Genomic DNA, 230,686 nt, shown 5'->3' on the forward strand with positions numbered 1-230,686 from the left:
CCTGTTCGGAGAACCCATAGGCATTTGAAAGGACTAAAATGTCGGAATATCCTTCATCAATGAGCTGTAGTCCTGCCTCCGAACGACCATCCGCTCCACTTAATACAATAATAATATCCGCCTTTACTGGTTTTTGATTTACCGTTAGCCAATTCCCAGCATTCAGAAACATTGTTATCAGAACAGCTAAGGCCACAAATGTTATTCCTTTTATCCACTTATATGATCGTTTTGATATAGAAATAGGTTTATCCTTAGCGCTTTTTTTACTTTTTAAAAAGGCTTTTTGGCCATTCATCTCAATCACCTATTTTCATTTCATCCTTCATTATTCGTGCATTAAATGCTTCACGAAAATGTCTTTCAGATCAGCGATTGCAGACTGAGTAGATAAAGACTCGTTTTTTTGACTTTCAATGGATTGCACATATTGTCCAATTTCCTTAAAAAGCTCTAAGTATATCGAAGAGTCATTTTTTTCTCTAGTCCTATTCATATAGAAACACTTTCCACTACAGAATAAATTTCTTGATAACTTGTTCTACGATCAAACTTCTCTTCCGCTAGAAGTCTAGCATTGGCTCCAAAACTTCTTCTTAGGTCCACGTTATGATAAAGTGATAAAATCAGATCGGCGAGTGTGCTTGCATCGCCGGGAGCGTAATTATAACCAATCTTCTTACATGTAACGATATCAGAGAATTCTTTATTTAAACTACTGTTCAAAACCGGTAACCCAGCTGCTACGTAATCACCAATCTTGTTCGTGATACTCTGTTGTGCACCTTTGCTTATAGCGTTTGCAGCAATGTCTGATCGAACTAAAGTAGGAACCATGTGTTCATAAGATAAATAGCCCATGAATTCAACTGGTGCATCCAATTCTTTAGCTAATTGCTCAAATTTATCTTTAAACGGCCCATCACCCATAACCTTAAGAACAATTTGATTAAAACCTTTTTTCTTCAGCTGAGCAACTGCCCTTATAACAGTTGGAAGATCGTAGCTATAACTCAATGTTCCAACATAAGTAATCCAGAACTCCCCGGGCTTTTTGAACACTTCAAGTTTTGTACATGAATCAAAATGACTAAGGTCTGTCCCAATAAAAACTGGTACAAAATTCTTAGCATGATGGTTCACCTTTTCGACACGCTCAATATAGCTTTGCGAAACCCCCACAACTGAATCAGCTAACTGATAAATTCGGTTGGCATAAACGGTTAATGGATAGAGTAAGGTATCTGTGAGAGGATCCGGAAACTTCAACGTGTTTTTTATCGATTCCGGCCAAACATCCTGAATATCAATAATAAATGGAATCTTATTTCGTTTAGCGTACTTTCCTACTTCGTATGCTGCTCCCATCATGGGATAGGCACAGTAAATGACATCAGGCTTTTGTTCAAGAGTTTTCAAATAAGTTGTTAATTGTTTAGCAAAATGCCTATGACTCCATATACGATCAAAACCTACGTTTTTTGAATAACCTAATTCAGGGATAATAACTATTTTATAAGGAAGACTTTCTGATAGAACATTGATCTTTTGAGGATCTCTGAATTCTTTTTCTCCATGCTTAAAACTACTTGTTAACAGTGTGACATGATGGCCAATGTCACTCAGTTTCTTAGTAATGTAAGTAAACCGGTTAAAGCCTTTTTCGCCTGGTAGGTTGGTAAATGGCGCAACCAGCAAGACATTTTTCTTTTTAGAATTCATATGTCTTTCAATCCCTTCCTCAGATGATAGCTATCTCAGAATTCACTTCTTCCGCTACAGGTGCATTGTTAGCGATCGACAACAACGTTTCCCGTATAACATCTTTATCTCCTGTTCTGCACGAGCGAACCATGTTCATCACTTCTTCAACATCTATCTCAACAGACTTGCCAATGTAGATTTTAGGATAAATTTGTTTCTCTCTGACTTCATAATCATTTAATAACTCTTCATACAATTTCTCTCCTGGCCTCATTCCAGTGAATTCAATTCCGATATCATCTTCTGTAAGTCCAGAAAGTCGAAGTAAATTTTTAGCAAGGTCGACAATCTTTACTGGTTCTCCCATATCGAGAACAAAAACTTCCCCACCTTGAGCTAGCGAACCAGCCTGCAAAACGAGTTTTGACGCTTCAGGTATTGTCATGAAAAACCTTTCCATAGCAGGATGCGTAATTGTAATCGGACCACCTGTTCGAATTTGCTCCTTAAATAGTGGAATGACGCTCCCCCTGCTCCCTAACACATTTCCAAAACGAACCGCCACAAACCTCGTATTACTTTTCTTATCAAGATTTTGAACAATCATTTCTGCGATGCGCTTACTAGCCCCCATAACACTCGTTGGATTGACTGCTTTGTCACTAGAAATCATTACAAACGTTTCCACACCACCAGCATCTGCTGCTTCAGCAACATTTCTTGTTCCGTATATATTATTATTAATTGCTTCTTCTGGATTGCGCTCCATTAAAGGAACATGTTTATGAGCTGCTGCATGGAAAACGGCTTTTGGACGGTAATACTCCATTATCTTAAATATTTTATCCCTATCTTTAATATCAGCGATTTCTGTTGTAAATTCTATCTCGTGCCCATAACTTGAACGTAGCTCCATTTCGATTGAATAAATGCTATTTTCTCCGTGACCTAGTAACACAATTTGTGAAGGTTGATATTGTGAAAGTTGTCTACAGATCTCAGAACCAATCGAACCCCCTGCACCAGTAACAATAATGACTTCATCTTTCACAAAGTTCTCAATTGAATCCGTATCCAACTCAATCGCAGGTCTTCCTAAAAGATCACGTATTTGGACGTTTCTAATCTCATTTACAGAAACCTTTCCTGTCACAAGGTCTTCAAACATCGGAATCATCTGAGTAGTGGCGTTAGTACTAACACATTCCATATAAATTTTGTTCAGTTCTTTCTTTTTCAAGGATGGAATCGCAATCACGATCGTATCAATTCCAAGTTTACGGACATTTTCTTCAAGAGAGTCAATCCCTCCAACTACAGGGAGACACATGATATCTAAATTTTGCTTTCGCTTATCATCATCAATAAATGCTACAGGTTCAAGACCACTATCCTTGTTATACTTTAATTGTCTTGCTACGAGAGTACCTGCCGACCCAGCCCCTACGATAAGTGTTGGCTTGAGCTGTGGTTTGTTCCCTAGCATCCCGTTATCTTTGAAGTACCTCCATGAGAATCGTGACCCACTTATTAAGAAGATTTGAATCATCCATGTAGAAGCTAACACTCGAAAGTAGATGTCATTCATAAAGACAAATTGACAGAATGCCGCTACTAGAATAGAGAAAGTAACTGCCTTGAAAATAATAATCAATTCACCTATACTCGCGTATTCCCATGCTCTTTTATACATTTTATAGAAATGAGCGAATACATGATGACTGATAATAAGTGTTGTCGCTATGATCAAGAGAGGAGTTGTAAATACCTCTGAGACAGGAAACAATGAAATGGTGCTAATATACACAGATGTAAATACAATAATGGAGTCTACTAAAAGTGCGTACCACAATTTATTTTGAATGTTCAATTCGATTCGCTCCTTTCATTTGGTATATCATTCTTTATTAAGAACGGAATGGTGCAACATTACTTAATACCAGTTATGCATGAAGAATAGAGGGTTGTGACTTCTTTAATAAAAGCATTTCAAGTGCTTCAATTACTCGCTTTTGCTCAAGATTTGTCATCCCCGTTCCTGAAGGAAGACAAAGCCCATTCTCATATAACTCCTCTGAAATACGTCTATCTTTAGTATGTGGATAGAATTTGTTAGATTTAAAAAGCGGCTGTAGGTGCAATGGTTTCCAAAGTGGTCTCGATTCGATGTTTTCTTTTTCGAGTTCTATTACGATTTCTTCTGGGGTGCAAGCGTATAGCTCAGAATCAAGTAGTAAAGTAGATAACCAGCGATTGTGCAAGGTTCCTTTAGCCTCTTCCATAAATGATAGTCCCTTCAATCCTCCCAGTTCCCTTTGATATCTATTAAAAATCGCTTTCTTCTGGTCCACTCGTTCATTAATCACTTCCATTTGCGCGATCCCGACTCCCGCAAGTATATTACTCATACGATAATTATAGCCTGTTTGACTATGCTCATAATGTAACGCTTTGTCCCTCGCTTGAGTTGCTAAGAACCTTGCTTGATCAAGTGCTTTTACATCATTGGAGACAAGCATACCTCCACCAGATGTTGTAATGATCTTATTTCCATTAAATGAATAAACACCAAACTTCCCCATACTTCCGCTTTTATGATGCTTATATAACGAACCAAGTGATTCAGCCGCATCTTCAATGACAGGCACTTTGTAATGATCACAGATTTCTAGAATTTCATCCATCTTCGCACTCTGACCATACAGATGAACAACAATGACAGCTTTCGGAAGTACTCCTTCAGCTTCTGCCTCTTTAAATGCAGTCAGTAAAGCATCTGGAGACATATTCCACGTCTCAGGTTCAGAGTCGATGAAGACTGGAACTCCGCTCTGATAGAGAATTGGGTTTGCACTCGCGATAAAGGTAAATGTCGAACAAAACACACGATCGTTCGCTTTAACATCTAGCAACCGTAAAGCCAGATGAATTGCAGCCGTGCCAGAACTTACGGCAACCGCTCCACTCATATTTGTATAGTCCATAACATCCTTTTCAAATCGATCAACATTAGGACCAAGCGGAGCAATCATATTTGTTTGAAATGCATCTGCAATGAACTCCTTTTCTCTTCCAGTCATATGTGGCGGTGATAAATAAATTCTCTTATTACGATTCATTTGCCCACCTCCTAATTAAGTTTCAATTTTACCCTTGAGAAGTAACGTGAAGTAAATCAGCATGCCGATAAACTGGAAAAAAACCTTGTACATCTCTAGGAACTGTAGAAGAAAGCTCTTGATAGATTTTTTGATTGTGTATTTGTTTCGCTACATAGAATGGAAGCGCACCTGTTTTATTAAAATGTTTTTTGAATTTATAAAGGCTATCGTCGTTGCCTGTGTACCCTCCACCCAGGTGCATCGATTCAAATCCTTGTTTCTTCGCCCACTGAATCGCATAATCAACAACATAATTATTAATAGCTAATGGCAAATATTCATGATCGGAACCTAGTAAGTGATAATGAATATGTTTGTTTCCATACATGAATATAACTGACATCACAACTTTTTCCTTATCGCAAACTACCTCGATTAACTCGATACGATCTTTTAGAAGTTCAAATGTATTATCAAAGTATGCTTCTGAAAAATGATAGTATTCTTTCGCACCAGTTCTTTCCATTGTTGCGTAATAGAGCTTAAGAAAATCACTTCTTTCTTGAGGATTGCGATGCTTGATCTGTAGATTATAACTCCTAGTCTTTCGAATACGGTTTCTATTTTTCGTATCATAATTCGCCCAAATTTCCTCATATTCTCTTGTTAAATCAACATAAATCGTATCTCTGATATAGGACTTTTCAATTTCTGGATAGCACTCTTGATTTTGATATAAGGGATGAAAACGAACAAATTCTGTAATAATATTTGAAGTTTTACAGTAATTCTTAAAGGAGATAGAAAATAAGCTTAATAATTCTTTAACTCTTTTTTTCTCTTTTACGTTAGTAATCGGCCCGCCATATCCGTAAGGCGTTGTAATATCGTAAAGTTCACCATAATCCTCAATGACCGTTTTTAAGTGAGGTAGAGTGTTTAGGTTTCTTAACAGAAAAGGATAAATCACAAAATTCTCTTTTTCTTCATAAATATAGAGTTGTGCCTTCCCTTCTCCGTTCCTCTCATGAATCTCACAATATTCAGGAGTAAAATAGATATCTCTATGCTCTAAACGATTGAGGTATTCATGCCATTTCTTTTTTTGATTAAGATCTAAGATTTTGATACCCATTTAATCCTCCCATTTGAATTGATAGATGTGTTGTCAATCTATTACTAATGCAAACCGTTTCGAAGTCATCCACAAATGGGTTTTGACTAATAAACAGAATTTCTCGTTGTCGATTATTTTCATATAGAGCGAGCAATAATTCTCTGTCCTTGAAAGCTTCTTCTTGATGAATACGATAATGGGTATTGGAAATTCGACCGATACGGTAGTCACCTGTACTTGTTTGAATGTGAAGCATTGAAAAACCATATTGGTTTTGATGATTTTCAGCTTCAGTCCAGTTTGAAATCTTTCCAATACACTCCTTGCGACTTCTTAACGGTTTTTTTTGTTTACCAACATTCCAATAGGCTGTTCCCACTTTTTCTAATCCCAATCTCTTATACCACAACATAGCGTTGTTATTATCTTCAAACACATCTAGAGAAAAGAACCTTGTTGAGTCGTTCAAAAACTCTGTGACCCCATATTGTAAAAGTTTAGCGCCTATCCCTAATCCTCTTTGAGCAAAACTGACATAAATATTATTTAAAAAGAGCGTGTCCTTTAATATTCTCCATTCTGCATACCCAATAAGATGTTTGTTCTGATAGGCTCCTACAAACACCACTTCTGATTGATGGAGTCTGCTGCTTATAAACCTGCCATATTTTTTTGAGCTATAAATGGTCAATGGGAATATTTCTTTTCGAATTCCAGACTGGAGAAGGGATCTAACAGCTTCCACATCTCTAGTATGTAGCGGTTTTATAATAACTCCACTCAACAAAATCCCCCCATTCTAATTAACACTTCAATTTCCGTTCTATATCAAAGTCCAACATGTGCTCTCCTGGATCTTCTACTACATCCTCACTTTTCAAAACCTTCAATATAGTTAAAGCAATAAGCTTCATATCAAGCCGGAAAGATGACTCCTCAACGTATTCAACATCTATGGCCAAACGCTGATCCCATGCGAGATGATTTCGACCAATCACTTGAGCAAGTCCAGTTATTCCCGGTCTAACTTGGTGCCTTCTCCTCTCCTCGTCAGTGTAATAAGGTAAATATCTTATTAATAGCGGTCTTGGCCCGACAAGGCTCATATCTCCTTTCAATACATTGAATAATTGAGGAATCTCATCGATACTCAACTTTCTTAAGAAACGCCCTATATCCGTAAGCCGTTCTGAATCTGGTAAAAGATTTCCTTCTTTGTCTCGCTGATCTGTCATCGTGCGAAATTTATAGATTGTAAATGGTTTTTCTTTATAGCCAATTCTTTTTTGTTTGAATAAAACTGGTGAACCTATTTTAAATTTTATGACTAGGAACGTCACTAGAATAACAACGGACAATAATAGAAGAATGCTAATACTAAAAAGGATATCAACGAATCGTTTCATTTTCCCTCTCCTATCTACTTGTATTCGTTCCTTATAAAGAACAATCACATATGACTTACCTGCATATATTCATTTAACGTACTTTCCACCATTTTTTCCATGGAAAATTCTATTTCAACTTTATTTCTCGCTTGCTGGACTAACTGGTGACTAAGATCATCATTTTCAATCAACTGATAAATAATGTCACAAAAAGATTTCACATAATATTTCTCCACTAGAAACCCCGTTTCATTATTTATAACAGCTTCTTTAATTCCACCCACGTTGATTGTTAATATAGGAGTACCGACTGCCATGGTTTCCAGCATCACCATCGGAAATACTTCTAGTTTAGATGTTAATAACATCAGGTCCATTTCCGCAATAAACTTCTCAGGTTCACGGGCATTTCCTACTAAAACCACTTTATTCGAAAGACCCATCGAATTTATTTTTTCGGTTATCGATTGGTATTCTGGACCATCTCCTGCAATATAAAAAGTTAGATTGCTCATATGGCGAAATTCATTTGCTATATCGATAAAAAAACTATGGTTTTTTTCCTCCGATAGTCTTGCTAATATACCAACTTTATAATGTTCTCCTTTTAACTTAGGTTGGAAGCGAAATTTCTTTAAATCGACTCCGTTATAAACAGTTTTCACTTTAGATTCATTGACTCCATTTTTAATGATATTCTCCTTTTCAAATTCACTAACAGCGATAATACGATCAACATATTTATTTAAAATCCAAGAGAACAAAGTTGGATACTTTTCTAGAGAAGTAACGTTATGTTTTGTATAAACCACTTTGATAGTTCTTTTCTTTATTGGATTCATTGTAATTGCGATGAGGTAAAGAACCATGCGTAAACTATTAGCATGAATTACATCAATTTTCTTTTTCACAATTAATTTTCGTATCATCATCATATTGCGAAGGTGCCTTTTACGGCTAATTGAATAGAATTTTTCCTTATGTTTAATCTGCGATTCCAGTTCCCCTGGACCTGCAACGGTGTAAAGTGTCAGTTTATCATTAGGAAGTTCATTTTCAAGTCGACAAAAATAATTTTCTGCTCCCCCGTGAATCAATTTATCAGTTAACATTAACACATTCACCTGCATTACCCCCTTCAATTTAAATGGAACGGATATACTTTATCCACCTTTAATTTAAACATAGAATCTTTATATTCTTCCTGTGAAAGATAAGCTGATAAGATAGCAAGATACAGAAAGAACATATCATTCAGTACAAGAGATAACGATACCATTTGAAGCAAAAAACCGATAAAAACTAGGAAAAGATAGGGCTTCGTACGATAAAGCTGCGATTGGAGCAGCTGAACGAAAACTAGTAAAATGAATAATAAGTAGAAAAACAAGCCGATGATTCCTGATTCAGAAAGTATTTCAAGAAAGGTATTATGAGCAACGTGATTATCACCGTAAATAAAGAGGTTATATTCAGAGAAATTAAAGGCGCCTATCCCCATCGTTATGTTTGAAGAGAAATATTCCCATGCACGCCCCCATAATTCAAAACGACCGCTGCCTCCGTCACTTGAAAAGTCCTCGACTCTTGATTCTAATAAACCCAATACGTCGAATTTTAATTGAGCAATAGCTATATATGCCATTAATCCTAGTGATAACAGTAAAGCACCTATCAGTTTAAATTGCTCAGCAGGCTTATTCATTAAGATATAGATACAAAATATGAGAATTAAGGCTAAAATACCGCCTCTCGAAAAGGTAAGTATTGTAGTAGCAAGACTTAAGAAAAAGCCGATCTTATTTTTGAGTGAATCCCGATGGCATAAAAAGTATGCGAAAAACAGTGTATTATAAAAAACAAAGAAATTAGGATCTTGTAGAAGTCCAATCAATCGAGGGTATCCACGATCAAGTAGTACACCCAAAGATATAATTCCATCCCCATTTAGCACAAAATTTTGTAGTTTTAAACCAATGATATATAAAACTAAACTGATTGTATTAAAGGCTATTCCAGCATAAGCAATGGCTGTCTCGATCACACTAGCTTTTGTCTGGTTAATAACATCTTTGATAATGAGGTAACAAATCATATAGAGCATGAGGCCAAAAACAGCGCGAGCACTAGAGATAGAATAGAGCGAAAATGCTCCAGAATACATATAAATGAAATAAAATAGAAAGAAAAATATTTCAAAAGTATGGAAACGCTGAAAACGGAACGTTATAAGGTGAAAGAATAAAAACAGAATACAGAAAATCATATAGGGTTTAATTGCAAATCCTACATAAATGTTATATTTGCCCATCGTAACCAGCAAAATTAAAAGAAATAAAGAGAAATTTCGTTGTGGAGCCGATTCAGATAAACTATAGCCCATCTTCCACCCTCCTAGACCTTTTCACTTTCCATTTCCCAGCAAGTTTTGTTCGTAATAGGAGGTTAAAAATAAATTGATTCAGCTGCTTATCAACGAAAAGAAATACACCGATAATAAGGTATTGAACACCTGCTGCTAAAAGCGGGATAGTATTGAATAAAAAGTCACTTATCATCAACCCACTTACAAGGATAATAATAAAGGGGAGAATGCTTTTACCTATATAGATACGATTAGGTGCTATCATCCAAAAACCAAAGAAGGCAAAGACTTCAATCATAATACAGGCATATGCTGCTCCATTTAATCCTATGCTTTGACTTAGTACCCAAAATAGTGCAGCTGCACAAACAACAACTACTGATTGGACAATCATACGTTGAGTTTGAAGAGCCCTGGTAGTCAAGCCATCTGCTAAGGCTATATTAATGCCTTGAAGAAACAATACCAAAGAAATCACCTTTAATAGACTAGCAGAACTAATCCATTCTTCTCCGAATAATAGAGCAATTATAGGTTCAGAAAAATAATAAAGCGGCACAGTCATTGCCATACCAATTAGCCCCATTGCTTTCATTTCAATCATATTTAATCGCTGATGATCCAGTATACTTCCTTGATTAAAGTAACGAAAAAGGACTGGATAATAAGCTCCTGCGACTATAAAGGGTAACTGTTGAAGGGCCTGTGGGATTCTATATGCTACTGCAAATAACCCAACTTCGCTAAGAGAAACTGTTCTCTCCAATAGAATAGGTCCTAACTGTGGAAGAATGACAAATAGCAATCCCGTTATGGTAAACGATAAAAGCTGATTAAATAAGCCACTATGGAAATTAGATCGCATTGGTACGGAGGTAAACTTTAGCATAAGAATTATTCCTACTAATCCAGCCACGACATATGAAAGGCCATAAGCACCGTAAACTATAAATGGATGCCAATCGAAGACCATACCTAGCGTAATAGAAAGAACAAGTAGCAGTGACGAAATCATGCGAATAATACCCGAGAATTGCATTTTTTCTATGAGTTGAAAATATGTGGATGCAATACTCTGCATGGAAACACCAATAACAAAAGGAAAAATAAGATAATAAGAAGTTTTCAAAAGCATAGCATTTTCTGAATGTAGTGTATTGAGGATGATAAACCCTAAAAGAAATGTTGCAATTAGTAGAAATAATCTTAATTTGATATATGATGACATAACAACTGGGATATTTGCATTTTCTTTTGATCCTTCACGTAATACAATTTGACTCAAGCCACTATCAGTGAAATAGGCCATAATCATCGCGAATGCTAGAGCCACACTGAACATCCCATAGTTAGAGGTTTTAAGATAAGATGCAAGAATGATAAGAGCACTAGCATTTAAGACACTTGCTAGAACGGTGCTGTATAAGAGGTGAAGAATGTTCATGGCTATAGAATTTCCAGTTGTTGTCTTCATTTTTGTTGCCACCTTGAGTAGATTAATTCGATTGGTAAATCACTCCTGCTACACTTCGTTCTACAGCTTTCAAATCGTTCTTCATTTGATGTAACCTGCTTATTTTATCCTTATGTTGCTTTACAACTACAATAATATCGTCACTATAGAAGGCCAGAAGCTGCGTTTCTGAATAAGTTAAGTATGATGGTGATTCAAAAATGACAACATCATGATTACTTTTCAAATAATCTATGGTTTTCTGAAGTCGCTCTGACTGCCAGCTTTCTAAAGAGTGAGAAGTCATCGTTCCAAATGGGAGAAAGGACAAGTTCGAATGACTGGTTGGAATGATATACCTTTGAATATTTCCTCTTTGGATAGCATTAATTAAACCGAGCCCAAGGGATTTATCAAACCACTTGTGAAGTACTGGCTCTTGAAAATTTGCATCTATCAAAATGGTCTTCTTTCCTTGTGTAGCAAATGACTGTGCCAATTCATAGGAGATTATAGAATGATCAAAACCTTTATCGGCAGTAGTGACAAGAATGCTTGTAGGGCTCTCTTGTTTCTTTTGAAGCTTGGCTCGAATAACCTTAATTTGATTTTTCCTCGACTGATCACGAGCACGTCTTTTTTTAACGATACCTAGAAGTTTGTCTTTTTCTTTAAGCACGAATCTCTCCTCCCTTCCTTTCAGCAAGGCTGACTTCAATCTTCCTTTTATTTTCTTTTATCATTTTTTTCTCCATCTTAGCCTTTACTGCATCCACTTCCCCCAGAACTCTTAGCCCTAAAAGAGATTCCACTTCATTAGAGTTGGCTATTGTATCATCAAAATGCTCTTTAATAAGTGCTAGACCGATTCCCATAAATAAACCAACGGTTAATCCAATAACCATATTTACAATTGGATTATCTATACGCTTTAATGTCGTTTCTCCTCCCTTATTGCTTAATAGCTCGATTTGATCAACCTTTAACAGATCTTCCATTTTTTCTACTGATGTTGAAGCAATAGCATGTGCTAACTCAGTTGTTTTCTCAGGATCACTATTTTGAGCTATAACATTCACTATTTGAGAGTTTCTACTATTCTGTACAGATACACTTTCTTCAATATCTTCATTTTCAAAACCATATTTTGATTTCACGGTATTAACAACAATTGGACTTTCAATGAAATCAATTGATGAAGCAAGAAGACGATCAATCTTTTGAGAGTTCACCAAAGCATCTTCGTCAGAAAATGTTCCGATCAAAATGTATTCTGTAGCCTGATATGTTGGTTTAATAACATATAAGGAAACGACGATTGAAACACCAAACACGACCAGAGTAGTTAAGATAATCGCTATAAGCCTTCTTTTCAGAACCTCAAGAAATTGTTTTAAGTCCATCCTTTGCTCCATAATATCCTCCTATCGAGTGTTATAAATGACAATTACGTTCTTTTTAGAGAACTACACACTTAGTATAATAGTCTTATAGTAGATTTAAAACTCCTGTTAAGACTTATATTCTGGCATTTACAGTACTGTGGAACTCTTTATCTCATTTTCCCTTAAATTTTCTTCGTTTTCCATAAAGAACAAAATTTATTTCTTGTTCATTATAGAAAACAAAAAATATAGTCAATTCTCATACCAAAGGTATTTACGGACCTCCATTATATATATTACTCCTCCCGTTATTGATCACTCTATCATCTAGTAGATTAAGGTTTACATTGTTACCATAGGATTGAGGTGTAAATTCAATTAGAGATTCTTGTAAAGCAAGGTGAGCATCCCATATCATTCCATTAATCTGATTTGATGATCCACTTAAAATAATAGCTTTTTCTGTGACTTTCGAAATTTGTATTTGTAACTCGCTGAACTGGTTTCCAGATGTTTCATTTGGAACAGATACCTCTCCAATCAACTCAATGCAACGCACACAATCATCAAGAGTGATATTGATAAAACGATTCCCATTAATCCATGTATATTGGTTATTTGCACCAGACTGACTAGCCTCCATCTTTATTCCTTGGTAGAATCCGATTATATTAACGTCGGAAACATTAACAAAGCTGATATAATCTCCCGGCTTACCGGCAAAGAAAAACATAGCCGTTCCCAGATGTGATCCACTTGAATTAAAGATTGTTACATTGTTTACTCTTGTTCGTTCAGTGGACCAATTCTGCTCTTGTCCATCAAGATAAATAACCTCCGAACGAAATTTAGGAGATGTCACTTCGATCGTTCCATTTGATAAGGAAGCGTTGCGTTTCAATTCAAAAGCTCGAAAATTTCCTTCAATGAATATACGGGTGTTTTGGTCCATTTTGAGTTCTACCTTCTCTTTAATAATCAAGCCTTGAGCCAGATAGTAGGTGTTGTTGCCAGTTAAACGCACCTTCCCTATACCAACTTCTGCACTGTAGTCGATGGCCCTTTGAATAGCCTCAGAGTCATCATTAGCATCCTCCCCGTTTGCACCAAATTGTTCTGCTGTCACAAACCCATCGGCTTGTAAGTCATCTGAGGGAACAGTTATAGGACTCGCTTGACTATTAACTTTGGACCACAATACAAAACTAAATATAATCATGAAGGTCATAGCAGTTAATAAGAAGATCCATACAGTTTTGTTTCTGTTCATGTTTATCTCCTTTCTGCGTTTTGCTTTGATGACAATACTTTTATAGCATTCTCTTTCTACCTTTCATATCCCTTCTCTCTTACTTTTTGTAAAAAGAAGAAAAACCACCCGCCCAATTCCTACGGATAGCTTAAGATAAATATTAAAGAACTTCTATTTTATTCGACTTTCCTTTATCATCTATTCGTTGTAATGGGACGTTTTTCATGGCAAGGAGAGTATGTGAGCTTGTCTGCGTAAGACGGATGATTGGATTATTATGTGGAATGTTAGATAAGTCCCATACCATTCCATCAAAATCATTGAATTGACCATTAACGGTTAGCATATTAGAAGTAACACCGGAAGATTGAAATTGTATATTTTTAAATGTGTTACCACTACACTCATTGGGAATCGTTTCAGAAGAAAACAATTGGATACCGTTCACACAATCATCTATCACAAGATCATTAAAACTATTAGCGTTAATATAGCTAAAACCACTTTGGGCTTTTACCGCTTGAAGATGAACTGCCGTTTTTAATCCGATGCATTTCACGTTTTGAAAGTTCATAAATGAAATTTCATGGCCTGATCCATTAGCATAGAGATATATACCAACACCCTTATGCGAACCGCTCCAATTCAAGATAACCGCATCTTTTACTTGAGCTTTAAACCACGAATTATAAAACTTGTTCTTTCCATCTAAAAAGATAACGGGTGCATTAAATTTAGGATCATCAATCGCAATGTATGCACCAAATAAAGCTGCATTCCGTTGAAGCTCAATAACTCGAAAACTCCCTGTTACAATAAATCGAGATCCATAGCTAAAATGAAGAGATACTCCTTCTTTAATCAGAATAGGCTTCGTAATTGAGTAATCTCTATCAATAAGTTGTACACTTTTAACATCATTTTCAGCTGCAAAATCGATTGCAGCTTGAACCATAGCTGCATCATTCGACGCTGAAAAATCATCTACTTTAATCAAGCAAACGTCCTCCTTCAACTGTAACTGATACACAACAAAATGCTGTGTTCTTTACAGAATATGTTGGAGGACAAGTATGTGACAGGCTTAAAGCCCGGTTTTACGAAATCATTGCAATTTAAACTTGTTTAGCTTTTCGATTTGCTATTTCGTATACATTTAGAAGTTGATCTATCATTGTTTTCTCAGAGAAATGATTTACGGCTTTCTCTCTCGCCCTCTCACCCATCACTTCTCTTAGATTTACATCCTCTATTAATGAGTTCAAAAATTCAGATAAATTACCTGAATCTTCATTTCTGAATAGATAACCATCGACTCCATGCTCAATTTGATCTCTTGCTCCCTCAACTTCGCTTCTAATTGTTGGAATCCCCATCATCATGGCCTCTAGAGGGACTAAAGGAAAACCTTCTTTTCTAGATGGTAATACCAGCACATCAAACATTTGATAGAACTTAATAGGATCCTGAAATGCCTCGAATGTAACCTTTTCCTTTAACCCAGCATCATTCACAAGAGAAGTTACCCACTCTAGTTCCCCATCTCCTAGAATAACAACATGATAATCCCTATCAAGTTTAGCAATTGCTTCTATTAATACATCTATTCCCTTCCTATGTGATAGACTACCAACAAAACCAATAACTACCTCATCTCCTGATAGGCCAATTTTTCTTTTGCACTCCTCTTTGTCTGTCCTATCTATTTTTTGGCTAAAACGGTCGACAGAAACCCCATTAAATATAAGCTTAACTTGGTCTTCTGTGTAGTGAAATTGATTTTGTAACTCCTCTTTTAACTCTCTGCTAATCGCCACAACGTAATCGGCTTTTTTGTGAAGGGGGTGTTTTGGTATACCTGAAATATGATGAGTTGTTACGTACTTCACTCCAGTTACCTTACTATACAGTTTTGCCAAATAGGATGTAACAGGATAATGAACGTGAATAATGTCTGGTCTCAACTTCAAGAGAAGAAAAAGGACTTGGGGAGTCACCAAGAGATATATCAGCAATTGAATGATTTTCCCCACACTATTATAGCTTGTATTTATCGGAAATCGGACCTTATGGTGGTTCAAACCATCATTAATGACATCATTAAAAATAGATACGGAACCCTTGTTACTAGTTGGTCCTGCAGAAATCATATGAACTTCATGCCCTCGTTCTATCATTCCTTTCACAAGAGTATACATATGTGTTGTTGAACCTTCTTCCGGTAAAAATCTAGCTAAATATAGTATTTTCATCCTAACCATCTCCTACGGGGTGATATTCTATAAAACAGAATAAATTTAAGAATTCATATAAAGAATTAATAGAGTGTTGTGCATAGAATTCTTTTTCATAGGAGATCGTGGATGTGCTGTAAATGCCGTTTTCTCTATTAATTTGTACCGTTTTCATTCCAAGCTTATTTGGTGTTACAAAATCTTTACTCACGTTATCTCCTACATAAACCATCTCAGAATATTTAACGTTAAATAGATCTTTCATCATCTCATATGCCCTAGCATGGGGCTTCCAATAATCTCTTCCCAACTGATCCGTTATGATAATTTCATTAAAGTGATCAAAACCATTTACAGCCCTTAATTTTTGACACTGCCCCTCAGCATAACCATCCGTAATAACTCCTGTTTGGATGTGTTGGTCCTTTAAAATTTCTAAACAGGGCAAGACATCATCGAAGAAGGTTACCATTGGTTTATGATTACGATAAGCCTCAACAAGCTCCATAATTGTAGACCTTGTGTATTCTATACCAAAATGATCAAATAGCCGATTAAACACATGCTTCGGACTTTCAATAAACAGTTCGTTTAATAAGAGATTGATTTCACGGGCAGTTTGATGATGTTTATGGCTAATTAAATTGGAGACATAATAATATCCGCTCTGAATATAGTCGCGTTCCGAAATTAAGGTATCATCTAAGTCGAATAAAACCACTTTCACCATTTCACTATCTCCATATTTTCATCCAGACAAATGCTACTATCAAACCGCACAAATTTAATATTGTCTCTATAATTTTCGTGATAGCTTAATTTTTCTCCCAATAGAATCCGAAAGAGGTTCTCACAAGAATCTGCACCACTTTGAATACTCATGGGCGCGCCTCCACCAAATCTTGGATTGATTTCGATAAATTCTATCCCTTTATCAGTCTTCATTATCTGAACAGTTATATGGCCAATCGGCTTCAATACTTCCATTAATCTCTTAACCTCGTTGATCACTTCCATGTCTTTCACGATCTCACCTTTTGAAATTTCGCCACTACGCGTGGCGAGCCTTAACCTTGGGACTACCGTAATTACATTACTTACAAAGTCTAAAAAGACATCAATTGTATATTCTTTCCCCTCCATAAAATCCTGAATGACCGGATTTCGAACAATACTTAAGGCATTTTTCAATTCATCAAGATTTGTAATTTTAAATGTATTAATACTGGAACTCCCAGATTTCGGTTTAATGAATAATGGAAATTCATAATCCCCAGTAGTGATTTCCTCAACGGAATACATTCTTGGAATTTTAAAATCATGTTGTTCCAAATACAATTGAGTTTTAATTTTATCACGGCATATTTTAATCACTTCTAAATCGGAAATCAGTATTTTAGCACCTGAGCTTTCCTCGATTACTTTTCGATTTTCTGCAAGTATTAGTAAATCTGTATCGATAGTAGGGACTATTAGAGAAATTTTTTCTGTTAAACAAGTCTCAATAATGGCTTTTACATAATCGGAGTTGTTAATAGGAGGTAACAAACATGCTTTATCGGCAACATATAAGGCTGGGGCAGTTTCAGAACAATCTGCGGCTATGATTAGACTTGGTATTTCCAACTTTTTTGCTGCTTTTTGAAAACTTTGAACGAGTTCTACCCTTCTCCCGGCACTAAGAATTAGAATGTTTATTTCATTCATGTTTGTGCTCCTTTTTCCTGCCTGATTAACACTTTCTGTATACGGCAGTTTCTAAATAATAACTAACTATTTTGAGGAAACGGCTAACTATATTGATTAGAGCTTTGGACGTTGTTATCATTCATTAACAAATTCACTTATCTATACCGAATTGAATTCCTTACGAAGTATTTGCATTCTGTTTCCATAATCAAAAATTACATATCGTTTTATTTTTCTTTATCAATCTGTTCTTTAAAAAGAACAACTCTGTATAATCGTATCATATATCTGAATGATTTGTATACTCCAGAAGAATTGATTTTCGAATTTAACAAGTAAATTATAATAGTAATCTCGCCCTATTAACTTTTGTTTACACTGTAAATCACAAACACCAACTATAAGAAACAATTTTCGGCTAACAGACTGGACATTTAGAAATTAGGGATGGTGCAGGAAATACAAGGTATATTAATCCATAACAATTAGTACCCTGAGTTCAAGGTTAGTGTTTGTCTTAAACTGACATATCAACTCAGTGGTTACGATCGTTTCCATTATATTCTTAATAGTTTATGGAAAGTATGGAACATGCTTAAATATTTGTTCTTACTTTTTTGTTCCACTGAATCAGCTTCAAATTCCAAGGCTGACGAAAAAGACCACTTGCAAAACAAAAAAGCCTTTAGAATCCTTCTAAGGCTTTTTTGTACTATAGAAAGACACTCTTTACTAAAAGTGTTGACTTATTTAATGGCATAGATCAGTCTTCACGGTGCCTGTCACCACTACCCCATCCGCGCCAACCGCTCATAAACCTCACGCAAATTCGTAAACCCCATCTCCTGAATTCTCTTCAAGTAATGACACCAAAGCTCCGCTGTCATTTTTGCATCTCCCAGGGCATGATGGCGATCTTTCACCTCAATTCCGCAATTTGTACAGCACTCTTCTAATTGAAATCCTTTTAGCTCAGGATCAGCAATTCGTATTAAAAAAGAAGTATCCACAATACGATGATCGAAACTGGCACGCATCAAACTCCAGGTAGCGTGCTGCATGAAGGCTTGTTCATGCTTCGCATGATGTGCAACTAAGGTATGTCCTTTCATAAATTTATAAAATCGAGCGAGCACATCTGAGAGGGGCGGTGCGGAATCCAGATCTTCCGCCTTAATGCCCGTTAATTCAGTAACCTCTTCGGATGGTGCGTTACTAGACTGAACCAATGAATAAAAAGTATCTTTTTCGATGGTTTCACCGGTTACTTTCACCGCCCCAATCGACAGGATGGCGTCCCCTTTATTCGGATAAAAACCAGTTGTTTCAAGATCAAAAACAACGACTCGTAATTGATTTAAGGGTACTTCTAACGTGTTTTTCATTTTAATTTCTTTCTGCATTTGTCTTAGCATGGAAATATGATGAGGATTTGATTGATCTTGAATTGATGCGTACATGCTCGTATTCACCTTACCGGACAGCTGCTTTAAATATTGAACCATTTGATTCATCTTCATTTAGTAACACCCTTTTCGATGTGCTTTGTGGTGTCATTGTAAAGCTCAATCCCTTTTTTCATAATCTCCTTGAGCTCTTTCTTCTTTTCTTTAGGAAGGGAGTCAATCGTCACATAATGAACGGCTTCATAATCTTCTTGTTTTCCATAACGAAGCCGAAACTGTAAAAGCTGCTTAAATTTATCTTCATACTGCTTCCACTCTGAGCGGCTATTGTCTGATAAAGCACCAAGTCTTGCTAAAGTAGACGTCGTCATCACGCTCTCCTTCAATGCAAGAAGCCTCACTGCATTAACATAGGGAAATAAAGCCGTCTGTTTTAAATTGATTTCTCCAGTATGGGTACCATGCGTTTCGACGAGTATTTGTCCGAATACACCGAGCCCTTTTTGAAGCCTCATCGTATTTTTCAGCATTCTTTTTAATAAGTATGGCGATTCCTCGATTTTAGAGTGAATCACTTGCTTTAAATCTTCTATAAATTCCCCTCTACCAACTAAGACTCTCGCGTCAATAAAAATCAATAGGTGACGAATGGCGTCAAAACTCTCATCATCCATCCAATTTTCAAGCTGCCTTTTCCACTCTTCCACTGATTTACACCAAAGTGGATTAGACGCCATCACATTCCCATCACAAAATTCATATCCAACCGTATTGAGACCAACCGAGATTTCTTTTCCAAGCTTAAGAAAATAGTTGCTCGCCTCTTCGCTCGAAATTTCATAAACGATCCCATGATCCTGATCACTCCATAGCGCTTGCTCAAACCGCCCGCCGCTTCCCATTAAAAAAAATGAAAAAGGAGAGGGAGGTGGCCCCCACTCTTTTTTCACTTTCTCTACTGCTAGATACACGATTTGACTCATTAGCTGATCATGGAAGTGATTCAGTGCAAAATGATCTGTCGCAACGTTCTTGATTTGTTGTTCTCTCATTTTTCTCAGATCCTCATAATTTTCAACACCATCATCCATTCCAACAGCCCCTTTGCATCTCAATTAACCGGATTTTGAGCTTTTTCCACCTTGTTGTACTGGCTGTTCGCTCGTCTGCAAAAATTCTGGATAACCATAGCTACCGTGCTCACTGAGATCAAGACCAATAATCTCTTCTTCTTCAGTGACTCGCAAACCGTTTAGCACTTTCTTAATGATCACCAAAAGAATAAACGAAACACCAAAGGCATAAGCCCCACTCGCACCAACACCAAGTGCTTGAACACCTAGCTGCTCGAAGCCGCCTCCGTAGAAAAGTCCTGGTTGACCTACTGTTGCAAGTTCTGGCGTTGCGAACAAACCGTTTGATAATGTACCCCAAACGCCTGCTACACCGTGAACAGATAAAGCAAAGATCGGGTCATCCACTTTCCGTTTTTCGAAAAATCTCATGCTGTAAAACACGATCATTCCGGCAACTAATCCGATCACAACCGCTGCCCACGTGTCGACAAAAGCACAGGAAGCTGTAATGGCGACTAATCCTGCTAATCCACCGTTTAACATCGTTGGCACATCCGCTTTTCCTGTTACCGCCCACGCCACAACTAAAGCGGCAACCGCTCCAGCACCTGCTGCTAAGTTCGTATTCATCGCAACAAATCCAAAGAATGCAGCGTCTGCAGATAACGTACTACCTGCATTAAACCCGAACCAACCTACCCATAAAACGAGTACACCAAGTGCCGTAAATACCTGGTTGTGTCCGGCAATGTTGTTTGGAGAACCATCTTTATTGTATTTACCAATTCGTGGTTTTAAAAGAATCGTTGCGGCAAAAGCTCCCATCGCACCTGTAAGGTGAACAACCGTTGAACCAGCAAAGTCCTGTTTCCCGTGCTCAGCTAACCAGCCGCCGCCCCAAATCCAGTGGGCAATCACAGGATAAACGAGGACTGAGAATAAAACCGCAAACAGAATATAAGCTGTTAATTTCGCGCGTTCGGCAAAGCCACCAAATGCGATCGTTAAGGAAATACCTGCGAAAGCTAGCTGGAATAAGAAGAAAACTGGAGCCGAAAGTCCTAATCCCTCAATTTCATAACCTGAATAGAAAAAGTCCGTTAAACCGAAGAGAGCATTTCCTTCCCCGAAAATTAAACCATATCCCACTGCCCAAAACACCAATGAGGCAATCCCAAATGTGAAGATCGTCTTACCAGCAATATGGCCAGCATTTTTCATTCGTGTTGACCCAGCTTCAAGTAAAATGAAGCCACCTAGCATCAAAATAACGAGTACTGCTGAGAACATCACCCAAAGACTATTCATCAAAAACATCGAATCCATTCCAACTTCCCCTTTCACTTTTCAGAACCATAATCTTATTTTTAGAAAATGTTAATTAATCTGACAATTATTATTATAAGTATTTTTGCATGAACAAAAATTGTCTACAACAATCATGTCACATTATCTCTCTGACTATATGTTTGGGGGAGTCAGCATACGTCGAGGAGTGTTTTCTTGGGAATCACCGGGACGGTTCTGCTGATTCATTTTCCTGCACAAAACAAAAAACAGGTGAGCTAATCAATAGAATGGTTAGCTCACCTGATGCATCTTTAAATCTTATAATCGAATTAGTTTATATCACTATTAAATCTTATATATACCATTCATGTCCATACATCTTGAAATGAATCACGAGAACCGTACCCAGCTTTTCCCCCTATTAAAAAATCGTCCCTCTCTCAACCTGTGAGTGAAACAATTTAAGGTTTTCTACAACCTGTTCCGATTCTTCGACAAGTGCTTCCACAGATGCCGCTTTTTGGTGTGAAAGCTGGTTGATGATATCCGAGAATAATAGAATCATTTCCTCTAAGATTGTGTTCGAACTTAAATTGTACAAGCGAACATCTTGATATTTACTAATGTTAAACAGTGCTGTATCAATATAAGGCTTGAAGCGATCGATCAGATCAGGGAAATTGGTTAACAATTGCTGAGTACCTTCTTCAAGTCCTTCCACCATATTTTGTAGTTGCTCTAATGGCGTGAGCGTGATGGATATGAGTTCATTAATTTGTTCATCAAAATTACTAAACAAACCTACTAATTTTGCTGGTAGAGAGGATGTAGCTTGGACGTTAATGAATCGTATTGTTTGAATCAATAGAGTCAATGAATTCCCAAATAAAGAGAGGACACTCTTGATGGCGGAAAGAGGCGGGATAATTAACTGCCAAATCGCTTGGATAAATGTCTCCGTTCCTTCTTCCAATACCTTTTCTTTAATCGAGAGGCCATTTGGTAAATAGTGAGAGTCCAGCAAACGTGATTTTTCTACTTTTGATATTTTCCCTATATCTTGAACTTGATTCACTTTTGACTTAATGGAATCAGCTAAAGATAATTCTCGATCAAAAAGGGAAGCTGCGGTTTCCGAAACACTTGTTCCAAAACTCATGATTTGCTGTGACAATAAACCGTTATTTTGGTTAATGGTTTCATAATGAGAGGCTAATTCCCCAACCACAGCATCGTAGATGAAATCGGTTCCGCCCTCAAATAATTCAGGTAGTTTCTCTTCTCTTATGTAAGTGACATGCTGTACTAGATCTTCAAATGAACTTTCGATCTCATTAATTTTTTTGTGAATTTCTCCAAAAATGCTTTCGACACTAACATCCATCTTAAAAAGGTGTTCAGCAATCTCTGCTGGAGGAGAATTGAGGAACGCATTCAGGCTTCTAAAACGATCCTCGGCCATCGTTAACATCGTTCTCATACTATCCAATTCAAACTGGATAAGGTAACCGGTTGCGGTAATACTTTTTAAGACAGGGGACGAAGTTAGATCCTCCACAAACGTAGAGAACGTTTCTTTTAAATTTGTTACACGTTCTTCAAATTTAGCTCTCTCGTCCTCGACGATACTAACGGAATTCCCAATGTATTCCGAAGAAAGGGATAGACGATTTACAACCAAATCATAAATTCCTTGATAAAGCGTGTTGATTGTATCAGCATTCAATTCAATTCGACTTGAATTTCCTCCGTGAAGGGACTCGCCTGTCCAAATACTCGTGACAATGTGTTCATCAGCACCAACGCGAATAAACCCGTAACCGACATCGCCCTCGGTACCAACTTCTACTTGTTGATCCTTCATATCACCTTCTAGATAACCAGTATGGTTAGCACCTAAAAGAAGAGATCCTGTCGGCGTCCCCCCTCCAATCCGATAAACTTTCCCTGGTATACGATCACCAAGACCCAAAGCCTCCTCTCCGTTTGTCAACGGGTCATACTCCATAAAGTAATTGGTGCTATTTACGTTTAAGTTTGAAGAGGGGATTAGTTCACCAGGTAAAATGGCTGGGTTCAAAGTTACACTTTTAACATCTTGATTTTGTACTGCGATTGAGTTTGCAAGAGCACCTCCGAGGGAGTTTCCAGCTACGTAAGAGATATCGCCGAACTTCCTCTCCATCTTCTCAAAATATTGCTTCGCTCCTTGTAATTGTTCCGGAACATTTGCGCCTATTAATTGAAGGTCAGTAAACACATCTTTCTTATCCTCCGGGTCTGTACCCACATAAATCACTGCATACTTGGGAGTTGATTGTCCTTCAATAACAGTTTGTACAGTGAATGCGTTCAAACCAGTATGTATATCATCTACACGATCTAATACCCAAAACACATTTCCATTCACTTCCAACAATCGGTCTTTTTGTGGCGCTTTATAAGCTTGAAACCCTGAAAGTTCTACTAAGTCAGGATCGGAAATAACTGTAGAGGAATTTTGCAAACATCTCACCTCACTTTCGTAATTATTTTCTACTATTCTTTTACTATATGATTAGGCGCAGCCTTTTCAAGAGAATTTTCTTTATTATTCTGTCCGTTTGTTTTATTAATTTGATTATCATGAAGGTAAAAACTATACTTACCAGCAGGCAAACCTTCTTTTTCAGTTAATTTGTCTACAATTTCATTAAAAGCAGATTTGTCAGGTTCAACATCTTTTTCGTTCATATACATCTCAATCGAAATTGAAATCATCGAAGGATCAAGCTGAGAATTATTCACCATCTTTCTCCATTCTTCAATTCCCTTATTAGGGTTTTCCAGATATTCTGGGAGTAACTCTTTGATACGACCTCCAAATATAGTGACATTATAATAAGGAGTTGTATAATAACCTCCTCCGACATTCTCATTCGCTTCTTTTCTTATGCCAACAATAGGATATTCTTCTGGAAGTTTCTCAACAAACTTATCAAGTTCTTTAAACTCGTTTTCATAAATCCATGCATACAAACCACTAACGATCGATGTTTCAATCTGACCTTCTTGCGACCAAACACCCTCAGTATCTACTTCTCTTTTATCTTTATCTATTGGAATAATCGCATAGGAATAAAAATGTGGCTTGCCAACTGATTCTACAAATACAGTGGCACCATCTATTGCTCCTACAATGTTATGTACCTTAACCTCTGTTTTGTACTCTTCCTTGAAGTACTTCTTTATTGCTCTCTCCACTTCATCTCGGTTTTCTTCGGCTATTTTATCTGTCTCATCTCCGTTATCAAGTGTATACTCTTCCCCTGTATAGTCTTGTACTGAAACAAAATATTTGTCCTCTATCATTTCTTCTTCAGTCTTTTTATCAGCTTTTTGTTCATTTTCTTTTCCCGTCTCATCGTTCGAATTAGTCAATGCAGAACAACCTCCTAAAAATAATGCACTACAAAGGATGCCAGTCAGTAAGAAACGTTTTTTAATCATAAGTAGCTCCTTTTTCATTTCTTCCTATTTCGTATTTGTATTTGTTTCTTTCTTAATAGAGTATAAATGAGATTAATGTGACAGAGGGACCTGGTTGCCAATTAATTGAAAATAGTCTATTTGAACTAATTAGCTGATCTATTAAACGATTCTATTTTACTAGAAAAAGTGAATCTTGATCCTTTTCTTATATACCCCAAACAATTTTTACAAATAATTACATATCCCACTAATTTAGTACCCTATTAAAAAAATTCAAACCTAAAAATTGTAACGAATCACCGGGACGGTTCTCGTGATTCACTCTATACAAAAAAATAGTTAAGGAATAAATTCTCAACCATTACCACTCACCTTATATAAACATGCGCTTAATCATTCAAGCCCTATAAATCAAAGTCTGCGAAACCCCCAATATCCTAGCCACCTGCCTTTGCGAAACTCCCTCAATACCCTTCACCTTGCGTAAAATATGATCCCTATTCTCTTTCGGTAAACTCTTCACCTGTGCAATTTCAATCTTACCAATGATTCCATTAATAACTGATCTCGCTTCATCATCAGTCAACCTTCTCCTATCAGTATCCACATCCTCTAAACAGCGATCATCGTTTACTGTCTCGTTAAACTCTTTAAACCGCTCAATAGCCGTCGTTCTGTCTTCTCCAAACATGTTCAAGATCAAATCACAATTTACTAAACGCGTAATCGAAGTTAATTGATAATACTGTCGACAGCTACTCCACCCCCATTCTTCCACAGCCCTTACCATTCTAGCTTTTAGAGGGTTTTGATGAATGTAGCGAACGACGGTAAGGAGATAGTCCACTGTCTCCACACTCTCACTTTTAAATCGATCCTCAAATAGATGGCCGGATGTGTTGTATTTAAAATGATAGTATTTGACGAAGCTTACGGCGATGCGCTTTATTGTGATAGAAATGTCTTCGTTCCCTTCTTTCAGCAGAAGGTGAACGTGATTGCTCATTAGACACCACGCATAGATTTTCACCTTATATAAGGTCGAGTACTTTTCGAGAGTTTGAAGGAATTGAAGCCGATCTTCATTATCGTGAAAGATTTCCTGTCTGTTTGCTCCTCTATAGAGAATGTGATAGATTCCTGTATGGCTTTTTTGTCTCGCTTTACGAGGCATGACAAATGACGTTGACGTTTCTATTTGTAGTGCACATTATGGTTTTCTCCTGTGAGTAATTTTTTGTGGAAGGATTGGATTGAGCGGAGGGATAGTTTCCGTAATAGAAGGGCTTCTTCAATGGCTTCATCTGAAATGATGTCGTCACCTTTCAAATCAGCGATCGTTCTCGCCAGTCGAATGATTTTGATTTGGACGCGATTGCTGAATCCCTGTGCACTTGATAAGGATTGAAGGTTTTGTTGCTGGCGTGTTGTTAGAGGGCTACTGCTTGTGAGCTGTTCAAATGAAACGCTCCCGTTGCAAACTTCTTTTCCATAACGATCATACTGACGTTCTCTTGCAGCGATTACCCGCTTTTTCACTTCTTCGGATGATTCGATTCCGCTAAATTTATGTTCTTTCAGATTTACGGGCTTTAATGAAAGTAAAATATCAATTCGATCTAATATAGGACCCGATACACGACTTTTGTAAGCCCTGATTTGTTTTTCTGAACAGGTGCAATAGTGATCACTTGATCCCCAGTAGCCACATGGGCAGGGGTTCATTGCAGCGATGAAGATAAATTTCGCAGGATAAGTAACCGTTGAGTGCACGCGGCTGATCGTTACCTTCTCATTCTCCAACGGTTGCCTTAACATATCGAGCGTCTTTTTTGAGAATTCACCTAGTTCATCGAGAAATAACACACCTCGATGAGCAAGCGAAACTTCACCGGGCTTCGGGTTGGTTCCGCCACCAATAATCGATACGGATGAAGCGGAATGATGAGGGTGACGATAGGATGGGAACGTAAGCGAGTCGTATGGCGCGCCAGCTAATTGATACAAACTAATCTTTTCAAGTTGGGCTTCTTTTGATAGTGGCGGGAGGATGGATGGGAACGTTTCGGCTAAAAGGCTTTTTCCACAGCCTGGTGGACCATCCATTAAGAGATAATGTTCACCGCTTGCGGCGATTTCTAAAGCTCGCTTTGCGAAGTCATGGCCAATTACTTGATTGAAGTTCCGTTGAAAATGAAAGCGTTCATCTGTCGATTCTTTTGGCTTTGGCACTGACAGGATCTGCTGACCGGAGAGAAGATCAACCACATCCTGAATGGTATGAATGTAGACCAATTCGAGGTCCTCTATTTCTACCACAGGAATGGTGGGATCAAATGGAAGGAATAACGTTTGAAGCTGCAACTTTTTCGCGGCCAAAATCGCGGCAATCATCCCTTCAACTGGTAGAACCGTGCCATCTAGAGATAGTGCACCGATAAAACCAGTGTTCGGAGGGATCTTGTCCTTAATCGCTTTAAGTTCTTTCAGAATTCCGATCGCGATAGGGTGATCAAATAACGGACCGTTCTTTTTCTGCTCAGCTGGAGAAAGGTTAATTACAACTTTAGAATCGACTAAAGGAAAACCTATACTATAAAGCGCTGCGGACACCCGCTCCTTTGATTCTTTAACAGATGCATCCGGTAACCCAACAATAATAACGGTCTCAATCCCTTCCGTTACCTGCACTTCTACCTGAACGCGATAACCTTCTAAACCTTTTAATCCGATGCTTGTTACTTTTGCGGACATGGATTAGCTCCTTTTTATTTAAGTTTTATTATCAATATTGGGTTTTATAAGGCATTGGGAGAGGGACTGTACTTCATAGATAATAGGGTGGAGTGGTTGTGATGTTGGGATAAAGAAGGAGTTATGAGGGTTAGCACATAATAGTATTGTGGTGTTACTAGGGGATTTGTACCATTTTAAATTCAGAGGTTATAGCAAATAACTTAATCATTTTTACGTCGATAAAGGTTAGGTAGAATTAGTCACCTAGATGAGTAGTTGATACATCGATATTATATTCTCTCTTCGTTCATGAATTCCTTCATTAACGGTATTAAAAATGATCCTTTATTTTTAAGTTCCAATACTCAACATAAGCCACATACCTCTGCTTCTCTGTAAAGTAGGATAAGAGTTGCTCCCCTTTAAGTTTATACGATTGAATTGTAGGGATATTTTCTCGATATGCTTTTTCTATTCGATGGTTTCCATCAATAATTTCATACATATTAGGTCTGATTTCAGCTTGAATTATCGGTTTGTTGACGTCGACTGTTGGAAGGTACTCCTCATTTATTCTGCTATGTAAGTGATGTTTGAACCAATCTTTTACTTCAATTGTGTCTAATTCTACTTCAAGAATTCCGGACTGTATGTGCTCTACTATTCGAGAAATATTGAAATGAAAGAATCCATTTCGAAAAACTTCATCGCCTATATCGTAAGGGAGCGGAATATAGTTTTTGTTCATCTGAATTTTTCTATGTTTCATTTTCATTCTCCATTCTCATGTTGTTATTTACTTTATTTTATCACTCCATCTACAAATTAAGTGATTATCTTTAATAAAGTGGTTTAATCAAATGTTTGTTTAATTGTGTTTTATTGGCTCACCAATGTCACATGTGGATCATTTTTGTATCCTAAGTGGATCAAAAAGATGGCAGTGGTGGACCTATCCCATGTCCCTTTCAAAAAACCATTCAATCAGACGTTTGTTTAATTACCTGGTTGATTGCAACGAGAGTAATTAGTTATAACCACTCCTTGATCCTTAACACTAAAAACTCCGTATAATAGACTTGCAACTTTTGTGCGAGTTTATTAAATCAGAGTTTGGCCATTACAATGACATTGCTACGTCTATAGTCTCTGGCTTTAATTAAGCTGTTATTGCAATATAGAATCACGAGAACCGTCCCCGTGATTCTTTCGTCCCCGTGATTCTTGACCTAAGTGGATCAAATAGATGGCAGAGATGGATCCTTCTTTAAGGGTTGGGACGAGGAACCTGTCCGAAGCCACTGAAAAAGGAGGTGTTTTTTACCCCCTAATTTGTGCCCAAGAGTATTTTCACTGGAATAATCCAATAAAATGGTAAAAGATATACCATAATTAGCTTTATTAGAGGATAGGATCTTACCTATCCTCTTCAAGTTAACGGCTATAGCCGTTAACTTGGCTTGTTTAGACATACTTAATCGACTGTACCATCTGGCACAATCTAATCCGTGGAAGTTCTTCATCTCCCCATTTTTCCATTCCTGACAAGCTCGTTTTCGATACTTCTCTTTAAACTCATCAGACTTTTGACGCTGACTATAATGATAGAATTCAGGTGTGTTCACGCCGACTTCCATAATCTTCGCCATGGTGTTTGCGGTTATGCATTCAGCCCTAACAGGGCAGTTCCTACATGTCTCACGATCAAAATAATATTTGAGTGATTGCTTTCCACTCTTTCTCACTTTATGATACTTTTTGATGGTCTTGTTCCCTTGATCACAAAACCATTCGTCTGAATCCTTATTGTAACTAAAGCGATCTTCATCAATTTTATAAGCCATCTCACTAACTGGAATATACGGTGTAGCTCCCAGTGATTCAATGCTGTCTAAAATAGGCTTACGAAAGTAAGCTTTATCACCGAAAAATTCAGTTATATTCAACCCTGATTTCTTGGTTTTTTCTAATAGTCCGTCAAACACTTTGCCATCTACATAAGCTCCATGATCTACATGAACAGCTGTAATAATGCGTGCTTCGGTTGTCATCATATATTCCATTTTGTAACCAAAGAAACGTTTCGTTTTACTTTTGTGACCTACTCGTGCTTCTTGATCAACAATAGAACGTACTCCTTTAGATTGAAGGAATTTAGGGTCTTCAAGTATTTCTTTGGCATTCTCAATAGTGTTTTTGGTTTTCAGGTGATCGTCAAGTTCTATGGTGTCTTCTACCTGTTTCATCGTTTTTTCTAAATGAGCTTTCATCGTCTGTTTAGCTTCTCGGTGGTTCTCAATAGACTTGTAATTTGGAATGTCTTGGTCCACTTCTTCTGGAACAGAACCATTTTCTTAATCGAGGTTTCGATAGATTTTCTTTGCCAGACGTTTCATAACTCTTTCAGGCGTGGCTTGAAATGTATGTGCAGCTGTATGAGTTGTATCTATGGTTAGGCCTGTACATTCAATGATACCTTTGTCTACACACTGACGGTTAATCGTCTCCAAAATCTCATCAAGCAATGAATCTCCTAAACGGTGAACCCTAAACTTTGATAATAAACTAGGATCAGGCGACTCATCCTCTGGGTTTATACCTAAGAAGTATAAATACGCCAGATTTAAGGAAGCTTCTTCTATTAAACGTTCATCGGATAAATCATATAAATATTGTAGAACTAACAGCTTCACCATTAGTTCAGGCTCTTTAGCTGGTCTGCCGTAGTATTTAGAATAGGAATCTTCAAGTAATTCGTTAATAAAGCTAAAATCAATGGCTTCATTAATGACTTTAAGCGTATGATTCTCGGGGATTTTATTATATAATATGGAGTATAAACTAGCTTGCTTATTATGAGTGAGCATAAGAAAAGCCTCCAATTTGGTAGATGGTTTCTAGTCAATTCTATCTTACCAAATTTGGGGGCTTTTTCTTTCTTATTTTATATTTTTCCTATTTTTAGGAGTCGTTTTTCAGTGGCTTCGACCAGTGCCCATGTCCCCTCTAGAACCCACCAACCAAGCGGCTCAGCCAACTCAGTGGGTTCTTAATTACGCTTTCAAACTTTTCACCATCTCACCAAGCTGTTCCCAGGTATAAGGTTTTACATCGATCACCACCATAGGGGAAGAAGGGCCCATCTCATCCTAATCAATACGTCCAACTACCGCTTCATCAACGATAGATTGATATTTTTGGCCATTCGGAAATTCTCCTACTCTTTTATAAACCATGTTGAAACACCAAGTTTCACTTTATCTACTAATCTCTCCACTAACTCTGTTTGATTGCACGTTAGCTTGTATTTGGCAAGTGAAAAATGTATGAAATGGCATTTAATTATGCATGCCACTTGCTCCTCCAAATTAGCGTTTTTGTAATGACTCCTTATACCTAAAACTATCTCCCGTAAACAATAACAGATGAGAATGATGAATCAGTCGGTCAATGACTGCTTCAGTAAGGATGGGATCTCCGAATACGTGACTCCATTGAGCAAATTGAAGATTAGTAGTGATAATAATGCTATTGTTTTCATAACATATGGAAATAACTTGGAATAATAGCTCTGTGCCTTCCTTGTTCAAAGGGATGTATCTTAATTCATCCAGTACCAGTAAGTCAAGCTTTTCAATCTGTTTCATGACCTTTGTCAGGGTACCAGTCTGATTGGCATCTATTAGCTTGTTCACCAATACTGCCACGGTATAAAACCTTACTTTACTGCCAAATGTAGGTATGGCATTTAAGCTTATTAAAGTGGCCAAGTGGGTTTTCATTATGAACTTTGTAACCCGGGAAAAGGAAATGAAATAGGAGTTAGACTCTAACCTAAATCCAATTTCAACAGGAACCATCTCGTAAAACAACGATTGCATAGCCGTTCCTACTTAACATCTGTTAAAACAATTGTAGCTTCTCTATTCTGACAACGATTACACATTTTCATAGATTTCTCCCTTGATTGAGTCATATTTTTTTACGTTTTCTTTATTACGACGTAATTTACATAGAAGTAGTAAGTGCAATCCAGCAGATAGTGGGACGAGGTACCTGTCTCCATGGCTCTCCGATATGGCTTTCTTTGAGCTCTTCATCCTGTTCCTGCGCCGGAAACATCGAGATGTACTGTGCGATACGCGGTTTATCAGAAGTATTCGCGCGAATTCCATGAGGCTGCATACTATTAAAAATTAATAGATCGCCTGCTTTTGTTACCACTTTCGTTGGCGTATATCCTTCAGTATTCGGCTTGTGTGGATCTCGATCTTCAGGCTGGGTTTTCACCCATTCATCAAAATCGCGATACAACTCTGGGATGCACTGAAATCCGCCCATATCGATTTCGGTATCCACAAGTGATAATACCCCTTGAACATTCACTGGAATTCGATCAAGTGACGTATCAACATCCCAATGAATAAAGCTGTTATACGTATGCGCAGGTTTAATCGGGAAGTTCAAATTACACCGATCAATGGTCGTCCATAATTTCTCTGTGCCCCAGATGTCGACGAACGCATTGTATACTTTCTCATACATGCGGTTATCCCATAAGTACTGATGATTGTATAATTCTACCATCCCTGTACCTTTCAGTTCTTTCATTTCCATTTCTCTATTGGGTTGTGCATACCAGGTAGACGAATCATTGGGATCCTTTTCTTCAAATTCCCAGATAAGACCGACAAGACGGTCCACATTTTCTTGTGGAACAGCATTGCGAATCACCACGTACCCGTTTTCTTTCCAGAACGCCCAATCTTCTTCGCTCAGCACTCGTAATGGCTCATTATTCTCTCGTTGATTTAAGGACTGAGTAATTTGTAGTGAATCATGATTTCCTTTGTTTTTCACGCTTTTACTCATTTCGTCTTCCTCCTTTAATTTAAGCTATCAACCTTGTAAACTCACTATAATTTATGAAACGCGTTTCAACGCAAGCTTTTTTTGTAAGGGCATTCATTGAGATGAAAAGTAACTTCCATATACTAAAATTTAGGGGATATTCCATTAAACTAGTGATACGATAGAGATATCATGGCGAGGTGATTAGGTGACGAATATACGAAAAATGGCAGAGATGGCGCAAGTTTCTCCTTCAACTGTATCAAGAGTGCTGAATGGCTACGCTTATGTTAGCAAAGAGAAAGAAGAAGCTGTTTGGAAGGCCGTCAATGAAACAAAGTATCACAAAAATATTAACGCCGTCCATTTAAGCAAAGGAAGAACCTTTTAAATTGGCGTTGTCATTCCATATACCAACCATCCCTACTTCGGCCAACTAATTGAAGGAATTTCAGAAATGGCCATCGAGCATCATTACAACCTGGTTTTATTTCAGACGAACTACCACGAAAAGAAAGAAACCGAAGCATTGAATATGCTAAAACATAAGCAAATCGATGCTTTAATTATTTGCTCAAGAACATCACCATTAAAGACAATAAAAGAGTATCTCGATTACGGACAAATTGTGTTATGCGAAGACACGAATGAAGAGGCTATCTTCTCTACTTTTGTGGATCATTATCAAGCTTTTACGATGGCATTATCTTATCTACATAAAAACGGACATACCCAAATAGCCTACCTACTGCATTGGACGGAGATCTGGAACAAATAGCAAAAAACGTGAAGTAGCTTACAAGGATTTTATGCAAAGAACAAACGGCCATCTTCGAGAGAATCATATCTTTGAAGACTGCTTATATTTTGAAGACGGAGAGCATGTTGTTAATCAAATCATGGAGATGGAAGATCCACCAACAGCTCTTCTCGTAACAAGTGACCAAGTGGCTGCTGGAATTCTTGTAAGCTGTGAAAATAGGAATCTCTCTGTACCAAGCGACTTAGCATTAATCGGTTTTGATAATCAACCCATCTCCAAGATGATGAAGATCACAACGATTGAAATGAATTTGATTAAGATCGGGCGGAATTTGTTCTTACAAGCGATTGATGGGCAAGTAGAAATGAAGAAAGAGATTGCGGTTCAATTGATTCGGAGGGGGACGGTTTAGGGGTTAGTGGGATAGCTCGAGACAATTGGTTTTAGGTTTGCTCCACGTAAGCAATTACCTTAATTAAACGTTTATTTAAGAAATAGCTACAGGTTACATCTCGCTCATCACTTCCATTGACTGTTTCAACTGTTTGTATAAAGCAACTTGCTTCATCATTCATCATTTCTGTTAAAGAAAGCCGCTTTCATATTGGTTAAAACGATCCACTCATATAGGTGGAACAGCTAAAGTATATAAGAATCTATCACGGCAAACACCAGTTATATCAATGCTACTATCATTTGTTATAATGGCTCTACTGATTCCGCCTCTCAATTTAAAATTATGTACAGATGAATCAGTAAAACCCTTTTGTTAATGAGTGTTTTTAATTTAAAGAAATCATTGTCGCTTCCATTGATTGTTAGAGTTTTTTATTGTTTTGTTTACGAAATTGGCAGTTAGATGCAATAATATAACTAACAGATAAAGAGGTGTTAAATTATCAAAGCAAACAATGCTTTTATATCATGGAATACACTAACTACAAACCAATCGACTTTTCTATATGAATTTCAAGGAAAGCTAGCAGCACTCTGGTATGATAAGATAATTTTGCAAGTGGATCATAAACTCCATTCCTCTGTTAAAGAAAAAATTGCTGAGGGTGAAAAATGGACTAATGAAACATATAGGGAACTAGAAAAGATTCATGTTCCAATTACTGCATATAATTTGAAAGATCCATTTATAGTTCCTATAGATAATCAAGAAGTTCTAGGTGTTGGTATGGAAGTTGCAAAACAATATTACCAAACTAAATATCCTACAATTTCATTTGACGAAAAAAACCCCAATCATATGAAAAATGCTTTAAGAATAGGACAAGCCTTTGGAGTAGGGTTTGAAGCTTGGGAAAAATTAAATGCAAAGATAAACTGCAATTTCTTAGCAAACTACTATGAAGGATTGATTGTAGAAAAATTCAAAAAAACAGATAACAAAGAAGCAATCTCAGAAATAATATACTACACTATACCAGATATTAACTATTATACATGGGAAGAAATAATCGCTTTAAGAAAGCATCCTTTTTTTAATTCATTTCGCAAAAAAATTTCTCAATTGAATGAAGCAATTGACATCGGTGATATAAAGTTATCAAAAGAAATTATTGAACAGCTTGAACAGAAGGAAGTAATTGAAATGATCAAACTATTTAAACCTTCTCCAAAAACCAAAATCATTAAAGGGGTAACAAGTAATGTTCCTTTACCCATTCCAATAAATCCAGCCTCTGTCTATTTTGCTACTCAAGATATTAAAACTGAGTATAAATTAAAGAATAAATATGGATGGCTTTTTTTTCTGCTCGACGTTAGAAATTGTTAATTAATATAGAAATCCTTTATTTTTATGTGACCGGTGTTTCACTAGATTCACTTGCTTAATAATATAGAAAAAACAGATGAGCTACTTTAATTGTTAGGTCGAATAGCTCATTGTTTTTTTCCTTTACCCTTATTAGTAAACATCACTTCTTAATTTGAATGTGAATTATGGGAACCGTCCGAGATCAGTGAAAAACCACCGTTTTTTTCTAAGACTTATTAGCTAACTCTAAATAAAGAGTGTAATAGAAGCTTTTCAACCCAATATACATGAAAAAAGAGGATGCTATCGTAGCTATCCTCTTTATATTTACCGCTATGGCGGCTAATTTCGATTGAATGGATGCACTTAATAGATCATACCCCCTAGTTCGAGATAGGCCATGAAATCGTATGATTTCCGCATTCTTCCTTCTATAGAAGCTCGCATTTTATATTTTTCTTTAAACGCTTCGGACTTTTGGTGTTGATATTTAATTCAGCTGTGTTAACCCCTACCACCAGTAATCTTCTTGCACTTTTCTTTGCACATTCGTCATGAAGTGGACAGGCTTTACATTGCTTCAATCCAAGCTAATATTTATATCCTTCTCGTCCACCATCTTTCCCATTTGTCCTAAAGTATTTCTTTTTTCGGTGATGTTTCCTTGGCTACACTGCCATTCATCAGCGTCTTTATTATAGGTGAATTGACTTTCGTCAAGTCGGTATACAAGGGAGTTTACAGGTATATAAGGGTATGCTTTTAAGGATTTTATATCATCCAGTATCGATTTTCTGAAATAAGCTTTATCCCCATACACTTCCGTGATGGTCATGCCTGATCTCAAGGTTTGGGCTAACATTTCTTTGGCATAACTCCCATCTGTGTAAGCCCCATCCGATGTGCGCACGGACGTAATAATGCGTTCGTCTGTTGTCATCACAAATTCGGTTTTGTATCCATAAAAGTCTTGCGTCTTACTCTTCCTGCCCACTCTCGCATTTTCATCGATAAGGGACAGAATGCCTTTCTGGTTGAGAAACTTCGGATCCGCTAGGATCTTCTGAGCTTTTTGTATTGATTCCTTCGTGTTTTGATCGTTATTTGATACTTGTTTTTCTACGAGATTCATTACGTTCAATAAATAATCTTTCATCACAGCTTTCGCTTCTCGATGATCAAGAATTTCCTGATAATCTGGAACCTCTGGTAAGTTCTCGAGTGATTGCCCCGTTTCTCGTTCATAGGTATGAATGATATTCCTGGCCAGATGTTTCATCAATCGCTCAGGTGTTTTCTTCTTGGTATTCGCTTCGATATGTGTAGCGTCAATACTACACTTTTCCCTTCGAGGATCCCTTGTTCTACACATTGTCTCGCCATTTCAGTCATCATTTCATCAAGCGTATATTCTCCAAGTCGCTGCGTTCGGAACTTGGACAGGAGACTTTTATCTGGCAGGGAATCTCCTGGATTGAGACCGAGAAAGTACATAAATGCGAGGTTCAATTCAGCTTCTGCCTTCATTTGTTCATCTGAATAATTATATAACTGTTGTAAAAATAGAAGTTTACACATTAACTCTGGCTCTTTGGCAGGAGGGCCAAAACGTTCGGAGTAACTGTCTTTCAAAAGATCGTTAATGAAAGAAAAATCAATAACGGTCGTTATCCTCTTAAGGATATGATTTTCCGGAATTTTATCGTATAATACAGAGTGAAAACTTGCTTGCTTTGACTGTAATCGAAGCACCAGTAAGACCCCCTAATGGTCGGTATTGGGTCATACCCATTATACCTTCAGGGGGTTTTTTCATGGAGAATGATAGATTTTACTCACCGGTCTGGTCTTAATCCGACTTTTTCACTGGTCTCGAACCGTCCCCCTGATTCTATTAATAGTTGGTTGTTTATTTTAGGGAGATGAATAGTGGTTAATGATTATTCTTTAGGGAAAAAGAAGAAGTTGTGGGTAATGGGTATCATACCATTGGTTTTATAAAGGGGTGTTCTGACTTTAAATTGTTCTAGGGGAGATAACAAATAACCTCAGTAGACTTGGAGAACTGTTATGAGGTTCTCGTATTCTGGTATTTAATTGATTCATCGTAAACATATTCTCCCCTTTTGCAAAAAGTCCTTCATTGCCTTGAAGATATTGCGAAATATGTTGGTGGTCGTAAAATTATTGATTCAGGGTGAAATGTTTAAGAGTGGTTCACTAATGGCAAGGGTGGCTATATCCTACTTCAATTAGATATTCAATCAAACGTTTGTTTAATAACCTGGTTGTTTGCAACTGAAAGGAAATAGTTTTAACTATTCCATTATACTTAACAAAAAACTCCGGTGTAATAGACTCGCAACTTGTTGTGCGAGTTTATTACATCGGAGATTTAATATGACAGTGCTGGGTCTAATCCATCTCTTTATTCACACTGTTATTGCAATATAGAATCATGAATCTGAACCGTCCCCGTGGTTCAGATTCATAATTCTCTTCCGTGAATTCATAACATATTTAAAGTTTTTCTTTATATTGATTTATAGTGTCACGTAACTTAATATAACTGTGATTTAGAATTGGGATAGCTAATATGAATACAAGGTAACCAATCTCACTTTGGTAGATTGGATGAATAAATGCAACTGTTACCAATATAGTAGATACGTAGAAGAAAACAAAATGAAATATATCAAAATACATATCAAATTTAATTCCAATATATTTTCTTAACTTTATAGTTATTAAGTACGAAATCACGCTAGAAATTACTAAACTTATTAATATAGTTAAAGTGAAGCTAGAAAGAAAGAGGTTAACAATTTGGAGTATAAAAAAACCTGTTAGTGTATATGTTAAAGTAATGATTAAAATGAGTAAAAATACAAATATCGTATTTTGTAATATATTACCTAATTTTTCTGAAAACACGAAGATAATTGATATAATAATTAGAGCTACTAACTCTAAAATTATATACCATACTCGAATCTCTATATTTACAAAAGGTATTATTATTTTATCGCTATCCTCATTTAGCATATTGATTAACAATAAGGCACAAGGTGCTAAAAAAATGGGTATCAAAGAATAAATTAATGGCATGAATTGATTGTTTCCACTTGATTTCGACATACTCGCCTCCAGTATTTAGTTCACATAACTAATTATACCAAAAATAGAATTTCATTCTTTCAAATACTAAAATTATTTTATAATATTTTATTAATAAGTATTATACTAGCCTAGAATCCTACTCGTAAATAAATTCCAAAAATAAAAGAGTGGAAAATGTTAATAACCAGAAATAAAAGACCAGTTTTGCTGATTCATTCGCTTATAAAAAACAGAAAACCCAGCTGAACTAATCAATAGAGGGATTAGCCTCCTGGTTTTCATTGACTCATATTCGTGTAAACTTGTTTAAATTCTGAAATGAATCACGAGAACCGTCCCCGTGGTTCTCGTGATTCAGACAGCTACGGGAATGACCCGAACCCACCAAAAGATCAAAAGCATTAGCCAGCATCCGGAGCTACCAAGTTAAAATAACCCACCAAGTATCTGTATAGAATCCTATACAGATACTTGGTGGGTTGCTCTTTAAACTTCTTCTTTTAATTTATCAATTGTAGTTTTAAGTTCATAATTAACTACATCTGGAATGACTGAAGACCATCCTGTTAAAGTGTAATAAAACTCTTGTAAAACCCTTTTATTTTTCTTCACCTGATCCAGTTCAATATCAAACACTAAAAAGTAATGAGAATCTTTCATTCTACATACTGGAAAAAGCTCAAATAGAATAAATGGATCATAATTATAAGGTACAAAAATTTCAAATGAAGCTGATACTAACAATGCTTCTTGATTCCATAACGGATGAACTTGCTCTTTAGTAAGATACCATCCCTCAGGCATTAACTGAACATATGTTTTTCCTGACTCCCTATGAACCTGTATTAAACCTAATTGCCTTGTTTGGTCAAATTCCATAGCCGTGTCTGAAATAACAGTCATATCAACCCATTCATCAGGGGTCTGTTGGTATTTGGATATTTTTTGTAAAAACAAAATACCTCTACTTCCAACTTGCTTCTCATAAAATCTTTTTAAAACCTTATCCATTGTTTGCTTTTTCCATTTTGTATAAGCATATACATTAAGTTCATATAGATTTTTAGTTTTCTGGATCAATCCATAATTAACTAACGTATTAATTACTTTCCATACCGTTTCCTTGTCCATGAGTAACTCTTCTGTCAAAAGACGAACATTACGATCATTTTTTCCCTGAGTTAATTTCACATTCTGTTCTCTTTCAAAGTAATTAAGTAATAAAACACATTTTAAGAAAAAGCTTTGGTTAGTACCTTCACTAATTGATGAAAAGGTTTTAACAAACATCGATCTTGACCACTGGATTAAACTATCCTTCAAATCATCTGGAAGCTCTCCCTCAACAAGTATTCCGTAATCATTAAATAACTCTGCTTGTTCATTATTAATTGGCTTTTGAATATGTGCAAAAAGAAGTAAGTCATTTATTGTCTGTTCGCCAAAGCTTTGTATTACACGATGAAACTTTTTTGAATCTTGATAAAATGCTGCGATATCCTTAGCAATCCATGATTTCGTAGCACCTTTAAAAGGTTCTATTTTTAATTTGTTCAGGATATCCTCTAAATGTTCTTCACCTAACTGCAATAGGGCTTCTCTATGATTCAAAAAACTCACCCCTATCCACTAGCTCCTCAAATGTAAGAATTCGATAATGAAATCCATAATTGATAAGTCTTCGTCTTCTTTTGGAATAATGTCTTTCCTCATCCGTATTTAATGAAACGAGTGAGTACAGTACAGCATCTTCTTTCCACTCTTCTGCCGGCAGTAATTTCCCCAGCCGGAGATATTCTTCCCTTATAGACCCTTGCTGATGGGATAAGGCAATCATCACTTCAACCATGGAAAGTGGCATATTTTCAATAAGTTTTGAGGATGTTATTAATTTATCTATCTCCCTACTGCTAAATGAACTTATAAGGTATTTTTGCTTTTCTTCACCTAACTGATTCGTCAATGTATCTATCTCAATTAGTTCACTACATGCTGTTGTAACCTCATTGAAATAAGACACAACCAATAATCTTTTTGCTTTCTCCTTTTTTAATAAAATGGATAAAGCCTTATATTTGTTAGAATTTAAAGTGTCCGGATTTACTTTCTTATTATGATCTCTAGCTATATATTCACGCCACTCATCTGATGGTAAAGGGATTTTTATTTCTACGCACCTCACGGGAACTTGGTATCCTCGGTTTACCAGGGTTCGATGCAGTACTTCGTACCATTTTGGCCCAATTAATGCTAAAACAAGATGGCCATTGCCATCAGATCTCGCAAGAGTTGAGGCTAAAGCTAATTTATTTGTTGCTTGAATATCTGCTGTTCTTTCATGCGTTGGCGTTGGAAGTTTATGAGCATCATCATATATCACAAAACCAAAGCCCTCCAAATCCTCTACGTGATCAGCAAGAATTTCATATGTTCCAATTGTAATTGGTTTTAAGCTTTTGTCTTCCTTACTAAAGATTGTAATATTACTCTCAGATAGGTCTGTCTTTTCAATGAGTTCACTTTTCCACTTCTCTGCCCGATGTTTGTCTTCGACAATTATTAGTGTTGACGTTTTTAATGCCTCAATAATTTTAATTCCGACTAGGATCTTTCCTGAGTTAGGTGGCATAATTATGGTTCCACCACCTCCAGCTTGGTGGTTAAAAGTTAAATAAGAATCAACTGCAGCATGCTGGTAATCCAATAGTTGAAGGTTTATGCTGGTAATATCTAATTCCTCTCCAACTTCATATACAATATCTTTTGCAAATAATTCATGCTTAAAAAGTAGTTTCTTAATCTCTTTTCTGTACCGAGCTTTAAACAATAAAGTCTTCGAATCCGGATGACCTACGATTTTACTTTGAATTCCCTCAATGGCTTTAATTTCGCTTATTAATTCTTCCGTTCTTGCCTGTAATTGTAAACGATCATCATCCATCGAAAATTGTAATGCTCCAAAATGGTTCATATTCTTTTTAATAGTCTCTTTTAACGAATCTGGCACTACATTTTGAGATTGTTGCTCTAAGAAGCGAATAATATAGTCTACTTCTACCCCTTTTGCTTTTGCAGTCCATAACGCGTATGGGGTTAAAGCATATGTATGAACTTGCTCGGGTGCTTGAATTAAGTCTGCGAATTCAATTAACTCCTGACCAACTTCTCCTTTTTCATCTAAACCTTCCAACAAATAAATATTCCTGCTGTCAGGATGAATGACCAATGATTTTTTATACACTTCACCACTTCCTCATTTGGATATTGTCTTTAGGTAATCCATTAATATGTGAATAACCGAAGAAACTAACTCTACTGTTGATTGAATCAAATAGGGGTAGAGCTTTCCGAATGCAAACACAAAATAGAATAATAGAAAAGTAAAAATGTAGAGTAATATGTCCTCTGTAAAACTACCTGTTTTGTATGTAAAGGGGAGATTCGGACGGACTGGTTTAAATGGGGCAAGAATAGGAATGCTTCGTACTGAAAATAAGTCTCCAATTAAATGAAACAGGTATCCTAACGAAATGCCAACTGTTAAGAAAGATGGGTAGATTAAAGAAACAACTGATACAAGCAGCCAGGCAAATAAACTATGTGTAATTCCCCGATGTCCATATCTTTGTTTAACATATTTAGAAAGCCCAAAGGATCTACGACCGATGAACGATCGCGGCTCATCGATATCCGGCAGTAAGCTACCAAAACATATCCCAATTACATATCCAATATGAAAAGGATAATTTAACATAATTGCCAAACCAGCACCTGCTGTTAACGAGCTTACGATGTGTGTTTTATAACGCAATATAACCAAGCTCCCCATATGATTTTACTTAAAGGATATGCTTGGTTATTTATGGATATAACTTTTCACCTATAAAAACATAAATAAAAGCCCATCACCTATAATGGCAATGAGCAATCTGATTATTTCATATCCCCTCTAATAAGAAAAAACGCATCGTTTCACATTTTATATTTTATTGAATGTCATCTGGATAGTGATAATGGACAAAATTATATTCTTTTAAAATCCTTATCGGAATGTAGATATTTATTTTACCATTATCATCTTCGTAGGTTGTGAATGGTATCATTTCTTCATGAATTAACTCAACCAATCTTGTTAAATCTTTAATACATAACCATTCAGTGATAATTTTTTTCTGCTTATCTACATACCCAAACAGGAAGTGTGAAGCTGCCTGTAGCTTAAAAATTTCACCTTTTACTGTGTTAGGATTTCCCACCCCAAAATTAACATCTCTGAAGCATCGATACTTATCATCTCTCCACTTTTCTTGAACATAACTTTCGCAACCTTGCTTCGAAAACTGGGGGAAAGCTTTAGATGATTTTTTGACAATAAAGTCAATTGCACGTTTTCCATCCAGCCTTTTTAGTTGAGGACAAGCATCATCACGATAAATAGCTGTTGGTACAATTTCTAATTCACTTACTTTTTTTACATTAAATAGGACAGGATACACACTTTGTTTAGCTAATTCATGACCAAAGTCTGCTAATTCACAATTCTTTTTGAACTGGTCATCGCTTGATAATAACGTATTAATTTCGTTATTTCCTCTGTTTGTTTCATTATTTTCTTTGTTTTTATCCATTCAAATGTCTCCTTCCGGTGAACAGAAAAAAGCCGTCACCTTCAGGATGGAGAGCTGCCTGAAAGGTGACAGCTCTCCGTCAACCATATATTATTAAACACTATATGGTATGTTTGATATAACAGAGATATGACAAAACCAATAATTTATTTTAAAAAAGATCTCGATACCCTAACTCTTTAATCGTAGTTATAATCACTTTTTCTTCTTACGGGAATCCCCGGGACTTGCTTGCAAAAAAATTCCGCTGTATTAGACTTGCACCTTGTTGTGGGAGTCTATTGCAGCGGAGGTCGACCCTCACAATGGCTATGGTAGATCAATAATATGGCAATGCTAGCCCTAGTCAATGAATTGTTTATGCTACTATTGCAATATAGAATCACGAGAACCGTCCCCGTGATTTCTAGAAGCGTTAACTCAGGGCCACACTGCTCTTTTCATTACTGCGAATGATTTTTTCAGTGAATGCCGGAAGGCACATAAAGAAGGACTTATCCAACGTATTATTAAGCGTTACTGTCGTCCAGATATTCTTATTATGGATGAAATAGGCTATTTTGCCTTCGATGAGGTAAGTGCTCATACCCTGTTTCAAATCATATCAAAAAGGTACGAACAAGGAGCTATGATCTTAACTTCAAACAAATCTTACGTAGAATGGGGAAAGATTATTGGTGACGATGTGCTGGCTACGGCCATGTTAGATCGAATTGTTCACCACTCTACTACATTTAATATCAAAGGTGGATCTTACAGATTAAGAGAAAAAGCAAAAGCTGGCATACAGCCAGCTAAGATGCTTTAATATTCGGGATTTTTCCCGTTGAAATCAGGGAGTTTTAAACCGTTATTGACTTGGATAATAATAATTGGATAAGCTAATGAAAAACGTCCGCGCAATTCCAAAAGTTACTGGGATAATTTATTTAAAATTGGAGAGATAATTAATATGGGAATAAATATAAGTGAAGATGTAAAAGAAATTAAAATGCATTACTCTGAAATTGAAGATACAACAGAATACAAAAAACGTAGAGTCCAATATATTAAAGATTGGCCAAATAACGAGCAGTTTGAAATTGAAAAGCGTTTATTTGAAAAAATCAATGAATTACCAAATAATATAACGTTTATACCTTTTGAATTTAATTACTTGGAGGAAAACACCTATAATTTACTATTATCGCTTTTTCTTGATGCATTGGATTTCTTACCCAATCGTCCAGATCTATCATTTGATTTCATTTGGAGAATAATAGATACATATAGTTCTGAAGTTTTTCCTGGTTTGCATGGAAAAGATACAATTAATAAGTGTATAAAACAAATATGGACACCAGCAATTGAAAATAATGCTATATTAAAAGAAGCAATAGATTCTCTATTTTTGAATATACCAGTTCAGTCTTGTAAATATTTGTTTAAAAGATTATATGAAAACTTTGATGAACAAGAGGACCTTGTTAAACAAAGTCATAAGGATACCAGACAATTAATAGGAAGATTAGTCGGTTTTAACGGAGGGAAAATTGAAAACGATAAAATAGCAAGAATTCTAGTTGAGATTAATGATAAATATGGATATACCCCTCATACTCCCGCTGAAATTAGAAAAGGGAGTATGCTATTTTATCGTTTATTTGACTGGAACGATAATCTTGATGAAATTTCATTTGGAAAAAGAGAGTATGAGACTGAGTTAGATATTAAATTAAAGACAGAACATCAAATTGAAATAGATTTAAAGTCGAAAAGAGGGTACAAAATAGACCTAGAAGACAAATTAAATATTTTAATTAATGGAATCTTGTATACTTTCCGAAATGATAGAGCACATGGTGCAGTGTTTTCTCCATTTAGAAGTAGTATGGCTTCTTTAAAAACTTATGCACATAGTAATTTTTGCTTTTTAGCTGCGTATATTCTTTTACTTATTCTAATGAGCAACAATAATGAGTATAAAATGAAAAATGAGAGTGTTGTTGAAAATATAACTCAAAACATATACCTTTTTCAGAAATTATATGGAAGAGAACTGAAAGCTTAGTCCATAAATTAAGTTAGATTTCAAAAAAATGAAATTATAATGCTCCATAAAGGGACATACTAAAATAGCCGGACAGATTCTATTATAGAATTCTGTCCGACTTCTTATAGCAACTTTAAGCTGTAAACGCCTCTGTTAATACCGGCACAATCTGTTTCTTCCGAGAAACGACACCTTCAAGTACTGCCATATTTTCAACAAGGTCCACATTAAAAGCTTTCTCCACATGCCCAGCATGCTCCCCAATCGCTAAAACAGTTGAGTTATTAGTAAGAATATCAGTCACAACAAGTACAAACAAATCTAGTTCTTTTGCTTCAAGCACTTTTCTCATTTCTACTTCCACTGCTTCTTTACGACCAAGTACATCAAGTGTATCTACAACATTCACCTGAGCCACTTCCACTTTAGCAGTACCCATACCAAATTCTTTTGCATCAAGTTCAATTAATTCAGCTGGCGTCTTACTACTCATATCAGCACCGGCTTTCAACATTTCAAGACCGTATGTTTTAGCATCAACTCCAGCGATTTCAGCAAGTTCACGAGCGGCAAGAACATCTTCTTCCGTACAAGTTGGCGATTTAAAAAGAAGGGAATCAGAGATAATTGCTGAAAGCATTAATCCAGCGATACTCTTATCTACTTGAATGTTCTTTTCTTTATACATTTTATTAAGAATCGTAGCTGTGCACCCAACTGGCTCTGCTCGATAGTAAACAGGATCAGCTGTTTCAAAGTTTGCAATACGGTGATGATCAATGACTTCAAGCACGCGTACTTTCTCGATGTCTTCTGCACTCTGTTGACGTTCGTTATGATCGACAAGAATTACCGCATTCGTTTCATTGGAAACGGTTTGAACCATTCTTGGTGCTTCAACATTAAATTGATCTAGTGCATACTCTGTTTCACCATTTACAGCACCTAAACGTACTGGTTCAACATCCATGCCGAGCTTTCTTTTTAGATCTGCATAGACAAGTGCAGAGGTAATTGTTGTAGACGTCAAGTTGAATTTTACACTTTCTGCTCGTTTCCTTTTTACACTTCTGCTGAAAAAATGCTTTTCCGATTCTTCATACGATGACTTTCCTCATTTTCTCCGCCGTGGATAACTTCAACACGATGAAGTAAACGATCCAAAATGGCTGTTGTTATGCCCTGATCCCCAATTAAATGCCCCCACTCATCAGGACTTTTATTTGATGTAAGGATGATCGAACTTCGTTCGTATAAATGATTAATAAGATGAAAGAATAAGTTTGCTTCTCTTTGATCCATTGCCATATACATCAAATCATCAATAATCACCAGGTCAGCACTTCTAAGGCGTTTGAGTTGTACCTTTGATTTGTTTAGGTATTCTTCAGTCTTTAAGAGTTGTACAAGCTCACCCATAGTAGCGAAGTAAACATTAAATCCTCTGTAAACGGCTTCGAGTCCAAGTCCAATGGCGATGTATGTTTTCCCAATGCCAGGCGGACCTAGAAGAATTAAGTTGTACTGCTGTTCCAGCCAGCTTAACTCTCTGAGTTGAGCTAATTCTCTTGCAGTCAGAACGTTTTGGCCTTTCAATTCAAACTCATCTAGTGACTTTTCGAAAGGGAAGCGTGCCCATTTCATTCTTTTTTCAAGGTTTTTTGCTTCACGTTTTGCTAATTCATATCCCGTAATAGATTCTAAGAATTCTAAGTAAGTCCATGAAGATTTTTCAGCTTCGCGAAGAAGCTGTGGGAGCTTCTCCGCGGTTTCTGCCAGTCGTAACTGACGAAATTGTTCCCGTAATTCATTCACAGTCTTATTCATCAGACCCTACCTCCTAAAATGCTAGTATACGTATTTAAGGATCGAGTAGAGGCCTTAATATCAGTATGTTTGGCTAGATTTGAATAATGCGATTCTATTTCTTGGACAGGTTGATGATTCGTTGTATGAAGATGATGTGCAAGATCACGAAAATCGTTTGCACTGAACAGTCTGTCTGTCATACACTTGCTTATCGCAGAATCGATAAATGATGGATACCGTTGAATCACCCGATGAATGATTGCGAACTGGTCTCGACGATACCGTCGGTATCTCTGGCTAATTTCATCAAAATAAACAGCTGCCTGATTTTGATCTTCGAAAAAGGAAATCAAACGTTGTTTAAACTCTTCAATTCCTTTTGAGCGATCACGTATATGATTGCGGTTTTGAATCAATTTCCCTTTTTCTAAACTAATCTCATGCTCGGCGATCACTTCACCCTTTGATTCCTTTCGAATCACGAGTGTCTGTTGTTCATCACCTTTCAGTTCAATCAAAACAAGGTTTTCAGACTTTGTTTGGTGAGTCCCTAGTGGGACGGAATAACGGTTTGACTTATAACGGATTGTATTGTCCTTGCTTACGGTTCTTGTTATACTTTGCTTACTGGTACTTTCAAATGAAAGTAACGAAGAGACTGGCTGTAAGTGTTGCTTTTCGAGGAGAAACACTTCTGCTGGTCTTTTTTTCGTTGTTTGATGAACTTGATGGTTCCCAGTACGCTGGAGCCACTGTAATCCTCGGTGATTCCAATCCTCTATATCACTGAAAACTCGACTGTCTGCGAAGTTACCTTTTATGTACTTCACTACATTTTCAATCATGCCTTTGGATTCAGGGTCAGCTCTTCTACATAAATGAATTCTAAACTTACGTTCATTCACATAACTTTGAAACTCAGCTGTTAAAAGTAGCTGTCCTGCATTCTCGCTGACTGTAATTAAATGATCCTGATCATACACGATTTCGTTGGTATGTCCTCCGTAGAATTGAAATGCGTTTTCATGGCACCGAATCGCATCTCTTGTGGTAAAAGGAGATGTTTGCCATTCCATATATTTATACCTTGAGTGGGCGAGTACAAATGCGATAAAGTACAGTTTGATCTCTTTACTATCAGTCGTTTTCTGTTTTGTTTCACCCCAGTCTACCTGAAGTTGTTTTCCCATTGGTTGTTCAGGAACTGCCTCGTACTGACGAACATTTACCTTTTTCTCAATTTGATAGACTTCCCTGACTTCTTTTACGTAAGACCTCACTGTACTTCCACCGACCATGAGGTCGGGATATCTCTCGAGAAGCCAATCATGAATTTGTGCAGCACTCAGATGAGGGTACTCTTCTAACCAAGCAAGTATCCAGTCTTTGTAGCTGTCTAACTTCTTGTTCCTTCCGAGTGGCTGTTCAGTGTAAGCTCTTGCTTCATCAAAGCTCATCGCCAAATACTTATAGACAGTTGGTCTTGAGATCTTAAGCTCCTTAGCAATTTGTGCTATTTTTAACTTCCGCTTATGTAATTCCTGAATCTTAACATATAACACTAATTTCTCCTCCAACACCCTAACCTCCAGTAAATAACCTTACAGACTATTTTACTAAAGTATTAGGTTAATAGAGCAAAAGTGTAAAATCTCATCAAGCGATTACTGTCAACTTTATTCTAGCGTTTACAATTGTATCTGTATCAGGGTTTTTGTGACCGAAAATCAATACTTTTTCCATTGTTTAACTCCTTTAATTAAGAAAAATCTTGTAATATCCATTACATATTCTATAGATGATTTCTTATAAACTCAATACTATCTTTAAAAATTAAATAGGATTAATGAATGAAACTCACATATTGTTAACTACATGTGAGTTCCTTTTCAACCACTTCTTTTAGATATTCCAATACTTCACCTTGAAGGTCATCTCTACTAAGAGCAAAATCAACCGTTGCCTTAATAAAGCCAAACTTATCGCCTACATCATAGCGATTCCCTTCAAACTCATGAGCAATAACGGCTTGGGATTCATTTAATACTTTTATAGCATCCGTTAGCTGTACTTCTCCACCTGCACCAGTAGGCAGCGTTTCAAGAATAGTGAAGATCTCTGGAGTAAGAACATAGCGTCCAAGAATAGCATGATTTGAAGGAGCTTCATCTAATGAAGGCTTTTCAACAAGTGATGCCACAGGGATAACACCTTTTTCTAGCATTCCGCCTTTTGGTGCAATGATTCCGTATTTCGAAACATCCTCATCTGCAACTTGTTGTACACCAACAACGGAATTATTGTAACGATTGTAAACATCCATTAATTGACCAATACACGGCGTTTCTGATCGTACAATATCGTCTCCCAGTAACACCGCAAAAGGTTCGTTCCCAATAAAACTGCTTGCACAACCAATGGCATGCCCCAAACCTTTAGGTTCTTTTTGACGTATGTAATGAATGTTGGCTAGGTTTGAAATCTCTTGAACTTCTTCATACATTTTCATCTTTTGTTTCTTAGTTAGGGTTTCCTCTAACTCATACGATTTGTCAAAATGGTCTTCTATTGCACGCTTGCCTCGACCGCTTACAATAATAATATCTTCAATTCCAGCTGCAACAGCTTCTTCTACTATGTATTGAATGGTTGGTTTATCTACAATTGGCAACATCTCTTTTGGTTGGGCTTTTGTTGCTGGGAGGAATCTTGTTCCTAAACCAGCAGCTGGAATAATCGCTTTTCTTACTTTCATGTGTATCTTCCTTCCAGAGGTAAAGTTTGAATATTCAGTCTATAAAAGGCGAACCAATTGGATTAGCCAATTGGTTCGCCCATAAGTTGAAAATTGAATAATTTATAAATCAAATCCTTTTTTTCTTACAATAAACCACGGATTCAATAAATTTTCCTTATTATAAACTAATGGTTCATTAAAATCAGTATGTGTAACAGTTCCACCAGCATGAATGACTATTGCATGCCCGGCTCCAGTATCCCATTCCATTGTTGGAGCAAATCTAGGGTAAACCTCAGCAGTTCCTTCTGCTACAAGACAAAGTTTAAGAGAGCTGCCTGCTGAAGTAATGTTGATTTCACCATACTTCTCTTTTACATTATTTAAGTATTCTTCCGTTTCTGGAGAAAGGTGAGATCGGCTAGCTACTGCAGAAATTTTCTCTTCTTTCTTCTCTAGAGGTAGTTTCAATGCAACTGATGTAAACTCTTCAATTGAATTGAAGTCTTTATTAGCCACTTTGCTAAGTTTGAATGAACCTAACTCTTCTTTTGCTACGTAAAGTGTATCTAAAACCGGTGCATAAATGACACCTAGTACTGGATGCCCATTATGAATAAGTGCAATATTAACAGTAAATTCACCGTTTCGTTTAATAAATTCTTTCGTACCATCTAATGGATCTACAAGCCAAAAGTATTCCCAGTCTTTTCTATCTTCAAAAGCTAAGTGTTCCCCTTCTTCACTAAGAATTGGTAGTTTTAATTCTAATGAATTCAAACCATTTTCGATAGCTTCATGAGACTTTTTATCCGCAAGTGTTAAAGGAGAATCATCTTTTTTATGTTCAACTTGAAAGTTTTCAGAATTATATACATCAAGTATTCTATTACCTGCATTCATTGCAATATGTATAATGGAGGTTAAATCTATTTTATTTAGCATACTCACCATACTCTCTACGATAATAAGTACATTAATTCAGGTTTCAACCTTTTTATCAAATCTTCAACCACTATGCTTTGTAAACTTTCAGATGCTTTCTGCTGAGTGGCTTGTTCAATCAATGAAAGTCCTTTTGAATCTGAATCTGCTGTCCTAGGTATTAAATGAAAATGTTGATGACGTACAGCTTCACTTATCGTGACAACATAGACTCGAACAGCATCCACATACTCATTTAATAATTTTGTTGAATGCTTAATCACCTTATTGATATGGATAGTCTCTTCTTCAGTAAACTCGTATAAGTTCTCTACATGTCTCCTGGGCTCTACATGAATATATCCAAGAAGTCCAGAGTCTAGTGGTCCGTGATATACATTCACAAGATTGTCTTGAAAAATTAAAAGAGAAGAGTTAGATACGTGTTTCTCACATATTACACAATTACTCATATGTCACCTCATCAGTAGAAAAGGCTAGCAATTTTACTAGCCTATTGATTTATTTCCTTTTTACTTTCAATAAATTGCTCCACTAATAATTCGTAATCAAATTGCGTAGCGAGATAATAATCTAAAATCTCCCTTACTGCCCCCTTCCCACCAGCTGCAGTTGATACGTAATTTGACCTACTTTTTACTAATTCAACTGCGTTAGATGGAGAACAAGGGAAGCCAACTAAATTGAGAATTGGAATATCATTTAAATCATCGCCTATGTAACAGACTTCTTCAGAGGTAATACCCAATTCCTGGATCATTTCTTCTAAACAGTGAACTTTATGATGAATACCTTGAAATACGTAATCTACCGACAGTTCATTAGCTCTTTTTTCTACAGCCTTCGATTTTCTTCCAGTAATAATAGCGGTTTTGATACCCGCGAATCTTGCGAGGCTAATTCCCATTCCATCTTGAGTATTAAACCCTTTATATTCTGTACCATCAGAACCGATTAATAAAGTTCCATCCGTTAAAACGCCATCTACATCGAATATGATTAGCTTAATCGTTGAATCCATTTATAACCCCATCTTTGTTAAATCATGAATGTGTACCATTGCGATCGGTTCAGTATTCTCATTAAGAACAGGTAGGACGTTTACTCGTTTGTCCTCCATTATTTTAAGTGCTTCCGCCGCTAATAGAGTATTAGGTATTGTTATAGGATGTTTTGTGTAAAGTTTATTGACTGGTGTCTCAAGAATATGATTTCCTTCAGCAAGTGCTCTACGAATATCACCATCAGTTAAAATACCTTCTAACTTTCCTGATTCCCCAATAATTGAAATAGCCCCAAGCCCTGACTTTGTCATTTCAAATAGCACTTCTTTTACTTCTTTATTCTCATCGACAGTTGGGTTATTAGGATTGGCATCAATCACATCCTGAATCGTAAGTAATAATTTGCGACCTAAGGAACCTCCCGGATGATATAACGCGAAGTTTTCTGGTTTAAAATCACGAGCTTTTAACAAAGCAATTGCGATCGCATCGCCAATTGCAAGAGTCACTGTTGTGCTAGTAGTTGGCGCCAGTCCGAGTGGACATGCTTCCTCAACCTTGCCAATTGAAAGAATAACATCTGATTTATCAGCTAACGTAGAATTTTCTCTTCCAACAAGCGCTACCATCTTGGGCCCAATTCGCTTTAAAGAAGGCAAGATATTTAGTAATTCTTCCGTTTCTCCGCTATTGGATATTGCGATGACAACATCATCTTTAGTCACCATTCCTAAGTCTCCATGCAAACCTTCTGCTGGATGTAGAAAAAGTGAGGGTGTACCTGTGCTCGAAAGGGTAGCAACAATTTTTTGAGCAATTAGACCTGATTTCCCCATTCCTGTCACAATAACTCTACTTTTACAATCTAAAATCATTTCGATTGTTTGGTTGATCTCGCCGTTCAAGCTATCCTTCAGAGAAAGAATTGCATTTGCTTCAATTTCAAGTACTTCCTTCACACTAGTAAGGTAATCTTGTCTTTGATTAATTGAAGTAGTCATTTTAGTAGCCACCTTTATAAGCTTTTTACTAAACGATCAATTTCTACTACCGGCTTTAAAATTTCTTCTATTTCATCTAACTTTAACGTGTTTGGTCCATCAGAAAGCGCCTGATCTGGATTAGGATGAACTTCCGTAAATAGTGCATCCATGCCAACTCCAGCAGCTGCACGAGATAAATAAGGTACAAATTCTCTTTTCCCACCAGTGCTTGTTCCCTGGCCCCCTGGAATTTGGACACTGTGAGTTGCATCAAATACAACAGGAACGTCAAGTTCACGCATAGTGATGAGAGATCTCATATCAACCACTAAGTTATTATATCCGAACGTTGATCCTCGCTCAGTGAGCAGAATATTTTCGTTACCTGATTCTTTCAACTTGACTACAACATTCTTCATGTCCCACGGAGCAAGAAATTGTCCTTTTTTCACATTAATAATCTTTCCGGTTTTAGCAGCAGCAACTAATAAATCAGTTTGGCGACATAGAAAAGCTGGTATTTGAATAATATCTAATACTTCTCCAGCAGCTTCTGCTTGAGTGTAATCATGAATATCTGAAGTAACAGGCACATCAAATTCTCTTTTTATTTTTGATAGAATTTCTAGGCCTTTTTCTAATCCTGGCCCTCTTTCTGAATGGATTGAAGAGCGATTGGCCTTATCAAAAGAAGCTTTAAATACGTAAGGGATCCCTAACTTGTTCGTGGTCTCTTTCATTTTCCCTGCGATTTCAAAAACGAGGTCTTCACTTTCAATCATGCATGGACCAGCAATTAAAACAAAGGGATTATTTCCACCAAACGCAATTTGGTCATTCAATCTAATTTCATTAACCATGTTGAGCCTCCAATATTTTTTCTACTTTAAGAATATCTTCAGGTGTATCCACGCCAATAGCATCATAAGAAGTTTGAAGTACTTTGATATTAAATCCGTTATCTAACAACCTTAATTGTTCCAGCATCTCTGTCATTTCTAATGTAGATTTAGGTAAAGTCACATATTGTTGGAGTACTCTTTTGGGATAACAATAGATTCCTAGATGTTTATAGTAATCTACATTGCTTTTCGAACGATTATAAGGGATTGGAGACCTCGAAAAGTATAGTGCATTCCTCTGATTATCCGTGACCACTTTCACAACATTAGGACTTAAGATATCTTCAGCTTCTTCCAGTTTCACTTTTGCAGTAACTACACTAGATTCATTCTCTTTAGCAATCCTAACGATTTGGTCGATTAATTCCGGTCTAATTAAAGGCTCATCCCCTTGTACGTTAACAAAAAAATCACCATGTATCTTAGCTGCTACCTCTGCCATACGGTCAGATCCGGATTCGTGATTCTTATTGGTTAAGACTGCTTCCCCACCGAATTCAATAACTGTATCATATATTTCCTGATGGTCAGTAGCTACAACTACTCTGTCCAACTGTTTTGCTCTCTGAACTTTTTCTACTACGTGTTGAATCATTGGTTTATTTGAAATTAATGCCAATGGTTTACCTGGAAAACGAGTTGAACCATGTCTTGAGGGAATAACTGCTATTACTTTCATTGAGTTACCTCGCTCTCTTGCTTTAAAAACTCATCTAAAGCTGATTGCCAATTTCTCATTTCGGGAAATTCATTTAATCTTAAATTCAAATGCCCAAATACTGAGTACTTAGGTCTTTCAGCTGGTCGTGGGAAATTTTCTGTAGTAACTGGATTAACATTAATATTTATTCCTGCTTTAGTAAATATAGCCTTTGCAAACTCATACCATGAACATGAACCAGAATTCGAAACATGATAAGTGCCATATTTCTTTGTTTTAATTAGTAAAGATATACATTTAACAAGGTCCATAGTATAGGTTGGACAGCCCTGTTGATCATCCACAACATCTATTGAAGATTTATCCTCGGCAAGCTTGAGCATAGTTTTTACGAAATTTTTCCCATTAGCACCATAGACCCATGATGTACGCAAAATAAAAAATCTATTACATAGGGTTTCTACATGCTTTTCTCCAGCTAACTTTGACCGACCATAAATTCCAAGAGGAGAGGTTGTATCAAATTCTGTGTACGGCAGATTCCCTTCCCCATTAAATACATAGTCCGTACTTATATATACCAATTTAGCACCTGCCTCTTCTGAAGCTGCAGCTAAATTCCGAGTACCAATAGCATTTACTCTAAATGCATCATCGCTGTTCTCTTCTGCTAAATCTACATTTGTATAAGCGGCACAATGAATTACTATGTCTGGATTGATATCATTAAAAATTTGTTCGACATTATCAATGCTGGTGATATCCAGTTCACTTCTTGAAAAACCAAACACTTTATAATTCTCTTTGCTTAATATACTAACGACATCACTACCTAACTGACCACTACTCCCAGTGACTAGTACGATTTCAGACATTGACTTGTTCCCCATACTGTTTTTTATAATAGTCTTGATACTCACCTGACTTAATATTTTTCCACCAATCCTGATTTTCTAAGTACCAACGAATTGTTTCTTCGATACCAGTGTCAAAGGTATATTGGGGTTGCCAGCCTAATTTTTCGGTAATCTTGGTAGGATCGATTGCATACCTTTTATCGTGACCTAATCGATCTTCTACATAGGTTATCAAACTCTCTGAAACTCCTAAATTTTCAACAACTATTTTAACGATTTCATTATTTGTACGCTCGTTATGACCACCCACATTATAAACTTCACCTGAATCACCATTATGTATTACTAAATCGATCGCAGAACAATGGTCTTTTACATGTAACCAGTCACGAATATTGTTACCATCACCATAAATGGGCAATTCCTTATCTTCTAGAGCATTAGTTACCATAAGAGGTATTAATTTCTCTGGAAAATGAAAAGGACCATAATTATTTGAACAACGAGTAATATTTACATTCATGTCAAACGTTTCAAAATAGGACTGAACCAACATATCTGCCGCCGCTTTGCTAGCAGAATACGGACTATTAGGTTTTAATGGAGAATTTTCAGTAAAGTAACCCGTTTCACCAAGTGACCCATACACTTCATCAGTAGACACTTGAACATATTTGAAGACATTGTTTTCGCGTGCCACATCTAAAAGGGTTTGTGTACCTAAAACATTACTGGTAATAAAAATGTTGGGTTGGGTAATACTACGATCAACATGGGACTCAGCAGCAAAATTAACAATTACATCTATTTTAAAGTCTTTAACTACATAATCTATTAATTCTTTGTTTGTAATGTCTCCTCTAACAAATGAATAATTTGTATTACTCTCTAAACCTTTTAAGTTCTCAAGATTTCCTGCGTAGGTAAGTATGTCGTAATTAACAATTTCATAGGTAGGATATTTCTCTAGTATAAAGTGAACAAAATTACTACCTATAAATCCTGCACCACCAGTTACTAAAATTTTCATTTAATAACCTCCAAAGCAAAGTCATTTTCAGCTTCTTTTAATAATGGTTGTATCATATCTTTGTCTGATAAAATAGGATTTGAAACAGGCCAATCAATATCAATTTCTGGATCATTCCAAGCAATTCCTCTATCATGATTAGGAGAATATATTTCATCTACTTTATAGATCACATTGGTATTAGATGTTAAAGTGCAAAAACCATGAGCAAAACCTTTTGGTACAAGAAGTTGTCTTTTATTATGTTCACTTAATACTACGCCAACCCATTTGCCATAAGTTGAAGAATTTTTTCGAATATCAACTGCCACGTCATAAATAGCGCCCGTTACGACTCGCACCAATTTAGTTTGAGCTTTTTCACTAAGTTGATAATGAAGACCTCTTAATACTCCCGGTTCTACTGAAAGAGAGTGATTATCTTGCAAAAAACTATAATTTAGACCTTCCTTCTCAAACACCTCTTTATTATAGCTTTCCATAAAAAAACCTCTACTATCACCAAACGATTTTGGTTCTAATATAACTACACCATCTAATTTTGTTTCAGTTACTTTCAAATTAAACACCTACCAATGCTTCATTATGTTGGATTCTATTAGCTACATCTATAAGATATTTTCCATACTCATTTTTACTTAAAGGTTCTGCAAGGGCTAACAATTGATGCTTAGTAATATACCCTTTTCTAAAGGCAATTTCTTCGAGACATGCTACTTTTAAGCTTTGTCTTTTTTCAATTGTTTCTATAAATGTTGATGCTTCTAATAATGACTCATGAGTTCCTGTATCTAGCCATGCAAATCCTCTTCCTAACAGTTCAACATGTAAATCATCTAACTTTAGGTATGCTTCATTAACTGAAGTGATTTCTAACTCTCCGCGATCAGAGGGCTGAATATTCTTAGCGATTTCTACAACTCTATTGTCATAAAAGTAAAGCCCGGTGACAGCATAATTCGACTTAGGAACGGACGGTTTTTCTTCAATTGAAGTAGCTTTTCCATCCTCATTAAAACCAACCACACCAAACCTCTCTGGATCTTTAACATTGTATCCAAATACAGTTGCACCATCTCTTCTTTGAGCTGCCTTTTGAAGTAATTCTGTAAAACCATGACCATAAAAAATGTTATCTCCCAATACTAATGCAACATTATCATCCCCAATAAATTCTTCACCAATAATAAAGGCTTGAGCAAGACCGTCTGGGGTAGGTTGAATAGCGTATTCTAATTTTATCCCTAGTTCTGAACCATCGCCTAGGAGTTGTTCAAACCTAGATGTATCCTCTGGGGTGGAGATTATTAATATTTCTTTAATCCCAGCTAACATTAAGATTGAGATTGGATAGTAAATCATAGGTTTATCATACACGGGTAATAATTGCTTTGATACGGATCGAGTTAAAGGATATAGTCTTGTACCACTACCACCGGCTAAAATGATTCCTTTCAAAATCACCACTCCTTTAGCTTTATATTTTATACAATATATTTTTTCTTTTGTAAGTATCTAATTATTTCACTAACTGAATCCTCTAAAGTTTGTTTGTCCGTTTCCACAATTATTTCTGGAGACGAAGGTTCTTCATACGGAGCATCTATACCAGTAAAACCTTTTATTTCACCATTTCTCGCCTTTTTATATAACCCTTTCGGATCCCTGTTTTCACACTCTTTTAGATCACATTTCACATAAATTTCAATAAACTCTTCTTTATTAACTATTTCTCTCACCATTTCCCGATCTTCACGATAAGGAGAGATAAATGCAGTTAGTGTCATAACTCCAGCATCCGAAAAAAGTCCTGAAACTTCACCGATTCGTCGAATATTTTCTTTGCGATCTTCTGGACTAAAACCCAAGTTTTTATTTAATCCATGACGTACGTTGTCTCCATCAAGAATGTAAGTTCGAATCCCCTTACTATGTAATTTTTTTTCTACTGCAACTGATAATGTAGACTTACCGGCACCTGAAAATCCGGTAAACCATAGAATAGGACTTTTATGATTATTTAATTCTTGTCGATCACTTTTAGTTACTTGAGATTCGTGCCAAGTAATATTAGAGGATTTCAAATATAACACTCCTTAAAAATTAATTAATGTATACTAGATTTACCATAAAGACTGTAATACTCATGACTATTAAGCTTAGGGGAATTCCAATTTTCATATAATCAGTGAATTTATAGCCTCCAGGGCCATAAACAATCAAATTTGTTTGATATCCAATTGGAGTTATAAAACTGGCAGATGCTGCAATCGCTACTAGGACAGCAAATGCCATTGGATCAACGTTCATTTTATCAGCAACTTCCATACCGATAGGGAACATCATAACAGCAGCAGCACTATTAGTGATAACCTCGGTAAAAATGTTAGTAAGTAGATAAATCAACACTAACACTGCCACAATGCCAAAGGGTCGACCAACCTGCACCAAACCATTTGCAATCCATTCAGCAGTTCCAGTTTTCAAGATAGCCATACCTATTCCAAAAGCACTTGCGATTAGGAGTAGCACATTAAATTGTATAGACCGCTTAGCTTCTTCAGGTGTAACAACTTTTGCTAATATTAAAATCACAACCGTTAAAGCCATTGCATTAAACATGGATAGTACACTAAAGGTAACTAATGCAATCATTGAAAATAAAGTCACCAACGCTATCCAACCCTTGTTTTGATCCTCCAAGATAGAAGGCTTTTCAAGAGGAGTAGTTACATAAAATTCAGTACTTTCTCTTACTCTCTGTTCAAAATCAGGACCGCATATTAATAGAAGCGTATCACCTGCTCTTAAGGTTATTTCACCAATTTTACTTTTAACACGCTCATTATTACGGTGTACTGCAATAACCGCTGAATCAAAGCGACTTCTGAATTCTGTATCTTTTATTTTTTTATATAATAGACCGGATTGATGAGAAACTACTGCTTCAACAAGCTGGACATTTCCATTTTTAAGTGTATCCAAGTTTAAATCAGTACCGGTATATAAAGTCAACCCCTTAACTTTTTGTAATTCTGCAATTGTACTAATTAAACCAGTAAATATTAATCGATCACCTGTGTATATCTTGGTGGAACCTTTAACTGGAGAAATACGTTCGTTGTTACGTATAATTTCTATTAGATATAAGCCTTTTAGTTTACGAAGACCAGCATTCTTCACAGATTGATTTATAGATTCATAACTCTCTTCAACAGTCATTTCCGCTAAATACTCTCTAGTCTGTTCTTTAACAGTATCGGTAAGCACCTTATTATTTGGTAATATATAATGGCCAATCAATATAATATACGCTAAACCGATAATTACTGCCGGACCGCCAACTATACCCAATTGAAAAAGTGAAAATCCTTTCATCCCAAAATCAAGCATTAAACCATGGACTACTAAATTTGTAGAAGTCCCTAACAAAGTCAAAGTTCCACCTAGAATAGTCGCGTAAGAAAGAGGAATTAAAAATTTCGATGGAGACAGTCCCCTTTCTTCGCACCATTTTCGAATTAAGGGAGTGAAAGTGACGACAATTGGAGTGTTATTAAGAATCGCTGAAAATCCAGAGATTGGAACTAGCATTTTCAACATTGATAATCTGGGAGAATAGCTTTCACCAATTAACTTAGATGTTAATCGGTCTACTATTCCACTTTTTTGAATAGCTCCAGCAATTATAAAGAGCAAAGCAATTGTCAACATACCCTGATTTGAAAAACCTTTTAGCGCTTCATCAGGTGTAAGAATGCCAGTTAACAAAAACATAGTTAAAGATATAAAGACAATCATATCGGGTCGGGCCAATTCAAATATTAGCCCGACCATCATGAGGATTAGAACAAAGAGAACAAATCCCATTTCCCATGTCAAGGGACATCACTTTCCTTATTTTTTTTGTTGCATTCCTTTTATAAGTACTTCCGCAACTTCAGGTCGAGAAAATTCTTTTGGTGGCTTTTCACCTTTCCTGAGCATTTCTCTCACTTTTGTACCACTTAAATGAACATGGTTTTCTTTATCATGCGGACAAGTCTTGGCAGTTCCCATGTTGCCACACTTTTCACAATAAAAAGCATGTTCAAACTTCAAAATTTCAATTCCGATTTCTTCTTTGGTAAACTGGTTAAATATTTCTTGTGCATCATAGGTACCATAGAAATCACCTACACCAGCATGATCGCGTCCAACGATAAAGTGAGTACAACCATAATTTTTTCTAACTAGAGCATGTAGTATTGCTTCTCTTGGTCCTGCATAGCGCATTGCCGCTGGATAGATTACAAGTTCAGTACGATTTTTAGGGTAATAATTTTCTAAGATAACTTCATAGCTTTCCATACGAATTTCTGCAGAAATATCATCACTTTTAGTTTCCCCTACAAGAGGATTTAGTAGTAATCCATCTACAATTTCTAATGCGCTTTTTTGAATATATTCATGGGCACGGTGGACAGGATTACGCGTTTGAAAACCAACTACTGTTTTCCATCCTAATTCAGCAAACATTTTTCTTGTTTCACTCGGATCTTTATAAAAGTTTTCAAATCCACCATGGTTAGGTCGATTAAGTAAAGTAATTGGCCCTGCCAAATAAACATTTCCTAGGTTGTATAACTTTTTAACTCCTGGGTGAGATTGTTCCGAAGTTCCATAAACGTTCTCAGCTTCAAACACTTTTTCAGGAACGTACTTTTCTTCAAGTTGTAAAGTCCCATAAACTACTTCATCTGCACCTATTAGTGCAACTTCTTTACCTACCTCTAGTAATTCAGCTTCTTCATTTGAAACCGATAGAGTGATTGGGATACTCCAAAGAGTACCATCTGATAACCGCATATTATTAACAACTTGGTGATAATCTTTTTCCCCCATGAATCCTGTCAATGGACTAAAACCACCAATGGCAATTAGCTCTAGGTCAGATATTGTCCATGCTGATATAATAATTTTATCCATTTCTTTAGTAGCAAGAAGCTTTTCTTTTTTAAATTCCTCTTTTATTTCTCTATTAATCAAAGTACCTCCATGTGGCAAGATTGAATTGTTTAAAACTTCTTCTTTTTTATAGGTAGTAACCATAGTATAAACCTCCAAATATTTTAGTTATTTATCCTCAAAATACTACAATAAATTAACGAATTAAATTCATTTTTTTTATTATAGAGTGGAGCATCATTTTATCTTCTTTCGCTATACCAATTATCATACTCGTAATTGCTAATAAGATAATAAATAAAATTGTAACAATAAAAATAGTAAGGATATAATTAAAATCAAACAAATACTTTATGAGCGCAGTTGTAAATAGACTAAATAAACTAATCAAGACAACCTTTAAATAATCCTTATTAAAAGGATGTATTTTAAGATTTTTATACATTAAAAATAGACGTATTATATTGTTGCTACCAATGGCTATTAAAGAAGCAAAAGCAGCACCATTAATACCATAATTCGGAATTAACGCGATGTTAAGAGCGATATTAACACCCAGAGTTAAAATGTTTGTATACAATTCATATTTAGGGTGTCCTGTCATGGTATTCATATGACCAACTGATCCTACTGCCGCATTAACTACTTGGCCAGCTGCGATTAAAATTAAGGCCATTGAACCCTCTTTAAAATTCGAACCAAATATAGACATTATTTCTTTTGAGAGAAGGATTATCAAGCTGAAAAACATTAAGTTTATAAATGTAACCCATCTTGTAATGCTTTTATACATTTTACTCAATTCATCTAATTTTCCTTGATTAAAAAAAAGACTAATTGTAGGTGCAAACATAGTATTAAATGCTGCCAGTACAAAGCTACTCATAAGAGCTATTTGAAATGAAATACTATAAATGGCAACTTTTTCATCATCTAGAAAATAGCCTATCATTAAGCTATCAAGTCTCATAAGTAGAAAACCTAACAAACCAGAAAACAAAAGGGGTAAAGAGAAATTAACTAAAAGCTTAAAATCCTTGTTCATTTTTTTATCTAAACTGCCTAACATATTCTCTTTAATCAAATAATATAATAGTAGAAAACTACCTATCCCCCATGCAACATAGTAGGATATCGATAAGGTTATTATATTTTTTTCTTTTATAAAGAAACTTATAATAAATAATAAAATAATCATCAACAAAGGGATCAAAATATTTCTGGAAACAACATAGTGTTTGTACTGGTTTATAGATCTGAAAATACCATTTGATATATTCATAAAGTTTATTAGTAATAATAAAGGAGTTATTATTACTAAACTGGAAGAAAGAGTTGGATCGTTTAGTAATAAAGTAGATATACTGTTTCGATTCAATATAAGTATAGTTATAAATATTAATGAAAAAATTGATGTTAAATAAAATGTAAAACCAATTAAATCCTTTACTACTTTAAGTTTCTTATCATCTAAGTGTTTGGGAACAAAAGCAATAAGACCAAGATCAAGTCCAAATTTTGTAATCATACTTAATATTTGCAAGAATGTAAATATGTAAATAAATCTTCCGTATACATCTGCACCTAAAATTCTTATAGCTAAGATGTAGAATATAACTAATATTAATGACTCAAATACCTTCCCTAAAAACACAAGTACAGAGGTTTTGCCTAATTTATTTAATTCACTCATAAATTCACCATATTTCTTTTGTTTAAAGACATACATCTAATCAATAAGTACATACTTTAAGAATTCAAACAAAACTCTCCCACTGATTATTTTCGAAATTGTATTTTTTAATTATCTTTGCTGGACTCCCAGCAATAACGCAATAACCCTCGGTTTGCATATTGACTACTGAATTTGCACCTACTACGGTATGGGGACCTAATTTTGTCCCAGGTAAAATCACCGAGTTCATACCAATAGAACAGTTTGCCTTAATTTCGACAGGTTTATGGTTTATATCCTGTTTGGCTGGGGAAATCGTTATATCAGAATAAGGGTGAATAATATCAAATATCCCAACATTCTGTGTTATAAGAGTGCCTTTACCAATAGAAACTTTCTTAGCACATGTACAATGGAAGTTTTGTTGAATTTTAACATTATCTTCTATAATTATTTCTGGATTAAAGTTTATATTATTATATTTCTTCACAGCTTCTATTCTAGCTCCATTCCAAATGGCTACTTTCTTACCTATTGAAATCTTTTTAGGATTAGATATATAAATTGGCTTTCTTATGTAAGAGAACCAACCAAAATCTTTATAGGTGATTTTATTTATTAATGATTTAATAACATAGAATACTTTTATTAAGTTATTAAACATTCTCATCTTTCCTAACTTCACTTAAATTTTGTATTATATTATCATGTGCATTCTTATAATTTTCCTCTGTGCTGCCTAGTTTATTAAAATAGGTATACCTCCTAAATAAACGTTCTTTATAAGAATTAGTGTTTTCTTGAAAATACCTATATTTAACCATAAATTGTTTCAAATTTGAGAACGTTAAGATATCATCCTTGAAAATTTGTTCTGTATATTTATCATCTAAAACAAAAAAAGGAGCATTGTAACTTAACATCTCAACATACACCCCAGACATATGAATTAAACTAAAATCTACTTCCTCTAAAAATTTCTTCCCGTTGATATTTTTTACTGTTTTTATTATCCTATTTGAACGTAATAACGATTTATATTTATTTTGATTATTTTTAGGGTGAAATCTAACAATATATTTCATATTTAAACTTTCAGCTATCTCACTCGCATTTTTTAACAAAGAATAATTACTCTCATTATATGTTTCTCCATTAAGTATAACTCCAAAGACTCCATTTTGGCTTTCCTCTATAAATGATCCATTATCAAATGAGAACGGTTTAATTGCACCTACTTTAAGAAATCTTGACTCATTAACCTCTGACTTTTTAAATTCATCAACTGTAGCCTGCCCCCAAGAAAACATGTAATCACTTATGAAGTTTTTATATGCTTCAGCATCTGGTGTTTCTTTACCTGGCTGTAAAAAACGATATTGACCATGTTGTAAAGTTGCAGTTGTAATTTTATATTTCTTACAAATTTGAACTAATAAATTCCCTATTGGGTGAGCATCACAAAATGTAGTACAAAGGATAATATCCCTTGTTTTAATAGCTTCCTCTATGAGTGTATTCAATTTCATATACTTTACTAATAGTAAAGATACTTTTATTTTGTCTATTTTTTTTAGTGTTGTTTTATTACTTATTTTTATGAAGTATCTAACGGAATTAAAGAATTTAAAGATTACTCCACTCATAGATAATCTCTTATTAACTTTAAGAACAGTCTGTTCCGGTAAAAATTTCAAATAATTATCTACTATGTAGTCATAATCTTTTCTTTTATATAAATCTGTTGAAAACTCCACTAAAGTATTACTACCTTTATTATTGAAATTAAGGATATAATCGTAAAATAAAGCTTCTAACATAATCTTTATTAAGTAAATTTTTTTTTCGTTATAAAGTTCTGTTGCCATAACTCGACCATAATTGATACCATCGACTTCCAATATTTCTTTTATTCGCTGGACCTCTTTGTATCTCTTCATAATAGATTAGCCCTGAACTTTACTATTTATATGGGACATATGTTTATTGTATTTTTTTCTATAATGTGTTATTTCAGATTTTGAATAGAAATGCTGCATATATTTTGATTCATACATTTGGTTTAGATAATTTTCTGGTATCTCGATACTTTTTTTTATTTCGTTGTATTTCGCAGAATATTCCTTATTGCTTCCCACATTCGCATTATTCAAAGAAAATTCTTTTACATCCAAAAATTCTCCTATAACTCTTTCGTACTCAGCTAAATTTTCTAACCTTAAAATTAATAATTCTACATTTTTATGTTTAATAATTGAGTAATTACTATCATTTAATGGAGTTTGATATACATCTATACCAAAAACTTTATTTATTTCTTTGTCAAACCAAACAAGGGGTGCATTATGATTTGCATATTTCCAGAACAATTGTTCAATTTCATCGTTGCTTTTATTCAAAAAATCACTTGATACATATTGCGCTTGTTCAAAAAATGCTGATAAATTTCTTGATATTGGCTCTCGTACTATTGATATGACTTTTATTTTTTTATTTCGTGTGATTATTTTCCATGATGCCACTTTTGCTTTTAGTAATAAAGTTTTGATAACATCCCTTGTTTTTCCTTTCCAGTCCCTTGGTGGAATTACAAAATAAGTTCCTCTTTTATTGAAAGTTAATGAGTGCGGTTGAACTTCTAACATTCCTGTTTGTCTTATTGAGTTTACAATTGATGAAGAACCTACCTTTCCCATAGTGTAAACAAGTAGTATCTTCTCGTTAAAAAACCACGTGTTCAATTTTTCTTTTAATGACAATTTATTAGCTGTTGCTTTATCGTACATCTTTACCCCACCCCTTTTTAATTCCACCAATTTTCAACAAAGTGTTATGTAATATTAAAAAACATATGTATACTAACATTGCCCAAATTCCCATTTTAAAGAAATTTATTGGATTATAAGCATACCACCTTGGAGTAGTAACCAATATTGTAATTGAGTAAACCATGAGGATATTGGTTATCTTGTTCTTAAAAGGTACTGATACAATTTTTGCAATTATATATGCTCCTATCAAAATACCTATTGGTCCAAGCCAAATATGAAGATAAGAACTAATAAATCCCCCACCTGGTATTTGGAAAAATTGAGCTGTGAATTTTGATAAAACATATTCACTTGGAAGAGCGTTTTGTGATATAAAAATCGAAAATAGATTTCCTATAAAAGTTTTCACTCTAATACTTGTATCTATCACATTGTCCTCTAATAAACCTAAGTACATGTTAGAAGTTAAAAGAACTCCTCCCTGGTTCGAAACTATAACACCACTATCTTTTAATCCCATCATTTCATATAAACCGAAGTTTCCTTTGGATCTATACACTGAAAAAACACTCATAAAAACAAAACCCAAAAATGCAATAAGATACACTTTATACGTTTTTATATTTTCAAAATAAATGATAAATAAGAGAAAACCCATTTGTAATACTCGCATTCTATACCCATACAACAAAGTGATTGTCATATACAGAACAGTTGCTAATAATAGTAACAAATCTTTCCTTCTCGTATTTGAAAATAAATAAGCAATAATAACAAAAAAAACTGCATAATCTATAAATCCGTACCTTTCGAGTGCAGTATCAGTTTTATAAACACCTGTCAATATGGTTGGACCTTGCATTGTTAATATCGAGAAAAAAAACAATACGATTAAACAAATAGCATAAACTAAGACATTATCCCGCTTAATAACTTTACTTTTTAATTTAATCTTATGGTTTTCTAAAGTATAAAACAGAAACAATAAAAACAAGTTTGTAAACAGGGTAATATCCTTGATCGAAATAATAGTTAATTCAAAACTCTGATATGTCATTCTGGTTGCAAAACTAATGTCGTAAAAAAGATAGGGTATCATATAAAAAAAATAAGTAGACATATAGATGATAATTACGGACAAAACTTTATTTTGTCGATACTCATAAAGCCAATATAATAATATTATGATAGTAACAGTTAACAATCCTATTATTGATCCATGGAAAACCATACTATGAATATATAGCCCTGTATATATAGCATACAAAAATATTTGACTAATTGGAGGAGTTTTCACCACTACTCAAAACCTCTTTTATCCAAGCTTCTATAGAATAATAAGAATAAATCTTTTTATCTATTTCAGCTCCTTTTTCAACAAAAAACTCTTTTGAAATCTCTGGTTTGTCCCGATTCACTATAAATATATTTTTGCTATTGTAAAGGTCATATTTCTTTACACTTTCATTTGTTGTAATTAATTTCTTTTTAGCCCCCATTACTTCAAGGGTTCTAATTGTCAAACCTACTTGTTTTGGCCTTTCAATATCTAATATTACTTTTGATCTCTTGTAAAAGTTGCGTAACTCTTGTTTGTTCAATCCTTTGAAATTAAAATCACTCATATTAGCAGAACGAAATTTCGGATCAAATAATTTCTTTACCCAAAATAGTAGTTTGCTAGGATAATACATATAGAAATAATAATTTACTCCCTGATAATCAAGTTGTTTCTTAATTGATTGAAGAACGAGATAACGATCAGTATGAACAGTACCTACAAACAAAAGGTCAATTGAATCATCAGTAATAGATTCATTACTTATTTCGTTGTAAATATCAATATAGAATAACGGTCTGAACTTCATTTCTTTGTATTTATTTGCATCATTTATATCAAAAGTATAAATTGAGTCAAATAAATCCATTATTCTTTTTGTATTAGGATTGTAATTTATAGAATCCCACAGGTATAAGATTAATTTTGATTTAGGGTTTGAAATTTTAAGTTCTTTCAGTTTTTTTCTAGATATTGCTTCCCCTCTTATTAATAGAATATAATCATAAAAATTATCTTTTGTAGATGATATTATAGATTCATAATGTTCATCATTTTTTTTTGCTATTAAATTCCTATTAATTCTTATCAATGATTTGGTTATAAAATCATTACTAGGTCTTTCGTCAAAAAAATCTACACTGGCACCTAGAGAGATCATCTTCTCTTTAATCTCTTTTTCATACCCAAAAAAAGTTGGAGCAATAAATAATATTCTTTTCCCAGTTAATGAACCCATCTTATTTATATAATCCTTTTTCTTTCATTTCAATCATTGCTTTATCGTAGCTATCTTCTTCTACACTTTGAGTTTCAACCCAATTCACAAAATTTGTAATCCCCTGTTCAAAGTTGTAGCTAGGTTTAAATTTGAGCAGTTTCTCAATTTTTGATAAATCCGCGTAGTTATGTCTAATATCACCTAGTCGATAGTTTCCACTTACTGAAGTATTCACTTTTGCACCATATTTAGTGATTAGAGTATTTGCTACAGTCAATACATCTGTCGGAATTCCTGTTCCTACATTAAAACTTTCGAAATTAGCTCGATCACTTTCTATACCTAACACCGTTGCTTCTACGACATCATCTATGTATACAAAATCTCTTGTTTCTTCTCCGTCTTCGAAAATATTAATATCGTTACCATTTTTAATTCTCGTAGAAAATATAGAAAGAATGCCCGTATATGGGTTTTTCAAAGATTGTCCAGGTCCATAAACATTTTGGTATCTAAATGCTGCAACAGGTATTCCTAGTGATTTACCAACAATCATACACATATCTTCCTGACTGTATTTTGTAAATCCATAAACAGAAGTAGGGTGAATTTTAGAATCTTCACTAGTAGCTAATAATGAAACATCTTGTTCACATCTAGGACATTTTACATTAAAATCGCCTTTTGAAAGGTGTTTTTCTACTCTTTCAACAGGATAAACAATGCCATGTTGTTCACATTTATATTTGCCTTCGCCATATATTGCACGCGAAGAGGCAACGACTATTTTTTTAACGGTATGTTGCTCATTCGTTAAAATATCTAGAAGGTTTGAAGTCCCTTTAATATTTACATCAATATATTTATCAATTTCATACATTGATTGACCAGTACCGGTTTCAGCAGCTAGATGAACGACAATATCTGCACCTTCTAGTGCAACTCGCCAATCATCCTTATTACGAACATCTCCTTGTACAAATTGAACTTTATTGATGATTTTATTAAATAATTCCGATTCCGAAGGGACCTCACCATGAATTTGTTCAGAAAGTGTATCTAGAACTCTAACTTTATACCCTTTTCTAATTAGTTTTATTGATAATGCACTCCCAATAAACCCAGCTCCACCTGTAATTAAAACAGTTTCATCATTATTCAACATCATTTTCCCCCGTTTTTAAGTTAATAGGCGTTATCTGTACCCGAAAACACTTTTAAAGTTTTTATTATTAATAGTAAATCAAATCTAACGCTACGTTTCTTTATATATTGTAGGTCTAACATAACCATTTCATTGAACCCTATCTGGCTTCGTCCACTAACTTGCCATAAACCAGTACACCCCGGTACTACTAATAGTCTTTGTCTATCATAGTTGGTATAGTCCTTAACCTCTCTAGGTAATGCAGGTCTAGGTCCAACTAGACTCATTTCGCCTTTAATTACATTGAACAATTGCGGTAATTCGTCTATGCTTGTTTTTCTTATGAACTTGCCTATCCTAGTAATCCTTGGATCTTCTTTCATCTTGAACATTGGACCAGTAGTTTCATTACTTTTCAATAGATTCTCAAGCAATTCTTCGGCATTAGATACCATTGACCTAAATTTATACATGTGAAATTGCTTTCCGTTCTTCCCAACTCTAATTTGTTTAAAAAACACCGGACTTCGTGGGTCCTCAATCTTTATGGTTATGTATAATATTAAGAATAGAGGAGATAATAATATTAAGCCTAAGAACGCACCCCAAAAATCAATCGTTCTTTTGCTAAATAAATAAATATTACTTTCATTGACAATTGTTTTATTCTCATTTTCATGTGATTCATAGATAGTGAGTTCACCTTTGGTAGAATTTACAACCCCCATTAATTTACCTCCTCATTAATTAAAGTTATACACAACTAAAATTTATTATATATGTTTAATTAGCTTAGTTTTTTCTCTCGCTGGAAATTGTATTATTAGCTCCGAATGATTCTTTACACAAACACCTTGAACTTAAACAGGTATTAAGACCTGACTTCATCTTTTCCTCGAAGCTAAAACCACTTATTTTTGAGCATAATAATAGTAGTAACTACCATCTTTCATTTTCTTTCGATTAAGCACAACACCAAGTAGCTTACTATTGACACTTTCAAGTCTCTCTTTCGCCTTTACCGCAGCTTCCTTATCCGTAGTCCCACTACTCACGACCAACACAGTCCCCTGCACCTTATTCGCCACAATTTGCGAATCGGCCACCGCAAGAATTGGAGGGCAATCGAAGAGTATAACGTCATAATGTCGAAGCGCTTCTTCGATAAGGTTATCCATCCCCTTAGAACCAAGTAGCTCTGATGGATTCGGTGGAACAGGTCCACTCGTAAGAACATTAAGATTTGGTACTTCTGTTTCCTGCGTCACCTCTACCAACTCAGCCTGACGGGTGAGGATATTGGTGATCCCTCTTGTATTCATGGTTCTAAATGTATAATGAACGGTTGGCTTACGTAAATCCGCATCCACGATTAAGACGCTTTTCCCCTGTTGCGCAAGAACCACTCCAAGGTTAGCGATTGTCGTCGATTTCCCTTCCATCGGCCCAGAAGAGGTAACCATTATCGTACGGATTTCTTCTTCAACAGAAGCGAATTGAATATTGGTTCTGATCGTACGGTATTGCTCAGCAATGGGTGATTTCGGATTTTGATGTGTTAAAAGACTTCTTTCTTTATCAACGTGTACAGACTTTCGATTTTTACGACTCAACCGTTTCACCCCTTACTGACTTTTTCGTATGGCTCTTCGATGAACCGACTTCTTTATCTTCAATGACAGCAATTGTTCCAAGTACAGGTAATCCTAGAATCTTTTCAATGTCATTTTCATCTTTAATCGTGTTATCGAGGTATTCAAGTAAGAAGGCAAGACCGACGCCAACCATTAAGCCTACAACTAGTGCAATGGCCATGTTGAGAACAGGCTTCGGATTAACCGGACTCGGTGTTCCTTCAAAGTTTGCTTCTGAAAGCACGCTTACGTTATCAACATTCATAATGTTACTAATCTCTTTTTCAAACACTTCAGCTGTTGTATTCGCAATCTTTACAGCTAGTGCTGGATCAGCATCCTTCACATCGATAGAAACTACTTGAGAGTTCTGTGCATTGCTAACTGAGATCTTATCTTTTAACGCATTAGTTGATAGATCAAGATTTAGATCTTCTCCAACCTTTTCTAAAATTTTGGGACTTTTAATAATAACGCTATATGTATTAATGAGTTCAACATTCGTTTTTACCTGATTGTAATCAAAAGCATTTTCTTCATCTGCTTTTTGGTTAACAAGAATTTGGGTTGAAGTTTGATAAATTGGGGTAAGTAGGAAATAAGAGACAACTCCGCTTGTTGCTGTAGCGAGAAGTGTAATAAGTAGAATAAGAGCGAGACGTTTTTTGAGAACTGCGAAAATTTCCTTTAAACTAATTGTTTCTTCCATAGATGCCTCCAACGCGATCAAAATTATTTTTAATACGTAACTAATTTCAGTACAGAATTCACTATAACACAGAAATTAAGTAAAATTTAGCCTTTTTTCACATCAATACCCACATGTATTTTGTCTTAGTACGAATATACTATGATTATATGTCGAATTTTGTAGAAGAAAATGCTTACATGTGGGTTTTTATACAATTTTTGACGAAAACTTTTTTTGTAAAGATTATGTTAAGAGGTCACAAGCGAAATTGTGACCTCTTTCTCATACACTTAGAACAATCCTAGTATTTTCTTCTTACGGATTTGTTGTGGTACTTCTTTTGCTACCATCCTTCCAACCACCATATCCTCTGCATTTTCCTGCAGCATGTATCGTGTCGAAATACCAAACTCCTTTTCAACCGTTTCGAATGCTTCTAGTAGGTCAAAAGGTCTGGAATCTATATTATGAGCATCAGAAGCCACAAAGTGGGACAAATTATGCTGAATTAGATCAAAAGAGAATTTTTGGATTTTCTTACCCATCTTCCCCGTGACGCTTGTCCCTGTAAGTTGAGTTAATGCTCCTTCTTTGACGAGGTTATACAACCGCTCTGGATTCTCTATAATTTCCCTGTTTCGCTCTGGATGTACGATAATTGGAACAATCCCTTTTACTTGAAGGTCAAATAAAAGCTTATTAGCATAGCGAGGTAAATGACTCGACGGAAATTCAATTAACATATAGACGCCTTTGTCATTCACGGTTAGCAAGTCACTTCCTTCTAGCTCTTCTACTAACTCTCCGTAAATACGGTTTTCTTGACCTGGTAAAATTTCAAGATCAATGCCTTCTCGCTGAAGTTCTTTGTTCAAGATTGCTACGTCTTGAATAATGGATGGTTTGGTATTATCAAATGTGCCATTTTTGTTGTGAGGTGATGCCACTACTTTTGTGATCCCTTGATTAAAGGCCTGACGTGCCATTGCAAGACTATCATCGATGTTTTTCGCTCCATCATCGATTCCAGGTAAAATATGCGAGTGAATATCGATCATGCTTTCTTTCCCCTTTCCATTTCTTAACTGATTCTATTAGATTAGCATAATTTGTTTCATTCATTGTAACTTCTTTCTTTATTGTATCGTCTAAATGACATGTAATCTTAATGATGCTCTGAAAATTCAAGGGGAAACTCTATTGTTTGGAAGGTATTTACTTTACGAAATAGTTCGACTTATAATAGGGGATAGGTTTTCACATGATGCATGAGTCTATAATTCTACGGAAAGATGGAATGTTAAAATGAAAAAAATATTAATCGTTTTAGGAGTAATTGCCGGAGTTATTCTGTTAGCCGGTGGGGGATATGCTTACTACCTCTTTGATTCTGTTAAAGATACAGCAGGTGAAATGCATGAGCCCATTAGTCGAGAAACTTCAGAAAAGCGTACCGAAAAAGTAAACATGAATGAAAAAGATCCCGTTTCGATTCTTCTGATGGGAGTCGACGAACGAGAAAATGATCAGGGTCGCTCGGATACAATGATCATGATTACATTAAACCCTCATAATGATTCAATGTACATGTTTAATATTCCACGTGATACGCGCACTGAAATCATTGGGCGTGGCACGACTGAAAAGATGAATCACGCTTATGCTTATGGTGGTATCGAAATGACAATGGACACAGTCGAGAACTTCCTGGATGTGCCGATTGATTATTACTTCAAAGTTAACATGGAGGCGTTCGAAGATGTTGTTTCTGCGCTTAATGGTGTAACGGTGGATAATCCATTTGCATTTGATTATCAAGGTTATTCGTTTCCAGCTGGTGAAATTGATTTAAATGCAGAGGAAGCTCTAGCCTTCTCAAGAATGCGCTATGAAGATCCAAAGGGTGATCTTGGGCGTAATGACCGTCAACGTGAAATCATTAAGTCGATTATTGATGAAGGTGCTAGTGTTGGAAGCATTAATAAAATTGATGACTTGCTACAAGCCGTTGGTAGTAACGTAAAGACGAATATGACATTTGAAGAAATGAACGATATTTTCAAGAATTATCGAGGCGCTCGCAACAATATGACGACTTTCGAAATTCAAGGAAGTGGCGAAATGATTGATGGCCTCTGGTACTATATCGTTTCTGATGAAGAGAAACAAAGTATTACTCAAAAGCTTAAAGATCATCTTGAAATTAGTTAACCCTTAATACGAGGCAGCCTGGTAGTTTAAAGGCTGCCTCGTATTTTTAAAATATACCGAGTCTTTTCTTTTTATGAATGCGCTGTGGCATTTCCTTATCTACCATTTTAGCGTTCACCATAAGCTCTGCATTTTCCTGTAACCGATACCGAATGCCCATCCCCAATTTTTCTTCTACTGTATCAAATGCTTTTCTTAAATGGAAAGGACGAGTGGTTGTATTATGTGCATCAGAAGCAATAACGTGTGCAAGATTATGAGAAATTAGTTCATGCGAGAACTTTTTCATCTTCTTCCCCATTTCACCTGATACTGCAGAAGCCGTTACTTGTGATAAAGCACCTTCTTTCACTAACTGGTAAAGTTTCTTCGGATTTTCGATGATTTCTTGATTTCGCTCAGGATGAACTATAACTGGAATTAATCCTTTCATTTGAAGGTCGAAGAATAGCTTATTTGTATAAGCTGGAAGATGACTAGCTGGCAATTCCACAAACAAATAGATCTCCGCATCGTTCACTGTTAAAAGGTTACTTTTCTCATAGTCTTCTAACACTTCACCAGACAATGCTATTTCCTGGCCTGGAAGAACTTCAAGATCAATTCCTTCTCTTGAGAGCTCTTTGTTTAAAATCGTCACCTCTTGCATGATCACTCTCCGATCATTTTCATAACGACCATTTCGATGATGAGGTGTCGCCACAACCTTAGTAATCCCCTCACTTACAGCCTTCCTCGCCATCTCGATACTTTCATCAATTGTCGTCGGCCCATCGTCCATCCCGGGTAGAATATGACAGTGTACATCAAATATAATCCATATCCCCTTTCCCTCACGTTACTCTCTTAAAAGTCATTACCTCGAGTTGCAACTGTTTTCTGTTCATCATAAAAACTCCGTTTGTTCTATTTGAAGAACAGTTATATGTTTTATATTACCATATTTTAAAATACTTTCATATTGTAATTATCTATTAGACATATATCACTAAATATTAAAAAAAGAACTGAGGCGATATATCACCGTCAGTTCTTCTATTAGTCTACTTGTCCATCATATTTTAAGAGAATAGCTTTAATCTGCTCAATGTAATCCTTTGCTGAACTAGCTTCACGTTGATCCTCTTCTACAGTTTTAACAAATTGTTCAATATCTCCCCACATTCCCACGTTGGAACGTTCCATCTAAACAACCTTTCTTTTTATGTATTTCTGATAATAGTACCCGATCACTTTGAAGTTGTAACCACATTTGTGTAATTTTTTCGTTAATTTACCAGTAGCTTTGACGGTCATAGTAAATTAAACGCATTCGACTTATTTAAAGAGTAATAAAAACTGAGGGATCTGGGTAAACTAAAGTTAAGTTACTAACTACTATCAAGACTAGTGAAAATATTTTTCGTGAAACGACAGTATTTGATAGCGCTATCATTTATAATAGAAGGAAGTCACCCTGCTTAAACTGGATGAACTTTCTTTTGAAGGGGATGAGCATATGCATTACCAGGAAGAAGGCAATTTTGCTAAAGGAATGGTATGGGGCGTCTCATTAAGTATTCCTCTCTGGATCGCATTGTTTGGGTGGGCGAAGATTATGTTAAGCGTTGTAAGTTGATATAAAATGAAAGAAGGACAGCGCCCAGGCGCTGTCCTTCTTTCATTTCACTTATATTTTGTTTCTACTCTTCTATTCTACAAACATCTCCCAAATCTCATCCTCCACGTCTTCACTAATCGCATTCGGTCCACCGAAGATCGTAAAGAAGAATGTATCTTTATCCATAAATAGTTTTCTAACTTCCTTAGGCAGCTCATTCTTTCTCGTTAGGAGAACAGGCTCGTAGAAGTTTGCGGCAAGGACGGATCCGGAAAGAGCATCTGCGAAGTTTTCACCCGTAGCGAGGTTAACTGCATACCCCGACGTATCGAGCTGCTTTGCCACTTGAACAGATGTATCATAGCGGTTTTCTCCTGAGATCCGCTTTGGATGTGGGAGCTTGTTGAAGACCGTATTACTGACAACGGCCGTTCCGCCAATAACGTATGTGTCATTGTAATTTTTCAATGCTTTTGCAGTTACAGCTGGAATTTCTTTTGTTTTAGTTAATAAAATCGGGCTTCCCTGTGCGGCGGCAATGGAGGCGACAGATAACGCATCTGGGAAGTTACCTCCGTAGGTGACAAACGCTGTATCACTGAAATAAGGATCGATTTCTTTCGCAATTTTGGCAGCTGTTTCGTAGCGATCTTTTCCTTCAATACGATCGAATGTGATGCCCATTTTTATGAGGGACTTTTCCACATTTTTTGAAACAGCTGTTTGCCCACCAAGGATCGTGACGTGCTCCGTACCAAAATAGTTTAGTGCTTCTTTCACAGAAGCAGGTAGCTCTTTTGTTTGGGTGAGAAGGATAGGTGCGCTATATTGATAAGCAAGTGGCGCTCCGGCAAGGGCGTCAGGGAAGTTTTGTCCTGTCGCAAGAACCACGTGTCTCGTGTAGCCTTCTTCAAATCCTGTCTTGGCGATTTCAACCGCTGTCTCGTAGCGATCTTCCCCTGCAATCCTCATAACGATTGGATCATTGGAGTACGTGAAGGCGGAAAAATAGTAGTCTACGTTATTATTTTTATTAGCGGAATCCGTGACTCTGAAATAGTAGGTTCCAGGCTCTAGCTCCTCGATCCCTCCGTAGTAACCGTATTCGCCTTCTTCATAATCAGGTGTGATTTTCTTCTGGTTTTCATCATAAAGATCAACCCAAAGCTCCATTGTTGGCTCTTCTTCATCCGTACCTGCACCGAAAGATAAGGAGACTGGCTCGTCTGCTTCGACTTCGAATTTATAGAAATCTTGATCCTGATCGGTTAATTTACCGGTCATGACGTCATCATTTATGAAGGAATTTGCTTCTTTGAAACTATTATTTGGTTCGACTTCAGAGATGTATTCCCAATCATCGTAACCGTCGTTCATCGTCATTTTCTGCGCTTTTTTCATAAGCGCATCGTGGGTGGAGGCAGAGGCAACTGGCCCACCGATGAGGCTTCCTGCCAGAAGTGCGGTTGATACTAGTCCAAGTACTTTTTTCATTCGGATCTTTTCCCCTATCATTCTCATTTTTTAAGCAAAACGAGCATGTCCCCTGCTCCTTCATCACCCTTCCATTTCTTTACACTAAGAGGATTATATAGGAGAAACGAGGGTTACGCTATAGGCTGTTTTTGTCGAATGGGATGTTTTTTCCTCAACTAAATAAAAAGCTCAGACGTGGGTCTGAGCTTTTTGTAGATTTTAATCAAATAAGTGATTAATGTCTTGTTCAACGCCTACGCCAATGGCGCTTTTTCCACCAAGAATCGTGTAGAATTCCGTTTCACTATCGCGGAAAAATGCTTTAGCTTGATCCGATAGACCGTTTTTCTTCGTTAACACTACCGGCTCAAAACCGTTTGCTGCATAAATCGATCCCGTTAACGCATCGGCAAAGCCCGCTCCTGTTGCAAGCGTGACTGCGAACGCTGGGCCATAACGTTCTTCTATTACTTTCACAGATGTATCATAGCGATCAACACCTGCTATTCGCTCTTTACTAGGAAGCTTTTTCAAAACGTCGTTACTAATCACAGCTGGTCCGCCAATCGCAATCGATTCACTGTAATTTTTAAGTGCCTTTTCCGTTTCAACAGGAAGTGAATTTGTTTGAGTCAAAAGGATCGGACTGCCTTCAAGCGCTGCAATCGCTGCAACGGATAAAGCATCAGGATAATTCCCTCCATACGTTACATAAGCTGTATCAAATGGAGATGGGCTAAGTTCAGCGGCGATTTTAGCTGCCGTGTCATAGCGATTCGCTCCTGCGATACGATCATAATCAATATTCATTTTCTTTAGCTCGGCTTCGACATCCTTCGAAATTGCCTTCGTGCCGCCAAGAATCGTGACGTGATCAACGCCGAAGTAAGTTAGAGCTTCTTTAACTTTAGCTGGAATGGATTTGGTTTGCGTTAATAGGATGGGTGCATCCATCTCGTAAGCAAGCGGTGCTCCTGCAAGGGCGTCAGGAAAATCGAGACCTGTTGCGAAAACAACTTCAGGTGTATCGCCTTTTTCATAGTCGACTTTAGCGATTTTCACAGCCGTTTCGTAGCGGTCAGCTCCTTCAATTCTCATAATCTCCGTGTCAGTTGTAGCTGCTGAAGCAGCAGGAGCAAGTAAGCTTCCTGCGAGGATTACGGTTGACAATAAACCAAGTGCCTTTTTCATTCGTTTCTTTTCCCCTATCATTCTCATATATGGTGCCATACGAGCATGTCCCCCTGCTCCTTCATCATCCTTCCGTTCAATAGCGCTAAGAGGATTATATATAGATTTTTGTCGCATAGCTATAGCATTTTTTGTCGAATGAAATAGTTTTTTTACTAGACTCAGCCACGTGTCTGAGTCTTGCTTATTGATTAATCAACTAAAACATTTAAGTCTTCTCAACGCCTTCTCCAATAGCATCCTTACCATCAGGAATGCTATTCCCTAAGAGAATTTGAGCAGCTGGAGTTGCCCATTTATCCTTTTATAGAAGAGGCGGATTGAAGTTTGATTAGGTAGAAGGAACCTACTATACTCCTTATTTTGGTTAAAACTAGACTATCGATGTTATTTTCCAATCTATAAGGAAGGCATTCCGTTCCATATCTTTCCTCAATTACCTGTATTATAATAGAGGTTAATTTATGGAGAGGAGTTTGCTAATGAAATTTGTACATGTCCTTGGTTCTCTCGTCCTTGCATCATGCTTTTATTTATTCGTCTTGGAGGACAATGCATCAGCAATGATGGACACGGGATCAAGAGGATCAGAAGTTCAGCACATGCAGTCAATTTTAGAGAAGCTCGATTACTTCCATACGACGCCAACGGGCTATTATGGATCGGTGACGAAAGAAGCAGTTCGTGAATTCCAGGCGGATTTTGGACTTAGCGCAGATGGCGTAGCGGGTACGAATACGCTGAACATGCTAAGTAATCTTGAGATGATCGCACATGTTGTTCATGGTGAATCTCGTGGTGAGCTCTATGAAGGTAAGGTTGCGGTCGCCGCTGTTATCTTGAATCGCGTTCAATCCTCTTCGTTTCCAGGGAGTACATACGGGGTGATCTATCAACAGAATGCGTTTACCGCTTTGAATGATGGCCAGTATTGGCTCACGCCTGATGCTTCTTCTTATCGCGCTGCGAAGGATGCGTACTTCGGATGGGATCCATCTGGCGGTGCGACGTATTACTACAATCCAGGTGGCGTAACGGATGAGTGGATTTATTCGCGTGATGTGATTAAGACGATCGGTCAGCATGTGTATGCGCGGTAGAGAATAGTGGATTGAAAGAAGCAAAGTCCGTGTGAGATGGACTTTGCTTCTTTTTTGTTTGTGAAGGGGGTCAGGCTCGCACCTGACCCCCCTTCACCGCGCACCGCTCCTTTCACACATTCTTTGTTAATTTCTTCACAATTTCTTAACACACAAAAGAAGCAAAACACGTTATGCTAGAGTCAAACGTGATAGTAAAGGAAGGAGGTTGTGTTCATGGGAGTTCAACTCCGAAAAGGCATGATTGATCGTCGAACCTACCTAATTCGTAAGTTACTAAATTCACCACAAAATCGAGAAGACCTTACTCAACTTCATAGTCTCACGTTAACAGAGCTTGAGAAGAAGTATGAGAGAGAAAATCGTATGAAAACATTGTGAAGAGTAGTTCAATAGATAGAAAACCGCGCATTGTCTGCCTCGGGCGGACAATGCGCGGTTTTTGTTTGTATGTGGGGTCAGGCACGTGCCTGACCCCTTGCCTCTGACACACTTTCTCTCATACAGATTTCATATGGGATAATGCATTTCTCATAATCAAATTGAGCATTTTCAATCATCTTCATCATAATACCGGCGCCTTTTTGACCTAAATCGGTATAGGAATAATGCACACCAGATAATTTCAATCTTGATGCCTTGGCGAGTACTGTATCATCTAATGCAAGCACTGAAACCTCATCAGGAACAACGACATTCTGGTCCTGTAAATAGTTCAGAGCGCCGATCGCCATTCCATCGTTCGCTGCAACAACAGCTGTTAACTGGTTGTTCTTCGCATAGATCAATTCCATTTTGTGATACCCGTCTTCTATATGGTAATTACCGTTCACAGTGATCTCGGAATGATATTGGATGCCAGCTTTCTTATGAGCATCGATATATCCTTTAAATCTTTCTTCACCGTTAATAGAATGTTTCGGTCCTCCAATGAATCCGATGGTTGTATGTCCGAGTTCAATCAAGCGCTTTGTCCCCTCGAAAGCAAAATTGTAGTTATCAAAGGCAACGAACGGCACTTCATCTCGTTCGGTATTCTGAAGAAGAGAAACGACCGGGATCGGTAGCTTTTTGATAATCTCAATATGCTCCGGCTGAAACACCCTCGTTGCAAACAAAATCCCTTCCACCCTCTTTGAGCGAAAAATCTCAAACTGCTTGAGTTCATTTTCTAGACTACCGTTCGTGCAAGCAATTAAAAGATTATACCCTTTGGCACCCAGGACTTCGTTCACGCCATTGATTATCCTTGGGATACCTTCCCCCGTTAAATCATGTACGATGATGCCAATCAAGTGGGTCTTCTGCTCTGCGAGTTCCCTGGCAAGAATATTAGGGGAGTAACCTGTTTCCTCAATGATGTGTTGTATCTTTTTCCTGGTGCTTTCCTTTACAGGGCCTTGGTTATTGAATACTCTTGAAACAGTTGCAATTGATACACCTGCTTTTTTGGCGACCTCTGTAATGTTAATTTCTTTCTTCACTACGGCTTCCCCTTTCTTCCAGCTCACAGCCTTACGCTCTAGTCTTTAATATTCCCATTTTACTGCTTCAAGTCTACTTTTTCCATTCTTCGCGAAAAATTGGACTCCGTTGCTATCTTGATCAGGGAAAATGCGACCAGTCATTACTCGTTCACCATCATTGATGAACACTTCAACTGACGAACGATCAACGAAGAGATGGAACTTCACGATGTCAGCTGAGAAATCGCATTGTCGGATTGAACCATATTTCTCCGCAAATGGTTGGCCTGAACGAGAGCGATCAAAGACAATTTTCTTACTCACAACATCATATTTAATGATGGTCTCTTCGTTCTCACCACACCTTATTGCCACTCCAACTTCACTTGCAAATATATCATGAAACTCACAAATCAATTCGTATGTTGTGCCATTAAAATCTGCATAGCTCTTTATGTCATTATCTATGATACCATGAACCTCTTGCTTCGCTTTACGGTGGTTTTCCATTTCTTTCACTGGTTTTTGGATAATTTTATTATTTTTAACCGACAATTCTCGTGGAATGGTCAAGCAGTGTGCCCATCCATGCTGATCTGTTGGGTAATCGATTTCTGGCAATCCCATCCAGCCAATCATGAGTCGTCTCCCTGAAGGATCTTCCATACTTTGTGGCGCATAGAAATCGAAACCATGATCAAGCTCATGAAATTCGCTATGCTGATAGTTTAATGACGGTAAAGCTATCGGATTTCCTACGATATAACCCGATTGATAAATGTTTCGAAAAGCATCCCCTGAAGGTTCTAATCCTTGGGGAGAGAAAATGAGAACACCGTTGTTCTCGAGCTCAAAATAGTCCGGGCATTCCCACATATACCCAAAGTTCTCTAATTGCGTGTCTATTTCTCCGAGGAAAGTCCAATGATTTAAGTCATTTGATCGATATACAACAACAGTTCCTGTCAGATTTTCACGCTGCGCCCCAATGATCATGTAGAAGGCATCGTTATCCTTCCATACCTTTGGATCGCGAAAATGATCCGTGTATCCTTCTGGTACATGATCAATAATCGGCTCATTCGCCTTATTGATTTCACCATGTCGATCCATCCAGGCCATGCATTGATAAGGGAGACGTTCCCAATCCAGGTTCCGCGTATTTCCGGTATAAAATAAGTAGAGTTGTTCGTCGTGCTCAATGCCACTTCCTGAATAAGCACCATGGCTATCAAAGAACTGATCCGGACGAATACCTATCCCGACATTCTCCCAGTTCGTTAAATCCTTTGATTTCGTATGATACCAGTATTTCAACCCGTGAACAGGACCAAGAGGAAACCACTGATAGAACAAGTGATATTCCCCATTGTAAAATGAAAAGCCATTTGGATCATTGAGTAGTCCTGTTTCTGGTTGAATGTGAAACGTTTGCCTCCATGGGCATTGTTGTACTATTTTTTTTAGATTGTGAAGCTCCTGTTCACTCACTTCTTCTATTTTTCTATAGCGCTGTTCTCTCGTCCACTCCATTTTTATCCCTCTTTCAAAAGAATGAGGAGAACCAATAGATTCTCCTTTAAATGATACCTATGCTACTTCTCTTTCTTGCTCTTGTTGAACTGCATTCGATTTTCTTTTTGATAGAATCATTGTCGTAGCAAACGCTACAACAAACGAGATGATCATTCCAATCACATAAAACAATATCGTATCTGGTTTAATCGAGATAATCCCAGGTAATCCTGCTGCGCCTAGTGCAATCGCTTTTGTCTTAAAGAACGTAACAAAAGCCCCACCTGCGCATGATCCAACCATTGCACCTATAAACGGATAGCGTAATTTTAAATTCACCCCAAACATCGCTGGTTCAGTAATTCCAAGAAGAGCTGAGATACCTGCCGCTGATGCGACACCTTTCATCTTCTTATTTTTTACTATCAGTAAGACAGCTAACGTAGCTGCACCCTGTGCAACATTTGACATAGCTGCAAGTGGGAAGAGAAAGGAACCACCCGTTTTGGCGATGTCTGTTAACAACTGCGTTTCGACAGCGATGAAACTATGGTGCATCCCGGTAATAACAATTGGAGCATATAAGAGACCAAGGATCGCTCCGCCAATGAAGCCCGTTGTATCGTACATCCAGATCATACCGTCCGTTACGAGATTACCAGCTGTTCGTGTAAGAGGTCCAACTAATGTGAAAGTTAAAACACCGGTAATAAATAGTGTTAATAAAGGCGTTAATAAATTATCAAGAGCTGCTGGAACAATCTTTCGAAAGAACTGCTCTACTTTTGCCAATATATATGAAGCCACTAACACTGGTAAAACCGTTCCCTGATATCCAATCTTCTCAATTTCATAACCAAAGATATTCCAAACTGGTATTTCACCGTTCACAAGTGCACCGCCGTATCCCCAACCATTTAATAGATCCGGGTGAACCATGATCATACCGAGCGTTGCTCCTAAGAAAGCATTGCCACCAAATCTTTGCGTAGCGGAGAATCCAATTAGTATCGGCAGAAAGACAAAGGCGGCGTTTGCAAAAGTGTTAATTAATGCAGCTAAATCCTTTATGTTCGGAAAAGCCTGAATGAGTGACTGACCTTCATAGAAAAGGTCTGGTGCAGTTAAGAGATTGTTAATTCCCATTAAGAGTCCACCAGCAACAATAGCTGGAATGATCGGTACAAAGATATCAGACAGCATTTTCACAAATTGCTGTAGCGGATTAAGTTTCTTCGTACTTGCCTTTTTCACATCACTCGTTGACATCTCACCTAATCCAGTCTGTTTTGCAAACTCCGCATAAACTTTATTAACAGTACCCGAGCCAATAATGACTTGAAATTGCCCCCCAGTAGAAAAGGTTCCTTTCACCACATCTATTTGATCTAATTTTTCTTGATCAACGATAGACTCATCGTTCAACACAAGTCTTAACCTTGTGGCACAATGTGATGCAGCTGAAACATTATCTTTACCACCTAACGCATCCAATATCTCTTGAGAAACTTCTTTGTAATCCATGGTTACCCCCCATTTCATTATGTAAAAACCAAAATGTAAAGCTTTACATTTTACCTTTAAAAAATACAGTTAAATATGTAAAGGTTTACATTCAACTTGTTTTGATCTTATCCTATCTGTTTAGCTTAGTCAATAGAAAAATGAAAGCCTTTTATTGTACCTCCCATTTCACCTCTACTCAGCTAGTTAACTTTCACTCATAGTTCTTTAAAATTAGAGGGTTGATTGATAGATCATTGAAATGATGAAACTTTCTTCACAATGTAAAGAATAGTTGAATGGATAGAAACCCGTACATTGTCCGCCTCAGACGGACAATGTACGGGTTTTGTATGTGAGAAGGGTCAGGCACGTGCCTGACCCCTTTCAATTTCCACTACATGAAGAAGCCCACCCGCTCGTTCCCGTAGCTGCTCCTCTACCTCTTCATCATAAGAAACTATAAAACTCGTCGATGGTCCTGATGATTTATGAACATCTAGCTCTACCTGTATCTTTTCAGCCGTCACTTCTTCTTCAGCTAGAAGCTCATTTAACTCATACAGTATCCCTTTTGATCCAACAGGTAGCACAGCTCGAACGCCTTCCTGCTCACTCACCCACTGAAAAAGATCAAGTGGTGCTATCGCATTCGGCTCGTTCATCACTTCATCGCCAACGAGTGGTTTCCCGATTACGGCGAATCGGATACCATCACTTAGCGATACTTCCGGAAGTTCGTTACCCTGTTTCCTTCCAATCACCACAACGCCAAGCGCTGATTGAAGGAGAGGCATATTCGTTTCAGAGCTTCCTGTGACTGTAAGCTCGTTCATGCCTAACTCTCTTTTTCCACGCTCGATGCCGCCCACAAGCTCCTCCCACTTTGCGCCGCCGCAGAAGTTATGTAAAACGACGGAAAGTGGCGTTGCTCCATGCGCGATATTTTCCATTATCGCAACGCGAAAAGCGAAGTAAGAAAGCACATCATATGGCACGTTCACGATATCATGCTCTTTCTCTCCGATGCCTCCACTGTTATCGCTTGTAATTACGAGATATTCATCATCGAGAGGAATCATCGTCCCGTCTCTCATAAGCTCGCAAGTCCTTTTTTCTCAAAAATCGTTGCTAACCGCGGGATAAGAGCCATTGCAAGTACGAGATTGATCGCTGATGCTACAACTAGCCCTGGCATAATCGCCATGTAAAAGCCCGTGCCGAGCATAAAAAGAAACGGTAGTGGAGCAACAACTCCGTTTCCTACTAAAAAGAGTCCAACAGCTGTTTTTCGTTTGCTTTTCTCATAAAGCGCACCGAAAAGCCAAACGAGCACCGCCATTTCTGCCGCGATTAGTAGATGCATGGGACCGAGCGGAAAGCCGACAATAAGCGCAGATAGTAAATGACCGAATCCTGCGATCAGCGCACCGCTCCTGCTTCCGAGAAGAACGGTGGCTACGAGCGCTGGAAACGCATCGAGCGCAACGCTTCCGATGACGGATGGGATTTTAATAAGCGCGCCAACAACGGATAGTGCAATGAACATAGCGAGAAGGCTTGCGCGTTTGCCCGACATGCCTACTCTCCTTTACGCTTGCCGCCGCGGAACACTTTTGCGCTTCTTGCGTACTCCACGTCTTTTACGTTCAAACGGAAATTGATCACGCGAGCAAGGGCGAAAAAGTAATCTGATAGGCGGTTTAAGTATTTCATAGGGACGGGTGGGATGTTTTCTTCTACTTTATTTAACGTAACGACGTGGCGCTCGGCGCGACGTGTGATTGTCCGAGCGATATGAATCGTTGCGGACGGCTTGCTTCCACCAGGTAAGATAAATTTCTCAAGCGCTGGCGCTTCTTCAATAAATTCATCGATGCGTCCTTCAAGGTACGTAATCGACTCTTCCATTAGCTTCATTTCTCGTTTTGGTGAGACGTTCGCAAGGTCGCCGCCACAGTCAAAGAGCTCATGCTGAATTTTCTCCAAATCCTCTAGAAGATCCGTAAATTGATCTGAGCCAAGCTCGCTTAATTCAACGATCGCCTGTCCAACGAAGCCATTCGCTTCATCCACTGTGCCGTAAGCTTCTACTCGTACATCGTCTTTATCGACTCTTCCCCCGATAATGCTCGTTTTTCCCTCGTCACCTGTTCGTGTATAAATTCTCATCCCTATTCCCCCTCGATTATTTTAGCTGCTGATTGAGTCCGTACCAGATCACATCAACACGGTCGGCTATGGCCGCTAAATCCTGGTACGCCCATCCTGTTAAATCACGCCATTCGCGCTCTTCTTTTTCCATTGGTACAATTCCTTTAGTAATATCCGCGCCTATGATCACGACCGTCCGCTCATGTTGCTCGCTTTCCCACGAGCGCCAGATACCTAGAAGCGACTGCCATATTGCCCGGCATTCTTCATGTCCCGAGTCAGCTGTAAGTCCTTTGATCCACTGTTCTACACCTTCAAGTACAACGACATCTCCGTAAAAGCGGCTTACATTAAGCGGGATTTTCATTTGGTCATAAGCGGATCTCCAGCAGTGATCCTCCGTCAATCCGTAGAACGTTTTCACCCATTTCGATTTGCCGTTATAGGCACCTCCTGTAACGAAGTGCATCGCATATCCCTCCTTAAATCATCTCGTTTCCATTCAAGCTCAATTCCTGAACCGTGGGGAACTTTCCATTCCCAAAACGAACGCTTTTCTGGGGCATACTTGGTTAGCAAATAGCGGATAACGCCTCCGTGTGTAATCACGATACCTCTCTGATTTGATGATTCAATGACCTGTTCGACGACTGATTTGAACCCTTCTTCAATCCGCTGACCAAATTGAGCGTAGTTCTCACCTCCGGGTGGAGAGATGGTGAATGGATCATCAATCCAGCTTCTGTATTGGGTATCATGTTCAAGGTCGGCATACGTTTTTCCTTCCCATTCACCAAACAGGATTTCCCGCAACAGAGGCACGGGAATTCTTTTCCGATTCGGAAAGAGTCGTTTCGCCGTTTGCATGCATCGCTGCAAGTCACTCGTGAAAATAAGATCATACTGATCAGCGTCGACTGTAGCAAGTTCAGCGGCTTCATTAAGCGGTGTATCTGTCCAGCCAATATAAACACCGCGCTTGTTATCATCCGTTATCCCATGACGAAATAATGTAATAGCCACACGCTCATCCATAAGATCACCTCCATTCCTTCAACGCTCGCGCCGAGCACATCTCCGGTTACGCCGTTAAACCAGCTAAGTATCTTTCTTCTCATAGCGATCGCAAAAAGAACTGTCATTGCACTTAACAACAGCATGCCTAGAAAAACCTCCGGTGAGAGTAGCACCATCATTCCGATGAGCGCGATCCAATAAATTGGATAAATCCATAAGCTTGATCGCTGAATCGATTTCTGAAAGAAGTAAGCAAGCCCCTCTTGTTTCGAAGGTCGAATGCTTAACAGAAAATATCCCATCACACTTTTGCTAAAAAAGGGTATGGACGCAATGAGGAGATACGAGCTGAACGTCGCCATTTGAATGATTTCATAAAGAAAAAGAAACCTTGCCGAGAGAAGCACAATCACTGAAAGCACGCCGAAAGCCCCTGCCCGCGGATCTTTCATAATCTCAAGACGTTTTCCTAGATCGCGATACGAGAAAAACGCATCGCTCGTATCCATCCAGCCGTCAAGATGAAGTCCGCCCGTTAGCGCCATCAGAAACACCCATGTAATGAACGCGATCGCTAGCGACGAAAAAGGCGTCCATTCGATGAGCCCGTAGAGAAGTGCTGCCGATAGCATGCCTTGAAGCAGTCCAAGAATCGGAAACGTTTGAACCGAGCGCGTTAACGGCCCCTGCTCCATTGGAAGTTCACGTCGCACCGGGATAACGGTGAAAAATTGCACATTAATGAGAAATCCTTGCCACAAACTCATTGGCGCTCACGCTGAAACATGATGCTTTTCATAAGCTCCCAGTTCAAGTGTGGCTTCAGCTGATTGGCGAGATGATCGTACGTTTTCTCTTTCATGAGGGCACGGTTGATTGGCTCTTGTTGCGGCAATCCTTTCCGCGTTCGCAGACGATTCAGCCACTCTGTTCGCCATTCATCATTATGAAAAAGATGATGCAAATACGTACCAATCACGCGACCTTCTTCGCCGTAGTAGCCTTCAGGCCGACCCTCGATCTGGAGAAAAGGTTTTGATGTATGAGCAAAACGTGTTTCCCCTAGATGAATTTCATAGCCTTCAATTGGCATTGCTAGATTAGTAGTTGAATGAAGTGAACCGCTCACTCGTACGGTAGTTTTTTCTTTATGAAACGACGTTTTGGCTGGAATGAGACCCATTCCTTTTACCTTTTTCCCAGACTCACCGGTATCAGCGCCATAAGGATCCATCAGCGTCTCCGTTAGCATTTGATAGCCGCCGCATATGCCAATAACGCTTCCGCCACGTGCTATGTAGCTTTGTAACACGTCGTCAAAACCTCGATCCTTCAACCAATCCAAATCACGGATGGTACTCTTCGTTCCAGGAATAATGACCGCATCTGGCTCGCCAACTTCATCCGAGTGCTGCACCCAGCGAACTGTGACGTCCTCATCGTTAATCGGCTCCATATCGCTATAGTTGGAAACGAACGGAAGCTGAAGCACGACGATTTCAAGCGCACCCTTTTTCTGTGTAAACCGATCGGTAAGCGAGAGAGAATCCTCCCCTTCTACATGATGCTCCACGTAAGGAAGGACGCCGATCATTGGTAGACCGGTTCGCTCTTCAAGCCATGTGATGCCATCTTCGAAGAGCGCTGGATCGCCACGAAATTTGTTAATGATGATGCCTTTTACCCGCTTCCGCTCGTGAGCATCCAGGAGCTCAAGCGTGCCGACGATGCTTGCAAACACGCCGCCGCGATCGATGTCCGCCACAAGAATGACAGGTACATCGGCCATTTCAGCCACTTTCATGTTCACGAGCTCGCGATCTTTTAAATTGACTTCAACCGGGCTTCCCGCACCTTCCATCACAACCACATCATAGTTCTGCTGTAGATGCTCGAGCGCACGCTCAATGCTTTCTATGCCCATCTCGTAGTACGATTCTCGGTAATCTTTACCCGAGAGCGTACGGTAAGAGGTTCCGAACTGAATCACTTCCGCATGCTGATCGGATCTTGGTTTTAGGAGAATCGGATTCATCCAGACGCTCGCTTCGGTTCTAGCGGCTTCTGCCTGCGCGCCCTGTGCCCTTCCGATCTCTTTACCTTCCATTGTTACGTAAGAATTGTTCGACATGTTTTGTGATTTAAACGGAGCGACGGCATAGCCTTCGTTTGCAAGAAGACGGCAGAGGGCCGTCACGATCAAGCTTTTGCCAACGTCTGATGCCGTGCCTTGAATCATGACACCCTTCATGTGATTCCGTCTCCCTTCATAACCTGCGGCAGGCCCATTTCAATCAGATAAGCTTCGTCCGCTTGGCTAACAATCCACTGATGAATCTCACCAAGCAATCGCGCATAAACGGAGACAAGTTCCCCATCTAACGGTTCATGCCCAAGTTCATTGCTAACAATGACGAGGGCTTCTGAGCTTTCGTTAAGTTTTTCGATATCAAGCTGAATTTTCTGTTTCGTCTGTTCCTGAAAGATGGCGTTTGACCAGTCTCCGTTTTGAAACAATTCATTAGATAGAAGCGTTGTCACGCAATCAAGCAAAACAACCGCGTTTGCCCCAAGGTGTGAGGTGGCGCTTCCTACATCCTTTGGACATTCAACTGTTTGCCATGGAACGATGGCTTTTTCCCTATCCTGCTGGTGACGGCGAATTCGCGCTTCCATCTCTACGTCACTTGCCTGACCGCAGGCGATGTAATGAAGCGTGCTATTTGCTGTCCGGACCGAAGCTGCTCGTTTTTCCGCAAAACGACTTTTCCCGCTCCTCACGCCGCCGGTTATAAAGATTAGCTTCGCCATGATGCTAGCACCTCCATGAGTCGGTCGTTTTCACCAGATGTTCGAATCGCAAATCTGAGCCATCGCCCGTTAAGACCTGGAAAGTTCTCCGTATGCCTTGGGACGATGCCGTTTTTCATCAAGTAGTGCATGAGCGGCGCTTGATCGGTTTGATCAGGATCTTTTAGCAAATAAAAATTCACGCTTGATCGTGAGTAAATATAGCGATGCTTTTCAAAAAAAGTCTGGAGTTTCTCCCGCTCCTCATCGATAAACTTTCGCGTTGCCGTCACATACGTCTGTTCGTCGATACAAATCTCCCCCGCCATAAGCGCTAAAGCGTTAACGCTCCAGTGTGGCTTGAGCTTTTTAACTGTGCGAATCACTTCAGGATGCGCCATCATATAACCTAGACGTAAGCCTGGAATGGCGAACATTTTCGTTAACGAGCGCAGAATGATCAGGCGCTTATTTGTCATGATCTCTACGGTATAACAGGGCTCTTTTCGTAAAAAGTCAGCGAAGGCTTCATCAATGATCAAGTAGCAAGCTCGCTTTTCCGCTTCAGCAATCAAGGTTCTGACTGATTCAGCATCGTATGAAACACCAGTTGGGTTATTTGGTGTACAGAGGAAAATGGCGTCAAGGTGATTCATTTTTTCAATAAGAGGGTTTGGATCGAGACGCCATCCCTCTACAAGCGTATGGTAAGTGATTTCGCAGCCTGCACTACGACACGCTTCTTCATACTCCGAAAAAGCAGGCTGCACGATGCAAACTCGTTTATGAAAAAGAAAACGGCCGACGAGCGTGATCAGCTCAGCACCGCCGTTACCTACGAGAACGTGACTTTCTTCCGTATCGTGCATTGCTGCAAGCTTTTTCGTTAGCGAGGCGGCGTGGGGGTCAGGGTATGTTGTGATGAGGTTGAAAGCGTCAGGCCACTTTTCGCTCAGCGCCTTTGGAGGACCGAATGGATTCAGGTTTGCGCTGAAATCGAGCGTCTCTTCGGGCTGTTCGATGCTCAGCGATTCGTATAAATAGTGCGGATTAGAGCCGTGTGATGGTAGCAAGGATAAGCCCTCCGATCCATAAGATAAGTAGAAAAAGATTGCTCGTGCGATTCATGATCGCAATCGCTTTTGGAATATGTATGGCGCTTAACTTGATGATGGGATCACCGATAAGCGCACGTTTTGAAACAATGCCTTTATATGTGTTCACCCCGCCAAGTTGCACGCCGAGAAGCGCTGCCGTTGCCGCTTCACCCCAGCCGCTGTTTGGACTCGGGTGCTGCTTTGCATCACGAAATAAAACGTGCCAAGCGCGGCTTCTTGCGGTATGCTCCGGCTTTTTGGAAAGCATCATGCAACAGCCTGTGATGCGACTTGGAATCCAGTTCACAGCGTCATCAAGCTTCGCAGAGGCGTAGCCAAAAGCTTCGTATTTTCCGTTTCGATAGCCAACCATTGAATCACACGTGTTAATCGCTCGGTAGGCCATCGCCCCAACGCTACCGCCGATAAGCGCCCAGAATAGCGGTGCCGTAATACCGTCACTAGTGTTCTCAGCAACCGTTTCAACAGTGCCACGCACGATTTCACTTTCATGGAGTTGATCTGTGTCACGACCAACGATCCAGGAAAGCTTGCGTCGTGCTTCTGTCATATCGCCTTGCTGAAGCGGCTTATACACGTCCAGCGCCGCCTGCCGCAAACTTTTCTGCGAAATCGTAGTTGCGATGAGAATGCCTTCAAAGAAAATCCCCACAAGCGGGTGAAGGGTGTAAGCAAGAAAAACGGTAAACCCGGTTAGCGTGATCACAACGACAAGAACGGTTAGCGTCATGAGGGCACCTTTTTGTTTGCGGTTCGGTCCGTGGTTCCAGCGTTTGTCGAGAAAGCTGATAAGTGAGCCGAACCACTTCACTGGATGCGGCCATTTTAGTGGATCGCCAATCAGCAAATCCAGAAAAAAAGCGAGGCTAATCGCAAGAAGGTGATGCATGATCATAGCGAGAGCCTCGTGCGGTACTTTTCAAGCGCCTCTGTCGTACAGGTGTAAACGCCGAGGCTAATCAATTTTCCGAGCGTTGTGATCGTGCCCGCGTATGCCTGATGCTGTCCACGCTGTGTCGCGGCGACCAGAATACTGTCTGTAGAAGTACCTGTTGCTATGGTGCCTGTCACCGAGTCTTTTACTTGCTGGTCGTGCATGACTTTAACTTTTGCTTCCGTTGCGGTCATGATGCTTTGGATGAATGCTTCATCTGTGAGCGTTCCGTTCACGAAAATCCACGTGTTGATCGTTCCAGGGAGCGGCTCGTATACGTGCTCTGCGCTTTTCGATGCATCAACAGCGTTTCCAACGCCTGCCGTTACAACGACAAATACCGAAACGCCTTCATCTTCTATTAAGCGGTAAGAGACATCCTCTAGTCGAACAGCCGTCATCATGCCAACTGTTTCCGTCGGATCGATGCCATGCTCCTCTAAAAACGTCGCCATTTCTTCTTTATGATCGGAGCAGCTGTAGCTTTTAGGGACGTGGCGGTTGACGAATGTGCGATACCAGCCAGTGCCAGATCCTACGACACCCGAAGACATCGTCCGAAGCGGAAATGGTGTCGTGAGCGTGATCATGTTTTCTGACCGCTCAAGGTAGCGCTCATCAATAGTGAGATCACGTTGATCCTCTGCCTGTTTTTCTGGTAATAAGAGCATTTGAGGCTTTGGCACGGTCGGATGCGGATGCTTTTCGATTGTTGTCCGATAAACCGATTGAATGCGCTGTTCATTTAAAACGTCATTCGGCTTGTTGTGCATGTTGATTTTCCCGTTTTCAAGAAGAAGTAGGTGGTCACAGTACAGACCTGCTAGATTCAAATCGTGAAAAATCGAAATCACCGTTAGCCCCTGTTCGCGCGTCCACTTTTTTAAAAGATCGAGCAGTTCTTTTTGATAAGAAAGGTCGAGGTGGTTCGTCGGCTCGTCTAACAAGAGAATCTCAGGTTCCTGCGCGAGCGCCTGTGCGAGAAAGACGCGCTGACGCTCACCGCCTGAGAGTTCGTTCACATAGTTATCCGCGAAGCCTGCGATTCCAGTTTGCTCCATCGTACGCTGCACGACCATCTCGTCATGCTCGCTCCACATTTGAAACCATCCCGTCTGATGGGCGTAGCGTCCAAGCGAAACGGTTTCCTTAACGGTATAAGGAAAAGCCTGATCCGCATGCTGTGGAAGAACCGCGAGCACACGCGCCAGCTGTTTCGCTGAGTAGCTTGAGAGCGGCTTATCTTTGAGCATGATTGAGCCGGACTTTGCCTTCAGGATGCCGCTAACCATTTTAAAAATATTCGTTTTGCCGCTTCCGTTTGGTCCAACGATGCCGAGAAGCTCGCCTTGATTCACATCAAACGAGATGTCATCAAGCACGTCGTGACCGGGGTATCCTCCTGTAACAGAATGTACGCTTAGCATGCTTATCCTCTTCTTTCCTTACGTCTTCGTATTAAAATAATGGCAAATACCGGGGCACCGATAAGCGATGTGATGACGCCAATCGGTAATTCCGTTGGTGAAATGATCGTTCGTGAAATCAAGTCAGCGATGATCAGAAAAGCAGCACCAAGTAAAATGGATAGTGGCAGTAAATGCCTGTGATCCGGGCCCCATAGAAGGCGCGTCAAATGCGGAATCACAAGGCCAACGAAGCCAATCGTTCCGGAAACCGCAACAGCTGCACCTGTTAAAATCGAACCACCGATGAGAATCCAAAGCTTTCGTTTCGCGACGTTCACGCCAATATGCTGAGCGCGTTCTTCACCAAACGACATCGCGTTCAGCTCTTTACTGCTAAAGAGCAGAATCCCTGAGCCGATGATGAAAAAGGGAAGAATGATTCCAATGTATTCCCATCCGCGCATCGACACGCTTCCAAGGAGCCAGCCGATAATTTGACGAAGCTCCTCTCCAGTTAAAGCGATCATAAGTGACAGGAGTGAGCCAAGGAATGAACTAAACACAATTCCTGTTAAGATGATCGTCTCCACGCGCATCGAGCGCTCGATTTGTCGTGCGAAGAATAGCACGAGGAAAATGGTAAGAATCGATGCGGCGATGCTCATAACTGGTAGGGTGAACATGCCGACAAATGGCAATGATAAGTTGAAAAAGAGTACGAGAACGGCCCCAACAGATGCTCCGGATGAGACGCCGAGCACGTACGGATCCGCTAATGGATTGCGTAAAAGACCTTGAAAGGCGGCCCCTGCTATCGCAAGAGACGCCCCCACAAGACCTGCCAAAATGACGCGCGGCAAGCGAATATCCATCACAATTGTTGTAAACATTGGATCGGTTTTGCCTATGAATGGAAGGTGCAAAACTTCGCTTCCGATTAATTTTAGAATGGTAAGCACTGGAACTGAAACAGTACCGATTGAAATGCCAAGGAGCATGGCACCAATTAAGAGTGCTATCGCAATCGGATAGGCAATGAACCGTTTATTCAGCAAAAACATCCGGGTAAACCGCTTTTGCAAGTTCCTCTACTCCTTCAGTAAGACGAGGGCCAGAGCGTGTAACGAGGTCAGAGTGCACATCAACAACCTGCTCATCTTTGACAGCTGTAACGTCCTGCCAGCCGTCGCGGCTTAACACCTGTTCAACTGGCTTCTCTGTATAGTAGCCGTACGTTGTGATGATCACGTCAGGATTCGCTTCAATAATCGCTTCCTGATCCACCTGGTTCCAGCCTTCCTGGTCGTGCGTCACGTTTTTCGCATGAATCATCGTTAGCATGTCATCCATGAACGTATTCTTCCCTGGAGAGTAAATTTCAGGCGCAGGGGCAACTTCGACGAAGACATTTTTCTGATCTTCTTCACTAATGCTTTCTGCTTTTGCTTGAATGTCTTCAAGATCTTGCTTCATCTCATCGATCGTTGTTTCCGCTTCTTCCGTTTCGCCCGTTGCTTGTCCGATCATTTCGATGGAATGGTAGACTTCATCGAAGCTTTTCGCATCGTTCACAACGAGTACCGTGATCCCAGCATCACGAAGCTGCTGGAGACCAGCTTCTGAGTTATGTGCGCTTGAGCCGTGCGCAAGTACGAGATCAGGCTTTAGAGAAATGATTTTCTCCACGTTAAATTCCATGCCGCCGATTTTTTCGATATCAGCCGTTTCTTCTGGATAGTTGGCGAAGTCAGAAACGCCAACGACTTCTTCCCCTGCTCCCAGGTCGAAAAGGATCTCCGTGTTACTCGGGATCAGGGAGACAATTTTTTCAGGGTCTTTTTCGATCGTAACATCCTGGTCCAACGCATCCGTTATCGTTACTGGGAAAGCGCTATCTTCTGACTGTTCAGCTTGCTCTGTATTCGCATTTCCTTCATTTGTCGCGCTGTTCTCTTCACTCGCTCCGCAACCTGCGATAATTCCTGTAACGAGAAAAAGTAAAACGAGTAGTGAATAAAGCTTTTTCATGTGTGTTTCTCCTCCTGTTTTCTGATGTCTCTAAACTAAAAAATCTCCACGCACGAGGGCATGGAGATGGTCGAATGGAAGTAACGGTGTGCCAAAGGCTACACCTGAATCCGTTCGCACATCCCTATCCTCGTAGGCTGTTCGTGCTAGATTCAGGCAGGTCTCCTGGCTCATGGTTATCGCATGCTGCTCCTTCCCATTCGCTGTTTCGAACAGTGGATTCTGCAGCAGGCGACCATTTACAGTGGCGGGACCGCGCTGGAATTGCACCAGCTTCCCTATTAAGTCTTCATTGAAAAGACACCTGAATCGATCACTATGTAATTGGTAACAGGTTTATTATACATGATTGCGAGAGTGGGGGGAACAGTTGTGTTTTGAGGGGGTCAGGCTCGCGCCTGACCCCCTTCACAAACAAAAAAACATCATTGTCCACCCACGGTGGACAATGATGGTAATTCCTTTACTCTTCCTTCGCTTCTTCTACCATTTTCTTCAGGTCATCAATCGTTTGTCCTTCAAACGGCTCACCGTTCACAAAGAGAGCTGGTGTGCCAGTAACGTCGAGATCACGAGCTTTCGATAAGTCGTAGTCGATCGCCGCTTCTCCTTCGCCATCTTTAAAAGCTGCCAGTACCTGTTGTGCTTTTTCTTCATCAGTCACTTCTTTTAACGTGTCGACAAGATAATCTTCGGTGTAAATGTCCTGCTGTTCCGTGCCTTCTGTTTGCTTTTCATATATTAACGAATGGAAATCCCAGAACACGTCATTCCCAAGCTCCTGGTACACCACTTCAGCAAATTCAGCTGAGCGATCGGAATCAACATTAATAAATGGATAGTTGATAAAAGAGAATTTGATTTCCCCTGTTTGAATTAACTCTTGATCAATTTGCGGGAAAAAGGACTGTTCGAATGCTTTACAGTAAGGACATTTGTAATCTCCAAATTCAATCACTTCTACCTGCGCATTTTCATCCCCGAGAAATGGTTGCTCCATCGCTTCTTCCTCTGAACTGTCGGAACTCGAGCCGCTTGAGACGACGATCACGATTACGATAACTGCAGCGACTGCCGCCACTAGCCAGTAGATCCAAGTATTCGATTTTTTTTGAGACTGAGATTTTGCATGTTTTTTCTTATTTTTATTTGACTTAGCCATCATTCTTCCTCCTATAATTGTTTCGAAAAGAATTTGTAATCAGCGGAGATCGTTCCGCCTCCCCCAATCAATACAGCGACTGACATACCGAGAAGAGCAAGATCCAATTCATACCCTCCGATAAATCCTGTCGTTAGTTTAACCGTAAAGATCGCTCCTAGCATGACGATCATGAAAAGAAAAGAAACAATGCGTGTGCCTAGTCCAACGATCATAAGAAGACCTCCGACTAGTTCAATCGTTGCAACGACATACGCTAAACCACCCAAAATGCCAATGCTCTCGAAAAAGCCAGCAGTATTCCCAATCCCTCCAGCAAATTTATCAAGACCGTGAACCGTAAAAATGAGACCGAGTATGATTCGTAGTACGACAAGAGCAACGTTTTGTGATGAATTCATCAATTAACTCCCTCCTAATTTCCACACTACATGTCGTAGTGTTCGTTTTCGAAAAAGAATTAGGGTGTGGCCACCATAAACATGATGGATAACCCTAACACAATATAAAGCGAGTAAAGGACAGTACCAACAGGCAACGTTAGGTGCACTTCCTTTTCTGGCGCAAGAATATGTTGAATGCGATCGTTCACAGACGTTTCCGCGAAAGATACAGCAAACGCATGACGCTGGCGGTGATCGCTTTTTAATAGTTTTAATAACGCGCTACTTAGATCAAGCATATTTGCTTCTTTCATCGCAAACCGATCCGCGGCAATTTCGCGTAGCGTGTGATAGTGATTCGATACCCATTTCAAGATCGGCACGTACCAAAGCGCGTGGACGAGAAGGGTGATGATAAATTTTTTCAATGGATCACGATGCTGCTGATGAAAAGTTTCGTGATAAATCACGGCGCGCAGCTCTTCTTTGCTCAACATGCTAACTAGTTCAGTCGACAGAACAATTTTGGGTCTAATCATTCCATATGTAAGAGCGATAGGCTCGTCGCTTTTAATCACCTCGAGTGCCTGTTTTCCTAAATCGAAATTCCGAATGACTTCCTCTGTAACGATGTCTTCACGAAGAAGCGACAGCCGTTTCGAAAAGGTGACATATCGATAAATTTGCTTCACGATCATCATCACGATTAATGAAAATGTTGAGAGAATCAGAACTTCTAATAGCATGTTCATAGATGATAAACCGATCGCACGAAGCATATTATGGCAGGCTTCAAGTACGCTTAACATAAGCGTCCAGTTCGAGTATAAATGCAGACTGTATAGTGACATTTGAACAAGCATCGTGGCTACAAGAAAGAAAGAAAGCATAAACAAAAATCGCGGCTGTTTGATTCTCATCTTACTTCTCCTTTAGCTGCTTGATTTTTTGCTCAAGCTTTTCGATCAAAACTGGATCCGCTTCATCGAGCGCATCAAGCATATGATTCACAGCAAGCGGACCAAATTCATCCATTAGATCCTGTGTTAATTCCTTTGATTGCGTTCGCAGAAATTCTTCTTTCGATAGAAGCGGCTTAAACATTGATGTGCGCTTTTCAACTCGTTTTACTAGGATTCCTTTATCCACGAGACGATTCATCACCGTCATAACCGTGTTAAAGTTCGTACTTTTCTCTTGATCGAGCTTTTGCTTCACATCTTTGATCGTCATTTCTGGACCTTCGAAGAGGATGTCCATAACCTTCGCTTCAAGAGAGCCGAAAAAGCGGTTTAACCCTGTTTCATTCGTTTTGAACTGATGAATTTTCATCGCTTCCACCTCACACTACACAGTGTAGTCCAAAAGTGTGGGAGGGTCAAGAAGCAAAAAAGAGGATATCCCCGAATGTGTTGGAGTGTCTTTGGTGCGGAGACAGTTGTTTTTAAAGGGGGTCAGGCTCGCGCCTGACCCCCTTTAAAAACACACCCCTCATCCAATTTTCTCATTAGCCCTCTCTTCTCCTCTTCTTCTTTCATAAGCTAGTAGCAACTCTATATGTGAACAAGCAAGAAGGGAGATTTATTTATGATAGAACCACATGGCGGTCAGCTAATTAACCGCATTCCATGTGAAGAGGATCGCCTGGCGCTTCTTAAGAAGGCCACAATGTTTCCGGTCGTCACCTTAACACCATGGAATTTATCCGATTTATATATGATCGCAATCGGTGCTTTTAGTCCGTTAACGGGCTTTATGAACCAAACAGATTATACGCACGTTTTAAATAAAATGAGGCTCGCAAATGGGACAATCTGGAGCTTGCCTATTACGCTTTCTGTATCCGAAGAAACGCGTGACATGATTTTTTCTAGTCCTACTGTTTGCCTGAAGGGTGAAGACGGGGAGATCTATGGACTAATGGAAGTAGAAGATATTTATGAAGCAGACAAAACAGAAGAAGCTCGACTCGTCTATGGAACGAACGATGCTGAGCATCCAGGCGTTCAAAAAACGTACGAGCAGGAAGCGTTTAACCTCGGTGGCCCAATCACGCTCCTTCAGCACCCAACAGCGCTTCAAGACCATTTTCAAACGCCAGCAGAATTAAGAGAGACATTCCAACAGCGCGGATGGAAAACAATCGTTGGCTTTCAAACGCGTAATCCGATTCATCGCGCACATGAATACCTTCAAAAGACGGCACTTGAAACCGTTGATGCCCTTCTCATTCACCCACTCGTTGGCCAAACGAAGAAAGATGACATTCCAGCGGATATTCGAATGAAAAGCTACAGCGCTCTTATAGAAAACTATTATCCGTCTGATCGCGTCATTCTCTCCGTATTCCCAGCTGCGATGAGGTATGCTGGCCCGCGCGAGGCGATTTTTCATAGTCTCGTTCGGAAGAACTGTGGCTGCACACATTTTATCGTTGGCCGTGATCACGCAGGTGTTGGCGATTATTACGATACGTTCGCTGCGCAGAACATCTTCCACCAATTTTCGAAAGACGAAATCGGCATTGAGATTATGGCCTTCGAGCACGCGTTTTATTGTATCAAGTGTTCGAGCATGGCTACTGCCAAAACGTGTCCACACGATGGCGAATTTCACATTCATCTAAGCGGTACAAAGGTCCGAGAGATGCTGAAGAATGGCCAAAGACCTCCGAAAGAATTTTCTCGCCCCGAAGTGATTGAGATTCTATTGGATGAGGTGCAGCACGATCATGAAGACGAATGATGCCGCGCGCGCTGAATGATGGCATTCTATTTCGTTATGATTACGATGATCATCATGCTTTTCTGTCTTTTCTTTGAAAAAGGACGACCCGAAGTGATCCTAGCCTCGGTTCTCGTCTTATTTCTATTCACTGGCATTATTACGCCCGAGGAAGCAACGGCCGGATTCTCGAATGAAGGGATGCTCACGATTGCCCTTCTCTTCATCGTGGCTGGAAGCATTCAGCGGAGTGGCATTGTGGATCGCCTCTTTCAACGTCTCCTCAAAAGCTCACATTCCCGAAAGAAGCGCCTGACTAAATTGCTATTCCCAATCTCCATCATTTCAGCTTTTGTGAACAATACACCGATCGTGATCGCTTCTACCCCAATGATGAAAAAATGGTGCGATGAAAACGGGATGTCTCCTTCCAAGTTTCTTATTCCGCTTTCCTACGCTACGATTCTTGGCGGCACCATTACGTTAATTGGTACTTCGACAAACCTTGTCGTTCATGGACTGCTACTCGAAAACGGCTACGAGGGTTTTTCTTTTTTCCAGCTTAGTGCGATCGGGATCCCAATCACGCTACTCGGTCTGGCGTATTTGATCTTCTTTAGTAACAAGTTGCTTCCAGATCGCCGTTCTTCTTCTCTCACTGAACCTGAATTGCTCAAGAAATATACCGGTGAAGTGCTTGTTACAGAACAATTTCCCTATATCAATCGCACGGTAAAAGAAGCACAGCTAAGGAGCTTGAAAGGGTTATTTCTCGTCAGTATTATGCGTCACGAACGAGCGATCGCGCCTGTATCAGGCGAGACGATTCTGAAGGAAGGAGACCGCCTTGTTTTTAGTGGCGACATCTCAACGATCGCTGAGATCCAGCGGATGAAGGGATTACAGCTACAGGGAAGCTCCGGGTCTTATTTTCCAGAAAATCACCAGCTCATTGAAGGAATTGTCACACCTCATTCGTCACACCTTTTCAAAAAGATAAAGGACACCAATTTCAGACACCAGCATCAAGCAGCTGTAATCGCTGTTCATCGCCAAAATCAGCGCCTGAAATCGAAAATTGGTGATATTGTCTTAAAACCAGGTGACGTTCTCTTAATGATCGCGGGTGAGCAGTTTCATAAGAAAAGGGATTTCTACGACATTACACCAATCGATCATAAGCTCGTTACGCAGCGTCAAATCAGATTAGGCTGGCTTTCGATTGGGTGGCTTGGTGTCATGATTATTCTCGTTACGATCGGCGTTCTCTCCATGCTAACCGCTATGGCTGTGACGACGCTACTTCTCTTTTTAACAAAGGTTGTGACGCCAGGCGAAGGGCGTGATTTGATTCAATGGCACGTTCTCCTTATGATCGCTTGTTCGTTTGGTATTGGTACAGCGCTGCTGAATTCAGGTGTAGCCGCTTCGATGGCAGGTCTCCTTATCCAACTAACAGCGCCGCTCGGACTTCTTGCAACGTTGCTTAGCATTTATGTGTTAACGAACATCTTCACTGAAATGATGACAAATAGCGCTGCCGCAGTCTTTATGTTTCCCATTGCCATCGAGGTTGCCCATACGCTTGAAATTGACCTCCTCCCCATTGCGATGATTGTCGCAATTGCAGCCTCCGCAAGCTTTATGACGCCGATTGGGTATCAAACTAATTTGATCGTCTATGGGGCCGGCGGTTATCGCTTTCACGACTTTTTGAAAATTGGTTTCCCGTTAACGCTGATCGTCATGGTAACGACGCTATTGATCGTTCGGTTTATTGTGATGATTTAATGAAAGGAGGACGAATATATGAAAGAAAAACATGTCACCTGGCATGAAGGAAACGTGATGAAACAGGACCGTGAAAAAATGAAGTTGCACAAAGGGGCTGTCCTGTGGTTCACAGGACTTTCCGGGTCAGGAAAATCAACGATTTCAGTTGAGCTTGAGAACGCCTTACATGCAGCGGGCGTTCATACTTACAGACTTGATGGCGATAACGTTCGACACGGATTGAACGCAGACCTTGGCTTTTCAGATGCAGATCGGATTGAAAATATGCGAAGAATCGGTGAAGTCTCACGTCTCTTTGTTGATGCTGGAATTATGACGCTTGCTGCGTTTATCTCCCCTTTTCAGCAAGAGCGAGATAAGATTCGAGGACTTTTCAACGAGAAGGAATTTATTGAAATCTATGTGAAAGCCAGTGTGGAAACGTGTGAGAACCGTGACCCTAAAGGCCTTTACGCCAAAGCGCGAAAAGGTGAAATCCGTCAGTTCACAGGAATTGACGCGCCTTATGAAGCTCCGGTTTCCCCAGAGTTTACGATCGATACGGAAAAAGAAACGATTGAAGAAGCCGTCCAATCGATCAAATCCTTTTTGGTGAAAAACGGGTACTTAAATGTGTAAACAGGCGGGCCCCCTGTCCACTCCCCTTACCATTCTTCTTCATAGGATAGTAAAGCAAGTCCACCACGTTTGCTTATTAAAGGAGGTTTACACGATTGACTAACACAAAGCTACCACGCTTTTTATTAAATTCGATTCCGAAAAGCGGGACGCATCTTTTAAAACAACTATTGCTCGGTGTACCATATATGCAAAATGATCCGTTTATTGGTATGTACGGACATTATCATTACCAAACGGAAGAAAAATTGGCCACTGCACGAGCATTTCCTAACCACAGCTTCTTAAATGGACATTTCCATTATTCCAAAGAGTGGGAGACATTTTTTGAAGATTTAAAGTTAAAACAAATTTTTGTACTGAGAGATCCACGTGACGTGCTCATTTCATACGCACATTTTATTCCAAAGGTACCAGCTCACCATCTCTATGAAACGTTCATGCAGGAAGGATTTACGCACAACGATCGGATTCAATTTCTAATCGAAGGGGGCGTTCCGATTACGCCTTTTGTTGCTGTGCAACCTCATTTTGCTGAGTGGTACCAAAGTTTTAGTGAGTGGATGGGGCGTCCAAACGTTCACTCTGTTCGATTTGAAGACCTGATGTCATCAGAAGAGAACAGAAGAAAAGCCACTGGGGAGATCATTGATTTTCTTTGGGGTGACATAGCGCATAGCTACAATCGTGAAGAACTGATCACGAAAATGACGGCAAACATCAAGCCACAAGAATCCGTTACGTTCCGAAAAGGAAAAATCGGCAGCTGGCGTGAAGAATTATACGGTGAGCTTGAAGCGCTATTTATAAAGCAAGCAGGGCAGTTGCTAGATGAATTGGGGTATGAGAGATAATCTAAATCACTCTCTGTTTTTTCCACTTATCGGAAAATGGTTACTTTAAGGAAAATGAAACTTTCTATAAGCAAAATGTCTTTCTGTGAGAGACACTTTGTTGCTTTTGTTTGTGAAGGGGATCAGGCTCGCGCCTGACCCCCTTCTCTTTTTTCGTTTAATAGGAATCCTCCAATCGGGGTAGCATACGAGTAACTAGACCTATGAAGGAGGAACGGTCATGACCATGAAGCTCGTCACGATTGCTGCTTACTTGTATTTGCTCGCCTCTTCACTCCTCTTCTCAGGAGATATGTCGGGTACTAATGATGTACTGATTGCTCCCGCCGGCTATACATTCGCGATTTGGTTATTAATTTATTTACTTTTGCTCATTTCACTCGTTAGACAATTCACAGCGAGTGAGTGTGATCAGGCACTGTATGTGAAAGTTTCCTATCTTTTTGCATTTAGCATGCTGTTATCAGGAACAGCTCTCCTTGTAAGTAAATCGGTTGCCCTCTTGTTTATCGCGGGTTCATTAATTACTCTGTCTATCCTTTACGCTATTATTACGAAAAATTCTGAGCGCTCTTCCTTTTTTAGCGTACCGTTCTCTTTCTATCTCGCTTGGACATCGATTGCAACGATCGTGGATGCGTTCGTCGTCGCGCAAGAAAATAACGTATCGCTGATTTTTGGTATGAATGAGTTAACCTGGACGATTATCATGCTCATTATCGGCGCAGGACTTGCGATCTACTTCAGTCTTTACAACGACGATTTGATCTATCCGATCGTGTTTTTATGGGGCTACTTTGGCATATTTGTAAAAGATGATAAACCAGTGCAGCTGACTTACACGCTCAGTATTCTAATTATTGGACTTGGTGTGTTTGTGATTTGGAAAGTAGTGCGTGAGGTGCGTGGACGGAGGATTAGAGCTGAGGCGGTTTGATGAGTAAGGCGCGTTAGAAGGGGGGGCAGGTATGAACCTGGCCCCCCTTCTCCCTTAGCTATGGTGCTTTTCTAAAATGGTTTTAACGAGCTGCTCATGACTCTCTTCCACTCTCGTTACCCCGCTAGTATGGTAGAAGGTGCTCGCTTCTTTTGCGTTATGGAATCCATCTTCATTGAATAGGTAAACCGGGGTGTCTCGACCTAACGCAATCCCAAGTTCAATATGAGTTCCCTTTCCTCCTGGAAGCAGGACAATAAGGAAATCAGCTGTTTTTACTGCCTCTAATTCTTCTTCTCCGATTGCAGCAAGTTCATCGAACGTAGCGGCTTTTTCATTTTTCGTCCAATCGTATGTATGCTTGAAGCCATGACGTTTTAATTCTGCAGCGAGTGTTTGCACGTGTTGTTTGTTTTGAAAACTCGATGCAATGTAAAAGTTCACTTTGTTTCCCTCCGTAATCATTCCGTTGTGAAACAGAAATGCGTTTCATTTGTTTTCTCAACCGGCCACTAACTGTTTTTGAATTACTTTTTTTAGTTTCCGTTCTTTTCGTTCTTCATACATCGGTGATTTTTTAAGCTTTTTTATGTTCATTTTTCCAATTACATATCGTACAGAAGAATTTTCTTGAATTAACTTGTTATATTGAGGTTTCTCAATAAGCTCGACGAACCAACTATATGCCATCAATGCGGCAATATTCGCTTCGATCCGTTTCCCATCTGGAGGATCTCTCCAGAAAATAAGATCACCGGCTAATCCTAAAATCTCTAAGAACAATTCCAACTCCTCGCCCCCTCAAATAAGAATATTTTACATTTTTGACCAATCTTTATATAGATACGAATGAGGAGGTCGTATTGTTTCATAAGTTTGAGGATGTATATAAGCTGAATTGTCCTCAATTAGGGGACTTTTCAGCTTATTTTGGTGGTTTTGTCTTTATGGGGGGTCTGACTCGCACCTGACCCCTTTTACTCTTCTCTCCACACCATATCCGGCACAAGGCTCCCACCTGTTGCCCATACAAGATGTGTACCACGCAAACTCTTTCCATCTACCGCTGTTACTTGTGGCCCGCTCATTCCTGCGAGAGCTGAAGGCTCAAGCTTAATTTGCTCGGTTTCATAAATCCAGCGGAGCATTTCTTTCATTCGCTCATCCGTGACGGTGTAAACACCATTAAGAATCGGTTGAACGACGCGTCCAACAAAGCCTGATGGTCTTCCTACAGCAAGACCGTCTGCCACAGTGATGTTGTCGATCCCAAAGTCTTGAACGGACACTTGATCGTGTAAGCCTGTCATTAAGCCGATAAGCATTGACGGGGAATGCGTCGGTTCTGCAAAGTAACAGTGGACGTGTTCTCCGAATACCTGAGAAAGTCCAAATGCAATGCCGCCAGGGCCGCCGCCTACTCCACATGGAAGATACACGTGAAGCGGGTTCTCAGCGTCCACCTTTATGCCGCGTTCATCGAACTGCTTTTTCAACCGAAGCGCTGCTACTGCATATCCGAGAAAAAGGTCTTTCGAATTTTCGTCATCAATAAAATAACAAGTCAGTTTCTTCTCGCACTGCTTCCGCCCTTCTTCTACAGCAGCACCATAGTCTGCTTGATGCTCCACAACTTGAACGCCTTTTTCGCGAAGAAGGTCTTTCTTCCATTGCTTTGCGTCACTCGACATATGGACCGTGACATTAAAGCCGAGTTTCGCTGAAATGATCCCGATGCTTAAACCGAGGTTTCCTGTTGAACCGACCGCAATCGAAAAGGCTGAGAAGAACTCTGTGAACTTTTTCTCAGCTAAAATGGAATAATCGTCATCTTTCGTTAAAATTGCATGTCCAAGCGCGAGTTTTTCTGCATGTTTGAGCACTTCATAAATGCCTCCACGTGCCTTAATGCTGCCGGCGATTGGGAGAATATCATCTCGCTTTAGAAGAAGATCCCCTGGAATGCTGATCTGTTCTTCTTTCTCAAGCTTCTCTTTCATCTTGCTAATATCTGAAATAGGAGATTCAATGATGCCATTCGTTTCTGGAAATACTTTGCGAAAATAAGGAGCAAAGCGTTTCATACGAGCTTCAGCATCTTGAATGTCTGTCATCGAAAGCTCAGTTGTTGGAGCGATTTTTCCTTTTTGCGGATTTCTCCAATATACTTCTTTTAATTGAAGAAGATCGTTTAACAATGGATGGTCACTTTTCCACTGTTTAAGTGTTTTTCCGGCTATGGTCATTGCTCCTTCACTCCTTTACTGTAGTGGGGGACAGAGAGGGGTCAGACCCCTTTACGCTATACAAAAGCCTTCTGACCGAAATCAGAAGGCAGTTAAGATTATTTTACCGTAAGTTTAGCGAGGTCGTCATCAACATGGATAACGTCCGGACCGCCGAGAAGAACAAAGCGCTTTAGTTGCTGAGCACCGATTGATTTTTCCATTGATGCAGACAGCTCATTTTTCTTTGAAAGAATTAACGGCGCGTTATTTTTAGCAGCAAGGACGGCTCCTGTAAGAGCATCAGCAAATCCTAAGCCATTTGCTACATAGCCTGTCTTAGCTCCATCCCCGCCAACTATATGAATAAAAACCAGCCCAAGCGTCCGCGATAGGTGGACACTTGGGCTGGTTTTGTCTTTAAGCGGGGTCAGGCACGTACCTGACCCCTTTTGAAAAATCAATGCGCGCGCTTCGCCCCTAAATACCTCGGTGCCCAGTAGCTTGATGTCATATCGCTAATGGTGACGCCTGTTGAAGAGCCGGCGTGGATGAATTTATTGTTTCCGATGTAGATGCCTCCGTGTGACGCACCTGGTTTGTATGTTGTGAAATACACGATATCACCTACGGATGGAGAGCTAACAGCTGTTGTAACGTTCCACATTTGTGCCATTGTTCTTGGCAATGAAACGCCCTGCTTATTAAACACATAGACGAGGAATCCGCTGCAGTCAAAGCCCTGTGTTGGCGTGTTTCCACCCCACACATAAGGAACACCTATGTATACAGATGCATCTGCAATAAGGTCCATCACGCTAAAGTTGGAACTGCTGCTCCCGCTTCCGCTGCCCCCATTGCTATTCCCTTCATACCCTGTCGATTGCTTTAACTTTTCCCATGTCGCTGGTCCTACAACTCCATCAACGGTTAGCTTGTTGCGTGATTGGAAGTTTCGAACAGCTCGATCTGTTCCATTTCCAAAATCGCCATCAAGCGAACCGCTATATAAGCCAATCGCTTGTAATTTAGATTGAAGCTCTTTCACAAGTGATCCTGTGGAACCTTTCTTTAATAAATCACCATAATCTTCTCCAGTTGAAGGGGATGATTCAACTTTATCTGTTAAGCCGTCAAGCGCATTCATTGTTTCCTTTGTTGCAGTGCCTGTCACCTGCAATTTTTTTGCTTTCTGAAAGTCCTTGACCGCTTTTTCAGTGACAGGGCCAAAGTAGCCTGTCGCCTCAACGTGGAACGTTCCTGCTTTTTTAAGTTTATTTTGTAGATCCGTTACAGCACTCCCGGTTGAACCAACTTTAAGAACTGTTGACGTCTCTTGCTGACTTCTGGATTTCAAAGCATCGATCGTTTTATCATCCGCAATGCCTGTTGCCTGTAAACCTACGATACTTTGAAACTCTTTGACCGCTTTTTGCGTAATACTACCAAAGATCCCGTCTATGTTATAGGAATAGTAGCCTCGATCTTTCAATAGTTGCTGAAGATTTGTTACGGCACTTCCTCGAGAGCCAACGGTAAGCCCGCTCGTAGGCTTTGCTGCATTCCCACTCTCTGATAGGGCCGATAAGGTTTTACTATCCGCTACGCCTGTTTGCGAAAGTCCCTTTGCCTTTTGAAAATCTTGTACTGCTTTCTTCGTGATTTGACCAAAAATGCCATCTACATTATATGTATAATAGCCTTTTGATTTCAGCTTTGACTGAAGATCCGTTACTGCACTCCCCCGCATCCCGATGGAAATATCGGAAGAAGAGCTTGATGATTTTGAGCTTGATGAACTTGCGTTTGCAAGGGCACTGATCGTTGTAGAATCTGCTTTCCCTGTTACAGAAAGCCCCTTTTCTTTTTGGAAATCCTGTACAGCTTTCTGTGTAATTCGACCGTAAATCCCATCCACGTTGTAGGAATAGTAGCCTGCCGCTTTCAGTTTGGACTGAAGATCCGTTACCTCTTGTCCACGGGATCCAACTTGCAAAACGGATGAAGACGACGCAGCTGACGATTGGCTTTTTGCTGTTCCTCCTAGCTTTTGAAGAGTATCAGTAGTCGCTATCCCCGTAACCTTTAACCCGACAGCCTGTTGGAACTGGCTGACTGCATCCTTTGTAATTGGACCGTAGTATCCTGTTGACGTGTGGTAAGTAAAATACCCTTTCGCCTTCAATACATCCTGTAGCTCTTTAACGTCCTGATTATTCATTCCTTGCTTAAGCTCTTGATCCCCAAACGCTGCTTCTGCACCATCAGGTTGAACAAACATTACTCCAGCGACAAACGCAGAACCAGTTATTGCTTTCTTGACCAATGAAGGTTGCATCCAGATCCTCCTCATTCCAATTAAATTGCTGCCACAAATATCGACACTCTGTCTTTACTATCGGCTATAATTCAACAAAGTTTAAGAGATATCCTGTTATTTATTACAAAAAATAAGAGATACAGGTCAAATTCCCTGTATCTCTTACTATTGGAAAGTATTTTTGTCGTATTATTCCTGATATAAGCGCTGTTCAACTTTTCCGTTAATAGCTGACTGACCGCCTAACAAGTTGAAGTCGTTCATACCTTTCATCGCTTCTACCGTTTCTTTGGGAAGCTCATCAGACTTTACTAGCAAAAGGGGTGCGCCATCTTTCGCCGCTAACACAGAGCCTGCAAGGGCGTCGGCAAAGCCGAATCCTGTCGCCAAATAAGCTGATTTAGCTTCTGGATAAAAGGTGGTTTTCACTTTAGCTGCCGTTTCAAACCGATTGGCACCTGAGATACGCTCTGGTGACGGAAGACCTTGATACACTTTTTTTGTAATCACACTTTCACCACCGATGACAACCGTATCATCAATGTTTTTCAGCGCGAGTTTTGTTGCCGCAGGGATTGTCTCTTTATCCACTAACAAAATGGGATAGCCATTTTGCGCAGCATATGGTGCAATCGCAAGCGCATCTGGAAAATTAAGGCCGTAGGCGATCACGGCTTTTTCGGGATCTCCTCCCATGCGCTTCGCAATTTTTGCGGAAGTATCATAGCGATTATCCCCGCTAATCCGCTCAACCTCTAGTCCGAGTGACTTAATTTTCTTTTCCGTTGCAGGTGAAATCGCATTAACTCCACCTAAGATAATCGCTTTTTTCGCCTCGAGTCGGTCGATTTCATCTACCGTTTCTTTTGGCAGTTCGTTCGTTTTCGCAAGGAGAATAGGCGCTTTTAGTTGATAAGCAAGTGGCGCACCAGAGAGTGCATCTGGGAAATCTAAACCTCTCGCAATCACAACCGTCTCCGCCTTATCATACGTTTTCGCACTCACATTCGCTGCGGTATCAAACCGAGTTGCGCCTTCGATTCGTTTTACTGTATTTGCTGACGTTTTCACGGTCAATTCGGGGCCATTCGTTGTAACATAGCCTTTCTTATCCACCGCTTCTACTCGAAAATCATATGCTTTATTCGTAGTAAGCCCCTGAACGGTAAGCTTTCTTGTCGTTGCTTCCACTTCTTTTAACACGCGATCATTTTTATAGACGATGTAAGATTCAACGCCAGAAGCATCTGTCGCCTCTGACCAATTTAATGTAAGTCTGTCATTTTTGATAGAGCTAGCCGTAAGCTCTGCGTTTTTAGCCCATACAGGTGGAAGCTGATCGTCTCCCTGTGGCACTTTCACTGAAACCGTCATCGTATCGCTATTCGGATCAACGACCGTAACTGCAACGCCTGAACTAGCCCCTGAATACACTTTGCTATTTGGTGATGTAGAGCTATTAAAGCGACTGTAGCCATTCCCGCTATAATAATGATCGTAGTATAATCGCGTATTTGGATCTTGATCTAACTCTGGGTAACCCAATCTACTTTCATTTGCCTCTTCCACATCCACCGCTTTATGTGCTTCATTTCTATTGTTTTGACGATTTTTCAGCTGCTGCTCATCAATATGCCAGATGGCAATTCCAGGCGACGCCACTTGATCAGCTAAACCGATATCAAAGCCAGTAAACTGACGATTCTCAATTAAAAAGTACTCCGATTCATCGGTTGTTTTTAATTTCAATACGGAATAGTCGTCAGTAGTGAAATTCCCTACTTCATATGAGCCATTATTTTGCACTTCTATAGGTCGCTCTAAGCCAAGCACCATTTTGGACCAAGGATCGAGATGAGTTGGATAAGCTCCTTCATACTCATTGTTATGGGTTGTCCAAGAACCGCTCCCCATTAAACTGTGGATACCAACACCATCTGAAGTGCCGTCCGTATCATAAAGATCCGGTAGCCCTAGATCATGGCCCATTTCATGTGCAATAATTCCAACCGTTGCCATATGTCCGCCATGTTTCTCCCCAAACATCGTGTAGCCGCCGTTCCCTTGATAAGAGCCTACTTTCACTCCATCAAGACGAGGAGCATCGCTTTCATAAAGGCTCGACATGTGACCCCAAACCACTTTCCCCGTATCTCCATAGCTTGCTTCACCACCGGCCACAATGGTGACAATATGTAATTCCTCTGAGGATATAGAACCGTCTTTATTTTGATCAAATTGAGCATAGTTTACTTTATCATTCGATGCCTTTAGCGCATCTTTTATGATTTGTGAGTATGTACTATCTGGATTTGTTGCCGTCTCAGGACGAGGGTGAGCATACGGTAATGTGACCCTTACGATCCCATCATTTGTTCCGCTTGATTCGGCAGCCCCTTTAAATCCAAGCTTTCCTTTTGAAACTTCATCATAATAGTGATTAAGCGTACTCCCACTAGTGCCAAAGAATCGGTTACGCCAGTCTGCATCTGAATAAGTGATTTTTGCATCGCTATATTCAACTAATAAAACAAGCGTGTTCTCCTTCGCTCCTGCACTCAATAAATCAAATGAATCATCCGTATTAGGAATCTCCTTTTGCTTTGTATTCATTCCTTCAGTCGGTTGGAGCTTCTTCACATCTTCAAGCTCTGCCGCGTCAGAAGGCTTTTTATTAATAGCAAATCTAGCTTGTGTAACTTCTAGACTTTCACCATCAATACGAGTGTAATACCAGTATTGGTCTTCCCCTATTTTAATCACAGATTCATCGTTCGCCGTCCACCAATGAAAATTTTCACTGCCGCTGAGTGACGCCTCAAATGTCTCTCCTGATGGCTGAACGAGCTCCTGCGTTTCTTGTAGCGCAGGCATCGCATTTGCCTTGCCTGCTCCCAAAATGATGAACAGACTACATAAAAGTAAACCGATTCCATAGATGCTTTTCTTCATCCTGCTCCCCCTATAGTTGACCAAAGTGTTTCAGTAGATTTTATACTCTACAAGTCTACCATTAGGGAGTGAAAAATTGCCATAATTCTGCAATTTTCGGCAACAAAAGGGACCAGCTCGTAAGCTGATCCCTCAGAAATCATTCTTCGACTATTCAACTCCAATAAGCTCCCTTTCAATGGAAAGACTAACCGCTTTCGGACCTCCTAGAATCGTAAAATGATAGATGCCTAACTTTTCTTTTGCTTCAATGACCGCATCCTGCATCTTATATGGATCTACTAACAAAAAACTACTGTCCCTTTTGGCAGCAAGAACACTTCCGGTTAGCGCATCTGCAAATTCAAGACCCGTTGAGACAAAAGCCTTATGCGATGGATTTAATTCCATTGCAATAATTGAAGCTGTATCATAACGATTCTTACCCCCGTATCGCTTTGCTTTTGGTAACTTTTCGAAAAGGCTTTCCGAAATAACAGCCGTACCACCCACGGCAATGCTCTCAGGATATTGTTTGAGAATTTCGGCCGTATCTTCTGGGAGCTCATTCTGTTTTGCTAGCAAGATAGGATACGTATTTTCCGCTGCGTAAGAAGCAATTGCAAGAGCATCTGGAAATTTCATGCCGTTCGCAATAACAGCTTTATTTGATGGAGGAAGACTCACTGCAATCATTGCAGCTGTTTCATAGCGATCCGCTCCTGCTATTCGTTCAACTGGAATTTTCATTTTGCCTAATTCATCTTCAACATCTTTGGAAAGAGCCTGCTCTCCTCCAAGAAGAATCGCGAACTCTGGGTCGAGTCGTTCAATCTCATCCTTTACAATTTGATCAAGACCTTCAGAGTGTGTTAATAAAATGGGTGAATTTAAATCATAGGCAAGCGGAGCGCCAGCTAACGCATCAGGAAAATCATCACCTCTTGCTATCACAACTCCTTGCGCGCTTTGCTTCCACCCTTCCTGAGAAATTTTCACTGCTGTCTCATACCGATTAGCTCCAACGATTCTATTAACATTTGTTGGCAAATTCAATTTCACTTGCTTCCAAAATTCATCGGCGATCGCCATGTATCCTGCTGCCGATGGATGAACGTTTTTAGGATTTGGCAAATAGGTTGCATAATTCGTTGAAATGGCATCATAAGTAGGAACGTAGTGGCTGAATGAGTCGGCCGCGATCTGCTTAATGATCCCATTCACCGTCCTAGTTAGTTCCACGAGCTGACGTTGATCGGTCTCAGGGAAAGCGTAGAAACCATTGTAGTATCCCATTAAATAAACATCCGCAGACGTATTCACGCTCCTTATAATCCCCATAATAGCAGCGTAATTTTCCGATAGCTCAGTGATGATCTTTTTGACTTCTTCTGGATTCTTCAATCGTTCCGGTTCCGAACCGAGTACTTGAAGAAAATCGTTCGCACCGATCGTAATCGTTATCATATTTTTGGAGGCGATCTTAACTTGCATGTCACGATCCATTAAAGCGTTCAACATATCTTTAGAAGTCGCTCCAGGCACCGCAAAAGGTTTTTCGTAGCTTCCTAATAAACCTACGCGCTCTAGATTCTGAGCTATGTAGTCGGCGTAACTCAAACCGAGAGTATTGTTCGACATGACGCCGGCCGCGAGTGAATCACCAAGGGCAGCATAATAGACATTATTTTTTTCTTCATCGAGACTGGCAGTGGCAAACGCTTGAGACGGCATAATCATGGTGATTACGAGAATCAACAGCAGCAGCGGACTGATTTTTCGCTTTCCCGACCTCTTCAATCAGAACCCTCCCCAAAAATAATTCGTTATAACGAATCGTTACGTATACAATTAGCTTTCCTTTCTTTAATACCTGCCTATTCATAAAATAAATATCAAAAAGCGCGGGAGACGTTTCCCGCGCTTTCTTAATGAATGGATTACTTTTTGAGCTGATCTAAAATGTCGTTACTTACAGCATTTTCTCCACCAAGAACGTTGAAGTCATAAGCTTCCATGTCCTCGATGGCTTCTGCTGTTTCTTTCGGAAGCATATTCGGCTTCACTAATAGCATTGCAGCATTTTGTTTCGCTGCAAGAACAGATCCTGAAAGGGCATCAGCAAAGTTCATGCCAGTGGAAACGTAAACGCGTGCTGAAGGGTTAAGATTTGTAGCAATATCAGCCGCTGTACCGAAACGATTGTCCCCTTCATAGCGATCTTCAGCATGTAGCTTCGCATCGAGCTTACCGTTAACAGCTGTTTCGCCACCAACGATGATCGATCCATCAATGCCTTTAAGCGCATTGCTAGTTGCTGATGGAATTTCATCCGCTTCTGTTAATAGAATTGGATAACCTTTCTGTGCAGCGTATGGGGCAATTGCAAGAGCATCCGGGAAGTTCATGCCGTTTGCTACAATCGCTTTATTTGGAGATCCGCCAAGACGCGCTGCAATGTTTGCAGCTGTATCGAATCGGTTGTCCCCTGCAATACGCTCAACTTCAATTCCCATACCTTCAAGCTGGAATTTCACGTAATTGCTTACCGCACTTGTGCCACCAAGGATAATGACATCGTTCGCACCAAGACGTGCAATTTCTTCTTTCGCCATTTTATTCAGTGATCCGCTTTCTGTTAAAAGAATTGGCGCATCGTATTTATAAGCAAGTGGTGCTCCTGCTAGGGCATCCGGGAAGGAATCGCCACGTGCGAGAACAACCGTATCTGCAGTTTCCCAGCCTTCTTGCGAAATTTTCACAGACGTTTCATAGCGCGTTTCACCCTGGATACGCTCAGCATCTGCTTCAACGATACGTGCTTCATCTTTCGCTTTAACTGTTCCAATTTCATCGAGATACTCTGTAAATACTTCAAAATCTACGAAGAAAAGTTCGTTCATACGACCGTCAGCGGCAGCTTCACCCATTGCATCGTATCCGTCGCCACCTTGAGCGATATATGCGTTAGTTGCAACAGTGTAAGTCGCTTCTAGATCAATATCTTCATAGCCGTTTTCTGTTTTCACATTTACATCTAGAATTCGTTCACCAGAAGGAAGATCTTTATCAAAGGAATATCGAAGTCCTGCTACTTGAGCAAAGCGACCTTCCTGAGTTTCGACCCCGCTTACCCCATGCTCCAATGAATCAATGATTTCTGCACCAGTCATATCAAGCGTGACGAGGTTGTTACCGAATGGCATCGTTGTGAGAACTTCTCCTAACGTAATTGGACCTTCATCGATTGATTCACGGATTCCTCCGCCGTTCGTGATTGCAATTGTTGCATCAGTAAACTGCTGAGCTTTGTAAAGCATGCCGTCTGTAATTAAGTTTCCTAGATTCGTTTCACCTGTTCTTACAGATGCACGTTTTCCATTAAGATAAACGTCAGATTGACCGACTACTTCTTTCTCAATTTCCTCGAGTGGTTTCTTCAGTTCATCATAGAGAGCTTTTGCTTCTTCGTTAGGTTCGAACTTACTTTTACTACCCAAATCAAGAAGTTCATTATCCCAATCAGTTAGCACGCCTTCTTCGTTAAACGTCACTTCAAGATCACCCAAGAAATTGCTATATTCATTTGCTTGTACAACTAGAGTTGGATCTTCAAATGTATCAACTACAACCGCTTCTTCAATTTTTGTGTGGCTATGACCACCAACAACAACGTCGATGCCTTCTACTGATTTAGCTAGCTCAACTTCAACCGCTTTTCCGAGGTGAGTAAGAGCTACGATTTTGTTTACGCCTTTATCTTCGAACATTTTGATCATCTTTTCAGCTTGCTCCTGATGATTTTGGAAGGAAATCGTTTCGCCTGGGCTTGATAGCTCATCTGTTGATTCAATCGTTAGACCGAACACACCCACTTCTTCACCGTTTACATCAAGGATAACGGCTGGATAGATGGTACCATCATCACCAGTCATCGCCATTTCATTTTTATATAGAGGGCTAAGATAAGGATCTTTGCTGTAATCAATATTTGAGCTTACGATCGGGAATTTCGTTTGCTTGACGAACTCAGAGAACGTCTTTGGACCTTCATCAAATTCGTGGTTACCCGGTACCATCGCATCGTATTTCATCATGTTCATAAATTGTACGTCTGCGAGACCTTTGTATTTATTGAAAAAAAGTGTACCAGAGAAAACATCACCAGCATCTAATAAAATTGTATTGGCGCGAGCTGCACGAATTTCTTCTACAGCTGTTACTCTTTTTGGAGCATTATCTAGATGCGCATGTGTATCATTTGTATGCATAATTGTAAGATCAAAATCGCCCGCTGCCGCCTCTACAGGTGTGGACGGTGAAGCTGCTGCAATTCCCATTGCTAATGCTGCTGTTGATAGAACGCCGAAAAGAGGTTTTTTCATATTCATGTACGTAATCCCTTCCCTTTCGAAAACTCAAATTTTGTCGGAATGTCTCCGCGATTTTCATTATATACTAGACTACTAGGTGAATGGTCCTTTTTGTCACAATAATTAACATATTCAAAACATTACTTTATAACTAGTTTCATAGAAAAGGAGAAGGCGGAGAATTCCCGCCTTTTTCTCACTTTAGTTGTTCTTTAGTTCATTCATTACGTCGTCGCTAATAGCATTCGTGCCACCAAGGATGTGGAAGTTGTGCATGTCATTTTCGTTAATGGCTTCAGCAATTTTCTCTGGAACTTTATCTTTCTTAACAAGCAGGATTGCTGCATCTTCTTTCGCAGCAAGAACTGAACCAGCAAGCGCATCAGCAAACTTCATTCCTGTTGCTACTATAGCTGTGTCTGCATCTGGTGTTAGAGCGGTTGCAATCGTTGCTGATGTTGCATAGCGGTCATCTCCGCTAATTCGAACGGCATTGGAAAGACTGTCTACAACCTTTTCACTGATTGCACTTTTTCCACCAACGACAATTTGCTCGTCTGTTGTGTTTAATATTTTCTTAGACACAGCAGGAAGCTTGTCGTTATCCGTTAGTACGATTGGATAGCCATTTTTGGCTGCATATGACGCAACAGATAGGGCATCTGGGAAGTTAAAGGCATTCGCCAGGATCGATTTTTCAGGTGTCCCGTCAAGCTTCGCTGCAATGTTCACAGCTGTTTCGTAACGCGTTTCTCCTCCGATACGATCCACTTTTAGACCAAGACCTTTTAGTTCATATTCCGTGTATGAAGAAATCGCTGACGTACCGCCAAGGATGATCGCTTTTTTCGCGCCTAAACGTTCGATTTCTTTCTTCACGGCTGGATTTAGCTTATTCTGTTCAGTTAAAAGAATCGGTGCATCGTATTTGTACGCAAGCGGTGCTCCTGCAAGTGCATCCGGGAACTCATCGCCTCTTGCAATCACTACTGTGTCAGCACTTTCCCATCCTTTTTTCGAAATTTCTACTGCTGTTTCATAACGTGTTTCTCCTGAAGTCCGATCTACGTTGTTTTCCATTTGAATCTTAACGAGCATTGGATCGTGGTCACTTGCACGACCATCTGCTTCACTAAAATCAGAGTTAATGTTAATGCTATCAACCATCGTGCGTTTTGCTAGATTATTCGTTACTAGAATATGATCAAGCACCTGAGCGTTACCCTGATAGTTATAGCTGTAACGTTGCTCCTTTGGAAGCTCCTTGATCATATTCGTTAGAACATCACCTTCAAGCGTTTCGATTGGCTTAGAGAATTCAAAGTCATTCAAATCACCAAGCACAACAACATTCGCTTGATCCATGTTCGTTACAACATCGTTCACGAAGCCGTTTACGATTGATGCCTGTTTCACACGTTGAACTTCACTTCCAAGAACAACAGGATGATCAGCACCAAATAGTGCGCCATCTCCGCCTTTAGAGTTGAAATGGTTCGCAACTACAACAACTTTCTCACCGTTAAATTCAAACTCTGCTGCAAGTGGTTTACGAGAATCTTCGAACGCTTCGTTAGTTGGATCGATACGACCCGGGTTAAGCGTTAGACCATTTTCATCCACGCTAACAGAAGTTGTTGCATCGCCAGATTTTTTCTCTGGGAAATCAACGCGATCTGAGTTGTAGATGAACCCTACGCGGATGTTTCCACCAGGCTGTCCGCCGTCTGTTTTATCTGCTGGAGCAATATCCGCAAATTTGTACGTTGGTCCGCCGGCATCTTCAATTGCTTTAATGATTGTTTGATACGATTCGCTTGCATCTGTTGTACCATCATCTGTTGGGCCGTTGTTGTCCTGAACTTCGATTAAGCCGATGATGTCTGGTGTTTTCATATTTTTTACGATTGATTCAGCAATTTTGCCTGTTTTGCTTTCGCCAACACCAGAATAGTAGTTTTCAATATTATAAGAAGCAACAGTTAGATCGCCTTCTGATGACTCCATCTTCGTTACTTCACGTTCTGTATTACCATCAATCACGGATGGGAATGTGCCCGTTGGACGGATTTTGAAATTACTGTAATCGTAGCTCACGATTCCAGTGACGGAGCCATCGAGACGATCACCAGTCGTTACGTCAATATCAATACCATCAACGTCAATTAAGAGACGTTCAGGGTTCGGATCTTCTGCAGTAAGCAGCAGTCCGTTTGCACGAGTAAGAAATTGATCTTCACTTGTGTTTACGTATACAGGAAGCTCATCGTATTTCACCGGCCCTGTTACGTTTGCATCCGGAATCTCAATAAGCATTCCTTCAAGGCTTTCATAAAAGTCCAGTCCATCTGTTTCAGGATCAAAAGATTTCATTTCGTCATCTTCTACGATTTCAGTTGGAGGCGTGCGGTCTGTTCCGATTACGATCGCTTCTGGCAATGTGTTATCGGAAGAAGCAACTGTAATGGAAGAGGCAGTAATTTGAGTAGTGAGAAGGTCTTTCGCGTCACTATAACCACCTTCTTTATACTCTTTCACCTGACCGTCTACTTCTACTTTGTCGCCAACGTTTACGCCAGCGCCGCCGCTTTTGTAAACATAGATTCCTTCTGAAGTGGCGGTGCTCTCGTCGGGATTTTCTTCTTGCATGTAGAAGGCGTTATTGCCGTCTTTTGCCGTAACGATCCCAGCGATTTTCGTAACAGCCATTCCTTCATAAGGAGAAGTGTGGTCTGAACCTTGAATTTCGTGAATGCTAATGCCATCAGCAGACTTTAAAACAGTGTAATCAAAAGTGGCGACTTCACTTAATTTATTGTCTTTGACTGCTACGGCTTTAATCGTTGTATCTTCAGTTAGTTCAATTGGCGCTGTGTATTCTGTGCTTTCAGCTGTCGGTTCGCTACCATCTGTTGTGTAATGAACCGTCGCACCTTCTTCTGCTGTCGCAAGCTTCACCATCGTGCCTTCAATAACAGATCCTGATGCAGGATTTGCCGTTACTGAGAAAGCTGTTTCGATAACGTCAGCTGCGCTTCGAGGTACGAGTTTGTATTCGTTATAGTTGTAATCAATAACACCTTTAAGAATTTCATAGGTTTTACCTACTTCAAGTAGAGACTTATTTGTTGGTTTAATGATAAATTCACCTGAAGCGTCTTCAGCAGTGAAGTTACCATTGCCATCGACTGACTTAACAGTGACATCATTAAATTGAGTGAATGCAGCTTCATGCTGTTCACCGTTATCTTTGGAAAGATCAGTGGATATGAGTGACTGAGGGGACGGGATACCTTTGTCTTCCGTTGTGATGGCTACATTAGAGGCACTAGTTTGTACTTGCTGCATGCCATAATAATCTGACATGGCCCCTTCTACAGTTACTTCATCACCTGGTTGAGCCGTAATGCCTGCAGCACGCACAATAATGGCAGCAGTCTCATCCTGGATAAACAGGTTCGTTTGGCCGCCAGTTTCAAAGGATGCTGTGGCAATGCCTTTTATTTTCACTTGTGTACCGTTTTCTACTTTTCTAGCATCAGTGATTGTTGAGAGTTCGATAGGTTCTGGATCTGGGTCTGGAGCTGTGCCGTCAGATTGGTGGGCACCGAGGTAGTCAGTCGTGTCTTTTGCATATTGAGTCCATTCTTTCGTAATGTCTACTGCATCAGTAGTATCTGTATCACCAGATATAACTGAACCTTTACGAACAAGCGTCATATCTTTCGCAAAATCGCCAGCTGAACCAATTTGGCCAATAGAATCAATAACAGTGTCTGTTTTTTTGAGGACAACAACATCATTTCCGTTAAAATTAACGACGGATTGATTTGTTACATCAGCCTGATCTAAAATTGACTGATTGGATTTTTCGTGGGCAAGTACAAAGACTTCTCCAGCGGCAAGCTTACCTTCTAATGGTAAAGAATATTGTGGAGTGGTCTCCCCATTGGAGTAAAGTTCAAGAGTGTAGTTTGCTAAATCAATTTCATTTTCTGTTCCATTGTAAAGTTCAAGCGCTTTGTTGAAGCTCCCGCCTTCAATGTATTCTGAAATGATTAAGTCCTGAAATGTGTCTTCAGCTGCTGAAGCATACTGAGAAACAGGAACCGCGAAAAAGCTAAGAACCATTGAAAATATTAGCGCAAAGCTAATAAAACGACTGGTTGACCTTCGTTTCAAATTTCATCCCCCCGGATATGTAGTCGAATTTTGGTGATGATACCACCAATTGTCAGTATACAATAACTTTTGACCCAGATGTGTAAAAATAGCGTAAATTGTCTAAATTTAGATGACGCTTTCATTTTGTGAAAGGGGGTCAGGCGCGAGCCTGACCCCCTTCACATACAAAACCACTGTTCTCGCTGGTTTTGTCCGCGCTCACGGGACAACAATTGTTCCTTGAAAACTCTTTATTTCATTTTTCGCACTGTAAAGAAACGGTGAAATTAATATATAACGATAGATTTCATTCTTCTTTACTCTTTCATTTTCTGCTCACATACTAGTCTAAAGAACTAGTTTTGATCACAAAGAAAAACCACCCTATCGATGGCTCGATTGGATGGTTAAGAGGCAGGTTTATCTTCTTCTTTCTTACACCTCTTCCCTGATGGGTTGGATCCATCATGCTCTAGTCGGGGGAGATGATCTTGAAGATCCTTGAGGGATCATTACACGTTAGTCTAGCGAGGAGTATACTAGTTTGGTGACTCAAGAGTATATGGGTTTTCTAATTCGTTTTCAATTGAATGAAAATCAATATAAGGACGTATACCTTGCTTCATTAGACAGTTTGTCCCCTGCCTAAATCGAGCATCATTGCTATTGAAAACAGAGACGTTTCTTGCTTGCTTCCGCGCAAAATGAGCTGTCGTCATAGCACCACTTTTCACTTTAGCTTCCATAATCACGACATGACTTGACCATGCACTGATTAACGCATTTCGCTGAATAAATTGCTTTGGTGTAGGTGCTGTGCCAGGTGGATACTGCGATATGACAGCGCCTTCAATTGATATTGCTTCGAAGAGCGAGCGGTGCTCTTTCGGGTAACAAGTATCAACTCCATTTGCAACAAAAGCAATCGGTTGCCCACAATTTGCGAGGCAGGCAGTGTGAGCAGCATGATCGATTCCTTTAGCGAGACCACTAATAACAGGGATGTTCAGGCTTGAGAGTTTGGTGGATAACTCTTTCGCAGCACGTCGCGCCTGATTAGAACAAGAACGGGAACCAACTATTGCGACAGAAGGTAAGCTTGGCTTGATATGACCTTTGTAATATAAGAGAACGGGCGATTCAGGAACATTTTTTGCATATACAGGGTAAAGCGGGTCATCTCGGGGTAATAGCCAGATCTCCTTTTGCTGAACAAGTTCGAGAACGCGCTTTGGTTTCTCAAGTGAACGGGTAGCCATTATTGCTTCGCGTGCAAGGCGAGAGATTCCACGGACATTCTGGAGTTCAGAGAGAGAGGCATCATAGACTCGTTCAGGAGTTCCGAAAGCGGTCAACAGCTTTTTTTGTGTCACCGGACCCACATGCGGAATCGAACTTAGCCAGATCCAGCGCTCCATTCGTTCACTTCTCTTTCGTGATTAATTTTTATGGCGGGATCTTTTCCCATCGTTACTCTGGAAGTTTGGAGAGCACATACACTTTGCTACCTTTTCGCTCTAGCCATTGTTTAACAAGGTCTGGTGGTGTTGAGGGTTCACTATTCTCGACATAACGCTGGTAAGCTTCCCGGGAAGGTTCCTGAAATAGTGAGAGTATGTAATCTGGGGAAGCGTGTGGATTCTTGCGATCAGAAATGTACGCACGATAACTGCTCCACATATAGTCCGCTGGCTTTACTACCATACGAGCTTTAACTGGATTAAGGTGGATGTATTTACTCACGTCAATTTCATAATCAATCGAATCGAGAAGTTCAGCGAAATAGCGACCTTGAAAGACATGTCCTGTGTACTCATATTTGTCGTTGAAATATCTTGCATAGTTGGAGTTGATTACTTTCATGATTTCACCAGGGGGATGATCGAAGGTTTCGATGGAGAGATGCACATGGTTAGTCATGAGACAGTATGCGTGTAGGCGAAACGGAAAAACGAGACGAGCTTGTTCTAAAAGTAATAAGTACTTCAGACGATCAATACGCTCTTCAAAAAGTGGTCCTTTTCGATTCCCTCGACAGATAATATGGTACTTAGCACCAGGGAACCAATTGCGTTTCTTACGAGCCATTCGAATTGCTCCTTTAGTAAGGAAAATGGGGAATTTCTACCATATCGGGGTTAATAATTGTAGTATACCACCTTTCAAGAATTTGGGAATAGTTAATTTGTAAATTATTCAGAAATATTTTTTAATTCACTTGAAGGAAAATGAGGGGGGAGGTAATAGGCGTGAATGAGGGGGACAGGTACGTACTTAACCCCCTCATTCCCCTCCTACCGTTCAACCCTACCCACTATAGGTTCAATACAATGGGAGAGACATTTGCATTAAAAAAGTGTCCACCTGCGGCGGACACTTTTTGGTGTTTTGTCTGTTAATGGGGTCAGGCGCGAGCCTGACCCCATTAAGCATTATTTCAATCCCTCAACCACATCATCACTAACCGCATTGACTCCACCTAAAATAGTGTACGTATCTGCTTTTAGTTCTTCCATGGCTTCAGATGTTTCAGAAGGCAATTCATCTGGCTTTACAAGAAGCATCGCCGCCTCTTGTTTAGCAGCTAGAACGGAACCTGTTAACGCATCAGCAAAGTCCATGCCTGTTGCGATGAACACGTGCTGAGATGGGTTAAGTTCAGTTGCTATTGACGCCGCTGTACCAAAACGATTTTCACCTGCATAGCGCTTCGCATCCGGTAGCTTGCTGAACGCTTTCTCACTAACCACTGCTTCACCACCAGCGACGATCGCCTGGTCGACACTGCGAAGGGCTACTTCCGTTGCTTTTGGCACAACGTCCTGCTTTGTAAACAGAATTGGATAACCATTTTCTGCTGCGTAAGATGCCGCAGAAAGGGCATCAGGGAAGTTCATTCCACTTGCTACGACAGCTTTATCAGGGTTACCACCAAGACTCGCCTGGATATTAGCAGCTGTTTCGAAACGATCATCTCCATAGATTCGTTTCACTTTCAAATCGAGTCCTTCTAACTGATAAGCGATAAATTTCGGTACGGCTGATATCCCGCCAAGAATAATCGCTTTCTCCGCACCAAGGCGCTTAATTTCGCTTATGACCGATTTCTCAAGCCCCTTTTCACGCGTTAAAAGAATAGGTGCATCTAATTTATACGCGAGTGGTGCCCCAGCTAGCGCATCTGCAAAGTTATCTCCTCGTGCAATAACAACAGTATCCGCTTCATCCCAGCCTTCTTTTGAGATCTCAACAGCTGTATCATAGCGATTATCTCCAAATATTCTCACTGGTTCCTTCGATTCCGCTTCACCAGCATCAGATGTTACTTTCCACGTATATTTCTTCGTATTCTTTCCAATCGCTCCACCATCGTTATTGAAAATCTTAGATTTATTTTCGTCAGATGGTTCAATTGTAATTGGTATTTCATTTTCACCATTTACTAGCTTTACTTCATGTGTGAACGTCATATCTTCATTCACTTTTACTTTCTCACCATTAATTGTTAGGTTTCCTTCTTTGATCGCATTTCCTTTAAAAGTTACCGTATCGCCTTCCACGACGGCACCATTTTCAGGAGAGTTTACGACAACGGGCATATCGATCCAACGGAAAATTTCATCTTGTACAACCATTTTATTACTGCCCTGGTTCGTTACCGTCACTTTAAGATCTGTACCTTCTGCTCCGTAACCATAGAAGCTGACGTCATCATCAGACTTATCATTACGCGTATGGTCGGCAAGTCCTTCCTGATCCCATGACTCCCCTTTTACATATTTGTACGTTAAGACCGTTCCTTCTGGGAAAGATTTTTGTAGTTCCCAATCCGGTGATACCGCTCCATTACGAGACATTTCCCATGCACTTGTACTCCACCCATTTTGATCACCAGGCATCGTTACTTTTGCGCTAAGCGGTGTATCGTCAGGCGCATGCACTTTAAATGTTACGTCTACCATCACAATATCCGGAGTTACCGTTACTTTATTAGAAGCGGTTTGATTTCCAGCTTTGTCATACGCTACGATGCGATAGGTGTACGCTTTGCCGTTCTCAACAGCGAAGTCGGTGTACGTCACTGCTTCTGCATTATCTAGAAGTTCAACCGTTTGACTATCCCGCTCAACCGCTAATAAGTAAGGGTTGTCTGCTCCTTCAAGTGCCCAGTTTAATGTTACCTGTCCAGATTCCTTTAACGGCTCTTCAAGCTTCACAGCATCTGCAGGGGCCTTCGTATCATCCTGATTTTGAGAGAACGTGACTTCTTCTGTATTCGTTGTTTTCCACGTAGCCCCACGGTCAGTTGAAAAAGCTAGTCGGTAAGCGTATGTTCCTTTCTCAATTGGGCGGAATTCCGCTTTAAATCCATTAGCCTCTTCTTCCTGTCCTGTGTAAGTCGCTTTAGACTCTTGCCACTCACCGTCACGCTTCACTTGAAGTTTTCCAATTAATCCTTCTGCAAGACCTGATTCCGTTGCGCCATCTATTTTCACACTGGCTTCGATTGCGAAAGTGTTTGATAGATCCAACACTTGATCATCAATGACTGAAACTGAAGAAATTTCGTATTTTCCTTCTTTCCACTCGATGTGCGGAATCGTCGGTTCCTTCGTTTCCACTTTTACCGATTCATTGCCATCCTCATCGATCGCCGTCACGGCAAAAAAGTAAGCTTGGCCATTAGTTAATCCATCAACGGTAAGTTCCTTGTCTTCCGATACACTCACTTCTTCATACATCGCCCCTTGTAGCGTTGAGCGATACACTTTGTATTTCGCTGCATCACCTGTCCAAGAAAGGGTTGCGTTTCCTTCTCCAGCAGAAGCTTTCAAGTCGCTAGCCGCTTTTGGTCGCTCAAAATTCTGACCTTCATTAGCAATTAGCATGCGGCCAGTCATCGCAGGAATCGTTACCGAAACCTTACCATCCTTCACCGTTACGCTGTCATCTTTCGCGAGTCCATCTGTAAATGAAATGTTGTTTTTCACAACTTCCTTCACATTTAGTTCGATCGTTTGCGCCTTGGTACCGCGGTTCACTGCAATGATTGCTGCACCGTCATCATTCGTACGAGCAAAAGCATAGACATCCCCGTCTGCATGCAGGGTTGTGAGCTTCCCGTATGCAAGAAGATCTGCATTTTCAGTACGAACAGCTCCTGCAGCTTGATAGTGCTTTACTAACTCTGCATTTTCATCTCCCCAAGGATACGTGCGACGATCATCAGGGTCTTTAGAACCCGTTACACCAGCTTCATCACCGGAATAAATCGTTGGGGCACCTGGGTAACCCATTTGCAGAACCGCAGCTAGCTTTAAGCGCTGCACGCCAAGCTCGTGATCGTAATTCGGATCAAACTCAGCTCGTTCATACGTGTCAGTTCCGCCACCAAGTACATAAATTGCACGAGGCGTATCGTGAGATCCCATTAAATTCATGAGCGCATGAAACGCCTCATCAGGGTAATCCTCCTGTACTGCCATCAACTTCTCATCTGTACTTGCTGCATTCCCATTTTTCAAGAAATCAAGAATAGCACCTTCAAAACGATAGTTCATCACGGAATCATATTGATCACCTAGGAAGTATTTTGATGCATCATCCCAGATCTCACCTAGAATCAGCGGCTCTTCCCCATCCTTCAGCGTTGCTCCGGCACCGGCCATTTCTTCAGATTTCAATTCATCACGGAACTCACGCCAGAATTCCATATCGACTTCATTCGCGACATCAAGGCGCCATCCGGAAGCCCCATTTGTTAACCATGATTTTGATGCAGAATCTTTGTCATACATAATGTAATCAGAGAATTTCTCATTGTTTAACTCACTATCATAATCAACTGCATCTCCTTCAACGCTTTTGATTTCAGGAAGAGAATCATATCCCCACCACGCCTGATAGTCGTAGCGTTCCTTCCCATTTTCATCCTTCACTTTTTCATTTTTGATATTAAACCAGTTATGAAAGCCATATTCGTCATTAAACGTTTGGCCTTCTTTTTCAAGCTGTTTTCGTGCTTCTACTTTCGCATCTTTTTCACTCATGCCCTCGTTATTCATTAGGTCATAAATACGAGACCAATATTCATAAGCCCCAACGACATCGTACTTACCATAGCGATCAAAGTAGATGGAGTCATCCCCAACATGATTAAATACGCCATCCATAATCAGGTGCATGTCACGTTTTTCAAGTTCATCGGTAAATGCTTTAAATTCCTCAGGTGTTCCAAACATTGGATCAGTCGTTTTCCAATCCGTTGCATCATATTTATGATTTGATGCTGCCTTAGCAATTGGATTTAAATAAAGGGTATTTACACCAAGGGATTGAATATAATCAAGCTTCTTTTGAATGCCTTCGATATCCCCACCAAAGAAATCGTTACTCCATATCTTATCTCCATCATAATCTGCACTGTCCGATAGCCTTGGATTATCGGGAAGCTCTCCCCACTCCTGGTGCTCAATTGGTTCATGACCACGTGCGGTTTCCTTCGCATCATCGTTTTCTTCATTTCCATTATTAAATCGATCAGGGAAAATTTGATACACCACAGCTTCTTTCATCCAGTCTGGCGTTTCGTATCCTGGATCGAAGACCGTTAATTGATAAAGTTCAGCATTCGTATCAACTGCTTTTCCAACCGCTCCTTGCTTCGTATCTTCTCCATACTCCGCTTTTGCTGAACCATCACGCACGATAAATTTATAGCCGTAAAGTCCTTTTTCTTCAGGCGTTACTTTCGCTTCCCAAAAATCTTTCCCATCATTGGTGGCTGCCTTCTCCATTGAGATCAGTTTGCTTGTACCCGTATTTTGATTCTTGATGTAGAGGTCGGCTTTCGCTACATCATCTTTCTTTGCTGCTAGACGTAGCGTTACCGTCTTTCCTTCTTTCACAGCGCCAAATGGAGCACGATAAGCTTCTTCCCATGAGTTATGTAGAAGACTCGCCTTATTTACTGCACCATCTGACCCTTCAGCACTATAATCTGTGCTTACTTCTTTTGAATCGGCATTGAAAAAGAACGTGACGTCTGCCTTTTCAATGACGTTCAACTTTGCATTCTCTGCTGGATAATCGTCTCCCCATTTATCGCCAAGCACCACTTTATACTCATAATTCCCTTTTGGTACGCTTGTCTTAAAGGAATAGACATTATCAAATTGATCATCAGTCAGAAGCGCTGTTGACTGATCAGGGCTCCACTCTGCTCCTGCATCAATGGCAGGCTGGATCGAGCCAACAAGTCTAGGTGATTTTTCTTTTAGAGGTGTGTAAGTAGTTGAATCTGCAATCGCATGTGTTCCATCATGATAATAAAACGTTACTTTTGTTTTCTCATCCAGTGTTAATTTAAGATTGTTTCCACCATCACCATAGCTCTCTCCCCAAGATTGATTGATCGCTATTTTATATTCATAACTCCCTGCTGGAAGTTCACCAGAGAATTCATAAAATCCTCCTCCCATGGCTTCCATCTTTGTTTCCTCAGCTGTTGGATCCCATTCCTTTGAAGCACCGAGCTCGTCCTGCAAATCGCCAACAAGGGTGACAATTCGTTCGTCTTTCACCTCGCCAATCGTAAAGGTACTATTATCGCCACCATTTGGATTTAAAGGATCTTTCATCCATTCATCTCCCACGATAAATTTGTACTGATGAAGTCCATCGGATAGACCATCTATCGTTAACTCCCAGACGTCATCTACCTTCTCGAGTGGAAGTGCCCCTTCCTGCCAATTTGTAAAATCACCTGCAACAAGGACCGATTCTTCGCTCCCATCTCCTTCATAAATAAACGTAGCTGATGATCCGTCTATGAGAGGACTAACTGCTGCCGCTTTCACTGCTCCAGGAATAGCTCCAGCAAGCAATTGAATCAACAGAACGACGACGAGTGACAGTGAAAATCTCCTTCGATTACCCCTTTTCATCCTTTTCCCCCTTGAAAATACGATTAGTGAAACCGTTTGCACAAAACCGTAAATTTTAGGAAACCGTTTGCAGTTATAAATAAAAAATAAGCTAACTGTTCCAAATCCCAGCAAACGCTTTCACGATCTATTTTGCCACAGGATTTGGAAGTAATCAACTTATTTTTAGAAAATTTCATTATTTTTCGTACAGCTCGATCGGTAGACCATCCGGATCACTGAAAAAGGTGAACCGCTTCATTGTGAGCTCATCTACTCTTACATCTTCAATAGAAGATACTCCTCTTTCTGTTAGATGAATAACGGTCTTATCAAGGTCTAATACTTCAAAAGCGATATGTCTTAATCCCATTGCTTCAGGATAGTTTGGTCTCTCTGGCGCATTCGGGAATGAAAATAATTCAATTCTCGTATGATCTCCGACGGCAAGATCAAGTTTGTATGAGTTTCGTTCTTCTCTGTAAGTTTCTTCGATAACCTTAAGACCGAGTGTACCTACATAGAACTCCTTTGATTTTTCGTAATCTCCACATATAATCGCAACATGGTGCACTTTAGTAAACATCTGCTTCACCTCAACCTAAACGATAAGCTGACAAATGAGCTTCGTCAATAAGAAACCCGAGCAGCTAGTCATTATAACAGCGATTCCGCTCCATCAACATACATCTCTGTCCCTGTTACATGACTAGATGCATCAGAAGCTAGAAAGTAAACGACGTCTGCCACCTGTTGTGGCGAACCTGGTTTTTGCTCAAGCGGATGACTTCCTTCAGGATATTCTACTGGAATTTCAATTTCTTCTACACTATCTTTCTTGTCTGTGTTTTGATCAATGTTCGTATCGATTGCCCCAGGGCAAATGGCGTTTACGCGAATGTGATACTGCGCTAGTTCAAGAGCAGCCATTTTCATAAAGGCTACCTGTCCTGCTTTTGAAGTACTATAAGCAGACATACCAAAGTTCGAAAAAGTCCGATTGCCATTTATGGAACTAGTAATAATGATACTCCCTCCATCTTCTTTCATATAAGGGATTGTATGTTTCACCATTAGAAAAGTACTTCTTAAATTTGTTTCAATCGTCTGATCCCACTCATCAACCTTCATTTCTTCAATCGGATTCAGTGTGCCATTAATTCCTGCATTGTTAAACAGAATATCAACGCGTCCCCATTTGTTAACAACTTCCTTCAAACCATATGTAACTCGTTCTTCATCGGCCACATCCACATCAAGGACAAACGCCTCTCCCCCGTTTTTTACGATCGACTCCTTCACTTGTTCGGCTCGACTTTCCTTCAAATCAAATAAGCAAACTCGAACGCCTTCTTTTGCAAAGCGTTTAGCTGCGGCTTCTCCAATGCCAGATCCACCACCTGTTATAACGGCTACCTTCTTCATATTTAACACTCTCCTTTTTTCTGACTATTCCCGTCCACCTATTTTTTAGACAATTTTATATAAAAAAGAGACCCGTTAAGGTCCCTATTGCTGGTTTTCAGTTTCATCATTTGATTTTTGCTCTGTATCGTCCATATCCCCTTCATCCATGTTACCATCTTCATCTTTATCGCCTTCTTCTGAACCATCCTTATTCATTGTATCATCGTCTTCCTGATCAATCGTTCCATCATCTTCGTTAACATTCTCTTCATCTTCTGGTGTATCTTCTTGCATCTCGGGATCTTCTACCGGTCCTTCTTCTTCATTTGCATTCGAACAAGCCGCAATACTCAGGGAAAGTAACATCGTCATCAATAACAACATCCACTTTTTCATAGAAAAACCTCCATCTTTGTAATAGTCCTATTTTGACCATCGCTAGTGGATGTATGTATTTTCCTAACACCAAATTTTAAAAAAGCTATTTATTTACAAAAAAAGTCATATATTTTTGATATTTCTTACAAATTACAACACCTTTCGTAGGTTTAATGACCTATTATGATAGTAGGATTTTCATAAATATATGATGGATCGTACAAAGTATCCTCCAGAAAAGGGCAACCATTTTTGAAAAAAAGTGGGCGCAAAGTAAACAGATCTAAGGAAGCTTCTTCTGAGAAGGCTTCTATGATGGCTGAACTACCTGGAAAGAGTTTAAGGAGGAGTTACATGGGCGTACATACAGAAGAAAATCTTGACGAGGAATGGATTAAACTAATGAAAGAAGCGAAGGAATTGGGCATCAAAATTTCTGAAATCAAAGCGTTTCTCAAAAATGAAGGAGTGTAACCTGAACGAAAGCGGCAGAACGGAGGCCGCTTTCGTTCTATTTACGGAACAATAACATACTGGTATAATTACATACAATCAAAGAAATTTGTCGAAGCATCGGAGGGATACACGTGATAGGTGAAGAAGTAAAGAAGTATCGTTTACGCAAAGGGTTATCTCTTTCAGAATTAGCGGAACGCGCGAATGTGGCCAAGTCATATCTGAGTTCAATTGAACGAAATATACAATCAAATCCCTCTATCCAATTCCTAGATAAAATATCTAATGTTCTTGATGTTTCGGTAGAGGTATTACTTCAAGGAGATGATCCTATTCATCAGAGTGAGTTAGACTCGGAATGGAAAAAGATCGTTAAAGAAGCGATGGAGTCTGGTATAAGCAAGGACCAGTTCAGGGAGTTTCTGGAGTTTAATAAGTGGCGGGCCAAACAGGGGTCTGATCAATAAATTGTTTTTTTAAGAGCCGACATCTTCCAGTAGGCTCTTATCTATTTGGGTAACAGTATATATACCCAATAGCCGTGGATACACAATATGAAAGAATATATTGTTGAAGCCACGATTAATAAAATCCGTATTAAAACGGATTTTAAGTGATGAAATTTTAAAAGTAAGACGATCAGAAAAATAGACAAACCTATTTTATACATTAGGAAAACAAGTGGATCCATTTGAAATAGCGCTCGCATTAGTGGATTCACTTCTCCGATCCATCCATTTTGAATTCCCCAATATGTGATAAATCCATCAAGAGTGTTAATACATGCTAAATAAATAACAAAAAACTTCTCCCACTTTGTCCCTTTATTCATAATGAGATGAAATATTTTGGTTTTGTATAATCTCCCTAAGTTCATCGTACATTTTCTGTTCATCTCGGATTATTCCCTTGATGTCTTGTTCTTTATTTTCAAGTCCGTGGATTTTCTCTAGAATAAAAGATAAATCGCACTTCCCTTTATATTCGTCATTGATGTAAAGTTTGGCGACCTGTTTATCAACCGCAATGATTTTAATCCTTTTCCCTAAAATATACGAGACAAAAGTTCCTTCCCCTAACTTGATCACCATCATTCCTCCTTACTTTTTTGAGGAATTGATTAGAAAATCCTTCACTTCCTCCTTAGATAATCCCATTCTTCTTGCAATTGAAATAAGGGCCACCCATTCCTGATCCAATTTTTCGTCAGTATACGTTTTCATTCCCCATCCCCCTTATATATTTCATCAATAAACGACATTAATAAAGAACGTTTTGTTCTTTATTTAGAATGTACATCTAATATAGTCTTATTTTGGAAGTTTAAAAAGACTGAAAATTCTTTGTATTGAGTTGTTATTAGCATATAATCTGCTATATACTACTAAATACTCTCTCGTTCTTAAATTTTAATTATTTTGTTCAACGAGACTTTTAGAAGACTAATATAAAAACACGACATTTGTTCTGTTTACAGAACAAATTGTTCTTGATAAAATTAAAACAATAAATAATGATAAAGTCGAGGTAAAGGGATGATAGGGGAAAAAATTAAACTTTATCGGAATCGTATGGGACTGTCTTTAACTGAACTCGCTAAACGGGCAGGGGTTGCCAAGTCTTATTTAAGTTCGATTGAACGAAATCAACAGGCTAATCCTTCTATTCAATTTCTTGAAAAAATAGCGGCAGAATTAAAGGTTCCTATGGAAGTGTTCATATTAGAAGAAGATCACGAGGAGCCGGCACTCGACACGGAGTGGAAAGAATTAATCGAAGAAGCGATGCGCTCAGGTATTACAAAAAAAGATTTCGCAGACTATTTAGAGTTTAAGAAGTGGCAACTCCATCATGGTAATAATGAATAAATCAACTGTTTACAAAAGAATTATCTCTTGAAAGAAGAAACTCCTGTCCACGAAGGACAGGAGAGAAAGTTCTTATTCAGCAGAGTTCTCAGAGTTTTCGTTAGCCGCTGGCTCTTCGGTGTTGCTTCCATTGTTCATAGAGTTATTGCCGTTATCAGAATCATTTTCACCGCTGTTACACGCTGTGATTAACATAACAGCTACTAACGAAGTTGCAATTTTGAGCATGAATTTCTTGTTATTCATTTCCAAAATTCCTCCCTGAACTCGATAAGTTTTACCGCTATGTAGCGGTTGAGTAAATCATAGCAGGTAAAAAAGAGTATTTGTTAGAATTTACATAGTCTCTATGATCGTTTAACATTACATCAACATTTGAGTCATCATCGAGCCTCTACTAATATGAACTTCACACTCCAAAAAATCCCTATTTCCGTATAAATCACGGAAATAGGGATTTGCTTGTCCTACTTCAAAGCAAACATAATCTCAGCTTCTGCTGCAACTTCGCCGTCCACTGTTGCTGTTGCTTTTCCTTTGCCGATCGGTCCTTTGATACGAATGATTTCAACTTCTAGACGAAGCTGATCTCCCGGTTTAACCTGTTTTTTAAAGCGACATTTGTCAATACCAGTAAAGAAAGCTAGCTTACCTTGATTATCTTCCTTCTTCAGCATCGCGACAGCACCTACCTGAGCAAGCGCTTCAACGATTAACACACCTGGCATAACAGGGTAATCTGGAAAATGTCCATTAAAGAACTCTTCATTCGCTGTAACGTTCTTAATACCAACTGCTCTTACTTCTTCTTCTACTTCAAGAATTCGATCAACGAGCAGAAAAGGGTAACGATGCGGGATAATCTTCTTAATGTCCTGACTATCTAACATAATTCATTCTCCTAACTGTTACTCTTCTTTTTTGACGATATCACTAATCTTTATCCATGTACTCTTCTTAAAGACATCTGCAGGGCTTCCGTCTCCAATGACACCGTAACCGATCATCGCACCTGCTACAAGTGAAGCGACGAGCAATAGGGCAACGAGAAGAAGGCGTAGCCAGATTGGAATTAACCGAATCCTTGGCTTACGCTCTTTCGTTTCTTTATTCTTATTCGTTTTTATGGCCTCTTCATTAAGAAGTTCCTTATGCTCTGAGGTCTGGTTCACCTTTTCATGGTTGTTCGCCATTATGATTACACCCTTACGAATAGTTTCCGTTCTAATTTAGACTAATTTTTTCTTTGCAATTTTGTCAATATGCTCGAGCATGAGGCCTGTCCCTTTTGCAACACAGCTCATCGGCTCTTCGGCAATGAGTACAGGTACCATTAGCTCTTCAGCGAATAGCTGATCAATACCGTGAAGCAAAGCACCCCCGCCTGTCATGATGACACCACGATCAATAATATCTGCTGAAAGTTCTGGAGGAGTTCTTTCAAGTACGCTCTTCGCGGCCATTACCATATGTGTAATTGGCTCCTGAAGGGCCTGCTGAATTTCATCAGATTTCACTGTGATTGTGCGTGGAAGTCCTGAAACCATATCGCGTCCACGAATATCAAGTTCTTCTTTCCGGCCGCCTGGAAATACCGTTGCTACGTTAATCTTAATTTGTTCTGCTGTCCGCTCCCCAATGAGAAGCTTATACGTTTTCTTGATGTAATCCAGGATTTCGTAATCGAACTTGTCCCCTGCCATTTTAATGGAAGAGGCGGTGACAATATCGCCCATTGAAAGAACTGCGATATCCGTCGTTCCACCGCCAATGTCCACAACCATATTACCGCTTGGCTGAAATATATCCATGCCAGCGCCAATCGCTGCTACTTTTGGTTCTTCTTCAAGGAAAATTTGTTTTCCACCGCTTTTTTCAGCAGCTTCTTTAATCGCTTTCTTTTCAACAGACGTAATGTTTGTTGGCGTACAAATTAGAATACGCGGCTTAGATAGAAAGCTTTTTACATTAATTTTGTTCAAGAAATGTCTCAGCATCACTTCTGTAATATCGAAGTCTGCGATCACGCCATCTTTCAATGGACGTGTTGCAACGATGTTTCCAGGAGTCCGGCCAACCATTTGTCTTGCTTCTTCACCTACAGCAAGTGCTCTTCCAGTACCAGTGTCTAATGCCACGACAGAAGGTTCATCCAACACTATGCCTCTGCCTTTCACATAAATCAGTACGTTCGCGGTACCTAAATCAATCCCAATATCACGTGAAAACATGACTTATCCTCCCTGTATTCTTTCACTCATCTATTGTCTCAGTCCTAGTATGTTTAAACTACTTATCCATTAGTATATTGTACCACAAATAAAGAACCAGGAAGAAAGTATTTAGAAAAAAATGTCGTTTTTAGGCGTATTATTTGACAGCTTCTTCTTTTTCCGTATCCTTTCTATATTTTATTCTCGTCGCTTCGCCGCCGCGGAGATGGCGTATCGATTTATGATACTCGAGAATCCCCTTCACCTCATTGGCGAGGTCCGGATTAATTTCGGGAAGCCGTTCTGTTAAGTCCTTATGAACGGTACTTTTGGACACTCCAAACTCTTTGGCGATCACCCTCACCGTTTTCTTAGTCTCCACGATGTAATTTCCAATCTTGATGGTTCGCTCTTTGATGTAATCGTGCACACCACTCGCCTCCCTAAATTGGATGTGAGAGATGCGAAATGAGACTGATAAAGTGATCATGCTACGAAGCTCTAGTCATCAGGTCGACCTACATGATGTCAGGAGTATTGCATGCAAGAATACTTCGAAGCCTTACCACAACTTCTCACCTCTGCCCCTCATTTACTAAGTTTTGTAACATTTTATTAAGGCAAAGGTGGTTATATACCAAAAAGTCAAGAGGGACAAGGGATTTTATTTAAATTTTCTTATAATGTCCGATTTTTGCCTTTTTGGTATGCTAAATCATTTCCTAAAAGAACCTCTTCTATAGTATTTCTCTTCGCATCTTTGCATGCAATTATTTACTAATTGATTTCTTTAATCCTCAGGATTTCAAGCAATTTCAATTCTTTTTATGCTATAAAACTTGAATTAGCATGCTATTTCCCGGGAAAGGTCGAACGGTGTCATATTGAAATGAGAACAAATAAAAAACCCCCGATTGCTCGGGGATTCCTGTTACTCTGAATCCTTTGTATCTGATTTTTGATCATCCGATTTCTGCTCATTGGTATTTTGCTCGTCGGATTTATCCTCGTCAGCACTCTTTGCATCATCTTCGGCGTCTTTCTCAGCATCCATTTCGGATTCTGTACTGTTGTCTTTGTTCTCAACATCAGTACCTTCTGAGGCTGATGGGTTGGAAACTTCATTGCCGGCCTTTTCTGGACCTTCAATTGCGGAAGAAGGTTGATTAAAAACATCAAGTGGGTTAACTGGAGTACCATCTTTACGAACTTCAAAGTGTACGTGTACACCAGCGTCTGTATCAAATGTGTTTGTTCCAGCCTTACCAAGCTTATCGCCTTGCTTCACTTTATCGCCTTCTGCCACTTCAACTGCTTCAAGCGATTCATAGACAGTGACAACCCCATCTGCGTGTTCTAAATGAACTACATTTCCTAGCAGCTGGTCGTCTGATACTTTAACAACCTTACCACTCATTGCAGCTTTGACTTCAAAGCTTGCTCCATCTTCACTAGCGTAGTCAATTCCTGCATTTTGGTAGTAGGTATTATTATAGAAAACAAGGGCTGCTTGTTGTTCTTGCGTGCTAGCTGATGTGTCATAGAATTGTTTCTGCACAAATACACCACTATCTTCGGCTGCAGGTACTTTAAAGACTTCTGAATCACCAAGGACTGGAACGGACTCGTCATTAGTGTCAAAGGCACTTCTTTCTTCATCAATTCCGCTTAAATCTTTCGGGCCAGCATTTTCTTGCCCACCTTGCATCCATAGAACGGCTGCAAGAACAATTGCTGCAAAACCAAGATAGACTGCCGGATAGATCCAGCGTTTTCTTGCTAGCTTCTGCCATTTAGAAGCGCTTTTTTCAACAGGATGAGATCGTTGTTTTTCGTCTCCCATTTGTTCATCACCTCAGCAACATTGTGGTCAGGTTGCGAGATTTATATACATGTTCCTAAAAAAATGTCTATTTATTTTTTGATAAGGTGGATGTTTTTATTCATGATTTCGATTTTCCCAGTATTTACTTATGATTTTAGGCGTATTTTTCTATATATGCCATTATTTCTTGTTTTATATTTTGTTATCTGTTTGTAAGAATGATTACTTGAATATGAGGGTATATAACCTTTAACAACACTTTTGGCACTAAAATCCGTTTTGATTTATTCAAGACGAGAATGAAGGGGATTACTCTATTATGAATTACGTCATTACATCAACACTGCCCGAGCAATTTGGAGGCAGAACAAAGTCCCTCCTCGATCGTACTAAGAAATTAGTAGAACAGGCTGACCTGAACTATACTATTATCACAACAAATTACAATCCTTACTATGGGGACATATATGAGCAATATTATAGTGAAAACAAAGTACCGCGTTCGGTGAAGATGATGAACATCTACGACTATCTTGCCGATCGTTCTTATTCAGGCGATAGAGTCGAACAACCCCTTGAGGAAGAAGGACTCACGTATCGTGAAATTAAAAAGAATAAAGCCTATCGCTATTTTGAAAACGGCGAATACGTTCTTTATAAGAGTTACGATTCGGAAGATGGATCACTTAAATTCATTGATTTTATGGATCCTTATAATCGCAAACGTGCGTGTCGAAAGGAATTTAATAAACGAGGAAAATGCCATCGGAAGATCAATTACAAACAAGGGACGACAAATAAACTTGAAGAGATCTATTATGATGATCGCGGACATGCTTATGTTAACCAAACATACGATGGGACGAGTGACAACAAGATTATCCGTATCCATCATTTCACTGAAAAAGGCATCCTTGAGTTTAAAACAGAAAAAGATTTCTTCCGCTATTGTCTGGAGCAGATGATTGAGGATTCTTCTACTATTATCAATGACGCTCGTCTTCTTGATAAACCTATGTGTGAGCTGAAAGGTAACGACCTTACGAAAATCGCGATTCTTCATAATACACACTTACAAAGTGAAGATATCAATGATATCAAATCATCTTATCAATATATTATCGACCATGCAGATGAAGTGGATCATATCGTCGCGTTAACCCAAGAGCAAAAAAAGGATCTCTCTCATTTAATTTTCAACAATGAAAAGATTAGCATTATCCCGCATTCTATCGCGCCATCAACCTTGAATTTGAAGGGAGAGCGTGATAATAAATTTGTTTTCATCGGTCGCTTAACTGATGTGAAGCAACCTGACCATTTAATCGAAGCCTTTCAATTGGCTAGAGAACAGCTGCCTACTTTCACTCTTGATATATATGGTGAAGGCCCGATGAAAGAAAAGCTCGAAGAAAAAATCAAAGAATATCAGCTTGAAAAGCACATTTTCTTAAAAGGGCTAACAGATGACCCAGAAAGCGTATTTGCTACTGCAAAGGCATCTTTCCTGCCAAGTCAGTACGAAGGATTTGGACTCGTTATCATGGAAAGCCTAAACAATGGTTGCCCAGTTGTAGCTTATGATATTAAATACGGACCAAGAGATTTAATTAAAGACAAGGAAAACGGACTTATGGTTGAAAAAAATAACATTAAGGCTTTGGCTGAAGCAATGGTACAAGTTAAGGATAAATCATTTGGCAAGATCGAAGTAGATAAGGAGTACCGTGAGCCAGCTTTCGTAAAAAATTGGACAACACTTATCGAAAAACAAGAGAAAAGATTTAAGTTACCCTTCTTTAAATGATAGCTATTCACAAAACTTACCCAAAGATAAAAGGCCGCATTAAATGCGGCCTTTTATCTTTGGGCTGTAAAATTCGTCACGTATTTTTCCATTTCACTAATGGCAACTCCTTGATAATAGTATTTAACGATATCAGAGTAAGCACTACCGTCCTCAGCCATTCCATTAGCTCCATATTGACTCATGCCTACGCCGTGCCCAAATCCTTTCGTGGAAACGGTAATCGTATCGCCGCTCCGGTCCCATGTAAAGTCAGAAGAACGAAGTCCAAGAAGGTCCCTGATTTCTCTTCCTGTAAACTGCTTCCCATTTATTGAAACTTCCGCAACTCTTTTACCTTCCGTCAAGTTTTTGATCGTTCCAATCGAATGATTATTAGTGAGCGTCACTCCTAACTTCTTTTCGAAGTCGGCTACTGTAAACGTCGCTTTATCTTCATATTTTGGAGAATCAACGTCCCAAGGACTTTCGACACTTCTTAAGTACGGTGCTTTATTTTCCCAATAATCTTCCGAATTCTCGGTATAGCCGTTGCTTGTTGAGAAAAAGGAAGCATAAATCGGATTCCCATCATACGTTAAAATTTGTCCAGCTGTGGCTTGAACTGCTTCTTCTATTCTTGCATATTTCTCTTCAAAGTCTTTGCCCCATGCTTTCTTAAGCTCGGCTTCATCTTTATATACCTGATCCTGAACCGTATCCGTTACAACCGCTTGATCGGGAAGGTCCGCAGGAGGGTTTGTGAGCTTTGTTACGACAAATGTTCTCGCTGTGAGAGCTTGAGCCTTTAAAGCTTCTATATTGAAATCTGTAGGCATCTCAGCGGCAACAACGCCTTTCACATAATCTTCGATCGGTATGCTCGTCGTCACAGTCTTTGCTGAACGATAGACCGGGACTTCCACTTCCACCACTTCTTTCACCTTCTTCTCAGCCATCTGATTTCCTTCACTTACTGGTTGCTTCATCTCCGTTGTTCCAAAAGGTAAAACCAGGATAGATGGAAGAAGGATTAGAATCGCTGCAAATAGAATAAGTGAACCTACCATTCGCTTCATCCGCATGCCTCCTTCTCGATTGTTTACCCCTATCATCGTATGGAGTTGGACAACCATTTAGAACAGAAATGCTAGCAGCGCAAACGTTTTTTACCAATAATCTGTAAGTCATTAAATATAGTATTTATTTTGGTTGCATACAAAAAAGGAGGCCAATGGCCTCCTTTTTATCTTTATTATTAGATTATGCAAATTTTGGTTTCATGTTAACTGATTGTTCTTCAGTTGATTCTGTTGCAGGCTTTGCATCTTCACCAACTGTTACGCGTTCAACGTCAGCTCCAAGACTTGCAAGCTTTCCGGAGAAGTTCACGTAACCGCGATCCAGGTGCTTAAGCTCATCAACGCGAGTGTAGCCATCAGCTACAAGGCCAGCAAGAATCAAAGCAGCTCCAGCGCGCAAATCAGTAGCGGATACTTCTGCACCTTGAAGTGTAGAAGGCCCTTCGATAATAGCAGCGCGTCCTTCAATCTTAATGTTACCATTCATGCGGCGGAATTCTTCCACGTGCATGAACCGATTTTCAAATACTGTTTCGGTAATCACACTTGTACCCTTCGCTTGAAGTAGCAACGCCATCATCTGGGATTGCATATCCGTCGGGAATCCAGGGTGAGGCATTGTTTTCAAATCAACAGGCTTAAGCGTTTCAGGTCCAACAATACGAAGTCCCTGACCTTCTTCTGTAATTTCTACGCCCATTTCTTCCATTTTCGCAATAAGTGGACGAAGATGTTCAGATACAGCATTCTCGATCAGAACGTTACCACCAGTAATTGCAGCAGCTACCATGAATGTTCCTGCTTCAATACGGTCTGGGATTACAGCATGCTCTGCTCCAACTAGTTTCTCTACGCCTTCAATGCGTATTGTAGCAGTACCTGCACCGCGAACTTTCGCACCCATAGCGTTCAAATAATTTGCAAGACAAACGATCTCAGGCTCTTGAGCAACGTTTTCCATTACTGTCGTACCTTCAGCAAGTACAGCAGCCATCATAATGTTCTCAGTGGCGCCTACACTTGGGAAATCAAGATAAATCTTTGCTCCTTGAAGTCTTCCTTTGATGCCTGCTTCAATAAAGCCGTTACCAATCGTAACTTCTGCACCCATCGCTTCAAACCCTTTAAGGTGCTGATCAATTGGTCTTGAACCAATTGCGCAACCTCCAGGTAGTGCAATACGAGCATGACCCACGCGGGCCAAAAGTGGTCCCATTACAAGAAACGAAGCTCGCATTTTACGAACTGCTTCAAATGGTGCCTCTGTTTCCAAAGGTTTTGTTGCGTCTACTTTAATCGTGTTGCCTTCTATTTGCGTCTCAACATTAAGATAGCTTAATACTTCACTTATCGTGTGTACATCTGAAAGGGCAGGCACATCTTTTAACGTGCTCGTGCCTTCTCCTGCTAAAATAGATGCTGTGATGACGGGCAAGACTGCATTTTTAGCTCCTTCAACTTTCACAGAGCCAGACAATCTCCTGCCACCTCGGACGATGATTTTTTCCAACGTATTCCCCTCCGCGTCCTATTTGTATATTAATATTCAGTCGTAATTATTGGTGTGCCAATTGTTGCGGTTATTCCGCCGCCTATTCCTGTATTGCGTAATGCTATTTGTATGTTCATTCTCTTGTTGTTCGTTACAAGATCTTCTTCCCACTCTTCATGGTATGCGGAAAGAGATACAAACGTCTCTTCATTGATTTCTTCTACTTTTGAAGCGGAAAAAGCTCCTAACAGCTTGTCTGCTTCATTGTACAAAACAATGTTCATTGTATCATTTTTCTCGCCTACAAAACAAGTGAAAACTGGTGTTTCTTGCGGGTATAATTGTGTCTTTTGTGCCTTAAAACGTTCGTACGTTGTTCGCCATTCCTCCTGAGAAAATCCTGTTATTTCCATTTTGTAAATAAGATAAGAGCTAATGCGATTGTTTTCTGGATATGACACGAGTGTCAGTGTTTCTTTCGTACCTAGCTTAGAATCAATTCTTGTCCCACTTACTTTTACATTTCCATCATTTTTTACCAGATCACCCCACGAAAAACCGGGTGCTCTTTCTGTAAGCTTAGACGTAATACCTTTGTACCCTAACGATTCCTGGATGAAACTCACTTTTTCTCGTGTGTAAAGAGACCAGCCCTCAATTGAATAATTGTGGGTTAATAAAACATTCGCCATTTCGGTTACTTTTACTTCCGTGTCATCTTCAATTGAGACTGATGTACCATTTGAAAAACTCGCTAAAAGTAAAATAGATAATACTCCGATTAGAAGCTTCATCTTAACCCTCTCCCCGTTCAGGTCTTCTTATCTTTCAGTGTGACCATGAGGAGGGAGTGCATACATGGAAGTTGTAGTCAGTTCCCGACAAATTCCGTACGAAGCTTCTGTATGTTAACGCTAGTGTGTTTGTTTAGCTACAACGCTTGTCGGGTTTAAACGGGCACATTCGCTTTTCGTTGTCTAGCTACAACGCCCAAACCCTCGATCGCTTCACCTTCCAAACTGAACACAAAGACCGTGTTCATTCTGGAAGGCTCCAGCGCTTGTCGGGTTTAAACGGGCGTTTTCGCTTTTCATTTTTCAAAAGAAATATTGTAGACGGAGTGACCAGTTGTAGTAATCTAGGAAGAAACTGCTTGCGAGGGAGCCGATGCTTAGGGTTAGTAAGATCATGAGGACTTTCGCCTGTGGACTGTTCGGTTTTTTAAAGAATACATCGAACCGAACGGTTTGTAGCGCCCACCAGGTGATCATAATGAAAACCAGGTTAATGACAATCGTTAAAATCGATTGTTGCGCCAGTGCTTCTGTCATCTTCTCTACCCCCTATCTGCAAGTGCATCATTCGACAAACGTACATTATTCCATCTAAAAGCCTATTATAAAAGATTTCCACCCAAATGAATACCCTACTTTCCCACTATAAAAGGGATTATTTCATTTCAAAATAAGTCATTTTCGTCATAATCTGGTAGGAATGCACTCATTCATGAAAAAAACAGCAGAATGATCTGCTGTTCTAAGGATTAAAAATCTCTAGAAATTGAAAATGATCATGTATAAAGGTTAACGCAATGGAAGGGAAAACCCCAAGTAAAACGGTTCCAGCTGCCGTTATGGCTAGCACGGTGACGATGCCATTTGATGCCAAAACCGGCCTTTTTGTTTGGGAAGGTCGAAAGTACATTTGAATAAACAGCCCAAAATAATAAACATAGGAAAGCACTGTGCCCGCTAGCATAGCCACCACTAAAAAATATCGCTTCGGTTCGGTTCCAAGGGCACTCATGAAAATCTCGAACTTACCGATGAAACCTGCTGTGAGCGGGATACCAGCGAGAGATAGAAGATAGATGGTCATAGCAATGGTTACATACGGCGCTCGCTGAAATAGTCCTGCAAACGAAGCCACCGTGACCTCCTCATCATTTTCCGTCAAGGCATGGATGACAGCGAAAGCCCCCAGATTCATCAACAGATAAGCGGCGAGATAAAACCACACCGCATCAAAGACTAACTCAGAAAGAGCGGCTAACGGTACAAGAAGATACCCTGCGTGCGCAATGCTGGAATAAGCCAAAAGTCGTTTTGCATTCAGCTGTCTTAGTGCCATCACATTTCCTATAAGAATTGTTAGAACAGCTAATAGAACAAGATAAGGTCGAACCGATACAAGTAGCGTTTCATAGCTGATTCCCTCTGGTGTAATCACTTTTCCCGTACCAGGTGCAAAGACAAACGGTACCATTAGCAGTCTAAGTGTGATTGCGAATCCGGCTATTTTAGAAACAACACTTAGATAAGCTGTAATCGGTGTTTCGGCTCCCTGGTATACATCTGGTGCCCACATATGAAACGGAGCGGCCGTAATTTTAAAGGCTAGACCAACGAATATCATGAGAAAAGCAAAAACGGCAAGATAACGATTTTCCGTCACGACTTCGCTTCCCATTAGCGCTTGAATTTCATATATATTCGTCTCTCCAGTAAGTCCAAATAAATAGCTCATCCCAAACAGCGTAATCGCAGTCGCTATACCGCCATTAACAACATATTTAAACGCCGCTTCATTTGCGAGCTTATCTTTCTTTCGAATTCCCACTAGAACATATGAAGAAAGGCTTAATAATTCTAGACCTACAAAAAGCGTAATCAGATCTGCACTCGAAGCCATCATCATACCACCTAGTAAACCCGTTAGAAGAAGGTAGTGGTACTCACCTTTCACTTCGCTTAGATCATTCGTTTTCAAGCCTAGAAGCATAACGAAACCAGTCCCAATTAGCATAAGAAGCTTAAACGCTTTCGCAAAAGAATCCAGTCGATAAGTTTGATTTAGAATCGTGACAACTCCATTATCAAACTGAAAAATAAGAAAGACAATGGCTAGTGCGATGCCGACGATTGCGAGCCAAACGAGAATAGACCTATCTCGCCTTTTATCCATAAAGAGATCGATCAACGAGAGTGCAACTGCTGTTATTAGTATAGTGAATTCTGGCATCATACTGCTCCATTGGTATGCTAGCAACGTATCGATATCCATTCGTTAACCTCCGATCCCGAGTGTACGAGCGATTTGAAGTGTGTTAGATAACACTGCAGGATAGACACCAATCCAAATAATCATACTGAGAAGAATAGCTGATGGAACAAGCTCAACGGCAGATAGATCTCTTTCCTTATCAAACGCAGGGCGTCTTTCACCAAAAGTAACCGCAAGAACGGCGCGAAGCATATAAACCGCTGTTAAAATGAGACCAATCACGCCTATGCTTCCGATTACAGGCATTGTTTCAAATAAGCCTAAAAAAGCTAGAAATTCACTGATGAAACCGCTCATTCCAGGTAATCCAAGTGATGCCAGCCCGGCTGCGAGGAAAAACCCTGCAAAAAGGGGCGTCTGACTTGCGATGCCTCCTAATTCTCCAAGCTTTGTCGTGTGAAAACGGTCGATCAGTACACCAACAAGCAGGAACAGCAGCGCTGCAATAAGACCATGAGAAATTGTTTGGAACACTGCCCCTTGAAGACCCGCGGTATTAAATGAAGCAACGCCCAGAATGACGATTCCCATATGCGAAATCGAGGAATAGGCTAGAACAGCGCGAAGTTCTGTTTGAACTAGGGCAATAAAAGCACCATACAGCAAATTAATGACGCCAAGAATAGCTAGAAGAACTGCCGTTTCTTTTAGCTGCTCTGGGAAAAAACCTGCTCCGAAACGTATGAGGCCATATGCACCTATTTTAAGTAATACACCGGCGTGAATCATCACAATGGCGATTGGAGCCTCCACGTGTACTCGTACCATCCACGTATGCAGCGGTACGATTGGAAGCTTTGTACCAAATGCCAGTAACAGCAGGGCAAACAGCCACATTCTAGTGTTTCCAGATATAATTTCATAGGACTCTGTCTCTTGTAAGAGGGAAGTTAGCTCACTAATATTTGTCGTTCTCGTCTCAACAAAGAGAACGATAATGACAATCAACAATAGGATCGAGCCTATCCCGTTGTAAACTAAGAAAGAGAAGGCTGCTTTTTCCCGCTCATATCCGCCCCATTTCCCTACAAGTAGAAACATCGTAACAAGAGTTATTTCAAAGAATAAGAAAAACAAAAACAAGTTTTCGCTTGAAAAAACGCCGAGAATGCCAAGTTCCAGTATCAAAAACAGGATATAAAAGCCTTTCACACCTTCTTGAATGCGAAGGGCTGCAAGTGAGGCGAGAAACGTAATCAATGAAGATAGCATTAGAAAAAGGAGCGATAGCCCTGTGACCCCAAGATCATAAGTCACTGGGTAAGGCTCGTTGGGACTAATCGCAGTCATTAACTCAAACAATTGATGTGTTTCCGCAAATTGAACCCCTGATACTGTTCGATTGTATAAGCTAAATACAAAAATCGTTAACGTTAGTGGTAGCACAGTGCCAAGAATACCAACTGTTTTGATTGATTGATGCTGTGAGGGCATCATAGCAAGAACGATGACACCAAGTAGCGGGGAGAAAATCAAGATCGTTAGCAAGTAAGACTCATCCATTAGAAATACCCCCCAAATACTGCAATTAATAGGAGCACAACCACTAAACCAGAGAATGCTACAGTGCCGTATGTTTGAACCTGACCGGATTGAATTCTTGCTCCTATTTTTCCTAAGTGCTTTACAATTCCCGTTATGCCTTGAGCGCCTCCTTCAATAATAAAGCGATCAAAATACAAACAGAAATAACCGATCACGCGGGTTCCTTTTACAAAGGTAGCTTCGTATATTTCGTCGATATAATATTGATGCGTTAACAGCTTATGCACTTCGCTCCCTTCACCTGGAGCCATGCCTTTTCTTACATACATGAACCAGGCGAGTCCAATTCCTGCAATGGCTAACAAACTCGCACTGATCGGAATCCACGATGGTCCTGAATGATGATTGGCTAATATCGGATAAGGACTCGTTTCTAGCCAGTCACCAAGAAACGAACCGAACCATGTTGTCTGAATATACCCTGCAACAATAGCCAAAGCCGAAAGGACAATCATTGGAATCAACATCACCCGAGAAGACTCTTTCGCTTCACGCGAACCTGTGCCAGAAAAGACGAGGAAGTAAAGACGAAACATATAAAACGCTGTCAGAAAAGCGGTTACTAAAGCAATCGCAAATAAAATGTAGCGCCCATCCGCATAAGTCGCGACAAGTATCTCATCCTTACTGAAAAAACCTGCAAATAGCGGAAATCCAGAAATGGATAAGCAACCTATTAAGAAGAGAACTGCTGTGATAGGCAGTTTTTTTCGAAGCCCCCCCATTTTATGAATGTTTTGTTCATGGACCGCATGGATCACACTGCCTGCAGCAAGAAAGAGTAAGGCTTTAAAGAACGCATGAGTTGTCAGGTGGAAAATTCCTGCTGTGTAGCCCGCTGCACCAAGGGCAAGCATCATATACCCTAGTTGACTAATGGTTGAGTAGGCAAGTATGCGTTTAATGTCTTTCTGGACAAGGGCGATTGTCGCTGCAAAAATGGCGGTGAATCCACCTGTTATGGCAACGGTTGTCATAGCCGTTTCTGAACTTGCGAAGAGTGGATACATGACAGCAACGAGATAAACACCCGCAGCAACCATTGTCGCTGCATGGATTAAAGCCGAGACTGGGGTTGGACCTTCCATAGCATCAGGAAGCCATGTGTGGAGCGGGAACTGACCAGATTTTCCTATCGCCCCTACGAAAATAAGAATCGCTATGAGCGTGACCATTGAAGGGGCAATATCGCCTGCTTGAGCCGCTTCAAAAATGACATCGAGTTCAAAGCTTCCTGTTTGCCAAAAGAGAAGAAAAATCGCAATAAGCAGACCAATATCTCCAATCCTTGTGACGATAAAAGCTTTTTTTGCAGCTGCCTTTGCTTCTGGTTTATAGAAATAAAAACCTACTAGTAGAAAGGAACAAACACCAACAAGCTCCCAGAAAACATAAAGTTGAAGGAGGTTTGGTGAGAGAACGAGAGCCGTCATTGCAAAAGTGAACAAACCAAGATAACTAAAGAACGTTGCATAGCGCTCGTCATTCGCCATATAACCGATCGAATACATATGTACGAGAAAGCTGACAAGCGTGACGATCACGAGCATCAAAGCATTTAGCGGATTCACTTCAAGCCCCACCGTAATCACCACTAAATCGATGGAGAGCCAGTTGTGTTCTACGAGATAGTTCCCTTGAACGAAATGACTGTAAAGCACGAGAAGGGAACAAATAAAGGCAGCACCAGCGATAACGGTGCCCACAACTCCAGCCTTTCGATAAAGAATTGGCCTAGTGAATAGAATGATGAGAAACGATAGAAGCGGCAACATTGGTATAAGCCAGACATAGTCCACTTTTATACCCCCTTCGCTACTTTTTGAGTGTATTCATTTCATCTACATTGACGGTAGCCCTGTTCCGATAAAGCGCCATAAGAATGGCAAGACCGACAGCGGCTTCCGCTGCAGCGACTGTAATGGTAAAAAGAGAAAATACCTGACCCCGAATCGAAGCACCTACGCCATATTTTGCAAAAGCTACAAGATTTAAGTTCACTGCATTCAGCATTAACTCGATCGAGATAAGGACAATGACGGCGTTCCGCTTCGTTAATGCCCCGTAGAGACCGATACAAAAAAGAATTAGCGCCGTTAATAGAAAAGCCGAAAGCGGGATTGAGCTCATGATTGCTCACCTTCTTTATCATCGGGATCATCTTTCTTTGCAATAATGATCGCTCCGACAAGAGCGACGAGTAGGAGCACAGATACAAGTTCAAATGGAATAACGTAATCTGTGAACAACATCATACCTATTTGCTCCGTATTATTTTCGTGCAAGCTCTCAGCTTGCGGCCCGAGAGAAACAGTACGAATGCCTTTAAAGACGATCAGAAAGAATACGGTGATCCCAGTTAATACGAGCCCTTTCTTTGCCCAGCTTGTTTTCGTTTCTTCTTCAGAATGCTTCGTGAGCATGATGCCAAATAGCATGATGATCGTAATAGCGCCAGAATAAATCAGAACTTGCACAACAGCCACGAATTCTGCTGAAAGCATCACGTAAAGTCCAGCAATGCCGAGAAAAGTTAGCACTAACGCCATCATCATATGAATCACTTTCGTTAAATTAAGCATTAGCAAGCCGCCAGTAATCGTCACAAGAAATAGGAAAAGAAAGACGAACAGCTCTCCGGTCATACTTTATTTTCCTTTCGAAGGTTCGTGTCATTTTCATCGAGCCATTCTAAATTCTTAAAAAGATCATCCCGGCTATATTCGGCAAGCTCGAAATTATTCGTCATAATGATCGCTTCGGTCGGGCATACCTCTGTGCAAAGGTCACAAAGAATGCAAATTTCGAAGTTAATATCATACGTGTCGATGATTTTTCCTTTCTTGCTTGGGTCTGGATGCTTCTTACCTGATAAGGTGATGCAGTCAGTTGGACATATGGCGACGCATTGATTACAGACAATACACTTTTCAGGATAAAACTTCTGAATGCCACGAAATCGATCTGGTAAGGCTAGTGGCTGATCCGGATAGTTATAGGTTACTTTCTCTTTCGTCATATTTTTGAGGGTGTAAGCTAAACCTTTCGCAAGTCCTCGCATGTTGGGCTTCCTCCCTTATCTAGAATGAACGTATGATTTCAATGACAACGGTCGTTAGAAATATGTTCAATAGTGCGAGTGGCAATAGCACCTTCCAGCCAAAGGACATGAGCTGATCCGCTCTTAGTCGAGGGAATGTACCGCGAATCCAGATCATCACGAAGACGACTAGGATAAATTTCAGTGCAAACCAGACTGGTCCTGGAATAAAGGATAAGTAAGGAATCGCCTGCCAGCCGCCAAGAAATAGAATCGTCGTTAGCGAAGCCATAGCGAATAAATATACGTATTCTGCAAGCATGAAGAACGCCCAGCGGAAGCCAGAATATTCTACATGATATCCGGCTACGAGCTCGGATTCCGCCTCAGGTAAATCAAACGGCGTACGGTTCAATTCAGCAACAGAAGCGATTAGAAAAATCACAAAGGCGAGCGGTTGCTTAAAAAGAAATGCCACGCTCTCCTGCTCGGCAATAATCGTGTTTAAATTAAGCGATCCTGTCAAAAGCACGATGCCGATCACACTCATGACAAGTGGAATTTCGTAGGAAATCATTTGAGCCGCCGAGCGCATGCTACCAAGAAGAGCGTACTTATTGTTTGATGCCCAGCCCCCTGCCAGGATTCCGATCGTAGAAATGCCAGAAATCGCAATATAATAAAGCAAACCAACGCCAATGTTCGCAAACGAAACTCGTTCTGTTAATGGAAGGGCGACAATCACAATAAAGGCTGGGGCAAACGCGACAACCGGTGCAATGATAAACAATGGACGATCTGCGTCTCTTGGGATGGTATCTTCTTTAAGTAAAAGCTTCAGCACATCCGCTACCGTTTGCAGTAAACCGAACCTTCCCCCTACTCTGTTTGGACCATGGCGGAGCTGCATGAAGCCAAGTACTTTTCGCTCTGCCAAAATAGCGTACGTTACAAAACCGAGTACGACCATCAACATCGCAGCACCTACGAGGAAAAATCCAAGTGTCTGCCAGTAGCTCGGTGTAGATCCAAGCATGTTGTTAATCATTACCCATCCACCTCCCCGAGCACAATATCAATGCCCCCGAGGATCGCAATCAAGTTCGAGATGTTTTCCCCTTCTAACAACTCAGGTAGTATTTGTAAGTTATAAAAGGAGGGACGGCGGAACTTTAGGCGATAAGGTTCTTTCTTTCCTTTTGATGCGATGTAGCACCCGATTTCGCCACGTGGTGATTCAATTCGAACATACGTCTCTCCTGCAGGCGGTTTAATAATCCGCGGTACTTTTGCCATAACAGGTCCTTCAGATGGGATTTGCTCTACCGCTTGTTCTACAATCTTCAACGCTTCTTCGATCTCAGCCATGCGACAATGGTAACGCGCTAGCGCATCGCCTTCCCGGAAGACTGGAACATCAAATTCAAAGCGGTTATAAAGCGAATACGGTTCGTTTTTTCTAAGGTCCCATTTCACACCGGTACACCGCAGGTTTGCCCCACTCAAGGAATACGAAAGTGCTTTTTGTTTCGAATAAGCACCTACTCCTTTGATTCTTGCCATAAAAATTTCATTCCCCGTTACAAGATCGTGATAGCCAGCAAGCTGTTCTCTCATATAAGGAACAAAAGCACGAACTTTATCAAGCCATCCATCTGGCGCATCCCACTTCACTCCGCCTACGCGCATATAATTAAAGGTAAGACGACCACCTGAAATTTCGGTTAATAGGTTAATGATGACTTCTCTCTCTCTGAATGCATATAGAAATGGGCTCATCGCACCAATATCGAGAAGGTATGTTCCGAACCAAACGAGATGACTCGCTACTCGTCCAAGCTCCATGACAATAATGCGAAGATAATCTGCCCGCTCTGGAAGCTCCATTGCCATCATCGTCTCAACGGCATGACAGAGGATGTAATTATTCGTCATCGCAGCTAAATAGTCCATCCGGTCGGTATATGGGATGATCTGCGTATATTGGAGGTTCTCCGCAATTTTTTCTGTCCCCCTGTGCAGATAACCAATCACCGGCTTAGCTTCCTTAATGATTTCTCCATCAATTTTGAGAACAATGCGAAAGACACCATGAGTGCTCGGATGCTGAGGTCCTACATTCAAAAGCATTTCCTCTGTCCGTATCATTGCTACACCTCCACATCATACGGCTCATAATCTTTTCGAAGGGGATGCCCCACCCAGTCATCAGGCATCATAATTCGTGTTAAATTGGGATGTCCTTTAAACACGATGCCTAGTAAATCAAACCCCTCACGCTCAGGCCAGTCCGCCCCCACCCAGAGGGATGTAAGAGAATCTATAACTGGTTCCTCTCGATCTATCTTCACCTTGAGCGCTACGCTCTGGCTGTTCTGATAGGAGTAAAGATGATTGTAAATTTCCATATGCGATTCAAAATCTGTTCCATGTGTTTCTGAAAGATAGTCAAAAGCGAGAAGCTCATTGTGTTTAAGAAATTGGGCGAGCTTCAAGTACGTGTGTTTTTTAGCAACGAGCGTCGGAACGTCTTTTGCAAGACGATTAATATAAGCGTCTTCTAAAAGATCGTCACCAAGATTTTGTTGAATGATGTGAAGATAGCGGTCAAGGACAGGTTGATTCGGTGAAGGGGTCTCTTCTACAGGCTCTTCGTTTTCTTCAGATGCTTTTGCTTTCGCCTTTGCAGCCGCCTTCGCTTTTGCGGCCGCTACCGCTTTCGCTTTCTCATCTGAAATATCAGACGCTCCATCCTTTTTCTGCTTTTTAAGCGCTGCAGCTTTGGCCTTTGCAGCCGCTACGGCTTTCTTTTTCGCTAGATCATCGTCTCCACCTTTACTTATTGCTTCATTCTGCTGCATTTCTTTTTGCTTTTTGATGGCCGCCGCTTTCGCCTTCGCGGCTGCTACGGCTTTCTTTTTTGCTAGAACAGCGTCTCCATCTTCGCTAGTTGTTTCATCCTTCTTCAATTCTTTTTGCTTCTTGAGAGCCGCCGCTTTGGCTTTTGCTGCTGCTACTGCTTTCTTTTTCGCTAACGCTAGGTCGTCTGACTCTTCACTCACTGATTCATTTTTTTCCAGTTCTTTTTGCTTCTTAAGGGCAGCGGCTTTGGCCTTTGCAGCAGCCACTGCTTTTTTCTTCTGAAGCTCTAGGTCGTCTGCAGGTTTCTCAGCTTCAGCAGCCTGCTTTTGTCGTAACTCAGCAGCTTTCCGTTTTGCCTCTTCAACCGCTATCCGCTTTTCTTCTGCTAGCTCTTCAGGTGTTTTGCCATCTGTCATCGATTGGTCACCCGCTTTCCGGTTCGAGCTTCATAGCGAATTTTTTCCTGTAATTTATTAATTCCATAGATAAGTGCTGCTGGATTAGGTGGACATCCAGGTATATATACGTCGACAGGTACAATTTGATCGACCCCTTTGACGACCGCGTAGGAATGAATATAAGGGCCACCAGCTGTGGCACACGAACCCATGGCGATAACCCATTTAGGTTCAGGCATTTGGTCATAGAGACGCTTTAGCACAGGAGCCATTTTCTTCGTTACGGTTCCTGATACAATCATGACATCAGACTGTCTTGGCGATGTTCGAAAAAATGTTCCAAAGCGATCAAGGTCGTAATGGGAGGCCCCTGAACCCATCATTTCAATTGCACAGCATGCGAGACCAAATGTAAGCGGCCATAGTGAATTGCTTCTTGCCCAGGCCTTTACATTTTCAAGCGTTGCCAGGAACACATTCTGCTTCATTTCTTCATATTCTTCCGGTGTAATATTCTCTAGGTTTATATCCATTTCAGCACCTTCTTTTTCCATGCGTATAGTAAGCCAATTAAGAGCATGACAATAAAGATCATCATTTCAATGAACGCAAAGAAACCAAGCTTTTGATAAGCAACCGCCCACGGATATAAGAAAACAGTTTCGACATCAAATATCACAAAAAGCAGTCCGAATAAATAATAGCGAACGTTATACTGGATCCAGCTTTGGTGAAACGGCTCTATGCCGCTTTCATAGGTTGTTTGTTTCTCAGGTGTTGGTTTTGAAGGACGAAGGAATCTTCCTGCTGTTAGGGCAACAGCTGGAAGGAGAAGGCCAAGGAAAAGAAACATCATTACGAAGAGATAACTATTTTGGTACACGTTAAGCGATTCACCCATTCAGGTCTCTCCTCTCATCGTGCTGTAAAGTTGCTAGTCTTGTATACTAATTCAACATCCCAACTCTTATTCTTGCTTTTATTCGTAAGTTTTTTTAAAATTTCGAACAGAGGTGGTCGTATGCCAGACAAAAGAATCAGAACGCTTACAGAGAAGCTGTGGGCAAAAAACAAATATACCGTGATGGCAAAGGGATATGAACATTATCAAAAGGTAGGAGAAGCCTTAAAAAACGCTCAGTCTCTTGAAGAGCTAGTTGATGTTTATGATCTCATCAGTGAAAGCTTAACTCTCCCCTTTACTAAAAAAGGTATGCGGACAACACTCCAACATATGTGGGGCTATTTCAAAAAACAGGCAACAAGTGAGGAAAAAGAAGATTTTTTTATAAAGTTGAATCTACGAATCACACCATCATCGCCCCTAACCGATCAAGACATTGAAAGCATTCGTAGCCATCTTGCCGTATTACTTAAAAAGTACCCATCCGATTACTTGTTACAAAGCAGCTTTGTGCAAACGAGCAGGAAGTGGAATGAAATATATGATCAAAAACAACTAAAAACAATTTCTAGAAATGATTATTCTGAATGAAATAATTGAAATTGTGGAGGATTATCGCTTTAGCACATCGTAATTAAATCATGACTAGTTTCAAATCAGAGGCATATCAAAGTGAATAAAGGGTGGGACAAGAATGACGAGCTATATTGGATTATTAAGAGGGGTTAACGTTGGTGGAAAAAACAAATTAAAGATGGCTGATTTACGAGATGCTCTGACAAAGGAAGGCTTTCTACATGTGAAAACGTATATACAAAGTGGAAATGTCTTTTTTGATTCAGAAGAATCGGAAGAAGGTTCAAGGAGAAGAGTGGAACAAATCATCAGCACCGAGTTCGGATTGAAAGTGCCTGTATTAATAAGATCTGCAACAGAGTGGCAAAGCATGATCGAGAGTTGTCCGTTTCACGAGGAACAAATTGCAAAAGCGCAAGAAAAGGCTGTTGGAGAAAGCCTTTATGTAGCTATGTTAGCGGAACCACTCCGGACAGATGCTAAAGAAAAACTTGTTTCATATGCTTCTGAGAAAGAAGAATGTGAGCTGATCGGAAGAGACGTTTTCCTTCTGTTTCATTATAGTATTCGAAATTCAAAGCTTGCGACCTACTTAACTCGAGTCAATGAGTATGCAACAATTCGAAATTGGAAAACCATTAATAAGATAGCTGACATGCTCCCTCATGATGTAACTTAACACCTATATTTCCGCGCAAAAAAGCACCAGAGGAACGTCTCCTCTGGTGCTTCATCATTATTTACCTGCCAAATCCAGACGGTTGATTGCACGCTTAAGCGCTAGCTCAGCACGTTTGAAATCAACATTATCCTGCTTCGCTTGATTTAAGCGTTCTTCTGCTCGTTCCTTCGCAGCACGTGCACGTTCCACGTCAATATCGGAAGGTAGCTCTGCAGACTCAGCAAGGATCGTTACCTGCTTTGGTCTTACTTCAACAAACCCACCGCTAACGGCCAGTAATAGTGTATCCGCTCCATTTTTGAAACGAACCGCATTAATTGTAAGAGGGGCAACAAGCGGAATGTGTCCTGGTAAAATACCGAGCTCACCGCTCTTTGCTTTTACGCTGACTAGTTCAGCTTCCCCTTCGTATACCGGGCCGTCAGGGGTGACTACACTGACTTTCAATGTATTCATTGTACCCCTCCCTGGGTGTGGTGATGGTAATTTAGAAAAGCGTAAGCGCCTTGGTCACCCCCGACATGCTTAAGGCGAGCATCAATGTGGCGGTCTTTGCCACAATGATGATTGACTTAAGACCTCGAGGGGGTAGGCGCTGGAGCTAGACATCGACAGCGTTGGCAGTCGCCTCCGCTTTTCATTATGCCATTTGCTTAGCTTTTTCCACTACTTCTTCAATTGTTCCTACAAGACGGAATGCGTCCTCTGGAATATCATCGTGTTTACCATCAAGGATTTCTTTGAATCCTTTGATCGTTTCTTTAACTGGTACGTAAGAGCCTTTTTGTCCAGTAAACTGTTCAGCTACGTGGAAGTTCTGAGAAAGGAAGAACTGAATGCGACGAGCGCGAGAAACAGTAAGCTTATCTTCGTCAGAAAGCTCATCCATACCAAGGATAGCGATGATATCTTGAAGTTCTTTGTAGCGCTGAAGTGTTTGTTGCACTTCACGCGCAGTATTATAGTGCTCGTCCCCAACGATTTCCGGAGAAAGCGCACGGGAAGTAGAAGCAAGTGGATCCACCGCAGGGTAGATACCTTGCTCAGAAAGTTTACGTTCAAGGTTAGTTGTTGCATCAAGGTGAGCAAACGTCGTTGCCGGAGCCGGGTCAGTATAGTCATCGGCTGGTACGTAGATTGCCTGAATTGAAGTAACAGAACCTTTGTTAGTTGAAGTAATACGCTCTTGAAGTTGACCCATCTCAGTAGCAAGTGTAGGCTGGTAACCTACTGCTGATGGCATACGTCCAAGCAATGCCGATACTTCTGAACCAGCTTGTGTAAAGCGGTAGATGTTATCGATAAAGAGAAGAACGTCTTGTCCTTGCTCATCACGGAAGTACTCTGCCATTGTAAGACCAGAAAGGGCAACACGCATACGTGCACCTGGTGGTTCGTTCATCTGACCGAATACCATTGCTGTTTTCTTAATAACACCTGAATCAGTCATCTCGTAGTAAAGGTCATTACCTTCACGCGTACGTTCACCAACACCTGCGAATACCGAGATACCGCCGTGCTCTTGGGCGATGTTGTTGATCAGTTCCTGGATAAGTACCGTTTTACCTACACCGGCACCACCAAATAGACCGATCTTACCACCTTTAACGTATGGTGCAAGAAGATCTACTACTTTGATTCCTGTTTCAAGAATATCAGTAGTTGTTGAAAGTTCATCAAATACTGGTGCTAGACGATGAATCGGATCGCGGCGAACTTCGCCAAGTTCTTCATTAAGGTCAATTTTCTCACCTAGTACGTTAAATACACGTCCTAGTGTAATATCCCCAACTGGAACGGAGATTGGTGCACCTGTATCTAGAGCATCAACTCCACGTACAAGACCGTCTGTTGAACCCATTGCTACGGTACGAACAGAGTTATCGCCAAGGTGAAGCGCGACTTCAAGCGTCAATTCGATGCTCTCTTCGGCACCGGTTTGAGCGATATAGTTAACTTTAAGGGCGTTGTAGATTTCTGGAAGCTTTCCGCTCTCAAACTTAACGTCTACAACCGGACCCATAACCTGGGTAATGTATCCCTTGTTCATCCTGTTCCCTCCTAACTTGCTTTAAGCTGCCTTTGAAAGTAAGTCTTTCAAATAGCATTTATGGTTTATCGTAGTATTGTCCAGCTACACGAGCCAAATCCTCCGGCTGTTTCACCCATTCGATTGAGACATAAACCGTCTCATTCTCATGGCTTCCAACAACCTGCGGATTTAAACGGGCTCGTTCCGCTTTTCGTCTGTCCAGCTACAGTGGCCAGGCCCTCGAGTCGCTTCACCTTTTCGATTGAACACAAAGTGCGTGTTCATTCCAAAAGCCTCCAGCGCTTGTCGGGCCTAAACGGCCACTTCCGCTATTCTAACGCTGCCGCTCCACTTACAATCTCAGTAAGTTCCTGAGTGATTGAAGCCTGACGAGCACGGTTGTAAGAAAGTGTAAGGTCGCCGATAAGATCGTCCGCATTGTCTGTCGCACTTCTCATCGCTGTCATACGAGATGCATGCTCTGCTGCTTTCGCATCGAGAAGCGCTCCGTAGATCAAGCTTTCAGCATATTGAGGAAGGAGGATCTCTAGAATTTCTTCTTCTGATGGCTCATACTCGTAGCTTGCGAGTGATTTGCCTCCACCTGTCTCAATTTCGGTTAACGGAAGAAGTTTTCTCTCCGTTAAATCTTGCTGAATGGCACTTACATAGTGGTTGTAATAAAGATAAAGCTCATCGAAAGCTCCGTCTTCAAACATACCGACTGTTCGAGACGCAATGTCTTTAATGTCTGCAAAAGCAGGCTGATCAGAAAGACCAACGATACTTTCGACAACAGGCATTCCGCGCTTTTTAAAGAAGGAAAGTCCCACTTTACCAGCTACGATAATCGCGTACTCATCAGTTGAGTTGTGACGCTCATTAATTGTTCTATACACATGACGTAGTACCGAGCTATTGTATGCCCCAGCAAGTCCACGGTCGGATGTGATTACCACATAGCCCGTTTTCTTCACTTCACGGCTTTCTAACATCGGATGACTTCCGCCGCTCGATCCATTTGCAATGCTTCCAACAACTTCTTGAATTTTCTCCATGTATGGAACGAATGACTTGGCATTCATTTCAGCACGGTTCAATTTCGCAGCCGAAACCATCTGCATTGCTTTTGTAATCTGCTTTGTTTTCTTCGTCGACGTAATTCTCGACTTAATATCGCGTAAAGATGCCATTCATTTCACCACCTTTTAAGCTGGCCGCGGCGATTCCGCCGCATCCCTCTTATTCAGATACTGCGAAGCTCTTTTTGAATTCTTCGATTGCACCGTTGAATTCTTTTTCATCAGGAAGAGCTTTTGTTTCACGAATTGTATTGAAAATATCTTTCTTATTGTGTTCGATCCATGTCATCATTTCAGTTTCAAAACGCGTAATATCGTTAACCGGGATATCGTCAAGGAATCCACGAGTTAGAGCGTAAAGAATCGCAACCTGCTTCTCAACAGCAAGTGGCTTGTTTAACCCCTGCTTAAGAACTTCAACCGTACGAGCACCGCGGTTCAGCTTCGCTTGTGTTGCTTTATCAAGATCAGATCCGAACTGAGCAAATGCTTCTAGCTCACGGTATGATGCAAGGTCAAGACGCAGTGTACCGGCAACTTTCTTCATCGCTTTAATCTGAGCGGAACCACCTACACGGGATACAGAAAGACCGGCGTTAACCGCTGGACGTACACCTGAGAAGAAGAGATCAGATTGAAGGAAGATCTGTCCATCTGTGATGGAGATTACGTTAGTTGGGATATAAGCTGATACGTCACCAGCTTGTGTTTCGATAAACGGAAGGGCAGTTAGTGAACCTGCTCCTTTTGCATCACTAAGCTTCGCTGCACGCTCAAGAAGACGTGAGTGAAGATAGAATACATCCCCTGGATATGCTTCACGACCTGGAGGACGACGAAGTAGTAGGGAAAGTTCACGGTAAGCAGAAGCCTGCTTTGTTAAGTCATCGTATACAACAAGAACGTGCTTGCCGTTATACATGAATTCTTCACCCATTGTTACACCAGCATATGGTGCAAGGAAAAGAAGTGGAGAAGGCTGAGATGCGCCTGCCGTTACAACGATTGTGTAATCAAGGGCACCCTGCTTACGAAGCGTTTCAACAACGCCACGCACCGTAGATTCTTTCTGACCAATTGCAACGTAGATACAGATCATATCTTCGTCTTTTTGGTTTAGGATTGTATCGATTGCAATCGAAGTCTTACCAGTCTGACGGTCACCGATGATTAGCTCACGCTGTCCGCGTCCGATTGGAATAAGTGAGTCAATTGCTTTGATTCCTGTTTGAAGTGGCTCATGTACTGATTTACGATCCATAACCCCTGGTGCTGGGCTTTCGATCGGACGAGTTTTTGTTGTACCTAGTGGGCCCTGTCCATCAACAGGTTGTCCAAGAGGGTTTACAACACGGCCAAGAAGTTCTTCACCGACTGGAACTTCCATGATGCGTCCAGTACGACGTACTTCATCGCCTTCACGAATTTCAGTGTATGGTCCAAGGATAATGATACCAACGTTACTCTCCTCTAGGTTCTGAGCCATACCCATAACACCGTTTGAAAATTCAACAAGCTCTCCTGCCATCACGTTATCGAGACCGTGGGCACGAGCAATACCATCACCAATTTGGATAACGGTACCAACATCATCAACTTTAATATCAGTTTGATAATTTGCGATTTGTTGCTTGATCAGCGCACTGATTTCTTCAGCATTGATGCTCATGCATATTCACCCCTATCTTCTAGCTCTTCGCTGAAACTAATTCTCGTTCCATGCGTTTAAGTTTTCCGCTAATGCTACCGTCAAAGATGCGATTGCCAATACGTACTTTAATACCACCGATTAAAGTAGGGTCGATCACATTCTCAATCAGAAGCGTTGTTTTGCCTACTTGTTTCGCAAATACTGCAGAGACCTTCATCTGCTCCTCTTCCGTTAGAGGCTTCACAGAATAAACTTTCGCTACTGCTGTTTGTTTTTGTTCATAAGCGAGTGTTTCATATTGATCAACAAGTTCGAAAACGATTGCTGTACGTTTACGTTCGATCAGTGTAAGAAGCAAATTCATCACATGAGTGGAAAGGGACGACCCAAAACTAGTCTGAATCATGTTCTTCTTCTCAGCTGTTGTGAATTTTGGATGCTTCAACACATTCATTAAATCTGGCGTTTGATGAAAGACATCTTTAACAACAGTTAGCTCATTCTTGATTTGCTCGACGTTATCGTTCTCACGAGCGATGTCAAAAAGAGCACCGGCATAACGTTTTGCGATTACTGCATGTTCTCTACTCATTTCTGATCGCCTGCCTGGTCAAGATACTCATCGATCAGCTGTTTTTGTGCACGCTCATCGAGTTCTTTCTCAACAACTTTTGAAGCAATCATGACAGATAAAGAAGCTACCTGTTCACGTAGAGAGGCAACTGCATTTTCACGTTCACGCTTGATTTCAGCAGTAGCCGCTTCTTTCAAACGCTCGGATTCAAGACGAGCCGCTTCAATCATTTCCTGACCTTGTTGGTCAGCCATTTGTTTTTGATTCTCAAGTATAGCTTTCGCTTCCTGACGAACACGCTTCATTTCATCGCGCTGCTCATTCAAGAATGCTTCAGCTTCTTTACGGTTCTTCTCAGCTGAGTCGATTTCGTTCGCAATGTGCTGCTCACGTTCTTTCATGATGCCCATGAGCGGACCCCATGCAAACTTCTTAAGTAGTGCAAGAAGAACAATAAATGCGACAAGTTGGAAAAGAATATCGCCTGCAGCAAATCCTGCTCCTAGAATTAAACTATTGAACACCGTGTTCACTCCCTTCAGAGGTCATACAAAACGAATGGCGAAGGTTTCATTTCGAAACTTTCTCCGCCATCATGAAACAAATCTGTATCTTTATCTAATTGAATTATTGACCCATTACGATAAATGCAATAACGACGGCAATAATTGGAAGTGCCTCAACTAGTGCAATACCGATAAACATTGTTGTTTGAAGCGTACCACGAAGTTCTGGCTGACGAGCAATTCCCTCAACTGTACTCTTTACGATAAGACCGTTACCAATACCGGCACCTACTGCCGCTAAACCTACTGCAATTGCAGCTGCTAATAAACCCATGCTAAATTTCCTCCTTATAATTCATAAATATTTTTATATAATAAAAACTCATTGATACCTTGTTTTAATGGTCGTCTGCCACTTTATGCGCCATGTAGACCATTGTTAGCATTGTAAAGATAAACGCTTGAATTGTACCGACAAAAATACTGAATCCTTGCCATAAGAGCATAGGAAGAAAGGCTCCAAGCGCTCCAGCAATTCCTGCGCCACCGAGTCCCGCGAGAAGTCCAAGCAGAATTTCACCAGCGTAGATATTACCATAAAGACGAAGGCCAAGCGTCAAGGTGTTCGAGAATTCTTCAATAATTTTGAAAGGAAATAGGAATTTCAACGGACTAACAAATCCTCTTCCATACTCCTTCGCACCTTTCATCTTAATACCGTAATAATGTGTTAACACCACGACCATCGTTGCTAAAGTTAGCGTGATTGTCGGATCTGCAGTTGGAGACTTCCACCAAAGCTCCGAATCGATTGCAATGGCAAATGGTAGCCCAAGCATATTCGATACAAAAATATACATGAGTAACGTCATCCCTAGAAACAAGAAACGTCCCCCGGTCTTCCAATCCATCGTTGAACCAATAAGACCTTTTACAAAATCCATTACCCACTCAATGAAGTTCTGCAATCCCGTAGGGCGCATCGCTAAAGAGCGCGTTGTTACTACTGCAAGAATGAATACAATGGCAGAAGCAATAGTGATCATCAAAATATTAGATAGATTGAACGTCATTCCTAAAAAATCAGTTGTAGGTGCATGATGTTCCAACAGCTTTTCACCTCTCTTCCTACTTAATGCGTATTTTGGATATTGAATCTATGAGAATGATAATGTAGGTGGTCATTAACCCAATTACCACACCTAGCAAATTAAAATACTCTGGATACCTTAATGCAACCAGTACGCTGAGTCCAGCAACAGCCTGTCTTGTTAACAAACCAAGTGATCTAGCCTTTGTCCCTTTTACTGTAGCTTCACCAAGACGATCGATTTTACGGAACATGTTGAATAGGTTGTAAATACTGAAAATGGTGCCAAGAATTAACCCGAGGAATAATGCTTTATATGAGGTAATCCCCCAACCCATCACGAAAATGGCGAGCAAATACAGGGTGAATTGCATGTAGCGGCGAAAACTTTGAGTGTATTCTGTCATCTAATCTTCCCCTGTAAACTTATGTAGAAGACGAACCAATCCATAAATCCCTCCGCCCAAACCAAGCAGGAGGCCAATGATAAGAAAAAGTGGAAAGGTGTCGAATAGGCTATCCATCCATCTGCCTAGGAATATCCCCGTTAGGATTGATCCAACTAGATAAGATAAGATTGTTGTATAGAGTGCCATCGCCTTCAAATCAAGCGCCCCTTTGCTATAAAGGTGAGTCATTGAAAAGCATAATTTGAGCAAATGAAAACCTTATCACTATACCCTTTGTAAGTCTACAATAGGGTGTACTTGATGTCAATGCGTTTAGGGGAAATGGTGTGATCAAATTCACAAATAGAAAAACACTCAAAAAACCCAGTAATACCAAGGATAGTAACGCTTACACTAGCAGAGATGTGTTATTTAGACGAAACAGGGAATCATTCCCTATTAAATACAGCGGAATTTGTCACTTTTTTTTCACATTTGTCGGCATCCGCACATTATTTCACCGAATCATTGAACCATTCTTGACCAATTACACTTTCCTCTTAAATCGTATTTCCTTACTTCTAATCAAAAACCCCTTCCGATTAGGGAAGGGGTTTTTGAATTCTTTATTTCGTTCCGTATAGGCGGTCTCCTGCATCACCAAGACCTGGAACAATGTATCCTTTTTCGTTTAGTTTCTCATCAAGACCAGCAATGTAAATATCAACGTCAGGGTGAGCTTCGTTCAGAAGTTCCACGCCTTCAGGTGCTGCGATCAGACACATCATTTTGATGTTTTTAGCTCCGCGCTTTTTAAGGGAGTTGATGGCTTCAACAGCTGAACCGCCTGTTGCAAGCATTGGGTCGATCACGATAAATTCGCGCTCTTCAATGTCAGCAGGAAGTTTCACGTAGTATTCTACAGGCTGAAGCGTTTCAGGGTCGCGATATAGCCCTACGTGTCCAACTTTTGCAGCTGGGATTAGTTTCAGAATGCCGTCTGTCATGCCAAGACCGGCTCTTAGAATTGGAACAAGTCCAAGCTTCTTACCAGAGAGAACTTTTGATTTCGCTTCTGTTACAGGTGTTTTCACCATCACTTCTTCAGTCGGAAGTTCTCTTGTAATTTCATAAGCCATAAGTGCTGCCACTTCGTCTACAAGTTCACGGAACTCCTTCGTTCCTGTTTTCTCATCACGAATGTATGTAAGCTTATGCTGAATCAACGGATGATCGAACACGTATACTTTACCCATCGTATGCACTCCCCTTTTCGTTTTGGTTTCGTTCCTAAATCTTCTTCGCAATTCTACATAAAAACGCGGTTTGATTCAAGGCTTTATAAGATGATGAAATATTCACGCTCTTCCTATTAAGTTAGCAAGACTCTATCTTGATGTCGATTAGTCGTTTTTCTCTATAAAAACGCCGGAAGTTCATAGGCTCCCGGCGTGTACATCGATATTAGTAGGAAATACTTTCGTACATTGGAAATTTATCCGTAAGTTCCTGAACACGTTTCTCTGCTTTTTGAAGCTCGTCTTCGTTCTCATGATGCTTCAATACGTCACCAATAATACTAGCGATTTCTTCCATCTCTGCTTCACCAAAGCCTCGTGAGGTAACAGCTGCTGTTCCAATACGGAGACCGCTCGTTACGAAAGGACTTTGTGGATCAAAAGGAATCGTATTCTTGTTTGTTGTAATCCCGATATCATCAAGTGCTTTTTCAGCTACTTTCCCTGTCATATCAAGACTCTGTAGATCTAGAAGAACAAGGTGATTATCGGTACCATTAGAAACAAGATTAATCCCCTCTTTTTCAAGTGCTGAAGCGAGTTTCTTCGCATTCGCAATCACTTTTTCGGAGTAAGTTTTAAACTCTTCAGAAAGTGCTTCACCAAATGCTACGGCTTTCGCTGCAATCACATGCATCAACGGACCGCCTTGAATTCCTGGGAAAATAGACTTATCAATTTTCTTCGCGAATTCTTCTTTACAAAGAATCATTCCTCCACGAGGTCCACGAAGGGTTTTATGTGTTGTTGTTGTAACGAAATGAGCATGTGGTACAGGGTTTGGATGATGACCTGTCGCCACAAGACCAGCGATATGAGCCATGTCGACCATAAGGTAAGCATCCACTTCATCCGCAATTTCACGGAAACGTTTGAAATCAATTTCGCGTGGATAAGCACTTGCACCTGCTACAATTAATTTCGGACGATGGGTTTTGGCTTTCTCAAGAACGTCATCATAGTCAATACGCTGTGATTCTTTATCTACACCATACTCGACGAAGTTATATTGCACCCCACTGAAATTAACTGGGCTTCCGTGTGTAAGATGGCCACCATGAGAAAGGTTCATTCCGAGAACAGTATCTCCCTGCTCAAGAATCGTGAAATAAACGGCCATGTTCGCCTGTGCTCCTGAGTGAGGTTGAACATTCACATGCTCCGCGCCAAAAAGCTGCTTCGCACGGTCTCTTGCAATATTTTCAGCGACATCGACATATTCACAGCCACCATAGTAACGACGACCTGGATAGCCTTCCGCGTACTTGTTCGTTAGTACTGATCCTTGCGCCTCCATAACGGCTTCTGATACAAAATTCTCTGATGCGATAAGTTCAATCTTGCTGCGCTGTCTACCAAGCTCGTCTTTCATTGCCTGTAAAAGTTCTTGATCCTGCTTTGCTAGGTTTTGCATTGATATCCCCTTTCCATCCCACACATATTTCCATTCGTCAACACGAACAGTTGTGATGCAATCTCGATTGCATTGTACCACAGAAGTTTGGATCCGTATATTACTTAAACGAACTAATTTATCGTTCGGTTTTGAGGCTAAAAGCAATGCTCATTTTTCCCAAGATATGAGGCGCGTTCTCCCCCAATGAGCTTTGGTCTTGAGCGAACCATTGTTACATGAGCCTCACCTATTGACGTGTGCCTACCTCGAACTGGTACTGCCACATGCCTGATGTGCATACCAATAAACGTATCGCCAATATCGATTCCCGCATCCGCCAAAATAAACTCAACGAGAACTGGATCATTCATTTGAGCATAAGCATGCGTCGCCATCGAACCGCCTGCTCTCGCAGTCGGGATAGCCGCTACAATTTCATAACCCTTGTCAAAAGCCGTTTCTCGCTCAATGACAAGCGCTCGATTTAAATGCTCACAACATTGAAAAGCAAGCTGAACACCTGTTTCTTTTTGAAACACATCAATACTTTCATAAATAGCCTCCGCTGCCGAAACGGTCCCAGCAGTCCCAATACGCTGACCGATCACTTCGCTAGAGCTCATCCCAATAACGAGCAAGTGACGATCTGTCAGACGGGCATCTTTCTGAAGGTCCGAGAGCGCTTCAAGCGTATGCCGAGTAATTTGACGCGCTGTTTGTTCATCCACAGGTAACGCCCCCTTATTCTTTTACTTCGTATTCTGTAATTTTGCCGACTCTCCTAGCATGGCGTCCTGCTTCATAGTCGGTTTCAAGCCAGACCTTGGCAATCTCCACGGCAAGGCCAGGGCCAATGATACGTTCGCCCATCGCAAGAACATTGGAATCGTTGTGTAGTCTAGTCGCTTTCGCACTAAAAAGATCATGTACGAGCGCACATCGGATACCATTGACTTTATTTGCTGCAATCGACATTCCAATCCCTGTTCCGCAAATTAATACACCGCGATCCGCTTCTCCTGAAGCTACTTTTTCTGCAACAGGAATTGCATAATCGGGGTAGTCCACGGAATCGTGACAATCACACCCAAGATCGATGACCTCCATACCAAGCTCCTGAATTACTTTGATGATGTCACCCTTAATATTAACGCCCGCATGATCTGCACCTATGGCTACTTTCATTCTTACCCCTCCATGTCTTCTTGACGGATCCGTTCCATCATTTGCTCAATCGCTGTCTCAATTTCTGTATAAGTTGTTCGATACTGTTCTATTGTACCGCCAAATGGATCGGATATATCCATTGAAGGCAAACCTTCTTCAAGCGCTTGCAATTCTCCAAGATCTTTTTTCATTTCCGCTTCGAATTGATTGCGCTTCTGCTGTTCATCTTCTCCTGTAACGTTTTGGATCTCATGATGAAAAGCCGCTCGCTTCATTTCAATCTCAGCCGCTTTCTCTTGATAAGAATCGTATTTCTTCTCATCTTCTGTTGCTGCATATTCTTTTAATGTATAAACCTTATCAGCTAGCTCTGGAAAATCACGAAGTACAAGTGCTTTGTGACTACTAGTCATCGTAAGAAGGAGATCGCTCCATTCTGCTAACTGTCGATCTAGCATTTTTGCCGTATGGGCAAATGGAACCTCTTTCTCTTCTAGAAGAATTTCAACCTGACGACTCGCAGGAGCACCGTTCGCTGCAAAAACACCTGCTGATTTCGCTTCAACTTCTTTGCTTTTATTTTTTAGAATCACTTCCGCCATTGGACTGCGGCATGTGTTACCTGTGCATACAAATAAAACTCTCACCATGTCCACTTCCCTTCTCCTCCTATTATGAGAGATGAAGGGGGATAAATCCACCCTCTATCGCCCAACCGTTATTGTGAAAAAATATGGGAATTACGAAACCTTTTTGTTATCTGCACGTAATACTTGTTATAAGAAAATCAAGGGGGGAAGTTAGATGTCACAAAGAAAAATTGTCATCCTGTCAGGTGCGGTTGTTCTATTTCTTATCCTGGGGGTCATTCTAGTTACAAGCTGGTATACAGTGGATGAATCAGAGCAAGCTGTCATTATGACATTTGGGAAAGTAGATGAAGAAATAAGCGAGGCTGGTCTTCATTTTAAACTGCCATGGCCGATCCAACAGGTGGATATTTTACCAAGAGAGACGTTCAGCTTAACGTTTGGATATGATGAGGAAGATGGAGAAATTGTGGATTTTCCAGAGGAAACAAAAATGGTAACTGGAGATGAAAACATCGTACTCGCCGACCTAGTTGTGCAATGGCGGATTACGAATCCTAAACAATATTTGTACTACTCTGATGAACCGAAAGAAATTCTCTATAATGCTACATCTGCTTCATTAAGGGGTGTGATCGGTAGCTCAGAAATAGACGAAGCCCTTACGTCAGGTAAAGCGGAAATCGAAGGAAATGTTCGTGATATTCTCACCCAATTAATTGATCGTTACGAAATTGGAATTTCCATTCTTGATGTGAAGCTTCAAGACGTTGAACTACCAAACGATGAAGTACGTAAAGCGTTCACAAACGTCGTCGATGCCCGTGAACAAAAAGAAACGACAATCTACGGTGCGAAGAAATACAAAAACCAGGAGCTCAATGTTGTAGAAGGTCAAAAGGACGCTCGTATTTCGAAAGCTGAGGGTGAAAAGGCTCAGCGAATCGAGCAAGCCCGTGGTGACGTTGCTACTTTCAATGCTCTTTATAATGAATATAAAACCAATCCTGATATTACAAGACAGCGCCTTGTGTTAGAGACACTAGAAGAAGTTCTTCCTGATACGAAAATTTACATTACCGACGAAGGTGGAGACACCGTCAAATACTTACCGATTCAGCCAGCAAAAGAAAAAACAGCTGAAACCCCAAAGCCAAAGGAGAGTGAAAAGAATGAGTGAGAACGTTTTTAATATGGATGAACACCGCCGTAAGATGAGTCCTAGAAAAATTGTAAAAACCGCAATACTTATCGTTCTCCTTCTCATTATGATTGGCGGGCTTTTCAGCACACTATTTGTTGTAAAGGAAGGCGAGTACAAGGTCATTCGTCAATTTGGTGACGTCGTTAAAATCGAAACAGAACCCGGCCTAAAATTTAAAGTACCGTTCATTCAGTCAGTTACGACGCTTCCAAAGTATCAAATGCTTTACGATGTCAATCCAGAAGAAATTACAACGAAAGATAAAAAGAGGATGACTGTGGATAATTACGCCGTTTGGTCTGTCAGCGATCCACAAGATATGATCACTAATGCACGAACTATTGAAAATGCCGAAGCGAAAATGGGTGAGTTTATTTTCTCAGTCATCCGATCTGAACTTGGTCAGCTTGAATATGAGGAAATCATAAATGAAGAGAAATCTAACCGGGGTAGCTTCAACGATAACGTTCGGGAGCGAGTAAATGAACTCCTCGATCGCGATGCGTACGGCATTCAGGTAACAGATGTGCGCATGAAGCGCACCGATCTCCCTGACGCAAACGAACAGTCCGTATTCCAGCGAATGATTTCAGAGCGTGAATCGAAAGCACAGGAATATTTATCTCAAGGTGACGCGGATTCCGATCGAATCAAGGCGGAAACAGATAAAGAGGTCGATACCATAATTGCTAAAGCAGATGCCGATGCGGAAGAAATTCGCGCAGAGGGAGAATCTGAAGCGGCTAAAATCTACAACAAAGCATTTAGTAAAGATCCTGAATTCTACGAGCTTTATCGCACGCTCGAGTCGTATAAAACGACTTTGAACGACGAAACAGTGATCATGCTCCCAGCAAACTCTCCTTACGCGAGACTTTTACAGGGGATAACGGAGTAATTCAGCTTATCTTAAGCTTCAGGGAGGGTGTCCGCAAGTACCTTAGCCTTCCCTGGAGCTTTTTATTGGCTGAAATTTGGATTTATTAGCCAAACACACTTAACTGCACATTACAAAATCAAAAGCTTCAGCCCAAACCCAAATAGTATGCAACCGCCGAGAAGTTCGCTGTACGAGCCGATCCAGCTCTGAAATTTCCGACCCATCATTAAGCCTGACCACGTTAAGAGCATGCTAATAAGGCCAAACAATAAGATTGTGATAACCACTCTTGCACCGTAAATGCCAAGACTTAACCCAACGGAAAAGCTATCAAGACTAACACTTAAAGAAAAAATAAGTAAACCAAACCCCACTGGCGTGACAAACGGTTTATCACTTGATGAGAGTGAGGATAGTCCCATTTGAATGCCTAGTACAAGCAAGAGACCGCCGCCGATCATTGTTGCAATCGTGCCAAAATGCTCGGAAAGCACGCGCCCGATGATCATACCGGCAAGTGGCATCCCCATATGAAATAGTCCGATCACAACGCCGATTTTGGCAATTTGGCGAAGCCGGAGCGGGATCATACCCATTCCTAGTCCAACTGAAAAAGCATCCATGCCGAGAGCAAACGCCATTATACTTAACGTTGCAAGCTCACCAATTAATGCAGTGGAAAACATTCCATCTCCTCCCGGGACGTGCTATTCAACTTTTATGCACGTCCTCTTGAAAATAGAAGGGAAAGGAGGAATAATAGGTTAGGAAGGGCTCGTTAAGGGTAATGTTCTAGTATGGAATGAGCCGAAATGGAGGAACTAATTAGATGAGCGTTCACAAAGGTATTTCAAATCAGCTTAATGAAAAAAATCGTGAAATTAAATTGTTTATTCAGTTAGATAAAGAGCGCGAAGCAGCGATTGCTCATGCTGTTGAACAATGTGAAGCGAACAAATCTTATACAACTGAACGGATCAATGAACTTTCACTTCAAATTAATGAACTTGCTAAACAAGGAAGTATCCCTACACGAACTTACGTAACAACGAAAATGGTAGAAGAGTTTGTAGAAAAGAAACGCAATAATAATTAGCCTCGATGAAAAAACCCGCTCAAATGAGCGGGTTTTTACTATTCTTTAATCACACGATTGTTCGCAGCTTTTGATAGCCGGTTCATAACCGCTGCTCCTACTCCCTCATGTGTGAATATTTCACTATAGATTTCATCCACATCGGATTCATCGAACTGCCTCAATACATCATAAAGACGATTCGCTACAGAAATAAGGTCATCTCTTGATCCACATGGAATGATGATATCTGCTTGATATAATGACTTTGATTCCTCTGTTGCCAGGATGCCTATTTTCAATCCTTCTGCTCTACGCTTATCCACAATCGTTTGCAGATGCTTTTCTGAACCATCCACGAGCGTAACAGGAGCTGTCGGTGCATAGTGTTTATACTTTACACCGGGAGACTTTGGCTTTTGACCATCATCACTTAATGCTGGATCAACCTTCACTTCGCCGACCACTTCTTCTAACTGCTCCTTCGTGACACCTCCTGGACGGAGAATTGTCACGACATCTCCAGAACAGTCCACAACAGTAGACTCAAGACCAACACCAGTTGACCCTCCATCCACAATGCCAGCGATCCTTCCGCTCAAATCATGAATGACATGATCAGCTGACGTCGGACTTGGTTTGCCTGATAGATTCGCGCTTGGCGCTGCAAGAGGTAAGTTCGCAGCTTTTAATATGGCCAGTGCTACAGGATGGTTTGGCATGCGAATGGCTACCGTATCGAGTCCCGCTGTTACATTTCTAGCCACGCTCTGTCCACCAGGTAAAACAATTGTTAGTGGTCCCGGCCAAAATGCATTCATCAGATCATCCGCTTGCTTCGGAATACTCGTTACTAACTTTTCCACATGTGGACGAGAGGCAACGTGCACAATAAGCGGATTATCTGCAGGTCGTCCCTTCGCTTGGAAGATTTTTGCGACGGCTTCTTCAGATAAAGCATTCCCACCAAGCCCATAGACCGTCTCAGTAGGAAAAGCAACGACTTCATTTTGTTTTAAATATTCTGCAGCTCCCATAATTTGTGGATAACTTTTTTCACTATCCACATTTCCATCCACATACCAAACATTTGTGTGGATACCTTCCATGTTATACACCTTCTTATATCATAAATACTAATAAGCCCGGTTATTTCGGGGAGATATGTGATCTTTCCACAGGATTCTACACGATTCGTAAAAACGCTTCCTTCGTCTTATTACATCAATATCCACATTGTGTGGATAAGGAATGCTTGTTTTGTGTATAACCTTGTTGATGAGATCGCCTACGTTAACCGTTTTCTCATAATCACTCGCTGATCTGAATGATTTGTAAATAACTCATTTGTCTTCAACGTTGTTGGGATATTTTCTACAGGAATTGTCGAGAAACCGAAAACTTGAAAGAAAAAGGATTCTTCTTTTGATGTAAGATATAACTCGTCCAATTGGTTTTTTTTCGCCAATTGAATCACCTGATCAAAGAAACGTAGCAAACGCTCTGAGGTGGATTCGGAGCTGTTTAAGACGAGAGCTCTAAGTAAACCTGCATTTCCAAACGTTTCAAGGGCAATGACACCGAATAGCTCCTTCTCTTCTGATTCTGCGATAAGGAAGGACTCAATCTTAGGTAGCCCGTCCACCTCGAGTCCAGAACGTTTCACGAAATCCCAAACGGCGGCGACATCTTCAGTAGTTGCTTCTCTAACTAGAAACAATTGAATCTTCCTCCTTCAAATTCTTATTTGAGCACAATACCGTTCTGTTATGGTCTTATGCTTCGAAGGAGGAAAATAGACCTTTTAACTGAATATCCCTTTAATCCATTCAACAATCGTATCAATTATTTTGACGAGGAAGAATTCAACTTCTACTTCTTCAGATGGTTCTTCCGCTACATCATTTTCAGCTTGGACGGCATCACCATTTGAGAAATCAAGAAAGCAAAGCGGTGGAAACAATACGCACCACCAGTTATCCCCAAGCCCTTCACCAATCGTAATGAGCACAGCTTCGTAATCACCTGCCGGATAAACGAAGTCGCCATAAAGCTTCGTTGGAAAAGCCACTTCTCCGAACGTAACAGAAAAAGATTCACGACTACCGATCATTTCTAATTGCTTGCTTACGATAGCTTCAATCTCGGCCAGACGACTTTTAATCACATGACGAGATTCTTCAATAGAAGTTAGATCAGCAACCCATTCATTAATCGAATCATTGACTTCATCACGAATGCTGCGTTTCACTGTTTGATCTTCATTACTATTGCTATTTGCTAAAATGCGAAGACGAATCGCTTCGTCTGGAATAACCTGTTGATTTGCTGTTACTATTCCCGAACTCTGGAGACTTGAAGCAAGAATAAAAAATGAGATTAATAGATTAATAAGTCCTCTTTGATTCATCTTGTATCCCGTCCCTTCTAGCTCTCATTCTGGCCAGAATCGAACGTTTTAAACGTAGAACTCTTCACCAGAATGTGAGTAGAATCGACAGGGTTACTTTACAACACCAAATACCATCCGTTCTTTCCCACTAATATCTTTCACCACTTCCACTTCAATGTCCCCACTAAAAGAGGATTCAAGCATTGTAGCAACGGTTCTCGCCTGCTTTTCTCCTACTTCAAATCCAATTAATCCTGGAGACGAGATCAAACTAGGGAGACCTTCCGCAAGTCTTCGATAAAGCTCATATCCATCTTCTCCTCCAACGAGTGCCTGAATAGGTTCATAATCTCGAACCAACGGGTCAAGAGTTGCGTATTCTTCTTCAGAAATATACGGAGGATTTGAGACAACGATATCAAGCTTACGTCCTGCTAACGGCTGAAGTAGATCGCCATGAAGAAACGTGATTGGCGCCTCAAGCCGTCGCGCATTTTCCTTCGCAACTTCTAGAGCATCTTCAGAAATATCGACCGCAGTGACTTCTCGATTTTGAAGTTCAAGCGCTAGACTAATTGCAATTGCCCCACTTCCCGTTCCAATGTCAGCAATCGTTGCCTGTGTCGGGTCGAGAAATAGATCCTTCGCTCTTGTAAGGATGCCTTCCACAAGCTCTTCTGTTTCAGGTCTTGGAACGAGAACATGATGGTTGACCCGATACGTTCTACCATAGAACTCTTCCTTTTCGACAATGTGCTGAACAGGAATGCCGCTCGCATGCTCCTGAATTTTCGCTTCAAAACTTTCATAATCAGGCATTTCGTCTTGCATTCGAAGGAGCAAATCCGTTCTCGTTACATTTAACTCATGCTTAATCAGCCATTCAGCTGCTGACGCTTCACGTCCATGCTTCTCTAAAAAAGAAGAAGCCCATTTAAGGGCTTCGAATACAGTCATCATAGGGTCACTCTCCAGCTTCTGCCATTAAGCGCGTTTGCTCTTCTGTAATTAGCGCATCAATGAACTCATCAAGCTTCCCTTGAAGAATCTGGTCAAGTTTCTGAATCGTTAAGTTAATTCTATGATCCGTCACGCGGTTTTGTGGGAAGTTATACGTACGGATTCGTTCAGAACGGTCGCCCGTTCCAACAGCGGATTTACGGTTATCGTCATACTCTTTCTGTGCTTCTTGTTGGAACTTATCATACACACGAGCACGAAGAACCTTCATCGCTTTTTCTTTGTTCTTAATCTGTGACTTCTCATCCTGACACGATACAACAACACCTGTTGGCGTATGGGTTAAGCGAACAGCTGACATCGTTGTATTAACACTCTGTCCACCTGGTCCACTTGAAGTAAATGTATCAACACGAATGTCTTTGTCATGGATTTCAACTTCCACTTCTTCCGCTTCAGGAAGCACGGCTACTGTTGCCGTAGACGTGTGAATACGTCCACCTGATTCTGTTGAAGGAACACGCTGCACTCGGTGTGCGCCGTTTTCGTACTTCATTTTGGAATATGCGCCGGCACCGTTGATCATAAAGATAATTTCTTTATAACCACCTAGCTCCGTTGAACTATATTCGATGACTTCAGACTTCCAACCTTGCATTTCAGCAAAGCGGCTGTACATTTTGTATAAGTCACCAGCAAATAATGCGGCTTCGTCTCCACCCGCTGCTCCTCGAACTTCGATAATTACGTTCTTCTCATCGTTCGGATCTTTAGGAAGAAGTAGCACTCGTAAGCGCTCTGCATACTCTTCTTCTTGTGGTGTAAGCTCTGAAAGCTCTGCCTTCACCATTTCACGCATTTCTGCATCTTTTTCTTCCTCAAGCATCGCCTTCGCGTCTTGAATGCCTTCGAGAATTTCCTTATATTCACGATACACCTGAACGGTTTCCTCAAGGCTAGCTTGCTCTTTGGAATATTCGCGGAGTTTCGTCGTGTCATTAATGACTTCTGGATCACTCAACAACTGATTTAACTTATCATAACGTTCTTCTACAATTTCTAAACGGTCTAACAAGATCTTTCACCTCGTTTTCGTTGCATAACATTCTAATTATAGTATAGGACATTTCGCCAGTCAAAAGCAAAAATAGCTTTAACATCATTTTTTAAGGGTAAACTGTAAGTAAGCTAGACTGAACGATTAGGAAAGGGGCTGTTTATAGATGAAGTTTGTTATTATTGGCGGCGATGCGGCTGGTATGAGTGCAGCAATGCAAATTATTCGAAACGATGAGGAAGCTGAGGTTGTGACGCTTGAAAAGGGAGATATTTATTCGTATGGCCAATGCGGGCTGCCTTATGTCATTAGCGGAAAAATAGAATCAACGGATAAACTGATTGCAAGATCCGTCGATACATTTCGAGAAAAGTATGGAATTGACGCACGTGTCTACCATGAGGTTACAAACGTTGATACTGAAAACAAAATCGTAAAAGGAATCAATTTAAAAACGAATGATCATTTTGAAGAAAATTACGATAAGCTCCTGATCGCTACAGGAGTAAGTCCTGTTAAACCAAAATGGGAAGGCATCGACCTTAACGGCATACATACATTAAAGACCATTCCCGATGCTGAAAAAGTGATAAAAGATCTTGATGATTCCGTACAAAATGTGGCGGTCATTGGCGGTGGGTATATTGGCCTCGAAATGGCCGAAACGTTCCGTGAACTCGGTAAAAATGTACGCATCATTGAGTTAGGACCGCACCTTGCCAGTATTTTTGATGACAATATGGCTGAACTTATACATGAAGAAGCCGAGCAAAACAATGTTTCGGTTCATACAAATGAAGGCGTTCAGTCTTTCAAAGGGGATAAGCGCGTCAATAAAATCGTGACTGACAAAGGAGAATATGATGCAGACCTTGTTCTCGTCTCAGTCGGCGTCAAACCGAATACTGGTTTCCTCAAAGAGTGCGGTCTTCACACGACTTCTAACGGAGCTATACAGGTGAATCGCTACATGCAAACAAGTAAAGAGGACGTATATGCAGCCGGAGACTGTGCAACCCATTATCATCGAATTAAAGAACGAGATGACTTTGTTCCTCTTGGCACAACGGCAAATAAGCAAGGGCGCATTGCTGGCCTTAACATGATTGGGCAACCAAATACGTTTAAGGGGATTGTAGGCACATCTGTTATTAAATTTTTCGGATTAACTCTTGGCCGTACAGGCCTTTCAACTAGTGAAGCAAAAGAGTTAAACCTGCCATTCTCAAGCTGTTCAACGGAGGCAACTGACATTGCGGGTTACTACCCAGAAGCTCGTGAACTTTGCGTAAAAATTATCTTCCGAGATGATAACGAACGAATTATCGGCGGACAGTTTATAGGAAAGTACGGCGTTGATAAGCGAGTTGATGTGCTTGCAACGGCTCTTTACCATCAGATGACGCTTCATGACATTGAAGATCTTGATCTCGCTTATGCTCCGCCTTACAATAGCGTTTGGGATCCATTGCAACAGGCAGCCCGACGTGCCCAGCACTAAACATATAAAACAAAACAACCCTCTCGTATGAGAGGGTTTATCTTGCTCGCACATGAATTTTGTATCTGGGTACGGCTTGATAAATTTTAGCAGCGAGGGTTTTTTTCTGTTCATTTAAACTCGCTTCATTTTTATTGCTAAATTTCACATTTACCCACGCGTGATTTCCTGTAATTGAAACGACTCCAGCATCGTAACCTTCTGTCTCGACGACTTCACGAATCTTATCTTGATCGTCACTAATTGTTGGCTTATCAACACTCATATTGCGATAAGACTGAGGATTTAAGTTAATATCTGTGTTTAAATTCTGACCTTCTCCCGCTTGTCCATCCGCCTCTGGTGGTTTTAATGGCGAACAAGCAGCTACAAGTAAAAGGAATGCAATCATCAAAGTTGAAGCCTTTCTCATCAGTCAGTCACCTCCTCGTTTTAAGGTGCCCAAAGATGACAGGTTAGATTCTCCTTCTCTCCTTCTATCGAAATGAAACCAGATGTTTTCGCGCATTAAAAAAGCCCGGTTTCCCGGACTTATTTTGATATTTGCTGCTCTTTATTGTCTCGAGCCGTTGGTTTCCCTGGTACTTTGTGACAATGACGACAGCGTGGTTCATAGGATTCTGACGCACCAACAAGGATAATTGGATCCTCATAATGCGCGGGCTTCCCATCAATCAAACGCTGGGTACGGCTTGCTGGAGAACCACATACAACACAGATTGCTTGTAGCTTCGTAACTGATTCAGCAACCGTAAGAAGCTTAGGAACTTGCCCGAATGCTTCGCCGCGAAAATCCTGGTCCAGTCCTGCGACGATTACACGAACGCCTTCATCAGCAAGCTGCTGAGCCACATCTACGATTTCTTCATCAAAAAACTGTACTTCATCTACCGCAACCATATCTGTATCCTCTGAGACGCGGTCCAGGATCGCTTGTGAATGATCAACTGGGACAGCGATAACGGACATTCCATTATGAGACACAACAGATTCTTCGCTGTATCTATCATCAATTTTAGGCTTGAACACCTGGACTTTTTGCTTTGCATAAGTCGCTCGCTTCACTCGACGAATCAATTCTTCCGACTTTCCGGAAAACATACTTCCGCAAACAACCTCAATCCAGCCGCTGTGCTTCATGACATGCATTCAACCGCTTCTCCTTTCTCCAGCATAAGCATTAAAAAATGACTGATCAGCACAGTCTTTATTTTGCGTATACTTTCATCCAATTATTGATTTTAAACGTTTATTATTTCATCGGGTATGATCTCACACTTACTCACTTATAGGAAGAAACGAGTGAGCAAATGTATTTGCTCGAGCCGTTTCTTCCTATAAGTGCGGAGGTGAGTCAACAATCTTCCCCTACCTTATAACAAAAGCATTGTTTCCACTAAGAATATTGAGTAAAAAAACAGGCAAGGAGTAAAAACTTGCCTGTTCTATCATTAACCTTTTAGGTTGTATTTTCTTCTAAACTTATCTACGCGTCCACCAGCGTCATTAAACTTCTGACGTCCAGTATAGAACGGGTGACATTCAGAGCAAACCTCTACACTGACGCCATCCTGTTTTGTAGATCCAGTTTCGAATTCGTTACCGCAAGCACATCTAACTTTGATGTTTTCATAACCAGGATGAATTGCTTGTTTCATGAATTTCATCTCCTTCCGCCCTGATTCCTGAGGAACCAGAGTTAAATGAAGCTAAAAGGCATTACCTTTTAGCTTCTGCACACATAGAAGTATTATAGCAGGGAGGTAGAGACAATGCAATTGATCATCCTGTGACGAAACGATCACTAATTAGCGAGATGAACCGCTTTTTTCTTTCTCAAATAGATCGAAAAATTCTTTATTTTCCTTTGTTTTCTTGAGGCGTTTCAAGAAATTATCAACGAATTCAAATGAGTCATCCATGCTCTTACGGATTGTCCAAAGCATTTCAAGCTGTTCTTTTGGAAGAAGTAGCTCTTCTTTACGCGTGCCAGAGCGACGAATATCAATCGCCGGGAAGACACGTCGTTCTGCAAGACGACGATCAAGATGCAATTCCATGTTGCCTGTTCCTTTGAATTCTTCATAAATGACATCATCCATACGAGAACCTGTTTCCACAAGAGCTGTCGCTAAGATCGTCAAGCTTCCGCCTTCTTCAATGTTTCTTGCCGCACCAAAGAATCGTTTGGGACGATGGAAAGCAGCAGGATCAATACCACCTGAAAGTGTACGTCCACTTGGAGGAATAACAAGGTTATAAGCACGAGCAAGACGTGTAATACTATCAAGAAGAATCACAACGTCTTTCTTATGCTCAACAAGACGCATAGCTCGCTCTAGCACAAGCTCAGCTACTTTAATATGATTATCCGGCGTTTCATCAAAAGTTGAATGAACAACATCGCCATCAACAGAACGCTCGATATCGGTTACTTCCTCAGGACGCTCATCAATGAGAAGCACGATAAGTTCTGTGTCAGGATGATTCGTTGTAATGCTGTTAGCAATTTCTTTCAGCAACATTGTTTTCCCTGCTTTTGGGGGAGCTACGATCAAACCACGCTGTCCAAAGCCGACTGGCGAGATCATATCAATGATACGAGTTGAAAGGTTGCCTGATTTGTTCTCAAAGTTCATTCTTTTCTCAGGATACAGCGGCGTTAGCGCTGGGAAATGCACGCGTTCTTTAGAAGAATCAGGGTCTTCTCCATTTACTGCGGCTACGTGTAAGAGACCGTAGTAGCGCTCATTTTCTTTAGGCGGTCGTACTTTACCCGATACGCGATCACCGTTACGTAAATCGAATCGACGAATTTGTGAAGCGGAAATATAAATGTCTTCTGCACTAGCTGAGTAGTTAATCGGTCGTAGGAATCCAAATCCTTCAGAGGAAATAATCTCTAGAATACCTTCCATGAAAAGAAGGCCAGATTGTTCAGCCTGCGCTTTCAATATGGCAAATACAAGTTCTCGCTTGTTCAACTTGCTATAATATGAGACTTTGTATAGTCTTGCCTGTTCATATAGATCTTTTAACGTCATTTGTTCTAATTCTGATATATTTACTGCCATGTTGACACCACACTTTTTATATAATAATAGGTTTGACCCTAACGGCTGGAAAATGATATGAGTGCGCAAAGAGGTTTGCTTTCACAACGTATGTACGTTGTATAGAGTTGACCAATTTGACGATTGAGAAAATAAGTAAAGAGAGAAAGAGTTTGTTGAGATCCTGTGAGAGGCTATCCATTCAGGCATCTCTTAAGTGAGAGTAGAGGAAGTGCACAACGAAGGTGTTGCTTAGCAATCGTTACTCTGATAATTCTCGGCTTGTTCGAGCGTCATCTTTGGCTCATGATCAACTTGTAAAAGAAAGCACAGCGAGTATAAGTACCTCTTCTCCACAGATCGAATGAGCCAGGATTAGTTTACTATCTATTTCGTTCACATTATAGTTTCGGTAACTAAACGTAATAACAATAATACAGCACCTTATAGTTTTACCAGATTCCTTAGGAATATTCAACATGTAAAAGCCAATGTTGCATGAGATCTCGCTTACTTTATAGTGATTTAAGGTCGAATGACCAGATCAGGCTTCTTTTGTAAACTATGTTTTCCGTCGATGAAACGAACTGTTCCTGACTTTGCACGCATGACAACGGATTGTGTTGTACCAGAAGTTCCCTGGAACCTAACTCCCTTTAACAATTCACCATCAGTAACACCTGTCGCTGCAAAAATGGCGTCATCGCCTTTCACAAGATCTTCCATATGAAGAACGCGGGAGATGTCTTCAATTCCCATTTCTTTACACCTGCTTAATTCTTCCTCATTTTGCGGTAGCAGCTTACCCTGTATTTCTCCACCAAGACATTTCAGCGCTACTGCAGCAAGGACACCCTCTGGTGCTCCACCAGATCCAAACAAAATATCGACACCCGTATCGTCAAACGCTGTGTTAATTGCTGCTGCTACATCTCCATCAGAAATAAGCTTAATTCTAGCACCGGCAGAACGCACTTCTTCTATAATCTTTTCGTGGCGCTTACGGTCTAATATGACCGCCACGCAGTCTTCAATATTTTTTCCTTTTGCTTCAGCTACTGCTTTTAGATTCTCGTGTACGGAGGCATTAATATCGATTTTCCCTACTGCTTTTGGTCCAACTGCAATTTTGTCCATATACATATCAGGAGCATGAAGAAGATTTCCGTGATCTGCTACCGCTAGAACAGCGAGGGCATTCCATGTTCCTGCCGCAACAATATTTGTTCCTTCTAAAGGATCGACAGCAACATCGACACGCGGACCATATCCAGTTCCAAGCTTTTCACCTATATAAAGCATTGGCGCTTCATCCATCTCGCCTTCTCCGATGACAACTGTTCCTTTCATCGGAACCGTATCAAAAACGTCACGCATAGCAGTCGTTGCAGCAGCATCTGCTTCTTCTTTCTTGCCTCTTCCCATCCAACGCGCTGAAGCAAGCGCAGCTGCCTCGGTCACTCTAACAAGTTCCATCGATAAACTTCTTTCCATCATGCTTCCCCCCAAGTTTACACGATCTCTATTTTTTAAACGCTTACACGAAAAGATGACAGAATGGCGGCTTTCACCGCCTGTTCTGCATTCTTAAGAGCTTTCCACTTCTTTAAGCTCTTCTTGATCTAATTTCTCACGCCAGACTCTCGCGCCAAGATTGCTCAGCTTTTCTACAAGCCGTTCATACCCACGATCGATGTGCTCAAGTCCTGAAACTTCTGTAACGCCTTCTGCCATTAATCCAGCAACGACAAGGGCAGCACCAGCTCTCAGATCAGAAGCACGCACCTTCGCACCTTGAAGCTTAACAGCTCCATTAATGATGGCAGAACGTCCTTCCACCTTCACATTTGCACCCATTCGGCGAAGTTCATCAATGTGCTTAAATCTTGCGCCATAAATTGTATCGGTCACAATGCTACTACCCTCTGCGTTCGTTAAGAGCGATGTAAACGGCTGCTGTAAGTCTGTTGGGAAGCCAGGATAGACGAGTGTCTTCAGGTCAACGCCTTTCCAGCCTTCGCGTGGTGAACGAATATAAACCTGGTCCTCATTCGTCTCTACCTTTACACCCATCTCACGTAGTTTCGCGATAAGTGACTCAAGATGTTGCGAGATGACATTATCGATAACGACTTCGTCTCCCATCGCCGCTGCCATAATCATATAAGTACCCGCCTCTATGCGATCAGGTATGATCGAGTGGTAACAGCCACTTAGCTCGTCAACACCATCGATACGAATGACGTCTGTCCCTGCTCCTTTGATCTTCGCTCCCATACTAGATAACAGTGTGGCAACATCAATAATTTCTGGTTCTTTCGCTGCATTTTCAATGACTGTCCGTCCTTTTGCACGAACGGCTGCAAGCATAATATTAATCGTTGCTCCTACACTTACAACGTCAAGGTAAATACGGGCCCCTCTCAGTTCATCAGCACGAAGATAAATCGCACCTTGCTCATTTGTTACTTTTGCACCAAGAGCTTCAAATCCTTTAATATGCTGATCAATCGGACGCGGTCCAAGGTTACAACCGCCTGGAAGTCCGATAACCGCTTTATTAAAACGACCCAACATCGCACCCATCAAGTAATAAGAAGCACGTAGCTTCTTTACTTTTCCATTTGGCAGTGGCATGGCAATCATGTCCTGGGGATTCACAGTTAATGTATTTCCATCAAGCTCAGCTTGTCCTCCGATTTCCTCTAGTAAATCACGGAGAATTCCCACGTCAGAAATGTTCGGCAAATGATCAATTGTGACAGTGGAATCTGCTAGAATAGCCGCCGGAATTAATGCAACCGCACTATTTTTGGCGCCGCTCACTTGAACTGTACCGCTTAATCGGTGGCCTCCAGCGATCATCAACTTTTCCATAACGGTCTCCCTTCTTCGTCCGCATCTCATTCCTGTTCATGTTTCTGTCGAATTTTGATACTTCTTAAGAATAGTATGGGCAAAAACAGGAAGTTCATGCCAATTTAATATGACTATTTATTTGCTTTCTTCGCTTCTTCCCAGTCAGAAAGGAATTGATCAATCCCTTTATCAGTTAGCGGGTGTTCTAGCATCTGAAGAACGACCTTAAGTGGCATTGTGCCAATGTCAGCACCACGAAGAGCAGCTTCTGTTACGTGCATTGGGTGACGAATGGATGCAGCAATAATTTCAGTCTCAATTCCATGTACCGCAAACAGTTCGGAGATTTCAGAGATGAGATCAAGACCATTTTGGCCAATATCATCAAGACGTCCAAGGAATGGCGAAACGTAAGACGCACCAGCACGTGCTGCAAGCAAAGCCTGGTTAGCAGAGAAAACAAGCGTTACGTTTGTTTTAATTCCTGCTTCATAGAATGCTTTGACCGCCTTCATCCCTTCACGATTCATTGGAACCTTTACGGTAATGTTTGGTGCAATTTCAGCTAATTGTTTTCCTTCTTCAATCATTTCTTCAGCAGTTGTTGAAACAACCTCTGCACTAACAGAGCCAGATACTAGGCTTGTAATTTCACGAAGACGATCATGGAAATTCACCTTTTCTTTCATAACAAGAGATGGATTCGTAGTTACTCCAGCTACTACTCCCATATCGTGTGCTTCTTTAATATCATTCAGGTTTGCAGAATCTATGAAAATTTTCATTATGTTCGTCCTCCTTTGATTTTAGAAAGCGGTTACGAGAAAGATTTTAACATATTTTGTTTTAAGTTAGCTGATTTGATTGTAAATAAATGAAAAATAGTCGCAAGGTAGTAGTTAGGGGATTAAAAAACGGAAATCAGAAACCGCTCATAATAGAGCGGTTTTGATGGTCCGGTTTTAAGAAGTTATTACGCTTTGTTAGAAGAACCAAACTCACGCATTTTGCCGATTACTGTTTCTTTAATCGCGTCACGTGCTGGCCCCATGTATTTACGAGGATCGTAAAGATCTGGCTTTTCTTCAAGTACAGAACGAACTGCTTTAGCAGAAGAAAGTTGGCTCTCAGTGTTCACGTTGATTTTAGCATGTCCAAATTTGATCGCTTTTTTAACGTCAGCAGTTGGAATACCAGTACCACCGTGAAGTACTAGAGGAACACCAGTCATTTTGCTGATTGTTTCCATGCGGTCGAATCCTAGGTTAGGCTCGCCTTTGTAAGGGCCGTGAACAGAACCAAGTGCAGGTGCGAAGCAATCTACACCAGTTTCGTTGATAAGGCGCTCACACTCTTCAGGGATTGCGTATGCAGCTTCAGCATCGTCAACGATAAGATCGTCTTCTTGTCCGCCAATGCGTCCAAGCTCAGCTTCAACAGAAACACCAACTGCATGTGCAGCTTCTACTACTTTTGTAGTTAGAGCGATGTTTTCGTCTAGTGGGTAATGAGAACCATCGATCATAACAGAAGTGAATCCAGCGTTGATCGCTTGCATACACTTCTCGAAGCTAGAACCGTGGTCAAGGTGAATAGCAACTGGTACTGTAACCTTGTACTCTTCCATAAGCGCTTCTACAATTGTAACAATTGTTTTGAATCCGCCCATGTAACGAGCAGCACCTTCAGAAACACCAAGGATAACTGGTGATTGTTCTTCTTGTGCAGCTTGTAGGATCGCTTGAGTAAACTCAAGGTTGTTAAGGTTAAATTGGCCAACTGCGTAGCCTTCTGCTTTACCTTTTTCGAGCATTTCTTTCATAGAAACTAAAGGCATGGTAAATCCTCCTCAATATAATTTAAAAATTGCCAGGATGATACCTGGAACATCTTAATAACGAATACTTGTCATTGAAGCTTGCAGATGTATCCAGAAAAACTGTCTTCTTCAAGATGGCACAAACGCGATGTTTTTATGTATGCCGTCGTCCAAGAATTTCCCGCTATACTGAATTCATTTGCTCTACAATTTCTCCAAAAACACGGTTCTATTATAGCATATCACTTTCATAAAAGAAGGGGAAAAGCTTGATTTAATGGGATTTGTTTATGTAAGCGTTACCTTTCTTTATGAAAGCGATGCTAATTCTTTTTTTACTGCTGCTCGTATCTCGTCAATATCAAAAGGCTTCGCAAAATGGGTAATTGCTCCTAGATCCATCGCTTCGTGGATCATATCTAGTTCACCGTAGGCAGTCATAATAATGACAAGCGCCCTTGCCTCCATTTTTTTGATTCTCTTTAGGATTTCAAGTCCGTCCATTCCTGGTATCTTCATATCGAGAATGACTAAGTCGGGATCCTCACTTTTTACGATCGATAGTGCTTGAACGCCATTCGCTGCCTGGAAGGTTTGATATCCTTCTTTTTGGAAGATTTCGTTTAGAAGAATACGGATTCCATATTGATCATCTACGATTAAAATTTTTTCATTCATGTGAGAGCACCTTCTTTTCAGTTAGTCTTACTGTTTATGTTCGCTTCAAATTGTTGAATCCCTTCCTGATTATACCTCGAGGGCTGGAATTCGCAAGTATCATGTAGTTTCGTTATAATAGGAACCTGCAATGAGCAAAGAAATTGTGCATCTTCTTTTTCGGTATAATGAGGTTCATTCATATATTTATATCCAAAATACAGCCAAAAATCAGTTCTCAATTTTTCATAAAAACTTTGAAAGGCAGTGATAAGATGCTTAAAATTTTTACGACTCAGCTAATGGGGAAGTTTAAGATTATTCAGGATCAGCATGAGATGGTGATTGAAGATATATCCCGATTGTTCGCACAGACGATAACAGGAGGCGGAACGGTTTATTTTTATGGCGAGCATGAGCTCCAGGGTGCTGCTCTTGAAGCTGTGTACGGATCTGAGAAGCTTCCTTCAAGTGCGATTCTTCATGACCCTGCCGCATTAACTGAAAATGACTGCGTGATATTATTTTCACGGTTTAACGATGACAAACTAGCGGCTGAGCATGCTGAGAAATTCAAAGCAACAGGAGCTCAGGTTGTTGGCATATCAGCAACGAAAAAAGAAACGGATCCTCTTCTTGAGCAAAGCGTTCATTTTCATATTAACACCGGCCTTACTTCCGGTCTCGTTCCAAATGATGATGGGGAACGAATCGGCTACCCTTCTCTACTCACTTCTTTGTACATTTATCATGCCCTTTATTTAACTACAAGGGAAATATTAGAAGAGCATGGCTACGAATTTTAATGCTATCTTCTTCTAAAAAAGCCTCTTCTCCGAACGGAGAAGAGGCTTTTTGTAATTATTTGCTGTTAGCGATAGAAGCGCCAATAAATTCTTTGAATAACGGCTGTGGACGAGTTGGACGTGATGTGAATTCAGGGTGGAATTGTGATGCAACAAACCACGGGTGATCTTTCACTTCTACGACTTCTACAAGACGGCCATCAGGGCTAGTTCCAGAGAAGATGAAGCCTGCTTCTTCCATTTCAGTACGATACTGATTGCTGAACTCATAGCGATGACGGTGACGCTCATAAATTACTTCATCGTTATAAGCTGCATATGCTTTCGTACCTTCCGTTAGCTTACATGGATAAAGACCGAGACGGAGTGTACCACCAAGATCTTCAACATCCTTCTGTTCAGGGAGAAGATCAATGACTGGATATTTCGTTGTTGGCTTAATTTCAGCTGAATGAGCACCTTCCAGATTAAGAACGTTACGTGCAAATTCCACAGAAGCAAGCTGCATACCAAGACAGATTCCTAAGAAAGGTACTTTGCTTTCACGCGCGTACTGAATCGCAGTGATTTTCCCTTCAATTCCACGATCGCCGAATCCACCTGGAACGAGGATGCCATCTACGTCAGAAAGAAGTTCCTCAACGTTTTCCTGCGTAACTGTTTCAGAATTAATCCACTTAATGTCAATGTCAGCATCAAATGCATAGCCTGCGTGCTTGAGCGACTCTACAACGGAAATATAAGCATCTTGAAGAGCGACATACTTCCCAACAAGCGCAATTTTCGTTTTGCCTGAGAGGTTTTGAACCTTCTCAACAAGCTCATTCCATTCAGTCATATCCGGTTCTTGACAGTTCAATTTCAAATGTTGACAAGTGATCTCATCTAGCTTTTGTGCTTGTAGAGCAAGAGGAACTTTATAAAGCGTATCAGCATCTTGCGCTTCAATTACCGCATGCTCATCAATATCACAGAACAAAGCGATTTTGTCTTTCATTTCTTGTGGAACTGGCTGTTCCGCACGAACAACAATAACATTTGGCTGGATACCAAGGCTGCGAAGCTCTTTCACACTATGCTGTGTTGGCTTTGTTTTCATTTCACCAGCTGCTTTAAGATAAGGAAGAAGCGTACAGTGAATGTACATAACGTTTTCCTTGCCGATGTCACTCTTGATCTGACGAATCGCTTCTAGGAACGGAAGACTCTCAATGTCTCCAACCGTTCCACCGATTTCAGTAATAACTACATCAGCGCTTGTTTCGTTACCTGCGCGAAAAATGCGCTCTTTGATTTCATTCGTAATGTGAGGAATCACCTGTACTGTTCCTCCAAGATAGTCGCCACGACGCTCTTTACGAAGAACCGTAGAGTAGACTTTACCTGTTGTTACGTTTGAATTCTTAGAAAGGTTAATGTCAATAAAGCGCTCATAGTGTCCAAGGTCAAGATCCGTTTCAGCGCCATCATCTGTTACGAATACTTCACCGTGCTGATAAGGACTCATTGTCCCTGGGTCAACGTTAATGTACGGGTCGAACTTTTGGATCGTTACGCTCACGCCACGATTTTTCAAAAGTCGTCCTAGTGAAGCTGCTGTAATTCCTTTACCAAGCGAAGAAACAACACCGCCTGTTACAAAGATGTACTTCTTATGTTTTGCTGTCATCTTTCTGCCCCCTCATGGTTTATATTCTGCCCTTCAAAAAAGGAAGGGGATTCATCTGAAACGAGAGATTTTATCTTTTTTAATAAAATCAATGCAGATGGTTACATTTTTCTTAACTTAATCGGAAGGTCCACTCGTACTGGCTAAATTCCAGCTTCTCAATGCATTTCATCAATGAGCTTATTAGAAGAACTTGCCTTCAGGTTCTAACAGAAGCCATCGTTCTTCTTATACTTTAGCCCTTTAAAAAGCTTAAAATCCTTAAAGTATAAAAAACAAAAAAAACAAAAGTGGCACCTGTCCCATAAATGAGGGGGCACTTTTGTTTTCATATCGTATCTATAAATTAGTTTAGTATTTTGGTGAAGCCCAAAAATGATTCTACCGATTTCACTACCGAAAGTCAAGAAGCGACAGAAATTATTTCTTTTCTTCTTCGTCGTCTTCCACGTCGTCATCATCGTCATCATCAATGTCTTCATCGTCCAAATCTTCTGTATCATCATCGAAGTCATCATCGTCAAAGTCGTCAAGATCATCTACTTCTAGATCTTCAAGATCGTCTTCATCATCTTCATCGAAACCAAGCTCATCGTCAGTTGATTTCTTGCGTTTCTTTGGTTTAATTGTCGTTGCAAGCTCTTCTTGAGATTGCTCAACAGGATACCAGCCCTTAAGGCCCCACTGGTTATCTCCAAGCGTTACGAAACGACCGTCTGTGTTCAAGTTTGTATAAACTTCTGCAAGCATGTCCTGAAGCTGAGAAGAAGTTAGACCTTTCATCTTTCCAATTCGTTCCATTAACGTGTAGAAAGAAACAGGTTTTTTCTCGTCCTGCAGGATGAAATACATAATATCAATCATGGATGTTTCTTGGATGTCTTCAGCAGACAGCTGCTTTAAGCTACTCACGATATCGGCACTCCCTTTCAATTATCTCCTATGAATAATAGCTGCTAATTTGAGAAACTAGCTTATCACTATTTTAAACGATAGCATTTATTTCAAGCTACTTGTAAATACTAATACAAAACATACCATTCATTATAAACAAAATTACGCAATCTATGCTACGATTTTCAAACAAATCTATTGAAATAGAAGGATTTCACCTTCAAATAATGTACCTTCTCGTACGAAAAGGAGGAAGGTTACTCCTTCCTCCTACAATAATATGAACGCTTGCATTTGACAAGTTCTTAACGGTCTACATATTTCGACGGTATTTCCCACCAACTTCATAGAGTGCGGTTGTAATTTGTCCTAGACTTGCTACTTTCACCGTCTCCATTAATTCTTCGAAAATATTTCCTTTACTTAACGCTGCTTTCTTTAAGCGATTCAGCGCATCTTCTGTCGTATCTGAATGCGTTTCTTGGAACTGCTTTAAGTTTGTAATTTGCTGTTCCTTTTCTTCCTTGCTCGCTCTTGCAAGCTCCATGTTCCACTCTTCTTCTGCGGGTGGATTTGGATTCTTATACGTGTTCACTCCAACGATCGGAAGCTCACCGCTATGCTTTAGCATCTCATAATGCATGGACTCTTCTTGAATTTTACCGCGCTGGTACTGTGTCTCCATTGCACCCAATACACCGCCACGCGCATTAATTTTCTCAAATTCACTAAGAACAGCTTCCTCCACAAGGTCTGTTAACTCTTCAATGATGAATGAACCTTGTAGCGGGTTTTCGTTCTTCGTCAATCCATGCTCTTTCGTAATAATCATTTGAATTGCCATAGCACGACGAACTGACTCCTCTGTTGGTGTTGTGACAGCTTCATCGTAAGCATTCGTATGAAGCGAGTTGCAGTTGTCATGAATCGCCATTAAGCCCTGCAATGTTGTACGTATATCATTAAAGTCCATCTCTTGCGCGTGCAAAGAACGTCCTGACGTTTGCACATGATACTTTAACTTCTGACTACGAGCATTTGCACCGTACTTCTCTCTCATCACCGTCGCCCAAATTCTGCGCGCCACTCTTCCAATAACGGTATATTCTGGGTCAAGACCATTACTAAAGAAGAAGGAAAGATTCGGTGCAAACTTATCGATATCCATCCCGCGACTTAAATAATACTCGACATACGTAAAGCCATTCGCAAGCGTGAACGCCAGCTGAGAAATAGGATTCGCACCCGCTTCGGCAATATGGTAGCCGGAAATTGACACTGAATAATAGTTACGCACATTCTCATTGATGAAGTACTCCTGAATATCCCCCATCATCCGAAGCGCAAATTCTGTTGAGAAAATACATGTGTTTTGACCCTGATCTTCTTTTAAAATGTCCGCCTGAACGGTACCACGAACCGTGCTAAGCGTGTTTGCCTTAATATCGACAAGCTCCTGCTCGTTTGCTTTACGACCTTCTTTTTCTTCAAACACTTGAACTTGCTGCTCAATCGCCGTGTTCATAAACATTGCGAGTATGATCGGCGCAGGGCCATTAATCGTCATAGATACTGAAGTCGATGGTGCACATAAATCAAAGCCTGCATAAAGCTTTTTCATATCGTCGAGTGTACAAATACTTACGCCACTCTCGCCAACTTTTCCGTAAATATCAGGACGATAGTCAGGATCTTCTCCGTAAAGCGTCACAGAATCGAAAGCGGTGCTTAAGCGCTTCGCATCTTCGTTCTCAGAGAGGTAATGGAAACGGCGATTGGTTCGCTCAGGTGTCCCTTCGCCTGCAAATTGACGCTTTGGGTCCTCTCCTTTTCGTTTGAATGGAAAGACGCCAGCGGTATACGGGAATGAGCCCGGCACGTTCTCTTTCAATACCCAGCGCACAATTTCTCCCCAATCTTCATACTTCGGTAGAGATACCTTTGGAATATCCAATCCAGAAAGACTCTTCGTCGTTAGTTCTGTTACAATTTCTTTCTCGCGGATAACGGAAATGAATTCTTTCCCACTATATTTCTCTTTCACTTCAGGCCAGCTTTCGATAATCTTACGCGTTTCCCCATGCATATCATCCATGTTTTCATCTTTCATCTTAGAGAGCATCGCAATCGTGTCGTCATTGCCTTCCGCACTCTCTAGCATTTCAATCGTCCCTTGAAGCTGGAATGCTTTTCTTGCAAGCTGAACCTGCTTTTCGACATATTCATGGTAACGACGAACGGAACCAGAGATGTCCTGTAAATATTGCTGACGCTGCGGTGGAATAATAAGATTCAGCTTTTCCACAATGTCACTTGTTTCAATGTTTGTTGCCCAGTCATTTCGGCATTTACGATGAATCGTATCAACCAATGCTTTAAAAAGCGTATTCGTGCCCGGATCATTAAACTGACTTGCGATCGTGCCGTAGACAGGCATGTTATCTAGATTTTGCTCAAACAGCATGTGACTACGCTGATATTGCTTCTTCACGTCACGCAGAGCATCTTCAGAGCCTTTGCGCTCGTATTTATTAATCACAATCAAATCCGCAAAATCGATCATATCAATTTTCTCAAGCTGTGAAGGTGCACCAAATTCACTTGTCATCACATACATCGAAACATCAGAAATTTCAACGATCTCGGCATCCCCCTGACCGATTCCGCTTGTTTCAATAATGATCAAGTCATATCCAGCCGCTTTCACAACGGTTAACGCTTCACGTATTGAAAGTGAAAGTTCAGTTTTTGATTTTCGCGTTGCGAGACTTCTCATAAACACGCGGTCATTGTGAATAGCGTTCATACGGATTCTGTCACCGAGCAGTGCTCCGCCAGTCTTTTGTTTTGTCGGATCAATGGAAAGGATCGCTACCGTCTTATCATCAAATTCATTAATGAAACGGCGTACGAGCTCATCAGTTAAGGAGCTTTTCCCAGCTCCACCAGTACCAGTAATCCCAAGAACTGGAGAGTCGGTTGCCATATTCTTAAGCTTATCAAACACTTGCTCAGCAGCGGCCGCCGTCTCTTCTGTACGTTCTCCACCATAGCTTTCAGCAAGGGTAATGAGACTCGAAACAGCCTGCGGATCGCGCTCATGCAAGCGATCAATCTGGTTATCAATTTGTTTAAACGTCGGAAAATCACATTCCTTGATCATCATATCGATCATGCCTTGCAGACCAAGATCACTTCCATCATCAGGTGAAAAAATGTGAGAAATTCCGTAAGCATGCAGCTCTTTAATTTCCTTAGGAATAATAACGCCGCCCCCACCGCCATAAATCTTAACGTGTGAAGCGCCTTTTTCTTTTAAAAGGTCATACATATATTTAAAGTATTCCATATGACCGCCTTGATAAGACGAGATTGCAATTCCCTGCGCATCTTCCTGTATGGCAGCGTTCACGACTTCCTCAACAGAGCGGTTATGTCCGAGATGAATAACCTCTGCACCGCTCGCCTGTAGAATTCGGCGCATAATGTTAATAGATGCATCATGACCATCGAACAAACTTGAAGCGGTTACAAAACGAACATGATTCACTGGTTTATACGTTTCGACTACACTCACTGCAGTTCCTCCTCTATCGGTTCGTAGTTTCTACAGGTTTTAAAGCTTGAATTAAAAAAGCCTCCTGCATTCTTGTATACTCTTCAATGGAATAATGAGATCGAAGCGCCCAGCGCCTGAACACCCACATCTGTCCCTGCACGAGAATGTTATGAGCAGCTCCGTAAATTTCCTCATCTGAAAGCCGAAGTTTTCCTTCTGCTACACATTCTTCAATCAATCGCTCAAAAATTTCCGCCATGCCTAGCTCTTTTTTCAATACATAAGGGAGCGTTTCCCGCGGAAGGGACTTTGCTTCCTGGTACATGACAAGCACTTCATCCTGCATATCGTCCATCACATGATAAAACGCATGAAGGGCCTGCCTTAAACGCTCGATTCCAGTTATATTCGGCTTAAGCTGATCTTCTAGACGCTCTCTCACTTCATCATAAATGCTGTCACAAACGAGATATAACACATCTTCTTTTTTGCGAATGTATTCATACAGCGTACCAATGCTAAAGCCAGCAACGCGCGCAATTTCTCGCGTTGTCGTACGATGGAACCCTTTTTCCTTAAAAAGGGAGACTGCTGCTTTGATCATTTGCTCACGTCGTTTCTGAATGAGCTTTTCATCCTTTACCATCGAAGGAACGTTTTTCTTCACCTTCCCATCCCCTTCCTCTCAAGGCTGCTCATATAATCCTGAAGTAGCTTCACAGCGGCTGAGTAAGGGTCGGTGGCGCCACTTTTCACTTCCTCGATCCAGCCTTTATCCTCTGCTTCGCGCTCCATAAGCTGCTTCATCATTTCATCATGCACCACTTCGATCACTTCTCGTTCAAGTGAGGTTTTGCGTCTAGCATCACGCTCACCAGACTCCTTACTGTATTCAAAATGCTCCCGTATTCGCTTCCAAACATTCTCAAGACCTAGATTTTGAACAGAGATCGCCTTCACAATCGGTGGACGCCAAGGCGCATCATGCTTCACCAGATCGAGCATGCTTTCAAGCTCAGCCAGTAGCTTGGGGACACCCGGTAAATCTGCTTTATTGACGATAAAAAGATCCGCAATTTCCATGATGCCAGCTTTAAAGACTTGCACAACGTCCCCGCTACCTGGGTTCAACACTACGGCAATCGTATCCGCGATCTTCATAATATCTAGCTCTGATTGCCCAACCCCAACCGTTTCAATTAATATGACATCGAATCCAAACGCGTCCATTAAGCGAACCGTTTCCTTCGTCGTTCGAGAAAGCCCTCCAAGGCTCCCTCGCGTTCCCATGCTTCGGATAAAGACACCAGGATCAGTAAAATGCTCCGCCATCCTGACACGATCTCCTAGAAGGGCACCCCCGCTAAACGGACTCGTTGGATCAACGGCCACAACACCAACAGTGACATCCTGCTTTCTAAGGTGGGTAATCAACCTGTTAACGAGCGAACTTTTACCGGCACCAGGTGATCCGGTCATCCCAATATAGTGGGCACGCCCCGTCATCGGGTGGATATCCTTCAGTAATTCCAGTTTGTCTTCAGCATCATTTTCAACAAGACTGATCGCCTTTGCGAGCGCACGTTCATCCTGATTTGAAAGTCGTTCTGCGAGTGGATGCATAGCGCTTCTTAATCAGCCATCAGCATTCTTGAAATAACAAGACGCTGAATTTCATTTGTACCTTCATAGATTTGCGTAATTTTCGCATCACGCATATAGCGCTCAACTGGATAATCCTTCGTATAGCCATAGCCACCAAAGACTTGCACTGCTTCTGTTGTTACTTCCATCGAGATATCTCCAGCGTATAGCTTAGACATCGCCGATTCCTTGCCGTAAGGAAGACCCTGACTTTCTTTCCATGCAGCCTGATAAGTTAATAGTCTAGCTGCTTCAATTTTCGTTGCCATATCAGCGAGTTTAAAGCCTATACCTTGATTTGCGCCGATCGGCTTGCCAAACTGCTTACGCTCCTTCGCATAAGCTGTGGCTGCATCAAGCGCGCCTTGTGCAATGCCAACAGCTTGAGCCGCAATTCCGTTACGCCCACCATCAAGCGTCTTCATCGCGATTTTAAATCCTTGTCCTTCATCGCCAAGACGATTTTCAATAGGTACACGGCAGTCTTCAAAAATGATTTCGAGCGTAGGAGAAGAGCGAATGCCGAGCTTTTTCTCTTTCTTACCCATTGAGAAGCCAGGCGTTCCTTTTTCAACGATAAACGCCGTAATCCCTTTATGACCCTTTTCTTTATCGGTCTGAGCAAACACGATATAAATTTCCGCTTCGCCGCCATTTGTAATGAAAATTTTCGAGCCATTTAAGATGTAGTGATCGCCATCAAGCTTCGCCGTCGTTTTCATCCCACTCGCATCCGATCCTGACCCTGGCTCTGTAAGACCGTAAGCCCCCATTAGCTTACCTTCTGCCATTGGACGCAAGAATTTCTGCTTCTGCTCTTCTGTACCAAATGCATTCAACGGCCAGCCTGCAAGAGAAGTATGTGCAGAAAGTGTTACACCTGTAGATGCACAAACGCGTGATAGCTCTTCCACTGCAATCACATAGCTTAAGTAATCGGAGCCAATGCCACCATATTCTTCTGACCATGGGATGCCAGTTAAACCAAGCTCAGCCATTTGATCAAAAAGCTTACGATCAAAACGCTCTTCTTCGTCGCGCTCAGCCGCTGTTGGTTCTACTTCTTTCCTCGCAAAGTCGCGCACCATTTTCCGTAGCATTTCATGTTCTTCTGATAGTTGAAAATTCATCCTGTTTCTCTCCTTTTTGGTGGTTTGGACAATATATCTCGAATTTGGCTAATAAAAATGAAGTTTGGCCAATATAATGGTTTTTTGGACAATAAAACGGATATCCCTGGCTTTTCTGATCCAGCTGCTGTGACCAGACCCTCTGTCACTTCACCTTCCAACTCGATCACAAAAACCGTGTTCGGTTTGGAAGCCTCCAGTGCCTAACGGGTCTAAACGGTCACTTCCGCTTTTCTGATCCAGTTGCTGTGACCAGACCCTCTGTCACTTCCACTTTTCTCTATTTCATCAAGTTCCGACTAATGACGATTTTCTGGATTTCGCTCGTTCCTTCGTAGATTTCGCATACTTTCGCGTCTCGGAATAGGCGTTCTACTGGGTAATCTTTCGTGTAACCGTAACCGCCATAGACTTGAACCGCTTCAATCGAGGCTTTCACGGCTGCTTTCGATGCAAAGAGCTTCGCCATCGAGACTTCCTGCATGCAAGGGATCCCGTGGTTTTTCAGGTCAGCCGCACGATAGGTTAGGAGTTTCGCTGCCTCTACTTCTGTTGCCATATCGGCAAGCTTGAAACCGAGACCTTGATTTTGCCCGATCGGCTTACCAAACTGGTGACGCTCTTTCGCGTAAGCCGTCGCGTAGTTTAGCGCCGCTTCAGCAATTCCTAGTGACTGTGCCGCGATCCCGATGCGGCCGCTCTCAAGGTTTGCCATCGCAATTTTGAATCCCTGACCTTCTTCGCCGAGACGATTCTCAACTGGCACACGGCAATCTTCGAAAATGATTTCAACCGTATTCGAGCCGTTTAGCCCCATTTTCTTTTCTTTCTTCCCAACGCTAAATCCAGGCATGTCATGTTCGATAATAAAAGCAGTTACGCCTTTGCTTCCTTTTTCCTCAGGATTTGTTCTTGCGAAGGCAACATACGTATCCGCCTCGCCGCCGTTTGTAATGAAAATCTTTGAGCCGTTCAAAATGTAGTGATCTCCATCTCGGACAGCGCGCGTTTTCATGCTGCTTGCGTCTGATCCTGAACTCGGTTCCGTCAGCGCAAACGCACCAAGGTATTCTCCGGTTGCTAGCTTCGGAATGTAGCGCTTTTTCTGTTCTTCTGTACCAAACGCTAGTATCGGCAGTGTCCCAACGGATGTATGAACCGATAGAATCACGCCGACCGTGGCGCTCACTTTTGAGAGCTCATGGATTGCAATGATGTATGACGTATAATCCATTTCCGCTCCGCCATAAGCTTCTGGAATCGGAATCCCCATTAAACCAAGCTCGCCCATTCGTTTAATCACTTCGCGTGGAAAACGATCCGTCTCTTCCATTTCTTCAACGATTGGCGCGATTTCTTTTTCCGCAAAATCACGCACCATTTTCTGCATCATCTTCTGCTCTTCCGTAAATACAAGCTCCATGCTCGTTCCTCCTCGTGGTGTTAATCCTGGTATTGGTAGAAGCCTCTTCCTGTCTTACGTCCGAGCCAGCCAGCTTTTACATATTTACGTAATAGCGGACATGGGCGGTATTTATCATCGCCGAATCCTTCTTGAAGTGTTTCCATAATATAAAGACACGTATCAAGACCGATAAAATCTGCGAGAGTTAATGGTCCCATTGGATGATTCATGCCGAGCTTCATCACGCTATCGATATCCTCAGGGGATGCCACACCTTCATATACAGTGTAGATCGCTTCGTTGATCATTGGCATCAAAATTCGGTTGGAAACAAATCCTGGGAAGTCGTTTACTTCAACCGCTGTCTTACCGAGATCCACAGCTAGCTTTTCAACGGCCTGGTAGCTTTCGTCTGTTGTTGCTAGACCGCGAATAATTTCAACAAGCTTCATGACAGGCACCGGGTTCATAAAGTGCATACCAATCACTTTCTCAGGGCGCTTTGTTGATGCTGCAATTTCCGTAATTGGAAGAGAGGATGTATTCGTTGCAAGAAGCGTATGATCTTGCACAATTTCATCCAGCCGTGCGAAAAGGTTACACTTCACTTCCATGTTCTCAACAGCTGCTTCAATGACGATATCTACATGCTTTGCATCCTGCAGATCTGTCGTCGCTCTCAAACGTTCCATCGTTCCGCTTAGATCTTCCTGCATAATCCGCTCTTTGGAAACTTGTTTCGAGAGGTTTTTCTCAATTCTTTCAAGTCCTTTATCAAGAAACTCCTGCTTCAAATCATTTAAATACACGGTATAACCAGAAGCTGCACACACCTGTGCAATTCCAGCTCCCATTTGTCCTGCACCAATCACCATAATTGTTTTGATTTCCATCATCATGCTCCCTTCTATACCTGAACCATAATAGCGTCGCCTTGACCACCACCGCTGCAGATCGCTGCTATTCCGATGCCACCGCCGCGTCGCTTCAATTCATGAATAAGTGTTATTAAAATGCGTGCACCGCTTGCTCCAATTGGATGCCCAAGCGCCACTGCACCACCGTGCACATTGACCTTTTCTTCATCGAGTGAGGCAATTTTTCCGCTCGTTAGCGCTACAGCTGCGAACGCTTCATTGATTTCAAATAGATCAATTTCTTCAATTGATTTTCCTGTTTTCTTCAATAGCTCATTGATCACGAGACCCGGCGTCTTAGGAAAATCCTTTGCTTCAACAGCAATTGCTGTATGAGAAAGAATTGTAGCTATGACTTCTTTGCCTTCTTTTGAAGCACGTTCTTCAGACATAAGGACAAGCGCCCCAGCTCCATCATTTACACCTGGTGCATTCCCAGCTGTAATCGTTCCGTCGGCACCGAAGACTGGCTTTAACTTTCCTAACTGCTCCTCTGTTGTGCCTTTTCTAGGTGCTTCATCATGTTCAACGACGAGAGGATCTCCTTTTCGCTGTGGCACGTTAACAGGGATAATTTCTTCTGCAAAAATCCCCGCTTCCATCGCTTTCACAGCACGCTCCTGACTTCTTGTCGCCCAGCGATCCTGCTCTTCTCTAGATATCTCATACTCTTCCGCTGTCGTGTTTCCATAAACGCCCATGTGACAACCATCAAACGAGCAAGTTAAGCCATCATGCACCATGAGATCAACCACTTGTTTGTCGCCCATTCGCATGCCCCAACGCGCATCCTTCATGATATATGGAGCATTGCTCATCGATTCCATTCCGCCGGCAACAATGACTTCTTCATCACCAGAGCGAATGATTTGATCAGCTAGCGTCACACTACGAAGACCTGAAGCGCATACTTTGTTAATCGTTTCCGTCTTTACTTCCCAAGGAATACCAGCGTGTCTTGCTGCCTGACGAGATGGAATTTGACCTTGACCACCTTGAAGGACAGACCCCATAATCACTTCTCCTACATCCGCAGGATCAATTCCAGCGCGAACCAAAGCTTCTTTAATCGCTGTTCCACCAAGCTTAGATGCTTCGATTGATTTAAGAGCCCCACCAAATTTTCCAAACGGCGTTCTCACACCGCTAACAATGACCGTTTTGCCCACAAAAATCTCTCCTCTCATTTTTGAAAACGCTACCATATTTTCTTAAAATGCGACTGAACGCTCGCTCACCTTGCCGACAAAGTAACAAAGGAAAGAGCTCATGCCGGTCGTAAAAACCAGCATAAGCTAACCCTTTGCCAAACAGTCTATTGGAGAACAGCTTCTTTTTGGACAATGGAGCGTTCTAAAATCTCTACAATATCAAGTGTTGCTACTTCTTCTTCTACTTCCTTCGCTTTCGTACCATCACTCATCATTGTTAAGCAGTAAGGACACGCACTTCCGATAACGGATGGCTTCACGCTAAGTGCCTGTTCCGTTCTCGTTACGTTAATGCGAGACCCTGTATCTTCTTCCGTCCACATCAAACCGCCCCCTGCGCCACAGCACATACCATTTTCGCGGTTGCGGTCCATCTCGATCACTTCAACGCCAGGAATACTGCGAAGAATTTCACGTGGCGGATCGTATACTTCGTTGTAACGTCCGAGGTAACAGGAATCATGATACGTGATTCTCTCGTTTACTTCGTGTTTCGGCTTCAGTTTTCCTTCTTTGATCCAGTCATACAATAATTCGGTATGGTGATAAACCTCTGCTTCAAGTCCAAACTCAGGATACTCATTTTTAAGTGAGTTATAAGCATGAGGGTCGATTGTAACGATTTTTGAAATATTATGCTTTTGGAACGTTTCAATATTTTTCTGTGCAAGATCCTGGAACAAGAACTCGTTTCCTACACGTCGTGGTGTATCGCCAGAGTTCTTTTCTTTGTTACCAAGAATAGCGAACGAAATGCCAGCTTCATTCATGATCTTCGCAAAGGAAGCGGCAATCTTCTGGCTACGATTATCGTAAGAGCCCATCGAGCCAACCCAGAAGAGATATTCGAATTCTTCGCCTGCTTTTTCTTTTTCTTTTACTGTTGGAACAACGATATCATCACGCATATCGCGCCAGTTCTCACGCTCTTTACGGCTAATCCCCCACGGGTTGCCCTGACGTTCGATGTTCGTAATCGCACGCTGTACATCGCTATCCATCTTCCCTTCCATTAAGACAAGGTGACGACGCATATCGATGATTTTATCAACGTGCTCGTTCTCAACTGGACATTGATCTTCACAGTTACGGCACGTTGTACAAGCCCAAATTTCTTCTTCTGTAATCACGTTACCAATTAATCCATCGCTCACAAGCCCTTCAGCTGCTGCAGCTGTTTCCTGCTGAGCACGTGATTGATAAGCAATTTGATTTCCTGCTGTGTTAGAAAATGCATATGCAGGAACCCACGGTGTTCTTGATGTAACGGCTGCGCCTTTTTCTGTCAGGTGATCACGAAGCTTAACGATCAAATCCATCGGAGAAAGGATTTTTCCTGTTGCCGTTGCCGGACACATATTCGTACAGCGTCCACATTCCACACAGGCATACAAATCAACAAGCTGCTTTTGATTGAAATCTTCAATCGTATTCACGCCGTAAGTTTCTTGACTTTCATCTTCAAAGTTAATAGATGCAAGCTGTCCTACTTTGTTTGTACGACCCAAGAAAACGTTGACTGGTCCTGCAATTAAGTGAGCGTGCTTGGATTGCGGTACATACACCATGAACGTAAGAAGCACGAGCAGGTGAATCCACCAGAAAAAGAAGAATAGCGCAATTGCTGCTGTTTCATTAATCCATGAGAATAAGAAAGCAATTCCCGAAGCAACTGGCGCACTCCATGAATAACCAGCATCATGCCAGATAATTTCCATACCGCCTGCAAAAAGAACGGATATCATTAAAAGTCCTATGAACAATAGTACAAGTCCCGCTTTAAAACCTTTCTTTAAACGAGCGATCGCCTCAATATAGCGACGGTAGAATGCCCACACAACCGCTGTTAAAATCATTAGCGTCACGAGCTCCTGGAAAAACGTAAACGCTGGGTAAAGCGGTCCAAGAGGAAGATGCGACCCCGGTGATAGACCTTTCACAATCATATCGATTGCACCGAATTGAACGAGAAGGAAACCGTAGAACATCATCACATGGATGGTTCCACTCTTCTTATCTTTAAGTAATTTCTTTTGCCCAAACACTTTGACTACAATTGCTTCTAGTCGTTCTTTCATGGAATGATCAAATTCGGCTTTCTTTCCAAGCTTAATGTATTCATATCGAGTCTTTACAACGTACCCAAACAAAAACAACGCGTAAGCGGTTACAAGAATGAAAGCAATCCAGTTAGCGATCAATAAAACATCCATGCTGGCAAACCTCTCCTTTCGTGTCATTCCTTCTTAGCCGCTTCGTGATGCTTGAACAAAGATGCTCCCCGACAGTTCAAACAATTTATGAAAACGCTTTTAAGTCAGAATGAAAGTAATTTTCTGACTTCAGTATAACACATAAATAACTGAATGAGCATTCAGTCAGAGAATTTTTTTTACTTTTTTTAAGTTTAGGACAAACTAAGTCAACAGTAACTATTGAAAGGAGGGGAAAATCGTGGAGATCTTTTTAACAGTCCTACTCGCACTCATATTATGGTTAATAACCGACCTTCATACAGGCAATAAGAAAAGAAAATTCGCCCCTTCCTCTTCACATCAAAAAATGACGGGAAACCTGACTTTCATCAATGATGGAGATGATTTTTTTAGAGCACTAATAAATGATATTGATGCTGCAGTCTATCAAATTCATATGATGTTTTATATTTTTCGAGATGACCCCACGGGACATATGGTTATCGAGCATCTTTGTCAAAAAGCAACCTCTGGCGTCTCTGTCTATTTACTCGTGGACTATGGAGGTAGTCACAGCTTAAAGAAAGCCACCATAAGAAAAATGACCTCCTGTGGCATCATTTTTTCCTATTCCAGAAAAATTTCTTTCCCACGATTTTTCACTTCCATAAATGAGCGTAATCATCGAAAAATCACTGTTATTGATGGAGAGATTGGCTACGTTGGTGGCTTTAACGTTGGAAACGAATATGTAGGGAAGGATCCTAAGTTTGGATATTGGCGAGATTATCACCTTCGCGTGACTGGCGAAGCCGTGCAAGGACTTCAAGATCAATTTTTCCTTGATTGGGAAGAGAGTCATTCCCCTCTTAATAAGGATAACGTTTATATACCGCCGCTCGAAACAGGTCAGCATAAAGTCTCGTTTCATATTACGAATGGTAATAGCGTAGAGGAAGCTTTTGCCTCGTATATTGATAAAGCTACAACATCTATTATCATTGGCTCCCCCTATTACATTCCAGGACAAACTGTTCAAACGAGCCTGCTACGCGCCCTGAAATGCGGTATTAAAGTCCAGGTTATTTTGCCAATGCGTGCCGACCATCCTCTTGTAAAAGAAGCTTCATATGAATACCTCGTTGAACTGATTCGTGCCGGTGGAGAAGTTTATCAATATATGAATGGCTTCTACCACGCCAAAGTTATGATCATTGATGAGACATTGTGTGACATTGGTACAGCGAATTTTGATCAACGAAGTTTCCACATTAATGGCGAAATCAACTGCATTATCAGCACTCCTTCTCTCATTGTTGAAATCAAAGAAGCGATCCAAAAAGACATTCTACAATGTGAACGTCTCGACTTGAAGAGACTTCAAGATCGAACGATCGGAAACCGAGTGCTTGCCCCACTAGCAAGACTCTTCAGTCCGTTTCTTTAAAAAGTTCGATGTGCTTTCCTTTGTTTCAATTCGCTTGCACAGGGAAAGAAATGACCAGCCCTTTTTTTGAAAGGAGACCACTTATTATGAAGCTCAGATTTGGATATGTATCAAACGCACTTGCATTGCACGAAGCTTCACCGGCGCGTACAATGACTTTTTCCACCTGGTCAAAGCTTTCTGAAGAAGAACGTTCAGAGAAGCTTCATACAATTACAGAAACGAATTTAAAGAGCACGTTACGTGCGCTGCACTACAATGTTGCACATGAAATTGATTTGTATCGTATGTCTTCTTCCATTGTTCCGCTTGCGACGCATCCTGAAGCAAAGTGGGATTACATTACGCCTTTCCGTGACATGTTTGAAGAGATCGGTGAGCTTGTTCAAAAGCACCGCCTTCGTGTGAGCTTTCACCCGAACCAATTCACTCTTTTTACAAGTCCAAAACAACACGTAACGGACAATGCGATAGGTGACTTGGACTATCATGTTGCTATGCTAGATGCGATGGGACTAGACTCTCGCTCCATCGTTAATATACATATTGGTGGAGCTTACGGAGATAAAGAGGAAACCCTTAAGCGTTTTTACGAGAATTTTGATTCCATTCCTTCTCATCTTCGCTCGCATGTGACGCTTGAAAATGATGATAAAACATACAATGCGAAAGAAACGCTCGAGGCATGTGAGCAAACAGGCGTCCCGTTTATTTTCGATTACCATCATCATCTAGCGAATCCAGGCGACGGACTACCTGAGCGCTTTTTTGAACGCGTTCATGAAACATGGAAGCCAAAAGGACTTCTACCGAAATACCACCTTTCCTCTCCCAAATCTGCTAGCGCCTACCGGAGTCATGCAGATTATGTGGACAGTGAGTTCGCCATTCCGTTTATAGACATGTTGAAGGAATACGGAGAAGATGCTGACATCATGATTGAAGCAAAGAAAAAAGACCTCGCAGCTCTGCAGCTTGTCGACGATCTTTCAGCGATATGTGGCGTCAAAAGACTTAGTGGAGGTTCTGTATTATGGAAATAAGAAATCATTTCGCAATCGATGCAGCTACCAAAAAGCTCAATCTATAGTGACCAGAACCCTGATAACCATTCATACGCCTTAAATCCAAGGTATATCCCAACAATCCCAGCAATGCCAGCGAATGCAGGTGGAGCTGGGATGGGTAGCTTCAAAAACGCAAAAATTAACCCGACCAAAAATCCTGTTAATGTTGCAATCAAAACTGTCTTCATCACATCACCCCTTTTTTAAAGTATGACCGAATGACCGATTCATTATAAAAAATGTGAGCGTGTAAGAGTTTTTAACCTACGAAACCAGTTTAAAATTAATCAACGTATCATTCGCATAAATAGAAAAATCCTATCGCTCATGCGATAGGATTTTTTTATTACATTTTCTCTGGTGCAGTTACGCCAATGATTTCAAGCGTGTTTTGAATCGTTTGACGAACGGCTTTCATAAGTTTGAAACGAGCCGCACTTTTCGCAAGATCTTCTGGATCAAGAACTCGTTCAGCATTGTAGAAGCTGTGTAGTGCTTGAGCAAGTTCAAATGAATAGTTTGTAATGCGATGCGTCATACGCTTATCCGCTGCTTCCGCAATCGCTTCAGGCAATTCACCGAGCTTCTTAAGAAGGTCCATTTCTTTCTCAGATGTAATGAGAGATAGATCCGCATCTTCTGTTAGCCCCATCTCTTCTCCTTGACGAAGAATACTGCATACGCGAGCGTGCGCATATTGCACGTAATAGACAGGGTTTTCATTCGAGCGTGATACGGCAAGGTCCATATCAAAATCAAGGTGAGAATCTGAGCTGCGCATTGAGAAGAAATAGCGCATTGCATCGATACCGACTTCATCCATCAATTCACGAAGCGTAACAGCTTTACCTGTTCGCTTACTCATCTTCATTTTTTCGCCATCTTTAAAGAGGTTCACCATCTGAATAATTTCCACTTCTAGCTGCTCACGCTTATAACCAAGTGCTTCGATTGCCGCTTTCATTCTTGGAATGTAGCCGTGGTGGTCAGCTCCCCAGATGTTGATCAGCTTATCGAATCCACGAGAAAGTTTATCTTGGTGGTAAGCAATATCCGGAGTTAGATACGTATAAGAACCATCGCCTTTAATCAAGACGCGATCTTTGTCATCGCCGTAAGTAGTCGAACGGAACCACGTAGCACCGTCCTGCTCAAATGTTTCACCGCGCTCATTTAGCTTCGCAAGAACATCATCGATTTTGCTTGATTGATAAAGAGAAGTCTCAGAGAACCAGACATCGAATTCAACACCAAATTCTTTCAAATCCTTCTTTAGCTTCTCAAGCTCGCGCTCAAGACCGTACTCGCGGAAGTAAGCATAGCGCTCTTTCTCATCGAGCTGAAGTAGACGGTCGCCTTCCTTCTCGACAAGATCTTTCCCGAACTGAACGATATCCTGACCTTGATAGCCATCTTCAGGCATGTCCTTTTCTTTTCCAAGTGCTTGCATGTAGCGAGCTTCAAGAGAAACCGTTAAATTATGAATCTGGTTCCCAGCATCATTAATGTAATATTCACGCGAAACATCATAACCGGCACGATCAAGCACATTACAAAGCGTATCACCTACCGCCGCTCCTCGTGCATGACCAAGGTGCAGACTTCCGGTTGGGTTCGCTGAAACGAACTCTACTTGGATTTTTTCATTCTTGTCTGCAGATCGGCCATAGTTGTTTCCTTTATCCAGAATCGTTGGAATGAGCTCTGTTAAATAAGCAGTATCCATAAAAAAGTTAATAAACCCAGGACCAGCGATATCAATTTGCTTAATCCCTGCTTTTGTCATATCAAGATTTGCTTTAAGATCCTCAGCAATAGCTCTCGGCGCTTTTTTCGCAATACGAGCAAGCTGCATCGCCATGTTCGTCGCATAGTCACCGTGAGCCTTGTCTTTAGGTGATTCTAAAATCACTTCCGGCATTTCACTCTCTGATGCAAGGCTAGCCTTTAATACGGCCTGCTTGATTTCTTCTTTTAGCTGTTCTTTCTTTTGTTCCACACTGTTCATTGACTTGCTCCTTTCCAGCTTAGCGACAGTTCGTGTCGCTGCGTTTCATCTTCCTCGAGATTAAGCAAATAGCGAAGCGTTAGACGTCCTTTATGCTTCTCCTTGTCCACCAATTGCTCAATTCGTTCTGTCCGGATTTGCATCGGCATCGATCCGAACGGCGTTTTATATAGAGATTCTGACACTTGTCCTGGCGCAAATTGCTGACGCATCGATAGCGCCCCTCTTCGAATGACGGTCACTTGCTCTTTATCTATTTTAACAGTAGTTGAAACCTTGCCAATCTCAAGGCTTTCTTCATAGCGTAAATAAAGCGCCTCTCCCTTTTCAACGAGGTTACCCTGCACGGAATAGTTTGTAGATTCTTTTTCTTTTCCCGATTGGATACGGGAATCAATGGTTATTTCAATCGGATGATCACTCATCACTTCACGTCCTTACTAAATCATTAACTTTCTTATTATAAGAAAAGCGGAAGCGCCTTGTCCACCCCCGACCAGCTTAAGGCGACTCTCAATGTGACGTTCTTTGTCACAATGAGGTGCGACTTAAGACCTCGAGGGGGTAGGCGCTGAGCTAGATCATCAGAAGCGGAAGCGCCTTGTCCACCCCAACTCATTTTCTGTGTTGATTTTTAGCTCATATTTGCAGTGGGAAACTAAGGTTTCACTGGAATAAGCTAAAAGTCGCGCACCGAACATACAGAGCATCAAAACAAAAAAGACTGTATTCAAAATGAATACAGCCTCTCTGGATTATTTTTTGTGAGTCCAGCCGAGAAGCATTTCACGGATAAATTTACTAGCCGCAATCGGCGTTTGTTCGGATGGGTCATAAGCTGGTGCAACTTCAACAAGATCCGCACCAACGACGTTTATTTCAGAACCAGCAATGGCTGAGATCGCTTCGAGCAACTCTTTGGATGTGATCCCACCTGCTTCAGCAGTGCCTGTCCCAGGCGCATGAGCAGGGTCAAGAACATCGATATCAATCGTTACATACACATTGCGTCCTTTAAGCGTTGGTAGGACTTTTTTAAGTGGTTCTGCTACTTCAAATTTGTGCATGTGCATACCGGATTCTTTTGCGAATTGAAACTCTTCACGCATACCAGAACGAATGCCGAATGAGTATACGTTCTCAGCACCAATCAATCCACAAATTTTTCGAACAGGTGTGGAGTGAGAAAGAGGCTCTCCTTCATACTCTTCACGTAAATCCGCGTGTGCATCGATATGAATCAACGCAAGATCATCGTATTTTTTGTGAAAAGCTTTTAGAATAGGCCACGTTACAAGGTGCTCCCCACCCATACCAAGTGGGAATTTTCCCGCTTCAAGCAAAGAATCAAGATATTCCTCAATCATATCAATGCTTCGCTGAGGATTACCGAATGGAAGTGGAATATCCCCTGCATCGAAATAACGAATTTCTTCAAGATGACGATCTGCATAAGGACTATATTCTTCAAGTCCTAATGAAGCCTCACGAATACGACCTGGTCCAAAGCGAGATCCGGGACGAAAGCTAACTGTCCAGTCCATTGGCATACCATAGATAACCACATTACTTTCGTCGAAGGATGGGTTACTTAGAATAAACACGTTACCTGAATAAGCTTCATCGAATTTCATGCTCATTTTACAAGGTCCTGTACGAATTTCGGAAGTGCGAAACAAGCATTGTGAAGCTCTTTCGTATAGTACTTAGTCTCAATCTCGTGGAAGCGACTTTCAGGTACTTCAAGCGGATCATTCTTTTTAGATCCAATCGTAAATGTCCACAGGCCACTCGGATAAGTTGGAATGTTCGCTGTGTATACGCGCGTAATCGGGAAGATTTCTCTTACATCTTTTGATACTTGCGTAATTAAGTCCGCTTTAAACCAAGGGTTGTCCGTCTGTGCAACGAAAATACCATCTTCTTTTAGTGCTTTTGAAATACCTTCATAGAAACCACGTTCAAAAAGCTTTGCAGCTGGTCCTACCGGCTCAGTAGAATCAACCATGATCACGTCATAATCGCCTTCGCTTTTCGCGATATGCATAAAGCCATCATCAACAAGAACCTCAACGCGCTCGTCATCTAGCGCTCCTGCGATAGTAGGCAAGTACTTTTTCGAATACTCGATCACTTTGCCATCAATTTCAACAAGCGTTGCTTTTTCAACAGATGGATGCTTCAATACTTCACGAATAACGCCTCCATCACCGCCACCAACAACAAGAACGTGTTTCGGGTTAGGATGTGTGAAAAGGGGCACGTGTGCGACCATCTCATGGTAAACAAACTCATCCTTCTCCGTTGTCATAACCATACCGTCGAGTACGAGCATGTTACCGAATTCTTCTGTTTCAATCATATCAAGACGCTGAAAGTCCGTTTGTTCCGTATGCAGCGTCTGCTTAATTTTCGCCGTAATGCCGAAGCGTTCTGTTTGTTTCTCTGTGTACCATAATTCCATGTAAACCACTCCTCTATGTCATTGCTACACTAAGTCCGTTCCCGAACCACATAGGTCCAAACACCATTAGTATGTAGCAAAAAAATGTATCTAAGCATTCTTAAAGTACAAGAAAAGTATAGTCGACTCTGTGTAAAAAGCAAGAGAATTTTATACTTTCAACTGTCGGTTCAAAAAGTTATTTAAGTGAACAACTCTATTAACACTAAAATAAAATCATCCAAACAAAAAAAGCGAGCACAAATCGGTAAATCGCAAAAGGGATGAGACGGACGCGTTCAATGAATTTAATAAATGTTACAATAGCCAAAAGCGCCACTAAAAACGCTGCTAAAAAGCCTGTTAGGAATACAGGAATGTCGGATACAGATAAATACTGATAACTTTGCAATAAATCATACCCACTCGCAGCTACCATCATTGGTACAGCTAGAATAAATGAAAATTCAGCAGCTGTTTTATGCGTTGTTCCGAGCAAGACGCCGCCTGAAATCGTTGCACCTGACCTTGAAAATCCAGGCCAGAGAGCAAGACATTGAAATACTCCAATAGAAAAAGCCTGCTTCCATGTTAATTCATCGAGGCTCGAGCTAATTGTTGTCACCTTCTTTAAGTCAGCTACGATCATTAACACACCACCAATCACAAGTCCGATCACAACCGTGTAAGGGGAGAAAAGATAACTTTTAATAAAGCCATGAAGAAGAAATCCTGCTACGACAGCTGGAATCATTCCAAGCATAAGATGAATCAGGGTTAATCCTTTTCTCTCGCTATTTGGTGATAATAAATCCGCAAATCGATGCCGATACATCACGACCACAGCTAAAATAGAGCCAAGTTGAATCACAATCTCAAATGTTTTTGCGCGTTCACCAGTAAAACCAAGCCAATATCCCGTTAAAATCAAATGACCTGTAGATGAAACGGGCAGAAATTCCGTTATCCCTTCTACAATTCCAAGGATAATCGCCATCATCATCTCCATACTCTTCTCTCCCTGCTCTCAGTAACATTCATTATAGTTCATCCTATTCAAAAGCTGGACAAATATTTTCCCTTGTTCATCTGAAGAAATGCATTCGCCCAATCTAGCCTATCCACGTTAGATAAAAAGGACAATTACCGAAGAGAAACGTGTTTAAGAGTTTCTAGATTGTCACATACTAGATTTAAGATGATGTGGGGGTGAACCACTTGAAATGGCTCAGATCTGAGCGATTCCATTATTGGAAGCGTTGGACAATGCTTCTAAGTAGGCTAATGATGATATGTATTGTAATAATCGGGCTATCCGTTGGATCGCTCTATTTGTTAACTGTTTTCATGGGAGCTCCTAAGCTTCAAGTACCGCAAACAACGATTTATTATGATCATAAAGAAAATGTAATTAGTGAGAGTAATAAAGACGGTCAGAATCGCTACTGGGTTGACCTTGATCACATTTCTCCTCATGTCATAGATGCCACGATTGCCATTGAAGATCGGCATTTTTATGATCATATGGGCTTTGATTTCAAACGCATTGGCGGGGCTATTCTCGCTGACATAAAAGCGATGGCGAAGGTTCAAGGAGCAAGCACGATTACGCAGCAATACGCCCGTAATCTATTTTTGGAACATGATAAGACGTGGAAACGAAAAATCGCAGAAGCTTTCTATGCTTATCGACTTGAGGTTCATTATTCAAAGGAAGACATACTAGAAGGATATTTAAATACGATTTATTATGGTCACGGATCATACGGAATAGAATCAGCCGCAAGGACGTACTTCGGAAAAAAAGCTGAGGATCTTTCGGTTGCTGAATCTGCCATGCTCGCCGGCATTCCAAAAGGACCAGGTTATTACTCTCCCTATGCTGATGCAGAAAGAGCAGAGGAACGACAAAGCACGGTACTTCAAGCGATGGTAACTAATCATGCTCTAACCGAATCAGAAGCAAACCAGGCAGAAATGGAAAAGATGGCTCTCGAAACCTTTACAGAAGAAACTAAGCCTGAAATTGCTCCATATTTTGCACAGGAGGTTAAGAAGCAATTAAAGTCCATACTTTCACTTGATGAACGTGTTATTGAGCAAGGAGGATTACACGTTTATACAACGCTTGATGCATCAATGCAAAAAGCTGCCGAAAAATGGGTAGAATCAAGTATTGATAAAAAAAGCGACATACAAGCTGCACTCGTAGCGATGGAGCCTACATCAGGAGCTGTAAAAGTGATGATTGGTGGCCGCGATTATACAGAAAGTAAATTCAACCGTGCAACGATGGCCAAAAGGACACCAGGATCGACGTTTAAGCCGCTGCTATATTATGCCGCAATCAAAAATGGCTTTACGCCGTCTACGCTTATTCGCAGTGAACCTACAACTTTTTACTATGATAATGAACGCAAAACTTACTCACCGCATAATTATGGGGATGTTTATGCGAATGATGAAATCACACTCGCCCAGGCACTTGCCCTTTCAGATAATATAGTTGCTGTGAAAACACACATGTTTCTAGAAGAAAAAACGCTCGTGAATACAGCCAAATCATTCGGCATTAAAAGTAAGCTGTCTGCTATTCCCTCATTAGCTCTCGGCACTAAGCCTGTAGGCATGATGGAAATGACGGAAGCCTATAGTATGCTTGCAAACGGTGGATATGGCGTCTCACCTTATTATATTGAAAAAGTCACGGATCGAGATGGAAAGGTCATCTACGAACACAAATCTGCATCTGAACTTATATTGGATCCTGATGCTGCCTTTGTCACGACAAGCATGATGACGGGTGTTTTCGATGAATCCTTAAATGATTATACGCGCGTAACAGGCTCAGGCGTCGATCATCTATTAACACGTCCAGCTGCCGCTAAAACAGGTTCTACTTCAACTGATAGCTGGATGGTTGGATTTACGCCTCAGTTAACAGCGGCCGTCTGGGTTGGTTATGACAAAGGAGAGAAGCTAAATCATCGAAACGATGGTTCGTATACGAAGAAAATCTGGGTGAATTTCATTGAGGATGCACTGGCGGAAGAAAAAGCGACCGATTTTGAGGAGCCTGAAAATGTTGTCGGTATCGAAATTGATGCGCAAACAGGTTTAATCGCTACTGAAAACTGTCCTGTGAAACGCTTAACTTATTATATAGAAGGAACCGAACCAACTCACCTTTGTGAAGATCATCCCGGAACGGTCCCTAATGGAAAAGAAAATGAACAGAAAGGACTTTTGGAGCGTTTCTTCCAATGGGTCCGTTAAAAAAGACGGATGTGTCATCCGTCTTTTGATTAGCCCTTTATTTTGGATCTGTTTTCTTTAATGCTTCAAGGTCTTGCTCAATACTCATCCACTTCTGCTCTGTCATGCCAATTGCATCTGAGATACCGGCATTGTATAGAGTTGGCCCGATCTCTGCCATAACAAAATGGAGAAAATTCTCTGCTGCGAGCTCACCTATTTCTTCATCACGTTCATCATAGAAATATGATTGAATGCGCTCAATAAGCTCTTTCTTTTTCTCACGAGGGATTTGATTCCACATTTAGCTCACCCTTTCTACATATATGAGTATAACATGGAAGCGCTCACTTCATTCTCCCAGACAACCAGAACAGCCCGGGGAAGATTCCCCGGGCTGCTTTGGGTCCTAGCTATATGTGTTGCGTATACATAAGTTTACGCTCAGTTTTAAGAAACCTCAAGTAATTTTATCAATTAGTCAGAAAACGATCTGAAAGTTAGTCTTGAAGTCCTAATTTCACGTCATCACTTGAACGCTCATAGACGTCTTTATCGAACTCAATCAAATACTCACGAAGCATTTTCTTGGATTTGTCATCCATATGGTCCACGACCACTTTACCTTTCATGGATTTATCCATATTATTCACATGCTCTGGCATGCTTTTCCATGCCCGCTTCGCTTCGGCATTTAAGAAGAATTCACAGGCACCAATGCCATAATAGAAAGGACCTTCTTCACTTCGTTGAAGGGTAACCCATACGATCCAAGCAGTATGGCCATCAGGTACTTCTTCACGCGTCTTAACGAGCTTCTTCCGTTTCTCAAGGGCACTACGTGCATGCAATGCGCCAACATCAACATAAATTTCATCCGTTGTCGGATCGATAATCACTGGAGAAACGTTATCGAGGTTGATCGTTCCTACTCCATAACCGCCGTGTCCATCTGTGGAGTCCCCACTTAAAATATTAAAACCTGTTGAAGGTTTCTTTTTTGGTTTTTGTTCTTCTTCATTTGCCATTCTTTGTACCTCCTTCATTCACAATTGTCCGCTATCATTTTATCACAATTACACTTGTGTATTCATCCGACAGCCATTCACACTTTTATCATCAACTATTTTGGATTACCCCTTGCCAAACAGCTTTATTACGAATATTATAGTATTTGTGTTTAAAAAACGTTCGTATTTAATGGAGGTATTATCATGTTTAACTCCTTTTTCCGGTTAAAAGAAAATGGAACTAACGTTAAAACAGAATTCCTTGCAGGATTAACGACATTCCTGACAATGGTATATATTGTAATAGTTAACCCAATTATACTATCTTCAACTGGCGTGCCATTCGATACCGTCTTCATCGCCACGATTATTGCAGCTGTTGTTGGAACACTCTGGATGGGACTTTTCGCCAATTATCCAATAGCGATCGCTCCCGGTATGGGGCTGAACGCCTATTTTGCGTTCTCCGTAGTAGGTGGACAAGCAGGCGTATCCTACCAGGTTGCCTTTGGTGCCGTATTTATTGCCGGACTACTGTTCATTATTCTTTCATTAACACCGTTTCGTGAAAAGCTTATCGAAGCCATTCCTACGAATTTGAAGCTTGGTATTACAGCAGGTATCGGACTTTTCATCGCGTTTATCGGACTTCGCATGACAGGGATTATCATCGCAGATGAAGAAAACCTTGTTGGTCTAGGAAATCTTCATTCCCCTGAAGTTCTTCTAGCGCTTGTTGGACTTATGATCACACTTATTCTAATGGCTCGAAATGTTCCAGGTGCACTCTTCTTCGGAATGATCATCACAGCTATCATTGCTATTTTTACAGGACAGCTTGAATTTAAGGAAGGCTTCATGCAAGCTCCATCTGCTCCCGAACTTTTCATCTTCGGAAGTCCACTTCAGGCCTTTAAGGATATGATTGAGTACGGATTATATGCCGTTGTCTTCTCATTCCTACTCGTTACACTCTTCGATACGACAGGAACAATGGTCGGTGTTGCAGAACAGGCAGGTTTGATGAAAGGAAAGAAAATGCCGCGTGCACGTCAGGCACTTCTTGCTGACTCGATCGGAACAACTGTCGGAGCGATCTTTGGGACAAGCCCCACTAGTGCTTATCTTGAATCCTCTGCTGGTGTTGCTGCCGGCGGGCGGACTGGCTTAACATCAGTCGTCGTTTCTGTACTCTTTATCGTCTCAGCTTTCTTTGGACCACTTGTCGGTTCTCTATCTGGACTTTCCGCCATTACAGCTCCTACCCTTATCATCGTCGGAAGCTTAATGATTGGCGCCGTTGGTAAAATTGATTGGAGTGAATTTGATGAGGCGTTTCCTGCCTTCTTGATCATTCTCACAATGCCACTTACGGCAAGTATTGCTACAGGAATCGCGCTTGGGTTTATTACGTACCCCATTTTAAAGATCGTAAAAGGGAAATGGCGTGAGGTTCATCCGCTTCTTTATCTTTTCGCTGTGTTATTCTTCTACCAGCTCGCTTTCCTACCACATGCTTAACTAAAAGATCTGCCCATTCAGGGCAGATCTTTTTTATTTATAAGGAAACATTCTCACCTTTCAAACCAACAAAAATCATTTGTATTATTTCCCAGATTGATTATACTTAAGAAATAACAGTTCGCTTTGGAGGATGGATATGGACACTTTTATTGGTCGTCAACCAATTTTAAATATAAATCAAGACCTTTATGGTTATGAATTGCTGCACCGAACGAGCAACATGAATGCTTATAGGGGATTCGACGGTACACAGGCAACCGCTGCTGTTATTTCAAACTCCTATTTAAGCTTTGGAATAGAGAAATTATCAGATCGAAAGCGATGCTTTATTAATTTCACCGAACAATTATTACTTGAAGAAGTACCATTATTTTTCTCACCTGAAGCGATTATAGTAGAAATCCTCGAGTCAGTTGAATTAAGTGATGAAATCGTTGCTGCCTGCAGAAAGTTAAAGCATCTAGGCTACGTGATAGCGATCGATGACGTCATTGATCCACGGTATTACGATCAAATAATCGACCTAGTGGATATTATGAAAGTGGATTTCCTTCAAATATCGAAACATCGTCGGGAAGGAATAATAAAACAGTATGCTAACCGACACATTACGTTTCTAGCAGAAAAGGTCGAAACGCAAGAAGACTACGAAGAAGCAAAAAGACTTGGCTATACGCTTTTCCAAGGATACTTCTTCAGTAAGCCCGTTATCCTCGCCACTAAAGATATGAAACCAATTCCTCAGCAATACGTCTATATGCTTGAAGAAATTAATAAACCCGACCCTGACATTACATTAGTATCAAAACTAGTTGAAAGAGACCTTGCGCTTTCCTATAAACTATTAAGACTTATTAATTCTCTAGGTCTTCCAGTTAAGGTTAGTAACATCAAGCAAGCGGTTGTGCTTCTTGGATTATTCGAAGTGAAAAAGTGGATTCTGATTCTCATGTTAACGAAGGACACAAACCAATCGACTAAGATCATTCAACTTTCTCTCATTCGCTCTCGATTATCCGAACGTATCGCCAAAAAAGTGAAAATGAATGCGACTGACGCTTCTTTCATTGGAATGTTTTCACTTCTAGAGTCTCTCTTGCAGCGTCCGATGAATGATATACTTTCTGAGCTGCCGATTGAGGACCATGTCGTCAAGATCTTAACGAATGAACATCACAACGATCCACATGCTCAGCTTCTTCAGCTCGTAAAAGCCATTGAACGATGTGACTGGCATGCCGTCGATCAATTACTTACTCAAGTTGGTGTTTCCATCCCTTCCTTACAAGAGGATTACTTTGAAGCAGTAGTATGGGCCAATACCATTATCGGATCCTTCGCTACTGCTACTCCTGCTCATTAGAAAGACTGGCTAAATTGCGCCAGTCTTTTTTCAATCCCATTTCACTAATCTTTTCTCTTCACTACTCTTTAATGCAAGCTCGATCACTTTGATCACTGTAAGGGCTTCTCTTGCTGTTACAGGCGCAGTACTTTGTTCATAAATCGCTTGGTGCAGTTCTATGTAGTATGTTTGATAAGAACCAGGTATGGTTGGAATCACTCTATCGCGATTATCTTTCGTTAGCACGCCGTACTGATCGCTCTCATCTTCTCCCCAGTGCTCATCACCTGGTAATTGTCCCTTTTTCAGCGCTTCTTCCTGAGGATCAATACCCCATTTTATAAATGAGCCCTTTATTCCATGAATTTGATAGCGAGGTCCGTGTTTTTTTACGAGAGAGCCAGCGTGGAGAATCACTCTTCTTTTTCCGTAATGCAAAACCAGGTGAAAATAATCGTCCGTTTTCCCTTCTTTTCTTTGAGTCAAAACATCTCCATATACGGCCTCAGGCTCGCCAAATAGAGTCAGTGCCTGGTCGATTAAATGAGAACCCAGGTCAAAGAGAATACCAGATCCCTTCTTATTCTGCTCTCGCCAACCATCATCATGCACCTCCGCATTGTACCGATCATAATGCGCCTCATACGAAACGACCGTTCCAAGCTCCTCTTCTTTTATGAGCTTCTGAATCGTAAGAAAATCATTATCGTATCTTCTGTTATGATACACACTTAGCAAGCTACCATGCTTGTCAGCTATTTCAATTAATCGTTCTCCCTCTTCTACACTTACCGTGAATGGTTTCTCAAGAACAACATGTTTCCCTGCTTCAAGAGCCTGCTTCGCCATTGAGAAATGAAATTCATTAGGTGTCGTAATAATGACTAACTCTATTTCTCTATCATTTAAAAGCTCGTCTATTGAAGCGACCACTTCCATTTTTGGAAACTTCTCAATTACCTTCTTCGGATTAGAAGAAACCACTTTTGTGATGGTTAACCCTTGTACAGATTCAATCACTGGTGCATGAAAAGTTGCTCCCGAAAAACCAAATCCAACTAACCCTACCTTCACTTCCTTCATCTCCCTCACTCCATTTCAATAATGTAAGACTTTTGAACCCTTTTTTTGATTCGACAAATAAGTTCTATTTTCTCGACTTGTTTTTCCAAATTTTGATATAGAGAAACGATTATACTAATCTTCAAACGGGTATTTACATAGTGAACTCGAAGCATTTGTAAAAGGTGGTATGATTATGAAAAAATATCTTTATTCTTCCCCCGCAATTGGCTTTTCACTTGGCTTACTAGCATCCCTCGTTTATTCAATTATTTTAGCAGCCGGAGGCTATCAGTATACGGGACTAGCAGGGTTCTTTTCACTACTTATTATCCTAGTCGGCTACTTTCTACTTTCGACATTCTGGCTGCCTACCCTTCTTAAAACGAGACATACAATTGCATTGATATCAGGGGTAACCTTCCATACCATCTCTTCTTTTACGCTAGTCTTTATGATGGCAGGAACCTTACCCAACATATCCGAACTTCTATTTCCTTATCTCACTACACTGGTATTCTCTTTTCTCCTAATGATTGGAATCATTGTTACTGGTGTCATCCTTTCAAAAGTCGACCTTACAAAACTCTCTGAAATGAGTCAGAAGAAATTTTCGATAAAAAGTTAATTTCTGCAACAAAAGGTGCCCCTAAGGGCACCTTTTCTTTGTAGAAATATCTTATTCTATTAAACTAGATACAAGTGACCATTAGCATCCTAGCTTTTCTATAAATGTATAGGCCTCAGTAATTTCATCATCAGAATAATTCTGTTTACGTTTAATGGTATGAACCTTCTCAACCACTTCTTCCTTTGAAAGACGATCGAAAAATAGAATGGTTGAAACAAGCTCAAGAAAACGTGAACTCTGACGATTAATTTCATCGATACACTGATGTAATTCCGGCATTTGGAAATCATAATGACCGAGAAATTCATGACCTTCATCTGTTACTGTGTATTTATATTGGTAATAGCCACCTTTGCTTTCCTTCACCTCTGTAACAAGACCAAGGTTACAAAGCTCTTCCACTCGTAGCGTCAATTCTTCTGAATACGGGCCATAGAAATGGAATTGATACTTCTCATTAAATGGAAACTGCAGCTTCTTACAAATGTAAATGATTTTTTGTAGTTTCTTACGTCCAATGACCTCTCCGGCTTCCTTCAACACAGCTATCACTTTCGCGTGATCTTCTAGCAACCTGCACCCCTCCCATGTACTTTTTACAGGTTGTCCAAAAAGCTTTCTTATCTATTAGAAGATGCTTAAACGTTCAGTTGAAACGGGAGATCACTCCCACATTATACTCAACGATTTGAACACCACTATTTAGCGATGCCTGTAGCGGAAGTCATCTTCATTCCAGGATCACTTTTCTTTTTGAACAGCTAATCGATTTGAAGCAATGACTTAATACGACGAGTTGCATCTGTATTTCCTTCAATAATAAAATCTGCAGGGAAATACAGTTTGTGGTCTGTTCGCTTCTTACCAGAAATCGCTTCAACCACATCAGATTCACGAGAAAGCTCACGCATATCTCCACCTGGTTTCAACAAATGAATCGGCAGACGTTCTTCCTCTTCTCCAGGCCGATAGAAATCATACGGTAAATCAGAAGATGAATCAACCTCAAGATAGTAATCTGGATCTATACCTGCTTCATGAAAAGAGTCATAAAGCTCTCTCCATGCATTCATTTGCTGCATAGGGTTAAATTCAATGTACTTAAACAGTCTTCGATTCATAAATCGTTCACAAAGGTCTCTTAGGATATCATCCTTTTCCTCCTGCCAGATCTGGAAATAGAACATAACGACAGAATCATCTAGCTTAAGAAAGTCTTCTAGACGAATATCTTCTTTAAATAGTGAATAGAAGTGAATCGGATCGTGTTGAAAATGATAACCCTCTTCAAACAGTCTTTTCGCACGATGGAGAATTTTACTTAGAATCACTTCTGCACTTCGTGTCACAGGGTGGAAATAAATTTGCCAGTACATTTGATAACGGCTCATAATATAGTCTTCAACTGCATGCATACCGCTTTGTTTAATCACAATTTGATCATCACCAGGTCGCATGACGCGTAATATTCGTTCAATATCAAATTGTCCATAGCTCACTCCAGTAAAATAGGCATCACGAAGAAGATAATCCATTCGATCCGCGTCAATTTGACTTGAAATTAAGCTAACAACAAGCTTGTTGCTATGTGTTTTGGCGATTACATCAGCCACTTCCATCGGAAAATCATCGCTTACTTTTCGAAGCACTTGATTGATTTCAGTGTCCCCAAGGATAACCATCCGAGTAAAGTCTTCATGGTCCAGGTTAAATACTTTTTCAAATGAATGTGAAAAAGGTCCATGACCTACATCATGTAACAGCGCAGCACACATACTTAATAGCCTATTCTCTTCGTTCCAGCTATCATATTGGGAGAAAATCTCGTTAATACGCCTTACAATCTCGTATACACCGAGCGAGTGACTAAAGCGACTATGTTCTGCTCCATGAAAAGTTAGGTATGTTGTTCCGAGCTGGCGAACCCTTCGCAAACGCTGAAATTCCTTAGTACCAATTAGCTCCCAGATTAAACGGTATCGGACATGAATATAACGATGGACAGGGTCTTTAAATACTTTTTCTTCGCTTAATCGTTCGAGCATTCCGCGATAGGCTCCTTCCGTCAAAATCATTCATTCATTATATAACACCCATTCCAAAATGAAAACCTTCCCCCACTTTGTGATCAAACACATCATGAGGGAAGGGTTCTGTTGAGCGAGCATATGGAAAGAATGGAACGACTAACAATAGCTATATATACGAGAAAATGTTTCCTTTTTTCATTTAAAAGGTTCGAATCTCATACTTTATGATGTTATAGAACAGTCTCTGCTTCTTTTCCTTCACGCTTCTCTTCGGATTTTGCAATATACATCGCACAAGCCGCGTCACCTGTAATATTAACAGCAGTACGTGTCATATCAAGAAGACGGTCAACTGCTAGGATCAATCCAATTGGCTCTACTGGCAATCCAACTTGCTTTAGAACCATTGCGAGCATGATAAGTCCTACACCCGGCACACCAGCTGTACCTATACTAGCGAGCGTTGCTGTGACGACAACAATGATGAGCTGTGTAAAGGTAAGATCAACCCCGGTAATTTGAGCGATAAAGATCGTAGCTACACCTTGCATAATTGCCGTTCCGTCCATGTTAATGGTTGCCCCAAGCGGTTGTACAAAACTACTCACCTGCTTAGGAATCTTCAGATTTTCTTGAGCGGTTTTCATAGAAACAGGAAGCGTACCGCTACTTGAAGATGTACTGAAGGCCACAGCCATGGCTGGTGCAAAAGCTTTATAGAATTTAATTGGATTCTCTTTACAAAGGAAATAAATCGCACTACCATATGTGAAGAGAAAATGGATGAGGAGTGCGCCAAGTACTACTAGGAAATACATTCCCATTGACTGTAACGCTTCTTTACCTTGTCCACCAACAGCGGAAGCAATAAGTGCAAACGCACCATATGGCGCTGTTTCCATAATAATCTTAACAAGATACATCATAACGTCGTTACCCTGTTCAAAAAGATTACTTAAAGCCTTCGTACGCTCACCAAGAATTGCAAGAGCAAAACCTACAAAGATAGCAAACGCTATAATTTGGAGCATGTTTCCTTCAACCATGGCCTGAATCGGATTCGTTGGGATAATATTAATAATTGTATCCAACACAGGAGGTGCTTCTTCTGCCTTAAAATCAGCATTTCCTGAGAATGAACCTTCAACACCCGGTTTAATTAAGTAAGCAAGCGCCATCGCAATTGAAATAGCAATGGTTGTTGTGACAAGGAAAAACGCAACGGTTTTCCCACCCATACGTCCAAGCTTCTTCGGATCGCTTATTCCAGCCGTTCCTACCACGATTGAGAAGAATACAATTGGTACAACAAGCATCTTAATTAAGTTAAGAAAGATTTGTCCAACAGGACCAAATAGATATTGATCGACAGGTCCAAATGCATCTGGTGCAAATAAGTTAAAGATAACACCAACAATAATACCTAGAACAAGACCTGCAATAATTTTAACTGTTAGCTTCATAAACATGTCCCCTTTCGTCAAATCGACGTAAATACCACCGTTTCCTGTTCATAAAGAACGATCCAACGCTGGTTGTTTCTCCTATATGTAGATTCTTCGTATGATCTTAGTCATATATGAAAGCTCTTACATACATTCCCATTTCTTTACTGTATATACCCGCTCGCTCGCTAACTTGAAACTACCGTAATTATGATTATATCATTTTAGACAATTCTCGCAATTTCCTTTTTTTCGTAATAGATGTATTTCTTTATAAAATCAAAGTTTTAAAGGGAAAATAAGTAGTAAATTAGGAAAAAAGGACGAGTCTTTTGTCATCACCCGGGAAATACTGTCGGATGATGTCTTATGTCTCATTTCTTCTGCTATAATAAATAAGATTAGTTAGTGAAGAAGGGATAAGAGAATGCCAACAAATGATACCATACTTTTTCAGCCAAAATGGCGGATTATAGATCAATCAACACTCGGCCCATCCTTTGATGCGCTGCAATCTTTTGCGATGGATGATACCCTTTGCAATTCTGCTGGAAGTGGTGAATCCCCACCGATTCTGCGCTCATGGGTGCATCACAATACGATAGTTCTCGGCATACAAGATACACGCCTTCCAAACTTTGAGGAAGCCGTTCACTATTTAGAAAGTTTAGGTTATCGTGTAATTGTGAGAAACTCCGGAGGTCTTGCTGTTGTCCTTGATGCAGGGGTATTAAACCTCTCACTTGTTTTAGCTGAAAAGCAGCAGCATATTGACATTGATACCGGGTACGAAGCCATGGTCAATTTCATTCAGGAAATTTTGTCGCCATATAACGTGACAATTGAAGATAGGGAAATTGTAGGGTCTTATTGTCCAGGTCGATATGACCTAAGCATTAACGGCAAAAAATTTGCCGGCATTTCGCAACGCAGACTTCGCGGCGGAGTCGCTGTTCAAGTTTACCTTTGTGTTGATGGAAGTGGATCAGAGCGCGCATCTGTCATTCAGGAATTCTATAAGCGGGGCGTGAACGGAGAACCAACAAAATTCACTTATCCTGAAATTGTTCCCGAAACGATGGCTTCGTTAAGTGAACTCATTGGGGAAGAGCTAAGCGTTTCCGACATCATGATGAAAACTCTTAAAACACTTAAGCAGTATACCGAATCATTAACAACGGCACAGCTTTCCATTCCAGAGCTGTCTCTTTACGATTTCAACTACCAGCGAGTGTTTGTTCGTAATGAAAAAGCACTTGGTTAATAAATAAAGCCCCTGAAGGCGTGCCTTCAGGGGCTTTCGTTTATTATAGGCTCTGCATTGCTGTAATCAATGCTAGCTTGTACACGTCTTCCTCGCTACATCCGCGAGATAGGTCGTTTACTGGTTTATTTAATCCTTGAAGGACTGGACCAACGGCCTCAAATCCACCAAGACGTTGCACCATTTTGTAGCCAATGTTACCTGCTTCAAGACTTGGGAATACAAATACATTTGCTTGCCCTTTAAGTGGTGATTCAGGTGCTTTCTTTTGTGCTACTTCTGGAACGAAAGCAGCATCGAATTGGAATTCGCCATCGATCACTAGATCTGGTGCCATTTCTTTCGCTAGACGTGTTGCTTCTTCAACTTTCTCTGTTTCAGGAGATTTTGCAGAACCTTTAGTAGAGAAGCTTAACATCGCTACTTTAGGGTCCATTCCAAACATTTTTGCAGTTTCAGCACTGCTTACACCAATTTCAGCAAGATCATTGCTGTCGGGGGAAATGTTTATCGCACAGTCAGCAAAAACGTATTTCTCATCACCTTTTACCATTACAAAAGCACCAGATGTTTTCTTTACACCTTCTTTTGTTTTGATGATTTGAAGCGCTGGGCGAACTGTATCACCAGTAGAATGAGCCGCACCACTAACAAGGCCATCTGCTTTGCCTGTGTGAACGAGCATTGTACCGAAATAGTTCACGTTAAGAAGAATATCCTGCGCTTGTTCAGCTGTTGCTTTACCTTTACGACGCTCAACAAATGATTCCACAAGGGCATCCATTTCAGAATACGTTGCTGGATCCATAATTGTAAGTTCGCTGTGCAATGTAAGGCTTAGGCTTGACGCTTTATCCTGAATTGCATTTTCTCCTCCAATGACGATTGGCTTAAGAATGCCATCCTCTGCTAGGCGGTTTGCTGCTGCTAATACTCGCTCATCTGTTCCTTCAGGGAAAACGATTGTCGGATAACCTGCTTTAACCTGGTCTTTCATGTTTGTAAAAAGATCACTCATTGGTTTCACCTCATTATTTTTAATATCCAACTCCTACGATAACCCTTTTTCCCTAAAAACGAAAATAAATCCGTAAGTGTAAGCCTTTGCATGCAAAAGTTCTATTTTTCAGACGAATCAAAAGGGACTATAGAAGTTTTTAATCTTAATTCTCTTCTAAATATAAGCTAACGTAATCGTATTTAAACATTGGTACTGATTTACCATCGGATTTCTGAATATCTTTTTCATCCAATCGTCACTCTCAATCGCTTTTAAAGAGGTACAAGTATTGGTATAGTAGGTAGTGGATATAGGGAAACTGCCATCAAAGTGGGCATTGTTTGATTTGCTCTGATGGTTAGTTGAACCAATCGGACCTTTAGGAGCAGTTGCTGTATAAACGTAACCTGCCTTATTGGTGTGATAAAAGATAAGGAGTGAATCAGATATGAATCAAGCAGCAGTTACTCTCGATGGCTGGTATTGCCTTCATGATTTCCGTACTATGAACTGGACGGCATGGAAACAGCTTTCAAGCGAAGAACGTGATCTTGCGATGAATGAATTTCTAACGTTCCTTGAAAAATGGGAAGTCACAGCAGGCCATAAACAAGGAAGTCATACGCTTTATTCCATTATTGGTCAGAAAGCGGACTTTATGTTAATGCTTCTCCGTCCGACTATGGAAGAGTTAAATGAAATTGAAAATGCTTTTAACAAAACGACTTTAGCTGAATATACGGTGAAAGAATACTCATACGTATCTGTCGTTGAGCTTAGTAACTATATGGCTGGAAAAGATAGCGACCCTGATAATGACCCGCGCATTCAGGCCCGTTTGAAGCCAGAATTAACAGAAGCTCCTTACGTGTGCTTCTATCCAATGAACAAAAAACGCGAAGGAAACGACAACTGGTACATGCTTTCAATGGACGAGCGTCGTGAAATGATGCGTAGTCACGGACTGATCGGACGTAGCTATGCTGGCAAAGTAAAGCAGATCATCACAGGCTCTGTTGGCTTTGATGACTGGGAATGGGGCGTTACGCTTTTCGCAGACGACGTACTTCAGTTTAAAAAGCTTGTCTACGAAATGCGCTTCGATGAAGTAAGCGCTCGTTTCGGTGAATTTGGTAGCTTCTACGTTGGAACGCACCTCCCGAAAGAACGCCTGCCTCAATTCCTATACGTTTAATAAAGAAAATCCCTTCTGACGCTTTATTGTCCGAAGGGATTTTTTGTGTATTTGAGTGGTCTATGTCAAAGTCATATTCCTTCAAATCGTACATACAATGAGTTACGTAGAGTCATGGCATCTTCCTTACTTCTTGCACATCGGGTCCAACTGAGATGAGGTGTGGCTATGGCAGTGATTCAGACGAACGAAAATGATGTAAACCTTTTGGCTCGCTTGATGCGTGCAGAAGCAGAAGGTGAGGGGCAGTTAGGTATGCTGATGGTAGGCAATGTAGGGGTAAACCGTGTAAAGGTGAGATGCCTTGATTTTAAGAACATCAACACGATGAACAACATGGTTTATCAGAGTCCCGGCGGTTTTGAAGCGACTCAGAAAGGCTACTTTTACCAACGAGCACGCGAAAAAGATAAGCGTCTTGCTCGCAAAGCCATCAAAGGGATGAAATACCATCCTGCCAGCAACTCGCTCTGGTTCTTTAAACCAGGAGGCACCTGCCCTGACCAGTGGTATAACCAGTGGAATGCAGGACGCTTCAAATCCCACTGTTTCTACAAGCCTACCGAAAGTGAATGTGCAGACGTGTACAACAGCTTCTAAGAGAATGCTTAAGGAGGGTTATGATGAACAATCAATACTGGAACACTTCACCGTCACAAAACCAGGGGGGCGGCTATGGTCAAATGCCGCAGCAAGGGCAAGGCGGACAGATGGCACAGTATCCTTCAGGCTATCCTCAAGGCCAGCAGGTTCAGGGAGCATCAACACAGGGAGGCGGAGGCTTTCCAGGACAGCTACCCGTCGAGCAATCATACATTGAAAACATCCTGCGCCTAAACCTTGGAAAAATCGCCACCGTGTACATGACTTTCGAGAACAATGAGAAATGGAACGCCAAAGTATTTAAAGGAATTGTAGAAGCAGCCGGAAGAGATCATATTATTCTATCCGATCCTCAAACAGGCAAGCGGTATATTCTACTCATGGTTTATTTGGACTATATTACATTTGATGAAGAGCTTGAATACAACTACCCTCTTCAACAAACGACGCAATATTCTCCGCGTTAGCGGGTATACAAAAAGCTACCGGATTTCCGGCAGCTTTTTGTTTTGGCCAATAAAAATGGAATTTGGCTAATATATTTTGATTTTGGCCAATAAACCGCACCAGCCTGCCCCGGTTCGACAAATAGCGGGCGGTGACAGGCACCATCAACCGCCGACCGCCGCACCACTACGCCTTAAACGCCGCCACAACAACTAAAATCCAGGCTGTAATAAACGCGACGCCGCCTAGTGGAGTAATTGCACCAAGGATCTTAATTCCGCTCAAGCTAAGCACGTACAAGCTTCCGGAAAAGAGGACGATCCCAGCAAACATGAGCCAACCAGCCCATTGCATGAGCCCTGCTGATTGAAGCTTGTCAGCAGCAATGGCTACACCAACTAAACCAAGTGCGTGATACATGTGGTATTGTACACCTGTTTTAAACGTCTCTAACATTTTTTCTGATAGTCTTCCTTCTAATCCATGTGCCCCAAATGCTCCTAGTCCAACTGCAAGGGCCGCATTTATCGCACCGATAATTAAAAATAACTTCATCTCGTTATCCGCTCCTTCATCTGAATCTACTCTCCCATCATAGCGGAAAGCGCTTGATCGAAGCAACGAATTCGCGAATTGTTCATACACCTTTCGATTTATGACAAAAAACCTCTATGTGATTGCATGTTTCTATGAACGATCTGGAGACTTTCCTTAAGAACAAACCATCCGCCTAGCGGAAAGAGTACAACTCCTAGCCAACCTGGGAAGGCAACCCCCGTCACGATACACAGTAGAAGAAAACATGGCATCGACACTAGTTTTAATGCTTGTTTCCCCGCTTTCTCTTGGATCGATTGGTGCCATTGAAATAGATTGGCATAGCTACTAGATGTAAATTCACTCCAGTCTGCCCTCGAAAGGCCAATCAGCGCATAGAGCGCAAATAGAAGCACGACCACTTTGACAATAAGAGGTAACAGTAATATCGCCGCTGTACCCCAGCCAATGACTTGTAAATAGTACTGAACCTTCCCCATTGATCGAAGAAGCCATTTCAAATAAACGTCTCTCATTCTAGCTTCTGGAGAATTTTTCTTACTGATTCGCCTAGAGCCTCGAAAAAGCATAGGCTGCTTTCGAGTGAAAAGGGGCATTGGCGTAACACCTACTCGCCCCATCAAAAATTTCGTCACGGTCTGCTTATGCCCACGCTCCTTCACCACATCATGGAAAAAAGTCCCCTGCATATTCATTCGTGTTCGTAACTGAACGAGTAAAAGGAGAAGCAAACTTCCTCCTCCGACAGCAACTGCCCATTCATACCGCCATCCTATCCCACTCATCAGAAGCAATACGATGATCGAGATCAGGTTCACTAAGCCGATCGGGAGCCATTTCACCCAAATAGAAGGAACAAATAACTCTATAAAATACCGGCTAGTTTTTATATTCCAACTGACTAAAAGGACAAATAGGACTGTGACAGCACATCGCTCTATGCCCCATCCCCACCCCGTAATAAGCAAGGGTAAAACGAGGGTCATTCCAATGATCGTCACGACCAGTCCCTTTAGAAGAGAATAGAATATTCCCCACTTCTTTAAACCGCCCATAAGAGTCGCATTTTGCAACAAATATACTTGATCAGCTTCTTCTGTGTACAGTCGTAATGACCAGAAAGTTGCAACTATAAATAACGGAAGAACCGCCAACTGTTCAGGTACTTCCGAGAGCCATTCAGGCGGAAGAATCCACCAGGAACGGTAGTACGCCACTCCTATCATGAGACCTGGGATAAGAATATATAGCCATACCGTCCAATCTAGTGCTGAGCGAAGATCTCGGATTTTATAACGCTGATCGTCACGTTCGCGCTGCCACCATAGCTGGAACGACGTCATATTCGTTGCTCCATAAAGGCATCAACACAATCAAGAAGTGAACTTTCCCGTGCGCCTGACTGCTCTCGCATGTCTTCAAGCGTACCTTGAGCAAGAAGCGTTCCGTTTGCGAGCAGAACGAATTGATCACAAATTCGCTCTGCCGTATCAAGCACATGCGTACACATTAAAATACCTGCTCCACGAGACCGCTCCTTTTCAATAAGCGCGAGAAAATCCTTCGTAGCGCGCGGATCTAGTCCAAGAAAAGGCTCATCAATGATATAAACATCCGGCTTGAGCATAAAAGCCGTTATGAGCATCACCTTCTGTCGCATTCCTTTTGAAAAGCTTGACGGTAGGTTATGGATTACGTGCTCCAGTTGAAAATAGCGAATCAGCTCTTGAGCTCGCTCTTCCCATTCCTCGTCTCCAAGAACTGCCGCTGCCGCAAGCTCCAAATGCTCCCAAAGCGTTAAGCTGTCATAGAAAACGGGTTGCTCTGGTACATACGCATAGCGCGACCCTTTCTCAAACGTCACGCTTCCTTTCCACTCTTTCATGAGCCCTAATATCGTCTTGATTGTTGTGCTTTTACCAGCTCCATTTGACCCTAATAACCCCAGAAGTTCGCCGCTTTTCACTTCAAATTCGATCAGACGAATGGCGCTATCTTTCTTTTCATAACCTGCTTGTTCGATTTCAACCTTAAGCATCCGCTTCACCTCTACCTCTTTATACGGAAGAAAAAGGGAAATAGTTTCTTATTCCTTCCCCTTTTGATCTTCAATAAATTGTTCAAAGTTTGGCACATCCTCCATATTGTATTTTTCCACCGCTTCAAGAACTTTTAATACTAATTCCTGACGCAAATCATCTCTGTTTTGAGGGGAAGTTTGCCTGAGCTCTGCTTCAATTTTCTTCTCAAATTGATGAATAATGGCGCCGAGTCCTTTTTTCTCTTCCTGCTTTGCCTGTTGTAAAAGCGTATATAGTCTTTTCTCCATAGTCATCCCTTCTTATCAGTCTCCTGATCCGCCACCGCACTTGTTAAATCATCAATTTTCTTTTCTAGCCGCACGAGTAAATATAGTGAAACGACGATCGGAAATCCAAGATCTCCAATAATGGCGTTAATTACCGTAGTTATGCTCATTTACCCCCTCCTTTCCTGCTTCTCTTAGCTTCTCAAGCGCACGTTTACGCCTTCTGCTCGCTGCCTGTTGAGAAATCCCCGCCATTTTTGCAATCTCCGTATCAGAAGCTTCATATCGATAAAAAAGTTCAAGAACTTCCTTCTGTTTTGGCGTTAATCGGGTGTATCCTAAATAAAGTGATTTCTGCTGAAAGCTTTCTGCAAATGAATTCGTTTCACCACACGTTTCCGTACTTTCAATAAAATCAATCCAGGCATCACCAGACATACCTACAGGCTGATCTAGCATAAGAGGAAAGCGAAGGTGCCCAAGTCTTCGCTTTCGGTCAAAGTTGATGGCCGTGTAGCGAATCAGCTTCGTGACGTAAGCAATAAAACGAATTTCTGTATAGTACTTTTGAAAAAGTGAATTGAGCTTATTTACCGCCTCACGATCCTCTGATACATATGCCTCCATAAAACTTGTCCAATGCTTCTCTTCTTGAATGAATGACTTAAATAGGAGATTTCCTTTTAAATCATCATACATCTCATTTGTTAAACGGCATCCATTCTTCATCCTCACCTCTCCTTTCTCTGTCTGTAGGAATGAAAGTATCCTGAAAGCAAGAAATCACAACCATCATTTCGAACGTATGTTCTTATTTTAATTATAGAAAAAACTCATGCAAATGACCATGAGTCAATACTTCCTTTTTTAGGTGGGTCGTTTGAACTAGAGAGAAAGATCAACAAGTAGTCCCTTTATTTCACCAACAAGCGATAATAAGGTCATTCCATTCTTCTCTTTTTCTCTCATCTCTTCTTGCAGTTCAACCAGCTTGTTCTCTACTGTTTCCACAAGCTTATACGTTCGATTTCTTCCATAATGGTCCATGCTGTTTTTCTCTGATAGCGTTAGCCCCTGACTTACTGCTTCCTCAAGAAACTGTTTCACCATTCGCTTGTATGCCGATAAGTTCTGAAACGTTCGTTCCTTTCCAAGCAGCTCCCCCTGACGATCAATTTGCTGTAGCAGTCGCTTTAGTTCTGCTCCCTTCAGTTCCTTTGATGCTTCCTGAATCACCGATTGAAACGCTACCTGCTTGTTACCTTTTGGGAGATCCATCTTTAAAGATTCCAGTGACGTCTTGCCATGCTGCTGAATTTTCATCGCTGTTCAGACCTTCCGTGAATATTCACAATCAGCTCAACTTCGCCGACACCGCAATTAAGGATTCTTGCAATATCCGTCACCGAAAAACCCTGTGAATGAAGCTGAAGAGCTTTTTGATTTCGTTCGTTGTTAGCTGAAAGGTGCTGGATGATGACCGGCTTTTGTTGCTCCTCCACCTCAGGGGATACGGTCTTCCCATGTTCTAACACACGAAGGCGCGTATCAAGCTGGTTTTCACGTTTATCGACGTAAGATTTAACTTCAGTCATCAGTCGATCATTTTCTTCCTCTAGCTGTTCAATATACACTTCCATCCCCGTGGCGATCTCTTCACTTACATCTGAACTCTTCGTTTGCTTTAGAAACAAGAGAACAATACATAGAAAGCTCACGAGATGGAGGGCAATACTTATAAAGATGAATGGATACATGGAAATCACTCCGATTACATTGATTGAACGTGTTCTTTATTAGCTCGGAGGACACCCTTCATCCGAAGGAGCGCTCTCGAGTGTAGTTGCGAAATTCGGCTTGTCGATAAACCTAAGATTCTTGCAATCTCTGTAAGTGTTAACTCCTCAAAATAAACAAGAGAGACAACAAGTTTTTCTTTCTCAGGTAGACGTTCAATCGTTTCAGCTAGTAACTCTTTAATAAAATGTTGGTGCAAATGCTTTTCTGGTAAATCAGCTTGTTCATTTTCGATTACACTATAACGCTCAATTTGCTGCTGATCGTCATCGTGCACGGGCTCGTCTACGGAAACCATTGTAGACAGAGAAGCATCTTGAATCACCCGCTGTACTTCTTCAATTGTCATACCAAGATACTCTGCTACATCATGGTCGCTACTTGACGTTTGATTTTGCTGTTCTAAAGCAGCGTAAGCCTCTTCAATTTTACGTGCTTTGTCACGAACGGAGCGTGGCACCCAATCATTCTGCCTAAGACCATCAATTATGGCACCTTTAATGCGCCAGCTGGCATAAGTTTCAAATTTTAAATCACGTTCTGGCTCGAATTTTTCAAGTGCATCAAGAAGCCCTTGATACGCGAAACTATTAAGATCATCACGCTGAACGGATGACGGAAGAGCTGCCGCATAGCGCTGTACAGCGAAATCAACGAGCGGACGATAAAGAGCAATTAATTTGTTACCAGCCTCTTCATTCTTCTCCTCTTTCCATGCTCTCCAATATTCGATTGTCTGTTTATCCATTTTGGGTTTCATGAAGTTCACCACCTGAAAAATTCTTCCCACTTATTTATGAAACAGCATCTTTGTTAGAAATCCTTTTACACCAAGTTTATAATTTGAAGGAAAATCTAGATAAGCATGAACTAAATCATCTATGGCCTTTGCTGCTCTGGAATTTGGATACTCTAGTAGATAAGGCGACTGAGCAATCACCGCTTTACGAACGATAGGATCATCTGGAATCCATCCGAGTACATCAATCGACTTATTCAGAAATTTTGCAGAGGCTTTTTGGAAATTGCGCGCTGTACGCTCTGCTTCCTCAGAATTAGTAGATCGATTCACAATTAACTTAACAGGTAACTGAGCATTTCTTGTATGTAATGCTTTTACAACCCCATAGGCATCTGTAATAGACGGTGGCTCTGGATTAATCACAAGAAAAACGTCATCCGCTGCCTGCAAAAACCTGATCCCTTCATAGGAAAGGCCCGCTCCCGTATCGAGAATAATGTAATCGACTTTGCCTTGAAGAGAGCCAAATTCTTGGAAAAAGTGATTCAGCTGATTGCCTGTTAAAGTTAGGATCTTTCCAATTCCGTTTCCACCAGCAATGTATTGAATACCATTTACTCCTGTTTCAATGACAGCATTTAAAGAGAGTTTTTTTTCCAGCATGGAAATAAGCGTTTCTTTAGGCGTTACACCCATGAGCACATCAATATTCGCCATGCCAACATCTAAATCAAAAATCATCACTTTCTTATTAAGCGCAGCAAGACTGAGGGCAAAATTCAGTGATACATTCGACTTCCCCACGCCGCCTTTTCCACTTGTCACAGCAATAACCTTCGTTTTTTTCCCACTAGCATTCGGATGAATTCGCTTCATCACTTCTTCCCGCAATTGGTTTGCCTGATCAGACATTCACTCGCTCCCTCATGACCAGATCAAGAAGGAAATCCGGTGTTGTTGTCACCATATCATCAGGTACATTTTGTCCTGTCGTTAGAACCGAGATCGGAAGTTTGTATTCTTCCATCAAGTTAAAAATGGGGCCGCGAACTTTTGTTTCATCCATCTTTGTCATCATCACCTCAGAAATACCAAGAGAGTGAAAATTATCGGTGATCGATTTCATATCAGAATAGCGATGTGTGAGGCTTAACATAAGCGTGATCGATAATTCTTGACCGGATAGCAGTTCTTCAAGCTGTGAAACGTAGCTGTACTGCTGATAATTGCGGCCCGCTGTATCCATTAGAATCACATCACATGATGAAAGGTTCGCTAGAGCTTGACCCAAATCCGCAGGAGACTGAACGACTTCTAGTGGAATACCGAGAATATCAGCATACGTCCGAAGCTGTTCAACTGCTGCAATCCGATAAGTATCTGATGTAATCAGTCCCACAGATTGACGCTCTTTTAATAATAAATGACCTGCTAGTTTTGCAATCGTTGTGGTTTTCCCTACGCCTGTCGGGCCAACGAAGCATCTTAGCTTCTTCTTTTTTATTCCTATATCAGGATAATTCTTGATTCGCTTTGCGAATTCCTGTCTCATCCACTCAAAAGCATCTTCTTTCGTGTACGTAGGGTATGATTTTGATTTAATCATTAGTTCCGCCATCACTCCCGAACGAATCGCATGAGAGAATTCCTGTGCTTCTAAATACATTTGAACTGGCTTTAATTGTTTTGGTAGCCGTTCATTTTCCATCAGCTGCATCATGATTTCTTTCATAGACTTCAGCTCATCAAGTACATTGCCTTCAAGCGCCTCCCGTCGTGGCGGCGTTTGTTTCTCTTGAATCACCTCTGGACTTTTTTCAACCCGTTCAGGCGTTTCTTCACGACGCTTTTTTTCAGATTGCAATAGCGTGGCAAATTCTCGAGTTTCTTCCTTCTCTACCTTTTTTTCATCAAGGGCAGCGAGCACTTCTAGACGCTGTTTTTGGAAAAAACCAAAGATCCCGCCCACTTTCACCTTTTTTGTATTTAAAATAACGGCTTCCTGACCAAGCTCCTGCCTTATCAGCGGCATTGCTTCGCGAAGATGGCTGACTACATAGCGTTTAATCTTCATGGTAGATTAATCACTCCTACACTTTGGACTTCTACATCGGGTTCTAATTCACTATAGGAAAGGATCATCAGCTCCGGCATGTAACGTTCGAGAAACTGACGTAAATACATGCGTATCGCTGGTGACGTTAGTAGAATTGGCTGAATACCTGACTGCTGCAGGCGGCTTACTTGTTGAAGAACTTCCTGGTAAATGGCCTGTGACGTTTCAGGATCAAGCGCAAGGTAGCTTCCCTGATCAGATTGCTGAACAGATTCTGCGAATCGCTTCTCCAATCTGGCTCCAGCTGTTAACACTTTAACCGCTTCGCCTGGAACGGCGACCTGAGATGTGATTTGACGTGATAGCGACTGCCGCACGTATTCAGCTAGCACATCCGTATCTTTCGTTCGAACTCCGTTATCAGCTAGCGATTCCAGAATCATATCAAGCGAACGAATGGATACTTTCTCCTTCAGTAGCCTCATCAATACCTTTTGAACATCCCCGATTGTAAGGATATTGGGGATTAGCTCCTCGAGCACTGCAGGAGACGATTCTCTGACATTATCAAGAAGATGCTTCACTTCTTGGCGACTTAATAGCTCATGCGCATGACGCTTAATGACTTCCGTTAAGTGTGTTGATACTACAGAAGGTGGATCCACGATCGTATATCCTGATAGCTCAGCGCGATCCTTCATTTCTTCTGTTACCCATAAAGCAGGAAGTCCGAAGGCTGGTTCAACTGTTTCGATCCCCGAGATTGTTTCATCCTCAAGTCCGCTGCTCATCGCAAGATATTGGTTTAATAGCACCTCTCCACCTGCAACACGGTTACCTTTGATTTTAATAACGTATTCGTTTGGCTCAAGCTGAATATTATCGCGAATGCGAATAACTGGAACAACAATTCCAAACTCAAGTGCGATTTGTCTTCGAATCATAATCACGCGATCAAGAAGATCACCGCCTTGCTTTTGATCAGCAAGAGGAATTAATCCGTAGCCAAATTCAAACTCAATCGGGTCGACCTGAAGAAGACTTGTGACGCTTTCAGGCTTCTTCATTTCTTCTACTTCTTCTTGACCAGCAGCTAGCTCAACTTCCTTCGTCTGATCAAGATTCTTCTGCATCATCCAGCCGCCATAGACGAGTAATCCTGCGATTGGGAATGTAAGAAGTGGGTTTATGGGAGTTGCAAGTCCAAGGAGCGTAATAACCGCTCCAACAACGTAAAGCAGCTTTGGATATGCAAAAATTTGTGCAGTAATATCTGAACCTAGATTGCCGTCTGATGCTGCTCTCGTTACGACGATACCTGTAGCAGTCGAAATTAGAAGAGCTGGGATTTGACTGACAAGACCATCACCAATCGACAGCAGCGTAAAGGTAGTTGCCGCATCACCAACCGGCATGCCGTGCACAACCATGCCTATAATCAATCCGCCAATAATGTTAATCAACGTAATGACGATTCCAGCAATCGCATCCCCTTTTACGAACTTACTGGCCCCGTCCATTGCCCCATAAAAATCAGCTTCGCGCTCAATTTTCTGACGTCTTTCTTTTGCATCGCGATCTGATATCATGCCTGCATTTAAATCAGCATCAATGCTCATCTGTTTCCCTGGCATGGCATCAAGTGTAAATCGAGCGCCAACTTCTGCTACTCGTTCGGATCCTTTCGTAATAACGATAAATTGAATAATAACTAGAATAAGAAAAACAAGGAGTCCGATGACAACACTTCCGCCAACCACGAAGGAACCAAACGTTTCAATAACCTGTCCACCTGTTTTATTCGTCAGAATGGATCTTGTAGTCGAGACGTTCAAACCAAGTCGGAAGAGCGTAGTCAGCAATAAAAGCGATGGAAAAATCGAAAATTGTAGCGCTTCTTTCGTATTCATCGCGACAAGGATAATTGTTAAAGCAAGACTAATATTCAGCATAATGAGAAAATCAAGTAGAAGCGGAGGGAACGGAATAACCATCATGATCACAATCATAATGACAGAAACGAGCACGGCATAATCTTTTATTTTCATTGTTAGTTCCCTCCTCCCGGGTAGCCTTTTATGCTATAAACGTACGCGAGCACTTCTGCAACAGCTTTGAAAAGATCCTCAGGGACGCCGTCACCGATCTCTACCTGGTGATAGAGCGCTCGAGCAAGCTGAACGTTCTCTGATGTTATGATGTCGTGCTCTTTTGCTTTTTCTTTAATTTTTAGCGCAACGAAGTCCATTCCTTTTGCCACAACTGTCGGTTTATCCATTTCTTTTGGATCGTACTTAAGCGCAACAGCAAAATGTGTTGGATTTGTAATGACGACGTCAGCATTAGGAATTTCCGAAATCATTCGGTTCATCCCTAGCGCTCGCTGC

General features: G+C 40.7%; 219 protein-coding genes, 5 pseudogenes and 2 riboswitches (2 of these 226 running past the window's edge). Of the genes and pseudogenes, 33 read left to right on the forward strand and 191 right to left on the reverse strand.

Annotated features, from left to right (window positions below):
* The 29 genes and pseudogenes from ABVF21_RS06065 to ABVF21_RS06200 all read right to left on the reverse strand — a co-directional run.
* Positions 1-298, reverse strand: partial view of a YdcF family protein gene (locus ABVF21_RS06065; protein WP_303535073.1) — the 5' portion only. Its footprint begins 377 nt before the window's first position; the window shows 298 of its 675 coding nt (coding positions 1-298); its start codon is at positions 296-298; its stop codon lies beyond the left edge, outside the window.
* A gap of 194 nt (positions 299-492) precedes the next feature.
* Positions 493-1,722, reverse strand: a complete 1,230-nt coding sequence (locus tag ABVF21_RS06070; RefSeq protein WP_371017731.1) for a glycosyltransferase family 4 protein — start codon at positions 1,720-1,722, stop codon at positions 493-495.
* A 19-nt stretch (positions 1,723-1,741) separates the two neighbouring features.
* Positions 1,742-3,574 carry a polysaccharide biosynthesis protein gene (locus ABVF21_RS06075; protein WP_371017732.1) on the reverse strand — a complete coding sequence of 611 codons (1,833 nt, stop codon included), beginning with the start codon at positions 3,572-3,574 and terminating at the stop codon, positions 1,742-1,744.
* A gap of 73 nt (positions 3,575-3,647) precedes the next feature.
* Positions 3,648-4,823, reverse strand: a complete 1,176-nt coding sequence (locus tag ABVF21_RS06080) for an aminotransferase class I/II-fold pyridoxal phosphate-dependent enzyme (protein ID WP_371017733.1) — start codon at positions 4,821-4,823, stop codon at positions 3,648-3,650.
* A 28-nt stretch (positions 4,824-4,851) separates the two neighbouring features.
* Positions 4,852-5,940, reverse strand: coding sequence for a peptidoglycan bridge formation glycyltransferase FemA/FemB family protein (locus ABVF21_RS06085; RefSeq protein ID WP_371017734.1), 1,089 nt, complete (start codon positions 5,938-5,940; stop codon positions 4,852-4,854).
* Complete coding sequence (locus ABVF21_RS06090; protein WP_371017736.1) at positions 5,915-6,706, reverse strand: GNAT family N-acetyltransferase; 792 nt, start codon at positions 6,704-6,706, stop codon at positions 5,915-5,917. Before ABVF21_RS06090 ends, ABVF21_RS06085 begins: the two co-directional genes overlap by 26 nt.
* 19 nt (positions 6,707-6,725) lie before the next feature.
* Positions 6,726-7,328: a sugar transferase gene (locus ABVF21_RS06095; protein WP_303535080.1), complete on the reverse strand. Its 603-nt coding sequence runs from the start codon at positions 7,326-7,328 to the stop codon at positions 6,726-6,728.
* 44 nt (positions 7,329-7,372) lie between these two features.
* A complete protein-coding gene (locus tag ABVF21_RS06100) occupies positions 7,373-8,434 on the reverse strand; it encodes a glycosyltransferase family 4 protein (RefSeq protein WP_303535082.1) in 1,062 nt (353 codons plus the stop codon).
* Positions 8,435-8,448: 14 nt separating this feature from the next.
* Complete coding sequence (locus ABVF21_RS06105; protein WP_303535083.1) at positions 8,449-9,693, reverse strand: O-antigen ligase family protein; 1,245 nt, start codon at positions 9,691-9,693, stop codon at positions 8,449-8,451.
* Positions 9,683-11,149 carry an oligosaccharide flippase family protein gene (locus tag ABVF21_RS06110; protein WP_303535084.1) on the reverse strand — a complete coding sequence of 489 codons (1,467 nt, stop codon included), beginning with the start codon at positions 11,147-11,149 and terminating at the stop codon, positions 9,683-9,685. The genes ABVF21_RS06105 and ABVF21_RS06110 overlap by 11 nt, the downstream gene beginning before the upstream one ends.
* 22 nt (positions 11,150-11,171) lie before the next feature.
* A complete protein-coding gene (locus ABVF21_RS06115; RefSeq protein ID WP_303535086.1) occupies positions 11,172-11,807 on the reverse strand; it encodes a CpsD/CapB family tyrosine-protein kinase in 636 nt (211 codons plus the stop codon).
* A complete protein-coding gene (locus tag ABVF21_RS06120; protein WP_303535088.1) occupies positions 11,800-12,543 on the reverse strand; it encodes a YveK family protein in 744 nt (247 codons plus the stop codon). Before ABVF21_RS06120 ends, ABVF21_RS06115 begins: the two co-directional genes overlap by 8 nt.
* 244 nt (positions 12,544-12,787) lie before the next feature.
* On the reverse strand, positions 12,788-13,783 hold the full coding sequence (locus ABVF21_RS06125; RefSeq protein ID WP_303535089.1) for a hypothetical protein: 996 nt from the start codon (positions 13,781-13,783) through the stop codon (positions 12,788-12,790).
* A gap of 142 nt (positions 13,784-13,925) precedes the next feature.
* Positions 13,926-14,762: a hypothetical protein gene (locus tag ABVF21_RS06130; protein WP_303535091.1), complete on the reverse strand. Its 837-nt coding sequence runs from the start codon at positions 14,760-14,762 to the stop codon at positions 13,926-13,928.
* A 118-nt stretch (positions 14,763-14,880) separates the two neighbouring features.
* A complete protein-coding gene (locus tag ABVF21_RS06135) occupies positions 14,881-16,017 on the reverse strand; it encodes a glycosyltransferase family 4 protein (RefSeq protein ID WP_303535093.1) in 1,137 nt (378 codons plus the stop codon).
* A 1-nt stretch (position 16,018) separates the two neighbouring features.
* Positions 16,019-16,729, reverse strand: coding sequence for an HAD family hydrolase (locus tag ABVF21_RS06140; protein WP_303535095.1), 711 nt, complete (start codon positions 16,727-16,729; stop codon positions 16,019-16,021).
* Entirely contained in the window at positions 16,723-17,706 is a 984-nt protein-coding gene (locus ABVF21_RS06145; RefSeq protein ID WP_303535097.1) for an ATP-grasp domain-containing protein, read from the reverse strand. Before ABVF21_RS06145 ends, ABVF21_RS06140 begins: the two co-directional genes overlap by 7 nt.
* 770 nt (positions 17,707-18,476) lie before the next feature.
* Positions 18,477-19,208: an exonuclease domain-containing protein gene (locus tag ABVF21_RS06150; protein WP_303535098.1), complete on the reverse strand. Its 732-nt coding sequence runs from the start codon at positions 19,206-19,208 to the stop codon at positions 18,477-18,479.
* Positions 19,205-20,185: a DUF294 nucleotidyltransferase-like domain-containing protein gene (locus ABVF21_RS06155; protein WP_371017737.1), complete on the reverse strand. Its 981-nt coding sequence runs from the start codon at positions 20,183-20,185 to the stop codon at positions 19,205-19,207. The genes ABVF21_RS06150 and ABVF21_RS06155 overlap by 4 nt, the downstream gene beginning before the upstream one ends.
* Before the next feature lie 24 nt (positions 20,186-20,209).
* Complete coding sequence (locus ABVF21_RS06160) at positions 20,210-21,496, reverse strand: ammonium transporter (RefSeq protein WP_194218524.1); 1,287 nt, start codon at positions 21,494-21,496, stop codon at positions 20,210-20,212.
* Between the two features lie 385 nt (positions 21,497-21,881).
* Complete coding sequence (locus ABVF21_RS06165) at positions 21,882-23,966, reverse strand: SA1320 family protein (RefSeq protein ID WP_371017738.1); 2,085 nt, start codon at positions 23,964-23,966, stop codon at positions 21,882-21,884.
* A 32-nt stretch (positions 23,967-23,998) separates the two neighbouring features.
* Positions 23,999-24,949, reverse strand: a complete 951-nt coding sequence (locus ABVF21_RS06170) for a DUF1672 family protein (RefSeq protein ID WP_371017739.1) — start codon at positions 24,947-24,949, stop codon at positions 23,999-24,001.
* A gap of 379 nt (positions 24,950-25,328) precedes the next feature.
* Positions 25,329-26,105 carry a transposase gene (locus ABVF21_RS06175; RefSeq protein ID WP_371017740.1) on the reverse strand — a complete coding sequence of 259 codons (777 nt, stop codon included), beginning with the start codon at positions 26,103-26,105 and terminating at the stop codon, positions 25,329-25,331.
* 20 nt (positions 26,106-26,125) lie between these two features.
* A complete protein-coding gene (locus tag ABVF21_RS06180; RefSeq protein WP_371017741.1) occupies positions 26,126-27,685 on the reverse strand; it encodes a YifB family Mg chelatase-like AAA ATPase in 1,560 nt (519 codons plus the stop codon).
* 313 nt (positions 27,686-27,998) lie between these two features.
* On the reverse strand, positions 27,999-28,436 hold the full coding sequence (locus ABVF21_RS06185) for a hypothetical protein (protein ID WP_371017742.1): 438 nt from the start codon (positions 28,434-28,436) through the stop codon (positions 27,999-28,001).
* A gap of 604 nt (positions 28,437-29,040) precedes the next feature.
* Positions 29,041-30,534 (reverse strand): annotated as a pseudogene (locus tag ABVF21_RS06190) (IS1182 family transposase); the annotation flags it as partial.
* Between the two features lie 186 nt (positions 30,535-30,720).
* Positions 30,721-30,810, reverse strand: coding sequence for a DUF7713 domain-containing protein (locus tag ABVF21_RS22800; protein ID WP_425589851.1), 90 nt, complete (start codon positions 30,808-30,810; stop codon positions 30,721-30,723).
* A gap of 225 nt (positions 30,811-31,035) precedes the next feature.
* Positions 31,036-31,446, reverse strand: a pseudogene (locus tag ABVF21_RS06195) (ATP-binding protein); the annotation flags it as partial.
* A gap of 229 nt (positions 31,447-31,675) precedes the next feature.
* Positions 31,676-32,539, reverse strand: a complete 864-nt coding sequence (locus ABVF21_RS06200; protein ID WP_371017743.1) for a phytanoyl-CoA dioxygenase family protein — start codon at positions 32,537-32,539, stop codon at positions 31,676-31,678.
* A 187-nt stretch (positions 32,540-32,726) separates the two neighbouring features.
* Between ABVF21_RS06200 and ABVF21_RS06205 the strand changes: the two are divergent.
* Positions 32,727-33,693, forward strand: a pseudogene (locus ABVF21_RS06205) (substrate-binding domain-containing protein).
* Between the two features lie 603 nt (positions 33,694-34,296).
* A complete protein-coding gene (locus ABVF21_RS06210; RefSeq protein ID WP_371017744.1) occupies positions 34,297-35,067 on the forward strand; it encodes a hypothetical protein in 771 nt (256 codons plus the stop codon).
* A gap of 274 nt (positions 35,068-35,341) precedes the next feature.
* Here the strand turns inward: ABVF21_RS06210 and ABVF21_RS06215 are convergent.
* From ABVF21_RS06215 to ABVF21_RS06235, 5 genes and pseudogenes are all read right to left on the reverse strand, one after another.
* Positions 35,342-36,801, reverse strand: a pseudogene (locus ABVF21_RS06215) (IS1182 family transposase); the annotation flags it as partial.
* Positions 36,802-38,655: 1,854 nt separating this feature from the next.
* Positions 38,656-39,780 (reverse strand): hypothetical protein, encoded by a 1,125-nt coding sequence (locus ABVF21_RS06220; RefSeq protein WP_371017745.1) that lies wholly within the window; start codon positions 39,778-39,780, stop codon positions 38,656-38,658.
* Positions 39,770-41,410, reverse strand: a complete 1,641-nt coding sequence (locus ABVF21_RS06225) for a helicase-associated domain-containing protein (RefSeq protein ID WP_371017746.1) — start codon at positions 41,408-41,410, stop codon at positions 39,770-39,772. Before ABVF21_RS06225 ends, ABVF21_RS06220 begins: the two co-directional genes overlap by 11 nt.
* A gap of 12 nt (positions 41,411-41,422) precedes the next feature.
* Positions 41,423-41,980 carry a metal-dependent hydrolase gene (locus ABVF21_RS06230; RefSeq protein WP_371017747.1) on the reverse strand — a complete coding sequence of 186 codons (558 nt, stop codon included), beginning with the start codon at positions 41,978-41,980 and terminating at the stop codon, positions 41,423-41,425.
* Between the two features lie 175 nt (positions 41,981-42,155).
* Positions 42,156-42,797: a hypothetical protein gene (locus tag ABVF21_RS06235; RefSeq protein ID WP_371017748.1), complete on the reverse strand. Its 642-nt coding sequence runs from the start codon at positions 42,795-42,797 to the stop codon at positions 42,156-42,158.
* Between the two features lie 421 nt (positions 42,798-43,218).
* On the opposite strand from ABVF21_RS06235, the pseudogene ABVF21_RS06240 reads away from it, so the two are divergent.
* Positions 43,219-43,605: pseudogene (locus tag ABVF21_RS06240) on the forward strand (ATP-binding protein); the annotation flags it as partial.
* Between the two features lie 144 nt (positions 43,606-43,749).
* The gene (locus tag ABVF21_RS06245) at positions 43,750-44,847 is read left to right on the forward strand and encodes a hypothetical protein (RefSeq protein ID WP_371017749.1); all 1,098 of its coding nucleotides are present in this window, start codon (positions 43,750-43,752) and stop codon (positions 44,845-44,847) included.
* 115 nt (positions 44,848-44,962) lie between these two features.
* On the opposite strand, the gene ABVF21_RS06250 is transcribed toward ABVF21_RS06245, so the two are convergent.
* The 28 genes from ABVF21_RS06250 to ABVF21_RS06385 form a co-directional block, all read right to left on the reverse strand.
* Positions 44,963-45,859 carry a manganese-dependent inorganic pyrophosphatase gene (locus tag ABVF21_RS06250; RefSeq protein WP_371017750.1) on the reverse strand — a complete coding sequence of 299 codons (897 nt, stop codon included), beginning with the start codon at positions 45,857-45,859 and terminating at the stop codon, positions 44,963-44,965.
* A 32-nt stretch (positions 45,860-45,891) separates the two neighbouring features.
* Entirely contained in the window at positions 45,892-46,656 is a 765-nt protein-coding gene (istB, locus tag ABVF21_RS06255) for an IS21-like element helper ATPase IstB (RefSeq protein WP_371017751.1), read from the reverse strand.
* On the reverse strand, positions 46,656-48,200 hold the full coding sequence (gene istA / locus ABVF21_RS06260; protein ID WP_371017948.1) for an IS21 family transposase: 1,545 nt from the start codon (positions 48,198-48,200) through the stop codon (positions 46,656-46,658). Before istA ends, istB begins: the two co-directional genes overlap by 1 nt.
* 305 nt (positions 48,201-48,505) lie before the next feature.
* A complete protein-coding gene (gene galU / locus ABVF21_RS06265; protein WP_371017753.1) occupies positions 48,506-49,393 on the reverse strand; it encodes a UTP--glucose-1-phosphate uridylyltransferase GalU in 888 nt (295 codons plus the stop codon).
* Positions 49,394-49,495: 102 nt separating this feature from the next.
* Positions 49,496-50,320 (reverse strand): 3'(2'),5'-bisphosphate nucleotidase CysQ, encoded by an 825-nt coding sequence (gene cysQ / locus ABVF21_RS06270; protein WP_371017754.1) that lies wholly within the window; start codon positions 50,318-50,320, stop codon positions 49,496-49,498.
* Between the two features lie 14 nt (positions 50,321-50,334).
* Entirely contained in the window at positions 50,335-50,772 is a 438-nt protein-coding gene (locus ABVF21_RS06275; protein ID WP_371017755.1) for an HIT family protein, read from the reverse strand.
* A 41-nt stretch (positions 50,773-50,813) separates the two neighbouring features.
* Positions 50,814-51,341, reverse strand: coding sequence for a KdsC family phosphatase (locus ABVF21_RS06280; protein WP_371017756.1), 528 nt, complete (start codon positions 51,339-51,341; stop codon positions 50,814-50,816).
* A complete protein-coding gene (locus ABVF21_RS06285) occupies positions 51,342-52,325 on the reverse strand; it encodes a KpsF/GutQ family sugar-phosphate isomerase (protein WP_371017757.1) in 984 nt (327 codons plus the stop codon).
* A gap of 14 nt (positions 52,326-52,339) precedes the next feature.
* Complete coding sequence (gene kdsA / locus ABVF21_RS06290) at positions 52,340-53,167, reverse strand: 3-deoxy-8-phosphooctulonate synthase (protein ID WP_371017758.1); 828 nt, start codon at positions 53,165-53,167, stop codon at positions 52,340-52,342.
* A complete protein-coding gene (gene kdsB / locus ABVF21_RS06295) occupies positions 53,160-53,888 on the reverse strand; it encodes a 3-deoxy-manno-octulosonate cytidylyltransferase (protein ID WP_371017760.1) in 729 nt (242 codons plus the stop codon). Before kdsB ends, kdsA begins: the two co-directional genes overlap by 8 nt.
* Positions 53,885-54,745: a dTDP-4-dehydrorhamnose reductase gene (gene rfbD, locus ABVF21_RS06300; RefSeq protein ID WP_371017761.1), complete on the reverse strand. Its 861-nt coding sequence runs from the start codon at positions 54,743-54,745 to the stop codon at positions 53,885-53,887. Before rfbD ends, kdsB begins: the two co-directional genes overlap by 4 nt.
* Positions 54,738-55,757 carry a dTDP-glucose 4,6-dehydratase gene (gene rfbB / locus ABVF21_RS06305; RefSeq protein ID WP_371017762.1) on the reverse strand — a complete coding sequence of 340 codons (1,020 nt, stop codon included), beginning with the start codon at positions 55,755-55,757 and terminating at the stop codon, positions 54,738-54,740. Before rfbB ends, rfbD begins: the two co-directional genes overlap by 8 nt.
* The gene (gene rfbC / locus ABVF21_RS06310; protein WP_371017763.1) at positions 55,754-56,317 is read right to left on the reverse strand and encodes a dTDP-4-dehydrorhamnose 3,5-epimerase; all 564 of its coding nucleotides are present in this window, start codon (positions 56,315-56,317) and stop codon (positions 55,754-55,756) included. Before rfbC ends, rfbB begins: the two co-directional genes overlap by 4 nt.
* 1 nt (position 56,318) lies before the next feature.
* On the reverse strand, positions 56,319-57,215 hold the full coding sequence (rfbA, locus tag ABVF21_RS06315; protein WP_371017764.1) for a glucose-1-phosphate thymidylyltransferase RfbA: 897 nt from the start codon (positions 57,213-57,215) through the stop codon (positions 56,319-56,321).
* 26 nt (positions 57,216-57,241) lie between these two features.
* Positions 57,242-57,841 (reverse strand): adenylyl-sulfate kinase, encoded by a 600-nt coding sequence (gene cysC, locus ABVF21_RS06320; RefSeq protein WP_371017765.1) that lies wholly within the window; start codon positions 57,839-57,841, stop codon positions 57,242-57,244.
* 19 nt (positions 57,842-57,860) lie between these two features.
* A complete protein-coding gene (locus tag ABVF21_RS06325; protein WP_371017766.1) occupies positions 57,861-59,639 on the reverse strand; it encodes an SLC13 family permease in 1,779 nt (592 codons plus the stop codon).
* Positions 59,640-59,654: 15 nt separating this feature from the next.
* The gene (gene sat, locus ABVF21_RS06330) at positions 59,655-60,848 is read right to left on the reverse strand and encodes a sulfate adenylyltransferase (RefSeq protein ID WP_371017767.1); all 1,194 of its coding nucleotides are present in this window, start codon (positions 60,846-60,848) and stop codon (positions 59,655-59,657) included.
* A 52-nt stretch (positions 60,849-60,900) separates the two neighbouring features.
* Positions 60,901-62,397, reverse strand: coding sequence for an oligosaccharide flippase family protein (locus ABVF21_RS06335; RefSeq protein ID WP_371017768.1), 1,497 nt, complete (start codon positions 62,395-62,397; stop codon positions 60,901-60,903).
* A gap of 64 nt (positions 62,398-62,461) precedes the next feature.
* A complete protein-coding gene (locus ABVF21_RS06340; RefSeq protein WP_371017769.1) occupies positions 62,462-63,043 on the reverse strand; it encodes an acyltransferase in 582 nt (193 codons plus the stop codon).
* Positions 63,036-64,319 (reverse strand): hypothetical protein, encoded by a 1,284-nt coding sequence (locus ABVF21_RS06345; protein ID WP_371017770.1) that lies wholly within the window; start codon positions 64,317-64,319, stop codon positions 63,036-63,038. Before ABVF21_RS06345 ends, ABVF21_RS06340 begins: the two co-directional genes overlap by 8 nt.
* A gap of 6 nt (positions 64,320-64,325) precedes the next feature.
* Positions 64,326-65,165: a putative capsular polysaccharide synthesis family protein gene (locus tag ABVF21_RS06350; RefSeq protein WP_371017771.1), complete on the reverse strand. Its 840-nt coding sequence runs from the start codon at positions 65,163-65,165 to the stop codon at positions 64,326-64,328.
* A complete protein-coding gene (locus tag ABVF21_RS06355; protein ID WP_371017772.1) occupies positions 65,155-66,450 on the reverse strand; it encodes a hypothetical protein in 1,296 nt (431 codons plus the stop codon). The genes ABVF21_RS06350 and ABVF21_RS06355 overlap by 11 nt, the downstream gene beginning before the upstream one ends.
* Entirely contained in the window at positions 66,428-67,447 is a 1,020-nt protein-coding gene (locus tag ABVF21_RS06360; protein ID WP_371017773.1) for a lipopolysaccharide biosynthesis protein, read from the reverse strand. Before ABVF21_RS06360 ends, ABVF21_RS06355 begins: the two co-directional genes overlap by 23 nt.
* A 1-nt stretch (position 67,448) precedes the next feature.
* Positions 67,449-68,591 (reverse strand): NAD-dependent epimerase/dehydratase family protein, encoded by a 1,143-nt coding sequence (locus tag ABVF21_RS06365; RefSeq protein ID WP_371017774.1) that lies wholly within the window; start codon positions 68,589-68,591, stop codon positions 67,449-67,451.
* Between the two features lie 23 nt (positions 68,592-68,614).
* On the reverse strand, positions 68,615-69,304 hold the full coding sequence (locus ABVF21_RS06370; protein ID WP_371017775.1) for a sugar transferase: 690 nt from the start codon (positions 69,302-69,304) through the stop codon (positions 68,615-68,617).
* Positions 69,305-69,487: 183 nt separating this feature from the next.
* Positions 69,488-70,189: a CpsD/CapB family tyrosine-protein kinase gene (locus ABVF21_RS06375; protein WP_371017776.1), complete on the reverse strand. Its 702-nt coding sequence runs from the start codon at positions 70,187-70,189 to the stop codon at positions 69,488-69,490.
* Positions 70,179-70,919 carry a YveK family protein gene (locus tag ABVF21_RS06380; protein WP_371017777.1) on the reverse strand — a complete coding sequence of 247 codons (741 nt, stop codon included), beginning with the start codon at positions 70,917-70,919 and terminating at the stop codon, positions 70,179-70,181. The genes ABVF21_RS06375 and ABVF21_RS06380 overlap by 11 nt, the downstream gene beginning before the upstream one ends.
* A gap of 272 nt (positions 70,920-71,191) precedes the next feature.
* The gene (locus ABVF21_RS06385) at positions 71,192-71,959 is read right to left on the reverse strand and encodes a tyrosine-protein phosphatase (protein WP_371017778.1); all 768 of its coding nucleotides are present in this window, start codon (positions 71,957-71,959) and stop codon (positions 71,192-71,194) included.
* 247 nt (positions 71,960-72,206) lie between these two features.
* Between ABVF21_RS06385 and ABVF21_RS06390 the strand changes: the two genes are divergently transcribed.
* Positions 72,207-73,112, forward strand: coding sequence for a LytR family transcriptional regulator (locus tag ABVF21_RS06390; protein WP_371017779.1), 906 nt, complete (start codon positions 72,207-72,209; stop codon positions 73,110-73,112).
* Positions 73,113-73,158: 46 nt separating this feature from the next.
* Here ABVF21_RS06390 and ABVF21_RS06395 read toward each other — a convergent pair whose 3' ends face one another.
* The 4 genes from ABVF21_RS06395 to ABVF21_RS06410 form a co-directional block, all read right to left on the reverse strand.
* The gene (locus tag ABVF21_RS06395) at positions 73,159-73,926 is read right to left on the reverse strand and encodes a tyrosine-protein phosphatase (RefSeq protein WP_371017949.1); all 768 of its coding nucleotides are present in this window, start codon (positions 73,924-73,926) and stop codon (positions 73,159-73,161) included.
* A gap of 224 nt (positions 73,927-74,150) precedes the next feature.
* Positions 74,151-74,297 (reverse strand): hypothetical protein, encoded by a 147-nt coding sequence (locus ABVF21_RS06400; protein ID WP_371017780.1) that lies wholly within the window; start codon positions 74,295-74,297, stop codon positions 74,151-74,153.
* 505 nt (positions 74,298-74,802) lie between these two features.
* Positions 74,803-76,206, reverse strand: a complete 1,404-nt coding sequence (locus ABVF21_RS06405) for a cell wall-binding repeat-containing protein (RefSeq protein ID WP_371017781.1) — start codon at positions 76,204-76,206, stop codon at positions 74,803-74,805.
* Positions 76,207-76,407: 201 nt separating this feature from the next.
* A complete protein-coding gene (locus ABVF21_RS06410) occupies positions 76,408-77,418 on the reverse strand; it encodes a cell wall-binding repeat-containing protein (protein WP_371017782.1) in 1,011 nt (336 codons plus the stop codon).
* A 443-nt stretch (positions 77,419-77,861) separates the two neighbouring features.
* Here ABVF21_RS06410 and ABVF21_RS06415 point away from each other — a divergent pair, with 443 nt between their 5' ends.
* The gene (locus ABVF21_RS06415) at positions 77,862-78,479 is read left to right on the forward strand and encodes a cell wall hydrolase (protein WP_371017783.1); all 618 of its coding nucleotides are present in this window, start codon (positions 77,862-77,864) and stop codon (positions 78,477-78,479) included.
* A 216-nt stretch (positions 78,480-78,695) separates the two neighbouring features.
* Entirely contained in the window at positions 78,696-78,860 is a 165-nt protein-coding gene (locus ABVF21_RS06420; RefSeq protein WP_371017784.1) for a hypothetical protein, read from the forward strand.
* 77 nt (positions 78,861-78,937) lie between these two features.
* On the opposite strand, the gene ABVF21_RS06425 is transcribed toward ABVF21_RS06420, so the two are convergent.
* The 20 genes from ABVF21_RS06425 to ABVF21_RS06520 form a co-directional block, all read right to left on the reverse strand.
* Positions 78,938-79,963 (reverse strand): LacI family DNA-binding transcriptional regulator, encoded by a 1,026-nt coding sequence (locus ABVF21_RS06425; RefSeq protein WP_371017785.1) that lies wholly within the window; start codon positions 79,961-79,963, stop codon positions 78,938-78,940.
* 45 nt (positions 79,964-80,008) lie between these two features.
* The gene (locus tag ABVF21_RS06430; protein ID WP_371017786.1) at positions 80,009-81,478 is read right to left on the reverse strand and encodes a glycoside hydrolase family 32 protein; all 1,470 of its coding nucleotides are present in this window, start codon (positions 81,476-81,478) and stop codon (positions 80,009-80,011) included.
* 57 nt (positions 81,479-81,535) lie between these two features.
* Positions 81,536-82,984 (reverse strand): sucrose-specific PTS transporter subunit IIBC, encoded by a 1,449-nt coding sequence (locus ABVF21_RS06435; RefSeq protein ID WP_371017787.1) that lies wholly within the window; start codon positions 82,982-82,984, stop codon positions 81,536-81,538.
* 344 nt (positions 82,985-83,328) lie between these two features.
* Positions 83,329-84,060: an ATP-binding protein gene (locus tag ABVF21_RS06440; RefSeq protein ID WP_371017788.1), complete on the reverse strand. Its 732-nt coding sequence runs from the start codon at positions 84,058-84,060 to the stop codon at positions 83,329-83,331.
* The gene (locus ABVF21_RS06445; protein ID WP_371017789.1) at positions 84,057-84,542 is read right to left on the reverse strand and encodes an ECF transporter S component; all 486 of its coding nucleotides are present in this window, start codon (positions 84,540-84,542) and stop codon (positions 84,057-84,059) included. The genes ABVF21_RS06440 and ABVF21_RS06445 overlap by 4 nt, the downstream gene beginning before the upstream one ends.
* 2 nt (positions 84,543-84,544) lie before the next feature.
* Positions 84,545-85,135: a cob(I)yrinic acid a,c-diamide adenosyltransferase gene (locus tag ABVF21_RS06450; RefSeq protein WP_194218469.1), complete on the reverse strand. Its 591-nt coding sequence runs from the start codon at positions 85,133-85,135 to the stop codon at positions 84,545-84,547.
* A gap of 16 nt (positions 85,136-85,151) precedes the next feature.
* On the reverse strand, positions 85,152-85,586 hold the full coding sequence (locus tag ABVF21_RS06455; RefSeq protein ID WP_194218468.1) for a bifunctional adenosylcobinamide kinase/adenosylcobinamide-phosphate guanylyltransferase: 435 nt from the start codon (positions 85,584-85,586) through the stop codon (positions 85,152-85,154).
* Positions 85,538-86,152 carry a histidine phosphatase family protein gene (locus ABVF21_RS06460; RefSeq protein WP_371017790.1) on the reverse strand — a complete coding sequence of 205 codons (615 nt, stop codon included), beginning with the start codon at positions 86,150-86,152 and terminating at the stop codon, positions 85,538-85,540. The genes ABVF21_RS06455 and ABVF21_RS06460 overlap by 49 nt, the downstream gene beginning before the upstream one ends.
* Positions 86,110-86,901 carry an adenosylcobinamide-GDP ribazoletransferase gene (cobS, locus tag ABVF21_RS06465; protein ID WP_371017791.1) on the reverse strand — a complete coding sequence of 264 codons (792 nt, stop codon included), beginning with the start codon at positions 86,899-86,901 and terminating at the stop codon, positions 86,110-86,112. The genes ABVF21_RS06460 and cobS overlap by 43 nt, the downstream gene beginning before the upstream one ends.
* Complete coding sequence (locus tag ABVF21_RS06470; RefSeq protein ID WP_371017792.1) at positions 86,898-88,385, reverse strand: cobyric acid synthase; 1,488 nt, start codon at positions 88,383-88,385, stop codon at positions 86,898-86,900. The genes cobS and ABVF21_RS06470 overlap by 4 nt, the downstream gene beginning before the upstream one ends.
* Positions 88,382-88,945, reverse strand: coding sequence for a bifunctional adenosylcobinamide kinase/adenosylcobinamide-phosphate guanylyltransferase (locus ABVF21_RS06475; RefSeq protein WP_371017793.1), 564 nt, complete (start codon positions 88,943-88,945; stop codon positions 88,382-88,384). The genes ABVF21_RS06470 and ABVF21_RS06475 overlap by 4 nt, the downstream gene beginning before the upstream one ends.
* Positions 88,933-89,997 carry a threonine-phosphate decarboxylase CobD gene (gene cobD / locus ABVF21_RS06480; protein ID WP_371017794.1) on the reverse strand — a complete coding sequence of 355 codons (1,065 nt, stop codon included), beginning with the start codon at positions 89,995-89,997 and terminating at the stop codon, positions 88,933-88,935. The genes ABVF21_RS06475 and cobD overlap by 13 nt, the downstream gene beginning before the upstream one ends.
* On the reverse strand, positions 89,975-90,937 hold the full coding sequence (gene cbiB, locus ABVF21_RS06485) for an adenosylcobinamide-phosphate synthase CbiB (protein WP_371017795.1): 963 nt from the start codon (positions 90,935-90,937) through the stop codon (positions 89,975-89,977). Before cbiB ends, cobD begins: the two co-directional genes overlap by 23 nt.
* A complete protein-coding gene (locus tag ABVF21_RS06490) occupies positions 90,934-92,403 on the reverse strand; it encodes an adenosylcobinamide amidohydrolase (protein WP_371017796.1) in 1,470 nt (489 codons plus the stop codon). The genes cbiB and ABVF21_RS06490 overlap by 4 nt, the downstream gene beginning before the upstream one ends.
* A 2-nt stretch (positions 92,404-92,405) precedes the next feature.
* Positions 92,406-93,446: a FecCD family ABC transporter permease gene (locus ABVF21_RS06495; RefSeq protein ID WP_370314423.1), complete on the reverse strand. Its 1,041-nt coding sequence runs from the start codon at positions 93,444-93,446 to the stop codon at positions 92,406-92,408.
* On the reverse strand, positions 93,430-94,413 hold the full coding sequence (locus tag ABVF21_RS06500; RefSeq protein ID WP_371017797.1) for an ABC transporter substrate-binding protein: 984 nt from the start codon (positions 94,411-94,413) through the stop codon (positions 93,430-93,432). Before ABVF21_RS06500 ends, ABVF21_RS06495 begins: the two co-directional genes overlap by 17 nt.
* Before the next feature lie 138 nt (positions 94,414-94,551).
* Positions 94,552-94,736, reverse strand: a riboswitch (cobalamin riboswitch).
* A 140-nt stretch (positions 94,737-94,876) separates the two neighbouring features.
* Positions 94,877-95,575, reverse strand: coding sequence for a DsbA family protein (locus ABVF21_RS06505; RefSeq protein WP_371017799.1), 699 nt, complete (start codon positions 95,573-95,575; stop codon positions 94,877-94,879).
* Positions 95,576-95,586: 11 nt separating this feature from the next.
* Positions 95,587-95,976, reverse strand: a complete 390-nt coding sequence (locus ABVF21_RS06510) for a DoxX family protein (protein WP_371017950.1) — start codon at positions 95,974-95,976, stop codon at positions 95,587-95,589.
* Between the two features lie 59 nt (positions 95,977-96,035).
* Positions 96,036-96,878 carry a M56 family metallopeptidase gene (locus ABVF21_RS06515; RefSeq protein ID WP_371017800.1) on the reverse strand — a complete coding sequence of 281 codons (843 nt, stop codon included), beginning with the start codon at positions 96,876-96,878 and terminating at the stop codon, positions 96,036-96,038.
* A gap of 1 nt (position 96,879) precedes the next feature.
* Positions 96,880-97,290, reverse strand: a complete 411-nt coding sequence (locus tag ABVF21_RS06520; RefSeq protein ID WP_371017801.1) for a BlaI/MecI/CopY family transcriptional regulator — start codon at positions 97,288-97,290, stop codon at positions 96,880-96,882.
* A 255-nt stretch (positions 97,291-97,545) separates the two neighbouring features.
* On the opposite strand from ABVF21_RS06520, the gene sat (ABVF21_RS06525) reads away from it, so the two are divergent.
* The 5 genes from sat (ABVF21_RS06525) to ABVF21_RS06545 all read left to right on the forward strand — a co-directional run bounded on the left by sat (ABVF21_RS06525) (position 97,546) and on the right by ABVF21_RS06545 (position 102,885).
* On the forward strand, positions 97,546-98,703 hold the full coding sequence (sat, locus tag ABVF21_RS06525; protein WP_371017802.1) for a sulfate adenylyltransferase: 1,158 nt from the start codon (positions 97,546-97,548) through the stop codon (positions 98,701-98,703).
* Between the two features lie 15 nt (positions 98,704-98,718).
* Positions 98,719-100,473, forward strand: coding sequence for an SLC13 family permease (locus tag ABVF21_RS06530; protein ID WP_371017803.1), 1,755 nt, complete (start codon positions 98,719-98,721; stop codon positions 100,471-100,473).
* A gap of 18 nt (positions 100,474-100,491) precedes the next feature.
* A complete protein-coding gene (gene cysC / locus ABVF21_RS06535) occupies positions 100,492-101,094 on the forward strand; it encodes an adenylyl-sulfate kinase (protein WP_371017804.1) in 603 nt (200 codons plus the stop codon).
* Between the two features lie 95 nt (positions 101,095-101,189).
* On the forward strand, positions 101,190-101,948 hold the full coding sequence (locus tag ABVF21_RS06540; protein WP_371017805.1) for a sulfotransferase domain-containing protein: 759 nt from the start codon (positions 101,190-101,192) through the stop codon (positions 101,946-101,948).
* A 220-nt stretch (positions 101,949-102,168) separates the two neighbouring features.
* Complete coding sequence (locus ABVF21_RS06545) at positions 102,169-102,885, forward strand: hypothetical protein (protein ID WP_371017806.1); 717 nt, start codon at positions 102,169-102,171, stop codon at positions 102,883-102,885.
* A 54-nt stretch (positions 102,886-102,939) separates the two neighbouring features.
* Here ABVF21_RS06545 and ABVF21_RS06550 read toward each other — a convergent pair whose 3' ends face one another.
* From ABVF21_RS06550 to ABVF21_RS06620, 15 genes are all read right to left on the reverse strand, one after another.
* Positions 102,940-103,329 carry a nucleoside 2-deoxyribosyltransferase gene (locus tag ABVF21_RS06550; RefSeq protein WP_371017807.1) on the reverse strand — a complete coding sequence of 130 codons (390 nt, stop codon included), beginning with the start codon at positions 103,327-103,329 and terminating at the stop codon, positions 102,940-102,942.
* Positions 103,330-103,386: 57 nt separating this feature from the next.
* Complete coding sequence (locus ABVF21_RS06555) at positions 103,387-103,674, reverse strand: hypothetical protein (RefSeq protein ID WP_371017808.1); 288 nt, start codon at positions 103,672-103,674, stop codon at positions 103,387-103,389.
* A 188-nt stretch (positions 103,675-103,862) separates the two neighbouring features.
* Entirely contained in the window at positions 103,863-105,131 is a 1,269-nt protein-coding gene (locus ABVF21_RS06560) for a D-serine ammonia-lyase (RefSeq protein WP_371017809.1), read from the reverse strand.
* A gap of 98 nt (positions 105,132-105,229) precedes the next feature.
* The gene (locus ABVF21_RS06565) at positions 105,230-105,574 is read right to left on the reverse strand and encodes a cell wall-binding repeat-containing protein (RefSeq protein ID WP_371017810.1); all 345 of its coding nucleotides are present in this window, start codon (positions 105,572-105,574) and stop codon (positions 105,230-105,232) included.
* Positions 105,571-107,448, reverse strand: coding sequence for a peptidoglycan-binding protein (locus tag ABVF21_RS06570; RefSeq protein WP_371017811.1), 1,878 nt, complete (start codon positions 107,446-107,448; stop codon positions 105,571-105,573). Before ABVF21_RS06570 ends, ABVF21_RS06565 begins: the two co-directional genes overlap by 4 nt.
* A 171-nt stretch (positions 107,449-107,619) precedes the next feature.
* Positions 107,620-110,382 carry a cell wall-binding repeat-containing protein gene (locus ABVF21_RS06575; RefSeq protein WP_371017812.1) on the reverse strand — a complete coding sequence of 921 codons (2,763 nt, stop codon included), beginning with the start codon at positions 110,380-110,382 and terminating at the stop codon, positions 107,620-107,622.
* A gap of 150 nt (positions 110,383-110,532) precedes the next feature.
* Positions 110,533-112,161 (reverse strand): cell wall-binding repeat-containing protein, encoded by a 1,629-nt coding sequence (locus ABVF21_RS06580; protein ID WP_371017813.1) that lies wholly within the window; start codon positions 112,159-112,161, stop codon positions 110,533-110,535.
* 140 nt (positions 112,162-112,301) lie between these two features.
* Positions 112,302-114,752 (reverse strand): cell wall-binding repeat-containing protein, encoded by a 2,451-nt coding sequence (locus ABVF21_RS06585; protein WP_371017814.1) that lies wholly within the window; start codon positions 114,750-114,752, stop codon positions 112,302-112,304.
* 183 nt (positions 114,753-114,935) lie between these two features.
* Entirely contained in the window at positions 114,936-118,916 is a 3,981-nt protein-coding gene (locus tag ABVF21_RS06590; protein ID WP_371017815.1) for a cell wall-binding repeat-containing protein, read from the reverse strand.
* Positions 118,917-119,437: 521 nt separating this feature from the next.
* Complete coding sequence (locus ABVF21_RS06595; RefSeq protein ID WP_371017816.1) at positions 119,438-120,316, reverse strand: DNA-processing protein DprA; 879 nt, start codon at positions 120,314-120,316, stop codon at positions 119,438-119,440.
* Between the two features lie 52 nt (positions 120,317-120,368).
* Positions 120,369-120,986, reverse strand: a complete 618-nt coding sequence (locus tag ABVF21_RS06600) for a transposase (protein WP_371017817.1) — start codon at positions 120,984-120,986, stop codon at positions 120,369-120,371.
* 344 nt (positions 120,987-121,330) lie between these two features.
* Positions 121,331-126,844, reverse strand: a complete 5,514-nt coding sequence (locus ABVF21_RS06605) for an alpha amylase N-terminal ig-like domain-containing protein (protein WP_371017818.1) — start codon at positions 126,842-126,844, stop codon at positions 121,331-121,333.
* A 178-nt stretch (positions 126,845-127,022) separates the two neighbouring features.
* The gene (gene gloA2, locus ABVF21_RS06610) at positions 127,023-127,409 is read right to left on the reverse strand and encodes an SMU1112c/YaeR family gloxylase I-like metalloprotein (RefSeq protein WP_371017819.1); all 387 of its coding nucleotides are present in this window, start codon (positions 127,407-127,409) and stop codon (positions 127,023-127,025) included.
* A gap of 71 nt (positions 127,410-127,480) precedes the next feature.
* Positions 127,481-128,248, reverse strand: a complete 768-nt coding sequence (locus ABVF21_RS06615; RefSeq protein WP_371017820.1) for an SDR family oxidoreductase — start codon at positions 128,246-128,248, stop codon at positions 127,481-127,483.
* 84 nt (positions 128,249-128,332) lie between these two features.
* Positions 128,333-128,626, reverse strand: coding sequence for a hypothetical protein (locus tag ABVF21_RS06620; RefSeq protein ID WP_371017821.1), 294 nt, complete (start codon positions 128,624-128,626; stop codon positions 128,333-128,335).
* A gap of 213 nt (positions 128,627-128,839) precedes the next feature.
* A riboswitch (cyclic di-GMP riboswitch) is annotated at positions 128,840-128,940 on the forward strand.
* 22 nt (positions 128,941-128,962) lie between these two features.
* Here ABVF21_RS06620 and ABVF21_RS06625 point away from each other — a divergent pair.
* Positions 128,963-129,082: an anti-repressor SinI family protein gene (locus ABVF21_RS06625; RefSeq protein ID WP_303535649.1), complete on the forward strand. Its 120-nt coding sequence runs from the start codon at positions 128,963-128,965 to the stop codon at positions 129,080-129,082.
* A 113-nt stretch (positions 129,083-129,195) separates the two neighbouring features.
* Positions 129,196-129,531 carry a helix-turn-helix domain-containing protein gene (locus ABVF21_RS06630; protein WP_194218416.1) on the forward strand — a complete coding sequence of 112 codons (336 nt, stop codon included), beginning with the start codon at positions 129,196-129,198 and terminating at the stop codon, positions 129,529-129,531.
* Positions 129,532-129,572: 41 nt separating this feature from the next.
* Here the strand turns inward: ABVF21_RS06630 and ABVF21_RS06635 are convergent, their stop codons facing one another.
* The 3 genes from ABVF21_RS06635 to ABVF21_RS06645 are packed head-to-tail and all read right to left on the reverse strand — an operon-like array spanning position 129,573 to position 130,287.
* A complete protein-coding gene (locus ABVF21_RS06635) occupies positions 129,573-129,959 on the reverse strand; it encodes a DUF5658 family protein (RefSeq protein ID WP_369290140.1) in 387 nt (128 codons plus the stop codon).
* Positions 129,889-130,152 carry a hypothetical protein gene (locus ABVF21_RS06640; RefSeq protein WP_303535651.1) on the reverse strand — a complete coding sequence of 88 codons (264 nt, stop codon included), beginning with the start codon at positions 130,150-130,152 and terminating at the stop codon, positions 129,889-129,891. Before ABVF21_RS06640 ends, ABVF21_RS06635 begins: the two co-directional genes overlap by 71 nt.
* A 12-nt stretch (positions 130,153-130,164) precedes the next feature.
* Complete coding sequence (locus tag ABVF21_RS06645) at positions 130,165-130,287, reverse strand: anti-repressor SinI family protein (RefSeq protein ID WP_303535653.1); 123 nt, start codon at positions 130,285-130,287, stop codon at positions 130,165-130,167.
* A gap of 312 nt (positions 130,288-130,599) precedes the next feature.
* On the opposite strand from ABVF21_RS06645, the gene ABVF21_RS06650 reads away from it, so the two are divergent.
* A complete protein-coding gene (locus tag ABVF21_RS06650; protein WP_226615717.1) occupies positions 130,600-130,932 on the forward strand; it encodes a helix-turn-helix domain-containing protein in 333 nt (110 codons plus the stop codon).
* Positions 130,933-131,004: 72 nt separating this feature from the next.
* Here the strand turns inward: ABVF21_RS06650 and ABVF21_RS06655 are convergent, their stop codons facing one another.
* The 6 genes from ABVF21_RS06655 to ABVF21_RS06680 all read right to left on the reverse strand — a co-directional run bounded on the left by ABVF21_RS06655 (position 131,005) and on the right by ABVF21_RS06680 (position 134,988).
* Complete coding sequence (locus tag ABVF21_RS06655) at positions 131,005-131,184, reverse strand: hypothetical protein (protein WP_303535657.1); 180 nt, start codon at positions 131,182-131,184, stop codon at positions 131,005-131,007.
* Between the two features lie 215 nt (positions 131,185-131,399).
* Positions 131,400-131,822, reverse strand: coding sequence for a 3-hydroxyacyl-ACP dehydratase FabZ (gene fabZ / locus ABVF21_RS06660; RefSeq protein ID WP_194218411.1), 423 nt, complete (start codon positions 131,820-131,822; stop codon positions 131,400-131,402).
* 18 nt (positions 131,823-131,840) lie between these two features.
* A complete protein-coding gene (locus ABVF21_RS06665; protein WP_371017822.1) occupies positions 131,841-132,125 on the reverse strand; it encodes a DNA-directed RNA polymerase subunit beta in 285 nt (94 codons plus the stop codon).
* Positions 132,126-132,161: 36 nt separating this feature from the next.
* Positions 132,162-133,163: a rod shape-determining protein gene (locus ABVF21_RS06670; RefSeq protein WP_194218409.1), complete on the reverse strand. Its 1,002-nt coding sequence runs from the start codon at positions 133,161-133,163 to the stop codon at positions 132,162-132,164.
* A 139-nt stretch (positions 133,164-133,302) separates the two neighbouring features.
* The gene (gene spoIIID, locus ABVF21_RS06675) at positions 133,303-133,575 is read right to left on the reverse strand and encodes a sporulation transcriptional regulator SpoIIID (protein WP_048311390.1); all 273 of its coding nucleotides are present in this window, start codon (positions 133,573-133,575) and stop codon (positions 133,303-133,305) included.
* A gap of 501 nt (positions 133,576-134,076) precedes the next feature.
* Positions 134,077-134,988, reverse strand: a complete 912-nt coding sequence (locus ABVF21_RS06680) for a peptidoglycan DD-metalloendopeptidase family protein (RefSeq protein WP_371017823.1) — start codon at positions 134,986-134,988, stop codon at positions 134,077-134,079.
* Between the two features lie 301 nt (positions 134,989-135,289).
* Between ABVF21_RS06680 and ABVF21_RS06685 the strand changes: the two genes are divergently transcribed.
* On the forward strand, positions 135,290-136,777 hold the full coding sequence (locus ABVF21_RS06685; RefSeq protein WP_371017824.1) for a glycosyltransferase: 1,488 nt from the start codon (positions 135,290-135,292) through the stop codon (positions 136,775-136,777).
* A 53-nt stretch (positions 136,778-136,830) separates the two neighbouring features.
* On the opposite strand, the gene spoIID is transcribed toward ABVF21_RS06685, so the two are convergent.
* The 15 genes from spoIID to ABVF21_RS06760 all read right to left on the reverse strand — a co-directional run bounded on the left by spoIID (position 136,831) and on the right by ABVF21_RS06760 (position 151,139).
* Complete coding sequence (gene spoIID, locus ABVF21_RS06690) at positions 136,831-137,835, reverse strand: stage II sporulation protein D (RefSeq protein WP_371017825.1); 1,005 nt, start codon at positions 137,833-137,835, stop codon at positions 136,831-136,833.
* A 184-nt stretch (positions 137,836-138,019) separates the two neighbouring features.
* On the reverse strand, positions 138,020-139,348 hold the full coding sequence (gene murA, locus ABVF21_RS06695; RefSeq protein WP_303535668.1) for a UDP-N-acetylglucosamine 1-carboxyvinyltransferase: 1,329 nt from the start codon (positions 139,346-139,348) through the stop codon (positions 138,020-138,022).
* Between the two features lie 29 nt (positions 139,349-139,377).
* Positions 139,378-140,124, reverse strand: a complete 747-nt coding sequence (locus ABVF21_RS06700; RefSeq protein WP_194218404.1) for a YwmB family TATA-box binding protein — start codon at positions 140,122-140,124, stop codon at positions 139,378-139,380.
* Between the two features lie 303 nt (positions 140,125-140,427).
* Positions 140,428-140,661 (reverse strand): DUF1146 family protein, encoded by a 234-nt coding sequence (locus tag ABVF21_RS06705; protein ID WP_098445370.1) that lies wholly within the window; start codon positions 140,659-140,661, stop codon positions 140,428-140,430.
* A 205-nt stretch (positions 140,662-140,866) separates the two neighbouring features.
* Positions 140,867-142,393: an NADH-quinone oxidoreductase subunit NuoN gene (gene nuoN / locus ABVF21_RS06710; RefSeq protein ID WP_371017826.1), complete on the reverse strand. Its 1,527-nt coding sequence runs from the start codon at positions 142,391-142,393 to the stop codon at positions 140,867-140,869.
* A gap of 3 nt (positions 142,394-142,396) precedes the next feature.
* Complete coding sequence (locus tag ABVF21_RS06715; RefSeq protein ID WP_371017827.1) at positions 142,397-143,896, reverse strand: complex I subunit 4 family protein; 1,500 nt, start codon at positions 143,894-143,896, stop codon at positions 142,397-142,399.
* Entirely contained in the window at positions 143,896-145,737 is a 1,842-nt protein-coding gene (nuoL, locus tag ABVF21_RS06720) for an NADH-quinone oxidoreductase subunit L (protein ID WP_371017828.1), read from the reverse strand. Before nuoL ends, ABVF21_RS06715 begins: the two co-directional genes overlap by 1 nt.
* A 16-nt stretch (positions 145,738-145,753) precedes the next feature.
* A complete protein-coding gene (gene nuoK, locus ABVF21_RS06725; RefSeq protein WP_194218400.1) occupies positions 145,754-146,068 on the reverse strand; it encodes an NADH-quinone oxidoreductase subunit NuoK in 315 nt (104 codons plus the stop codon).
* Entirely contained in the window at positions 146,065-146,583 is a 519-nt protein-coding gene (locus ABVF21_RS06730) for an NADH-quinone oxidoreductase subunit J (protein ID WP_303532374.1), read from the reverse strand. Before ABVF21_RS06730 ends, nuoK begins: the two co-directional genes overlap by 4 nt.
* Positions 146,580-146,999: an NADH-quinone oxidoreductase subunit NuoI gene (gene nuoI / locus ABVF21_RS06735; RefSeq protein ID WP_194218398.1), complete on the reverse strand. Its 420-nt coding sequence runs from the start codon at positions 146,997-146,999 to the stop codon at positions 146,580-146,582. The genes ABVF21_RS06730 and nuoI overlap by 4 nt, the downstream gene beginning before the upstream one ends.
* Positions 147,000-147,018: 19 nt before the next feature.
* On the reverse strand, positions 147,019-148,026 hold the full coding sequence (gene nuoH, locus ABVF21_RS06740; protein ID WP_283153347.1) for an NADH-quinone oxidoreductase subunit NuoH: 1,008 nt from the start codon (positions 148,024-148,026) through the stop codon (positions 147,019-147,021).
* Positions 148,026-149,126, reverse strand: coding sequence for an NADH-quinone oxidoreductase subunit D (locus tag ABVF21_RS06745; RefSeq protein WP_303532380.1), 1,101 nt, complete (start codon positions 149,124-149,126; stop codon positions 148,026-148,028). The genes nuoH and ABVF21_RS06745 overlap by 1 nt, the downstream gene beginning before the upstream one ends.
* 2 nt (positions 149,127-149,128) lie before the next feature.
* The gene (locus ABVF21_RS06750) at positions 149,129-150,256 is read right to left on the reverse strand and encodes an NADH-quinone oxidoreductase subunit C (RefSeq protein WP_371017829.1); all 1,128 of its coding nucleotides are present in this window, start codon (positions 150,254-150,256) and stop codon (positions 149,129-149,131) included.
* A complete protein-coding gene (locus ABVF21_RS06755) occupies positions 150,253-150,771 on the reverse strand; it encodes a NuoB/complex I 20 kDa subunit family protein (RefSeq protein ID WP_194218394.1) in 519 nt (172 codons plus the stop codon). The genes ABVF21_RS06750 and ABVF21_RS06755 overlap by 4 nt, the downstream gene beginning before the upstream one ends.
* Positions 150,762-151,139, reverse strand: coding sequence for an NADH-quinone oxidoreductase subunit A (locus ABVF21_RS06760; protein ID WP_226615730.1), 378 nt, complete (start codon positions 151,137-151,139; stop codon positions 150,762-150,764). The genes ABVF21_RS06755 and ABVF21_RS06760 overlap by 10 nt, the downstream gene beginning before the upstream one ends.
* Positions 151,140-151,259: 120 nt before the next feature.
* Between ABVF21_RS06760 and ABVF21_RS06765 the strand changes: the two genes are divergently transcribed.
* Together ABVF21_RS06765 and ABVF21_RS06770 are read left to right on the forward strand one after the other, a co-directional pair.
* Positions 151,260-151,733, forward strand: coding sequence for a YbgA family protein (locus ABVF21_RS06765; RefSeq protein ID WP_371017830.1), 474 nt, complete (start codon positions 151,260-151,262; stop codon positions 151,731-151,733).
* A gap of 103 nt (positions 151,734-151,836) precedes the next feature.
* Positions 151,837-152,397 carry a DUF1697 domain-containing protein gene (locus ABVF21_RS06770; RefSeq protein WP_371017831.1) on the forward strand — a complete coding sequence of 187 codons (561 nt, stop codon included), beginning with the start codon at positions 151,837-151,839 and terminating at the stop codon, positions 152,395-152,397.
* A 57-nt stretch (positions 152,398-152,454) separates the two neighbouring features.
* Here ABVF21_RS06770 and ABVF21_RS06775 read toward each other — a convergent pair whose 3' ends face one another.
* From ABVF21_RS06775 to ABVF21_RS06845, 15 genes are all read right to left on the reverse strand, one after another.
* The gene (locus ABVF21_RS06775; protein ID WP_303532396.1) at positions 152,455-152,856 is read right to left on the reverse strand and encodes a F0F1 ATP synthase subunit epsilon; all 402 of its coding nucleotides are present in this window, start codon (positions 152,854-152,856) and stop codon (positions 152,455-152,457) included.
* Between the two features lie 184 nt (positions 152,857-153,040).
* Entirely contained in the window at positions 153,041-154,450 is a 1,410-nt protein-coding gene (atpD, locus tag ABVF21_RS06780; RefSeq protein WP_194218389.1) for a F0F1 ATP synthase subunit beta, read from the reverse strand.
* A gap of 311 nt (positions 154,451-154,761) precedes the next feature.
* Positions 154,762-155,625 carry a F0F1 ATP synthase subunit gamma gene (locus ABVF21_RS06785; protein ID WP_303532401.1) on the reverse strand — a complete coding sequence of 288 codons (864 nt, stop codon included), beginning with the start codon at positions 155,623-155,625 and terminating at the stop codon, positions 154,762-154,764.
* 49 nt (positions 155,626-155,674) lie between these two features.
* Complete coding sequence (gene atpA, locus ABVF21_RS06790) at positions 155,675-157,183, reverse strand: F0F1 ATP synthase subunit alpha (protein ID WP_303532404.1); 1,509 nt, start codon at positions 157,181-157,183, stop codon at positions 155,675-155,677.
* Between the two features lie 19 nt (positions 157,184-157,202).
* Positions 157,203-157,757: a F0F1 ATP synthase subunit delta gene (locus ABVF21_RS06795; RefSeq protein WP_303532407.1), complete on the reverse strand. Its 555-nt coding sequence runs from the start codon at positions 157,755-157,757 to the stop codon at positions 157,203-157,205.
* Positions 157,754-158,263, reverse strand: a complete 510-nt coding sequence (atpF, locus tag ABVF21_RS06800) for a F0F1 ATP synthase subunit B (RefSeq protein WP_371017833.1) — start codon at positions 158,261-158,263, stop codon at positions 157,754-157,756. Before atpF ends, ABVF21_RS06795 begins: the two co-directional genes overlap by 4 nt.
* Positions 158,264-158,366: 103 nt before the next feature.
* Positions 158,367-158,579 carry a F0F1 ATP synthase subunit C gene (gene atpE / locus ABVF21_RS06805; RefSeq protein WP_048311363.1) on the reverse strand — a complete coding sequence of 71 codons (213 nt, stop codon included), beginning with the start codon at positions 158,577-158,579 and terminating at the stop codon, positions 158,367-158,369.
* Between the two features lie 64 nt (positions 158,580-158,643).
* Positions 158,644-159,354, reverse strand: coding sequence for a F0F1 ATP synthase subunit A (gene atpB / locus ABVF21_RS06810; RefSeq protein WP_303532416.1), 711 nt, complete (start codon positions 159,352-159,354; stop codon positions 158,644-158,646).
* A gap of 19 nt (positions 159,355-159,373) precedes the next feature.
* Positions 159,374-159,742: an ATP synthase subunit I gene (locus ABVF21_RS06815; RefSeq protein WP_303532417.1), complete on the reverse strand. Its 369-nt coding sequence runs from the start codon at positions 159,740-159,742 to the stop codon at positions 159,374-159,376.
* Entirely contained in the window at positions 159,743-159,973 is a 231-nt protein-coding gene (locus ABVF21_RS06820; RefSeq protein ID WP_303532825.1) for an AtpZ/AtpI family protein, read from the reverse strand. It lies immediately after the preceding gene.
* A gap of 377 nt (positions 159,974-160,350) precedes the next feature.
* On the reverse strand, positions 160,351-160,980 hold the full coding sequence (gene upp / locus ABVF21_RS06825) for a uracil phosphoribosyltransferase (RefSeq protein WP_159786319.1): 630 nt from the start codon (positions 160,978-160,980) through the stop codon (positions 160,351-160,353).
* A gap of 208 nt (positions 160,981-161,188) precedes the next feature.
* Complete coding sequence (gene glyA, locus ABVF21_RS06830) at positions 161,189-162,436, reverse strand: serine hydroxymethyltransferase (protein WP_194218381.1); 1,248 nt, start codon at positions 162,434-162,436, stop codon at positions 161,189-161,191.
* 137 nt (positions 162,437-162,573) lie between these two features.
* Positions 162,574-163,146: a TIGR01440 family protein gene (locus ABVF21_RS06835; protein WP_371017834.1), complete on the reverse strand. Its 573-nt coding sequence runs from the start codon at positions 163,144-163,146 to the stop codon at positions 162,574-162,576.
* 13 nt (positions 163,147-163,159) lie between these two features.
* Positions 163,160-163,603: a ribose 5-phosphate isomerase B gene (rpiB, locus tag ABVF21_RS06840; protein ID WP_303532420.1), complete on the reverse strand. Its 444-nt coding sequence runs from the start codon at positions 163,601-163,603 to the stop codon at positions 163,160-163,162.
* Between the two features lie 2 nt (positions 163,604-163,605).
* Complete coding sequence (locus tag ABVF21_RS06845) at positions 163,606-164,235, reverse strand: low molecular weight protein arginine phosphatase (protein ID WP_371017951.1); 630 nt, start codon at positions 164,233-164,235, stop codon at positions 163,606-163,608.
* Between the two features lie 154 nt (positions 164,236-164,389).
* On the opposite strand from ABVF21_RS06845, the gene hflK reads away from it, so the two are divergent.
* Positions 164,390-165,355 carry an FtsH protease activity modulator HflK gene (hflK, locus tag ABVF21_RS06850; RefSeq protein WP_194218378.1) on the forward strand — a complete coding sequence of 322 codons (966 nt, stop codon included), beginning with the start codon at positions 164,390-164,392 and terminating at the stop codon, positions 165,353-165,355.
* Positions 165,348-166,277, forward strand: coding sequence for a protease modulator HflC (hflC, locus tag ABVF21_RS06855; protein ID WP_194218377.1), 930 nt, complete (start codon positions 165,348-165,350; stop codon positions 166,275-166,277). Before hflK ends, hflC begins: the two co-directional genes overlap by 8 nt.
* Positions 166,278-166,387: 110 nt before the next feature.
* On the opposite strand, the gene ABVF21_RS06860 is transcribed toward hflC, so the two are convergent.
* Positions 166,388-166,945, reverse strand: a complete 558-nt coding sequence (locus ABVF21_RS06860) for a manganese efflux pump MntP family protein (RefSeq protein WP_303532421.1) — start codon at positions 166,943-166,945, stop codon at positions 166,388-166,390.
* Between the two features lie 143 nt (positions 166,946-167,088).
* Here ABVF21_RS06860 and ABVF21_RS06865 point away from each other — a divergent pair, with 143 nt between their 5' ends.
* Entirely contained in the window at positions 167,089-167,355 is a 267-nt protein-coding gene (locus ABVF21_RS06865) for a DUF2533 family protein (RefSeq protein WP_194218375.1), read from the forward strand.
* Between the two features lie 38 nt (positions 167,356-167,393).
* Here ABVF21_RS06865 and ABVF21_RS06870 read toward each other — a convergent pair whose 3' ends face one another.
* The 5 genes from ABVF21_RS06870 to prfA form a co-directional block, all read right to left on the reverse strand.
* Positions 167,394-168,434, reverse strand: a complete 1,041-nt coding sequence (locus tag ABVF21_RS06870) for an L-threonylcarbamoyladenylate synthase (protein ID WP_303532828.1) — start codon at positions 168,432-168,434, stop codon at positions 167,394-167,396.
* A 188-nt stretch (positions 168,435-168,622) separates the two neighbouring features.
* Entirely contained in the window at positions 168,623-169,054 is a 432-nt protein-coding gene (locus ABVF21_RS06875; RefSeq protein WP_303532422.1) for a GNAT family N-acetyltransferase, read from the reverse strand.
* A gap of 84 nt (positions 169,055-169,138) precedes the next feature.
* On the reverse strand, positions 169,139-169,744 hold the full coding sequence (gene spoIIR, locus ABVF21_RS06880; protein WP_303532423.1) for a stage II sporulation protein R: 606 nt from the start codon (positions 169,742-169,744) through the stop codon (positions 169,139-169,141).
* A 93-nt stretch (positions 169,745-169,837) separates the two neighbouring features.
* The gene (prmC, locus tag ABVF21_RS06885) at positions 169,838-170,683 is read right to left on the reverse strand and encodes a peptide chain release factor N(5)-glutamine methyltransferase (protein WP_303532830.1); all 846 of its coding nucleotides are present in this window, start codon (positions 170,681-170,683) and stop codon (positions 169,838-169,840) included.
* A gap of 7 nt (positions 170,684-170,690) precedes the next feature.
* Complete coding sequence (prfA, locus tag ABVF21_RS06890) at positions 170,691-171,761, reverse strand: peptide chain release factor 1 (protein WP_194218371.1); 1,071 nt, start codon at positions 171,759-171,761, stop codon at positions 170,691-170,693.
* Between the two features lie 148 nt (positions 171,762-171,909).
* On the opposite strand from prfA, the gene ABVF21_RS06895 reads away from it, so the two are divergent.
* Positions 171,910-173,244 carry a CoA-disulfide reductase gene (locus tag ABVF21_RS06895; protein ID WP_371017836.1) on the forward strand — a complete coding sequence of 445 codons (1,335 nt, stop codon included), beginning with the start codon at positions 171,910-171,912 and terminating at the stop codon, positions 173,242-173,244.
* Positions 173,245-173,281: 37 nt separating this feature from the next.
* Here the strand turns inward: ABVF21_RS06895 and ABVF21_RS06900 are convergent, their stop codons facing one another.
* The 9 genes from ABVF21_RS06900 to ABVF21_RS06940 all read right to left on the reverse strand — a co-directional run bounded on the left by ABVF21_RS06900 (position 173,282) and on the right by ABVF21_RS06940 (position 181,653).
* Complete coding sequence (locus ABVF21_RS06900; protein ID WP_371017837.1) at positions 173,282-173,656, reverse strand: hypothetical protein; 375 nt, start codon at positions 173,654-173,656, stop codon at positions 173,282-173,284.
* A 119-nt stretch (positions 173,657-173,775) separates the two neighbouring features.
* Positions 173,776-174,393, reverse strand: coding sequence for a thymidine kinase (locus tag ABVF21_RS06905; RefSeq protein WP_194218368.1), 618 nt, complete (start codon positions 174,391-174,393; stop codon positions 173,776-173,778).
* 302 nt (positions 174,394-174,695) lie between these two features.
* The gene (gene rpmE / locus ABVF21_RS06910) at positions 174,696-174,902 is read right to left on the reverse strand and encodes a 50S ribosomal protein L31 (RefSeq protein ID WP_303532428.1); all 207 of its coding nucleotides are present in this window, start codon (positions 174,900-174,902) and stop codon (positions 174,696-174,698) included.
* Between the two features lie 150 nt (positions 174,903-175,052).
* Complete coding sequence (gene rho / locus ABVF21_RS06915) at positions 175,053-176,318, reverse strand: transcription termination factor Rho (protein ID WP_194218366.1); 1,266 nt, start codon at positions 176,316-176,318, stop codon at positions 175,053-175,055.
* 504 nt (positions 176,319-176,822) lie between these two features.
* The gene (gene glpX, locus ABVF21_RS06920) at positions 176,823-177,791 is read right to left on the reverse strand and encodes a class II fructose-bisphosphatase (RefSeq protein ID WP_371017838.1); all 969 of its coding nucleotides are present in this window, start codon (positions 177,789-177,791) and stop codon (positions 176,823-176,825) included.
* Between the two features lie 93 nt (positions 177,792-177,884).
* Positions 177,885-179,174, reverse strand: coding sequence for a UDP-N-acetylglucosamine 1-carboxyvinyltransferase (locus ABVF21_RS06925; RefSeq protein WP_194218364.1), 1,290 nt, complete (start codon positions 179,172-179,174; stop codon positions 177,885-177,887).
* Positions 179,175-179,287: 113 nt separating this feature from the next.
* The gene (gene fsa, locus ABVF21_RS06930; protein ID WP_194218363.1) at positions 179,288-179,941 is read right to left on the reverse strand and encodes a fructose-6-phosphate aldolase; all 654 of its coding nucleotides are present in this window, start codon (positions 179,939-179,941) and stop codon (positions 179,288-179,290) included.
* 188 nt (positions 179,942-180,129) lie between these two features.
* On the reverse strand, positions 180,130-180,993 hold the full coding sequence (gene fba, locus ABVF21_RS06935) for a class II fructose-1,6-bisphosphate aldolase (RefSeq protein ID WP_159786369.1): 864 nt from the start codon (positions 180,991-180,993) through the stop codon (positions 180,130-180,132).
* A gap of 291 nt (positions 180,994-181,284) precedes the next feature.
* On the reverse strand, positions 181,285-181,653 hold the full coding sequence (locus ABVF21_RS06940) for a response regulator (RefSeq protein ID WP_194218362.1): 369 nt from the start codon (positions 181,651-181,653) through the stop codon (positions 181,285-181,287).
* Positions 181,654-181,907: 254 nt separating this feature from the next.
* On the opposite strand from ABVF21_RS06940, the gene ABVF21_RS06945 reads away from it, so the two are divergent.
* Entirely contained in the window at positions 181,908-182,438 is a 531-nt protein-coding gene (locus ABVF21_RS06945; protein WP_303532436.1) for a DUF2529 family protein, read from the forward strand.
* A 55-nt stretch (positions 182,439-182,493) separates the two neighbouring features.
* Here the strand turns inward: ABVF21_RS06945 and ABVF21_RS06950 are convergent, their stop codons facing one another.
* The 10 genes from ABVF21_RS06950 to ABVF21_RS06995 all read right to left on the reverse strand — a co-directional run bounded on the left by ABVF21_RS06950 (position 182,494) and on the right by ABVF21_RS06995 (position 197,080).
* On the reverse strand, positions 182,494-184,107 hold the full coding sequence (locus ABVF21_RS06950; RefSeq protein WP_303532438.1) for a CTP synthase: 1,614 nt from the start codon (positions 184,105-184,107) through the stop codon (positions 182,494-182,496).
* Between the two features lie 420 nt (positions 184,108-184,527).
* Positions 184,528-185,019, reverse strand: coding sequence for a DNA-directed RNA polymerase subunit delta (rpoE, locus tag ABVF21_RS06955; protein WP_194218359.1), 492 nt, complete (start codon positions 185,017-185,019; stop codon positions 184,528-184,530).
* Between the two features lie 295 nt (positions 185,020-185,314).
* Positions 185,315-188,578, reverse strand: a complete 3,264-nt coding sequence (icmF, locus tag ABVF21_RS06960) for a fused isobutyryl-CoA mutase/GTPase IcmF (protein WP_371017839.1) — start codon at positions 188,576-188,578, stop codon at positions 185,315-185,317.
* 13 nt (positions 188,579-188,591) lie between these two features.
* Positions 188,592-189,206, reverse strand: a complete 615-nt coding sequence (locus tag ABVF21_RS06965) for a TetR/AcrR family transcriptional regulator (RefSeq protein WP_303532831.1) — start codon at positions 189,204-189,206, stop codon at positions 188,592-188,594.
* Positions 189,207-189,223: 17 nt separating this feature from the next.
* A complete protein-coding gene (meaB, locus tag ABVF21_RS06970) occupies positions 189,224-190,183 on the reverse strand; it encodes a methylmalonyl Co-A mutase-associated GTPase MeaB (protein WP_303532440.1) in 960 nt (319 codons plus the stop codon).
* Between the two features lie 8 nt (positions 190,184-190,191).
* Positions 190,192-191,334, reverse strand: coding sequence for an acyl-CoA dehydrogenase (locus ABVF21_RS06975; protein ID WP_303532441.1), 1,143 nt, complete (start codon positions 191,332-191,334; stop codon positions 190,192-190,194).
* Between the two features lie 280 nt (positions 191,335-191,614).
* Positions 191,615-192,757: an acyl-CoA dehydrogenase gene (locus tag ABVF21_RS06980; RefSeq protein ID WP_371017840.1), complete on the reverse strand. Its 1,143-nt coding sequence runs from the start codon at positions 192,755-192,757 to the stop codon at positions 191,615-191,617.
* A gap of 20 nt (positions 192,758-192,777) precedes the next feature.
* Entirely contained in the window at positions 192,778-193,632 is an 855-nt protein-coding gene (locus ABVF21_RS06985; RefSeq protein WP_303532444.1) for a 3-hydroxybutyryl-CoA dehydrogenase, read from the reverse strand.
* Between the two features lie 14 nt (positions 193,633-193,646).
* The gene (locus ABVF21_RS06990; protein WP_303532447.1) at positions 193,647-194,825 is read right to left on the reverse strand and encodes an acetyl-CoA C-acetyltransferase; all 1,179 of its coding nucleotides are present in this window, start codon (positions 194,823-194,825) and stop codon (positions 193,647-193,649) included.
* Between the two features lie 146 nt (positions 194,826-194,971).
* Positions 194,972-197,080, reverse strand: a complete 2,109-nt coding sequence (locus ABVF21_RS06995) for a heterodisulfide reductase-related iron-sulfur binding cluster (protein WP_303532449.1) — start codon at positions 197,078-197,080, stop codon at positions 194,972-194,974.
* Positions 197,081-197,321: 241 nt separating this feature from the next.
* Here ABVF21_RS06995 and cls point away from each other — a divergent pair, with 241 nt between their 5' ends.
* Both cls and uvsE read left to right on the forward strand, forming a co-directional pair.
* On the forward strand, positions 197,322-198,509 hold the full coding sequence (cls, locus tag ABVF21_RS07000; protein ID WP_303532451.1) for a cardiolipin synthase: 1,188 nt from the start codon (positions 197,322-197,324) through the stop codon (positions 198,507-198,509).
* A gap of 86 nt (positions 198,510-198,595) precedes the next feature.
* Complete coding sequence (uvsE, locus tag ABVF21_RS07005; protein ID WP_371017842.1) at positions 198,596-199,552, forward strand: UV DNA damage repair endonuclease UvsE; 957 nt, start codon at positions 198,596-198,598, stop codon at positions 199,550-199,552.
* A gap of 41 nt (positions 199,553-199,593) precedes the next feature.
* On the opposite strand, the gene ABVF21_RS07010 is transcribed toward uvsE, so the two are convergent.
* The 6 genes from ABVF21_RS07010 to bacA all read right to left on the reverse strand — a co-directional run bounded on the left by ABVF21_RS07010 (position 199,594) and on the right by bacA (position 205,036).
* A complete protein-coding gene (locus ABVF21_RS07010; protein WP_194218349.1) occupies positions 199,594-199,764 on the reverse strand; it encodes a XapX domain-containing protein in 171 nt (56 codons plus the stop codon).
* 158 nt (positions 199,765-199,922) lie between these two features.
* Entirely contained in the window at positions 199,923-201,584 is a 1,662-nt protein-coding gene (argS, locus tag ABVF21_RS07015; RefSeq protein WP_283153326.1) for an arginine--tRNA ligase, read from the reverse strand.
* Positions 201,581-202,009 carry a DUF1934 domain-containing protein gene (locus ABVF21_RS07020; protein WP_194218347.1) on the reverse strand — a complete coding sequence of 143 codons (429 nt, stop codon included), beginning with the start codon at positions 202,007-202,009 and terminating at the stop codon, positions 201,581-201,583. Before ABVF21_RS07020 ends, argS begins: the two co-directional genes overlap by 4 nt.
* 330 nt (positions 202,010-202,339) lie before the next feature.
* The gene (gene speB, locus ABVF21_RS07025; protein WP_303532832.1) at positions 202,340-203,218 is read right to left on the reverse strand and encodes an agmatinase; all 879 of its coding nucleotides are present in this window, start codon (positions 203,216-203,218) and stop codon (positions 202,340-202,342) included.
* Between the two features lie 2 nt (positions 203,219-203,220).
* Positions 203,221-204,048, reverse strand: a complete 828-nt coding sequence (speE, locus tag ABVF21_RS07030; protein ID WP_371017843.1) for a polyamine aminopropyltransferase — start codon at positions 204,046-204,048, stop codon at positions 203,221-203,223.
* A 205-nt stretch (positions 204,049-204,253) separates the two neighbouring features.
* Positions 204,254-205,036, reverse strand: a complete 783-nt coding sequence (gene bacA, locus ABVF21_RS07035; RefSeq protein ID WP_371017844.1) for an undecaprenyl-diphosphate phosphatase — start codon at positions 205,034-205,036, stop codon at positions 204,254-204,256.
* Positions 205,037-205,245: 209 nt separating this feature from the next.
* On the opposite strand from bacA, the gene ABVF21_RS07040 reads away from it, so the two are divergent.
* Complete coding sequence (locus ABVF21_RS07040) at positions 205,246-207,303, forward strand: transglycosylase domain-containing protein (protein ID WP_371017845.1); 2,058 nt, start codon at positions 205,246-205,248, stop codon at positions 207,301-207,303.
* A gap of 37 nt (positions 207,304-207,340) precedes the next feature.
* On the opposite strand, the gene ABVF21_RS07045 is transcribed toward ABVF21_RS07040, so the two are convergent.
* Both ABVF21_RS07045 and ABVF21_RS07050 read right to left on the reverse strand, forming a co-directional pair.
* Positions 207,341-207,586 (reverse strand): DUF2164 domain-containing protein, encoded by a 246-nt coding sequence (locus tag ABVF21_RS07045; protein WP_303532469.1) that lies wholly within the window; start codon positions 207,584-207,586, stop codon positions 207,341-207,343.
* A gap of 196 nt (positions 207,587-207,782) precedes the next feature.
* A complete protein-coding gene (locus ABVF21_RS07050; RefSeq protein WP_303532471.1) occupies positions 207,783-208,310 on the reverse strand; it encodes a YwhD family protein in 528 nt (175 codons plus the stop codon).
* A 186-nt stretch (positions 208,311-208,496) separates the two neighbouring features.
* Here ABVF21_RS07050 and ABVF21_RS07055 point away from each other — a divergent pair, with 186 nt between their 5' ends.
* Both ABVF21_RS07055 and ABVF21_RS07060 read left to right on the forward strand, forming a co-directional pair.
* Positions 208,497-209,813 (forward strand): NCS2 family permease, encoded by a 1,317-nt coding sequence (locus ABVF21_RS07055; protein WP_303532473.1) that lies wholly within the window; start codon positions 208,497-208,499, stop codon positions 209,811-209,813.
* A gap of 139 nt (positions 209,814-209,952) precedes the next feature.
* Complete coding sequence (locus ABVF21_RS07060; RefSeq protein WP_371017846.1) at positions 209,953-211,179, forward strand: EAL and HDOD domain-containing protein; 1,227 nt, start codon at positions 209,953-209,955, stop codon at positions 211,177-211,179.
* 30 nt (positions 211,180-211,209) lie between these two features.
* On the opposite strand, the gene ABVF21_RS07065 is transcribed toward ABVF21_RS07060, so the two are convergent.
* Complete coding sequence (locus tag ABVF21_RS07065) at positions 211,210-212,244, reverse strand: oxidoreductase (RefSeq protein WP_371017847.1); 1,035 nt, start codon at positions 212,242-212,244, stop codon at positions 211,210-211,212.
* A 175-nt stretch (positions 212,245-212,419) separates the two neighbouring features.
* Here ABVF21_RS07065 and ABVF21_RS07070 point away from each other — a divergent pair, with 175 nt between their 5' ends.
* Positions 212,420-212,851 (forward strand): hypothetical protein, encoded by a 432-nt coding sequence (locus ABVF21_RS07070; protein WP_371017848.1) that lies wholly within the window; start codon positions 212,420-212,422, stop codon positions 212,849-212,851.
* A gap of 81 nt (positions 212,852-212,932) precedes the next feature.
* Here ABVF21_RS07070 and ABVF21_RS07075 read toward each other — a convergent pair whose 3' ends face one another.
* The 3 genes from ABVF21_RS07075 to ABVF21_RS07085 all read right to left on the reverse strand — a co-directional run bounded on the left by ABVF21_RS07075 (position 212,933) and on the right by ABVF21_RS07085 (position 216,347).
* A complete protein-coding gene (locus ABVF21_RS07075; RefSeq protein ID WP_303532483.1) occupies positions 212,933-213,427 on the reverse strand; it encodes a YwgA family protein in 495 nt (164 codons plus the stop codon).
* A gap of 188 nt (positions 213,428-213,615) precedes the next feature.
* Positions 213,616-214,899, reverse strand: a complete 1,284-nt coding sequence (locus ABVF21_RS07080; RefSeq protein ID WP_371017849.1) for an HD domain-containing protein — start codon at positions 214,897-214,899, stop codon at positions 213,616-213,618.
* 215 nt (positions 214,900-215,114) lie between these two features.
* The gene (locus ABVF21_RS07085; RefSeq protein WP_371017850.1) at positions 215,115-216,347 is read right to left on the reverse strand and encodes a dicarboxylate/amino acid:cation symporter; all 1,233 of its coding nucleotides are present in this window, start codon (positions 216,345-216,347) and stop codon (positions 215,115-215,117) included.
* A gap of 409 nt (positions 216,348-216,756) precedes the next feature.
* Here ABVF21_RS07085 and ABVF21_RS07090 point away from each other — a divergent pair, with 409 nt between their 5' ends.
* Positions 216,757-217,593 carry a lipoate--protein ligase family protein gene (locus ABVF21_RS07090; protein ID WP_371017851.1) on the forward strand — a complete coding sequence of 279 codons (837 nt, stop codon included), beginning with the start codon at positions 216,757-216,759 and terminating at the stop codon, positions 217,591-217,593.
* 43 nt (positions 217,594-217,636) lie between these two features.
* Here the strand turns inward: ABVF21_RS07090 and pta are convergent, their stop codons facing one another.
* Positions 217,637-218,611 carry a phosphate acetyltransferase gene (gene pta, locus ABVF21_RS07095; RefSeq protein WP_303532491.1) on the reverse strand — a complete coding sequence of 325 codons (975 nt, stop codon included), beginning with the start codon at positions 218,609-218,611 and terminating at the stop codon, positions 217,637-217,639.
* Positions 218,612-219,041: 430 nt separating this feature from the next.
* Here pta and hemQ point away from each other — a divergent pair, with 430 nt between their 5' ends.
* The 3 genes from hemQ (at position 219,042) to gerQ (ending at position 220,858) form a co-directional block, all read left to right on the forward strand.
* Positions 219,042-219,788 (forward strand): hydrogen peroxide-dependent heme synthase, encoded by a 747-nt coding sequence (hemQ, locus tag ABVF21_RS07100; RefSeq protein ID WP_303532493.1) that lies wholly within the window; start codon positions 219,042-219,044, stop codon positions 219,786-219,788.
* Between the two features lie 168 nt (positions 219,789-219,956).
* Positions 219,957-220,388, forward strand: a complete 432-nt coding sequence (locus ABVF21_RS07105) for a cell wall hydrolase (protein ID WP_283153319.1) — start codon at positions 219,957-219,959, stop codon at positions 220,386-220,388.
* Between the two features lie 20 nt (positions 220,389-220,408).
* A complete protein-coding gene (gerQ, locus tag ABVF21_RS07110; protein WP_283153318.1) occupies positions 220,409-220,858 on the forward strand; it encodes a spore coat protein GerQ in 450 nt (149 codons plus the stop codon).
* 166 nt (positions 220,859-221,024) lie between these two features.
* On the opposite strand, the gene ABVF21_RS07115 is transcribed toward gerQ, so the two are convergent.
* From ABVF21_RS07115 to flhB, 13 genes are all read right to left on the reverse strand, one after another.
* Entirely contained in the window at positions 221,025-221,393 is a 369-nt protein-coding gene (locus tag ABVF21_RS07115; RefSeq protein ID WP_165998723.1) for a DUF423 domain-containing protein, read from the reverse strand.
* Between the two features lie 98 nt (positions 221,394-221,491).
* Positions 221,492-222,739, reverse strand: a complete 1,248-nt coding sequence (locus tag ABVF21_RS07120) for an ABC transporter permease (protein WP_303532502.1) — start codon at positions 222,737-222,739, stop codon at positions 221,492-221,494.
* Positions 222,736-223,434: an ABC transporter ATP-binding protein gene (locus ABVF21_RS07125; protein ID WP_303532504.1), complete on the reverse strand. Its 699-nt coding sequence runs from the start codon at positions 223,432-223,434 to the stop codon at positions 222,736-222,738. Before ABVF21_RS07125 ends, ABVF21_RS07120 begins: the two co-directional genes overlap by 4 nt.
* A gap of 48 nt (positions 223,435-223,482) precedes the next feature.
* A complete protein-coding gene (locus ABVF21_RS07130) occupies positions 223,483-223,725 on the reverse strand; it encodes a helix-turn-helix domain-containing protein (RefSeq protein WP_303532505.1) in 243 nt (80 codons plus the stop codon).
* 2 nt (positions 223,726-223,727) lie between these two features.
* Entirely contained in the window at positions 223,728-223,874 is a 147-nt protein-coding gene (locus ABVF21_RS07135) for a YvrJ family protein (protein ID WP_194218329.1), read from the reverse strand.
* Positions 223,852-224,433 carry a sigma-70 family RNA polymerase sigma factor gene (locus ABVF21_RS07140; RefSeq protein WP_371017852.1) on the reverse strand — a complete coding sequence of 194 codons (582 nt, stop codon included), beginning with the start codon at positions 224,431-224,433 and terminating at the stop codon, positions 223,852-223,854. Before ABVF21_RS07140 ends, ABVF21_RS07135 begins: the two co-directional genes overlap by 23 nt.
* A gap of 156 nt (positions 224,434-224,589) precedes the next feature.
* Positions 224,590-225,027: a YaaR family protein gene (locus ABVF21_RS07145; RefSeq protein ID WP_303532509.1), complete on the reverse strand. Its 438-nt coding sequence runs from the start codon at positions 225,025-225,027 to the stop codon at positions 224,590-224,592.
* Positions 225,024-225,461, reverse strand: coding sequence for a DUF6115 domain-containing protein (locus tag ABVF21_RS07150; RefSeq protein ID WP_371017853.1), 438 nt, complete (start codon positions 225,459-225,461; stop codon positions 225,024-225,026). The genes ABVF21_RS07145 and ABVF21_RS07150 overlap by 4 nt, the downstream gene beginning before the upstream one ends.
* Positions 225,462-225,475: 14 nt before the next feature.
* Positions 225,476-226,261, reverse strand: a complete 786-nt coding sequence (locus ABVF21_RS07155; protein ID WP_371017854.1) for a FliA/WhiG family RNA polymerase sigma factor — start codon at positions 226,259-226,261, stop codon at positions 225,476-225,478.
* A 30-nt stretch (positions 226,262-226,291) separates the two neighbouring features.
* Positions 226,292-227,155 carry a MinD/ParA family protein gene (locus ABVF21_RS07160; protein WP_303532514.1) on the reverse strand — a complete coding sequence of 288 codons (864 nt, stop codon included), beginning with the start codon at positions 227,153-227,155 and terminating at the stop codon, positions 226,292-226,294.
* Complete coding sequence (flhF, locus tag ABVF21_RS07165) at positions 227,148-228,317, reverse strand: flagellar biosynthesis protein FlhF (RefSeq protein WP_371017855.1); 1,170 nt, start codon at positions 228,315-228,317, stop codon at positions 227,148-227,150. The genes ABVF21_RS07160 and flhF overlap by 8 nt, the downstream gene beginning before the upstream one ends.
* On the reverse strand, positions 228,314-230,347 hold the full coding sequence (gene flhA, locus ABVF21_RS07170) for a flagellar biosynthesis protein FlhA (RefSeq protein WP_371017856.1): 2,034 nt from the start codon (positions 230,345-230,347) through the stop codon (positions 228,314-228,316). The genes flhF and flhA overlap by 4 nt, the downstream gene beginning before the upstream one ends.
* 2 nt (positions 230,348-230,349) lie before the next feature.
* Positions 230,350-230,686, reverse strand: the 3' end of a protein-coding gene (gene flhB / locus ABVF21_RS07175) for a flagellar biosynthesis protein FlhB (RefSeq protein WP_371017857.1). It continues 764 nt past the right edge of the window; only the last 337 of its 1,101 coding nucleotides appear in the window; its start codon lies off the right edge, out of view; the stop codon is at positions 230,350-230,352.

This window comes from Pseudalkalibacillus sp. JSM 102089, assembly GCF_041366475.1.
In the GTDB taxonomy this organism is placed as follows: Bacteria; Bacillota; Bacilli; order Bacillales; family Guptibacillaceae; genus Guptibacillus; species Guptibacillus hwajinpoensis_B.

Bases quoted from the DNA above. Each gene is read 5' to 3' on its own strand.
- spoIIR (WP_303532423.1), bottom strand. From the start codon at position 169,744: ATGAATCAAAGAGGACTTATTAATCTATTAATCTCATTTTTTATTCTT.
- ABVF21_RS06185 (WP_371017742.1), bottom strand. From the start codon at position 28,436: ATGAAACATAGAAAAATTCAGATGAACAAAAACTATATTCCGCTCCCT.
- ABVF21_RS06505 (WP_371017799.1), bottom strand. From the start codon at position 95,575: ATGGCTAAGTCAAATAAAAATAAGAAAAAACATGCAAAATCTCAGTCT.
- fsa (WP_194218363.1), bottom strand. From the start codon at position 179,941: ATGAAAATTTTCATAGATTCTGCAAACCTGAATGATATTAAAGAAGCA.
- ABVF21_RS07020 (WP_194218347.1), bottom strand. From the start codon at position 202,009: ATGAGTGATCATCCGATTGAAATAACCATTGATTCCCGTATCCAATCG.
- ABVF21_RS06490 (WP_371017796.1), bottom strand. From the start codon at position 92,403: ATGCTAAGCGTACATTCTGTTACAGGAGGATACCCCGGTCACGACGTG.
- gerQ (WP_283153318.1), top strand. From the start codon at position 220,409: ATGATGAACAATCAATACTGGAACACTTCACCGTCACAAAACCAGGGG.
- ABVF21_RS06820 (WP_303532825.1), bottom strand. From the start codon at position 159,973: ATGACTCACCTTTATAGCAAAGGGGCGCTTGATTTGAAGGCGATGGCA.
- ABVF21_RS06160 (WP_194218524.1), bottom strand. From the start codon at position 21,496: ATGGATTCGATGTTTTTGATGAATAGTCTTTGGGTGATGTTCTCAGCA.
- rpiB (WP_303532420.1), bottom strand. From the start codon at position 163,603: ATGAAAGTAGCCATAGGTGCAGATCATGCGGGCGTTAATATTAAGGGT.
- ABVF21_RS06110 (WP_303535084.1), bottom strand. From the start codon at position 11,149: ATGAAGACAACAACTGGAAATTCTATAGCCATGAACATTCTTCACCTC.
- glyA (WP_194218381.1), bottom strand. From the start codon at position 162,436: ATGCAAAACCTAGCAAAGCAGGATCAAGAACTTTTACAGGCAATGAAA.
- ABVF21_RS06495 (WP_370314423.1), bottom strand. From the start codon at position 93,446: ATGTTTTTGCTGAATAAACGGTTCATTGCCTATCCGATTGCGATAGCA.
- ABVF21_RS06360 (WP_371017773.1), bottom strand. From the start codon at position 67,447: ATGGGTTCATTAACTGGGAAAAGAATATTATTTATTGCTCCAACTTTT.
- ABVF21_RS06895 (WP_371017836.1), top strand. From the start codon at position 171,910: ATGAAGTTTGTTATTATTGGCGGCGATGCGGCTGGTATGAGTGCAGCA.
- ABVF21_RS07050 (WP_303532471.1), bottom strand. From the start codon at position 208,310: ATGGCAAATGAAGAAGAACAAAAACCAAAAAAGAAACCTTCAACAGGT.
- ABVF21_RS06515 (WP_371017800.1), bottom strand. From the start codon at position 96,878: ATGAGAATCAAACAGCCGCGATTTTTGTTTATGCTTTCTTTCTTTCTT.
- ABVF21_RS06095 (WP_303535080.1), bottom strand. From the start codon at position 7,328: ATGAAACGATTCGTTGATATCCTTTTTAGTATTAGCATTCTTCTATTA.
- ABVF21_RS06945 (WP_303532436.1), top strand. From the start codon at position 181,908: ATGCTTAAAATTTTTACGACTCAGCTAATGGGGAAGTTTAAGATTATT.
- ABVF21_RS06605 (WP_371017818.1), bottom strand. From the start codon at position 126,844: ATGAAAAGGGGTAATCGAAGGAGATTTTCACTGTCACTCGTCGTCGTT.
- ABVF21_RS06150 (WP_303535098.1), bottom strand. From the start codon at position 19,208: ATGAAGATGAATCAAATGGTTCAATATTTAAAGCAGCTGTCCGGTAAG.
- ABVF21_RS06755 (WP_194218394.1), bottom strand. From the start codon at position 150,771: ATGGATATAAACCTAGAGAATATTACACCGGAAGAATATGAAGAAATG.
- ABVF21_RS06680 (WP_371017823.1), bottom strand. From the start codon at position 134,988: ATGGGAGACGAAAAACAACGATCTCATCCTGTTGAAAAAAGCGCTTCT.
- ABVF21_RS06795 (WP_303532407.1), bottom strand. From the start codon at position 157,757: ATGAGTAGAGAACATGCAGTAATCGCAAAACGTTATGCCGGTGCTCTT.
- rpmE (WP_303532428.1), bottom strand. From the start codon at position 174,902: ATGAAACAAGCAATTCATCCTGGTTATGAAAACATCAAAGTTAGATGT.
- ABVF21_RS06420 (WP_371017784.1), top strand. From the start codon at position 78,696: ATGGGAGTTCAACTCCGAAAAGGCATGATTGATCGTCGAACCTACCTA.
- rho (WP_194218366.1), bottom strand. From the start codon at position 176,318: ATGGCAGTAAATATATCAGAATTAGAACAAATGACGTTAAAAGATCTA.
- flhA (WP_371017856.1), bottom strand. From the start codon at position 230,347: ATGAAAATAAAAGATTATGCCGTGCTCGTTTCTGTCATTATGATTGTG.
- ABVF21_RS06900 (WP_371017837.1), bottom strand. From the start codon at position 173,656: ATGAGAAAGGCTTCAACTTTGATGATTGCATTCCTTTTACTTGTAGCT.
- glpX (WP_371017838.1), bottom strand. From the start codon at position 177,791: ATGGAAAGAAGTTTATCGATGGAACTTGTTAGAGTGACCGAGGCAGCT.
- kdsA (WP_371017758.1), bottom strand. From the start codon at position 53,167: ATGGTTAATGAAATTAGATTGAATGACCAAATTGCGTTTGGTGGAAAT.
- galU (WP_371017753.1), bottom strand. From the start codon at position 49,393: ATGAAAGTAAGAAAAGCGATTATTCCAGCTGCTGGTTTAGGAACAAGA.
- ABVF21_RS07140 (WP_371017852.1), bottom strand. From the start codon at position 224,433: ATGAAGAATGGATGCCGTTTAACAAATGAGATGTATGATGATTTAAAA.
- ABVF21_RS06445 (WP_371017789.1), bottom strand. From the start codon at position 84,542: ATGTCGGGCAAACGCGCAAGCCTTCTCGCTATGTTCATTGCACTATCC.
- ABVF21_RS06200 (WP_371017743.1), bottom strand. From the start codon at position 32,539: ATGAGTAAAAGCGTGAAAAACAAAGGAAATCATGATTCACTACAAATT.
- ABVF21_RS06125 (WP_303535089.1), bottom strand. From the start codon at position 13,783: ATGAACAGAAACAAAACTGTATGGATCTTCTTATTAACTGCTATGACC.
- cobS (WP_371017791.1), bottom strand. From the start codon at position 86,901: ATGAGTTTGTGGCAAGGATTTCTCATTAATGTGCAATTTTTCACCGTT.
- ABVF21_RS06390 (WP_371017779.1), top strand. From the start codon at position 72,207: ATGAAAAAAATATTAATCGTTTTAGGAGTAATTGCCGGAGTTATTCTG.
- ABVF21_RS06385 (WP_371017778.1), bottom strand. From the start codon at position 71,959: ATGATCGATATTCACTCGCATATTTTACCTGGAATCGATGATGGAGCG.
- ABVF21_RS06905 (WP_194218368.1), bottom strand. From the start codon at position 174,393: ATGCATGTCATGAAGCACAGCGGCTGGATTGAGGTTGTTTGCGGAAGT.
- spoIID (WP_371017825.1), bottom strand. From the start codon at position 137,835: ATGAAGCGAATGGTAGGTTCACTTATTCTATTTGCAGCGATTCTAATC.
- ABVF21_RS07130 (WP_303532505.1), bottom strand. From the start codon at position 223,725: ATGGAGAAAAGACTATATACGCTTTTACAACAGGCAAAGCAGGAAGAG.
- ABVF21_RS06345 (WP_371017770.1), bottom strand. From the start codon at position 64,319: ATGAAGAGATACAAAGAGGTCCAGCGAATAAAAGAAATATTGGAAGTC.
- atpD (WP_194218389.1), bottom strand. From the start codon at position 154,450: ATGAACAAGGGATACATTACCCAGGTTATGGGTCCGGTTGTAGACGTT.
- ABVF21_RS06645 (WP_303535653.1), bottom strand. From the start codon at position 130,287: ATGAAAACGTATACTGACGAAAAATTGGATCAGGAATGGGTGGCCCTT.
- ABVF21_RS06175 (WP_371017740.1), bottom strand. From the start codon at position 26,105: ATGCCTCGTAAAGCGAGACAAAAAAGCCATACAGGAATCTATCACATT.
- ABVF21_RS06235 (WP_371017748.1), bottom strand. From the start codon at position 42,797: ATGGATAAAAACAAAGAAAATAATGAAACAAACAGAGGAAATAACGAA.
- ABVF21_RS06545 (WP_371017806.1), top strand. From the start codon at position 102,169: ATGACCATGAAGCTCGTCACGATTGCTGCTTACTTGTATTTGCTCGCC.
- ABVF21_RS06170 (WP_371017739.1), bottom strand. From the start codon at position 24,949: ATGATTAAAAAACGTTTCTTACTGACTGGCATCCTTTGTAGTGCATTA.
- ABVF21_RS06625 (WP_303535649.1), top strand. From the start codon at position 128,963: ATGGGCGTACATACAGAAGAAAATCTTGACGAGGAATGGATTAAACTA.
- ABVF21_RS06530 (WP_371017803.1), top strand. From the start codon at position 98,719: ATGATGGCATTCTATTTCGTTATGATTACGATGATCATCATGCTTTTC.
- kdsB (WP_371017760.1), bottom strand. From the start codon at position 53,888: ATGAAAGTAATAGCAGTTATTCCCTCAAGACATGGTTCAACTCGTTTT.
- ABVF21_RS07065 (WP_371017847.1), bottom strand. From the start codon at position 212,244: ATGAAGGAAGTGAAGGTAGGGTTAGTTGGATTTGGTTTTTCGGGAGCA.
- ABVF21_RS06745 (WP_303532380.1), bottom strand. From the start codon at position 149,126: ATGATACGGACAGAGGAAATGCTTTTGAATGTAGGACCTCAGCATCCG.
- ABVF21_RS06730 (WP_303532374.1), bottom strand. From the start codon at position 146,583: ATGACCGGAGAGCTGTTCGTCTTTCTTTTCCTATTTCTTGTGACGATT.
- ABVF21_RS06455 (WP_194218468.1), bottom strand. From the start codon at position 85,586: ATGCACTTCGTTACAGGAGGTGCCTATAACGGCAAATCGAAATGGGTG.
- ABVF21_RS06595 (WP_371017816.1), bottom strand. From the start codon at position 120,316: ATGGAGCGCTGGATCTGGCTAAGTTCGATTCCGCATGTGGGTCCGGTG.
- rfbB (WP_371017762.1), bottom strand. From the start codon at position 55,757: ATGAAAATTTTAGTAACTGGTGGTGCAGGATTTATAGGTAGTAATTTT.
- ABVF21_RS06105 (WP_303535083.1), bottom strand. From the start codon at position 9,693: ATGGGCTATAGTTTATCTGAATCGGCTCCACAACGAAATTTCTCTTTA.
- ABVF21_RS06860 (WP_303532421.1), bottom strand. From the start codon at position 166,945: ATGTTTTCCACTGCATTAATTGGTGAGCTTGCAACGTTAAGTATAATG.
- ABVF21_RS06600 (WP_371017817.1), bottom strand. From the start codon at position 120,986: ATGGCTCGTAAGAAACGCAATTGGTTCCCTGGTGCTAAGTACCATATT.
- sat (WP_371017802.1), top strand. From the start codon at position 97,546: ATGATAGAACCACATGGCGGTCAGCTAATTAACCGCATTCCATGTGAA.
- ABVF21_RS06950 (WP_303532438.1), bottom strand. From the start codon at position 184,107: ATGACAGCAAAACATAAGAAGTACATCTTTGTAACAGGCGGTGTTGTT.
- ABVF21_RS06975 (WP_303532441.1), bottom strand. From the start codon at position 191,334: ATGAATTTTCAACTATCAGAAGAACATGAAATGCTACGGAAAATGGTG.
- ABVF21_RS06750 (WP_371017829.1), bottom strand. From the start codon at position 150,256: ATGACAGATGGCAAAACACCTGAAGAGCTAGCAGAAGAAAAGCGGATA.
- fabZ (WP_194218411.1), bottom strand. From the start codon at position 131,822: ATGTTAGATAGTCAGGACATTAAGAAGATTATCCCGCATCGTTACCCT.
- uvsE (WP_371017842.1), top strand. From the start codon at position 198,596: ATGAAGCTCAGATTTGGATATGTATCAAACGCACTTGCATTGCACGAA.
- ABVF21_RS07090 (WP_371017851.1), top strand. From the start codon at position 216,757: ATGCCAACAAATGATACCATACTTTTTCAGCCAAAATGGCGGATTATA.
- ABVF21_RS07135 (WP_194218329.1), bottom strand. From the start codon at position 223,874: ATGAGCATAACTACGGTAATTAACGCCATTATTGGAGATCTTGGATTT.
- ABVF21_RS06760 (WP_226615730.1), bottom strand. From the start codon at position 151,139: ATGGGTGAATCGCTTAACGTGTACCAAAATAGTTATCTCTTCGTAATG.
- rfbD (WP_371017761.1), bottom strand. From the start codon at position 54,745: ATGTCTGAAATCGTACTAGTCACTGGGAGTAGTGGTCAGTTAGGTAGT.
- ABVF21_RS06980 (WP_371017840.1), bottom strand. From the start codon at position 192,757: ATGGAGCTTGTATTTACGGAAGAGCAGAAGATGATGCAGAAAATGGTG.
- ABVF21_RS06865 (WP_194218375.1), top strand. From the start codon at position 167,089: ATGAGCGTTCACAAAGGTATTTCAAATCAGCTTAATGAAAAAAATCGT.
- ABVF21_RS06245 (WP_371017749.1), top strand. From the start codon at position 43,750: ATGGGAATAAATATAAGTGAAGATGTAAAAGAAATTAAAATGCATTAC.
- ABVF21_RS06940 (WP_194218362.1), bottom strand. From the start codon at position 181,653: ATGAATGAAAAAATTTTAATCGTAGATGATCAATATGGAATCCGTATT.
- ABVF21_RS06665 (WP_371017822.1), bottom strand. From the start codon at position 132,125: ATGGCGAACAACCATGAAAAGGTGAACCAGACCTCAGAGCATAAGGAA.
- nuoI (WP_194218398.1), bottom strand. From the start codon at position 146,999: ATGCGAGGACTTGCGAAAGGTTTAGCTTACACCCTCAAAAATATGACG.
- ABVF21_RS07080 (WP_371017849.1), bottom strand. From the start codon at position 214,899: ATGCTCGAACGATTAAGCGAAGAAAAAGTATTTAAAGACCCTGTCCAT.
- ABVF21_RS22800 (WP_425589851.1), bottom strand. From the start codon at position 30,810: ATGGGCCCTTCTTCCCCTATGGTGGTGATCGATGTAAAACCTTATACC.
- ABVF21_RS07145 (WP_303532509.1), bottom strand. From the start codon at position 225,027: ATGAAAATTCAGCAGCATGGCAAGACGTCACTGGAATCTTTAAAGATG.
- ABVF21_RS06500 (WP_371017797.1), bottom strand. From the start codon at position 94,413: ATGAAAAAGCTTTATTCACTACTCGTTTTACTTTTTCTCGTTACAGGA.
- ABVF21_RS06615 (WP_371017820.1), bottom strand. From the start codon at position 128,248: ATGAAGAAGGTAGCCGTTATAACAGGTGGTGGATCTGGCATTGGAGAA.
- ABVF21_RS06405 (WP_371017781.1), bottom strand. From the start codon at position 76,206: ATGAAAAAAGTACTTGGACTAGTATCAACCGCACTTCTGGCAGGAAGC.
- ABVF21_RS06705 (WP_098445370.1), bottom strand. From the start codon at position 140,661: ATGACAGAAGCACTGGCGCAACAATCGATTTTAACGATTGTCATTAAC.
- ABVF21_RS06520 (WP_371017801.1), bottom strand. From the start codon at position 97,290: ATGAAAATTCATCAGTTCAAAACGAATGAAACAGGGTTAAACCGCTTT.
- ABVF21_RS07045 (WP_303532469.1), bottom strand. From the start codon at position 207,586: ATGTGGAATCAAATCCCTCGTGAGAAAAAGAAAGAGCTTATTGAGCGC.
- ABVF21_RS06775 (WP_303532396.1), bottom strand. From the start codon at position 152,856: ATGAATACATTGAAAGTCAGTGTAGTCACCCCTGACGGCCCGGTATAC.
- ABVF21_RS06765 (WP_371017830.1), top strand. From the start codon at position 151,260: ATGCCAGACAAAAGAATCAGAACGCTTACAGAGAAGCTGTGGGCAAAA.
- ABVF21_RS06470 (WP_371017792.1), bottom strand. From the start codon at position 88,385: ATGAAGGGTGTCATGATTCAAGGCACGGCATCAGACGTTGGCAAAAGC.
- ABVF21_RS06475 (WP_371017793.1), bottom strand. From the start codon at position 88,945: ATGGCGAAGCTAATCTTTATAACCGGCGGCGTGAGGAGCGGGAAAAGT.
- ABVF21_RS06340 (WP_371017769.1), bottom strand. From the start codon at position 63,043: ATGTTTAATAACTTAATAAAAGTATTCTATGTTATTAAATCATTAATA.
- ABVF21_RS06430 (WP_371017786.1), bottom strand. From the start codon at position 81,478: ATGGAGTGGACGAGAGAACAGCGCTATAGAAAAATAGAAGAAGTGAGT.
- hemQ (WP_303532493.1), top strand. From the start codon at position 219,042: ATGAATCAAGCAGCAGTTACTCTCGATGGCTGGTATTGCCTTCATGAT.
- ABVF21_RS07115 (WP_165998723.1), bottom strand. From the start codon at position 221,393: ATGAAGTTATTTTTAATTATCGGTGCGATAAATGCGGCCCTTGCAGTT.
- ABVF21_RS07105 (WP_283153319.1), top strand. From the start codon at position 219,957: ATGGCAGTGATTCAGACGAACGAAAATGATGTAAACCTTTTGGCTCGC.
- ABVF21_RS06620 (WP_371017821.1), bottom strand. From the start codon at position 128,626: ATGAAAAAGTGGATGTTGTTATTGATGACGATGTTACTTTCCCTGAGT.
- ABVF21_RS06815 (WP_303532417.1), bottom strand. From the start codon at position 159,742: ATGACAGAATACACTCAAAGTTTTCGCCGCTACATGCAATTCACCCTG.
- ABVF21_RS06575 (WP_371017812.1), bottom strand. From the start codon at position 110,382: ATGAAGAAAAGCATCTATGGAATCGGTTTACTTTTATGTAGTCTGTTC.
- ABVF21_RS07010 (WP_194218349.1), bottom strand. From the start codon at position 199,764: ATGAAGACAGTTTTGATTGCAACATTAACAGGATTTTTGGTCGGGTTA.
- ABVF21_RS06400 (WP_371017780.1), bottom strand. From the start codon at position 74,297: ATGGAACGTTCCAACGTGGGAATGTGGGGAGATATTGAACAATTTGTT.
- fba (WP_159786369.1), bottom strand. From the start codon at position 180,993: ATGCCTTTAGTTTCTATGAAAGAAATGCTCGAAAAAGGTAAAGCAGAA.
- cysC (WP_371017804.1), top strand. From the start codon at position 100,492: ATGAAAGAAAAACATGTCACCTGGCATGAAGGAAACGTGATGAAACAG.
- ABVF21_RS06715 (WP_371017827.1), bottom strand. From the start codon at position 143,896: ATGGATGAGTCTTACTTGCTAACGATCTTGATTTTCTCCCCGCTACTT.
- ABVF21_RS06650 (WP_226615717.1), top strand. From the start codon at position 130,600: ATGATAGGGGAAAAAATTAAACTTTATCGGAATCGTATGGGACTGTCT.
- speE (WP_371017843.1), bottom strand. From the start codon at position 204,048: ATGGAATTATGGTACACAGAGAAACAAACAGAACGCTTCGGCATTACG.
- cbiB (WP_371017795.1), bottom strand. From the start codon at position 90,937: ATGATCATGCATCACCTTCTTGCGATTAGCCTCGCTTTTTTTCTGGAT.
- ABVF21_RS07060 (WP_371017846.1), top strand. From the start codon at position 209,953: ATGGACACTTTTATTGGTCGTCAACCAATTTTAAATATAAATCAAGAC.
- ABVF21_RS06380 (WP_371017777.1), bottom strand. From the start codon at position 70,919: ATGGAAGAAACAATTAGTTTAAAGGAAATTTTCGCAGTTCTCAAAAAA.
- ABVF21_RS06560 (WP_371017809.1), bottom strand. From the start codon at position 105,131: ATGACCATAGCCGGAAAAACACTTAAACAGTGGAAAAGTGACCATCCA.
- ABVF21_RS06570 (WP_371017811.1), bottom strand. From the start codon at position 107,448: ATGCAACCTTCATTGGTCAAGAAAGCAATAACTGGTTCTGCGTTTGTC.
- upp (WP_159786319.1), bottom strand. From the start codon at position 160,980: ATGGGTAAAGTATACGTGTTCGATCATCCGTTGATTCAGCATAAGCTT.
- ABVF21_RS07150 (WP_371017853.1), bottom strand. From the start codon at position 225,461: ATGTATCCATTCATCTTTATAAGTATTGCCCTCCATCTCGTGAGCTTT.
- pta (WP_303532491.1), bottom strand. From the start codon at position 218,611: ATGAGTGATCTTTTTACAAACATGAAAGACCAGGTTAAAGCAGGTTAT.
- hflK (WP_194218378.1), top strand. From the start codon at position 164,390: ATGTCACAAAGAAAAATTGTCATCCTGTCAGGTGCGGTTGTTCTATTT.
- ABVF21_RS06440 (WP_371017788.1), bottom strand. From the start codon at position 84,060: ATGAGAGACGGGACGATGATTCCTCTCGATGATGAATATCTCGTAATT.
- gloA2 (WP_371017819.1), bottom strand. From the start codon at position 127,409: ATGTTTACTAAAGTGCACCATGTTGCGATTATATGTGGAGATTACGAA.
- ABVF21_RS07155 (WP_371017854.1), bottom strand. From the start codon at position 226,261: ATGAAACCCAAAATGGATAAACAGACAATCGAATATTGGAGAGCATGG.
- ABVF21_RS06180 (WP_371017741.1), bottom strand. From the start codon at position 27,685: ATGTCCGCAAAAGTAACAAGCATCGGATTAAAAGGTTTAGAAGGTTAT.
- ABVF21_RS07160 (WP_303532514.1), bottom strand. From the start codon at position 227,155: ATGTCTGATCAGGCAAACCAATTGCGGGAAGAAGTGATGAAGCGAATT.
- ABVF21_RS06965 (WP_303532831.1), bottom strand. From the start codon at position 189,206: ATGGTAAAGGATGAAAAGCTCATTCAGAAACGACGTGAGCAAATGATC.
- ABVF21_RS06070 (WP_371017731.1), bottom strand. From the start codon at position 1,722: ATGAATTCTAAAAAGAAAAATGTCTTGCTGGTTGCGCCATTTACCAAC.
- atpA (WP_303532404.1), bottom strand. From the start codon at position 157,183: ATGAGCATCAATGCTGAAGAAATCAGTGCGCTGATCAAGCAACAAATC.
- ABVF21_RS06460 (WP_371017790.1), bottom strand. From the start codon at position 86,152: ATGGATGAGCGTGTGGCTATTACATTATTTCGTCATGGGATAACGGAT.
- ABVF21_RS06635 (WP_369290140.1), bottom strand. From the start codon at position 129,959: ATGAACAGAAAATGTACGATGAACTTAGGGAGATTATACAAAACCAAA.
- ABVF21_RS06985 (WP_303532444.1), bottom strand. From the start codon at position 193,632: ATGGAAATCAAAACAATTATGGTGATTGGTGCAGGACAAATGGGAGCT.
- ABVF21_RS06275 (WP_371017755.1), bottom strand. From the start codon at position 50,772: ATGAGTAATTGTGTAATATGTGAGAAACACGTATCTAACTCTTCTCTT.
- ABVF21_RS06085 (WP_371017734.1), bottom strand. From the start codon at position 5,940: ATGGGTATCAAAATCTTAGATCTTAATCAAAAAAAGAAATGGCATGAA.
- sat (WP_371017767.1), bottom strand. From the start codon at position 60,848: ATGGTTACTACCTATAAAAAAGAAGAAGTTTTAAACAATTCAATCTTG.
- ABVF21_RS06510 (WP_371017950.1), bottom strand. From the start codon at position 95,976: ATGAATTCATCACAAAACGTTGCTCTTGTCGTACTACGAATCATACTC.
- ABVF21_RS07055 (WP_303532473.1), top strand. From the start codon at position 208,497: ATGTTTAACTCCTTTTTCCGGTTAAAAGAAAATGGAACTAACGTTAAA.
- ABVF21_RS06350 (WP_371017771.1), bottom strand. From the start codon at position 65,165: ATGTACGATAAAGCAACAGCTAATAAATTGTCATTAAAAGAAAAATTG.
- nuoH (WP_283153347.1), bottom strand. From the start codon at position 148,026: ATGATTAACAACATGCTTGGATCTACACCGAGCTACTGGCAGACACTT.
- ABVF21_RS06285 (WP_371017757.1), bottom strand. From the start codon at position 52,325: ATGACTACTTCAATTAATCAAAGACAAGATTACCTTACTAGTGTGAAG.
- ABVF21_RS06670 (WP_194218409.1), bottom strand. From the start codon at position 133,163: ATGTTTTCACGTGATATTGGGATTGATTTAGGTACCGCGAACGTACTG.
- nuoK (WP_194218400.1), bottom strand. From the start codon at position 146,068: ATGAGCTCAATCCCGCTTTCGGCTTTTCTATTAACGGCGCTAATTCTT.
- hflC (WP_194218377.1), top strand. From the start codon at position 165,348: ATGAGTGAGAACGTTTTTAATATGGATGAACACCGCCGTAAGATGAGT.
- ABVF21_RS06280 (WP_371017756.1), bottom strand. From the start codon at position 51,341: ATGGATTCAACGATTAAGCTAATCATATTCGATGTAGATGGCGTTTTA.
- ABVF21_RS06155 (WP_371017737.1), bottom strand. From the start codon at position 20,185: ATGGATGATGGTGTTGAAAATTATGAGGATCTGAGAAAAATGAGAGAA.
- ABVF21_RS06995 (WP_303532449.1), bottom strand. From the start codon at position 197,080: ATGGATGTTTTATTGATCGCTAACTGGATTGCTTTCATTCTTGTAACC.
- speB (WP_303532832.1), bottom strand. From the start codon at position 203,218: ATGAAATTCGATGAAGCTTATTCAGGTAACGTGTTTATTCTAAGTAAC.
- ABVF21_RS06450 (WP_194218469.1), bottom strand. From the start codon at position 85,135: ATGAGAATTTATACACGAACAGGTGACGAGGGAAAAACGAGCATTATC.
- nuoN (WP_371017826.1), bottom strand. From the start codon at position 142,393: ATGGATATCGATACGTTGCTAGCATACCAATGGAGCAGTATGATGCCA.
- ABVF21_RS06135 (WP_303535093.1), bottom strand. From the start codon at position 16,017: ATGAAAATACTATATTTAGCTAGATTTTTACCGGAAGAAGGTTCAACA.
- ABVF21_RS07070 (WP_371017848.1), top strand. From the start codon at position 212,420: ATGAAAAAATATCTTTATTCTTCCCCCGCAATTGGCTTTTCACTTGGC.
- ABVF21_RS07125 (WP_303532504.1), bottom strand. From the start codon at position 223,434: ATGCTTAAGGTTGAAATCGAACAAGCAGGTTATGAAAAGAAAGATAGC.
- ABVF21_RS06370 (WP_371017775.1), bottom strand. From the start codon at position 69,304: ATGGGGGTTGTAAATTCTACCAAAGGTGAACTCACTATCTATGAATCA.
- ABVF21_RS06120 (WP_303535088.1), bottom strand. From the start codon at position 12,543: ATGGAGCAAAGGATGGACTTAAAACAATTTCTTGAGGTTCTGAAAAGA.
- ABVF21_RS06700 (WP_194218404.1), bottom strand. From the start codon at position 140,124: ATGAAGCTTCTAATCGGAGTATTATCTATTTTACTTTTAGCGAGTTTT.
- ABVF21_RS06435 (WP_371017787.1), bottom strand. From the start codon at position 82,984: ATGGATTACAAAGAAGTTTCTCAAGAGATATTGGATGCGTTAGGTGGT.
- ABVF21_RS07120 (WP_303532502.1), bottom strand. From the start codon at position 222,739: ATGACGTCGTTCCAGCTATGGTGGCAGCGCGAACGTGACGATCAGCGT.
- cysQ (WP_371017754.1), bottom strand. From the start codon at position 50,320: ATGCTAAATAAAATAGATTTAACCTCCATTATACATATTGCAATGAAT.
- ABVF21_RS06140 (WP_303535095.1), bottom strand. From the start codon at position 16,729: ATGGTGAAAGTGGTTTTATTCGACTTAGATGATACCTTAATTTCGGAA.
- ABVF21_RS06080 (WP_371017733.1), bottom strand. From the start codon at position 4,823: ATGAATCGTAATAAGAGAATTTATTTATCACCGCCACATATGACTGGA.
- prmC (WP_303532830.1), bottom strand. From the start codon at position 170,683: ATGACTGTATTCGAAGCCCTTAAATGGGCTTCTTCTTTTTTAGAGAAG.
- flhF (WP_371017855.1), bottom strand. From the start codon at position 228,317: ATGAAGATTAAACGCTATGTAGTCAGCCATCTTCGCGAAGCAATGCCG.
- ABVF21_RS06585 (WP_371017814.1), bottom strand. From the start codon at position 114,752: ATGAATATGAAAAAACCTCTTTTCGGCGTTCTATCAACAGCAGCATTA.
- ABVF21_RS06685 (WP_371017824.1), top strand. From the start codon at position 135,290: ATGAATTACGTCATTACATCAACACTGCCCGAGCAATTTGGAGGCAGA.
- istB (WP_371017751.1), bottom strand. From the start codon at position 46,656: ATGAATAAGACTGTGAATGAATTACGGGAACAATTTCGTCAGTTACGA.
- meaB (WP_303532440.1), bottom strand. From the start codon at position 190,183: ATGCATCCACTCGCAGAACGACTTTCAAATCAGGATGAACGTGCGCTC.
- ABVF21_RS06845 (WP_371017951.1), bottom strand. From the start codon at position 164,235: ATGGTGAGAGTTTTATTTGTATGCACAGGTAACACATGCCGCAGTCCA.
- argS (WP_283153326.1), bottom strand. From the start codon at position 201,584: ATGAACAGTGTGGAACAAAAGAAAGAACAGCTAAAAGAAGAAATCAAG.
- ABVF21_RS06335 (WP_371017768.1), bottom strand. From the start codon at position 62,397: ATGAGTGAATTAAATAAATTAGGCAAAACCTCTGTACTTGTGTTTTTA.
- ABVF21_RS06145 (WP_303535097.1), bottom strand. From the start codon at position 17,706: ATGAATGAAATAAACATTCTAATTCTTAGTGCCGGGAGAAGGGTAGAA.
- ABVF21_RS06410 (WP_371017782.1), bottom strand. From the start codon at position 77,418: ATGGCACCATATATGAGAATGATAGGGGAAAAGAAACGAATGAAAAAG.
- ABVF21_RS06770 (WP_371017831.1), top strand. From the start codon at position 151,837: ATGACGAGCTATATTGGATTATTAAGAGGGGTTAACGTTGGTGGAAAA.
- atpE (WP_048311363.1), bottom strand. From the start codon at position 158,579: ATGGGTTTATTAGCAGCTGCAATTGCAGTAGGTTTAGCGGCAGTAGGT.
- bacA (WP_371017844.1), bottom strand. From the start codon at position 205,036: ATGGAGATGATGATGGCGATTATCCTTGGAATTGTAGAAGGGATAACG.
- ABVF21_RS06925 (WP_194218364.1), bottom strand. From the start codon at position 179,174: ATGGAAAAGTTGATGATCGCTGGAGGCCACCGATTAAGCGGTACAGTT.
- ABVF21_RS07085 (WP_371017850.1), bottom strand. From the start codon at position 216,347: ATGAAGCTAACAGTTAAAATTATTGCAGGTCTTGTTCTAGGTATTATT.
- ABVF21_RS06785 (WP_303532401.1), bottom strand. From the start codon at position 155,625: ATGGCATCTTTACGCGATATTAAGTCGAGAATTACGTCGACGAAGAAA.
- ABVF21_RS06415 (WP_371017783.1), top strand. From the start codon at position 77,862: ATGAAATTTGTACATGTCCTTGGTTCTCTCGTCCTTGCATCATGCTTT.